The sequence below is a fragment of the Ignavibacteria bacterium genome, from assembly GCA_017302895.1.
Lineage (GTDB): Bacteria > Bacteroidota > Ignavibacteria > Ignavibacteriales > Ignavibacteriaceae > UTCHB3.
In genome coordinates, this window is sequence record JAFLBV010000003.1 from 346,030 (window position 1) to 508,499 (window position 162,470).

Here is a 162,470-nt window from a genome sequence, read left to right on the forward strand (position 1 = left end):
ATTTTTTTGACATCAAGTTTTCAGAGTATCAGCTCATAGATCATAGTTCATAGCTAATACCTAAAACCTAATACCTAATAATTATTTCGTTCTTACGAACTCAATTCTTCTGTTTTTCTGTCTGTTGGCATCGGAATCGTTTGGAACGAGTGGTTTGTCAGGACCGAAGCCTCTTGCAGTCATTCTCTTGGCATCAACGCCTTTGGAGATAAGCCAGTTCATTACTGACTCTGCTCTGTCCTGAGAAAGTTTCTGGTTGAAAGGTTTCGAACCAACATTATCAGTGTGTCCCTGGATTTCAACAGAAATGTCCTGGTAAGCAGTCAAAGTTTTGAGAGCTTTATTAAGGGTTGTTTCTGATGCAGGTGAAATCTTGGCACTTCCGGTTTCAAAAACGATACCTTCAAGAACCATAGGAACATTCATTTTGATGATATCATCGCTTGCATCGAGAGGATCTGTTCCTCTGTCAACTTCAACTTTATCATTAACTGTTCCACCATCGGTGTCAGCCTTTAATGGATTGGTTTTGTAGGTCATCAACTCGTCGAAGTCGTTGAGTCCGTCACCATCGGTATCCATTTTAAGAGGATCTGTTTTGAACTGGCTGATTTCTTTGCCGTCTTCAAGTTTGTCACCATCTGTGTCAGCTTTAAGAGGATTGGTTTTGTACTGGTTGAGCTCTTCAGCGTCATTAAGACCATCACCGTCGGTGTCAGCTTTAAGTGGGTTGGTTTTGTGTGTCATTACCTCATCATAATCTGAGAGGGTATCGCCATCGGTATCAACTTTAAGCGGATTGGTGTTGTGTTTGGTAACTTCGTCGAAGTCATTCAGTTTGTCACCATCGGTATCAGCTTTTAATGGATCAGTTTTGTGTTTAAGAACTTCTTCACCATCTTTTAATCCGTCACCATCGGTGTCAGCTTTAAGCGGATTGGTGTTGTATTTAAGAACTTCTTCACCGTCTTTTAATCCGTCACCGTCAGTATCAGCTACGAGCGGATTGGTTTTATATTTAAGAACTTCGTCGCCGTCATTAAGTCCGTCACCATCGGTGTCAGCTTTCATTGGATCGGTTTTGTAGATGTAAATTTCATCTTTGTCGAGGAGTCCGTCACCGTCGGAATCTTTATTGATGTTAGTTCCGCCGAAGATCAGGTGGAGACCGCCATTGAAGTAAACATCCTTCGGGCTGCCATCGATATAGTGGTTCAAATCATCGGAGAGTGTGTAGTTAAAACCGGCAGTTGCACCGATCTGAATATTTTCACTCACAGCATAATCGACACCGAGACCGGCAGGGAAAACACCTGTCCAGCCGGTTTTCTCAACACCCTTTTGCGGGAACTGAATGCTGAATGATCTTGGAACTTTGATGTTGTTGAAGTGAAGAGCGCCTGCACCTACATATGCGTAAGGTGAAAGTCTTTCAAATCCGAACGGGAACCAAAGAAGTCTAAGGTCTATCGGAATAACATCAGCTTCATAGTCAGTGGAAACGAAATCCTTACCGGCATATTTAAGATATCCGGCACCGAATTCCACTCGCCATGTGTCGTTAAAACCATATCTAAAGAAGCCTCTGAAGCCTCCGTTGATCGATTTTTCAGTGAATTCATTCTGTGGCAAGATGGCATTGCCTTCAATACCAAAATGTACTTTTGTACTTAAGCTCTGCGCCTGAGCTGCTGAGCCGGCAAAAACGATTGCCAACAAGACCAACATGAGTGTTGCTTTCCTCATGGTCTACCTCTGTTTAGTTGTTAAATGATTGAATAATTTTCAAAATCTTTGATAATCGAAACATAAATCTAAAAAAAACAGGGTAATAAACAATCTCTAAATATCACATGGAAGCATTAAATTTCAATTATTAAGCAAATATTAAGTATTAAAACAGACAAGTTATATTGTCTATCTTTCACATTAATTATAAATTAAAGCAATGAGATTTTTTAATTTTTCCAAAATGAATGGTGCCGGCAACGATTTCATCATCGTCGATAACCTTGCAGAGGATCAGCCGGTTCTCTCTTCCGAAGACATCATCACTCTTTGTAACAGAAAAAAAGGGGTGGGTGCCGATGGTTTATTGATCCTGAACCGGGGAGAAGAAACCCCTGTTTCAGTCGATTTTTACAATGCAGACGGAAAAAGAGGATCACTTTGTGGAAATGGTGCCCGGTGTGTAATCCGGTACTGCAGCGGGAAGGGATTGATGGACGGGGTTGACCTCCGTTTCAGATTTGGTGAAAAGGTCTACTCGGGCACGATCGATGACAATGGATTGCCTGTGTTTTTCATGGCACGACCTGCGAAATTAAAAACCGCTTTCAGGATAAAAGCCCGTGGCAGTCTAATAACCTCTCATTATTGTGATACCGGCTCACCTCATGTGATAATAAACATCGAAGATGTACCACTCGACCCCAAAAATCCATTTACAGGTTTTTCGGAACTCGAGGGGTTTCCGGTTTTAGACCTCGGGAGGGAGATAAGGCATCACAACGATTTTGCACCGGGTGGTGTGAATGTAAATTTTGTAAAATACATTGATAAAAATTCGCTTGAGATCAGGACATTCGAACGGGGTGTTGAAGATGAGACGGATGCATGCGGCACCGGTTCAACCGCAGCAGCAATAGTCTTTTTTGCTCTCGGAAAGTGTGAACCGCCCGTGAATCTAAAAACAAAAAGCGGTGATACACTCACAATAAATTTTGAAATTATTGATAACAAATTAGAAAACCTGAGTCTAACGGGTCCCGCCGAAATCAATTTTCACGGTACCGTTGGGCTTAAATAAACAAGGAGAAAAGATGGCAAAAATAGTTTTTTATGTTTCCTATGATATCGATCCAAAGAAGAGGGAAGAGTATCTCGATTCAATAAAAGAGTATAAATCACTGATTTCAGGAGCAGGACTGTTGAAGTACACATTGCTCGAGGAAAAAGGAAAAGCGAATAAATTTCGTGAAATATTCGAATTTGCATCAGAGGAAGCATTCGACGAATTTGATGATGCCGGAGATGAAAGAATAAGCATTTTGAACAGGAAACTGGAATCGTTAAAGATAGCAAAATCGACAAAATCAAGAACTTTAATGGAAGTCGAAATTTAACAGTTTAAGAATTATCTGAAATGAGCAAACTCACACATTCTGTTTACATAGCCCTTTTTTTCATAATCGGGATTACCTCCACTGTACTCCTTTACATAAACGGGAAGGATTATTATTCCAAACCTCAAGAGTTGCGACCCGAGCTTGATTCCACCCTTACCCTGCTTTGGCGGCCCTCCGGAATTGACGAAATTCCGAAGTACAAAAATAAAGTTGGCTATCACAGTGATGCTCATATAGTTCTCGAGCCTAAAGGATATCTGGGTCACGCCCTTGGAATAGCCGGTACTTTGATGATGGTCTTTGGAGTTTCCATTTACATGATTCGAAAAAGAGTCAGGGCATTTTTCCGTTGGGGGCTGTTGAAACACTGGCTTGAGTTTCACATTTTTCTTTGTGTTGTAGGTCCAATCTTTGTGCTGTATCATACCGCATTTAAATTTGGAGGTATCGTCTCAATTTCATTTTGGTCGATGACCGCTGTGGTCCTGTCCGGAGTCGCCGGCAGGTTAATCTATACAAAGATACCCCGTTCAATAAAAGGTAATGAACTGGATTCGATGGAAATCGCCAGATTACAGCGGGAATACAGTCTGAAACTGAGGGATGAGCATCATCTTAGTGATGAGATTATAGATCAGGTGGAAGGATATGGCACAGAAGGTAAAAAGGGGGAACCCGGTACCTGGTCAAGCATAATTACCGTAATGAAAGACTACTTTATAATAAAAAAATCACTAACTTTGTTAAAACAAAGTTTGAAAAATTCAGGCGTTACGGACCCCGGACTTGTGAAACAAATTCTGGCAACTGCAAAAGAGAAGATAGCACTCGACAGGAAGACCAGAGTTCTCAGATCAATGCACCGGCTTTTTAGATACTGGCATATTTTCCATTTGCCCTTTGCAATAGCAATGTTTGTAATCATGTTAATCCATGTTGGTGTCACTATATATTACGGTGCCACCTGGATATTTTAGGAGAATGGTATGAAATTTAACAAGATGTATGTTTATATTTTACTGTTGGTTTTTGCGGTGGCAGGAGTCGTTATTTTTTCGTCACTGTCGGGCAAGAAAGTGAAAGAAGCACCTGCTCTATCGGAAGGAACTCCTGTTCCCGGAGATGATCTCCACAAAGGGATGGGTGATGGAAGTGCAGGCAACCCTGGTGCAGGAAATGTGAAAGACGAGATTAAGCAAAAAATGGCTGATCTCGAAAAAGCTGCCAATGAAAATCCGAATGACACAACGAAGCTTCTTGAGTATGCAGAGTTCATGGGAATGGCGCACAAACCTGACAAAGCCATTGACGGTTACACCAGGTACTTAAAAATAAATCCGAAAAATGTTGAAGTGCTGGTTGCGCTTAGCAGTCTCTACTTCCAAAAGAAGGATTTTACCAACTCCCTTGCTACAATCAACAAGGCGATAGCACTCGATCCAAAAAACACAGAAGCGATTTTTTATCTGGGTTTTGTTGAAAACGGAACGGGTAACAAGGCAAAAGCCAAACAGATCTGGGAAAAACTGATAAAGGATTTCCCCGGAAGTTCGGGCGCCGCTCTGGCTACCGAAGAACTTAAAAAGTAAGTTGAACGAAGTATTTCTGGAAGAAACGGGCGGATACCTTTTCGCCCTTCTTCTCATCTTTTTTGTTACTTTCTTTTACCTCAGGAGTAAAAACAAAACCTCTAAGAAAAATGTTAAAAAGATTGAGGAAGCGAAAAACCTCGGTCTTTATGAACCTGTCTCACTCCACCCTTTTGTAAATTCCAACATCTGTATCGGAAGTGGTGCCTGCATCGAAGCATGTCCCGAGAAGGATATTCTTTGCATAGTAAACGGACAGGCCACAACTGTAAATGCCTCAAGATGTGTGGGTCATGGTGCATGTTTTCATGCATGTCCTGTTCAGGCAATTGCCCTCTACATAGGTACTGAAAAAAGAGGGGTTGATCTTCCCCATGTAAGTCAGGAATTTGAAACCAATGTACCGATGCTGTTTATTGCAGGCGAACTTGGTGGGATGGGGCTGATAAGAAATGCAGTTGAACAGGGGAAACAGGCGGTTTCCTATCTTGGTAAGAAGATTAAAAAAGATCATAAAGCAGAATTTGATGTAATTGTAGTTGGATCCGGTCCTGCCGGCATTTCCGCAACACTCAAAAGTGCGGAACTGGGGTTAAAATATAAAACCCTCGAACAGGATACGGTTGGCGGCACGGTTTACAGTTTTCCCAGAGCTAAAATAGTGATGACATCTCCGATGGACCTCCCTTTGAAGGGAAAAGTAAAGCTGACCGAGACAAACAAAGACCAGTTGATCACCCTTTGGCACGATGTGATTGAAAAAAATAATATCAAAATAGATGAAAACGAGAAGGTGGAATCGATCTCGAAAGAGGGAGAAATATTTAAAGTGACAACCGTCAAGGGCGAGTATACTTCTTTTTCCGTAATTTTGGCTATTGGAAGAAGGGGTTCTCCCAGAAAACTCGGGGTTGCAGGTGAAAACAAGGAGAAGGTTTTCTACAGACTTCTTGAACCCGAGCATATTGAGAACAAAAAAATACTTGTTGTAGGTGGAGGCGACTCAGCCATTGAGTCAGCAATACTCCTCGCCCAAGGCACAAACAAAGTCAGCTTGTCATACCGGTCTGATTCTTTTTCGAGGATCAAACCAAAAAATCTTGATAACATAAATACATACACTGGCAACGGAAAGATTACCATGCTTTTCAGTACCAATGTGGTAGAAATCAAAGACGACTCTGTGGTTCTAAACCGTGGAGGCAATCCGGAAGATCTTTTTGAAATAGAGAACGATCTTGTTTACATATTTGCCGGAGGTGAACTTCCGACGAAATTCCTGGAAAAAGCCGGAGTAAAGATAACCAAGAAATTTGGCGAAGCTATTTTAAGTCACGATTAAGCGATCTATGTGAAAGGGACTGACTTGTCCCGTTATTGTATTTTACTATTTCTGATCGTATCCACGGGGTACGCACAGTTTTCTCCCGGTGATCTCACCACAGCCCATTCAAATCTTGAAGGGATGAGCAATTGTAACAATTGCCATACTTCAGGCGATGAGGTAACCAATACCAAGTGTCTTACCTGTCACACCGAAATTTCCGCACTCGGAAATGCAGGCAGGGGTTTGCACGCCCGTGAAGCCAGAGGGAAGATGTGTTATGCATGCCACAGTGAACACCACGGCAGAGGCTACAAAATAATCAACTTCGTTCAAAACGGTTTCGACCATTCCCGTGCAGGTTATGAATTGCAGGGAAAACACAAGCAACTCTCCTGCGCCGGTTGCCATCAGGCAAAATTTATAAAAGGAAAAGCTGCAAAAAGAGCGGGAAGAACCTTTCTCGGTCTCGAACAAAACTGCCTCGGCTGTCACACAGATTATCATCAAGGTACCCTTGGGAACAGTTGTACAGGTTGCCACTCACAATATGCTTTTAAACCCGCCTCAGGATTCAACCATGCGTCCGCACAATTCAAACTGACGGGAGCCCACACAAGAGTCGATTGCTACAGATGCCACACCAGCACCGTCAGGAACGGCAAGGAGTTCAAGGTATTCAAAGGAATTCAATTCGCATCGTGCACAAACTGTCACAAAGATGTTCATGATGGAAAATTCGGTAACAGCTGTACCGATTGCCACTCGACCGATAATTTCAGAAATATAAAACTAAATGGATTTGACCATGACAAAACCGGCTACAAACTTCTCGGGCAACACCGGGTTGTAAAGTGTGGTGGTTGTCACGGTACCGACCTTAATTCCAAACCTGCCCACGATAACTGCACCAGTTGCCACAAGGATTATCACAAGGGTGAGTTCGCTGTAGATGGAAAACCGAAAGACTGCACAAACTGCCACACAGTGGATGGTTTCGCACCGTCACTCTACACTTTTTCACAGCATCAGGAGACCAGATTTCCACTTCTCGGCTCTCACAGGGCACAATCGTGTCAGAGCTGCCACTACACAAACAAAGAGTGGAAGTTCAAAAAAGAGAGTATTGAATGTGCGAGCTGTCACCAGAACATCCACGGGCAGGAAATCTCCAATAAATTTATGGGACAGAATCAGTGTGCAAACTGTCACAATGTGGATAGCTGGATGAAATATAAATTCGAGCACGAAAAAACAGATTTTCAGTTGACCGGGAAGCACAGCAACAGAAAATGTTACGACTGTCATAAAAAAGATGAGACTGTCACACCTCCTGTGCGAAAGTTCGCTTCACTTGAAACCAACTGTGAAAGCTGTCATAAAGAGGTGCACAACTACCAGTTCAAAGAGACAGGAAAGAACGATTGTCTCAAGTGTCATACCACTGCAAACTGGCTTCCTGAGAAATTTGATCACGAGAAGACCAAATTTTCACTTTCGGGAGCACATTCATTGCTGGATTGCCAAAAATGCCATAAAGAAACGACCCGCGACGGGGTCAGGTTCATTAAATACAAGATAGAAGATTTCAAATGCGCTGCCTGTCACTCATAATACTGGCGATGGTTTTTGCCACCGGTCTCAATGCACAGTCTCCCCACGGTGATCTGAAGGGGAAGGATTGCAGTAACTGCCACAACCCTCAGAACTGGAAGATCGATGTAAAAAAACTAGATTTTGATCACTCTAAGACGAAGTTCCCGCTTCAGGGGCAGCATTCATCAGTCGATTGCAAAGCATGCCACACAACTTTAAAATTTGAGGGGACTCCCCAAAACTGCGTAAGCTGTCACACAACTGTTCACGGCAACACCCTCTCGAACGATTGTCAGAGTTGCCACACGCCTGCAAACTGGCTTGTAAAGTCGATACTCCCACTGCACGAGAGGAGCCGTTTTCCACTTTTCGGTAAGCACCAGACAGCTGATTGCGGGATGTGTCACAAAAATTACGAAGTGCGGCAGTTCGAACCAGTTCAGACCGACTGCTACAGTTGTCACTCAAAAGATTATTATGCCACACTGGCACCAAACCATCCGAACGGGAAATTTTCGACTGACTGTACAACATGCCACGACACAAAGGCAACCAACTGGAGAAGCTCCAATGTTAACCACAGTTTCTTCCCTTTGACAGGTGGACATTCACGACCAAGCTGCTACGACTGCCACACGCAGGGTACATTTGCGGGGCTCTCGAAAGAATGTTACAGTTGCCACAAACCGAATTATGAAGCGACCCGGAACCCGAACCATGTGGCGGGCAATTTCTCGAAACAGTGTCAGGTTTGCCACAGCATCAATGCATGGTCACCGGCACAGTTTGACCATAACCAGACCACATTCCCTCTTACAGGCAAGCATACCACGGTTACTTGTGCAAGCTGCCACACCCAGGGATATGCAGGCACTCCAAAAACATGCGTAAGCTGCCATCAGTCAAACTATAATGCGACTCAGAATCCGAATCATACCGCGGCACAATTCCCGAATACCTGCGAAAACTGCCATACCACTGCGGGATGGACTCCGGCTCAGTTTGATCATGATGGCCCCTATTTCCCGATTTATTCAGGAAAACACAAGAACAAATGGAACAGTTGCGGTGACTGCCATACCAATTCCGCGAGTTACAAGCAATTCTCCTGTACCAACTGCCACGAGCACAATCAGGCATCGATGAACAGTGAGCATAACGGAGTTCAGGGTTACAAATGGGAGTCTGCAGCCTGTTATTCATGTCATCCGAGAGGTACATCGGAGGGTGCATTCAACCATCAGACCTCACCATTCCCATTGACCGGTGCCCATACAACCACCGATTGTGCCAGATGCCACACTTCCGGGTATGCGAACACCCCGACTCAGTGTTTCTCCTGTCATGAACAGGGTTTCAATCAGACGACAAAACTGAATCACTCGCTTGCGGGATTTTCACACACCTGCACCGAGTGTCACAACACAACTGCCTGGGCAAACACGACATACAATCACACAACGGCAACGGGATTCCCCCTGCAAAACAAGCATGCCGGGAAAACCTGTATTCAGTGCCATCAGACTACCTACACGGCGACCACAAATGAGTGCTCAACCTGTCACACACCTGACTACCAGGCGGCGACAAATCCGAATCATGTTGCGAAAAATTATCCACAGGTTTGTTCCAACTGTCATACTGATATTGGCTGGGCTCCCGCAAAGTTTGACCATGCAATTGTGAATTTCCCTATCAGCGGGAAGCATACAACAGCCCTTTGTGCAGACTGCCATAAAACCGGCTACGCAAACACACCCAATCAGTGCAAGGGGTGTCACCTTACAGATTACAACACAGCACAAAATCCGAATCACCTTGGTGCCCAGTTCCCGCAGACATGCGAGGATTGCCATACCAGCGTTGGATGGACGCCTTCAACATTCAATCATGACGGTCAGCATTTCCCGATCAATTCGGGCAAACACAAAAACAAATGGAACAACGATTGCACCACCTGTCATAATGTATCGAGCAATTATGCGGCTTTCACCTGTATCAGTTGTCACGAACACAATCAGACTTCCATGAATCAGGATCATCAGGGAGTACAGGGGTATATCTACTCTTCCCCAGAGTGTTTCTCATGTCACCCTGACGGGAGCAAGGTTGGTGCATTTAATCACTCAACTTCGCCTTTTCCTTTGACGGGAAACCATGTCACTCTGAATTGCAGTCAGTGTCATACAACAGGTTACGCAAATACTCCGAACCAGTGTGTTTCGTGTCATCAGTCAGGTTACAACCAGACTACAAAACTGAATCATACCCTTGCGGGATTTTCGCAGACCTGCACCGAGTGTCACAACACTTCAGGTTGGGTCAGCACGACATACAACCACACAACGGCAACGGGATTCCCCCTGCAAAACAAGCATGCCGGAAAAACATGTGTGCAGTGTCATCAGACTACATATACCGCAACCACTAACGAGTGCGCGACTTGTCACACTCCCGACTATCAGGGAGCCACAAATCCGAACCATGTAGCGAAGAATTATCCGCAGGTATGTTCCAACTGCCATACCGATATAGGCTGGGCACCTGCCACATTCGATCATGCGATTGTAAATTTCCCGATTTCGGGAAGACATACCACAGTTCAATGTGCTCAATGCCATACTTCAGGCTACACAAACACACCGAATCAGTGCGTCGGTTGTCATCTTCCAGATTTCCAAACCGCTCAGAATCCCAACCATATCGGGGCACAGTTTCCGCAGACATGCGAAACATGCCATACCAGTGTCGGGTGGGCTCCTGCGAATTACAACCACGACGGGCAGTATTTCCCCATAAATTCAGGGAAACACAAAAACAAGTGGAACAACAACTGTACAACCTGTCATGAAGTGTCAAGCAACTATGCTGTTTTCACTTGCATAAGCTGTCATGAGCATAATCAGACTTCGATGAATCAGGAGCACCAGGGAGTCGCAAACTATTCATGGAATTCGCAGAGATGCTACGACTGCCATCCTGATGGATCAGATATTCTGCCGCAAAAGATTGATCACTCTTCCTATCCCGTCTCAGGGAAACACAAAAGTGTGCTTTGTGAAGATTGCCACTCGGGTCCAAATTCGGAACCGCAGTGCATAACCTGTCATCAAGAGGAAGTGACGATCGCTCACAAGAGTTCACCCGCAAACAGGAAATGCTGGAACTGCCACACTACATTCTCCTTCAAAGCGGGGAATGGTGTGCCGAGAAAATTGGAGAGGATAGACTGATGAGAGTATTATTATTGGTTGTTTCGCTTCTGGTTTTAGCCGGAACTTCTTTCGCCCAAAAGACGGGGGAAGTGAGAGAAGGGAAGGTTACTTATGTTTCGTCACAGAATATTTATGTTGAATTCAAACTGACAGATGGAATTTTTGAGAAGGATACCCTTTGGCTGGTTAAAGACAGCAAGGAAGTGCCCGCAGTTATCGTAAATTTTACCAGCAGCAAGTCGGTTGCCGGAAGTAAAGCGGGTACCCTGAAAATTGAAAAGGATATGGTGCTAAGGGCATATCCTTCTTTTGTGCAGAAGGAGGAGGAAAAGCCCGTTGTTGATACCACAAAGGAAAAATTTGTTTACAACAAGGGAAAGGTGGACAAGGGTGCCGGTCCACTGATTCAGAAGAAAAACTACAGAGGAAGATTCTCGGTACAGTCTTCCACCGATATGAGCAACATGTCGGGAGCTCCGGGATATCAGAGGTGGAGATATGCGTTTTCCTTTAATGCCGACAAAATAAGCGGCAGTCCGTTGTCATTTTCTGCGTACACCACCTTCTCCTACCTCACTTCTGACTGGGGAAGGGAAGGGCACGACCTCGGCAGGAAACTGAAGGTTTACGATTTCAAACTGCAGTATGAACTCGATTCACTCTCATTTCTTAATGCGGGAAGATTTATCTACCGGAAAATCGCTAACATTGGTGCAATAGACGGTTTTCTATATGAGCGGGCATTTGACAAGAAATGGTCGGCGGGTGTTTTTGCGGGAAGCAGACCGAATATCGAGGATTACGGCTACAATTTTAAGCTGTTTCAGTTTGGTGCATACGGTGCTCACACCGATTCTCTCGGTACAGGCGTAATGGAGAATTCATTCGGAGTTGTGAATCAGACAAACGATTTTAAAACCGATCGCCGGTTTATCTATCTGCAGCATGTTTCGAATCCTTCCAATTCCGTTTCATTGTTTGCGTCATCAGAAATCGATTTCTACACAGTTGAAGCAGGTGAGGGGAAAACCAAACCGAGTCTCACCAACTTCTTTGCTTCGGTGAGATATGCTTTCTCAAGAGAGTATAATTTTGTGGTCGCATACGATCGAAGAAAAAATGTAATCTACTACGAGTCGTACAGAACCTTTATCGACTCGGTTTTGATCAATGAGACAATGCAGGGACTTAGAGCTGTGTTCAACACCACCGCAATTAAAAATGTCTCCCTCTCCCTCAGAGTAGGTGTCAGAAACATGGGGAATGACAAACGGGTATCGCAGGATTTCGGGGCAAGTGCATATTTTACCAGTCTCCCTTATGTTGCCGGTTATCTCGGCGCGAATGTCAGTTACTTAAAAAGCAATTATGTCGACGGCTTTAATTATGGAATAACATACTCACGCGATCTTATTGAAGACCTGTTCGGTACATTTGGTTTCCGAAGAATCGACTATAATTTCCCGACGGGAGGTTCAACACTGGCGCAAAACATCCTCTCTCTCGATCTTAACTGGACAATCAGCAAACAGTTTGACCTCTCTCTCAACTATGAAGGAGTCTTCGAAGAATCCAGCACCTACAGCAGAATATTTGTGGACTTTACAACAAGATTTTAATTAGCTATTAGCTGTTTTTGGGGATGGTTCCACGGATATCACGGATTCAACACGGATATCACGGATGGGCAACAAACTCCGGTTTCGGAAAAGGAGCGACAATCGTCTCGATTGTCCTGCCGACAAATGTTAAAAATTTCTTGAATTATTACTTTTTTCTTGAAAAATTTTCTTCATATATTTAATCGAGACTATAAGGAATTTATGATATGGAACCACGAATCAGAAAAAGTGAGTACAAAGAAAAGATCGGTACTGTTCTTTCGAAAGAGATCATCGAGAAAATAAAAACCAAATCGATAAAAGAGAAGCGATCGATGAGCGAAATAATCGAAGAGGCACTGAAAAAATATGTGAATGATTCGAATGACGATTATACGATTCGATTGGAGGCATTTCAAAGGTTCACCTCAAATAAAAACAGACTTTCCAAAGAGGATATCGATGAATTGCTCAATGAGGATTATTTCGACCAATGAACATTTCTGAGATTCCGGACAAAAGCCGTGTCATCATTGATACCAACATTTTGCTGTATGCAATTGAAAATGTTTCGACTGAGTGCGTTGAATTGTTGAGAAGGTGTGCCGTTTCAGAGATTTACGGGATAATCCCCACAAATGTACTGGCAGAATTCATGCATATTCGGATGATGGCTGAAGCGAAAGAGAGTGGGATAAACCCCGGTTCGAATCCTGCCCGAAAATTGTCAGAAAAACCTGAGATCATTCGCAATCTCAAAAGATACCACTCAGAAATAAGGGATTTACTGGAAATTGGATTTAAGGTGGAACCGGTGCTTCTTGAGGATCATACGGCATCATTGCAGGTACAACAAAAATATGGTCTGCTAACGAATGATTCTCTAATTGTCAGTCTGGCAGAAAGGTTAAGAATCAATAAAATTGTTACAGCGGACAAAGCTTTTCATAGAGTAGATGGACTCGAAATTCACTCTCCTTCGGACGTTTAAGCTATGAAGTATGATCTATGAACTATGAGCTGATCTGAATTCATCTCTGGGATGGGCATGAAATAGCACACGGATGAGACGAATTTAACCGATTCCCACGGATGTGGATATTTCCACGGATTTCCACGGATATTCGAAAAACTCTGATTTCGGAAAAGGAGCGACAATCGTCTCGATTGTCCTGCCGACCAATTATACCCTCTAAGCGACATCATTTTTGAACACGATATTCAAGATAAAAAAGGATGGAAAGGATATTACCCCCGTAGTGGGGTTAAATGTTCGTAGAATCTAGACCGATAATCAAACCTTACCCCCGTAGTGGGGTTATATGTTCGTAGAAGAAGGAAGGATACACCATAATTACCCCCTTAGTGGGGTTACATGTTCGTAGAATCTAGACCGATAATCAAAACCTTACCCCCTTAGTGGGGTTACATGTTCGTAGAATCTAGACCGATAATCAAACCTTACCCCCGTAGCGGGGTTACATGTTCGTAGACGACATGTCCGTAGAAAAAAACATTACAATTATTTCCCAAACCTTTCTTAATTTTGTCCCGTTCGAATTTCCCAACAATCACAAAATAATATTATGATAAAGAGAGTAAAATACTACACCCTTCTCAAAAAAGTAGGAGAGGGTGGAATGGGTACCGTTTATAAAGCTGAAGACGACAGAAACGGAAAAATCGTCGCAATAAAAGAACTCGACCCCCAAAAAGCTCAAATTCAGGATTACCGTGCCCGCTTTTCGCGTGAGGAACGGATTCTCACCCGTCTCAACCATCCAAATATCGTATCTCCTGTCGAAGCATTTGCAGAAGATGACACTCTCTATATCGCAATGGAATTTGTTGATGGACAAAGTCTCGACTACAAAATCCGAAAGATAAGCGGACCAATACCCTTCATCCACGTCCGTGACCTTATGATAAAAATGCTTGAAGGTTTTTCTCATGCACATCAGGCGGGGGTAATCCATCGGGACATTAAACCGGCGAACATCCTGATTTCTGACAAAGGCAACCTGAAAATCACCGATTTCGGAATCGCGAAGATAACGACAGGTGAAGACCGAACTACTGCAAACATAAAACTGGGTACGCTCTGTTATATGAGCCCCGAACAGCTTACCACTGCAGATGTTGATGAACGAAGTGACATTTACAGTCTTGGAATGACCTTTTATGAAATGCTTGCCGGTCAACTTCCTTTCACAAAAGATCAGCGTGAGAACCCGGGAGCACTAACCCTTAGAATCTCAAGTTCTGAACCATTTCCGCTTCCTTCAAATTTCTATCCGCACATCCCCAAAAGAATTGAAAACATCGTTATGCGGATGCTGGAGAAGGATATCAACAAACGGTATTCATCTTTGAAGGAGGTTTTGAACGAACTACTGCAGTTTGATCTCTCCGACCCCGAACGCACCCTGATGGAAGAATACGAAAAAACCGTTGCGTTCGATCCCACGATTCTCACACAAGGAAAACGGTCGGATTCTGATGTTTCCACTTCCGCATCAAAATCTTCAACCCTGCAGGATAAACCGACAAAGGAAATGACCTGGGCAGAAAGACAAGAGAGAGCAAGAGTACTCGAGGCGGAACACAGGGAAAAAATACGACTCGCAGAAGAGGAGAGACTACGCAAGGAGAGGGAAGAACAGGAGGAAATAGAAAGAGCTCGGCTGGAAAGGGAGAGAAAAATTGCCGAAAAAAAAGCGATGAAAAAAAAGTTGATACTTGGAACAGGGATGGGGGTGATTTTTGTAATTTTGCTAATTGTGGGATACAATGTGTTAAATAATTATCTTAAAGAGAAGCAACTTTTAGATGAAATAGCTGAATATGAGAAGCAGATTGCGGAAGAGAAGGCTGCACATGAGAAGCAACTTTTAGATGATCTCAAGAATAACATGGTAATAGTAGAAGGTAAGACATTTACGCAGGGGGACAAAAGCTGGTCAAAATTTGAGATTGCAAAAATCGAAGTGACCCAGGAATTATGGGAGAGTGTAATGGGTAGTAATCCATCGAATTCCAAGGGGGATAAAAGACCTGTTGAGCTAGTTTCATGGAATGATGCAGTTGAGTTTTGCAACAAGCTTAGTGAGAAGGAGGGCTTGCAGAAGGCATATTCAGGAAGCGGAAGCAGCATCATTTGTGATTTCAATGCAAAGGGATACCGACTGCCAACAGAGGCAGAGTGGGAATATGCAGCGAAAGGCGGAAGCCAAAGTAAGGGCTATGAATACAGCGGGAGTAACAACATAGATGAGGTGGCATGGTATGAAGGTAACTCAGGAAGAGAGACTCATAAGGCGGGGAAAAAGAAACCTAACGAACTTGGTGTATATGATATGACAGGAAATGTCTGGGAATGGTGCTGGGATTTGTACAATAATTCTTCCTTTCGTGTGGCTCGTGGCGGCGGTTGGGGCAGCGATGCGGGGTACTGCCGTGTTGCGGGCCGTGACAACGGCACACCTGGGTTCTGGAACTACGCTCTTGGCTTCCGGTTAGTGAGAACAAAAAATTAGTTTCCCGCAGGGATTATTTCCCGACGGAGTCGGGTTAACTTCCGCCGAGGCGGATTACCCTGTGGAGAAAAAATAGAGGACCTTAGGAGCCGAATATTCAGGGGCGTTAGCCCTTCGAATTTTTTTGAACACGATATTCAGGATGGAAAAGAATTAAAGGAATGCGGTAAAGAGCCCTTGTGGCGACATCTTTTTTGAACACGATATTCAGGATGGAAAAGAATTAAAGGAATGCGGTAAAGAACCCTTGTGGCGACATATGGATAAAATTAAGAAAATTTTTTTATACAATCTCTCATGAAAAATATGGGGGGGGGTAATAAAAAATTCTATCCACATGTCGCCCGGAGGGCTTTTTTGATCTTGGTTTCCATGTTTCTACCCACATGTCGCCCAAGGGCTGATATAGAAATTTCTCTTCCCGGGAATGAATTCCCTGGCTATTGGTTTTCAAACCTCAAACTTCTAACCTCAAATTTCATTTGAATTTTACCTGAACCACTCCTGAAGTAAGGACGGTTTCGGAGCAATCTCTGACATATACCCGGAACCAGCCGGACTGGTAGAAGGTTACCTGTTTGTAGAACCATGCCCAGTCTGGTTTTGTATCCATGGATATGGTAGTCTCGTACGACTCGTAATCTTCTTCAATTCGATAGATTTCGAAGGAGACTTTTTCGCAACTGACTGTATAAGGAAGTTTGACGAGGAAGTAGAAGTAACTGCCGTTTGCGGAGATGCTAAAAACTTCCGAGGCTTTTATTGGAGCACCTTTCTCAGTGACACCCTCACAGAAGGTTATTGATTGCGAAAAGGTTGCTGTGGTAAGCAAAAAAACGAAAAGGAAAAGATATCTTCTCATAAGGGACCTCATGAAAATGGTTAATGATTAAAAATAATTATTCCCCTTTCTCAAGTTAGTAAAAATAATTGTAATATTTTCGTTGCCGGAACATCGATTTTTCAAACTTTTTTCAACAGACATCATCTTTTCAGCCGAAGCAGGTGATCCAAAATCAGTAAATTCACATCCAGGAATCAATTCAAAAATAATAACTCAAAACTGATAACTCCAGCCACTTTTCTCTTGCTCATGGCTTTAATTATCTTTATTTTTTAAATCGGTAAATAAATATTAAGTGAAGATCATGGAATTTCTTACAGGCAAATTGCATTTCCAGACAAATGGAAATTCGGACATAAAAGATTTAACTGCTGATGTGGAAAAATTAATCCAGGAAAACGGTTTTACTGAGGGGAGTGTCCTCCTTTTTATACCCGGGTCCACAGCAGCGCTAACGACAATAGAATTTGAACCGGGGTTGTTGAAAGATTATCCCGAGTTTATGGACAGACTGGTTCCCTCGGGAAAGATTTATCATCACGATATGACCTGGCATGACGGAAATGGACATTCACATATCCGCGCTGCCCTGCAAGGACCGTCACTTCATATTCCCTTCATCAAAGGTAAACTGACTCTCGGTACCTGGCAGCAGGTAATTTTCATCGATTTTGATACCCGTCCCAGAGAAAGAACGGTTGTTTATCAGTTTATTGCGAAGAGAGAAGAGTAAAAGAGGGCTGAAGGCTGAAGTTTGAAGTTTGAAGTCTGATTAATGGATTTTTTGAAATAAAAAGTAAGATAAAATGAAAAAAGTAATTATTGCCCTGTTGTTGTTTGTATCAGGAATTTATGCACAGGAACTTGAGTGGACGCCATATTTTGCCACTCCCGAGGATTCGATTGTAATTATATACGACGCTTCAAAAGGAAATGCGGGCTTGATGAATGTTTTCCCGATTTATGCCCACACGGGAGTGATCACGACGGAAAGCACAAGTCCCGCTGACTGGCGATATGTAAAGACTAACTGGGGACAGAACACTCCCGAGACACAGCTTTCATTCGTTGGCGGAACGAAATGGAAAATTGCATTCAAGATTCGACAATATTACAATGTCCCTGCGAATGAGACGATACTTCAGCTTGCTTTTGTTTTCAGAAATGCAGCCGGAACCCTGACAGGTAAGACCGCGGATGGTGGCGACATTTTTCTTCCACTCTCGCAGCCGGGTCAGACCGCAGCAATACTTCAACCAGCGGTTTCGGGGATAATTGCACAAAATACTTCCGTTCCCGTTCTCGCAATAGGAGCTGCAGGAACTCAGACCATGAAACTGTATGTGAACGACTCTGAAGTGGCTTCGGTAAACAACGATTCGATTACTTACCAGCTTACCGCATCCCAGATCGGAAAAACCAGAATTAAAGCAGTTGCGATCTCAGGATCAGGCGGCATGGGATACGATTCGGTTTATTATGTGGTAAGAGGAGCAACCCCTGTGCAGGCACTTCCCGCCGGTGTAAAGGATGGAATAAACTACACCTCCTCCACTTCGGCAACGATGGTGCTGTATGCTCCGACCAAGCAGTTTGTTTATTTGATCGGAGATATGAATGGCTGGGAAATTGACCCGGCATACGAACTTTACAAGACGCCTGACGGATTCCGGTACTGGGTTACCATGAACGGTCTGACTCCGGGCAAGGAGTACAGGTTTCAGTATTTCGTGGATAACGCCATCAAAATCGGCGACCCTTATTCTGAAAAAGTGCTTGACCCCTGGAACGACAAATATATTGACAGCGTAAGATATCCCGGCTTGATTCCCTATCCTGTCGGTCTCACCTCAAATGTTGTCTCTGTAATGCAACCCGGGCAGACACCTTATCAGTGGCAGGTGACCAATTTCCAGAAGCCACCCAAAGAGAAACTCGTGGTATATGAGTTGCTCATCAGGGACTTCACTTCGGAACAGACATACAAGTCGATCACCGACACCCTCGGATACCTGCAGAGACTTGGAATCAACTGTCTCGAACTTATGCCGATAATGGAATTTGAAGGGAACAACAGTTGGGGCTACAACCCGATGTTCCATATGGCAGTTGATAAATGGTACGGACCGAGAAACGAACTTAAAAAACTGATCGACGAAGCCCACAAAAGAGGCATCGCAGTTGTTTTGGATATGGTGCTCAATCACGCATTCGGGCTTAATCCGATGGTTCTTCTCTACTGGGATGCTGCCAATAACAGACCTGCTGCCAACAGTCCATGGTTTAATCCAATAGCGAAACATCCTTATAATGTCGGCTATGATTTCAACCATGAGAGTCAGGCAACAAAAGATTATGTGGACCGTGTAAACAGATTCTGGATAGAAGAATACAAGTTTGACGGCTTCAGATTCGATCTTTCAAAAGGATTTACACAGACCAACAGCGGTAGCAATGTCGGTCAGTGGGGGCAGTATGACCAGTCGCGTATCAATCTTTTGAAGAGAATGGCGCAGCAAATCTGGACAGTTGACCCCAATTCCTATGTAATTCTCGAGCATTTTGCTGATAACAACGAGGAAATTGCTCTCGCAAATGAGGGAATGATGCTATGGGGCAATCACAACTCTAACTACAATGAAGCCACAATGGGATGGCACGACAACAACAAATCGAATTTTAGCGGTATTTCCTGGAAAAACAGAAATTTCAGTTCCCCGAAACTTGTCGGGTACATGGAATCGCACGATGAAGAGAGAACGATGGCGAAAAACCTGCTGTATGGTGCTTCGAGTGGCGGTTATAATGTGAAAAGTCTTTCGACAGCCATTGCAAGAGAGAAACTTGCCGGCGCGTTCTTCTTTACTGTCCCGGGTCCGAAAATGATCTGGCAGTTTGGAGAGCTTGCTTATGATGTCTCGATATTCTATCCTTGTGGTACTGACGCATGCAAGACAGACCCAAAGCCTGTCAAGTGGGAATATTACAACGACAGCAGAAGGCTCAATCTATATAAAACCTGGGCGGAACTAATAAAGCTCAAAAAGAACTACGACGCTTTCAGCAGTACGGATTTTATAATCGATGCCGCTACTGCACTGAAGACTATCAAGATAAATCACTCGCAAATGAATGTGGTTATCACGGGCAACTTTGGTGTTACAGAGGCGAACTACAATCCCGGTTTCCAGAACACAGGGAAGTGGTACGATTTCTTCTCAGGTGACTCCATGACCGTTTCCGATGTGAACATGTCAGTTTCGCTCCTTCCGGGTGAATTCAAAATTTACACAACCATGAAACTTCCGACTCCGGAACCGGGGATAGCCACCTCGATTTTCGAAAAAGATGAAAACGAACTTCCTGTGGATTTTAATCTGGATCAGAATTTCCCGAACCCTTTCAATCCATCGACAAAAATCAGTTTCAGCATTCCACAATCGGGGATGGTAAATCTGGCAGTCTACAATTCTGTTGGTGAGCTTGTGAAAGTGCTTGTGAATGAGCAGATGTCGCAGGGGAAGTACAATGTCGATTTTGACGGAGCGGGACTTTCGAGCGGAATTTACTTCTACAGACTCGTCTCAGAGGGAACTGTTCTGAGCAAAAAAATGATCCTGTTGAAGTGATTTTTCGGGAACTGATAAAAATTGTGAATAGAATAAACCTGAGGAGTGTTTGAGACAGAAGTTGATATTCTTCATCATTTTGGGAGCATTTTTATTTTTTCATGGGTGTAAGACTACACCCCCTGTTAAAATTGAAGATGATGTTACCGGTGGAATTGTAGTAAAGGGAAGTCCCGCGGGGGCTGCAATTTTCCTTGACGGTGTAAATACCGGAAAGACACTTCCCGATACACTTCTTGCCAAAGCAGGAACACATGCATTAAGAGTTGAGAAGGACGGGTATGTCTCCGAGACTCGAAATGTTGTCATTGGAGCATTCTCACTTGGAGAGGAGACTTTCAATCTTGCGCCGGTAACGGAGCAAAAGCTTGTGATTATTGAAGATTTTGCCAATGTCAGTTGTGTCCCCTGTGTCACTTCGAACAGGATATTGCGTTCACTCGAGACCGGTACTCTTCTCGATAAAAATGTCATAATGATCAAGTATCATGTTAGCTACCCTTCCCCTCAGGATCCCTTTTATCAAGCGAACAAGGCTTCGATTGATACTCGGGCTCAGTTTTACAAAATATTTTCCACGCCGACCACATACATAGACGGGAAACTAAAACCCGTATCAAGCGATTCAAATCAGATAAAACAGTATGTTGATCAGCAGCTTGGTGCTCCTGCACGCTTCAGGATGAGCATCAAAGATTCCACTTCGGGAGGAGTTCTGTATTCCACAGTGAATATAAAAGTCCTCGACCTGCCACAGGTTGATTCAAATGAGACAGTCCTGCATGTTTATGCAGTTCAGACTGAAACTTCATTTTCAACGCCACCGGGTTCAAATGGTGAAACTCTCTTTCATAATGTGGTTCGCGGCTTTCTTACCGGTTCGGGGGGTATAATTCCTCATCTTACACAAAATGGCCAGGACATCAGCTTCAATCTCGCAATTGCCATCAACAGCGGCTGGGATTTGTCGAAGCTTAGAATTATTGCATTCCTGCAAAACAAAACCACAAAAGAGATCTATCAGTCAGCAATTTCTAAAAGATAACTTAAAAGATGCGTAAATCAGTTTTATTGGCTTTGGTTATTCTGCTTTTTCCGGCGGTAACCGAGGCACAGACATTTGAATTCACACCAAATCATACAGTTCTGAACGATTCACTTGGGAGCGAGCTTGTCTTTGAATTTACTTTCAGAAATTTGACCAACTCCCCGCAGACGATTTATATAGTACGAACGCAGGAGAATCTGCCTCATCAGGACTGGACATCGTCAATGTGTTTTGATTTGGGATGTTTTGCCCCGTTTGTGGACAGTGTTGCGACCACCCCCGATTTCTCAAGTTCACCGCTTCAACCGATGGAAACCAGAGATTTTTCGGTACATATTTTTACTTCAACAATTAATGGAACAGCGACAGTCACCGTTAAAGCGGTGAACATGAACCAGCCTGCAGAATTTTATACAGTTGAGCTCACGGGAAGAACAATCCCCGTATCGGTAGAAGATGCTGCCATCGTTACCGGTTTCAGGCTTGATCAGAACTTCCCAAATCCCTTTAATCCCTCCACTTCCATTTCATTTAAACTCGCTAAGAGTTCCGATGTGTCGCTGACAGTTTATAATTCGCTCGGTATCAAGGTGAAGGAAGTCTTGAATGGATATATGGTAGAAGGTGAACACCGTGTAAACATTGATGCAAGTGACCTTTCATCCGGGGTTTATTTTTATCAGCTTAACGCTGGTGATCTTGTTACAACCAGAAAAATGATACTGGAGAAATAATGCTGAAGTCTTTATTCCTGTTTTTATTTCTTTTGGCAACCGGACTTTTTGCTCAGGATGGTCAGAAGGCTCCCGGTTTTTCATTGGAAAACCTTGAGGGGGAGACTGTCGCATTAAGTGACAACACTGACAGCAGTGTGGTTCTCCTCAGTTTTTGGGCAACCTGGTGCAAACCGTGTATGGAGGAGCTGCCGCATATCGAGAAAATTTATTCGGAACTATCAGGCAAGGGACTGAAAGGATATGCGATATCGGTAGACGGTGAGAGATCAGTGGCAAAAGTTGAGCCCTTTGTAAAATCGAAGAAAATGACGATTCCCGTTCTCCTTGATACAAACGGAGATGTGGCAAGACTCTTTTATGCAAAGGATGTTCCCCATACAGTTTTGATCGACAAAAAGGGTGAAATCGTTTATTCTCATTCGGGTTATAAAAAGGGGGATGAGATACAACTGAAAGAGAAGATAATCGAATTGTTGGGAAGCAAATGATGAATAAATTTTTACTGCTTCTGTTGACCATACCTCTTACAGTTTTCACACAGGATTTTCCCGCTCCCAAACTTCCGAAGGGGGTTACAATTCTAAACCAGACAAAAGCTTCGTATGATTTTGAGAAAAAGATATCGATATTTGAGGACTGGTTGAACCTCGACTACAGATACGAAAATTTCTCGGCGGGTATCAGATATGAATCATTCCTTCCAAACGACCCGAGTCCTGCAATCAGCAGAGGGAAGGAAAAATATTCCGATATTGCTTATAAGTACTTTACTGTAAATTTTGGCGACAAAAAGACAAATTTCGAAATTACCGCGGGAAACTACTATGCCCTGGTTGGAAGAGGCATGGTGCTAAGAAGCTATGAGGACAGAAATCTCCGGCTTGACAACAACCTGCAGGGCGTTTTGGTTAAGGCAGGTTACAGGAATTTCAGACTTACAGCGCTCGCGGGTTCTGCAGCCAACTCAAACAACGAGAGAAAAGATGTGCTTTATCTTGCTGATCTCGAATACCGCGGACTGAAATGGCTAAAGGGAGGTGTGACACTTGCTTCGAACAAACCCGAATTTGATAATGTTTCCAGAACAGACATTGGTTCATTGCGTCTTGAGACATCTTTTGGTGCATTTGACGGATACTTCGAATACGCTGTAAAGAAGAATTCCGACATTCAGAACGCTGTTTTTAACAGCTCGGAAAGTTTTGCCGGCAAGGGCATTTATGCATCCGCTTCATACTGGTACGACATTTTTTCGATAACAGGCGAATACAAGTATTACGACAATTTCGGTTTCAGGTCGTTTGATCAGACGATAAATTACAATCAGCCCCCGGCCACCCGGAAAGATTACAGCTATCAGCTCTTCAACCGTCATCCTTCCACACTTGATGCTGACAATGAGCAGGGTTATCAGGTGGAAGCAACTGCCAATCTAAGCGACAATTCCTCTCTGCTTCTACAATTTTCAGAGACAAAAACTCTCGACAAGGATTCATACATTCAACGAATTTACGGACAAAGCCTTGAGCCTCGAGTCAAGCTAAGAGAAGTTTTTGGACAGTATTCAAACGAGTGGTCAGAAAAATTCAAAACCACAATTGCACTTGGTTACAACGAGGAACTCGACGAAAATACAAAAAACTACACCGGTGTTTTGGATATCAGATATTCAATTGACCCCCGAAACACCCTGAGATTTATTTTCGAACATCAACAGTCGAACAACAGGACCACACTCGAGGATTATTTTTCCGATGTTTTCACGATGGAATATTTGAGATCGCCAAAATATTCGATTGCACTTGTTGCAGAAATGAAGACGAGGGAGCCGATTCCCGGAAATACTGTCAGAACACTTTGGAGTTATGTTCAAGGGACGATCAAGATTGGGGAACACACCGACCTTAGCCTGCTCGCCGGGTCGAGAGAGGCAGGGATAATCTGTATCGGAGGTGTTTGCCGGTATGAGCCCGAATTCAGAGGTGTGGAGATAAAGATGGTGAACAGGTTCTAAAAGAGTTGTTCGGCTGTTAAATTTTGATTATTGGTGATAAAAATTTTGTAAAAAGCGATTTCTTTCTTAATATTGCATCACACAATTAAAAAAATGACTCCTTCAATGTTTAACTTTTCCGGTACAAAGAGCCAAAGGAACAGAATTTGATACGGTTTATCCTTTTACTGATTTTTATTGCTGCCATTGGAGTGATTTATTACCTCCTTTTGGATGGATATGGTGGACCGTTTGAGGGATTCATGAACAATTACGCTCTTGAGACCACCGGTGTAATAGCAGCATATTTTTTAAGCGTTCTCTTCAAACAAGTAAGCGGGAATAAATTTGCCAAGGCATTTATCATATTCCTCTTCGCTTCCATCATCGAGATTGCCCAGTTGTTGGACATAAATCTGTTTGGGTCGGTATTTGATCCTCTCGATTTTGTATTTTATGCTTTGGGACTCGGATTTGCTCTCTTCATTGATACACAGGTGATTCCCCGTCTCGACGGCACTTACGAAAAGATAAAATTTTAATCACAAAAATTTAATTTCAAATGAAAAAAGTGCTCAAATATGCCGGCATTTCGCTGGTTGCCATCTTTTTGGTTATTCAGATATTTCAGGTTGACCATACCAATCCCGAGGTAAGGTCTGAACCGCCATGGGATTCACCGCGGACGAGAGAGCTGGCTAAAAAAGCCTGTTTCGATTGTCACAGTGCCGAGACAAACTGGCCCTGGTACTCATACATTGCACCGGCATCGTGGAAGGTTTATAACAATGTGAAAAATGGCAGGCGCCACTTTTATTTTTCAGAGTATCCTGTCGGTACCAAAAAACCTGAAGAAGCAATTGAGGAGATAGAAAAAGGAAGCATGCCTCCTTCTGACTATTTACTGCTCCATTCCGAAGCGAAATTGACTCCCCTTGAAAAAGCGGAATTGATTAAAGGTTTGAGAGCCACTTTTGGTTTGGATAAACAGGGAGGTCAGAAAACCGGAACCGAAGTCAAGCAGGACAACAAAGAGCTTAACGGTCGGGAAAAAAGAGAAATGGAAGAAGCCAAAGGAAAATAGCTTCCGGTCAGGATGATATTAAAAAGGCTGCCTCCGTAACTGAAGGCAGCCTTTTTTTTTGAGAATGCTATTTGGATTTGTCGGGATATTTTACTTTACCCGGTTTTTTTGGAGGATTCGCTTTCAGTGCATCCAGGATAAGGTCGATTGCTTTGTTGAGCTGTTGGTCGTTCCCTTTCGCGAGTTCGTGAGGGTAGTTCTCAACATCATAATCAGGATCAACACCGTAGCCCTCGATTCCGAGTTCTCCCGTAATCTCACGGTAACCGAATGAAGGAGCTGTAACCGAACCGCCATCGATTAGCGGGGGAGTGCCGGTGATGCCGACGAGACCGCCCCATGTTCTTTTACCTACAATTTTACCGAGACCTGCAGCTCTGAAGTATGCAGGGAATGCATCTCCGCCGGAACCTGACCAGCCATTAACCAGCATGACTTTTGGTCCAAAGTTGCCGACGAATGGTGTCTGCCAGTCCTCGAAGCCGTTTCTTACCCAGTAATTGTAGAGCTTTCTGTTTAAGAGTTCGATGAACCTGTCGGGAATCTGACCACCACTGTTAAATCTTTCATCGATGATGAGAGCATCCTTGTTTACCTGTCCCATAAACTGGCGGTAGAGGTCTGTCTGCCCGTCAATTCCGGTGCTAGGCACATAGATGTATCCGACTCTGCCGTTTGTCTTCTCATCGACATATTTCCTGTTTTTTTCGATCCAGGCATAATATCTGAGTGTCTGCTCATTGCCAAGAGGTTTTACGAGGATATCCCTTGCACCTTCTTTCCCAGGAGAGGAGTTGATCGTGAGGATAACCGTCTTGTCTGCCAGACCCTGGAAAGCTTTCCATGGATCAGCTTTCATGTCGAGTGCCTGACCATTTACGGCGATGATATAGTCGCCCTCTTTCACATTAAGACCGGGAGCTGCAAGAGGTGATCTTACTTCGGAGGCATCCCATGGAGCGGTTTCATAGATTTTGGCGATTTTGTAGTAACCTGCTTTTTTGTCGGCTTCGAAATCACAACCGAGTACGCCGACTGAGGTTGATTTTGGATTTTCGAGATCGCCGCCATTAACATAAGCATGTGAAACATTTAATTCGGCAATCAGTTCACCGATAACATAGTTCAGGTCACTTCTGCTAACGATGTATGGAAGGAGAGCTTCATATCTTTTGCCCATTTTTTCCCAGTCGAGGCCGTGCATATCGGGGTCGTAGAAGAAGTCCCGTTCGATTCTCCATGCCTCCCTGTAGAGCTGTTTCCATTCTTCTCTTGGGTTGATGGTAGCGGTCATATTGGAGAGATCGAGCTTGCCGTCGGCAATTTTGGCCCCCGGAGCCGGGTCAATGATGGAATAGGCACCTTCGGGGGTTTGTACCATGATTTTTTTGCCGTCGGCAGAGAGTCTGAACTGGCTGACTCCCGAAGTAATTTCCTTCTGCTCTCTTTTATCAAGATCGAACTGGAAGAGTGTTCCACCGGTCATCCACGAATCGGCTTTCGGGAACTGGACATAGAATACTTTTCCCTCGGCAGCAGCAAGTGAGCCGGCATTGCCAAGTTTCTTGATGAGGACAGTTCTTTTTTCGATGTTGTCGAAGTCGATCTTTACAGATTTTTCTTCTTTTTTAGCCTCATCTTTTTTTGGTTCATCTTTTTTAAGAGTGTCCTTTTTAGCCTCATCCTTTTTCTCTTCCTTCACATCCACTTCGTCATTTTTTGGAGCGAAGATGTCTTTCACATCGTTACGAAGAGTCATTGCATAGAGGTTGACCGAGTTGTGGTAGATCCAGGTATTGTCCTGGTCGGAGTAGGTCGGTTCAAAGTTTTTCAGACTGTAGAAGTAGAGGTAGTCACCCTTTGGATCGAAGACCGGATTTGCACAATTGTAGAAATCAGAGGTGATTCTCTTTGCTTTTCCTTCATCCATGCTGTAAACAAAGATAGCCGAAGTGCCGTACTGAACCCGTTTGTCGTATGCAAGCCACTTACTGTCGGAACTCCAGGCAAAGGTGAAGAAATAGTTGAATTCATCCTTGTCGATTTTTGTCAGTTTGTCGGGAGTAATCGAGTAGATGTAAATATTGCCAAAGTTGTCATTGAAAACAATGTTTTTACTGTCAGGAGACCAGACAATACCCTGTTTGAAAGCCACACCGGTTTTGGTGAGTTGTTTTTCGCTCCCTTTTCCGTCAGCCTGGTTGATGTAGAGTTCATACTCACCCGATTTGTCGGAGAAATATGCAATGTGCTTTCCGTCGGGCGACCAGGTTGGTTCTCTTTCGGCAACACCGGAGGAGTTTGTCAGATTTCTGGTAACACCATCTTTTGCCGGGACAGTCAGAATTTCACCGCGGGCTTCGAACACAGCTCTTTTGCCGTCGCGGGAGATGTCAAAATTAAAGATCATTTTTGAAAGATTTTTCAAAGCGGGACGAACCTGCGGGAGATCGGAAGGGATAGTAACCTTCACTTCGGTAGATTTCCCGGTTGTCAGATTAAGAACAAAAAGCTTGCCTCCGTTCTCGAAAACGATGTCGCTGTTTCCGCCTGAGGGCCACTTAACATCATATTCATCGTAGAAAGTATATTGTTTCACTTCCTTTGTTTTTGTGTTATATCCCCAGATGTTCAGCTTTTTATTGTTATCGCGGTCGGACAGGAAATAGATTATATCGCCAATCCACATCGGGATACCATCGGAACCGTCGAAGTCGGTGATTTTTTCGGAAGTGTTGTTCTTAAAATCGTAAATCCAAATGTCACTTGCCATACCACCGCGATACCTTTTCCAGGTTCTGCTTTCGACGGCGAGAGTCTGGAAAGCAATTTTTTGTCCATCAGGGCTGACAGATGCAAACTCGCCATATTCGAGAGGGAGAAGTTCGGGCATACCTCCTGCCACTGACTGTCTCCAGAGTTTGTTGTATCTGTAAGAAGGGGAGTTTTGCTGTGAGCGGAAGAGGATGTTCTCTCCGTCAGGATACCAGTCGTTCACCAGATCAGGTGTCGGATTGTGGGTGAGCCTTTCAGGGACCCCACCTGTTGCGGGTATCAGATAGACATCCGCATTGCCGTCATAATTTCCGGAGAAGACAATTTTGTCCCCTTTGGGTGAAAATTTTGCGTAGATTTCGTTCCCCGGTACAGAAGTCAGTCTAATCGCTGTACCTCCTGTTTTGGGAACCGTGTAGAGGTCGCCGGCATACTGAAAGACAATTTTGTCTGCAGAAATGTCAGGGAACCGGAGCATCAGAGCATCAGGTGTGTGGGACTCCTGAGAGAATACGAGACCCGTGAAGGTCAAAAACAATAAGGGAAGAAACGCTTTTTTCATTGGTTTTTGTCCTGTTAAATAAAAAAAATCCCATGAGGGCTAAATTACGAAAAAGAGCCGTCACGGGATTAAATTTTATAAGAACGGTCAAACTAATGAATGAGCGTTAATCCGAAGTGATTCAATCGCGTTTTTAAAGAATCCGGGCAACACGGTTTTCTTTGTGTGATTGATCTGCACAGGATTTTCGAGGTGTGCAATCATGTCGTAATAAGCTTTCTCGCCGTACTGTTCAACCACCTGGATTTTTCTTTCCGGTTGTCTGAAGTGGTAGTACATACTTGGGGGATCAGCTTCGGGGTGGAACTGCGTACCGATGATTTCGGGAGAGATTCTGATTGCCATCATTGCAGGTTCCATATAGAAAGCCGCGGGCTCGAGTTCCATGCTCAGAACTTTCGCACCGAGTGAATCAAATTTGTCTTTGTTTTGGTGGATCACCTGCCAGCCTCTAAAATCAGCACCGTAGAACGGATCGGTAAGATTCGAAAATACAGGATCCTGATCGCCATCCTCAGTAAGGGCAAAAGGGACGATTCCGAACGACTTTTTCTCTCTTTGCACCACATCACCCAGTTCGAAAAACCTTGCCATCATTTGGAATGAGTGACAGATAAAGAAAACATGTTTCTTATCCTGTGATTTTTGGTTGTGGTTCCAAATTTTGTCGATAAGGTTAAAATAGTCAGTTTCCCATTTTCTGCCTGAATCCTCAAACGGGCTTCCGGGACCGCCGGATGAGATATAAATATCGTGATCCATGGCGGGTACATCTCCCTTAAGCCGGGAATCGAAAATGGAGTATTCTATCGGGACATCCTCATACAGAGTGTCGATTTCATAGATATGATCCTGGATACATCTCATCCCCTGATTGGGTTCTCCGTTATAGAGGTCTATTATGGCTATTTTGATCTTTTTCTCGGGCAATATTCCGGTTCCTGATTTTAATTTTTTGTATGTGCAAATTTAACGAAGTTAAATCAATAACACGGTTCGGAAAATCCACTTTTTTATTACTCTTTAAAAGTATAACATTACAGCGATAATTTTGGGAAAACAGCAAATGGCACAGCAGAAGAAACTTTTAATCAATTACACAAACCATCCGAGCCATCTTTGGAGTGAGGACCAGAAGACTGCAGCACTTCAGCAATGGAGCAACATCATCGATATTCAGTTTCCGCTTACTTCACCTGACTGGGAAAATGAGGATGTTCGAGGGTGTTTCGATCAGTTTTACAGCGAAGTAAAAGAGAAGTGTGTAAGTGACGGCCGAAATGTCAGTGACGCCGATTTTTTGGTAATGGGGGAATTCCGTTTTACATATTACACTGTTAGCAGGTTGATCAGTTTGGGGCACAAAGTTTATTCTCACGCGGGGAAAAGGGATGTGGAGATAAAGGACAACAAGAGCATCTACACATTTCGTTTTGGGAGATTTGTGGAATATTTCTCAGATTAAACTGAAATTTTTCCTTTGATTTCGGGTCAATGTCTCACAAGCATCCTTGCTTTCCTCAGGGCGGAAAATCGTATATTTAAAGATCATTTTTCGGGATTTTTAGATGCACATTTTCTCCAGAGCCTTTTTTGTACTTCTGGTTCTTACCGGCTTTCTTTTTGCGCAACAGCCTTATACAATTCTTATTTCGTTCGACGGATTCAGGCACGATTACATGGATCGCGGTATTACGCCCAATCTTTGGAAGATTGCCAACAACGGCGTTAAAGCTTTATCGCTGCGACCCGTTTTCCCTTCAAAAACCTTCCCAAACCACATCTCCATCATTACAGGAATGTATCCCGAGAATCATGGTATCATTGCAAACACATTTTACGATCCTGTTTACAAAGAAACATATAAAATTAGTGACTCGGTTCAGGTTCGAAATGCAAGATGGTATAAGGGTGAAGCTTTTTGGGAGACTGCACAAAGAAACGGAATTACAGCTGCAAGTTTTTTCTGGCCCGGTTCCGAAGTGGAGCTGGAATACAGACGACCACGATACTACAAGACATACGACCACGAATTTCCATATCCCGAACGGATTAATGGAATCATTAAATGGCTGCAATTGCCGTATGCCGAAAGACCGAAGTTCCTTACCATTTATTTTGATGCCACCGATACATACGCCCACGATCATGGACCGGACTCCGACAGCACAAACTATGCAATTGCCCTGTTGGACAGTATGGCAGGCATTCTGACAAGCGAACTTAAAAAAATAAACCTACTCGATTCAACAAACCTGATTTTTGTAAGCGACCACGGGATGACCAGCGTTGATAAATCAAAGTATATCGATGTCGAGGCAATCCTTGGTGATGAAAAGGTGGAACTTTGGAACTGGGGCACCTACTGCCTTGTCCAGCCGCAAAAAGACCGTATTGAAGAGGTTTACAGCAGACTTAAAGCGAACGAAAATCACTACAAAGTTTATAAAAAACGAGATGTACCTGATTTTTACCACTTTACAAACAACCCATTGTTCTCCGATATTATCCTCATAACAGATTTGGGATGGGAAGCCGGAAATACAAAAGGAAAAAAAAGTTTTGAACGCTGGGATGCAAAGGGCAACCACGGCTATGAAAAGGATGTGATGGATATGCACGGCTATTTTGTCGCCATGGGTCCATCGTTTAAACAAAATTTCAGAACAGGCACCCTCTGGAATATCGATATATACCCCCTCCTCTGTGAAATCTACAACATCCCGGTCAGAAACGGGATCGATGGCAAAGCAGAGAGAATCCGGTTTGTGCTGAGGAAGTACTAAGAGAACTTCGGAACCTCAGAGCTTCGGAACTTCGGAACCTCAGAATTACCGAGGTTCCGGAGTACCGGAGTTCTGAAACTCTTATTTGACGAGAAGCATCTTCCTGGTTTGTGCCTGATTTCCATAAGTCAAACGATAAAAATAGACTCCTGAAACAAAATCTGTGCCGTCAAATTCCACCTGATGTGCCCCCGCAGATTTGTATCCCCGATAAAGAGTTTTCAATTCTCTCCCCATAATATCGAATATGGAAAGTTGGATATCTGCTGATTCCGGCAGGGAAAATGATATTATGGTCGAAGGATTAAAAGGATTCGGATAATTTTGATTTAACATGAATGATTCAGGGAGAACAGGTTCGGGGTTTTCGACGGAAACGAGTACACTGTCGAATGAGATTATTCTGATGGCATCAGCGTTAACCACTTTACCGGCGGTATCCACTTTATTTGAAAGGGTGACTCCTTCGGTTGGATCACCTGAGAAGGTAAAGGAACCGATTCTGTTCCACTGACTTCCATTGATCGACTGGTTGATTCTTACCGTATCTGTACCGTTTTTGTGTTTCACAATGTAAGGTGCGTTTGAAGCACGATTGGAAGCTGACACCCACCATGCATATACATCATATTTGGCTTCGTTGGCGATTTTCATTTTCCATTTCAGGCTCGTCTCACCATTTCCTGCGTTTGCATTCAGAGAGGGGGTTGTTCCCCAGTAGCCGCCTACATTTGAGACGGTCCAGGTACCTGTCTTCACGATATTTGAATCGACATTGTCAATTTTGCTGATATAAAAAAGAGGTGGCAGCAGATTGATTGAGTCAGGATTCACGATTGCCAGCATTGTCGGGATTGGTCTTTGGTAAGTAGCTCCGACAGGCAGATTAACGAGTTGATTACCGACAGACATTTGCGAGGATCCGCCTCCGTCGAGGTTCATTGCTTCCACACAACCGAGAGAGATCATAAGGTCGGCAGCCTCAGGGAGAGAGAGTCCCTCGCTGTCCGTCTGTCTTCCGTCTATCACCATCATTATCACATGTCTGTTGGTTGTGTAACCGACAACGGTTCTCGGATCACGGTTTGTGCTTCCGACACCTGATCCGAAGAAGACTTCTTCTGTGTAGGTAATGTGTTTTTGTCCGTTTTTAACCAGAGTGGGCCCACCTCCAATTCCTGCGAGAATCTCATAATATTGGTTTCCAAGAGCCATAACTGGTTGCGGAGCCGGTGTTGATTCGGTATTTGGAGTTGGAGCGGCATAAGTGTAGATATCGATGGGTCTGTTACCAAAGTGATAGATCCAGTTAACGGAAAATTCTCTTGTGTCGGTGAAACTGAAAAGGGAACGGGTTGTATAGTAGGTACCTGCGGGTCGGGTAAGCTGAGCGATGTTTTTTGCTTTTACAACACCGGGTTCGATAAGAGCCGAGTATGAAGCACCGGTGGTTACATCAAAATATCCACCATTGATTCCTGCTATTGCCCCCATTCTGGGGACAAAGGAGGTGATTCCCTCCCTCCCTGTCGGGTTGAAATAGGGTTTAATTGCGACATTAGTCCTGTTCATATCCACATCAAAATACCACAGTTTCAGTTTCGGGTTTGTGGTTCTTTCACCGAGTATCAGTTTTACTCCTGCCGGAAGAGTATAGTTGGAAGTCACATCTGTAAACGAAATCGGCTGGGTGTAAACATGAAGACTGATCAGACAAAAAAGTAAAAAATATCGCTTAAACATTCCGGGCTCTCTAATTAGTTTGGTAACTAAACTATAAATTAATTAATTTTCAGATATGAAATATATTATTTGCTCACGGATTAGTACAATTATGAAACAGAGAAAAAGATGAAGCCCAGTCAGATTAAAATAAAAGACGGTAAGATACAATTTACATGGCAGGATAACAGGGAAATTAGTTTCCCCTTAAAGCAGTTCAGGGAAGAATGTCCCTGTGCAAATTGCAAAGGTGAGACTATCCTCTACACTACATTCAAGCCACAGAGAATAACGATCGAGACTCCCGAAATGTACAAGGTGGCAGCAATTGCCCCCGTTGGCGACTACGCCATTCAAATCAGGTGGAAAGACGGACACGATACCGGAATTTATTCATGGGCATATATCGACGAGTTAATCAGTCGTTCTTCCCTTGACAGCAGCGCAGAATAAACCCTTTTCGGAAGAGAACAGTTGATGGTCACCGCAAACGAAATAAAAATTTTTTCATCACTCAAGGTGAAAAAATACCGTGAAGAATTTAACCTGTTCATCGTGGAGGGTTACAAGCAGGTTAGTGAAGGTCTTGCTTCAGGGGTTAAATGTGAGATAGTGATTTATGAACACGACGTATTTCATGAGATTTCGGATATTATCTCTCAGGCTATGAAACTTGGTGTGAGACATGAGGCGGTAAAAAGAGCCGAGATTAACAAGATGTCTGATACAATAAACAGTCAGGGGATAGTTGCGGTTTTCCGGGTGCCGGTACCTCAAAAAACGGATAAAACGGCATCGGTAATTGTCTATCTTGACAGGATAGCGGACCCCGGGAATATGGGTACAATATTAAGAACTGCCGACTGGTTTGGATACAGGGAAATCCTTCTCTCTCCGGGATGTGTGGATATTTACAACCCGAAGGTTGTCCGGTCTTCCATGGGGTCAATTTTTAGAGGTTCGTTTCATCCCGAGAGCGACGAAAGGATGCTAATGACATTAAAGGAAGCAGGATACAAAATCGTAACCTCGCAGTTGAACGGGAAGGATATAAGGGAATTTATTCCGTCACCAAAAACTGTAATTGTGCTCTCAAATGAGAGTCATGGAGTGCTTCCCGGTCTTGCATCGATAGCCGATGGCTCAATAAAAATTCCCGGAGTGCCGGGAGCGGAATCCCTTAATGTTGCAGTTGCAGCAGGGATTATTTTGAACAAATTTTTTGAAACAGGAAACAACACACGATGAGTGAACTTATAAAAATCGCCTTGTTCCAGTACTCGCCCGAGTGGGAAAACAAGGAAGCAAACATGGAAAAAATCAGAAAACAGCTCGAAAGTCTGACAGAGCCTGTTGATCTGATAGTATTTCCTGAGATGAGCCTTACCGGTTTCAGCATGGAAACTGCAAAACTCGCAGAATATGTCGATGGACAAACCTTCAATTTCTTCGCTTCGATAGCAAAGGAATTTGAGACCAATGTGGTTGCCGGAATTGTGGAAAAAGGGAAAAAGAAATATTTCAACACGCTGATGTTTATTAACCGTGAGGGAGTGCTTGAGGACAAATACCGGAAAATCCATCCTTTTACATTCGGTGAGGAGTCGAAACATTATGCAGGCGGTTTTGCCTACATCAATCACTATGCAGAGGATTTTCATATCGGTTTTTCAATCTGCTACGACCTCCGTTTCCCTGAACTTTTTCGGTTTATGGCACTCGACAAAGTCGAAATTCTCGTGAATATTGCCAACTGGCCCGAGGCGAGAATAGACCATTACAAAACTCTCTGTAAAGCGAGAGCCATAGAAAATCAATGTTACTTTGTGGCTGTTAACAGAACCGGATCGGATCCAAAACTGAACTACACCGGCAACAGTTCTGTTTTTGGCCCGATGGGTGAGGAATTGATAATGATGGGGAGTGAAGAGGGAATCGGGATAACAGAGATTGATCTTGAGCATCTTCAAGGGGTTAGGGAGAAATTTCCTTTTCTTGACGATATCAAATTAATTTCCATCGAGGAAGATGAAGATGAAGATCAGTAGAATATTTTTGGTGCTCTCAACTTTTGCACTGATCGCTTTGACGGTTGTTTTCAGCATTAAAGGAAATGGAAAGTCCGAAAAACCTAAATATATGCTCGTTATCCATGGTGGAGCAGGTTTTGTGCCGGAGGATATTCCCGTGGAACTTCGAAATAAATACATCGCGAGTCTCGAGAAAGCATTGGAAACAGGAGAAAAAATACTAAAGGCCGGCGGTAAAAGTCTGGATGCAGTAGAAGCTGTAGTAAAAGTACTCGAGGATGATTCACTTTTCAATGCGGGGAAGGGAGCTGTGCTGAACAGTGACGGGATCGCCCAGCTTGATGCTGCTATCATGGATGGTAAAACAATGATGGCCGGTGCAGTTGCCGCCGTGGAACACATAAAAAATCCAATAACTGCGGCAAGAATTGTAATGGAGAAAACCGGTCATGTTATGATGACGGGAGTCGGAGCTGAGAAAATTGCCGAGCTGAACGGACTGGTTCCGGTGGGTGCAGATTATTTTTACACTGACCACAATCAGAAGATATGGAAAGATGCAAGATCAAAAGGGACTGTCGGCGCAGTAGCTCTTGATATGGAGGGAAATCTTGCAGCCGCCACATCCACAGGCGGGTTGAACAATAAACTTCCCGGCAGAATTGGTGATGCCCCCGTTATTGGTGCGGGCACTTATGCGAACAACAACACTTTAGCAATCTCGGCTACGGGAAAAGGTGAAAAATTCATCAGATATAATGTTGCTTTCAGGATTTCAGCCCTCATGGAATACAAGAATATGAGTCTTGAGGAAGCCTGCAACGAAGTGATTAACAAGACACTCGAACCAAAGGATGGCGGGGTAATTGCGGTTGACAAATCGGGTAATTTTGTGATGGCGTTTAACACCGCATCGATGTTTCGCGGTGTGGCCGGTGATGGAATAAACAAAGAGGTGAAGATATGGAAAACAAAGTAACAATACCCTTTCCACAACCGGGAGATTATCCCGACTATTACGAGAACTATCTCTCACATGTCGACAGGGAAAAAGACATCCTTGAAACTCTCAAAGAACAACTGACAACTGTCATAGCCTCCCTTTCTTCACTAAGCGAGGGGGAACAGGATCACAGATACGCAGAGGGAAAGTGGTCGGTAAAAGAGGTAATCGGTCATTGCATTGATACCGAAAGGATATTCAGCTACCGGGCACTCTGTTTTGCCAGAGGCGAAACTCAGCCGTTGCCGGGGTATAATGAAAATGAATATACACCTGCGGGAAGGTTTGGAGAGAGATCACTGCAGTCACTCTTAAAAGAATTTGTTGCACTCAGGGAATCTAATATCGCTCTGTTTTCGTCATTTTCGGCAGAGGATGTTGTAAAGGGTGGTGTGGCAAGCGGTCATAAAAATAAAGTCAATTCGATCATATATGTTTTGGCAGGTCATCTTCAGCATCATTTAATGATACTGAAGGAGAGATATGGCATCAATGGAGTGAAATAACTTCTGATATTTTTTCAAGGATAATTTTTGTCGCTCCGGTATTTCCCATCACAAAGTTGCGGGATTTTTCTCCGGTTTTTATTCTGAGTTCTTCATCTGCGATAAAATTTCGCATCTTTCGGTACATCTCTTTTTTGGTTCGCACAATTGTACCGCCACCCGATTGTGCGAGTTCCCCGGCCTCTTGTGAGTTTCCGATTTTGGGTCCGTAAATCACAGGGATGCCGTAAACAGCGGCTTCAAGAGTATTGTGAACATTCGATTTAAAACTGCCTCCCACAAATGCTATATCGGCGTAGAAGTAGAGAGTCATCAGGATTCCGATTGAATCGACGATGATTACTCTTTCATTGTTATAGGTGTTCAGAAAAGAGAACCGGATGGTTTGTTCATTCCCCGCAAATTCATTTTCCAGTTTTTCGAGGTGGAGGAGGGTTGGTTCGTGGGGGACCAGAATTACAACAGTTTCCTCATGATATTTCAACAGTTTTTTAACAGCCGGGAGGAGCACTTCTTCATCTTCTTCCCAGATACTTCCTGCCACAATCACTTTTTTCCCCTTCAGGATATCTTCTCTGATCAGTTTCCTCTCCCGGGCAATAATTGCTCTTTCATGAACTCTGTCAAACCGTGTATCGCCGATTTTCAGAACCTTTTTAGGGTCAAGATTGAAGGCGAGAAAGTTTTTGAGATCCAGATCGGAGATGGTGAGAATATAATCGAATTTACTGTAGAGCAAAGTATGGAACGGTTTCAGGAAGGGATTCAGCCTTTTTGAGTCACTTCTCATTGTTGCATCCACGAGGAAAGCGGGCACATTGTTGTTATCAAGGGCAAAGATAAAATTGGGCCAGATGTCATAACGCATAAAAATTGCAAGTGATGGATTGATGATCTTTACAAATTTATCGGCATTTGAAGGAGAATCCAGAGGGAGATATGTAACGGCATCTGCGTAGGGATATTTCATCGAATTATCGTAACCCGACGGCGAGAAAAAAGTAACAAAAATGTTTACATTGCCCTGTTTTTTAAGCTTCTCGATAATCGGCTTGGCTTGTTCAAATTCACCAAGAGAAGAGGAGTGAAACCAGATCGTGATCCTGGTTTTGTCAAATTTTTCAACTTTTGACGCGGCCTTTTTGAGGACATCCTGTCGCCCTTCAAGCCCTTTTCTTATTTTTTGATTAAATACACCTGCAATTCGCATTGCGAGAGAGAAGAAGGGAATAAAAAGAAGGTTGTAAAAAAATATCAGCAAGCGTCAGTCCTCGAAAACAAGCCTTGAGAGACTTTCATAAACATCTGCCGGTTGAATATCAACGAGGCATTTGAAGTGCTTCTGCGGGCAACTGCTCAATCCTATATGTGAACAGGGTCTGCATGGTAACGACTCGTTTTCGATAACAATGCTTTTGTTTTTGTAAGGAGTGAATCCAAACTCTTTTACGGTTGAACCAAAAATCACCAGAACGGGGGTTTTCACTGCACAAGCGAGGTGCATCAATCCGGAATCGCAGGTGACAGCAGCTTTACATTCCGAGAGAATCGAGGCTATCCTGTAGAGTTCATTTTCAGAGCAGAGATTAATAACACCGGGTTCGGCTTCCTGAATTGCGGAGCAAATTTTCAGGTCGTCGGTGCCACCGATAAGGACGGGAGTTGCCCCGCCATCGATTATCATTTTGCAAAGTCTGGTGAAGTGGTACTCGGGCCATCTTTTGGTAAAATGTTTGGAACCGGGGGCAATGGCGACATAGTCCCTTCCCTTTGGAAGAGAGGTCTCAACCCGTGTAAAGTGGAGGTCGAGCCCTTCGTCATCCAGTGCGAAATCAGGGATATAGCCACTTTGTTTTATTGAGAGAGCATACCGGTCGGGAATCTGCGGATAATCGTCGAGCATGTTGAGCTTGAAGTTGACGAGGAGGAATTTTTTGATGTTCGACTTCTTAAATTTGATCTTTTTGTCGATACCTGAAGTAAGTTTTATCGTCTTGATACTGTGCTGCAGATCGATAACAAGATCATACGAGATGCCACCCGAAAGTGTATCGAGAGATTCACCTTCACGATAAGTGATGAGATTTCGCAGAAACGGATTGAATTGCAGAACATCACGGTATTCTTCCTTGACCAGGAAATCGATACCTGCATCGGGGAGGTGATTTTTCAGGGATCTGACTATTGGTGTGGTCAGCAGGACATCTCCGAGAGAACTTAGTCTGATGATTACGATATTCTTCATTCTTTTATCGATGCGGTACTAAATTTTTAGATTTTAAATAGAATTTAATTCTTTTAAAGGGATTATACGCTTTGAAAGACAAATAAAATTTCCCGATGGCAAGCCATGCTTCTTGTGAAGGTGTCTCAGGTATTTTTATCATATTCACCGGTTCATTGCTAACAACCACATCCAGTTTTCTCGTTTTTTTTGTGTTTGTGCCTGCACCGTCAGCACCGAGATGATGAACAAGTGATTTTCCCGGGTAGAGTGTGAGCATCCCGTTCAGGAAGATGGAAGCATCCCACCTGACAGCCCAGGAATCATTCTCGCCTGCGATTACCCTTTGAAGGATTCTCTCCTTGAAGGCTGCGTCGTTGAAATTGAATGTGTCCATCTCTTTTCTATTGAGAATTTCGGTATAGAGAAACTTTGCATCAGTATTCAGCAGTTTCCACGCTCTTTCCCATGTTGCCCATCCGAGGCAGTCGGCTCCCCTAAGAAAAAATGTATCGGGAAGTGTCGCCTTGACGGGATAGAGATAACCATGAATTGAGGCCACCTTATTGGAATTCCGATATGTGTTTAATCCGTCGTTCATGAATTTCAAAAACCAGGGGGAGAGTTGAAGGTCATCTTCAAGCACTATCACTTCACCAAACTTTTCGATCATTTCGGAGACTCCGCTGATGATCGATTTTCCGAGACCCCGGTTTTCCTCTGCTTCAAAAATGGTTACACTTTTGAATCCCTGGATGGATTTCAGATATTCCCGTACTTCCAAAACAACGGGTTTGTCCTTATCACTCTTCCATCCATCTGAATAGATAAAGAGATCAGTTTCCTTTGCTTCGTTGTTTGCAGCGAGCGAATTGACGGTTGCTTCAAGGAGATTGCGTCTGTTATAGGCAAAGAGTGCAACGGGTGCGAAACTCATAGTGAAAAATCAATAATTAATGAAGTGTAATGGGGTTTGCCGTCAATATTTTTTCTGTGATTCAGGAGACATCTTTTAATGTGTCCTTTCTCTGTGCCATTGCTGTAAAACGAGTGAAAAACTCCCTTTTCATCCCAGTATTCCACCAGATGATGTCTGTATCCAAATCTCTCAAATAAATCAGTCAGCGATTTGTAGTTAAAAAGGTGCTTGTGGTCGTCAGCAGCGGGACCTGTTCCCCCCGGTCTTACATGTTCTATATAAGCTCGGTCTGAATGGAACCCGTCTGGTACAGCTACCCGGATATTCACACCCGGGTTTGAGTATTTTTTGATATTTATTGCCATTGCTTCGATGGAATCTGTATCAAGATGCTCAAGTACATGCTCGGCAAGGACAAAATCGATTTTTCTTCTTCTGAAATAGCGCATGAAGTCACTCTCTTTTGTAAGGTCGAGCGTCTTGATGTCAGTAGGAAACCATCCCCAATAGAGGGTGTCGCCACTTCCGATTACTATTTTTATTTTTGATACCAGCCTTGAATAGAAAAACCATGCCACAAGGGAGAGGGGTTTCAACACCGGTCCCGAGGCAGCGTAAAGTTTTTTTCTGATTTCCGAAGGCATATGTTAAATATCCAGGCAGTTACCCTGTTTGTAAAAGACAGTAGTTGCTTTATGATGTATGAAACCTGAAGCGATGCCGTAGAAATCGATTTTTTTAAATCCTTTTTCGAGCAGGTAGTTTATTCCTGGGAGATACTCTTCTCTTTCGGAATCGTCGAGTATAATCACACCCTTTTCTTTAAGGCGTTCGGGAGCTACAAAAAGACACTCGTTTCTGTGGTTTGCGTCCACGGTGATGATATCAAATTTATAGTCGTACTTAAGAAGTTCGCCGGGATAGATGGCGGAATCATCTTTTGACAGGATCACTTTTACATTCTTCGGGAGGTTGAGATTCATTTTATTGAACCATGCCTCATCATGTTCGATTGCGGTAACTGTATTCACCACTTTTGAAAACCAAAGGGAGGAATTCCCCGATCCGAATTCAAAAACATCGAAGTCTTTTTTCATCCGTGTTTTCATGAATTCGTAGAAACTGAGCGTTACCCAGGGGATTGCTTCGCCGTTGACATCAACGGGCATTTTCGAGATAAGCGATCTGATCCAGCCCGTATCGTAAAGGTATCCCATTGCTCTGAATGAGAGAAGAGCCTTGAGGACCGTTGGTTCAGTAAAAAGTTTAAGGACAGTGCTTATTTGTTTTGAAACAGGGAGTGCCATTTTTCTTTAGCCAATTTAAATAAATTTATCATTAATAGTGCTTTAATCATCATTCCTGCCTGATGAGCCGATGGCCTGTGGAATGCAAGCCCGAATGTAGCGGCGGTATAGGATATCAGTGTTGCCAGTGCAGAACCCGTGATACCCCATATCGGAATAAAAATCAGATTAAGGACAACATTGAGGATGAGACCTATCAGGGTTCTCATGAAGGAAACTTTGGTAAGATTTTCTGTTACCAGATACTGTGAACTTGCAACTCCGAGAAATGTACCAACACCTGCCCAGATATAGATTGTAAGTACAGGTGCTGCCGGCAGGAATTTTACTCCGAAAAGTATCGTAATTATCTCTTCAGAAAAAAATGTAACCGGGATTGCAATTGCAATTGAAATGAACGCAAGCAGGTCATAAAGCTTTTGCATTCGGGAGCGGTAGACTTCTTCACTCATTTGCTTTGCATTCACAATCGCAGGATAGAGGGAGCTCGAAATCGCCATCGGGATAAAGTACCATGCTTCGCAGAGTCTGACGGCAGCAGCAAAGTAACCGTTTTGCTCGCTGCTGAGCATGTTTTTAATAAAAATCTGTCCTACACGAATGTAGATTGAAACCGCGAGTCCGGCAAGAATAAGGGGCCATGCATCGCGAAAAAGTCGGGCAGCCACTTCCTTTTTGAAGCGCCACTTCAGGATGTTTTCCTTCTGCCAGGTAAAGACGATGACAAATCCGATTGCGATCAGAATCGGTTCGAACGCCTGAACCACGGCGAACATCGCAAGGCTTCCTGAGAGGAGAATCAGCAAAAGTCGCAGCAGGGAAGCAATCATCGCCGAGGAAGACTGGACGGAAGCCGAGAATTTTGCCTGAACTTTTCCCTGGAAATAAAACTCGATCACATGAAAAGCCTGAAAAATTGTACCTGCAGAAACAAGATAGATGAGCAAAGCGGTTTTAGAGTCTTCTCCGTTGAGATTAACCGCAAGAACAGTAATAAGTATCACTGCGGTTGAGCCGATTATACGGAGAAAAAAGGAGGAGCCAAGTATTGTGTTTCGTTCTTCGGGGAACTTGACGAGCTCCCTTACGAGAATGTTTTCAAGTCCAAAATTTGCGATACTTGCGAAAAGGAGGGCGAAACTGACGGCGTATGCGAGGACACCAAATTGTTCGGGACCGAGATATCTTACGAGAAATATCCCGATAAAAAAACTCAGGAGGAGCTTAATCACCCTTTCGGCGAACATCCAGGAAGTATTTGCGAAATACTTCCTGAACGATTCTGATCCGAAATTAATTTTGGTGTTAGCTTGCAACCTCTTCCTTTTTCTTTGATTTCAGCCAGCCCAGAATCAAAGTGATTATCAAGCCAAATGTAACAAAGGAGCTCAGACCGAGGGCAAGATATTTTGCCATGAAGAAGCTTGCCGGTGCATATTCAAACTTTATGTGTTTTGTCCCTTTTGGTACAACGATACCCATAAAATTGTGGTTGGTGTTGATTACCTCCACCTCTTTGTCATCTGCGTATGCTTTCCATCCCTTACTGTGCCAGGTGGTGCTGAATACGAGGAAGTTGTTGCCTGAAGTGGTAACATCAGCTTCGAGAATCTCGTCTGTATATTTTGTGATCTTTGCAGTTACAGTCGAATCCTTGGGATCAACTTTCACATCCCTGTCTTCAACAAACGCCACATCTGCGGGGTCAAACTTGTTATCACGCACCATTTCGAGGAACTCAACCGGTTTTTTCTTCTCGACTCTGTTTACAAAATAGACTCTCGGAAGAGCTTTGTTGTTTTTGACGAGATAGGTCTTTTTCTCGGATTGAGTATCGGCATCGATAACCTGGCAGCCTTCGAAAGGAATTCCGGGTTGATCAAGAACGATGTATCTTGTGCCTGTCATGTTGAGGAAAGTCTCATTTGCAGGAGATTTTACAATATCGAGGAAATCCTGATATCTTCTCGGTTTAATAGCCGAATAGCCATAAACATCTTCGAGCAGGAAGTAAGCGTTGAAGTTGCCGTTACTTTGAATGGAGCCCTTGGATCCGTCCTGTTTCAGATTGAGGATACGGAAGGGATTTGTCGGGGCATCTTTCTGTGCTTTGATGGCTTTTACATAGAAAGGTTCTGCAAATTCGATACTCTTTGACGGGGAATCGGTGTACTCGGCACCCCTTGAAGAGACTCTCCACAGGTCAGCGACGCACAAAATCACCACGACAGAGGTGAAAAGAAGTGCGGTCACCTTGTTTTTCAGGAAAAACCATGCGAGCCAGAATGCCACAGCGAGAATTAGGAAATTGATTATTGCATCGTTTGCAAACATTTCACCGGCGAGATTTCCCACTGTTGCGATTGCATCCTTTGGATACTGGGCAGCCTTTTCCGACATGGCAAAACGGGTCGAAACCCATGAGACCAGACCTGATTTGCCAAGCAGCGAGAAAATAAAAAGGACAGTAGAAACACCGGCCATTCCCATGACCACTTTTTCGTACTTGATGTTTTTATCTTTCTTCAACTCAACTATCTTCATCAAACCCAGACCTGCGAGAATCGGCATTATCATCTGAGGGATAATCAGGCTCATCGAGGGAACCCTGAACTTGTCGAAGTAAGGGAGATAATAGAAGAAAAGATCGTAGAGAATCGGAAGATTCCGTCCGAATGACAACAGAAGTCCGACAAAAGCGAGTATTGCCAGAAACATTACCAGCGGTTCCCGCCATCTGGTTAGGACGGCAAACAGAGCGAGGAAGAAGACGAGAACGCCCATATACATCGCCACATCTACGAATGGCATCTGTCCAAAATAGGTGTTCACTTTGTATTTCTGTCCCTGAATCGTCTGTTCGGAGTTTCCGAATCCATACCATGAAGGAATGATAAAGGTCATCACTTCACCCGGTGAAAAAGACCAGTCGGTGTGGTATTTGTAATATTCAGAAGATCCGCTTTTATCCTCTTCGCCACCTGCCTGTGCAGACTTGTCGAGGATACTTGTGGTTCCGCGGGTTGAGTGCGGTGTATATTCATAAATCTGGGTAAGGTTGTCAGCCTGAATTCCAATCGCAATAAGAGATGCGGCTATAAAAAGTCCCGCAGATTTTATCGTGTTATTCCGCAGTTCCGTCTCTTTTTTAACAACCGACCAGATCAGGTAGAAAAGGAAAAACAAACCGACTGAAAAGAGGATGTAAAAGATAATCTGTACATGGAAACCCTGTACGATGAGCTGCAGGGCGATAGTCAGGATAAAAAAGTCCAAAAGCCTTATTTTCTGCTGATTTCGCAATAAAATCAGGAAAATTATCGGGAAAAATGCCAGTGAAGTAAGTTTGGTTACATGTCCGATGTAGAGGAAAACCACAAGCCCTGTCGACAGGGCAGTCGCAAGGGAAGTGAAAAGACTCACCATCGTATTTTTAGTGAGCATCCTCATCAGGAAATAAGTTGTTATCCCGAGAACTATAAGGTAGAAAGCCCAGCGGACGAAGTCATTTCCAAAAATTGCAGTAAATGATTCACGAACCGAGGTGAGGGCAACATATATCAGGTTAAACCATGTGTATCCCACTGACAAAGCATAGGCAGGCATACCCGTGAATATATATGGATTCCAAAGAGTAAAACCTTCCCTGTCTTTCTGCAGATAGGAAGTTGCACTCTCGGAGGCGATGATATCACCCGACTGAAATATCTTTCCCTGAAAAAAGAGAGGGGAAAGGAAGATCAGGAATATCACGACCACAAGTCCGATAACAGCCGCATTCAAGTATTTGGCGGGTACCTGTGAATCGAGATCGAAGCCTGTGATTTCTTTTTCTTTTTTTCGTAATTCTTTTACGGATTGTGTCTTTTTTGCCATTAAAACTCCGGTTGGGAAACTTTATTTCTTTTTAGTCGCAATGTAATTTATACCCGAGCCCTTTTCGTTATCCGATGAATAATCGGCATACATCATGAAAAGAACGGGCAGGAGGGTAAAAAGATAGTAGAACGGCAGAAGTATAAAAAATACTTTTGATGCATTCAGCATGATCATGGGATATTTGATACCGAGTCGCCAGGCTTTGTCGCCCCAGAAACCATAGGTGTATTTTGACTGATACAGTTCGAATCCCAGTGGTGACATTTTTTCAGTCAGTTCTTCCTTTGAATAGCCGTCTCTGGCGTGTTCTCCGATAAAACTTTCGTCATCGTCTTCGTGGACATCACTTCCGCCGTAGATGGAGGGGGAATTGATGAGAACGAAACCACCCGGCTTAAGGGCATTGTAGAAGTTTTTGAACACTGTGACATCATCGGCGATATGTTCCATTACATCCACGCAGACAATCAGGTCGAATTTTTCCTTATGCTCTATTTTGGTGAGGTCTTCAACTCCGAAAGAAACATTTTTCACTTCGGCACTCCTGAAGAATTGCCGGCAGTCTTCCATCCACTCTTCTTTCACATCAACAGAGTATATGTTGCAGGGGGTCATGTTTTTCGACATAAACCAGGTGTACTGGCCGAAGCCGCTTCCGGCATCGTAGATGTTTAATTGTTTGCTTCCTGCGGCGTCACGAAGCTTTTTAAGTTCTCTTCTTACATACCAGGAACGGAGGAACATAAGGTCGAGAGTCTTGTAGAACAAGACTCTCGTGAAAGGGATTTTTTTGATTACGGCTGCGAATACATTTTTAACAGGATCGTAGTGCATGATTCTTAACCGCGAACATTTGAATCTTTGACCGAATATTCCTTCTCTGTCTGGAAGTTGTGTACCATCATTTCACCCAGAAGCCCGGTTGTGAAGAACTGCACACCAACGATCATGAGAAGCATACCGAGCTGCAGCAACGGTCTGTTGCTCAATGACTGATTTTCGAACAGCCATTCATATGAAAGGTAGCCGTTTATCACAAAACCGAACATAAAAGCGAGTGCTCCGAAGAATCCAAAAAGATGCATCGGGCGTTTAATGTACCGTGTGATAAAAGTGACCGTGATCAGATCCACAAATCCTTTGAAGAATCTTGAAGCGCCGAATTTGGTGACGCCGAATTTTCTCGGACTGTGTTTTACGGGGAGTTCGGTTACGGTGAAGCCTTTCCATTTTGCAAGGATTGGAATGTAACGGTGCATCTCGCCGTAAATATTGAGGTTATCGACTACAGTTTTTTTGTAGGCTTTAAGACCGCAGTTGAAGTCATGGATTTTTATTCCACTCATTTTTGCAGTCACAAAGTTGAAGAGCCGTGAAGTGTACTTCTTGATAAACGGATCGTGTCTCTTCTTTTTCCATCCGGAGACCATGTCGTGGCCCTCTTCAAGTTTTTTGAGGAGGTTCGGAATCTCGTGCGGATCATCCTGAAGGTCGGCATCCATTGTGATGACAACATCGCCTTTGGCAGCTCTAAAGCCAACATTGAGAGCGGCGGATTTGCCAAAATTCTGCTGGAAGCTGATATACTTGAATCTCTGATCAGTCCTGCAGATATCTTTGATGATTCTGAGTGACTTGTCAGTCGAACCGTCATCAACAAAAATCACTTCGCCCGGAATAGGCAGATCTCTGAACACAGCTTTCAACTCGTTTGCCAGATGTATGAGTGACTCGTCCTCGTTATAAAGGGGGATGACCACAGAAATTTTGGTAAATGTGGTTCTCATTCTCGATTTCTGAGGTGGTTGAATCTGTTGTTGCTGCCCGGTTCTGTAGGGTTCCCTGGGATTTCTGCGGTTCATGGTTCTGTCGCGATCCCTGTTATCCTGTCTGACGACTGGTTCTCTTTCCCTCGGTTCCTGACGGACGGGTTGCTCTTTTTCCTTGTTGTCCTGTCTGACAGCCGGTTCGCGTTCAACTCTTTCTGCTCTAACCACGGGCTCCCGTTCGACTCTTTCCTGTTTCTGGACGGGTTGTTCCTTATCTTTGTTGTCCTGACGAACCACAGGTTCTCTGTCCCTGTTGTCTCTTCTCTCGGGCTGTCTGCGTTCGCGGTTATTAACCGGCTCTTTTTTCTCGGGAGTTTCCTTTACAGTAACGGAGGTTTCGATTTCAATCGGAGTTTTTACCAGTCCTTTGTCAACCTTCAGTTTCACAATGGTTGGATCAGGTACCACTTCTTTCTTTTCGAGTGGCTGCCGTGGCTGGTTGCGCTGAGGATTTCTCAGATTGTCGCGGTTATTTCCGATGCGATTCCTGTTATCCTGTCTCCGGTCGTTCCTCTGAACGGGTGCAGCTTTTGGTTCCTCATCAGAATTTTCCACTTCAGATGCAACGGGTGCAACGGGTGCCACTGACTCTTTGTTTTCGAGAGCCTTCTCAACTTTATCGAGCTCCTCCTGGAAGGGGAATTCATTTCCCAATGGAGATGGAGCTTCCTGAGCAGCCGGTGTTTCAACATAAGCCGTGCCACGCATTACAGCGTGTTTTTCAACTTCCGGTTTTGGAACAATTACAGGTTCATTTTCAATCGCTGTTACAGAAGCATCCTTTGAATCTGAATTCGAATCAATCTTTGGTTGTGCTTCGGGTTTTGGAGTTTCAGAAACCTCTGCGGGTGCTTCGTTATTCCCGACCACCTTTGTCTCGCGGATTTCCTCCTGCTTCGGTGTGGTTTTCACCGGTAGAGGATCGCTCTCGGTGCGGGGTTTTATTCTGTAAACATGACTGTTTTCTTCCTGCAGAATCACTTTTTCAGATGAAACAATTACCGGAATCTCTTTGGGAGCCGGAGTTTCTGATTTTCCTGATTCAATTACCTCTTTTTGACTTCTTTTGTTGAGCTCTGCTCCAATATTATCTTCGCCCTTAACTTCACTCTTAATATTTTCTTCCCCACTGACAGTTGAAACCTTTTCCTCTGTTTTCTGCTCTTTGGCAGCTTCAGGTTTCTGTTCGTTCAGCAATTCATTCTTTTGTTCTTCTTTTTCCTTTTCCACGAACTATCTGTGTCCTATGTTATTACTACAATATGTCTTGATGTAAAATAAAAATTATTCAACCTATCAATTTACGAAATAAAGAGTTAGTGATGAAAGGGAAAATAGGCGCTATGGGAAATGTAAAAAAAAAGCTGCCCTTTTGGTGAGGCAGCTTTTTGACTTAAAGGGATGTTTTTTCAACAGTTTAGTTGATATTTTGGATCGTAACTCCGATTCTTGTCCACTGGTTTCCATTATATCCACCGTAATAGATACGGTATTGGGTATCGGTTTTAATGAAGACCGGATAATCGATCGACGATTTCGCCCAGCCTGCTGAAGTTCTCAGGTTATCAAAAACGGGTTTAGTGTTTTTTGTCCAGTTGATTCCGTTTACTGATTTGGCCATGCCAAAATAGGTGTTGTTACCCTGTTTTGCAGAGTAAACCATTTTTAGTGTATCACCTTCGACAATAACAGAACCCGTAGAGTTCATTGAACCTTCCCAGGCTAATGTTGGGGAAAGTACCGGATTTGAAGGGCTTTTCACGAAATCCACACCATTTTCAGAAGTGGCGACACCAATTTTATACTGTGGATAGCTTCTGCCTGTAAAGTAAAGGAGGAACTGATTCCCCTTTTTTACCACAGATGAAGGGATGATCTGGAATTCCCATCCTGAACCGGCTCTTAGTATAGGCTCTTCCCGTTTTGTCCAGTTTGTGCCGTCAGTAGAGGTTGCAAGGCCAATATGCCAGGGTCCATTTTGGGAATTGAATCCTTGATAATAGAGATAATAGATTCCGTTGGACTTTATTATCGATCCCGCGGTAATGCATTGACCGTCCCAACTGTTGGGTTGACCGGGATAAATCAAAGGATAATTGAATGGTCGTGTCCAGCTCAGTCCGTCATTTGATTCGGCGTAGGAAATTGCACCTCTTGCTCCGTAAGTCAGCGAAGTATAGTACATTCTGTATTTACCGCCATCGTAAATGATGTTTGGATTGCGGATATCCACATCCCAGCCCGAATCCAGTGGTGTGAGAACGGGATTGTTAATGTAGTCTTTGAACGGCAGGGTACTTACCGGAGTGGTACCCCAGTTTACTGTTATCCTGATACTTCCAAGACTGCCTGAAACGGGGTTAAGAGTCAGATTTACCTGGGAAATGAAATTTGCCTGCACCAGCACCTGAGTTTCGCCCGTGTAAACAACGACATTGCTGTTGTTATAGGCGTCAACTTTTAAATTCCAGTTACCTTCGGGAACTCCCTCCACCATAAGTTCAGCAGTTGTATCGGTAAGCAGATTCATCTGTCCGTTAATTGGATCAAATCCGCTTCGTGTTAACTTCATAGTGATCAAAGCCACCCCTGCCGGGGCATTTTCTTTGGATACTTTGAAGAATAATTTGCCCTCTCCTGAACTTGACACAGGCAATTCGGGCTGTGTACTGCAGGAGGAAATGATTAAAGCCAATATCAAAATAAAGGGATATATTCGCCTCATTTCGCATGCCTTTCAATAATTTAGATTTCCAACTGAATAATACGAATAATTTACAGAAAAAAAAATTTGAAAAATTTATTCAACTTTCCGGAAAAAAGGGAATTTTCCCACTCTATCATATTGAGAGAAGGAAAATATGAATTTACACAAAAACGGGTCGTATCCCTCCGCAACATCTCCTGTTCCAACTACAAAAACGGTAACTAAATACCAAGGAATAACTATATGAACGAAAAAAGCACATACCCGATTGAAGACAGGCAGGAAGTCCCGATTGACCTCCCCGGTAATCTTCCGGCACTTGAAACCGGGTCAAATAATGTCTGTAATACTTTTGATGAAGATGAAGAGTTAATAATATTATCTGAAGAAAGCAAAACCCAGCTTAGCGGTGGCCAGTATGAGAGGTTTGCCTTTTACAGTATGCTGGAGGTGCTTTACAAACTTTATACCGGCAAAATTACGGACAGTAATCTAAAGGTTACAAAAATGTTGAAAATGGGAGTGGGGAGTAAATTTGCAGATCGTCCCAACTTTTTTTTCCTTCGGGGAATGAGAATGTACCATACAAAAGATGAGCAGATTTTGGTATCCTTCAACTTTAAAGGTTTCGATTATGAGTTTCTTTTCTCACTTGATATCGATGAGGCTCAAAATCCGGTATTGATCAGGCATATTGTTTACAAGACCTGTATGTCGCAAAACGGGGAGTACCCTGACTCCGTATCAGATTATATTTTCGATCTTGCAATGGAAAACTCGTCGATGAAAAACAGGCTGTTCCTCTTTGAGGGTAAAAAATCGCATGAACCCGAAGAGATTTTTTTCGAGCTTTTTAGCTCGTTGAAGCCTGAAGATATCAAGCCGAACGATCTCTTCCTCCCGGAGTCGAAAAGGGAAGAGATGGAAAGATTTATTTATGCGGTTAAAAACTTTGAGCGGGATCGTATTAATCTAAGATACCTGCTGAATGGACCTCCGGGGACAGGAAAGACCCAGTTGATGAAAATGGTTGCGTCGCAGTTGAGCGGGTATGCAACTGTGATACTGGCTCGAAACTGTGAGCAATACCTGAATAAACTGTTTAACTTTGGGAAGGTATTTGAACCTTGTCTGCTGATAATAGATGATATCGACCTGATAGTCGGCAACAGGCAGAGGGGAGATGCAAAGAACCTTGGGTTTTTCCTCCAGCAACTGGATGGATATTTGCCGGGCTCTCTGTTTATTATTGCGACCACAAACGACAAAAGCCTGGTGGACATGGCTGCGTCGAGACCGGGACGGTTTGACCTTATTATCGATGTCGGTGAGCTTGAGCCTGAAAATTACCTTGCTCTGGTAAAAAGAGAGACAGATGATGAAGAGATACTCCTGTTTTTTGATGATGAGATACTCGCTGAGATGCGGAAAAGGAAAGTTACAGGTGCGTTTATTGTGAGTCTGATAAAACAGTTTTTGAGCAGAAAAAAGATGGCGGGCACCATATCGGTTGACGAGATGAACACCATGTTTAAAATGCAACACCGCGGTTTTTACTCGACTAATGTTGACGGGGCGCCCGAGACATTCGGCTTTAATTTTTAGTTGTTAAACGAAGTGGAGGGGGTGTGCTTGCTCTCCGGCACTCCCTCCTTCTTTCTCTCCCATGTTCAACCAAGCGACTCCTCTGACAGTCACTCAAATATGAATTTATATTCTTCACATTAATGGTTATTTTGCACGGCTATTTTATAAAAATCACGGCTAAATGCGAAAAATACTTTTATTGATATCTCTTCTCCCTTTTCTCCTTGCGGCACAACCCCAAAAGGAGGTGAAGAAGACTCTCTACCCGAACGGCAAAATACAAACTGAAGGCGAGTACCTTAACGGAAAACTTGACGGTTATTTTCATGAGTTTTATCCAACTGGAGTACTTTGGAAGGAATGGGTATTTAGGGACGGAGTTGAGGAAGGGAAGTCGAACTGGTACTTCGAAAACGGCGTTCTGAACCGCACCTGGAACTATGTAAACGGAAAAAGGGAAGGCGAGGGGCTTTGGTATTACGAAACTGGTGAACTTTGGGCAAGGGAGAATTATCAGAACGATAAAGTGGAAGGCCTTGTTCTCACTTATTACAAGTCAGGTAAGCTTCAGGGAGAGTGGTATTACAGAGACGGGAAACTCGAAGGGGTTTCGACTGTATATTATGAGAGCGGTAAAAAGGAAGTGGTGCGACCCTTCGTAAACGGACTGCAGGAAGGGAAGACCATCGTCTATTTCGAGGGGGGGCAAATGTCTGCAATGGCAGATTACAAGTTTGGTAAAAAGCACGGGTATGCATACTACTATGATATTACGGGGAAACTCAGGGTTCGCGAGCTTTATGAGGCAGACCTTCTCGTTTCAAGAATCAGGTACGACAAAGACGGAAAATTTTCGGAAGAGGAACGGGTTGAAAGAAATTTCTATCCAAACGGGGTCATGCAGGACGAAGTCCCGCTTAAAAACGGATTCCGGGAAGGGAAATTCCGGTCATACTACCTTAGCGGGTTCCTGAGGGAGGAAAATACCTATTTGCGGGGAGAACTCACCGGATGGATATACAAGTATCACGAGAACGGGGTACTGCAGGAGGAGGCTGAACTCTTCAACGGGAAGATCACCGGGTCAGTCAAGAATTTTTACAAGTCGGGGGCACTTCTCTCTGATGCCGTTTACGCCAACGGTGAAAAAAACGGAATTATGCTCGTCTATGATGAAGACGGTTCTCTTAGGTACAGAGCTACATATATTGATGACAAACTTAATGGCGAATACAAGGGATTCCACAAAAACGGACTTACCCGCGTAATTGAAAACTATTTTGACGGAGTGCTTAGCGGCAGACAGCTTTCGTATCTTGAAGACGGGGTTCTCTGGCGGGAGGCATTTTACAAGGACGGGAAACTTGAGGGCTCCCTTAAGGAATTTTATCCTGAAGGGATGGTAAAGAAAGAGGAGTTTTATGAGGGCGGTATTCTCAAGACAGCCCGGGAATACGATTCAAAAGGCAATTTAACTTACATATTTGGATATTAAATGAAGAGATATTTTATTTTTTTATTGTTAATTTCACTTCCTGTTTTCGCACAGGATGGAGAGAAGATTTCGAGATATTCCGATGGTATTCCAAAAGAAATTGCGAATTATTCGAATGGCAAATTGGACGGGATTGCAAGAAAATACTACCCGACGGGGGTTCTTGCATCGGTGATGACCTGGAAAAACGGCACCCTCGAAGGACCGGCTTTCAACTATGATTCTTCAGGTATATTAAAGGAATCTTTCATTTATTCGAATAACAAACTGAATGGCAAATTCTCCACATTTTATGCAGACGGCAGAATCCGGGAAGAAGGCACATACACTGATGGTGTTTTTTCGGGAGGTTATCTCTCATTTCATCCCAATGGCAGGATAAAATCCGTTTCAAATTTTGTTTACGGTAAACTCGATGGCATTTCGTCCGAGTATTATGATACAGGAGTTCTGAAGGGTGAGTTGCTTTACACAAATGGTGTGCGGGAAGGGATTACAAAATGGTATTATGAGACAGGGGAATTGCAGGGTGAATACCCTTACAGTGGAAGCAAAATACACGGTCTGGTGAAGGAGTATTATCCTTCCGGTAAGAAGAAAGCAGAAAAAAACTACATTGGAAGCAAGGCTGAGGGGGTACATGTTACATGGTTTGAGAACGGGAATAAACTGAGTGAGATATCATTCAAAAACAGCCTGAAGGAAGGTCCCGCAAAAACATGGTATGAATCGGGAAAGCTTTGGACCGAACAGTCGTGGGTAAATAACCGTCTTCATGGAGAATCGAAAATATATCGTGAAAACGGTTCCCTGTGGTCGGTTGATTCGTATGAAAAAGGTATTTTGAAGAATACTAAAGAGTATGACGAAGCCGGAAAACTTGTTTCCGAAAAATCTTATTAGTTTGTTATATAAATCTTTACCCCTGAGAATGAAATTTTGAGAAGGAGAAAGAGTTGAACTCAAGCAAGTTTAATGTCGGTCTTTTACAGTTAAAAATTGGTGAGGACCTCGAAAATAATGTAAAAAATGCTGTTGAGGCTGTAAGGGAAGCAGCAACCAAAGGGGCAAATGTGATCTGTCTGCCTGAAATCTACAGATCGCAATACTTCTGCCAGAAGGAAGATATAGACCTTTATGATCTTGCGGAGACAATTCCGGGGATTTCAACCGAAGTATTTACAAAGCTTGCCAAAGAGACGGGCACTTATATTGTCGTTCCGGTATTCGAAAAGAGGTCTGCAGGGGTATACCACAACAGTCTGGTTTTTATCGACGATGATGGTGAAGTGCAAGGGATTTATCGTAAGATGCACATCCCCGATGATCCTGCTTATTATGAGAAATTTTACTTTACACCCGGGGATCTTGGATTTAAAGCTTTTAAAACAAAATACGGCAAGGTTGGCACTTTGATATGCTGGGATCAGTGGTTCCCCGAAGGAGCAAGGCTCACTTCGATGCTAGGGGCGTCAATCCTTTTTTATCCAACTGCAATTGGCTGGCACCCGTATGAAATAGAAGAGCACGGAAAGCAACAGCGAGATGCCTGGATGACAGTGCAGCGGGGACATGCCATTGCAAATGGAATTTATGTGGCTGCTGTGAACCGTGTTGGATTTGAACAGCCCGTTCCGGAACAGCCCGGGATACAATTCTGGGGGTCATCTTTCCTGGCTGATCCGCAGGGAGTCATAATTGCAGAAGCTCCTGTCGACAAGGAAGCGGTTTTGGTGGCTGAGATTGATCTTGAAAGGATCGAATACATCAGAAGAAACTGGCCCTTTTTCCGTGACAGAAGAACAGATGCATACGGTGACATAACCAAAAAATTTCTTGAGAATTGAATAACCATCCCTTATCAAAAAGGCATAAACGATGACAAAGAATAAACCAGAATACCTGATGCCGGCGGAATTCGAAAAACATTCCGCAACCATTCTCGGCTGGCCCTTCAACAGGGAAGACTGGCCCGGGAAGTTCGAGCCAATTCCATGGGTTTATACAGAGATAGTCAAAAAGTTGATGCCTCATGAAACTGTGGTTTTGCTCTACACTTCAGATTCACAACTTGCTTCCATCAAGGACAAACTTAAGATGGCTGAAGTTGATGATGAGGCAATTGTATTCATCAAAACCCAAATGGACAGAAACTGGACCCGTGATTCCATGGGAACATTTGTAAAAAAAGAGGGGAGTGTATATGCCTTCGATTTTGTTTTTAATGCATGGGCTAAATACGACAATTACAAAAAGGACGCCCGTTCGTCGAAAAAAGTACTCGATTCACTGGCGATTCCCTGGGAAGTCCCCGTCTATAATGATACGCCAATAGTGCTTGAGGGGGGTGCGATTGACACAAACGGGAAGGGTACACTTCTTACAACTGAAGAATGTCTGCTTGATCCCGTAGTTCAAACACGCAACCCGGGTTTTACCAAATATGATTATGAATTCGCTTTCAGAAAATATCTTGGGATTACAAATGTTATCTGGCTTGGAAACGGAATAGCAGGTGATGACACCCATGGACATGTCGATGACCTTTGCAGATTTGTTAATCCAACCACTGTGGTCCTGTGTGAAGAAAAAAACCGGAAGGATGACAATTACAAGCTTTTGAAGGAAAACAAGGAGAGACTTCAGTCGGCAGTTCTTGAAAACGGTTCGAAACTTGAAGTTGTTTCTCTTCCGATGCCGGAACCGGTAATTTTCGACGGACTCAGGCTTCCCGCCAGTTACGCCAATTTTTATATTGCAAATGGTATTGTACTCGTTCCGACCTTTAACGATCCTAACGACAGGATTGCCCTCGGAATTCTTGCTGAGCTTTTCCCCAACCGCAAAGTCGTCGGAATCAGCGCTGTTGATCTTGTTTGGGGTCTCGGCACCCTTCACTGCCTAACTCACGAAATTCCTTTTGGTAAAAATCTGGATTTGTAGCAGATTGGGAATGCATTACTAATATTTCGGCAAAAATTAGTATTGCATTCCCGGTTTTTCGGCAAAAATTAGTATTGCATTCCTAAGATTAATAATTTTCTATGGCATCGAAGCTCCGGTATGTCGAAATGTGTACCCGGGTTAAAACCCAGGGCTATTGGTTTTCAGCCTTCATCCTTCGCAATTCATTGCCCCGGGTTAAAACCCAGGGCTATTGGTTTTCAGCCTTCATCCTTCTCTATTCAGCCTTCGCAATTCAGCCCTCAATTAAAAACCATTTATATAACTGAATTACCATTCATAAATAAATTTTGCAAAATGCCCGTTAAACTATTGCAAGAGGTATTTATACTGATTATATTTGAATAGTGATTCATAAATTTTCTGTATTCGGGAGAAACAATGAGAGTAAAAGAAGGAAACAAGGAGAAAGACATCCTTGAAGCCGCTATCAAGGTCTTTGCAAAAGAGGGATATCACGGTGCGAAAATGGCAAAAATTGCTGAAGTCGCAAGTGTATCCATCGGTACGCTATATCTGTATTATGTGAATAAAGAGGATCTTCTTTTTAAGGTTTTTGAGACCCTGTGGAAAAAACTTTATCAGGAAGTTGAAGTGCTTGCAAACAGACAGGATCTTACAGTAAACGACAAGCTTGATTATTTGATAGACCTCTTTTTCGATAATTTTTCGAACAATCCTGACCTCGCAATGGTATTCGTCCACGAACAACACCATGTGATGAGAAATGCTGAAACTGAGGTGATGTATTATCACGATTTCATGTCTAAGGCCGAACTCATAATTCAGGACGGGATCAAGAACAAGAGCATCAATCCCAACCTTAATGTGAAAGTACTCAGGTTCTACATTCTTGGCGGAATCAGACTGTTGCTCGAGATCTGGGCAAGAGAACCCAGAATTGTCCCTCTGAGTGCTATCAGAATAAATGTGAAAACCTTCATTAAAAAGGGTATCCAAAACTAATAATTGAAATAAAGAAGTGCAGTGCACTTCTGTTGTCAAAAAATGAATAATGATTCATGTATTATTATAAAGTAGTGAAAAAAGAAATGTATATAAAAAGATCAATGCAGACACTTCTGCTTTCCCTGGTTTTGATTTTTAGTGCCCGTTCGCAGGAGTCGGCACAAAAGATCGACCTTCCCATGGCAATTTCAACTGCAATAAAATATCATCCGCTGATAAAACAGATGGAGACAGCACTTCTGCAAAGAGAGAACGGTAAAACCGAAGCTTTTGGAAATTACCTTCCCAAAATAAATCTCGGGTATTCATTCACACATCTAAACGACCCGATTGCCATCGACCTGAATCCCATCAGGGAGGCGATGATTACACTTCAGTCGAAAAATCAGGCGGAATTTGCCAATATTTATTCGATTCTCGGTGGTCAGGCTCCTTTGACTGATGCACAAAAGCTGGCATTGAGCCAAAAATATGCCGGTCAGTTGAACTCGTTGCTTCCTGAATTTAAGAGCACTCTGAAAAAGCAGGACTACTGGACAGCAACAATCACCGGAGTTCAACCTCTTTTCACAGGTGGAAAGATAATCGCAGCCAATAACGCTGCCGAACTCGAATATCAGGTGGCAGAGCTGGAACTGAAGAGGGTCAAAAATGAGATTACTTCCGAGGTTACGACAAACTGGCTGAATGTGGTTTTTCTTTCCGATCTCGTGAAGGTCAGGCGTGATATCCTCGCAGGAATGCAAAAACATGAAGCCCGGGCGAAGAAAATGCTCGCCGAGGGTCTGATTGCTAACTATAATTATTTGAGGGCGAAAGTAGCCGTTTCGGATGCGGAAAGAAACCTCTTCGATGATACAAAGAAGCTTGAACTTGCAATGCTTGCTCTGAAAAATTCAATGGCGATCGGCGAAAACAGTGAGATAATTGTCGCTGACAGTCTGATCTTTAAGGGTTTACAGGGAGAGGCTGAATATTTTCATCTTCTTGCAAAACAAAACAATACAATCCTGAAAATGATTGACTTGAAGAAAAAGCTTTCTGAAGAGAAGATTGCTTTGGAGAGGTCGAAGTTTATGCCGGTTATCGCAGCATTCGGAAAGTATGAACTTTATCCCGAGTATCTGTCTGCGATAGAACCAAGGTGGGCTGTGGGAGTGTCGTTGAATCTCAATCTTTTCAACGGGATGCAGGATTACACAAACCTTCAAAACAGCAAACTGCTGAACAAAGAGATTGGATACATCGAACAGGATGCTCAATCGAAGATCAGACTGCTTGTGAGCAAACACTACACTTCGGTGATCAATTCAGTGGAAAGATATGAAAAAGGTGTTTCGGCAATCGATCTCGCGAAGGAAAATCTCCGCCTCAACGAAAAGAGATTTGAAACGGGACTTGGAACATCACTCGAAGTGGTAGATGCTGAGATGATGCTTGAAAAGAGTGAGATTGACCTTAAAACTTCATTATTTGAATTTTACAAAAACTACAATTTACTCCTCTCGGCTGCCGGAAAGCCGGAAGATTTCTTAAAAATTTGGACAAACCCGGATGAGGTGATTAAATGAAAAAGATAAAGTATTTCCTGGTTCTTCTTATTCCCGTTGCACTGATAATTACAGGAGCGATATTTCTGAATAAAACTGAAGATTCTGCAAAGAAGACTGTAATATCGGGGATGGTGGAAGCAAGGGACATAGATGTGGCTTCAAAAATAGCAGGCAGAATAAGTGAAATTTATTTTGAGGAAGGAGCCATTGTTCAAGAGGGGGATCTTCTGGCAACAATTAAAAGCAAGGAACTTGATGCAAAAGTTGGTCAGGCAGAAAATCTCAAGAATGCAGCCAAGGCAAAATATAAAATGGCTTTGAATGGTGCAAGACCCGAGGAGAAGGAAGCCGTCGAAAAACTATATAATCAGGCGCGCTTTCAGTTTGATCTGGCATCGAAAACATGGACCAGAATGCAGAACCTCTACGGGGAACAGTTGATTTCTGCTCAGGAGAGGGATGTCTATGAGTTTCAGTACAAAGCCGCAGAAGAACAGATGCTCGCAGCAAAGGCGAAATATGACCTCGTCCTCGCAGGTGCAAGACCCGAGGAGCAGGAGATGGCAAAGAGCAGTTTTATGCAGGCGGAGAGCGGAGTAAGTGAAGTGATGGCATACAGGGAAGAGTTGAGCATTAAAGCTCCCGTTTCAGGAGAACTGAAAAAGAAAATTGTGGATGTTGGAGAAATAGCCTCAGCGGGCTATCCCGTTTTCACTATTCTCGATTTGAGTGATGTCTGGGTTACACTTCAACTAAAGGAAACCATGCTAGAGGGAGTGAAAAAAGGCGGTGTAATGAAAGGGAAAATTCCGGCTTTGGGTAATAAAGAGTATGAATTCGAGGTCTTTTATATTGCAGCTATGGGTGAATTTGCAAACTGGAGACCAACAAATCAAAAAGCGGATTTTGAGGTTAGAACTTTTGAAGTAAGAGTAAGACCGAAGGATAAATCGATAAAACTCAGACCCGGAATGAGCGTAAACTTCGAAATGTGATATGAGCAGAATGAAAAATTGGAAAACTGTCGAAGCATTTTTAAACGAGATCAAAAGGATCGGCGACACGCGGTCACTGTTTGTGATTACGGTAATTCTGCCGCCGATTCTTTTTTTGTTCTTCGGCTTTCTCTATCAAAGTGCGCTTGTCAGAGGCATACCCGTTGCAATACTTGATCCTGACAACAGCGTAATCTCCAGAACAGCCGTTTCTTATTTTGCTTCTTCACCATCCTTCAAAATTGTGAGCGGCTACACATCCCTTAAAGAAGCTGAAGCAGGAATGATCAAAGGGGAGATTGATGCGATCATTTCATTGCCCAAGGACATGGAAAGGGACATCAAAAAAGGGAGGCAGGTTCATCCCGTTGTTTTTGCTAACGGTTTGAATGTGATAAAAAGTAACTACATTTTGAGTGATGCAACGAAAATATTCAAAACCATTTCGGGTGGTGTCCTGCTGAAGAAATTCAGGTCAGGGGGAATGACGGAAGCACAGGCGATGGATGTAATCAGTCCCGTGAGATTTGACATGCAGATTCTCTACAATTCAAATTACAGCTATGTCGATTTCCTCCTCCCGGGTTTGTGCGTTTTTGTAATTTTCATGAGCCTGTCACTTGCGGGTGCAACCGTTTATAACCACAAAGACTTCAGTTTTGAATCCGAGGGGAATGTATTTCTCAATTCTGTTTCCGGACTGATTGGCAAAACACTTCCATATATCATAATATGTGCAGCGGATGTAATGGTTCTGTTGGGAGTAATCTTTCCTCTCTTCTCTATTACACTTCGCGGAAGTGTAGCGGATCTGTCATTTTATACATTTTTGTTTGGTCTGTCGAGCCTGATGCTCGGGATGCTTGTTTCGGTTATAATCAAAAATGTGATGCTCTCGACGCAGATAATTTTGTTTTTTACGACACCGGCTTTTGTCTTCAGCGGACTTACTTACCCTCTTTGGGCAATGCCTGCGGCTCATCAGTTGTTCTCCCGTTTCATTCCCTACACACAGTTTCTGGACGGATTTATAAGGATATACCTGATGGGAGAGAATTTATCCGATATTGGCAACCAGCTAAACTTGCAGATAGCAGGTATCCTGATACCCGCTTTACTGATCGTGACGATTGCCGGAATAAAAGGGACAATGGCTCGAAGAAAAGCGGGTGTAGCTTTATGAAACTGAAAATTAATGGCTTTTTTGCGATCATAAAACGGGAAATTGTAAATCTTTCTCATGATACCGATATCCGGATTCTTGTACTGATTGCCCCGATTTTTTACTCGATTTTCTATGCATCGCTTTATTTCAACAAGACCGAAACTGATATCCCGATAGTTGTGGTAGATCAGGATGGCTCAACTTCCTCCCGAAAATTTGTAAATGATCTCGATGCGAACCAACTTTTGAGGGTAACTTACAACTCATCCGAAATAAACGAGGCTGAATCCCTTTTGAAGAGTGACGAAGTGCAGGGAATTATCATAATACCAAAGGATTTTGATGCAAATGCTCGATCAGGCAGGCATAACACGGTAAAAGTACTCCTCAATACACAGCGATTTCTTCACTCAAATGATATCAACAGAGCAGTGAACGAGATTGGATTTGAATACGCTGTGGAAAGCAGAATGAAGGTTTTCAACCAAAAAGGAGTGGGAAGGAAGCAGGCTGAGGAGCTGGTGGAACCCGTGAAGGAAGATGTCAGGTTTATGTACAACCCGATGCTTACATACGGTGATTTCCTTATACCGGGTGTGTTGATACTTATTTTACAGCAGACGCTGATACTCGGGCTCGCACAGTCATTGGCGAAAGAGAGAGAGGAAAAAACTCTGATAAAGTGGTACAGGGATGCGAACGGCAGCACTTCGGCAGCCATCGCAGGAAAAACCCTGATCTACTTCTGTTTCTTTGCAGTGTACGCATTCTTCTTCATAACTTTTCACTACTGGCTGTTTGAAGTGCCCTCGTATGCACCCGTTTTCAATACAATGATTCTGACAGCATTTTTTCTGTTCGTAAGCATCTCGTTCACGGTGTTGATCGGTTCGTTTTTTAAGTCGAAACTTGGTGTCTTGCAGATAATTGCGTTTACTTCATATCCCTTTTTCTTTTTGACCGGATTTGCCTGGCCCGAGATTGCATTCCCCGAACCACTGATAATGCTCGGCGACATTCTGCCGTTAAAACCGTTTTTATCAGCTTTTATGAAAACCTTCAGGATGGGCGGAGATGTATCGCTGATAATTCCGGAACTGAAACATCTTGCTATTCTCGGAGTTGCCTATTCCATCCTCGCATATCTCAGAATGAAATATCTCTTTGCCCGTTCATCAAAGACGGAAGAAACACCCTGAGCAAATAAGAATTTACCTCCTTCCCTATGGGAAAAAACACAGTCCTAACGGATAAAATAAAAAAGCCCGACAATGAAAATTGCCGGGCTTTTTTTTAATGGGGGCGAAATAATGCCCTTTTAAAGTTGTTGTAGATTTGATAAGTTCCACTAAAGCAAACTATTCTTATGAGACATCATAAAAAAGAGTATTATACCAAATTTATTTTGGTAGTTTACTAATTTTTTATCGAAGATTCAAAATCTGATGGCTGATCGTTTGGATTTCGGGAGTGAAATGGAATGCCTCATGATTGAATCTTAGGCTAAAACTCTATTATTTTTTTTCTCCAATTTGAAATTATTCAATCTGTGCAATAGATTATAAAGGTACTGTTATGAAGACTTCTTCTTTGTTTATCGGGTTTACACGCTTTGTGTCGGGGAATTCAATTTACCCTCAAGATTTAACTATTACTGAAGAACACTCAGGATTTCATCAAAATATTCCCATAGTTTCCAATGATGAAAAGAGATTAATTTTCAAGGATAAATGTATGAGCAGTACGAAGTTGTTTTTTATTGTTTTAACAATGTTTTTTTTGTTTGGCCCAATTTCTTCTGCACAAAAGATTCAGACGTGGAATTATTTTGTTGCTGAAGGTGGTGTAAATTCTCCTTATAAAATAGATGGTCTCATTGGCGACCAGACAATTCCTTCATGGCATCCATATTTAAGAATCGGTGGGGGCAGTCGAGTATTCGATGGTCCACGGTCATTATTTGGTTTTGGTGGTGATTTTGGATTTGTGTATTCTCGATTTGCTCATGACGGTAAAGATACAGGAACCAGCTACGCTGCAAAAATGGCCGGGATTGATTTTAAATTTGGTTTAATCTTTGGTATCCCTGAATTGCATCTTGAATTAAACAGCACACTTTTTGCCAATACAATTTGGGACAAAACTTACCCCGCGAGTCACCGAATTGACTCAGAACACAGAAAAGATGACTCTACCAAATTCAATGTCGGAATTGGTATTGGAATGGCAATTAATTCTATCATTAGTGACAATTTTGGATTTGGCGTTGAAGGCAGTTACCGGTATTCAAATGGTTTTATTTTAGCAAATAAAGATATTTATACTCAGGCTCATGGTCAGTTTTTTATTGGCATCAAATTGATGTTTGGTAGGGTTACCGGGTATGTAGACTCTGATGGCGATGGGATAGATGATAAAAGTGAAATTACAATATACAAGACAGATCCGGAAAAAGCAGATACCGATGGCGATCGAGTGAGCGATTATGATGAGATATTCAAATATAAGACCGACCCGCTTAAGGCAGATACGGATGGTGACGGCGTTAGTGATGGTGATGAACTTTACACATTCGGAACAAATCCTTTGTCTGCTGACACAGATGGAGATGGCCTAAGCGATGGGGATGAAATTCTGCAATACAAAACTAATCCTTTAAAAACTGACACGGATGGAGACGGATTAAGTGATTATGATGAAATCTTCAAGTACAAGAGTGATCCTCTAAAGGCAGATACGGATGGTGACGGTCTGTCGGATTTTGATGAAGTATCCAAATATAAAACCAATCCTGCATTGGCTGATACAGACGGGGACGGAATAACAGATCGCGATGAAATTAAAAAATTCAACACTGACCCGTTCAAAGCGGATACAGACGAGGACGGAATAAATGACCGGGACGAAATTGTAGTTTATCACACGAATGCATTAATCGCAGATAGTGACGGCGATGGTATTAAAGATTATGATGAGATATTTGTGTATAAAACAAAGCCGCTTGTGTTTGATACTGATATTGATCAGATATCCGATGGTGATGAAGTATTTAAATACCATACAAATCCCGCATTGGGTGATTCGGACAATGACGGACTGGGAGATTACCAGGAGATTTTCTACTATTACACTAACCCTCTGCTGATCGATAGTGACAACAGCGGAGTGGATGATAAAGCTGAAGTCGAGAGGGGAACCGATCCGAACGACAAAGAGGATGATGTAATAGAGGTTAACAAAATAATCGTGCTTGAAGGAATAGAATTTGAGTTCCAAAAAGCAACTATTACCCCGGAGTCGGACAGACGATTGCAGAAAACTCTGAAACTGTTGCAGGCTTTCCCCAGCTACAACTTTTCTCTGGAAGGGCACACGGATGATGTCGGAGGTCGACAATTCAATCAAAAGTTGTCACTTGATCGTGCAAAAGCGGTGAAGACCTGGTTAGTGGATCACGGTATCAACACAAAAAGATTGAATGTAAAAGGATTTGGTTTTGACAAGCCTGTAGCTACCAACTCAACAGATGAAGGCAGGCAGAGGAACAGGAGAGTCGAGTTCATCAGGACAAATTAAACTTCTGATTCTTGTGTTCACCTGATTCAGAAAAATTAATGTGTCGATTTCTTTACAACTAATTTTGAGATTACTTATGAAATTATTCATTCCAAAGGCATTTTTCGCAGTTTTGTTGTCGTTGTTCGTCATCGCGTGTGGTGGTCCCGCGGACCCTGTGATAGTACAGGCAATAAAAAATGACATGATCGAAGAAAAGAAGACGACATATGCCCAGAACTATGATCTTTCCATAGAATTGCAAATGGGTGCAATCTACGGTTCGAACGGAGGGATGAATCTGGACCAACGAATTGAAAAGATGAAATTTCTTTCATCTGCAAAATTCAAGCAAGATTTCATGGACTGGATGGTTAACAATGGATATATTATCGAAAAGGGAGAAAGAACTTCATATGAGATCAGAGGGTCATTAACTGAAAAAGGCCTCGAGTACATAAACTCGACTCAATCGGTAATTAAAACAAATACCGGGAGAAAATTCTGCTTTTATGATCAGGAAATAAATATCCTGGAGAAAAAGAAGAATGAAGACGATTCGTATACCGTAAGATATTCAATCAGGTATGTTCCAATAGATGCCCCTCATGCAAAAGGAATAGACCTTTCCTCTGTTGATCCCTCCAAATTGACAGGGAGGGAGCATGTTGCAAAATTGACTAAAAATAATGGTATCTGGGTTATTAAAAGATTTATTTAAAAGGAGCTGATATGAAAGTTTGTATTCTATTACTATTTATAGTCTTATTTTCGTCACTGGCCTCTGCCCAAAAGAAAGAATGGGAGAAAGAGTTGGTGGGAGCCCAGTCACTCACTCTGATCAACGATTCAGATGGCTGTGTAATTTCAGGTGCTTTTTTGGGGACGCTTTCATTTGGTGGTAAAAGTTTTACCGGTTCCGCCAATTCGAATGTTTTCCTCATGAAGGTAAACACATCAGGGGAGGTGGCATGGTTAAGAATGATTAATTTGAAGGGGGCACCTTTTGAATTGAAAATGAAACGAGATTCATTTCACAATTATTATTTTATATACAGAGAGGACGGAGGGACTTACATCGTCAAGTGTAATGAACAGGGAGAAATAAAGTGGGAAAAGTTTGTTATAACTCAAGGAGAGCAGTCTTATTCGGAGATTACAGATATAGCAGTTGATGGTAATGGATGTGGGTATATTACCGGCAGCTTCAGAGGAACACTTGAACTTGGAGATAATTTAAATAACTCTCGTGGTAGGTGTACTTTTGTTGCCAAACTTGATACTTTTGGGCGTTCTATCTGGGCAAAAGAGTTTGGTAAAGGATCTGGAATTGGAATTTCGGTTGACCAAAATGAAAATATCGTTGTAGTTGGTATCTTAAATGGAGAACTACATTTTAAGAATACCAAATTGGAAAGTAAAAAGACTGATGCACTAATTTTAAAATTGGATGATAAAGGAAATTTGCTTTGGGCTCAAAGTGCCGGGGGAAGTGACAGGGATATAGCTTTTAAAGTTCTTACCGACATTCAAGGAAATAATTATGTAAGTGGAATTTTTAAGGGCAACGCCAAATTTGGCAAAAAAACGCTTAAAAGCAAAGGAGGTGCTGATATTTTTTTAACTAAAATTGACAGTAAAGGTAAATTTTTATGGGCAGAGAGTTTTGGGACAAAAGCAGATGAAGCTGGGTCTCATCTTTTTCTAAGAAATAACGGCACATGCTATCTCTTTAGTGGTTTTATGGGTGAGGACAGAGGGAGTGACGAGAATCAATTACCAATGAAAGGGAAAAACCTCATGATTGTTGATCGGGGTGGAAAGGTTATTGGATCAAAGGAAATAAAAGATGCAGCATATATTACCATGATGAATTTTGCAGAGGAAAAAATAGGTGAATTATATGTTTTAACCATCCCATCAAAGAGCAAGAATTGGAAGTTGATTAAATATGTGAATTTTTAGGAGAGCCAACTGCCATCCACATTCGGAGTGGCACAATTTATCAATTATTTGAAAAACTGTAATTTGAATCTACCGGCAACATTCTCACAAAATTAAATTCTAAAAAGGAGCATCCATGTTCTCACGGGTTTTACTACTGGTATGTTTTTTTTCATCTATATTATTTGCACAAGATTTTCTACCGAGCACCTTTTGGTGTGCCGAACCTGTTACACCTGATCCGAAATCTTACGATCAACAAGCATTTAAATATAATCCCGTCTATGTTGAATTCAGTTCTGCGATTCGAGAGAAGATGATGCCTTATTATGTGAAAGAGCTGAAAAAACAGGGAGTTTCAAAAGAGATCCATACCCAGGGAAAAAAAACAGTTGCAAATTTCTACTACAACGAGGAGGGACTTTTAACAAAATACGAGTCAAAAGAATATTTTAGTGAGATTACACTCGAGTATGATGAAAACAACAATATTAAAGCATTGGTTAGCAGAAGCGATAATTATTATTCGAGGACAGCTTTAACTCGTGATTCACTGAAGAGAATTTCTGCTGTGCAAACTGACAACAATAGTTTTATTTATTCGTACGACAAATCAGGAAAACTTGCAAAGATAGTCAGTAAAACGCCACCATTAACGGTAATCTGGCGCTTAAATGATGTATATGTAACTCCCGGGATAACATTCGCCATATATGCGGATTCTATTGAGTACGATGAATATGGCCGTATGCTGAAATTTGAGTCAGGGATGGATCCTAACGGTGGTTCGGCAAATTACGATAAATCAGGGAGACTCGTTTATGAAGGATATTTCCCCAGAAATGGTTGTTACACTAATTCTTTTACTTACAAAAATAACTTGATTGCGAAGATTCAACTCGAAACTTTCAACAATATGTATCAAAAAACCTCAACAGTAGTCACAAGTGTGAAGTATGAGTACAAGCACAAGAAAAAGAAATAGAACAAGTGAAGCGACAATTACTCCAGTATATTGAAAACCGGGAATTCTAAACCTTTTTTATAGTTAGACAAAACAAGAGACTTAATATGAAAACCCTTTTTTTATGTTTTACAGTTTTGCTGATCATCCAAAGTACCGGGTGCTCTGATAAAAAATCGAATCATGATGCAATTACCAAATCGGTCATCAGCCAAATAAATAATACAGACAGTTCAGATTTTCTAAATATATACTTTCATGATCCCTCAAAGATTAAAACCTTGGCGATTGATACAATTTCATCATTCGTTCAGAATGGTGACACAGCAGTTTTCAGCGGAATGATTACACTTCAAAAAACAGTTTTACCTGAATTTTCCAGCAAATTCATAAGGAACGAAATACTTTACCCGTTTGAAGAGAAAATTAGAAGGAAGTTTGAGGCCTCGGTTGAAACAAAAGACAGTCTATACAAAATATTGTACTTTAGATTGGATCAGCCTCATATTCTGACAGTTGCGAACAATAAACAAACAGTAGATGATTTTTTCAAGAAAAATCGAATTAGCTCGATTAAGAAAGTCCTCGACTTAATTGCAAAAGCAAAAGAGGAATTTAAGGATGCCTCACAGGATGAAAGAGATTATCTTTTCTGTCTGATTTATCAAAGGATGAAGGCGCTCGCCAAATCTTACAAATATGATGCAAGTTCCGGTGATGCCGGATGGGCTCGTTTCGAATCAAATACCAGATATGGTTACTCTATTGGAGGAGAGGAGGGTTATTCATGGCTGGAAATCAATTATGAGTTTCTATCGAGAGAGTTCTCGAAATTTATTTCAGATGATTTGATGATCTTTATAAATGTGTTTAAATTGCAGCATGAGTCACAATTCAGTGGAGCAGATGCTTATTTAAGTGATCTAATTACTCCGGAGGAAAGACTAAAGAGATTAATCCAAATCGAAGATTACTTCAAAAGGAATAAACAATCTCTACTACAAGATGAAATTGAAGCATTATATGGAAATCTGTTCACAAGATTATTCCGGACATTTCACCAGACCCCTCAGGTGGAGTCTATCTCACAGGTGAAGGGTACTCCAATTGATCCAAAATTGAAGCCGGTATTTCTCGAAGCCGAGAAAAAATATCCTGAGACATTCACAGGAGCTTTTGCAAAAGAATACAACAAAATTCTGGTAAAAAACAATTATCTGTTAACTGATGAGGTGATATCGTTTCTCAAATCTAAAAACCTTATTTAGCCAAATGATAAATAGATAAAAGGTGGTCTCTAAGAGATACAAATGGAATAATGATGGAAAGAAATTTAAGTATGTCCAGAATTACAATTTTATTGTTTGTTTTTGTTACCCTGGTTGGAAATATTTATGCACAGAAAAAAAATACTGAATTATCGGGATTTGCAAGGTATCTAATTCATGAATTGAATGAAACAGACCGGAAATACTACCTTGGTCGATATTTCGAAAATGTTGGTTCAATCAGTGTCTACGATGTTGAGAAAATCACGAAAAACAAAAGTAAAAGCGATACTCTCAAATTGTCGGGAATAATGAAAATAAAAAATTTGCGACCGTCTTTCTTAAAAGAAGAATTAATCAAAATTATGCCTGAATCATACACAAGAGTCTCAAGTTACGGTTTTGTAAGCTCAATTCTAATAGAAAATGGAGATACAATTTTATGTGATTTTGAACTTGACAAATATGAAGTTAAACCACATTCTTTAGAATCCCCTACGAATGACACTACTTCGATTGATGTTATGGGTCATGGGGTGTGGTATTTGCTAAGCTGGGACTGGAGTACGGAGTTGATCCCATCGAACATAAAGAAGCTCAAAGTCAAATATGCCAATTCGAAGCAGAGTGAAAAAGATTTAGCGTTTTCAATTGTATATGATAGGATGTTGAGAATTACTGCTGAGCATAGCGAAGGCGATCCAATGGACAATTCTTACCGTAATCAGTTAAAGAAATTAACTAAATATGGTTTTAAGTTGGGTGGGAACGGAAGTTTCTATTTCCTTTTGATTGATTATAAATTTCTATCAGCCCAATTCAAAGGTTTTATATCGACTGGTGCTCAAACCTTGTTGGATGTTTATTTAACGGAACAAGTCACACCGAGTGAGGAAGAAGAGCCTTACAGAAGATTGCTTACTGCTGACAAAGCGCTAGGTTATCTGGTAAAATTTGAGAGTATTTTTAGTTCTGTGCAGGACAATTTTCTTTTAATGCAGGCGGAAGAATTATTTTTAGGATATTTACATTACGTCTTTAAACCGGTTTCAGAATATTCTATACCATTCCCAGGGATGGGGATATTTCTGGATAATACACCGATGCTAGACACTCCCAACAGTAAACTTGATAAGTCTTTTAAGGCTGCTTATATAAAAGCAAGTAAAAAATATCCGGATTCATTTGTTGGCGCTTTTGCAACAGAATACTTGCAAATGCTTGAGAAGAATGATTTTAGTCTGAAAGAGGATGTTAAGAAATTCCTCACAGGAAAGGGTTTAATTACCCCAATAACCAATTGAGAGCTACAAAAAGTAGAACAGGAGGCACGCTTTAACCGTAGCCTCCTTAATCAAGATTCTCCAAATCAGCCAAATCCTGATATCTTCCTGAAGCTTTTTTATTGATTTTTAAATCTTCAAGATTGATCAGGTTCACCGTAACACCATCCAATAAAACAGTTTCGCGTTTGGGGAAACACTCTTCAAAATTAACACCTGATGCTCCCATGATCAAATCAATTCTCGCAGGAGGATATCCCAATTGAATGATTCCTTCAGGGTCCAGAAAATCTTTTGAGCTTAACCCAAGACTTCCAAATCCGAATTCCTTCAATACTTCCTCAATTTTTTTGGCATTTTCGTTGCTGCATTCCAGCCATAAATCGAGATCTTTAGTAAATCTCGGATTACCATAAAATCCAACAGCATAGCCGCCAACGAGGAGGTACTTAACGGACTTTTCGTTTAATAATTGAATAAACTCTTTGAAGTCTTGGGTAAGTGCCATATTTCCACAAAATATATTCTGTTCGTAATTGCTCCAGATGATCCATCCTTGCCTGGGGTGACTGAGTCATCCAGTAGGAACGGTCATCGTTCTTGTCAGTGAGCTTCTTTTTTGTGACAGCCTTTTCTATCATGATTACGCAGTAACAGATTCCTGTTCGAGAACTTTGGTGAATTCTTTTGCTTCTCTTCCGAGGTGAGCGCCTTTGTGATAAGCATAACCGGTGATCAGAGGCATTGCAAGGGTAGCTTCGGCATAAACCATCTGTTCGTAAACGAGGTCGACCTTGCCCCATGAGCTTGCTTCCTTCAGGGTGCTTCCTGAGAGGGCTCCGTCTCTTTCGTCGGCAACGGTAACCTGAATTGCATACTTGTGCATTGGTGCATCGCCTTCAAGAATTTCAGCGGCTACCACGATATCCTGTGTGAAGTTTTTAGGAACTCCGCCACCGATCATGTAGATGCCTGATTCACCGCTTGCAATTTTGATCTTTGTGAGTTCAAGAAAATCTTTTGCAGCATCAAGGGAAACATGTGATCCGGGATTTTTTGTCTGATGCATTACGAAACCAAAACCTGCGGAGCAATCGCTGAAGGCTGGAACGAAAATCGGAACATTTTTCTTGTAGCATGCATAAATAATGCTGTCGTCACATTTTGGACCTGTTTCATCGAGATATTTGCCAAATTCTTTGAGGAATTCTCTCGAGGAGTAGGCACCCGGTTCCATGGAATCGAAAATCTTTGCTGTGGTTTCGTCACAGATTCTGAGTTCGTCTTCATCGATGTAGGTATCATAAATTCTGTCGATAGCGAGGTCTCTGAGTTCGGCATCGTTTACAAAAGGAGTTCCGATGTAGTGTTTGAAACCGAGGGCTTCGAAGAAATCCTGATCAACGATGTTGGCGCCTGTCGAGACGATTGCGTCGACCATGTTGTTCATAACCATGTCGTAGACGACTTTTTTGAGTCCGGCGGAAAATAAAGACCCTGCCAAAGTGAGGATTACGGTGCAATCTTTGTCACGGAGCATCATATCATAAATTCTTGCGGCTCTGTTCAGGTTTCTTGCCTGAAACGCCATTTTCTCCATTGCGTCGACCAATGGGGCAACATTATGTTCTTTAATGTCAATATGTTCAATAACACCTTTCAAGTAATCTGACTTTTGGGGCATTTATTGTGACTCCTTTCAATATGGGTGATAAATAAAAAAAACTAACACACAATAAAGTAATAAAAAGAGAATTTTCCAATTGATTTGGGGCTCAAAACTAAATTTATTAAAAAATAGAGAACAATTGGTAAACAAACAAAAAAAAATTAAAAATTTTGCTAAAAGATATTGTTATTGAAAAAAAATATACTTAATTTGCCGATCCATATTGTGATCTCTATCATTGAATCGGGATATGGTACGACCCGGCAGGATTCGGGTTTGATGTTCCTTAAATCAGAAAAAAAACAAACCGGTGGACGAATCAATCCCTCCGGGGTAGCAAGATTAAGTAATATCTAAACAACTCATCATCAACAATCAATTAGAGGCAACAAATGAAACAATTTTTCCTTGTTGTATTCACCGTATTCTTTTTAGCGGGTGTGGCGTGGTCGCAGACGGCTGACAAGAATAACACAGGCAAAACCTATACACAGGCAGAAAAGGAAAGACTCGATATGATGGGCTATCCTGTTTCTGACGGAACGGGTGCCCCGCACAAGACAACCGGCATAATCAAATGGTCGGAAGGTTTCGAGGGAGCTACATTTCCTCCAACCGGTTGGGCTGTTCACCAGCTCGATGGCGGTGCCAACACTTGGATTCGTTACACCAGTTCACCTCCTTTCGGAACTGCTTCAGCTTCAGTAAGATGGGAATCTGCTACTCTGGCAAATGATGACTGGCTGGTTACCCCTTCATTTCAGGCAAGTGCTGCCGACAAACTGAATTTTTACGCAGTTGGCTCATCTTCATTCGTCGATTCCGTAATAATTCATGTATCTACCGCCGGTGGTGTTCCACCTGCAGGTTATACAAGAATTGCAGCTTTCAGACCTCTCGCAGCTCCTGCTCAGAGATTTGAAGTTTCCCTTTCAGCATTTGCAGGTCAGACAATCTATCTCGCATTCCAATATAAAGAACTCGACATGCTCAGACTTTATGTTGACAGCGTTTATGTTGAAACAGGCGTGCCAAATGATGTTGGTATGGTTTCTCATAATGTTGGTGGCGAATTAAATGCCGGACCTTATACTCCAACAGCAACAGTAAAGAACTTTGGTTCAGCTACCCAGACCTTCAATGTTACAATGACAATCAACCCCGGTGGCTACACATCAACCAAACAGGTTGTTGATCTTGCTGCTGATCAGACTGCAAATGTTACATTCGACGCATGGACAGCCTCACAGGGTTCGTTCAATGCCAAAGCTTACACACAGCTTGCCGGTGATCAGAATCCCGCAAACGACACGCTGTCGCGCACAGCTCTCGTTGTTTCCTATATTTACGACAACGGTCCGCTCGTAACCAATCCCGGTGGCGGTTTCGGTGGTGCTGACCTTTCAGGACTCCAGGCTGAGTTGAATATCCTTGGCTACGGCTCGCAGGTTTCGGCTAACAATTGGGTTACAGACGACTTTGATGTGCCTGCCAACCAGACATGGGCAATAGATGCATTTAAATTCTTCTCATATCAGACAGGTTCAACTCTTACACCGACTTTCAACGCAGCCAGAGTTGTAATCTACAACGGAAGACCTGACCTCCCAACCAGCCAGATTGTATTCGGCGACGAAACAACTGAACGGTATGTCGGTGCTTCATGGACAGGCGCATATCGTGCTACCATAGCTGCTCCAACAGGCAACACAAGACCAATCATGGGCGTTCTCGCAGGTGCTCCTGTTGTTTTGGGTCCCGGAAACTACTGGGTAATGTACACACTTGGTGGTACACTTGCTTCAGGTCCTTGGGCTCCTCCTATCTCGATCATTGGTACACTTGCTACCGGTAACGCTTATGCAAGACAAGCCGGTACCTGGATCTCATTGAGAGATTCCGCTGTTGGTGCCACTTCAGGCTACCCACAGGGAATTCCTTTCAAAATCGTTGGATCAGTTCAGGCAGTTCCTGTCGAATTGACTTCATTCATGGCAACCGTACTTAAGAACAATGTTACACTTCTCTGGTCAACAGCTACCGAAACCAACAACATGGGCTTCGAAGTTGAGAGACAGGCAACCAACGGTTCTTTCGAAAAAGTCGGATTTGTCGGCGGTAACGGTACAACAACCGAAAGAAAAGAATATGCATTTACGGATGCAGGTCTTGCTTCCGGAAAATATACCTACAGACTGAGACAAGTTGATTTCGACGGTTCATCAGAATACTCGAACACAGTTGAAGCTGATGTAAACATTCCATCAGAATACAATCTTGCTCAGAACTATCCTAACCCGTTCAACCCTTCAACCTCAATTGAATTTGCTCTGAAATCAGATGCAAAAGTTTCAATGAGATTGTTCGATGCTCTCGGTCAGGAAGTAAGAACCATTCTTAGCGGCAACTACACAACAGGCAACTACAAAATAGACTTCAACGCAGCCGGCTTGAACAGCGGTGTTTATTTCTATACAATAGATGCTTCCGGTGTGGATGGCAGCAAATTTACTGCAACAAGGAAAATGATCCTGATGAAGTAAGTTTGAAGTTTGAGGTATGAAGTATGAAAAATAATACCTAATACCTAATACCTAATACTTAAAAAAAGCTGTCTCAGAAATGGGGCAGCTTTTTTTTTATCACAAAAAATGAAATATTTATTCCAATTTTCATAGTATGTTTCATAGGAAAAGTGTAACTTCCATTACGGATGCAGATCATTTTGTAACGGTTAATTCAACAATAACAATCCATCAATCATCAACAATGAGGTCAAAATGAAACACTTCTTTCTTTTTGCAGCATTTCTTTTGCTTGTCGCATCTTCAGTGAATGCACAAAACAACAAGGATACAAAAACCTTCAAGCCCAATCCCACTGACAATGCTTTGACCGCGGGATTTCACACCGAACAGACATTAGCCTACTTAAATGAAGGCTTTGAAGACACACTATTCCCTCCTCCGGGTTGGACTACTAACACCACACTTGGAACTGTTACCTGGACAAGGGAATATGGCTTTTTCTACACAGGCAATGCATCAGCTTTGGCTGACTACTCGACTCCTGCAAACGAAAAATGGCTGATCAGTCCAAGATTTTTGGTAACTGCCGGTGATTCACTTTCATTCTGGATAAGAAGACAGTACACCTCTGCTTATCCTCCCGACAGTCTTTACATAATGATCTCCACAACTGATGCCAATCTCACAAGCTTTACAACTACACTTGTTTCTTATGATGTGGCTAACGGGTTGTTAAATGCCTGGACAAGACAGGCAGCTTCGTTGAATGCTTTTGCAGGTCAGAACATCTACATAGCTTTCAAACACAGAAACACCGACGGTAACGGTTTCAACATGGATGATGTAAGAGCAGGTTCTCAGGTTGTTCCTGTTGAACTCGTTTCCTTTACAGCAAATTCAGTTCAGAACAGCGTTGTACTTCAGTGGACAACCGCTACAGAGACCAACAACATGGGCTTTGAAATCGAGAGAAAAGCAGGCAATACAGAATACGCAACAGTTGCTTTCATCAATGGAAACGGAACCTCTACAGGCAGCAAACAGTATGCATATACTGATGCCGGTCTCCACTCGGGCAAATACACATACAGATTGAAACAAGTCGATTTCGACGGTAAATTCGTTTATTCGAATGCCATTGAAACCGAAGTGAATGCTCCCGCTTCATACAATTTGGCTCAGAATTTCCCGAATCCGTTCAATCCTTCCACCTCGATCGAGTTCACCCTGAAAGCTGATGCAAAAGTAAGCCTCAGACTGTTCGATGCTCTCGGTCAGGAAGTAAGAACCATTCTCAGCGGCAACTATGCCACAGGCAACTACAAAGTGGATTTCAATGCCGCCGGCTTAAACAGCGGTATCTATTTCTATACAATCGAAGCTTCCGGCGTGGATGGCAGCAAGTTTACTGCTACCCGCAAAATGATGCTGATGAAATAGGTATTAGGTATCAGGTATTAGGTATTAGGTATTATTTGTCTTGACCTGACTCTATTATATAATTAAAAAAGCTGTCTCAGAGAAGGGGCAGCTTTTTTTTGTACTGTTTATTGTTTTAGTTATTTGTTAATTTCGGGATGATTTACGGTGAATTTTTGAAACATATTTCCGGTCAGGCAGTAAAATAGCCATCATGGAAGTTTTATTTAGTGAAAGAAGTTTTTTCCCGCGTGCTTTGGCAATTTCGCTTGCGATTCATTTGTTGGTGGTTGCAGGTGCTGTGATTGTATCGAGATTCAGTTCTGCCCCGCAGTATGGGTCATTAAACACGCTTAATATGGTTTTTGACAACAGTGAGCAGTCAGACACCCCGCCTGAACTCCCGAAGGACAAGCCTGAAACCCAACCTGTGCCTAAAGATGATGACCCCACTGTTAAGAAGCAGGATCAAAGTCAGCCGCCACCTCCGGCAACTCCAAAAGGATTGATTGCAGGTGCATTTGATTCGGTTGATTCATCACTTGTTACTCTGGAATACAAAGAGAGTACGCTGAATGTTAAAATAAAGTACTCGGCGGGATGGGCATTTCTTGACAACAACGAGAGATCGAAACTTGACGCAGTAACTTTTTGGAATCCGAATGTGCCTAATTCTCCCTGGGTACAGTTGAAGGTGACTGACAAATATCTTTTCCGTGAATCCCGTTACAAGATTAAGGAAGAACTCGATTCGTACACTGCCTTCTACAACAAAGAAGAGGTTACGGAGGGGGAAGTGAAGTTTGAAATTTATCTTAGAACAAAATCCTCAGAAGACTATATCCTGACTTTCAGAGTGAAGGGAGAGGATACTTTCCGCAAATACCGCCCCGTTTTTATGGCAATGTTAAAAAGTTTCAAGTTCGGTCTGTTTTAAAAGTTCGATTTAGCTAAATTTAGGTTTGTCATTTTTTTAATTATTTCGAACCATGAGCATAAAATTAGAGAATGTAACCAGACTTTACGGTGAACAGGCTGCAGTAGATGATATCTCTTTTGAGGTTAAGACCGGAGAGATAGTTGGATTTCTGGGACCGAACGGTGCAGGAAAAACCACCACCATGAAGATGATTACCGGATTCCTCGCACCTACATCAGGCACCATTTCGATTAATGGAATTCCTGTCTGGGAAGATCCCGAAGCAGTAAAACGGATAACCGGCTACCTTCCCGAAAACAATCCCCTCTACCATGACATGTTTGTTACCGATTATCTTGGATATGTTGCCGAACTGCAGCAGGTGCCAAAGAATAAAATCCCCGCCAGAATCAGGGAGATGGTCATCGTTTGCGGACTTGACCGTGAGAAACACAAGAAGATTGGTGAACTCTCCAAGGGTTACAGACAGCGGGTGGGACTGGCTCAGGCTCTGATTCACGATCCACAGATACTCATTCTCGATGAACCCACTACAGGACTTGATCCGAATCAAATTATCGAGATCAGAAATCTGATCAAAGAAGCAGGGAAAGAGAAGACAGTAATTCTCTCTACACACATTCTCCCCGAAGTCGAAGCAATCAGTGACAGAATACTTATTATAAATGACGGAAAGATTGTCGCTGACGGGTCTCCCGAGGATTTAAAGAGGGCATCAAGTGGGGAAGCCACACTTCGTATCAGACTGGAAGGATTTCAGGACCCTGCCGGGACTGTCTCAGCACTTGAAAAAATTGAAGGAGTGACAACAGTAACCTCTCAAATTTCCAACGGGACATTTATTATCTCGGGAACTTCGGAAAACATCAACAGGTCGGTCTTTGGTCTCGCTGTTCAAAACGGCTGGACGATACTTGAGATGACGCCAATAGAAACAAAACTTGAAGACATATTTAAAGAATTGACGACTATCTGATATGAAAATAATATTGACAATCGCCAAACGGGAGACCATTCTCTTTTTCGATTCCCTGATCGCTTATGTACTGCTGGTCGTTTTCCTCGGATTCAGCGGGTTTTTTACATGGGTTTACGGATCGGATGTGTTTTTTACGGGCCAGGCTTCGCTAAAATCATTTTTTACGGCATCCTACTGGATACTTTTTCTTTTCGTGCCGGCTCTGACCATGCGAACCATTTCTGAGGAAAAGAAGACAGGTACGCTTGAACTCCTTCTCACCAAACCGGTGACAGACTGGCAGGTAATAGCCGGGAAGTATCTATCGGTGGTTGCTCTTGTCGCTACTGCCTTGTTGCTTACACTTCCTTATTATTTTTCCGTTTGGGTGTTGGGGAATGTGGATCACGGCGCAACGATAATGGGCTATTTGGGTCTGCTCCTGATGAGTTCCGCACTTGCCGGAATCGGGATATTTGTCAGCAGTCTGACAGACAACCAGATAATTGCATTTATTGGTTCGCTTTTGGCAGGAATCTTTTTTGTTCTGATATTTGATGTGGTTTCTCAGCAGATGAGTGGAACCACGGGCGTAATAGTCAACTACCTGAGCATGACGGGTCATTATGATTCAATTTCCCGTGGAGTTATTGACACTCGGGACATTGTTTACTTCCTTACCGTTACATTTACAGGGCTTTTCCTCGCGAGTGCATCTCTCTCTAAAAGGAATATTGTTGACCGGGAGGTGGAAAAATGATTTCGAAAAAGACATTTTACACGATAATTTATTCGGTACTGGGAGTTGTTGTCCTTGTTAATATTCTCTCATGGTTTTTTTATTTAAGATTCGATTTCACAGCAGACGGGCAATATACATTAAGTGATGCTACAAAAAAGACACTCGGTGAGCTCAAACAGCCTGTCACCGTGACCGCCTGGATTTCAAAAGATCTTCCTCCTGATATCGACAAAACCAAAGAGGATTTCAGGGATATTCTTTCCGAATACTCAAACCTTGCTGGTGCGAATTTTATTTACAAAATTGAAGACCCCGGTGATGGACAGCAGGCGACTCAGGAGGGGATTACTCCCGCAATTCTGGATGTTCGCGAAAAAGATCAGGTAAAGCAGCAAAGAATTTATCTCGGGGCTGTTGTAAAATACGGTACTCAGAAAGAAGTGATTCCGCTGATTCAACCCGGTACATCGATGGAATTTGCACTTACAACGGCAATAAAAAAAATGTCGGCCACAGGGAAATCAACCGTTGGTTATCTGCAGGGGCACGGTGAGCCTTCATTTCAGGCGATTGCTCAACTTATGCAAGCACTTACGGTGACAATGGATGTAGTTCCTGTCAATTTTTTTGATTCGCTGGCAATACCTTCTCAGGTGAAAACCATTTTGATTGTTGCTCCAAAGGATACATTTCCTGCCTCCCATCTTGCGATGCTGGAGAAGTTTGCCGCAGGTGGCGGGAAAATTGTAGCTGCACTTAATACCACAAGTTTCAATCAGCAGTCAGGTGAGGTTACAAAACTTGCGACAGGACTCGAAGATTTTTTCAAGGACAAAGGGATCTCAATAAAACATGATCTGGTCTTCGACTACAGTTGTGCTTCCATTATGGTTTCGCAGCAGTCAGCCGGAGTGGTTTTCCAGACCCCCGTTAAGTTTCCGCTTTTCCCTGTCATAACCACATTTGCACCAATATCACCATTAAAGGGTCTCGAAGGGGTGACCATGATGTTTCCTGCCAGCATCGACACCATCGCGGGAAAAGGCTTCAGGTTCACACCGCTCGCAGTAACCTCCGATCGCACGGGACTCGAACAGGTGCCGATGAAAGTCGATCTCAACAGGGAATGGTCGGCTGCAGAGTTCAGAATTTCCAAAGTGATCGTTGCTGTTTTAGCAGAATCAGTAAAAGGAAGCCAGGGCGGCAAATTTCTTGTGATATCGGATGGCGATCTGGTAGTGAACGGCGAAGGAAATGAAGCACAAAATTTACAGGCAGACAATATCAATTTAGTAGCCAATATGGTTGAGTTTCTTACCGATGATTCGGGACTGGCACAACTTCGAAACAAAAATGTTACTCAAAGGCCCATCGATCCGGCTATTGGTGATGGAGCCAAGGTGATAATAAAATACCTCAATTTCCTTGCACCGGTCATTCTTTCGATAATGTTCGGGTTATACAGGTACAGCAAGAGGAAGACATTAAGAGAGACCTTGGAAGATGAATCCTGGACATCTGTTGATGATGAGGGAAAAGAATAATGCTTTTCGCCAAATCTGCAAAGAAACTTTATATCGTCCTCGGTACCATTTTATTAGTAACTGTTTTGGTACTGCTGATCAAGAGTTTTGGAAGTGGTAAAAGTGATTCGGAATCCGGCTTCCCTTCGTTTGATACAGCCAGGGTAACGATGATGAAGATGCTTCCTAAAGGGGGTAACGGCGAAATAATATTTGCAAAAAAGGCGGGTGCCTGGTCGATAACAGCTAAAATTCTAAATGACAAGCCGGTTCAGGCTTCCTCTCAGAGAATTGAGGGGATGATCGGACTGCTTTCAGGCATGAAAATAATAAACCTTGTCTCCCGAAATATTGAGGATCTCAAGAAATACGGTCTCGATACCGGAGCTACCGTCGTCCGGCTTTTTTCGGGGGAAGAAAACATTTTCGAAGTGTCAATCGGACGAAGTGAAATGCTGTCACCCCAGGAGATGGGAACTTATGTGAAAGCTGCCGGTTCAAACGATGTGTATCTCGTCTCCGGTTTCCTCGACATGATGTTCAATTCTGATGTGTCGCTCTACCCTGACAGAGTGCTTACATTTGGCGGGGCTGAGTCGTGGCAGGAGATAAAGTTTTCCGGAAGTGAAGATTTCCTTATGAAAAGGAATGTAACCGACTGGGAAGTGGAGGGAAAAAAACTTGACTCTGCCCGGATAACAGAATATTTGACTACATTTGCCAGGCTCGAAGGAAATGATTTTGTGAATGACTTTTCTCCCGGTGAAGGAGAGAAGCCTTTTGCCAGAGTGGATGTAAAAACAGTTTCGGGTCGACACTTCGGAATAGAAGCCTGGAAAACAAAAAATGACACTCTGATTTTCACCACACTGAATCCGGGGGCATTTTTCAGAAGCGGTGAAGATGGTTTATACAAAAAGGTTTTTCCCGGATTGAAGAACCTTAAATAACAATTTTGGATACGAAAGGAGCGGGTTATGGTAACTCTAAAACCCGGTATATTTGCCGGATTCGACAATATTATTTGCGGATTCAGCACCATCATTGACGATGGAGCTGAGGCACCCTATTTTTTCAATCAGTCGTTATCCGTTGGTGATGATGAAAAAAAAGTTCTCTCAAACAGGAAACGCTGGCTTGAGAGTCTCGATATAAAACCGGAAAACTGTGCTACCCAGAAACAGGTGCATGGTGACACGATAAGGTTTATTACCGAGGGAGGGATGAAGGGTGAAAGCGATGCCATGATTACAGATAAACCGGAGATTGGAATACTGATCAGTTCTGCAGACTGCCCGGCGGTTTTTGTATATGATAAAAAGCAGCATCTTGTTGCGGGTATTCATTCCGGCTGGAGAGGCACTTCGCTTAAAATTGTTACCAAAACCATCAACACGATGAAAAACGGAATGGGTTCCAAGGCGAAAGATCTCTATTGCTACATCGCCCCTTCTATTTCTCAGGCGCATTATGAAGTTGGGGAAGAAGTCGCCGAACTTTTTGATGAGAGATATCTGATACCCAGAGGTGAGAAATTCCTGCTTAATGTTCCACGGGCAAATTATGACATGCTCATACATGCCGGTATTCCGAAAAGCAACATTCAGTTGTCAAAGCTTTGTTCTTATAAGTACAGCAATCTTTTTCACAGCTACAGACGCGCCGGTGCAAAATCAGGCAGGGCGTCAGGTATCATCGCTCTGAAATCAATCTGATGAAAATAACACCCTCAGTTGTTTTAAGTTATGTAGCTATATGCCTTATTTGGGGATCGACATGGCTGGTGATAAAGATTGGCATGGAGTCTCTTACGCCCTTCATGTCCGCAGGATTGAGATTTCTGGTAGCTTCCACCGTGATATACGCGGTTGTAAAAATCAGGAATATCCCTTTCTCCCGGGATAAAGTTGCCATTAAAATCTACTGGGTCATGGGATTTTTCTCATTTCTTGTGCCTTTTGGTCTGGTTTACTGGGGTGAACAGTATATTAATTCGGGATTGGCTTCAGTTCTCTTCGCAATCTATCCTTTTTGTGTAGCCATTGTCGCGCATTTCAGTCTTCAGGATGAGCGATTCAGCAGGATGAAGCTGATCGGCATGATCACAGGATTTCTTGGAATCGTGGTTATTTTTTCGGACAGCCTGAAGATCGACCTCAATTTTTATGAAGTGGCGGGTATGGCTGCAGTTCTCGGAAGTGCCGTTGTTCAGTCATTTGTTGTCGTTCTCATCAAAAAAGAGGGGAGCCATCTTCATCCTTTGTCGATGAATCTCGTTCCCATGGCGGTGGCTTCGGCAGGTTTTATCATCAGCTCATTTCTATTTGAGGATGTATCGAAGAACATATTTGACCTTGCGGGTATTGGTTCTGTGATTTTTCTCGGCATTTTCGGCTCAATTGTGACTTTCACAATATATTACTGGCTATTAAAGAAAGTCAGTGTCCTACTGATGTCGCTTATCGCATTCATCACACCAATTATCGCCCTGATTTTGGGAGGTCTCGTGTATGGTGAGAAACTCACATTCAACCACCTAATGGGGAGTGCTCTCGTGCTTGCCGGTTTGCTCCTTTCCCAGTCAGAACTTATCAGAAAACGAAAACTTACTTAAAAATGATTAATATAATAAGAATAAAAAAAGCCTCTTTTTACGCATATCATGGAGTGATGAAAGAGGAACAGCGCGTCGGCGGGAAATTTGAAGCCGATATCGACATGTACATTAATTTTTCCGCAGCAGGAGTATCGGACGATCTTCACAAAACAATCAACTACGAGACGGTTTACAACTACCTCCTCAGCATCGCACAGGCAAAAAAAAGCTACCTTATCGAAACAGTTTCATATAAAATCTGTGAGCTTCTTTTTGAAAAATATGATAATCTTGAGAGACTGATAGTAAGAGTCAGGAAGAACAATCCTCCAATTGGTGGGGTTGTCGATTCTGTTGAAGTGGAGATAGACACCACCAGATCTGAGTTTTTTGCTTCACTTCAAAAGTTGACCGGTTCCGCACAAGGGTGATGAATTAATTGAACAAAGTGTTTTTGGCTTTAGGCAGCAACCGGGGTGACAAGTTTCAGTATCTTCTGAAGGCACTTAACCTTATAAACTGTTTGCCCGGCACTTCAATTGTCTCACTTTCGCCCGTCTATGAAACTTTTCCGTATGGCGTAATAAGTCAGGATGAATTTCTGAATATGGCGGTTGCGGTTTTTTCTGAGTTGACACCAAGACAACTTCTGGTCGCTCTGAAAACCATCGAGCAACAGACAGGGCGCTTGGAGCGGGAAAGATGGCATGAAAGGGAAATCGATATCGATATTCTCCTCTATGGTGACCTGGAAGTGGACGAGGCTGACCTCAAAATACCTCACAGGGAATTGCTTAAAAGAGACTTTTTTATATTGCCACTTCTTGATCTGGAACCAGGCATATCCCTTCCCGGCACCGGTATATTTTTGAAGGATCTGGAAATAACAGTGAAGAAACCGTATATTAAGGGCTTGAACAGGAAATTTTTTGAAATCAAAAATGGTTTGGTTTGCCTGAATGAGCAGTGATATCAATTATATAGCAGTTGAAGGCGTGATTGGTGCCGGAAAAACCTCACTTGTAAGAAAACTGCAAAAGAAATTAAACGCCAGGATGATTCTTGAGAATCACGATGAGAATCCCTTTCTTGCAAAATTCTACAAAAACAGGAAACGGTATGCTTTTCAGACTCAAATGTTTTTCCTGATCAGCAGGTATAAACAGCTCGAGGATCTTCGCGAAGAATCCATTTTCTCCAGTCATATTGTCGCCGACTACATTTTCGAAAAAGATCTTCTCTTTGCATGGTTAAATCTTGACAAAGAAGAATTGCGGCTTTACAATGAGATTTTTCCCAAACTTGCACAGAACCTTCGGAAGCCGGATCTTGTTGTATATCTAAAGGCTGACATTGACCGTCTTCTCGCAAATATCAGAAGACGTAACAGAAGTTACGAGCTGGATATGGACGAAGGGTACATCGCTGACCTTTCAGACCTCTACAGCGAATATTTTTTAAGATACGACAAAACTCCTCTCTTGATAGTAAACTCTACTGAGATAGATTTTGTTAATAATGAACATGACTTTGAAGATCTTTATAAACAGATTTTCAGAGAAGATCGAACACGAATTGAGTATTTTCATCCCGAAGGCAAGGCTTTATTGTGAGAAAAATATTTTTAGTTTTAACCGGCATACTGATGTTTTATGCAGTGCGGATTTTATTTAAAAAGCTAAAACGAACAGCAGACAGACAATCATACAGAGAGAGAATGGGTGAACCCCAAACCGTTCTTTCAGGTGGCAAAGGGAGATCGTTCCGGACCGACCGGGTTGTCGAGGATGCTGAATACACCGAAATAAGCGGTGATTCTGTAAAGTAATATGAACAGATTTGCCGGGGCATTCTACCGTCTTTTTTTTTCACCACTCCCTTACAAACCGGAATTTGAAAAAGACCCGCGAAAAATACTTATAATCAGACAGCACAACCAGCTTGGTGATCTTCTTGCGAGCAGTTCCCTTTTCCGGGCACTAAAAAAGAAGTTCCCCCTCTCCCACATTACACTTATTGTCAGTCCTGCAAACAAAGATGCTGTAACGAAAAATAAATTCATCGACAGAGTGATAGTTTTCGAGAAGGCAAGGCATCTTAATCCGGTTGAGTTTTTTCGATTCATATCCGTTCTGCGGGAAGGGTATGACTGGGTGCTGGTTCCGGTAACAGTTTCAATTTCTTTCACCAGCAATTTGATGGCAGGTATTGCGAAAGGGAAGTTGAAAGCGGGAGCCAACTGGCTTGACGGCAAGTATAACGAGTCTGCATTTTTCTTCAACAAAAAAATTAATCTCGACTGGCGTTTGCAGCCCGACCTTCACATCGCCGAAAGAATTCTCGATATTGTGAAACCACTCGGTGTAGAACCTGCCGGCTACTCACCTGAAGTCAGTTTCGACGGCGAAGATGAAGAAAAAGCGATAAAGTTTCTTACCCGTTTCGAAGAGCACAACCAAAGATGCATCATCGGACTCCACACAGGTGCCGGAAAGATACCCAACAGATGGTATCACAAAAATTTTGTAAAGTTGATAAAAGAATTGAAAGCCAACTGGGACGCCTGCATCTACCTGACGGGGAGCAGTGCCGACCTTGCGATTATTGAGAAAATAAAAGAGGAACTGAATTTCACAGTCCTCGAATTTATTGATAAATCGATTCCTGAAGTGGCGGCTCTAATCTCCAAATCCGATCTTTTCATAACAAATGACACAGGGATAATGCATGTGGCGGGCTCCACATCCACCCCTCAAATTTCCCTTTTTGGTCCGACAAATCCTTTTGTCTGGGCACCGATGGGAAAAAACAAGGTTTTTCTGCAGAGGTCTGATATAATTGACAATATCACGGTCAACGAAGTTTTTGATATCGCAGGCAGACTTTTGTCCCAATCTCCAAAGATCAATAAAAATGCTTAAAAATAATTTTGCTGTTCTCGATATAGGCTCCAATTCCTTCCACATCATCATTGCAAATTCACCCGATGGAAGAAAATTCGAGATTATCGACAGGGAAAAAGCTGTTCACCGCCTCTCCTCAAAAGACGGCTACGGCAGGTCTTACATAAAAGATCAGGACATAAAACAGGCGATAAAACTGATCGACCTCTTCAAAACTAAAGCTGTAATGAACGGTGCAACCATCAGAGCTGTGGCGACAAGTGCAGTGCGTGAAGCCATAAATCAGGACGAATTTGTCGAAACAGTCTTCGAAAAAACCGGAGTAATGGTTGAAGTAATCGACGGACACAGGGAGGCTGAATATATCTACAGCGCCGCGCGACATTTTCTGCACTTCAAAAATCAGAAAATCCTCTGTGTTGACATCGGAGGAGGGAGTACCGAGTTTATCACCGGTAACAGTCCCAAACCCGGTTTTGTCACCAGTCTTAGAATGGGTGCGGTCAGATTCACAAAAGATTTTTTTCCCGATCTCGAAGTAAAAAAAACCAGCGTGATAGCGGCTTCCCATTATGCCGCAGGTATGGTAGAAGCAATTAAAAAGGATGTGGCGGCAAGTGGTTTCGAAATCGCAATCTTCTCGGCTGGTACAGCCAAATCTGTTCTCTCAATGGCTATCGAAGCGGGACTTGTAGCTCCTGATGAAAAAATATTCAAATATGAAGACCTCGTAAAAGTTACCGATCGCGTTTTGGCTGCCAAAGACATGAAAGACCGTCTTCAAATTCCGGGTCTCGAACCAAAGCGAGCCGATGTGGTCGTCGCCGGTGTAATAATCCTTCGTGCCATCTTCGAAAAACTGGAAATAAAGCAGGCATATTACTCGGAGTTCGCCCTCAGAGAAGGGGTGATACTTGAGTTAATGCAGTAATGCAATAATCCAATAATTTAGGGATATTACTGCATTATTGGATTAGTTGAATCTTCCCGCCTGCTGTCGCATCAAATCTTATAAAACGGAGAAAATTATGAGCTATTATTTCGAAAAAGTTGTTTCGACTGACTATAATGAGACTGTCGAAGCTGTAACTGTGGCATTGAAGGTTGAAGGATTTGGCGTGCTGAGTGACATTGATGTGCAGGATACTTTGAAAAAGAAGATTAATGCCGATGTCAGAAAATACAGAATTCTGGGAGCCTGCAACCCACCTTTCGCCAATAAGGCAATTCACATCGAAGAAAATGTCGGTTTGATGATGCCATGCAATGTCCTGATTCAGGAAACGACTGACGGTAAAATCAGAGTATCGGCTATTAATCCCAAAAATGCCATGGGTGCGATCGGAAATGACAACCTCGCTGAACTTGCAAATGAGATCTCAGCAAAACTGGAGAGAGTTATTGAAGGGTTGAGGTGATTCCCTAAGTTGACCGAGGCTAAATTAATTTTCACAGACAGCCTCTTTTTTGAAAAACAGTTTTTTTAGTTCGCTAAAGATTTGCAAATTTTAGTTGTAAAAAGGTAAAATTTTGTGAGTGATTTTTTTTTACCTAAAGCTGCAAAAAATCTCTTTTTAAAAACTGAGAAATCACATTAAATCAGTTACTTCCCCTCTTAACGATTTGTTAACATTGAATTTTAATGATGTTAAAATTCCCTGCCGTAATTTTAAAGACTTGAATATTTTTTTTTCAAACAATCAAACAACAATCAGGAGCAAAGTATGAGATCTCTTTACAGATCTTCGCTGGCAACATTGTTTGTAGTTTTCTTTGCACTTCAGGTACATGCCCAGGTAACCACCTCGACAGTATTCGGAAATGCAATTGACGACAAGAACAGTGCTCTTTCCGGTGTGGTTATCCGCGCTAAACATCTTCCCACAGGAACTGTTTACGGCACCACATCAAGAGAAAATGGCAGCTATAACATATATGGTCTTAAACCGGGTGGACCCTACGAAGTAATCGCTTCGTATGCCGGAAAGAAAACAGTCGAACTGAAGGGAATCAACCTTGAACTGGGTCAGAACCTTCGTTTGGACTTCACAATGCTGGAATCAGCCCTCGTAACAGAGGAAGTGGTGGTTACTGCAAAAAGTGACCCGATAATGACCGAAACCAAAACAGGTTCCGCTCAGACGGTCGCTACAGAAACAATTGAAAATCTTCCAACCATCAGCAGAAGATTCCAGGATTTCTCGAAACTCTCACCTCTTTTTTCCGGAGCTGATCTCTCGGCTGCAGGTAAATCAAGCAGATACAACAATATTCAAATAGACGGTACCCAGTACAATGACCTTTTCGGTCTTGGCAGTTCGGGTACACCCGGTGGATCAGCCGGAACCAATCCTATCAGCCTTGACGCTATTCAGGAGTTCCAGGTAGTGGTTGCACCTTATGATGTAAAACTCTCCGGTTTCACCGGTGGTGGTATAAACGCTATTACAAGATCAGGAACCAACACTTTCTCGGGATCAGTTTTCGGCTACGGCAGAAACCAGTCACTCGTTGGAAAGAGTCCTGATGCATTAAAGACCAGCTATCCTGACTTTACAGAATATCAGGTTGGCGGAAGAATCGGCGGTCCGATAATTAAAGACAAGCTCTTCTTCTTCGCAAGTGCAGAGCTTACCAAATATACCAGACCATACTCAAATGTCTCCCTCACCGCAGGTTCAGCAGGAATGGCTGCTTATGCAGATTCGATTCAGGCTATCATGCTTGGTAAGGGTTACGATCCGGGTTCTTACGGATCAGTCGATCTTAAAAGACCTTCTACAAAGTTCTTTGCTCGTTTGGACTGGAACATGAATGAAAACAACAGATTCACCTTGAGACACAATTTTGTTGACGGATCTGATGACATTCTCGCAGCAAGAAACCTTAACAATGCCCTCTCATGGGGTTCATATACATACAGACTTGCTTCAGTAACCAATTCCACCGTTCTTCAGTGGAACTCAACTATCAGCAACAACATGTCAAATGAGTTGATCGTTGGCTACACAAGAATCAGAGACAAAAGAGAACTTCCATTTGCTGAAGCTCCTGAAATCGAAATCCGTCAGGGTGGAAACACCTACAGACTTGGACCCGACAGATTCTCACCTGCGAATAAACTTGATCAGGACATCATTGAGTTCACCAACAACTTTACATGGAATGTTGGCAATCACATCCTTACTTTCGGTACACATAACGAATTCTACACATTCTCGAATCTTTTCATCCGTTCATTCTACGGATACTATGTGTTTAATTCCTTCACCGATTTCAAAAATTCCACTGTCGGTTCATATCAGAGAGCATTCGCAAGAAGCGGTGACTCTTATGACAACAGACCTTCTGCTGATTTCAGCGCAAACCAGTTTGGTCTTTATGCACAGGACGAATGGCAGGTTAATGGCGCACTCAGACTTACCTTTGGTATCAGAGTTGACATGCCTACATTCCCCAAAACTCCTGCTGCCAACGATTCAGTATCAAAATACTTCAGCGGATACAGCACAAGCGGTGTTCCTGATGGAAAACTTCTTTTCTCACCAAGAGCAGGTTTCAACCTTTCTCTTACCGAGGACAGAGCTGCTCAGTTAAGAGGCGGTCTTGGTATCTTCACCGGTAAGGTTCCTTATGTTTGGGTTTCAAACAATTTCGCAAATACAGGACTTCTTACTGCTGAACTTTCCGGTGCAGCCGGAACAGTATTCACACTCGATCCAAGAAACCAGCCAAAAGTTGGTGACCCCGGAACAGGCGCACCAAGCCTTATTTCCGAGATCAATATGATCGATCCTAACTTCAAATTCCCGCAGTTGTTCAGAATTAACGCTGCTTACGATCAGAAACTTCCCTGGGATTTCATCGGATCACTTGAAGTTATCTATTCGAAAACCCTTAATGAAGTTATGTACGAGAAACTCAACATCAGAAACTTCTCTTCTCCTACATACATAGCTTCAGAATCAAACAGACCTGTTTACGGCGGTACTGATGCTAAAAACAACAACTTCAGAGATGTACTTTCTCTTAAGAACACTTCCGAAGGTTATCAGTTAAACTTTGCTGTACAGTTCCAGAGAAGTGTTGCAAGAGGTCTTTCGGTTAACTTTGGTTATACACACGGTGTGGCTAAAGACATGAACAGCACCACTTCATCACAGGCTGTTTCTCAGATGAGATTCAATCCTGTAAAAGGCGATCCGAACAATCCTGAACTCACAACTTCACTTTATGAAATCAAGCACAGATTCTTTGCTTCAGTTTCCTATACTCATGAATTCTTCTCGAATGCTCCTACAACTGTCTCCTTGTATTACAACGGACAGAGTGGTGCTCCATTCTCATTCATAGTAAACGGTGACTTGAACAACGACGGTTTCGATCAGAACGACCTTTTCTATGTTCCGACCGAGGCTGAACTTGCCAATAGAACCTATCAGCTTGGTGCTGTAACAGGTGGTGCTTTCGTTCCGACTGCTTCAATGTACACACAGCTTGAATCGTACATTCAGAATAATGAATACCTCCGTACACACAGAGGCATGATCTCTGAAAGAAATGGTGCCCGCAACCCCTGGAGAGATATTTTTGATCTCAGACTTGCTCAGGAAATCCCAAGCATCATGAATCACAAATTCACCATTACCCTCGACATCCTCAATGTTCTCAATCTCATCAACAGTGATTGGGGATATGATGAATCAATCTTCTCGACATCGAATGTTGTTAGAATGGTCAATAGAAGTGTCGGCGGAAAACCTGTTTACTCATTCTCTGCTCCTACTACCAATGTTCCCTGGGCAGCAAGTGATGTCAACAGCCGTTGGGCAATGCAACTTGGTGTGAGATACACCTTTTAATAGCTATTAGCTATGAGGTATGAACTATGAACTGAATTGCAAATAGTTTGTGCTGTCGTTTTAAGCTGCTTCGGAAACGGGGCAGCTTTTTTAAAGCTATGATCTATGAGGTATGAACTATGAGCTGAATTGCAAATAGTTTGTGCTGACTTTTTGAGCTGCTTCGGAAACGGGGCAGCTTTTTTTTGAGCATGTATTGCTTTTGGTGATTTTTTTTGACATGTTTAGGGTGTGAGGAATTTATCTTTTTACCTTGAACGATATAAAAAAGAGATCGCCATGAAAAGATCATTAATTTTCGCGATGTTGCTCACCTGTGCTGTCTGTGCACAAGGATTCTGGATTCAAACTCAACTGCCCGCCACCGGTTCAATCAATTCAATCGCCATCTCACCGGGTGGTACACTCTTTGTCGGTACTGAATTCGCTGCTGCCGGAAGCGGCGTCTTTAAATCGACAAACGACGGACTTACATGGACACTTGCAAACAACGGACTTACCTCCTCGACAATTAAAGTGGTGGCAATGGGGGGAAGTAATGGCGATTTGTTTGCGGGATCATCAAGTCTCTTCCGCTCCACCAACCAGGGAGCATCATGGACCGATATAGGTAACAGTCTCTCGACACCTTATGTCAGGGCTATTGATTTCGACGACAGCAACTATATATATGTCGGCACGGAAGGTGGTGGAGTATTCAAGTCAACGAACAATGGAAGTTCATTCACATTTTCAGGTCTCTCTATTTTCAATGTTAAAACCCTTCATTGCGACAATTTTGGATTTATCTATGCGGGAGGCGGCAACCTCTACAGGTCATCAAACAGAGGAGCCACCTGGTTTGTTTTTAATACGGGAATGCAGGGAACAACTGTTGAAGAGATCGTAAGCAACAATATTGGCTATGTCTATGCCGGAACCTATGGTAACGGAGTATATCGCTCGACAAACAGCGGACTTTCCTGGGTGCCGGTGAACAACGGTTTGACAAATCATAATGTAGTTTCTCTTGCAATCAATTCATTGGGATACTTGTATGCCGGCACTTATGACGGCGGGGTATTCTGCTCCAAGGATCAGGGGGAGAACTGGACAGAGGTATCATCGGGCCTTAATACAACCGGTATTCCGACACTTGCATTCAATCCCTCGGGGAATATTTTCGCCGGCTCGAGCGATGGAAAAGTATTCAAAAGTACCGGCTCCACCACTTCCCTGAAGGAAGATGAACAGCAACCTTTAAGCTTCACCCTTTCACAAAATTACCCCAATCCGTTTAATCCTGTAACTGTGATAGAATACACTTTAACGGAAACTTCTGAAGTGGTTTTGAAGATATTCGCTGTTGACGGCACAAAAGTTGCGACACTCCATGAAGGGGTAAAAGCTCCCGGCAAACACCGAATTCTTTTTGACGGCAACGCGCTCTCTTCAGGAGTTTACAGTTACGCTCTGTTTGCAGGAAAAGAAAGGATGGTTAAGAAATTCGTTTTGGCAAAATAAACAGAATTAATTATTAGTTTTGAGTTATGAATTATGAGCTAATTTAGCTATGATCTATGAAGTATGAACTATGAGCTGACTTCCAGAGCCCTTGTATCGACATGTGGGTAGAAGCCCTTGGGGCGACATGTGGATAGAACCCCGGCGACCACACTTCAAAAAAGCCCTTGCGGCGACATGTGGGTAGAAGCCCTTGCGGCGGCATATGGGTAGAAATATTCCTAAATCCCCTGAATTCTCCCCTCTCATCTTAGGAGAGGGGGTTGGGGGTGAGGTTGGAGAAGCTAATACCTAATACCTAATAGCTAATCAGGTATAACCTCCAGCGCCGGATGTACATCTCTTTTGAGGAGGCTTTCGATTGCGGAGAGGGTGCCTCTTTGTGCACTCGGGCAGCTTCCGCAGGCGCCTTGATATCTGACTTTGAGGGAGTATCCTTCGAGTCCGAGGATTTCGAGACCGCCACCATCGTAGGCAAGTGCGGGAACGACTTTTTTATTCAATACATCGGATATCTGTTTCAGAAGTTCGCTGGTATTTTCATCCATTCCTTCGGGGGTTGCCTCCTCGGGGATCAGTTTTTCATCGAATTTGCTTAAAAACATCAGGAAAGGTCTCTGGATTTTTCCCCAGTCATATCCTTGTTTCTTCTCTATCGTTATGAATTTGTCCATATAAAATACGGACGCAACACCCTCGAGTTCGAAGATACCTTTAGCCAGCATATCCTGTTCGGCATCCTGTGGATTGCTGTATTGTCTCGAAGTGAAGTGGAGCAGCTTTTGATTTAGGACAAATTTAATTGCGTGTGGATTTGGAGTAAGTTCAACATCAACTACATGTAACATGGTAACCTCTGTGTACGGAAACCGTACTTGTTCTGCCCTTTTTGGGCGATTTAATCAACGGGACTAAGTCAGTTTATGGTTGAAAAATGCGTATTTTGCTATGCAATATAATTAAAATTTGGCGCTCAAGATATGAAAAAAATAATGATCGTTTTTACCGGCGGAACCATTTCAATGAAAGTTGATTCGGAAACAGGCGGTGCCGTTCCACATCTTACAGGTGGAGATATTATCGAAATGATTCCCGAACTCGGTTCTCTGGCAGAGATCGATTTTTACGACTTCGGGAAATATCCCGGTCCCCACATGACCCCCGAACTGATGTTTGAACTGGCACTTACAGTGCAGGGGATGATTGATGACGAGAATTTCGATGGTATCATCATTACTCACGGAACCGATACTCTCGAAGAAACGGCATATTTTCTCGATCTTTATCTTGAGACACATATTCCTGTCGTTCTTACGGGTTCAATGAAGAACAGTTCCGATCCCGATTGGGATGGACCTCAAAATCTGATTGATTCCATTTACACATGTTTGAACAAAAACAGTCGTGACATGGGGGTTCTTGTTTGTTTGAATGGTGAAATCAATGCCGCAAGCGAAGTGACCAAAACGCATACAGAAGACGAGGAAACATTTGCTTCACTCGATTTTGGCAGTCTCGGTTTTGTTGACAGGGGGAGGGTGATTTTTAACCGGGCTCCCAGAAGGCTTGAAACGATTAAGACCGGAAAAATAAACTCAAATGTGGATTTGTTAAAGTGTTATGCCGGTATGGATGCCAAATTTTTCAGATACTCGGCTGACAGTGGTGTTGATGGTCTGGTGGTAGAGGCTCTCGGGGTGGGTAATGTCCCTCCGGCAGTATTTGAGGGAATCGAATATCTCCTTGAGAAGGGAATTCCGGTTGTTCTGGTTTCCCGTTGTCCTGCCGGTGAGACGGATGATGTTTACAGTTATCCGGGAGCGGGGAAGTGGTTGCGGGAAGCAGGAGTCATATTTGCAGAGTATCTAAACGGTCAGAAGGCAAGGATAAAACTTATCCTCGCCCTTGGAAAAACGGGTGACCATTCAGAACTGGAGAGAATTTTTTATTGAGCTGATGCGGCAAATTTACAGTCAATTGAACTGTACAAACCCTTTTTGGAAATAATCATCCGGTTCGGGAATGCTTCTTCGACATCCTGGTTATGGGCAACTATAAATACCTGCTTAAACCAGTCGGAAATTTTTGAAAGGGCAAACATCAAATCCGCTCTTCTGCCCTCATCTTGTGAGCCAAAAACCTCGTCAAGAGCGAGGAATCCCATATTGCCGGCACCGCTCATGTTTATTATGTGTCGGCTCACTGCAATTCTGAGGCAGACCGCAGCAAGGTCTTTCTCACCACCTGAAAGAGTTTCGATAAGTGCTTCCTTGTCATCCCTCATGACTTTTATATCGTAGTTTTCAGTATCGATGTGTAACCCGTTGTATCTTTCCTTAGTAATTTCCACAAAAAGCCTGTTGGCTTCCTGGGAAATTTTAGGTATTGCCTCCGAAGTTATTCTCGCCTTAAAATTATCTATGATTTCCTTGAAGATTTTATATTTCTCAACTCCGGTACGAAGTTGTTCGAAAGAGCTTTTTCGCTCCTCATTTTCATTTAAAGTGGTTTCAGCAGCCGAAACCTCACTTTTTATCAGGTTGAGTTTTATTTCAACTTTGTGGGCGGCATCCACCAGATTGAGGTGCTCCTGCCGTTTCTGTTTCAGCAAGGAATCTGCAGTAACAAGTTCATCAGCATTGAAATTCAGTTCGACTAAATTGTTCTGTTTAGTCGTGAGCTTTGCCTTCGATTCATTCAGGGTAGCGAGGTAATCGGAGAGATGTTGCTCCTGAGCGGGTAGAGTACCGATTTCACCCAGCATTTTCTGGTATGAGTCATTTTGTGTTTCAGCGGATTTTACCTCTTCACCGAGCCTTGTGAAGGCTTTGCTGTCGAAATCTCTAGGACCGACTGCATTCAAATCCCGAACAGCCAAGGATATTTTTGCAATTGTTTTTTCACGATTTTCAGACAGAGTTGTCAGTTGTGCCCTGTCGTTTACGAGTTTCACAATGGTTTTGCCCAAGTCGGAAATTTCGTCCTGGAGGTTTTTTACATCTGCCCGTTTCTCCGACAGATTCTTTTTAACCTGGGATTCTCTCTCACCGATCTCTGCGATCAAGTCATTTAGCTCAGCAATTTCGGCTTTGTATTTTTTTATGAGTACCGGTTTCTGAGTACCAAGTTCTCTTTCACACTCGGGGCATGTACCTGCTGCATCGAGTCCTTCGACATGCTTTAATCGTTCAATTGTCTGCTTAAGGCGTGCGTCATGTCCGGCAATTTCTTTCCCGAGATCGAGAGCATTGGCATTTAAGAGACTCTCTTCTCTTTCGAACCCCTCCTTAATCACGGTTTTCAGTTGCAGGTCATTTGGTGCATTCTCCATGGTCGCAATTGTGGCAGAGAGTCTTGCAATCTGTTCCTCGATACTGGCGAGTTCGGTTTCCGCTTTGGTTTTATTAGAGAAGATGCTCTCATAGAGGGCTGCATTTTCCTTTTTAGTCTGCATCTCTGCCTGTTCAGTCCTCAATCTTTGCAGGATTTCCACTACAGGTGAAAGTTTCTCTGCCTTTAATCGCAGATTTTGAAGGCGGGAAATTTCAACCTCGGTGGAAGAAATGGACTCTTCTGTTTTTAAGATTGCGGTCTTAATAGCCGTAATCTCTTTTTCGAGCTTATTATGTTTTTCCTGCAGTTTACGGAGCCCGTCAACCTTTTGTTGCTGTAATCCTGTTTCAGTTAATTTTGCATCAACAGATTGTTTAAGTTGATTGTGCTCTTGGGTAAGCGCCGCAAGCTCGTTTTTCTTTTCCTGTATCAGCTCATTAAGATCAGCGATTCTTTGATCATCCAGAAGGAGACTTGCAGCCGCTTCCATCTCATATTTGAGTGTTTTTAGTTTATTGCCGGCAGTTTTGCTGATAGCATCAAGCCTGTCGAAACCGAGCATCTTTCTTATTTCTGTGACTCTATCACCCGGTGAGGATGCAAGAAGCCCGGCGGTCTCTTTTTGTTTCGCAAAGAAAGAGTTAACGAAGCTGTCTTTATCGAGTTTGATTATTTTATAAAGCTCTTTTGCCACATCTGTGGCGTTCTCAGCCAGGGGCGAGGCATCATCCTTATCGATTCTGTATAAACCAACTTTCGTAGTCTGAGCAACTCCTCTTAATGCTCTTTTTACGACATATTTAATATTCCTTTCCACGAACTCGAGCTCAACTTCCACAGGCTCTGCAGCAAGGGCATTATCATTTTTAAGCTGGGAGAGATTGACACCTTTGAGGGGTCCGAACAGAGCGAACGAGATGGCATCGAAAACCGTAGATTTCCCAGCGCCATTTCTTCCGACAAGACCGGTAAGCCCGTTCGGAAAATTGATGGTTTCGTCCTTATACTGCTTAAAATTTTTCAGTTTTAATTTATTGATTAACATTGTTATCCACCTGTACTAAGTCATCAAAAAGTTGAGTAGCTTCATCTTTGAATTTATTAAAATCGTCCGGATCAGGGAATGCTGCACGGAGATCTCCAATCAATCTTTCGAGGAGGGATTCACTTCCTGACTCGAATTCGATCGCTTCTTCCCCCTTTTTCCTTTTTATTAACCTGAGGACGAGGCATTTCCCGGTCAACTCTAAAATATTTTCACGCATAAAGTCAAATGACTGGTTATCCCGCAAATCTTCAAGGATCACCTTGACAATCGCTTCGGAGAGGTCGTCCCCGTTTACCGCTTTTGTAATTTCACCAATTATCTCTTCCCGGGATTTAGTATCACATTTTTCAACTGTGATGTTCAGATACCGTCTCGTTTCAATCTTCACAAATTTTATTTCGGGAGTCCTGCCGTTCAGGGTCACTTCGACAAAGCCTTTATCATGATCTGCTTCGCCCGCATTTATTCTTTCGGTTGAACCCGCATAGCAGACATTCCCGTAGTTTTTCATATGGTTGAAGCGATGCCAGTGACCGAGAGCGACATAGTCAAAATCTTTCAGTACTTCAAGTCTGTCAGCGGGGAAAATGCCTCCGCCCGGTTCCTCTTCCTTGTAGATGGAAACAGGCATTGAAAGGTGCATCATAAGGATATTGGGTTTCGAAGAGTCGGTGACGGCGATTTTTTGAATCTCTTCGTTGTGGTCTTTGTCAAAAATGATATGCGGGAGCGCATGAAGTATAAATTTCCCACAATCAAGAGTGGAATATTTTTGGTCATAGAAGATTTTGCACCCGTCAAACATTTCATACAGAGCATGAATCGCCTGGGTATCCTCTGATCTTGGAAGGTCATGATTTCCTGCTATCATGTAGAAAGGGATGCCGGCATCGGATAATCTTTTGAATTGTTTGCCTGCTTCGACCATTGCCTTGTTGTAAGGCGAAGGGCGGTGAAAAAAGTCCCCAGTGTGGATAACAAAGTCCGGTTTTACAGCCAGTGCATGGTCAACGACAGCCGCCACAGCTTTATAAGCATCTGCTTCTCTTTCTTTCAAGACAGCCTGGTCGTCGGAGGAATAATCAATAAACCCCAAATGTGAATCTGAAAAATGTATGAACCTTAATGACATTTAATTTGCCTTTATTTGTGATTATCAGCTTGTACTCAGGTAGAGTAAGAATATTACACTTTTTCCGAAACGAAATTAAGAATTTTTTAGATCACAGCCGTTTTTCTCATTTTTTTGTATTTTTAGGGTCAATATTTTAATAAAAAATCCAATATCCACCTGACAGGCAATGAGGAAGGTAAATTTAACTTCTTTTATATGCGGTCTTTAACGAGTCACAGGTATATGATTATGCGAAAAACGAGCTGCAACAGTTTTTTATGGTTATTTTTTGTTTTGATTCTATTTGCAGGAAGAGTTACACATGCACAGCAGGAAAATAATAAGCCCCAGGTAAATCCACCGATCTATATCGCATTCCTTTGGCACATGCATCAGCCGATTTACTGGCCTTATGAAAGTGTTGTCCAAACCGATGCGAATGGTCGCTATCCATTCTCGGTTACTGACATTCACAACCAGAGAATCGGACCATACACTTCCTGGCCTAAAAACGCAGTTCAAAAGGGAATTGCTGCCAACATGCCTCATTTTGGTGCACAGGTCAGTTTTTCGGGATCACTCATTGAAAATCTGAACGCTCTTGAAGCAAACGGTAACGGAAATTTTTTTAATTGGAAATCGAGCTGGAATTTTATAAAGAACCAAACTACTTCACTTGGTAATCCAAGGTTGGACATGGTGGGTTTTGGCTATTTTCATCCATTGATGGGCCTGATTGACTATAAAGACATCAGAAAACAACTGCAATGGCACAAAACGATTTTTTCGCAAAACTTCCCGGGGGGTTACTCCAAAGGTATTTTCCCTCCTGAGAATGCTTTTGTGAACAGGATGATTCCTGCTCTGGCAGATGAAGGGTTAGAGTGGGTTCTGGTTGATAATGTCCACTTCGACCGCACCGCTCAGGGGTATCCTTTCAATACCGGCGGAAACATCTATGAGCCAAACAAAGCTGATGTTTTGAACTCCAACCCGAATGACTGGCTGGCACTTCAGAATATCTGGGCGCCCACAAAAGTATCTGCAGCATGGGGACACAGGCCGCACTTCGTGGAATATGTTGATCCCGCAACAGGACAAAAATCAAGAATTATCGCCGTGCCTGCATCCCGTTATCTCGGAAATGAAGACGGTAGAGGTGGATTTGGTGCATTGAATTACGAGTCGGTCATGAGCCAGTTTGAACAGTACAATACTGACCCCACAAAACCGATTTTGATTGTCCTTCACCACGACGGTGACAACTACGGTGGTGGCACCGATTCATATTATGGCTCCAATTTCCAGAATTTTGTAAACTGGCTGCAGGCAAATCCTTCCAGATTCGTTTGTACCACAATCGAAGACTATCTTGAGATGTTCCCGCCCGATCAGAATGCACCAATTCATGTCGAATCGGGTAGCTGGTCAGGAGCGGACAATGGTGATCCCGAATTCAAAAAATGGCTTGGTGATCCCGGAACAGACGGTTACAGCCCTGACATAAACAGTTGGGGAGTTCTCACCGCCGCTCAAAATCATGTTGCAATGGCAGATAATGTGAATCCAAATGCTACCAATACCCTTAACGCCTGGAAATACCTTCTCGTTAGTGAGGCATCAGATTACTGGTACTGGGACGGTTCTTTGGGAGGTATTTGGGATTCGAACCCTACCCGCGGAGCAAATCAGGCAGTAAATTATGCGAATACTGTCATTGCCGGCGCCCCGGATAATACTCCACCAACGGTGTTTATTCCACAGAGAGAACCTTATAATCCCGGTGCAACAGAGTGGAATCAGCAACAGCCGTCAGATTTTAAAGTATGGACTTATGCTTATGATGTGAAAGGCTTGAAGTCGGTTAAACTCTACTATCGCCAGGATCTTGATGGTGTAAACTCACTTTCGAGCACAGATAACGAAACTTATGCGGGCGGTCCTGAGGTGGGAACCTGGACTGTTTTGGATATGCCGGGAACCACAAAAATATCTCTGACAAATCCTCAACCTGTCGTGAAAGCAAAGGAATATTCCGCAACAATAACCGGATTATCAAACAAGCTGGTCGATTATTATGTGGAAGCAATCGACAGCAACAATAATGTAAAAAGCACAGCCATCCAGCATGTGTGGGTGGGTGCGTACACTCCCGGAGGCGGCGGTGGAACTGGCGTGAGCACTGTAACCTGGTTGCCTTCCGCTCCAACCAAAAACGATACCATCACAGTGACCATTACCAAAGCGGTTCAGGGAGCAAAATTGCACTGGGGTGTTAATCCTCAGGGTTCGAACTGGACAACTCCTAATCAGGCTTACTGGCCTGCAGGAACCACACTTTTTGGCGGATCAGGTCCTGCAGTCGAGACTGTCATGGCAGGTCCTTCGAGTGACAGTTTGCTCACAATAAAAATCGGACCATTCAACAATTCCGCACAGACAGTTGACGGAGTTGCATTTGTAATTCATTACAACGACAATACCTGGAACAACAACAACGGTCAGGATTTCAAGATCAATTTCGGTGGAGGAAGTGGCGGCAGCAACTTTGTAATGGATGGCACACTCGATCAGCAGGCTGTCAGCGTTGGTTCGAACAATGGAGCAAATCTCTACCTCGGCTGGAACAATGGTAACCTGTATGTTGCGACCCAGGCAGCTCCGACACAAGGCAAAGATGTGTTCATCCTGATAACGGATTCACTCAGAAATCCCGTTCCTGCGATGTGGGCAAAGGGTGGAACCGTCCCCGGATGGTCGCTTTTCCTTGCTAACGAAAGTACAAACAACTACACCGCATGGTTTGATGCTTCATCAAATCCCGGTAAAGCCACGGGACAGACACTTGAAGGTCTTGTAAATGTTCAGGCGGAGTTTGGATATACACCCGCAAAACTTTACATAGCAGTACTTCAATACGGAACTCAGGACGCAGGTACACTTCAAAATCAGGTTCCTGCCGGTAACGGTAATGGAAATGTTGAAGGTGCAGAACTTTATCAGTTTGATTACACCCTTACGAGTGTAAAAGAGATAAATCTCAGTTCGCTTTCTCCTGAAAACTATCTGCTGGGACAGAATTACCCGAATCCGTTCAATCCTTCGACCAATCTTCAATACTCGGTTAAGGATGCCGGCAAGGTGAACATTACGGTGTATGATGTGTTGGGAAGAGTTGTTACAACCCTTGTTGATGAATTCAAACCTGCGGGTACCTATGAAGTCAAGTTCGATGCGGGTAAACTTGGGAGCGGAGTTTATTTTTATACGATGACAGTGAACAACTTCAGAGAAACCCGTAAGATGATTTTAAATAAATAAGTTTTAGTTATGAGTTATTAGTTATGAGTTATTAGTATGTCGAATAAGAGTCATGGAATGTAAAGAGAAAGGTTCCACGGATGCCACGGATTTTCCACCGATTTCACGGATGTTTGATTACTCCTTTGCGTTCTTTGCGTCCTCGGCGGTTTTTATCCAAATCTTGACAGAGAAAACTCATAATTCATAACTTATAACTGACTTAACTCCCTTTGCGTCCTTTGCGGTAAAAAAAATTGACAGAAATATATGATGTTAGCTAAATTGGCAGTAAATTTGAAAGCTGAATTGTAATAATTTTGCGACACGAATTCCAACTATATAAACCGGATTAAAAAATGGATTACAGTCAAATAAAACTTGCCGTATTAGGGGTAGGTAACTGGGGTAAAAATCATCTAAAAACAGCAGCGTCTTTACTCCCCCATGAGAATATTACAGTATATGATCCGGGTCTTAAAACCCGCGCAACAGTATCAGCAATCTCTGACAAAATCAGAGTGGTGGATACACTCGAAGAGATACTTAACGATGAAACAATTACTACTGCAATAGTAGCCACACCTGCACAAACCCACTATTTTGTTGCCAAGGGCCTCCTCGAAGCAGGAAAGCATGTCCTTGTGGAAAAGCCAATCACCCTTTATTCAAAAGAAGCAGAAAACCTTGTACATATAGCCGAGAAAAACAATCTCAGGCTGATGGTCGGGCATGTTTTGCTTTATCACGAAGCCGTAAAGCACATTAAAAATGCTGTAGGCAAGGAACTTGGAGAGCTTCAGTACATTTACAGCAACCGTCTTAATCTTGGAAAGATTCGCTCGGAAGAGAATGCTCTTTGGAGTTTTGCACCGCATGATATCGCAATAATTCAGTTTATAGTCGGGGCAAATCCGATAAATGTACATGCACAGGGTTCAGCAGTTATCCAACCCAACATCGAAGATTCCACGGTTACATTTTTAAATTATCCTGAAAACATTTCGGCACACATTTTCGTGAGCTGGCTCCACCCGTTTAAGGAGCAGAGACTGGTTGTTATCGGAAGTGAAGGGATGTTTGTCTTTGAGGACAGCCTTCCTGACAATAAATTGAAATTCTATAAAAAAGGATTTAAAAAAGTAAACGGACAACTGGAGGCATTTGATCAGTCTTTTGAAGTTGTCCAATATGAAAACAAGCCGCCCCTTGCGGAAGAACAGAAACATTTCTACGAGTGTGTGCTAACAGGCAAAACCCCTTTCTCGGATGGAGTCCATGCACTTGAAGTATTAAAAATTCTTGAACAAGCTCAAGAAAGGTTATCAGAATGAGTGAAGAAAAAAACTACTATGTAGATAAACACGCCGTGGTTGACGATGGCGTTGAAATTGGCGAAGGCACAAAGATCTGGCATTTCGCTCATGTACAGTCCGGCTCAAAACTTGGAAAAAAAGTTATCTGCGGACAGAATGTGAATATCGGAAACAATGTGACCATCGGTAATTATGTAAAAATCCAGAATAATGTATCAGTCTATGAAGGTGTTACGCTTGAAGACTATGTTTTCTGTGGTCCCTCAATGGTATTTACAAATATCCTCGATCCACGAAGCAAATACCCGCAGGTTGGAGCAGCATATTACATTAAGACCCTTGTAAAAGAAGGTGCTTCACTTGGCGCCAATTCCACAATAGTTTGCGGACATACCATCGGCAGATTTGCTTTTGTAGGTGCGGGAAGTGTTGTAACGAAAGATGTTCCTGATTTCGCGCTGGTTGTTGGTAATCCGGCAAGAATTATCGGATGGATGAGCGAAGCGGGAGTCCGCCTCAAATTTGATGAAAACGGCGAGGCTTTCTGCGAAAAATCGGGTAAAAAATATAAATTTGAAAACGACAGAGTGAAAGAAGTAGAATAATGAAAGTACCATTGTTAGATCTTAAATCGCAGTACCTCTCAATGAAAGATGAGTTGGATGCTGCTCTTATTGGTGTTGCCGAATCGACCGCATATATTATGGGTCCCGCAGTAAAAAAACTTGAAGAAGAGATGACTCAGTTCCTCGGCTGTAAATATGCCGTGGGTGTTTCATCGGGAACAGATGCACTTCTGCTTGCCCTTATGGCGATTGGTGTTGGCAAAGATGATGAAGTTATCATGCCTACATACTCTTTCTTTGCAACCGCAGGAGTTGTAGCCAGACTGAATGCAGTTCCTGTGTTTGTTGATTCCGATCCTGTAACATTCAACATCGATCCCTCACAGATTGAAGCAAAAATCACTTCCAAAACAAAAGCCATCATCCCTGTTCACCTTTATGGTCAGTCAGCGGATATGGAGCCGATTATGGCAATTGCCAAAAAACACGGTCTCCGTGTTATCGAAGATGGTGCCCAGGCAATTTCCGTTCAGTATAAAGACGGAAGACAGGTTGGAAATATCGGCGATATCGGCTGTTTCTCATTTTTCCCGAGCAAAAACCTCGGTTGTTTTGGCGACGGCGGACTTGTAGTTACCAACGATGATGATCTGATTGATATGATCAGAATCATGAGAGTCCATGGCGGGAAACCAAAATATTACCACAAAGTGATAGGCGGAAACTTCCGTTTGGATTCCATTCAGGCAGCAGTTCTTTCTGTTAAACTTCCACATCTGAACGACTGGTCGGCAAAAAGACGCGAAAACGCCGCTTATTACACAAAACTTCTTATTGAAGCCGGTCTTGCAGAGGAAGCAGGCAGAATCAAATTTGACGACAAAAACAAAGTCCTCATTCCAAAAGCGGTTTATGAAGGTTCGGATTTGGTTAACTACCACATCTACAACCAGTATGTGCTCCGTGTCGAGAGAAGAAATGCTCTTAGAGCCTTCCTGACCGAAAAAGGAATCGGAAACGAAGTTTATTATCCTGTTCCGTTCCACCGTCAGGAGTGTTTTGCTCACCTCGGTGCGAAGGATGCGGATTATCCCGTTGCCAATTGTGCAGCTACCGATTCATTTGCTGTTCCTATCTATCCTGAACTTACAAAGGAAATGATGGAATATGTTGTTGATTCAATCGCTGAATTCATCAAAACCTCCGACAACCTTCCGATGGAATGTGGTCACTGCGATTGCATGAACAGATAGTTATTTATGAGTTTTGACTTGTAAATTATAAGTTGACATTCGAATAATTGTGGATTTAAAGCTGTCATCAGAAATGGTGGCAGCTTTTTTTTGCAGGTATCTGTCGTATTAATTAAGACCTGGTTGGTCTCAACAAAATCAAAAAGTTTAATAAAATGAATAACGCCAAATTCTTAATTCTGTCAGTCTTGCTCTCGTTTTCAGTCTTTGCACAGAACAGGCCGGGAATCGACTACTTCCCGTACATCAGTTTTTTTGACCAGTATATAAATGCCAAATTTGGTGTTGAAGCGTGGGGTGACAAAGAAAACAATGTATTGCAAAGGGTTAAGCCCGTATACGAGATGATGAAAGCAGCCGGAATTACGCATTGTGTTACATTTCTTGATGATTACACTTCAGATACCCTCATAAATCCGGGACTGAAAATCTACGACCGTCACATCGAATGGTCGGAAATAGAAAGTCTGCCGGTCGAGGGGACAAACAATCCCGGGAGATATCTCCTCGCTCAGGGACTCGATACGGTTGAGAATGCCTTTGAGATCGGGGAATCGTCGTCGTTTACCGGCTCTTCACTTACAAAAGAGAATAATTATGGATTCGGAGTTTCCGGGGGAGACACGAGCAGCGTTTGGTGGATGAATGTTGCTCCCAATATGATTCCCAAGTGGGTCACGGGTAAAACAGGGGGCAGGGCATCTGATGACCTTGACACCGGCGGGAAAAAGATAAAAGTCAGAAGAGGAGAAGTGTCAGCCGGTGGCGGATATTACCTGGTTTACGGGATTATTAACCGGATGATGTTTACACGAAACAGGCAGCACTTTATGTGGATAAAGGCAAAAACAGACGAAAATAACCTTCCCGCTTCCACTCCCGTGCTCACTGTCCGGATAAGAATTAAACCATATACTTATGAAATGAATCCCGAAGATCATTTCGGCAAGCAATTGAATTTTGAAGATTCTGCCACTTTAAGAGACTCTTTACTGCCCGATGTGGTCTTTCAAATTCCTGTAACCGTGAAGGATTTTAAGGGAGATTATTACCACTGGATCGAAGTTACTCATCCTCTTTTTCGACGAAGTGACGCGTTCAATCAGGTGGGGAAGGAGATGGAGATCGCTCTGTATTTCGAGAACAACATCGGTGTGAGTATCGACAGGATCGCCATTTGTGATGAGGATTTCAGGGAGTTCTATTCAAACGGGAAACTTCGCTCGGAGATTGAGTCTGCGATCAATTCAAAAACCGGTAAATACATGGATAATCCTCTTTTTGAATCGGCATATTATGATGAACCATACATGCTTACGACCAAGATCAGGGGGGAATATCAGAAAATGTTGAGAAGGGGAACGAACAAGGAAAGACTTGACATTAATGGTGCAACAGGTGGTGCCTGGAACTGGAATCTTGCTTTCGACAGGGAAATGTCCAAAGGTGAACAGTTTTATAAAAATTATCTCCTTTATGATTTCTATCCCCTGATCAGGGAGATTCCAAAAGGATATGATGATCAGGCAAGACTTCAGAGGGCTTTTGATGAGATGATCTGCTACAAAGGTGAACCTGTACTTAAATATCCGGGTCACGACCGCGACAGGATGCAACACATGGGCTATCTTTCCGCAATCGAAGCATCCCAAAATTACACATCAGGAATCCCGGGTGATGACATCCCCCTTTTTCACACCATTCAAGTGGCTGCATCTCAGACCATAAGATACGAAGGTAACGGAAAATACTCCTACAGACCCAAATTCGGTGAACTCCGGGCACCGACACCCGAGGAAGTCAAGGCGATGTGTAATCTCGCAATAGCTTATGGAGCAAAAGGTTTCATGTATTATATGGTACCGACAATGGTCCCGATGTTCAGACAACCTCTCGTGGAAGGGAGTGAAGTGCTTGCAACTTACGGACTCTTTGACGATGCCGGGAGAAAATACGATGATGACAGCAAGGAAGTCTGTTTCTCAAGAGGCTATGCGGAACAAACAGGAAATGACAGATACTTGGCAGTGAAAGAAACCATAACCACAATCAAATCGATAGAAAAATACATTTTGCGTGGCAATTGGCTTAACGGGTTTACATCAGATCAGAATGGCGGGAAATATCGTCTCGATAGAGGAAGAAAATGGATCAGTTCGATCAGCAGCAGACTTCTTGACAAAGATATTCCTGACTCAATACCTTATATTGAAGCAGGACTGTTTGGTTATACCAACGGACTGAGCGGCAAGGAAAGGACTTTTTCACCTGACACTTTACTTCTCTATGTTGTGAACAAATTTTGTGATGATACTGACCGTGATCCAACTACTCATGCGGTCAGGGAAGTAAAGGTATTTATCGATGTGGAGAGTGTTCCATTCAAAAGATTTAAAATTCTGAACTTGTCTGATTCACAAAACACGACACCCGGCCGCTTTTTACAGGACAGACCGGGCAGTTCAGATTATGTAAAATTGCAACTTTCAGGAGGGGATGCCGCACTCCTCATGATTGTGAAGGAATGACAGTCTGAAACAGTAATTCCCCAAATATTCCTATTTTTAAAGTTTGAAATATTTAAAATATTAAGACTTTATAAGTATGAAATATCAAGCAAGCGAAATCGAGCCGAAATGGCAAAAATACTGGGACGAGCACGGGGTTTACAAGACTGATCTTAATGATCCTGCCAAAAAGCTTTACTCCCTGGTAATGTTTATTTACCCTTCAGGGGCAAAACTTCACTGTGGTCACTGGTACAATTATGGTCCCGCTGACACATGGGCACGATTCAGAAAATTGATGGGATATAATGTTTACGAACCGTTTGGTTACGATGCGTTTGGTCTTCCCGCCGAAAACTACGCAATAAAAACGGGTGTTCATCCATTGGACAGCACCCTGAAAAACATCGAAGATATCAGAGCCCAGCTCAAAAGAATCGGCTGCATGTATGATTCAAACAGTGAATTGATGACATGTGATCCCGAATATTACAAATGGAATCAGTGGCTTTTTCTTCAGCTCTACAAAAAAGGACTCGCATACCGCAAAAAATCACCCGTAAACTGGTGTACTTCGTGCCAGACAGTTTTGGCTAATGAACAGGTACTCGGGGATGGAAGCTGTGAGAGATGCGGAAGTCCCGTTATTCAAAAAAACCTTGTACAGTGGTTCTTTAAGACCACAGCCTATGCCGACAGACTGCTTGAAGATCTTGATCTGATTGACTGGCCCGAGGAGACAAAGACCAAACAGCGCAACTGGATTGGCAGAAGTGTAGGTGCCGAAGTCGAATTTAAGGTGGAAGGAAGTGAAGAGGTAATAAAAGTTTTTACTACCCGACCTGACACACTTTTTGGTGTTACCTATGTAACCCTGGCTCCCGAGCATCCGCTTGTAGCAAAACTCACGAAGCCCGAATACAAATCGTCTGTTGAAAAATATGTTGAACAAACCGCATATCTGACCGATATTGACAGACAATCGACAACAAAAGAGAAATCGGGTGTGTTCACGGGTTCGTATGCGGTTAATCCGATCAACGGTGAATCGGTGCCTGTTTGGATCGGTGATTATGTCCTCGTAACCTATGGAACAGGCTGTGTTATGGCTGTTCCCGGACATGATGAGAGAGATTTTGAATTTGCGAAGAAGTTTAACCTTTCAATCAGAAAAGTGATTCTTCAGGAAGGTACCAATCTCGAGGATGAACTTGCCGAAGCATTTACCGAGGCAGGAACGATGGTTAATTCGGGTAAATTCACGGGATTAAACTCAATTGCCGGTAAGGAAGCGGTTATAAAAGAACTTGAAAAAACAGGGAACGGATGTGCCAAGGTTAATTACAGACTGAGGGACTGGCTGATTTCCCGTCAGAGATATTGGGGAACGCCGATTCCCGTGGTTTACTGTAATACATGCGGTGAGGTCCCTGTTCCCGAAGAGCAGCTTCCCGTTACACTTCCCTACGATGTCGAGTTTAAACTTCAGGGTGATTCACCCTTGAGGAGACATGCTGGATTTATGAACACAACCTGTCCGAAGTGTGGCGGTCCTGCTGAAAGAGATCCCGACACGATGGATACATTTGTGGACTCCTCCTGGTACTACCTCCGTTATCTGAATCCGAAATTTAAAGACGGGATGATCGACACTTCGCTTACTGATAAATGGTCACCCGTTGACATGTATATCGGTGGCAGGGAACACTCGGTGATGCATCTGCTGTATGCCCGTTTTGTCCACAAATTTTTGATGGATATCGGTCTTGTAAAAACTCCCGAACCGTTCATGAGGCTTGTGCATCAGGGGACAATCACCAATCAGGGTGCCAAGATGTCGAAATCGAAAGGGAATGTCGTAAATCCCGAGCCATACATCGATAAATACGGTTCTGATGTTTTCCGTCTATACCTGATGTTTATGGGACCCTACGAACTTGGTGGTGACTGGAGTGATTCAGGAATTACCGGTACTGAACGGTTTGCACAGAGACTTTATGACATGGCTCAGACCTATGCAGGCTGGTTTACAAAGCATAAGTCTGAAGAAAAATATGATCTTGCAGATCTGAGCGGTGAAGAAAAATCGGTTTACAGATATGTGAACAAAACACTCGCGAAATATCAGCATGAGATGGAGCATCTGAAATTCAATACGGCTATTGCCTCGATGATGGAACTGAGCAATGAACTCGGAAAGAATCTCGCAGCCTGCAGACCCGGAATTCAGACATACACTCTCTTGAGGGTTGCTTCGATGCTGGCTCCACTGGCACCACATCTTGCCGAGGAAATTGCAAGCATTTTGGGACGGGAAAAGTCGCTTTTTGAGGAACCCGATCAGTTCACCCCCGACCCCGAAGCTTTGACGGTTGACTCTGTCACGATAGCTGTTCAGGTCTCGGGCAAGATGAGAGGAACCGTTGACATGCCCGTCGATTCAGATCAGGAATCTGTTTTTGATGCGGCAAAAAATGACCCCAAAACAGGCAAGTTCATTGAAGGAAAAGAGATCATTAAAGTGATCTTTGTTAAAAACAAAATTTTGAATGTAATAGTAAAACAGGCATAAAATGTTAGACTTAAAATTTATAAGAGAGAATCCCGATGTTGTAAGACAGGGAATCGAAAACAAAAACGAAAAAAACAGAATTGATGAAGTACTCGAACTCGACAAAAAGAGGAGAGAAATCCTCGTCATCGCCGATGATCTGAAGTCGAAGAGAAACAGAGTCAGCGATGAGGTGGCAAAACTTAAAAAAGCCAAGGAAGATGCCACTGCCCTCATTGAAGAGATGAAGGGTGTGGGAGAGGATATAAAAAAATATAATGAAGAGCTCGCGGTTGTGGAAGCGGATCTGAACAACATACTCGCTTATATTCCGAACCTGCCACACTCATCAGTTCCTGTCGGAAAATCTGCCGCTGATAATGTTGAAGTCAGAAGATGGCTTCCTGAGGGATATAATCTGGATGACCCGACCGTGGTTCCCGACCATCTTCAGATTGGTAAAAACCTGAAAATCCTCGATTTTGAGAGGGGAACAAAGATTTCAGGTTCCGGTTTCCCCCTCTACATGGGAGACGGTGCCACTCTTGAAAGAGCACTTTTCAACTTTTTCCTCGATTTCCACTTGGAGCATCACGGATATCAGGAAGTGATGACACCCTTTATTGTGAATCGTGATTCGATGAAGGGGACGGGACAGATTCCCAAAATGGAAGAGGATATGTACACCTGTGAAAGGGACGGGATGTATCTCATTCCGACTGCCGAAGTGCCGATCACCAATATCTACAGGAGCGAGGTTCTTGATGAATCTTCACTTCCGATAAAATACTGCGGATATTCCCCCTGTTTCAGACGGGAAGCGGGTTCGTATGGCAAGGATACCAAAGGATTTTTGAGAGTTCATCAGTTTAATAAAGTTGAGATGGTGAAGTTCGCAAAACCTGAAGGCTCTTACGATGAACTTGAAAAACTTGTGAATGATGCCGAGGATATTCTGAAAGCCTTGAATATCCCATACAGAGTTCTGATGCTTTGCACGGGGGATTTGAGCTTCTCGGCAGCGAAATGCTACGACATAGAAGTGTGGTCACCTGCAGAAAAGAAATGGCTGGAAGCCTCTTCATGCAGTAACTTTGAAGATTTTCAAGCCCGCAGAGCAAACATAAAATACCGCCGCTCAGAAGATAAAAAGCTTGAATTCATTCACACATTGAACGGATCAGGGCTTGCCACCAGCAGATTGATGGTTTCACTTCTTGAAAACAATCTCAGACCCGACGGAAAACTCAATGTTCCCGAAGCTCTGAGACCATATCTCAGAAAAGATATTATCGGATAGAGTTATCCTTTCCCTTCTGTTAAGGGGTTGTTTTTTTAGCGGATACAAATAAATCCCTGAAAACTCAACCCCTGCGGGATAAAAATTTCCCTGATAAAAAAATACCCGATCCTCTTGTTATTCTCGCAAAATATATGGAAATTCCAATGTGGATTTGCATTATTAGCGAAAACCCACACCGGTTAAATTTCATATTTATAAAACAGATCAGGACTGTGTTATGCAGAATGATTTTCTAATGAACAGTATGATGTCAAAACTGGCAGCCGATTCGAAATTCGTGGGAATTTTCATGATGGTGGTCGGCGGGCTGGTTTGTCTTACACTTTTCGGGATACCGTTTGGTCTTCCATATTTGTTTGCCGGGATCAGAGCGAAGGATGCCGGAGCACAAATTGAGCAATTTTTGATGACAAACGACAATGTGCTCAAAACGAATGCCTATGAAAACTATCAGAAGCATTTTTTTATATTGAAGGTGTTGTTTATTGTCGGAATTGTTGCTGCGATTGTTGCAATTCTCTTCTTTGCATTTGTGTTCGCTGCTATGATTTCGAGTTTTTCAAGGTCAGGAGTACACTAACATGGAAAATAACTATTACGAGAAGAACATTATCACCAAACTTGGCTCTGATGCCAAATTTGTCGGAATTCTTAATATCATTATCGGTGTTCTTAATTGCCTGTCGCTTTACGGAATTCCTTCAGGAGTGCTGACAATTATTACCGGGATGAAGGCGAAGGATGCGGGCAACCATTTCTCGAATTATGCAACCTACAGGGATGAGGCTGAAGAATACAGAGCCATCGAAAACCTCGGAAACTATTTCAAATGGATGAAAATTTCGATCATAGTGGGACTTGTGATCATGGTGATTGTTTTCATTATTTCGTTCGCTGCCGGGGGAAGTCTCTTCAAAATGCCCCGGGGAAGATACACCCAGCTTTAAACAAAAAAAGAGGCTGATAACCTTTCGGAAATCAGCCTCTTTAACATCTCACACATCACTTCGGAGCCAACAAATCTTTATTGATACTCCGGCACGCAAGCAATTCACAGCAATTCGTTCTCAGTATAACCATCTTTACATTACTGCCGGAGCATCGGGAGAGATTCTATAATTAACACTGTTGGAGTAAGTACTTGTTTAACATTTGTGGCAATAAAAAGAGTTCCAAATGTAAAAAAAATATCTACAAACCCTAAACGAGTCTTGATTATTAGCGAAAAGATGCTTAATTTTAGGAGATGAAAGAAACTTTAGAATTCCCGATAAATGTCGTCGCAAAACTTACAGGCCTATCGTCCCATCTGATCAGAGCATGGGAAAAAAGGTACTCTGCCATTACCCCATCACGGACAGGTACAAACAGACGGGTTTATACGGAGGAGGCGATAGAAAAGCTAAAATTGCTGAAGCTACTCACCTCAAAGGGGTACTCCATAGGAAATGTGGCTTCCCTCGGGATATCGCGTCTGAAGGATATGCTGGGACAGCCGGAGCTTCACCATCATCTCCCCGGTGTGGAACCAAAAAGTGAGGGAGACATCATTACACGGTGCCTGAAAGCGATCGAGGAATACGACTCCCAAAAGCTCGAAACCGAGCTGATTAAATCTTCTCTTCAGTTTACAATGCTTGAATTGTTCGACAAGGTGGTCACTCCTCTTATGCATAAGACAGGGGATTTGTGGCGGGTCGGAAAGCTAAGACCGGCACATGAGCATCTTGCACTTGAAACGATTAAGAGATTTCTGAGGGGAATTCAGGCGGGATTCTCGATTCATTCTGCTGCCCCCGTACTGGTGGTCTGTTCACCCGCAAACCAGTTGCACGATCTCGGTGCTTACATGACTACATTCGCAGCTTCGTCTGAAGGATGGAAAACAGTTTTTCTGGGTTCAAATCTGCCCGCAGAAGATATAGCCGCTGCGGCACTTCGGGTAAATGCGAAGGCTGTGGCTCTGAGTATTGTCTATCCTGATGACGATCCTTACCTCTCCTCTGATATTCAAAAAATGGGGATTCTCCTCCCCAAGAGCATTAAAATCATATTTGGCGGGCAATCGGTCTATGGCTACAAAAAGGAAATTGACAGCATTGGGGGTATCATAGCCGGAAATATGACTGCTCTTCGAAATGTAATGCACTCGATCAGGAAAAAATAAAAGATTTCACCTGTTTTTCCCCAAAATTTCATAACTTTATCTACCGGTTTTTAGCCTTTTTTGGCAGCGCCGAGGGCGGAAACAATTATTTAATTTTTTACCGGCAGGCATAATATGAGTAATAAAGACGACAGGAAAAAAAGATCCGGCAAGTTTCGCGGAATGGAAGACGATTACCCCGGATTCGAGAAATTCAGGAAGAACAATAGATATTACCCCGGATATCCTCCTGATGCAAACAAAGAAGAGATTCAAAAGATAGAATCTCAGCAGTTCGGTACAGGGCATCTTGTACACGACAGCAAAGTCATTTTTGACGGCGACAGATCTGAAAACACTTACAAAGAATTCAGACCCGGTGTCGTCGGAAATCCACCTACCAAAAGCAACCGGTTCCTGACAGGCTGGTTCCCCTGCAGTACAGGGAGTTTCAAACGCAATCAACCCGATACTGTTTTTCTTGATACTGACACTGACGGCATCGAGCGCAAATGCTATATCCTGCTCAAATATCGACAATTCTTTAAGTACCACACACTCGTCGCAAAGAAATTCGAGATTTCGGAGCAAAAGAAAACTGAACTACAAAATAAAATAAACAATTTGGATGGATAAGAAAATGGGGAAGAATAAAAATTTGAACGAAGCAGAAAGATTTTTCAGATTGCTTAAACAGGATGGGTCGCTGACACCTGCCGATGAGTTGGGGGCTTATAAATGGTTTACAGGTTTTTTTGAGTCAAGAGCAAGGAAAACACTTTTTAAATTTGACGAACCGCAGGTTTTGGTTGTGATGTCGGGTTTACTCGCGTCGCTATTAACCACTTTTGGCGAAAAGGAAGCTCCCGAAAATCCAGAAGCTTACCTGACGACTGCTGTAGCGAATGCCTTAAAGACCCTTTACGGGGATAAAAGCGATGCAAACCGTATTGTCACCAGAAAAAAATATGTAAAAATTTTGCAAACTTTGGAAAACGAGGGCAGAATTTACTCTAATCGTATAGATGTAAGTGTGAGTAAAGTATTTTATCCGTCAGAGTTGAGAGAAGAAGCAATTTATGGTTACATAGATGCCCTTTCAGAAGACGATACTGTGCCTGATGCAGAATTTATATACGAACTGTTGGAAAGCATTGGACAGCCGGTGGATAAAGATTTATTACTTAACCAGTTGGTCAATTACTCAAAAGGCATAAAAGTTACAGAGGTTAAAATTGACGGAGACGAAAATCCGGAGATTGAAACACCGGATTATGAAGCAAAGGATACCGGTATTTTACCTGATGAGGAACTGGAAATAAAAGATTTTATGGATAATGTTATGTCGGAAGTTGCGCAGATAGCCAATTCTGATAAAAAGTTGAGCGAAGAAGTTTTTATAAAGCTCCTTTATTTATCGATGGGCGACAAAACCAGTAAAGAAATCGGAGAAATTGTGAAAATGACTCAGAAAAATGTTGAATACTACATATCCGAGCGGGCAAGCAAAGCTATGAGAATCCTCGTCAAACGCTGGACGAATGAACTGACGGCTCTGTTAGAAAAATACAGCCGGGAAACCATTCTTACACGGTTGGAGGATGAACTGACTGTAAGACTGAAGGAAAAATACCATAAATATTTACAGGGAATTAATTGATGAAAATTGTGTTATTGTTGCAGAAATGTGAAGCAAGGAGTGTCTGATATGGACAAAAAAGAGAAAAAGATGATCAATCAAAAAAATGTAATGCCTGATTTTGAACAATTCAAAAAGATGGTGGAAAAAGCCCGCGCGGCGGTTTATGAAAAACCGGACGAGATAAAACCGGGACAGATATGGGGAATTGCGGGCAAGGAATACCGGTTTGTAGTTCTTTCATCACCCAAAACTTCCATTACAGGAAAAGATGTTAGAGTTGTTCCGGTGACACACAAAATTCACATGGCAACCGAAACAGATGTCATACTTCCTGAAGATTTCGTTTATTATTCAGAATCTGTGGTTCTTCCGTTTCAGGTTACAAACATCATGCAGGAAAGACTCGACCTGTATCACGGCGAACTTAAGAAAGAGATCACAGATTTTCTTATCAAAACCGATCACAAAGGGGAGCTTGCGACACTTCCCAATTTCACACGCCAGGGCACGAACGATCCTTATGATCCCATAATCTTTGAATATAACGAAAACCTCAGGGAAGAACTGTTCAGTTTTGCAAAAGAAGTTTTTGAAGTGGCAGATCTGGTTCAAGAAGAGGAGAGGGTTACGGTACTTGATACTGTGGAAAAAAGATTATTGGACTTTCTGGGTTATCTGAAGGATGTTTATCGTGCTCCTGAACCTGAGTATATGACGATGATGGCAATGGTACCCGAGAGACTGGATTTCAATCCCAAAGCGAAAAACAGGAAAATTCTTCTTAAAAGTCACGACAATATTTCAATTAGTCTCGCCACCATAAGCTCGGAACCTGTACTGGTATTCACAGCATTAAATCTGGAGGACAGCAGAGAATTGTCGGGTGTCCGAATAACTATGACGAGCGACGAAGGGAGCTATCATGATTTTCAAGATGAAAATTTCAGTTCCAGGCAGATAAATTATATGATTCCTGAAAATATAGTTCAAAATATGAAAAATGGTTTTGTTCTAACCTATAAACTCGCCGGTCAGTTGTTTGAATTACCTGTCAATTTCAAATAAGAGTGCAAATGTCGAGTAAAATTAACAGGTTCATCAATCAACTCCGACAGTACAACAACGGCTTTGATGTAGCGATCTCCGAGTACCAGCAAAAAGACAAAGAAGAGAGGGTGGATTTCTTCCTGCGAATCCGGGATGAATATTTAACGGGGTTCAGTGGACGCAGATTAAAAGAGGATACAAAGAAAAGATTTCTGCAGATGGTATATCCTGACCAGGATGTTTCGTCTGAACTTCAGGTTTGCAGCCGGTTCAGTCCGATTGAATCACTTCAAATTGGTGAAACATACCTCTCAACCTACTTCTCCGAAACGACAGGAGGAGCCGCCTATCGGATGAAACTGGTTGCACCAAAGGAATCATCCCCATCGCAGATTGAAAGGAAATCTGTAAGTCCTTCTCTCACTATGATTTCAAATCTGATAAATGAAATCATCAAAGAAAAAAAGTTCTTTGTTGCCAAAAGTCACTTATTCAACTGTGAGCCGGTAGTCTTTGATGCTTTTGATGTTTATGTTGATAATATAAAGGTAAAGGGACGGTCACATGAACTTCCAATGGCTATGGCACTTCTTTCGATAATTTTTAAGAAAGCACTCCCTCCAAATGTTGCTTTTACAGGTGCAGTAAACGAGTTTGGAAAGATCGAGAGGGTTTCCGGTCTGACTGAAAAGATTAAAGCCATCATGAATGAATATCCTGAAGTGGATACTCTTTATATTCCCAAACAGAACGAATTTGACAAATATTTCCGTCCGAATAACATTAAAATAGTACCTGTTGACCGTTTTTCTGATTTGATGAAAATAATATACCCCGATTTTAGTGAGATAATTGAGGGGGATATTGAGGAAAAAATTTACTTTGAAGTGGTTAAAGATGTTGAGCTGAGCCTGCCCAACGATATGCCAAGAAAAATGGAGACACCGAAGGCAGTTTTGTTTACTTTAAGATATTCCTATGTTGGTGATCTTGGAACAGGGGTTATGAACAAGCTCAATCTTGTTGATGAAATAAGAAAAAATACGAGTGGAGATTCAGACTGGTTTATTCTTGATAATGTCAGACCAAACTGGTATGTAGCTTTTCTGGCGGGAAAATTTTTTAACAAATGTTCGGTTTTCGCCATAACCAGTAAAAGTGACGGATTTCAGCATGCGGTGGTGATATTTAAGAGGGGAGATGTCGGGGTGAAACCCGGGGATAAAATTCCTTATACGATCAAAAAGGATTCTGACACCTAAACCACGGAATAAGGATTCATATCAAAGACTATTCTGATATCTTTGTGTTTTGAGTATTTTCGCCATGCTTCATATCCGCGGGTAATTGTATCTCTGAGAAGAGAGGCGGAGGGGTCGATTTTCTTCGAGGTTTTAATTAGCATCTGGAAGCGGAACTCGTTTTTCAGTTTTGAGAGGACTGCAGCAGAGGGGGGAAGAATTGAGACATTTCTGTTGTAATTAAACATCTCTTTGTAAAGGTCGATAAGAGCATTACTGGCTTTTATCGGGTCTTTATCCTTAGTCTCCGCGAGGCAGAGATTAGAAAACGGGGGATAGAGCCTGAATTCGCGACTTTGAACATCCCTTGTAAAGAATCCCTCATAATCTCCATTTAATACCATCTTAAGGAGGGGATGATTCGAATCATAAGTCTGGATAATCACTTCACCGGGGAGGTTGCTTCTTCCTGCCCTGCCGCTCACCTGAGTAAGCATCTGAAAAGTTCTCTCTTCCGCCCTGAAATCGGGCATCCACAATGAAGCTTCTGCTGAAATCACACCGACAAGGGTAACACGGGGAAAATCCAGTCCTTTCGAAACCATCTGAGTCCCGACCAGCACATCAATTTCACCATCCCGGAATTTATTCAAAGTTTCACCAAGTTTCCCTTTTTCTGAGATTGTATCAGAGTCAATCCTTTCAATCCGGGCATCAGGGAAGTATGACTGCAGTTCATCCTCCACCCGTTCAGTTCCCGTCCCAAAAAGTTTTACATTTCTGGAGCCGCATACCGTGCACGCTTTTGGCATTGGCTTTACTGCATTACAATAGTGGCATTTTATGTTGTTGGTTTTTATGTGGTAGATCATGCCGACCGAACAATTATCGCACTTCTCAAGGTTACCACACTCGACACAGTAAACCTGAGTGGCAAAACCCCGTCTGTTTTGGAGGAGAATGACCCCCTCCCCTTTTTTTATTTTCTCATCGATCTTACTCAAAAGGAGCTTCGAGAAGACATTCTCCATCTCTCCTTTTTTCTTCATTTCGGTGGTGTTTACAAGTTTTAAGTCGGGAAGTGTAGCTCCATCAACTCTTTCGGGGAGTTCGAGAAGAGTGTATTTACCTGAACGGGCATTGTGCATCGATTCGATAGAAGGGGTGGCAGAGCCCATCAAAATTGGACAGTCATTGTGTTTTGCGAGAACCACTGCGGCATCACGGGCATGATATTTTGGGGGTATTTCCTCCTGTTTGTAACTGGAATCGTGTTCTTCATCGACTATTATCAGACCGATATCATTGAGCGGGGCAAAAAGAGCGGAACGGGCGCCTGTGACAACCTTACATTTCCCCGATGCTATCCTCATCCATGCATCGTGCCTCTCTCCCGGGGAGACCCTGCTGTGAATAACTGCAACTTTTTCACCAAAATTTTGGACAAGCCGTGCGGTCATTTGAGGTGTCAGTGAGATTTCGGGGACCAACAGGAGGCAGCTTTCCCCCTTTGCAATCGTCTGTTTGATAAGTTCAATATATACCTGGGTTTTGCCGCTTCCCGTTACTCCATGAAGCAGAAAGGGCTTAAAACTTTTGTTTGAAATATGCTCCGAGACGGCTGAAATCACCGTTTTTTGGTCCGGAGAGAGTTCAAACTGCTTCAATTCCTCGTTGTAGGTTTCGTGGTAAACTCTGTCAACCACCTTGTCATAAACCTCCACAAGACCCTTTTCCACAAGTCCGTTTATGGAACTTGAAGACCCTGATATCACTTTCAGAAGTTTTCCCGAGGGGGCTTCCTTTGTTCTGAAAGATGCAAGTTTCAGAAGCACCGTAACTTGCTTTGGGGAGCGTCTTTCGATTTCGGGGATTACGGAATATATCTCTTCAAGCGATTTTGCAAGTCTCACATACCGTTCGGTTTTGGTTTTAACCTTTGGTTTGCTCAGTCCGTCATCGATAGTGAGAATTCCCTCCTGCTCCATCTTCTTCAGGGGGGTGATAATCGACTTCACTCCTGTCAGATTTTGGAGTTGTTTAAGGGTATATTTCTCCTTCTTCAGAAGCAGATCCATCACTTTGTATCGTGTGGATGAGGTGCTTTTTTCGTTGCCGATAAATTTTTCGATTGTTTCACGGTCGGAATAGACAATTTTTTCAGACTGAACGGATGTGCCGTAGGGGTCGGTAAGTTTGAGTGCTTCCCCGAGCGAGCTCATGTAAAAAGATGAGAGCCACTGATAAAATTTCAACTTTTTTTCGTCAAAAACGGGGTGTTTGTCGAGTACCCGAATAATCTTTTTAATTTTACTCAGATCATCAAAAGGGGGTTCATCGGTCATCCCTACAATAAAACCCGTAAGTGTTCTCTGTCCAAACGGGGCAACCACCCGCTTCCCGATCTCCACTTCATCATAAAGTGTAACCGGAACCGAGTAGGTAAAAAGAGAATCAACCGGAAGCGGAAAGGAGACCTGGAGGAAACGCATACTAATTATGAGTTATTAGTTATTAGTTATGAGTTAAAATCAAATATAATTAATAACTCATAACTCATAATTCATAACTACTTGACTTTTTTCTTAAAAAATGGTACGAGGTCCCGCTTGTTTTGGGGCTTTTTGCTGATGAGTTCGAATTCGAGTTTTTTCTCATCCTTGGGCCAGATGATGCGGGTGTATTCCGGTTTTTTGATGACGGTACCGTTGGTCACACCGATGGAATCTTTGCTGATGTTGGTGTAATAGTAGTATTCACCATCAAACTGGATGGCTTCCACATTTCGGATGGAATTAAATGAAAACTGTACACTTCCGGAGAGCTTTTTGTTGACTACATCGAGGTTTACACCGACGAGTCGTTTTCCTGTCTCTGCCATATACCCTAAAAACTCATCCCGCTGGAAGTAGATATCCCACAGGATTGTGGTGTCCTGTTCAAGTTCCTTGTTGCCCGTGGCATCGGAATATATTCCATCTGCGAAAAGGGTGGCGGTGCCTGTTGTGTCGGAATTTTTATTTATGGTTATTTCATATCGCATTTTTTCGACGAGGAGGCAACCTTGAGAGGTCAGTAAAAGGGTAAGTATGGAGATGGCAAAGAGTGTTTTTTTCATAATCTTCTTGAGTTGTTTAAATTTCTACTGTTGGTTCGCAATTAACTGATTTAAGGTATTTTGATCAAGTCATCAATTACCCTCTCATCATAGATGAGGTGGTCGTAGGTTTCACGACTGCGGGTTATATGCCAGGCACTTCCATCCACAATTATTTCAGGTGGTTTTCTTCTGACATTGTAATTTGATGACATTACGGATGCGTATGCACCTGCAGACATTATCGCGACGAGATCACCCGGTTCACCCTTTTGCAGTTCGCGTCCTTTTGCGAGGTAATCACTCGATTCGCAGACCGGTCCCACAACATCGTATGTTATACGCTCACGGGAGTTAATAAGTTCTACCGGAAGAATTTCGTGATAACTCTGGTAGAGAATCGGGCGGATAATTTCTGTCATGGAAGTGTCGAGAAGGAGAATATTTTTATTTCCGCTCTCTTTTGTGTAGAGCACTTTGCTGATGAGGGCACCGCAGTTTGAGGTGATGAATCTTCCCGGTTCGAAGAATATTTCACAGTCAAAATCGTTAAGGATTGGAGCCACCTGCTCTCCAAACTCTTTAATGTGGAATATATCACCGCCATGATAGGGTGAACCGAAACCTCCGCCGAGATCGAGGTGTTTTAATTTTAAACCGCGATCTTCAAGTTTATTCATGAATAACTTCAGTTTTTTCAGAGTCTCGAAATATGGGTCGAACGAAAGAATCTGTGAACCAAGGTGGACATCAATTCCTGTAAATTCGATGTTCTGATAGTTTTTATGATTCAGGAAGATATCCATTGCAGGTCCCGGGTCGATTCCAAACTTTACACCGCTTTTAGCAGTTGAGATGTTTGGATGTGTCTGGACAACTATATCGGGATTTACACGCAATGCAACCGAGGCTTTTTTACCCAGTTCACCGGCGATTTCGTTGATCAGTTCCACTTCAAGCTTTGATTCCGCCTTTATCATAAGTACTTCAGACTCAACTGCGAGGCGAATTTCGTCGAGAGTTTTCCCCACTCCGGTCATTATCATCCGGCTTGGGTGAGCCCCGGCTTTTAGTGCGCGGTAGAATTCACCGCCCGAGTTTACATCGAGACCAAATCCCTCGTTATAGATTATTCTGATTACATTGATATTTGAGTTTGATTTTACAGCATAAAAGACTTTATGGGGTACATTTTTGAAAGCTGCATCGAACTCGCGGCATTTTTTGACGAGCGAAGCTTTGCTGTAAATGTAAGCCGGAGTGTCTTCAGCAGAAATTATTTCTTCAACAGGGATGTTTTCACAAAATAGTTTGTTATTTTGGTAGTGCCAAAAGTTATCTTCAAAGTGTTGCATTTTTGGGGAAATTTTTCAGAAAATTAAAACGAAATTTAGTCAAAAATCTTAAGACAGCGGAATTTGGTTATTCCGGGAGCTTATAATGCAAAAACAGATTGTAGTGGATGAGAGAAGGATTAGACTTCTTCAGGAGGGGACGAACAGAAACGGAGTGGTGGTTTACTGGATGAGCCGTGACCAAAGGGCGGATGACAACTGGGCTCTTCTTTTTGCACTTCAGATGGCAAACAGACGGCAGATGCCCCTGATGGTGGTTTTTACGCTTGTTTCCAATTTTCTTGAGGCAACTGAGAGACAATACGGTTTTATGATCAAGGGACTTGTGGAAGTGGAGCGAACTCTCAGAAACTACATGATCCCTTTTAAAGTACTGCTTGGAGATCCCGGGACTGTACTTCCGCAGTTTTTGAAGGAAATCAAAGCTTCCGCTCTCATTTGCGATTTCGACCCGCTGAAAATCAAAAGAATCTGGAAAAGGGATGTTGCAAAACAGATTAATATTCCTTTCTATGAGGTGGATGCTCATAATGTTGTTCCCGTACTCCATGTCAGCAACAAGGAGGAGTTTGGTGCATACACCTTGAGACCCAAAATTCACAAACTTCTTCCCGAACTTCTGACCGATTTTCCCGGACTCTCAGAACCCGTTGTGAAAGAAAGCTATCCCGAAAGAGTCGATTGGGATGCTGTGAATTCATCTCTTGTGATCAACAGGGAAGTGAAGGATTCGGAATATTTTCACCCCGGTTCCGGATCAGCCACGAAAGCATTACAGAACTTTCTGATCAGGAAGATTGAATTTTACAACGACAAGAGAAACGATCCAACCGAAGATTTTCAGTCAGACCTCTCACCGTATTTTCATTTTGGCAAACTCGCTCCTCAAAGGGCAGCCTACGAGGCTTTTATGAGGGTGAAGAAAACCGAAGCGAAGGACGCATTTCTTGAAGAATTGATTGTGCGAAGGGAACTGGCGGATAATTTTTGCTACTACAACACGAAATATGATTCATTCGAGGGATTTAAGGACTGGGGGAAACTCACCCTGAACACTCACCGGAATGATGAAAGGGAGTTCGTTTATTCGCTTACAGAATTCGAGGAAGCGAAAACACACGAAGACTTGTGGAATGCAGCTCAAATGGAGATGGTAACCAAAGGGAAAATGCACGGTTACATGAGGATGTACTGGGCAAAAAAGATTCTCGAATGGAGCGAAAGTCCCGAGGAAGCCATGAGAATCGCCGTGTATCTTAACGACAAATATTCTCTCGACGGGAGAGACCCGAACGGCTATACCGGTATCGCATGGTCTATCGGTGGAATTCATGACCGAGCATGGACTGAACGACCTGTCTATGGGAAGATCAGATACATGAATTATAATGGATGTAAACGAAAATTTGATACGAAAAAATACATTCAGAGATGGCTGAATTGCTAAGGCTGAATATTTGAAGGCTGAGGGCTGAATTGCGAAGTTTGAGGTTTGAAGTATGAAGTTTGAAAGTTTGAAAGTATGAGGTTTGAAAATTTGAAGAGACAGAAATAATGAGAAAAAAAATATCGCGTCAGGTGGTGATACTTGGGATGGTCAGTCTTTTCACTGATATTGCGAGTGAGATGCTGTATCCCGTTACACCGATTTTTTTGACGGCAACTCTCGGTGCTTCGATGGCGATAGTTGGGGTTATTGAGGGGGTTGCTGAAGTAATTGCAGGATTCCTTAAGGGATACTTCGGGATGCTATCCGACAGGTTACGGAAAAGATCAATCTTCGTAACCATAGGATATTCGTTGTCGGCAGTTGCAAAACCACTTCCCGGCTTGATACCCGGTATCGGGACTGTGATTGGTTCGCGAATTGCTGACAGAATCGGGAAGGGAATAAGGACCGCTCCCCGGGATGCACTGCTTGCGAGTCATTCAGAGGGAAATTCTGGAGCGGTTTTTGGTTTCCATCGCGGAATGGATACTCTCGGGGCAGCATTGGGACCTGTTGTTGCATTGATTCTCCTCTATTTTTATCCTGAAAACTACACACTTGTCTTTTTGGTGGCGTTTATCCCGTCGGTCTTTGCTGTTGTTTCCACGCTGCTGGTTAAAGACAGGTTTATAGAGGGGAAATCGAAACCAAAATCAAACTACCTTGCTTTTCTGAAGGATGCAGGCCCACAATACAAATTTCTTTTGGCAATTGTTGTTCTTTTTTCCTTTGTAAACAGCAGTGATGTTTTTCTTATTCTAAAAACGCAAAAAGAGTCAAACTCAGAACTGCTGGCTATAATTGGTTACATTTTCTACAATCTGGTCTATGCATCATTTTCATATCCCGCAGGAATAATTTCCGATAAACTTGGTAAGAGACAGGTTTTTGCAACAGGACTGTTTCTCTTTGCGATGGTTTATTTGGGATTTGCGTTTCTTTCCAATATTTATGTGATTTTTGGACTTTTTACTCTCTACGGAATATACGCCGCAACCACAGAGGGGATAGTAAAAGCATGGGTTTCTGATCTTGTTCCTGATGAGTCGAGGGGGTCTGCGATAGGGTTGCTGACGATGTTGCAGAGTTTTGCAGTTATGGCGGGCTCCGTTACCACAGGAGTTCTCTGGGATGCTTTCGGGTCAAAATTCCCGTTTTTGATTTCGGGAGTTGTTGCCGGGGTTTTGTGTCTTGTTGTGCTTTTTATGAAGGAAGGGAAGCAAAGGAAAGATGAAATACCGGTGTAAAACGGTGATTTTATTTCGGGCGATGGAATGTTCTAATCATAATCATTTATCGTGAATGAGCAGCATCTAGCAGGTCTCGAATTTATGTTTTCACATCAATTCATTATTAAGTAAATTTAAAGTCAAGTTTTTTTGAAATAAAGAAGAGTAAACGATATCCGATGGAATTTAAGTTAAGAACACACAATTGCGGAGAGCTTCGGGAGAGCAATATAGGCGAGAAAGTAGTTTTGAACGGCTGGGTGGCTGTTAGAAGAGACCTCGGTGGAGTAATCTTTATTGATCTGCGGGATCGATACGGAATAACCCAGGTTGTATTTGATCATACTTTCAACGCTGATGCACATGCACACGCAAAAGAATTAAGATCGGAATATGTGATCTCGATAGAGGGAACCATTCGCAAGAGACCTGAAGGAACAGAGAACGCTGCACTTCCAACAGGTTTCGTTGATGTAATGGTTGACAACCTCCTGATTCTGAACAGAGCGAAGACACCTCCATTTCCGGTTGAAGACGACATTGATGTTCATGAGGAATTGAGGTTGAAGTATCGTTATCTCGATCTTCGCCGGCCTGCCATGCAGAAAAACATGCTTGTTCGCCACAAAATGTATCAGGTAACACGCAAATTCTTTGATGAAAACAGTTTTGTGGAAGTGGAAACACCGATACTTATGAAATCAACCCCGGAAGGGGCGAGGGATTTCCTTGTTCCGAGCCGTCTGCACAAAGGGAAGTTTTATGCTCTTCCTCAGTCGCCTCAGCAGTACAAACAGATTCTCATGGTTGCAGGTTACGACAGATATTTTCAGATCGTAAAGTGTTTCAGAGATGAAGACTTGAGAGCCGATCGTCAGCTTGAGTTTACTCAGATAGATGTTGAAATGTCGTTCATCAATCAAAATTTTGTATTCGAAACATTCGAAAGATTGATGAAAGTGCTATACAAGGAAATCTGGGGCAGAGAACTTGAAACCCCGATCCCAAGACTTACCTATGAAGAAGCTATGACAAGATACGGCTCCGATAAGCCTGATCTTCGTTTCGACCTTGAAATGAAAACCCTGAATGGAGTCTTCGCAGGCACGGAATTCAGAGTTTTTAAGGATACCATTGAGTCAAAAGGAATTATCACCGGACTTGTTGCTCCCGGATGCGGTGACTACACCAGAAATCAGCTTGATGTGCTTACTGACTTCATCAAGAAACAGGGCGCAGGCGGTCTGATCTGGATTCGTGTAAAGGAAGACGGACTCGAATCTCCGACAATGAAGTTCTTTACGGATGCCGAAAAAGAGGCAATGGTAAGTGAACTCGGTGCCAAACCGGGCGATCTCATCCTTATTCTCAGCGGCAAGAAATACAAAACTCTCGGACTTATGGGCAACCTTCGTCTGGAGATGTCACGCAGGTTGAATCTCGTCACTGCAGAATCAGAGCCAAAACTTCTTTGGGTTAAGGATTTCCCTCTGTTCGAGTGGGATGAAGAGACCAACAGATATTACGCAATGCATCACCCCTTCACTTCCCCCAACATGGAAGATGTGGCGGTAATGGATACCGATCCTGCGGCTGTGAGAGCACAGGCTTATGATCTGGTTCTCAACGGTAATGAGATTGCCGGCGGCAGCATAAGAATCCATGATTCGGAGTTGCAGGCAAAGATGTTCAAAACTCTGGGCTTCACTGACGAAGATGCAAAAGAAAAATTTGGCTTCCTTATGGGGGCGTTCCAGTATGGTGCACCACCTCATGGTGGAATCGCATTTGGTTTCGACCGCTTGTGCATGATCTTCTGCGGTGAGAAATCTATCCGCGAGGTGATCGCCTTCCCCAAAACTGCAAACGCCATATCGCTAATGGATGACAACCCGTCACTTGTCTCGGACGACCAGTTGAAGGAACTTCACCTCAGAATCAGACAGTAGATATTAAGACCCGGTTAACAGCCGGGTTTTTTTATATCGCTTAACTATATGAACAGGAAATTGATACTTTCGCTATCTTGACTTTAATCAGGGAAATGGTTATGTTTGCGTGTGACGAGTGTCCAGTGTTTTAAAAGATACTCGAAATAAACCGGAGACATATCATGAATAAGTTCAGATCAATTCCGTTTTTCCTTTCGCTTTTACTTTTTACCCCTCTGTATGCCCAGGAATCGATAATCATTTCACTCCACAAAGTCGACTCGACCGATTATTACATAATACTCGAAAAAAATGTAAATCTCTCCGAATTGTGGCTGAGGGAAAAACCATTTGCCAAATCGAACAATGACATCAAGCTTGCTGTGATCGAAACAAAACTCACGAAGGAGGCATCAAAACTCGTTGTCCGGCAGCATCATCACTTGAAAAACAATATGATAGATGCCGGCAGAGCACAACCCCTTGGAAGCGGAGTCGCATCAGTAATCGGGACAGATAATGAATTATTGCCTGTCTGCATGGTCTTCCTGACCCCGAACATGAATCAGAAATTTGTGAAGTTCATAGACGAGGACGGAATTATAATCGCAGACAACTTCAAAAAGTTTGATTATGGAGACCCAAAGGAAGTGACAATGAAAGGGCTGATTCCATCGGATTTGGCGGAGGTGGCGATAGCCGAGGCGTGCAAAGATTACAGTGTGTCGAACTGAGTAAGAGATAAAATAAAAAGAGCACACAAAGAAGATTCTCTGTGTGCTCTTAAAGCTTTTATTTCTTCAGGAATTCAGCCTTCAGCCGTCATCCCTCTGACTTAATTTTTATTTCAGCAGCATCATTTTGCGGGTTGCGCTAAAGCTTTTCCCGTTAACTGACTGCGCTGTGATTGTATAAAGATAAATTCCACTGTTCATTTTCGAAGCATCGAAGTCCGCTTTGTGCCAGCCTGTTGCAAAATTGCCATTCACAAGTTCTGCCACTTTATTACCAACCACATCATAAACTGTAATTCTGACATTCGAAGCTTCAGGCAGGCTGAAGGTAATCGAAGTTGAAGGGTTGAACGGATTTGGGTAATTCTGTGATAAAGAGAATGCGTCAGGATTCGAAATGTCGGCATTCACTTCATTCGAGAAAGAGATAGAACCGTCGAAATCAATCTGTTTCAGACGATAGATATAACTTCCTGCGGCAGCAGGTCTGTCGCTGAATGAGTAGTTTGAAATTTTGGTGGTTGTCCCGTTTCCTGAAACAAAACCAATATTTACAAACTCACCGTTGCCGGATTTTCTCTCAATCTCAAAACCTTTGTTGTTAGTTTCGGTTGCAGTTGTCCAGTCAAGAACCACAGTTCCGTTGTCGGCGGTTGCAGAGAAAGCCGCAAGTTCGACAGGGACAGGTTGAGTGATTGAGAAATTTGCATTGGAAACATCATAGAAGATATTGTCAGCAGCCTCGATATAAATTCTTGCAGTTGTTGTCTGGATATTTGGCAGAGTTACAAGAGCAGCACCATTGTTTGGCACGGGGCCGGCGACATTGGTGAAAGTGTTTCCGCCATCGGTTGTCACTTTGATATTAACATTCTGACAGTTAACCGGTGCTGTGTTGGTGCTTGCAACATCCCATGTAACAGTTACAGGAGAGAGGGCAGGTATCGAAACATTAGTGTTCGGATATGTAACCTTAAATGGAGCAGAACCGGCAACAGCAAATGTCATTTCCTGGAATGCATAATTTCCGGCACCGGGATTGTTGTCTCTAACGATCAACCTGAACTTCAGGTTTCTTGCGTAAGAAGGAAGAATCTCGCCGAGAACCTGTGTACCACTGTAAACATCAGCTCTTTTTGGGAACCAGCGGGTACCACTGACTACAGGGTCGAAACTTCTAAAAATTGGTGCATTTCCCGAAGGAGTGTTTGGATGTGTCGACGGACCTACATCGTATTCTTCCCAGCAATAGGTAAGAGTTGTATTATCAACATCAGAGGCAGCGCCGGTAAGTTTGAAAGGTGTGTTTATCGGAATGGTAAATCCACCTGTCGGGAATGAAGTGATAACAGGTTTTTCATTTCCGTTTGAAACAGAAACCGCACAGTTGTTACCCGATCCGGCAATAAAACTTGAGATTTCAGCCATGCTTCCACTGTGGAAGTAGTCATCGGAGTTGTTCTGAAGATCAGGAGGACAGATACCTGCGTAACCCATGATAGTCGCGGCACTTCCGGGTTCAAATGCTGTTGAAGCATTTCTCTGGCAGTTGTTGTTTTGTGTATGGTTTGCACCGAACTGGTGTCCCATTTCATGAGCTACATAATCTATGTCAAAAGGATCACCAACGGGAGCAGGTCCACCGGTTACACCGCCTGCTTTACTCGAACCACAAACGCTTGCCAGGTAAGCGACACCACCGCCACCTGTGCTGAACACATGTCCAATATCGTAATTTGCTGATCCGATTACGGTATTAATATTCGTGATGTTTTGGCCAAGCATCGTCGAACCATTGCTATTTGTGTATGGATCGGTTGAAGCATTGGTGTATACTAGCAGATTGTTATTGGCGATAAGAATCATTCTAACACTAAAATCGCGTTCGTAAACCTGATTTACTCTGTTCACGGAAGTAACGATAGCTGCCATTGCGAGAGCAACAGTTCCGCCATGGAAAGCAGTATACTCACCGGTGGCTGCCATGGCAAGACGATAGGTCCTGAGGGTTCCGGCAGCAAGTCTTGCACCTGAAGGTGGGGCAGGGGATTCTTCATTTACGAGACAGACACTTTTTAACAGTTTGTCCTGTGAAGGAGAGAAATCTTTTCTGAAATATGAAATGTGGAAAATTGAATTTCCTTTTGCATAAGGATCAATGAAAACTGTACCTTCAGAAGTGAAAATCTGGGCATGAAACCCGTGAGGAGTAAGGTCAAGTCTTGCAGAATACGAATAATTATCGATAGATTTTGCGAGATAAGTTCTTATTTCAGGATATTTTTCCGCAAGAACAGGTTCCATAACGGGAGAATAATAAATTTCAAATTTGGAGAAACTTCCGTTTGGCAACGGGAGTTCAAGAACCGGCACTTTCCCGGCGGTATACGAAAATTCGGGGGGAGCAGTAGCCAGGAATTGTGAAACTGACTCTTTGTTCAGTTCCAAAAGTCTGTACTTTTCTACAGTAATCTGTTTGTCCAAACCGGCAGGCAGACTGTTTCGGTTAAAGTCTTTCCACGGGTTCAAACTTAAACCCTGTGCAACGACAAATGGGACGACTAAAAAGAAGAAGATAAAGATTCTCTTCATGGGAGACCTGTCTTGTTAATAAATGAAAAAGTGGGAACTTAAAGTTCTTAAATTCTCATCATATGAACAAACGATTTCTCAAAAAAAAGCAGGTTTTTGTTGAAAAAAGAGACTATGAGGGTAACTTTTCAAATTTCATCCCTCAGCCTTCGAACTTCAGCCCTCAACCTTCATCCCTCAGCCTTCGAAATTCAGCCCTCGAAATTCAGCCTTCTCTCACTTCATCAAAACCATTTTAATGCTTTTTACCGTTTCACCGGCGACAAGGCGGAACAGATAAATGCCTGACGGGAGAGATTCACCATTAAAGCGGACAGAATGATTACCTGCGGATAACTTATCGGAAACAAGAGTGGATATCTCCCGACCGGAAACATCGAATACCTTCCCGGATACAAATAACTCAGCCGGCAAGGAGAAGTTGATAACCGTTTCAGGATTAAACGGATTTGGAAAATTTTGTGACAAAGCAAGCTCATTAGGCAGCACGATTTCATCACTAATATCTGAAGGTGGATCGGCACTTACGACCTGTCCCGCACCAACTGTTACCACCCGGGAATAAGCCCCTCCAAGAGCTGTGATGGTATAAATGCCTGGCTTCACATCGCCAATGGCGTAGTTTTCGTTATAGATATCATCACTTCCTACATAGGGGTCGCCAAAGTTGTAAGTGAGGGAGTATCCGTAAGTTGTGTAAGGAGGTCTCGGCTTTGGGTCGGGAGAAATATCGACACGGGTGCTGTTCGGAGCATTTGGTACCCTGCCGTAAATCGCTCCCATCCCGGTCATACCGGCCCACAATTCGGCGTTCCTTCTTGAACCCGGGGTGGCATAGGTGGCAGTATTCATTCTTATTTCGAAGTGGAGGTGGGGTCCTGTGGAATTACCCGTATTTCCCGAAATTGCAATCGGGTCACCTTGTAAAACGGTTGCCCCGGATGTCACAAGCGGTCTTTGAAGATGCATATAGAGCATGTAAACGGTTTTATTGTTCCATGTGGCGCGGTGGGTAATGTAGTTCCCTCCGCCACCCGGTTCATAGCCGCCTGTGGTGTCATTTGGGTTATACCCGACGAAAGTTATGACTCCATCTGCAGCGGCGAAGACAGTATCATATCGTGCAGCAATGTCGATACCAAGGTGTGCAAGTGAATTATTCCCGTATCTCGGTTCGCCGTAAAGGTAGGAACCATTGGTTTGAATATTGTCTTTCACCGGTCTTTTAAATCTGAAAGACTGGGCATTTGTCACGGAAATAAGAAACAATAGAAATAAAATCGACTTTTTCATGATGTCTGAATAATTAAAGAATTGATTAAGAAAGTTAATAAAATAATTGCAGAGATTTCAAATAGTATTAACTTTGACAATTAAACATCCTGAATTTTAAAGACAATATCGGAACCCTGTTTCATGTGTTGACATGTGTGAGCATCGGTTCAGAAACGAAGGCAGAAAATGTTTACTAAAGTAAAATTCAATTCGCACAAAGACGAGATACAGGAATGGTTGCATGACGCCTCAAATTTCAAGGGTGACTGCGACACTGTCTTCTTTCCAAAAGACCACCACGAACTTAATTCGCTCCTCAAAAAGTCCAATGCTGACAAAGTCAAAGTAACAATTTCCGGAAGTCGAACCGGACTTACTGGCGGCTGCGTTCCTCAGGGTGGAATTCTTATTTCAACTGTGGGAATGAATACGATCTGGAAATTCAACAGAGTAAAAATGATTGTGACCTGTGATCCCGGAGTTCTGCTCAGTGATCTGCAGGCTTACCTGAAAGAGAGAGGTTTCTTCTTTCCCGCAGATCCAACAGAAACATTTTGTACAGTCGGGGGAATTGTCGCCAATAATTCCTCCGGTGCACGTTCATTCAAGTACGGACCAACGAGAAATTATGTTGCGGGAGTGTATTTGATGCTTCCGGATGGAGATACGATCAGGATGCGAAGAGGAGACATAACAGACAAGAGGGGGGTCTTTGCAGCAAAAACACTTGAAGGGAAAGTACTTAACATCCGTCCGCCGCGGTTAAAAGTGCCGGCAGTTAAAAATGCAGCCGGCTACTTCAGCAAAGAGGGTGCCGACCTCCTCGATCTTATTACAGGTTCGGAAGGAACTCTCGGGGTAATTACGAGAATCAAACTTAATGCGCTTCCGATTCCCGAAAAACTCCTTTCGTGTGTTGCATTTTTCAAAAATATCGATGACGCACTTCAATTTGTTTCTGAAAGCAGAGCCGAAGGGAGAGGAATTAACAGTGATCCGGAGATCGACCCTGTAACAAACACTTGTGGGTCCCTTTCCGCCCTTGAGTTTTTTGATGCAAATGCCCTGCTTTTCCTGAAAAATGATTATCCCAATATACCTGAAAATATGGAGGCCGGCGTCTGGTTTGAAGTGGAGACGACAGAAAATACGCACGATGAAGTAACCGCATACTGGTTGAACAAACTTGAAAGATATCACTCGAGTCCTGAAGATGCGTGGTACGCAGCCGACGACCAGGATGCTGCGAAAATAAAAGAGTTCAGACACGCAATCTCCTACAAGGTGAACGAGTACATTGCGCAAAACGGGTTTTATAAACTTGGTACAGATACAGCCGTGCCAGTCGCTGAGTTCGATGAATACTACAAATATTCCGTTAATCTGGTAAGGGAGAACGGACTTGATTATGTTGCCTACGGGCATTTTGGTGACTGCCACCTTCATCTGAACATGCTTCCAAAAAACGAGGAAGAATTTGCCAAGGGGAAAGAGATATATCTTCAACTTTGCAAAAAAGCCGTGGAGTCGGGAGGAACCGTCTCAGCAGAACATGGAATTGGTAAGCTCAAAAAAGAATACCTCAAACTGATGTACGGGGAGTCCGGAATAGCCGAGATGAAAAGAGTGAAGAGATATTTTGATCCTTCCAATATTCTGAATACCGGAAACCTTTTTGACTGAAATTTTTAAATAATTCAAAAAAGAAAAATTTATGCCTGAATTCAAACTTAAACTTAACGGTACCGAAGTATCGGTCGATGTTGATGCCTCAACACCCCTCCTTTGGGTGCTAAGAGATGAACTTGGACTGACCGGAACCAAATACTCATGCGGGAAAGGCCTTTGTGGCACTTGCACGGTTTTGCTCGATGGAGAAATTGAGAAATCGTGCTCCATTCCTGTCTCACAGGTTGGAGAAAAAAAGATAGTCACCATTGAGGGTTTTGCGAAAGATAAATCACACCCGATCTTCAAAAAATGGATTGAAAAAGAAGTCTCCCAATGCGGTTATTGTCAACCGGGACAGATTCTTACAGTAGCTTCACTTCTAAACCGCAAAGCCAAACCAACACCTCAGGAAATAGAAAATGCCCTGACAGGCGTACTTTGCAGGTGCGGAACCTACCCGAGAATCAAAATTGCCGTTGAAGAATTGATGAAAGAGAGGGGCTGATATGAAAAGGCGCGACTTTATAAAAATTGCAAGTATTTCCGGTGGCGGGCTTATACTCGCAACATTTCTTCCTGCTTCCCTGGTCAAGGGTGAAAACGGCATTTTCGGTGACGACCCAAAAGGGATTTTTAAGCCGGGACCGTTTTTGCAGATTAATTCCAATGGTGAGATCACCATTATCGTTGCAAAGTCGGAAATGGGGCAAGGAGTTTATACTTCACTACCGATGATTGTTGCTGAAGAACTTGAAGTTGACTGGGAGACCGTCAATATTGTGCAGGCGGATGCCGGATTTGATTATGGGAATCAAACAACCGGCGGTAGCACAAGCATCAGGCAAGGCTACGAGCCATTAAGAAAAGCAGGTGCGACAGCCCGGATTATGCTTATTTCTGCGGCAACAATCCTGATGAAAGAAAAAAATGAGAACCTCTACGCAGAAAAAGGATTTGTAATCAGCAAAAAAACAGGTGCAAAACTCCCATACGGTGATCTTGCTGTTGAGGCATCAAAATTACCTGTTCCGACAGATGTACCTCTTAAAGACCCGAAAGATTTCAAAATAATCGGGAAGAGCACTCCAAGAAAAGACACGCCACCCAAATTGTATGGTGAGGCAATTTATGGGATAGATGTGCGGCTTCCGGGGATGATTTATGCTGCTGTAAAACGACCTGATGCCTACAAGCTGAAACTTAAGGCTTTTGATAAATCCTCTGTCGCATCACTTTCGGGAATATATGATGCATTCGAAATCTCAACGGGTGTTGCCATAACAGGAAAGTCAACCTGGCAGGTTTTTAAGGGAGCAGAAAAGCTAAAAGCTGAATGGGTACCCTCGGATACGCTAAAATTCAATACTGATGATCTTTGCAAGGAGGCAAAAAGTAAGCTCGCTGAACCGGGTGGATTGATAAAACAGGAAGGTGATCCTGACGCAATTTTGAAGGGAAAAGACGGAATAATATCTGCCGATTATGAAGTACCGTTTCTCTCTCACTCACCGATGGAACCAATGAATGCTACTGCACACTTCAGTAATGGCAAATGTGAAGTGTGGGCTCCAACTCAGAACCCGCAGCGGCTCAGAAAAGATGTCGCAAGCACTCTCGGAATTGATGAAAAAGATGTAACGGTACATGTGACTTTCCTCGGCGGTGGATTTGGAAGAAGGCTCGTAAACGACTTTGGCATCGAAGTTGCTGAAATTGCTAAAAAAACCGGAAAACCGGTAAAACTCACATGGACAAGAGAAGACGATACAAAGCAGGGGGTTTATCGCCCGTATGGTTTGTACAGATTCACGGGTACAATCGAAAAGAACGCTCCCGTATTTGCCCTCAACATCGTCGGACAATCCATCCGTGCACAATGGAGCAAGGATCCGCTAAAACCGGATCAGTATGATTTCGCTGAAGGGGCGAAAGACCTCCCCTACGGCATTAAAAATTTCAAAATTACAGGTACACTTCTTCAAACACCTCTCACAGCGAGTGCCTGGAGAGCAGTCTATCATTCACAGGTACCATTTGCAGTCGAGTCATTCATTGATGAACTGGCACATTCGAAAAATATCGATCCTTTCATTTTCAGAAGAGACCTGATGCCTAAAGGCAGCAGACAAAGGGCAGTTCTCGAACTCGCAGCGGAAAAGGCGGGTTGGGGTAAGCAAAAAGGGATGGGGATAGCATTCTTCCAGGGATATGACAGCTATTGTGCTCAGGTTGCGACAGTGTCCGTTACGAACAATAATGTCAAAATTCTAAAATTTGTTGTCGCCATCGACTGCGGACTCGCGATCAGTCCAGAATCAGTAAAAGCACAAACAGAAGGAGCGGTGATCTTTGCGCTTTCGGCTGCAATGAAAGGGAAGATAACTGTTAAAAATGGAGCGGTGGAACAATCAAATTATGATGACTACGGCATAATATCATACGATGAGGCCCCTGAAATCGAAGTTCACATCGTTCAAAATACATTCAAAGTGGGTGGAGTGGGTGAAGTTGGCATCGGTGCATGTCCTCCTGCTCTGACCAATGCGATATTTGCAGCTACGGGCAGGAGAATCAGGAGACTCCCCGTTTTGGACAATTTGTAATCAGTCTGAGGTTGAGTTGAATAGTTACACGGATTCCACGGATATTTTAAAACATTAAGAGCAGATTGATTATTTATTGGTTTGAATTATGGAATATTGGGACTGACGAAGAGTTTCGGCCGGTCCCGATTAACCATAATTTCAGACTTCAAACTTCAAACCTCAGCCCTCATCCTTAAGCACTCATCCTTCAGCCCTCATCCTTCAGCCTTCAACCTTCAGCCTTCAGCTTTCAAACCTCAGCCTTCAAGTTTTCAATTTTTGAAGATCATCAGAACTGTACCTGCCACGATAACAAAAGCGGCAAAACCTTTCCTGAGTAAATCGCCCTCGTTGAATATTTTTCCACCGGCGACACTCGCAAAGAAGACTGAAAATCTCTTCACTGCGATTACCAGGGCAACGGGGGCAATTGTGAAGGCAACGATCTGGGTATATCTGTAACCGATTGTAATTGCAGCTGTTGCAACGATTAAAAGGACCAGTGGTTTCAACAGCTCACCTTTGGGCAGGGAGAAACCGGACCTGGTAACAAGCATCAATAAAGTAAAATCGAACAGGAAAAAGATGTGTTGCATCACCATGAAGGTGGAGGTCTCCATCTTGTGGTCTTTTAACAGGTACTTGTCAAGAATCGTGGATACAGTAAAAAACGCGAGTGCTGCTGCCACATAAATATATTTCTTTGTTGTAAAGAATATCCTGAATGGTTCAACCGCCCCTTTTATCGTTTTCATCTCAAGGAAATAGGAACCCAGAAGAACCATTGAAAGTCCCAGAATCTCTTTGATAGTCAATGTCTCACCGATGAAAATAAACGCAAAGATTGCAACGGTTGCCGGAGTCATAGCCAGGAGGGGAAGCGCAGAACTGATCTCGAGACTCTTCAGACTTAGCATAACACACCAAAAAGCAAGAGCCTGAAGAAATGTCTTGATAAACATTACCCATGTTTGTTCCCCCGTAATCATGGTAAAATCGATAAAAAACAGAAAAGGGATACAAAAAATCAGATTCACCCAGGAAAGATGAAATGAAAACTCGAGTGCATTTATCCCCTTCAATGCTTTCTTCTGAGTAATTGCAGCGACACTTGAAAGAACGGCAGAAGCCAGAGCCCAAAAAAACCAGTGCATTAGATGTCTTCCAATCCTTTCTTGATTCTGTTTATTGTCAATGGAGCCGAACCTTCATAATGATTGTTCACATTCAAGTACACTTCGGTATCCATTCCCTTCAATACTTCGAGAAGTCTGGTCAACCGTGAAATTTCCACATCCTTCGGTTCAACAATTCTGTCCCATACGCCCCCTGTTTTTTCCTCAATACCAGATCTGTCAGGTCCGTGGAGTCGAATAATGATTCTCTCACCGAGCAAGTCCTTGAACCTGTCGATAATCTCAAATATTGGAGGCATGAAATAGCCCTGCAAGAAAACAGGAGTTGCTTCCAGGTCATGAAGGAGAGTGAAAAATTCACGGGTAAGGAAATTTGGATTTCTGATTTCAACCGCAAGTGGCAACCGTTTTCCGGCTTCTTTGAAAAACTTCTCCAATAATCCGAAAAAGAGGTTCGGATCCGGCATCTTTTGTTTGTTCAAATACTCAAACTGTAAAATCAGAGCGGCCGTCTTCCCATGGAGCGGTGAAATCGATTCAACAAATGAATTCCATAGCTCACCGGAGAGAAACCACGGATTTTGTTCAGGTTTTCCACCGGTATATTTGGGATAAAAGTGCGTGAGCGTAATTGAATTGGGCACTTTGATGGTAAATTTGAAATTGTCCGGGGTGACTGCAGCATATTCTTCGGCATCTTTTAATTTCGGAAGTGCGGGCGGTTTTCCCGGAGTAAAAAGTGACCAAAACCACTGATCCACTTCAACAGAATCAAAAGTTTTTGAGTACTCCTCCAAAAAATTAATTTCACCAAATTCAGGATAAACTATCCCTTTCCATGATTCATATTTCCAACTGCAGGTACCGAACCGGATAAGTTCACTCATAACTAAAAAACTTTTCCTATATTGAATTCAAAAAAACAAACATTTGAAGCCATGACCGAAAAAACATCACTGGATACTCTGACAAAATTTTTCATCGCGACACTGGGAATTGTAGCCATTGTTATCGTACTGAAAGAACTTCAAAACCTATTTCTTCCTTTTGTGATAGCGTATTTTCTTTATTTTCTTTTTGTACCGCTTAACAAGTTTCTCACTTCGAAGAAAATACCACTTGCAATTGCGGGATTGTTGGATATTGCTATTACTTTCACCATGACCTGGTTTGCGGGCAAATTTATCATAGACAGTCTCATGAGTTTTAGCAGCGAACTCGATCTGTACGATAAAAAACTTTCAGCAATGGTGATGAGTACCGCCACATCCATTGGAATAAGCGATCCGGCATTGAATAATTTTTCAATTCAATCGCTTCTAAAACAGATCGATTACGGTTCACTTGCTGGAGGATTGCTTACATCCACAATCGACCTGATGGGTTATGCCCTTTTTGTAATATTTTTCTTTTCATTTATCCTCCCCGGTCACAAAGCGATATATCGAGCCATCGAGAAAAGGGTTGTCTCTCCGAAAAAATTCGAAATTATCAAACGAAAACAGCTTGTTGGTGATGAATCAGGTCAATCCGCAGTCCAACCCGACCATGATCTCGAAGAAGAAACCACAAAGCTTGAAAAAACATTTAAAACCATTCCCGAACAGATACAAAAGTATATTATTACAAAACTTGTTCTCAACATCCTCGCCGGTGTAACCGTAGGTGTTGTTCTTGGCATTCTTGGAGTGCCGTTTCCCGCTGTATGGGGTGCATTTACTGCCATCCTGAACTTTATACCCACAATCGGGTCTGCTTTCGCAACAATACTTCCCGCCCTGATGTCGCTGGTGGATTCAGGGGAAATCACTTTCACGCTGCTGGTTGTTGGTTGTATGGCAGGGATACAAACCCTTTATTTTAATCTTCTCGAGCCTATGATAGTTGGAAAAAGGCTCAACCTGAATCCTCTGGTTATTCTTTTTTCTGTTATAATCTGGGGTTACATCTGGGGTATTATGGGGATGTTTCTGGCAGTTCCCCTGACGGCAATTCTAAAGATTGTAATCTCAAATTTTGATTCAAAAAACATGCAGTTTATTTCAGATTTGATGGGCTCGAACGATTAGAGGTTAAGTTCGTCCTTCATAAATCTGAATGTATCCTCTATCGAACTGGCAGAGTAGCCGAATTCGGTTTCTGCTTTAATGGTTACCAGTCCTGAGTTCAGAGGTCTTTTTGCCGGCTGGTTCAGCTCTGGTGTGGTTATTGCTTTCACGAGCGATTTATCGAGACCAAAAAAGTCGACTATTCTCATTGTAAAATCATAACGGGAGAGGAATTCCCGGCCACCTATATTATATACTCCGTACTTTCCAAATTCCATCACCTGTCCAATGGCTCTAACCAGGTCGTCCAGGAAAGTGGGATTATTTATCTGATCGGTCACAATTCTTATTGTCTCACCTTTTCTTATCGATTCAACAACCCAGCGCACAAAATCAAGCCGCCCTTCTTTTATCACACCATACAGTACATTCGTTCTCAATATAGTGTAGAGTGCGTTCGAAATTCTCAGGGCATTTTCACCCGCCAGTTTGGTCCTTCCATAGTAACCAACGGGATTGGGTTTGTCGTTTTCGGAGTACTGACCTTTTATTCCGTCAAAAATGTAGTCTGAAGAGATGTGTATCAAATGGGCATCACAGTTCCTGGCGCCTTCAGCCATGTATTCCACAGCTTTTACATTGATGCTCCATGCCAGTTCCCGTTCGGACTCGGATTTATCCACATTGGTAAACGCAGCGGCATTTATGATGTAATCGGGGGAAAAATTCGATATAATCGATTTGACCTTGTCTCTTTTTGTAATATCCGCCTGAACATAATTTGCGGAAGTGTCGTAGAACTTTTCTTCGAAGGAAGAGCAGAGGACAGAGTAACCGAGTTTTTTGGCGAAATATTCATAGCACCGTTGTCCAAGCATACCTGATGCGCCAAAAATCAAAATTTTATTTTTCATATAAGAGGGAATCAACATCTTTTTTAAGGTTCTCTATCTGTTCTGTTGTTTTATAAGTTGATATTACAGCACCGGCAGCATTTCCTGCATAAAGTGCTTTTACAGCGTCACCGGTTCTCAACCAGTTGAGGAAAAATGCGGCACCAAACACATCGCCACACCCGACCTTGTTAATGGTTTCCACTTTGATTGCTTTCGCGAAGAGGGAGTTTATCTCACCATCTTGCCGGTAATACATTCTTACCCCTAAATCGCCTTTGGTAACCAAAACAATTTTGACTCCCAAATTTAAGATATTTTCGACTATCGATTCCTCTATTTCTCCGGTACCACAGCAAAGAATTTCAGTTTCATTCGCCTGAAGGATGTCGACAGAGGCTGCCCACTGATCAATATCATCGATTTTGGCGAAGTCCCTGTTCCCGTCTTCGCTGAAGGACCTTGCTCTCGAATGGATATCGAGAAAAACGGGGGCTTGAGTAATTGATTTTATCGTCTTCAGATCATCCGGTGTAAAATCGAAACCGGTGATGAGATTCACGAGGACTCCTCTTAGGTTGAGGTCAGACAGGGCCGCCGGGTCAAATTTAATTTTCTCCGTCAGGTACTCATATTTTTCCTCTCTTTCGCCTTTTTCGTGAATGAGCAGGTGGTTGACCGGGAGTTGATCAACAATATTGACGAGCGATCGGTTGAATCTCTCATAAAGAGGGAAGTAGAGGTGCTTTTGTTTTTCGGAGAGGTTCGTCAGCATAAAAATCTCATCACCATCCTCCTTAAGTACATCAAAGGCAGAAGCTACATAAAACATCCCTCCCGGCTGGTTTAATACCTTGCCGTTTGTATGAATCATGTCCTCTACGGAGGATCCGGCGATAAGAAGTTTCATATAAAACCTGAATAAGTGATTTGTAAATATAGGAAATCAGAAATCAAGCGAATGGACAAAAAAAAGCTGCCCCGGTCTCACAAGGCAGCTTTATTCACAGACTGAAACAGTCGTTATCGTGAAAGTAAAATTAAGTAGTGCATGATTCCAAAATCATTTCTGACTGTTTAGAAGGAATCAGCTCCGGGACCCTCTTCTCCACCTTTCTTCTGCTGTTTTTTGAAGCTGTTGAAGGTGTAGGTAAGCCCTACATAAACATTTCTGGAGTCATTCTTACGATAGTTCGACAGATCGAAATTGGTACCGACAGTTGAGTTGGTCCACTTCATTGTGTTGAAGAGATCGGAAACTCTTACTGTGAGTGACAGGTTACCGTCGAAGAAATCCTGTTTGTAAGCGACATCCATGAAATACATTTCTTCAGTTCTGCCCTGGGCATTTACAGAAGGAGCGTTGTAATTGAACATTAACTGCATGCTTGCACCCTCGAAGAGATTTAGCGAGGAGATGAGTTTTGCATTCCAACTGTAATCATCCTGATTTATTTTTGTCAATCCCGACTCACCATTCAACTGAATTCTGTAGTACGAGAACGACGGCATAAGACGGAATCCGGAGAAAATTTCACCACCTGTGCTGACTTCAAATCCTGTGCTTTTTTGAGTTGCAATGTTGTCCCAGGTCGTTTCAGTTATTCCGTTACCGATTAGACGGGTGAATGAGTTGATTGCACCATTCGTCTGACGGTAGAAAAGGGTTGTCATGAAGTTCAGTTTCCCCATAAAGAGTGAGTAACCGAGTTCATAAGAATCTGTAAACTGCGGGTTGATATTCGGATTACCGAAGTAGATGTTAAGTGAATCAGTATTATCAACAAAAGGATTCACCTGTCTTGGATTTGGCCTGTCAACTCTGCGGCTGTAGTTTGCCCTGATCTCCTGAATCATACTCGGTGAGTAGGTCAGATAGACTGACGGGAAGAAATCAGTGTAATTTTTATCCACTTTGACATTGGTTCTGTCCGTTTTACCATCCGCAATTGTTGTTTCAGATCTTAAACCTGCCTGATATTTGAAGTCGCCGAAACTTCCCGTGAAGATTGCAAAGGCAGCATGTATCTGTTCATTGTAATCGAAGACATTAGTCTGGTTGGTGTTCAGCACCCAGTTGTCAGTTACAGGATCGCAGTTGAAATAGGAAACACCTGAGTTCAGATTTCTGAAAGTGGTTTTGATACCTGTTTCAAGTTTTGTTGTACTTTCAAACAGGGGCATTGACCAGTTGATGGAACCGACAAGAAACTCAAATTTGTTTTTTGAATCATTTTTGGTTTTCACGAGCGAGGAATTGTTGAATCTGTCGACATTCGAGAAACTGTTGAGGTTTACATCATTTCTAGAGAAAGTCAGGTCTGCAGTCAGCTCAGTGTTTTTATCCGTAAAAGTTCTTTTGTAGTTCAGGGAGTAGTTCTGATTCTGGAAATCTCTTGCACCCTCGCTGTATCTCTGATACACCTCTGCAGGAGTTCCTGAAGAAGTGGAGGTGTTTTGAGTCTTGAATGCATTATCAAAATTGAACTTCCTGTAATTTCCCTGAAGTGTCAGGGTATTAAAGTCATCAAGGTACCAGTCGAAACCAAGGTTGTAGTTACTCATGTTCATGGTAAAATTACCGTTGGAAGTCTGGGAGAGGATATTTGTGGAACCGGGATAGAAGGCGGTTCTCACAGAGTTACCCTCGTTCATGAAGTTGTTCACTCTGAAATCAAAATTTCCGAAGAAATTGATATGTTCGAGTTTGTAGTTCAAATTGACCGAGGAATTGTATTTGTCATTTGTTCCGACATTTGAAGAGAGCATACCGTTGATACCAAGGTTTGATTTCTTCTTCAGTTTAATATTCACAATACCGGCGGTGCCTTCTGCATCATATTTGGCTGATGGATTTGTTACGAGTTCGATGGACTCGATCGAACCGGCAGGTATTGATGCTAAAATATCACCGATTGACTGACCGCCTGTGTTGGCTGGTCTGCCATCGATCAAAATCTTGACATTTCCATTCCCGCGAAGAGTCAGGTTACCATCGATGTCAACCTGTACCGAAGGGACATTTCTTAAGACATCGGCGGCATTTCCGCCTGCGGATGCGATATTTTTATCAACATTAATAATCTGTTTGTCGAGATTGTTGATTATGGCGTCTTTTTCGCCTGTAACCAGTACTTCATCAGTTGTCATTCCGGCAGGTCTTAACTTCAAAATCCCCAAATCAACAGACAGACTCTTTGGAGTCACCAGTATCGAGTCGATTGTGAGTTTCTCATAACCAATAAATGAGATTTCAGCAGTATATAAGCCAAAGGGCACCTGGGACATTTTGAACAACCCGGAAATGTCTGTTACAGTCCCGTTCACAAGAGCTTTGTCTTTTTTGCGGTAAATTACAAAATTACCATACTCAACCGGTTTGCCGGTTTTGGCATCAACGAGTACACCTGAAATCTCACCTGAAGGATCTGCTCCGCCGGGTGTGTTTACAGGTTTTTTTTGCTGGCTAAGGCTCTCGCTCGACAAAATTATGAGTGAGAGAATTGAAAGAATTAAGATGTGTCTCATTTTCCTCATCGTAGAAATTTAATAATACTGATAATTGGACAGCCAAAATCACGAAAAGATTAATGATATTCAAGGATTTTGGTTGAATGGTATATATTCTAAACAAGCGGTTAAAAAGAATGGTTTCTGTTGAATAGTTTTATATCCAGAATTCAAGAAATTAAGGGAGAAATTTGTTATTTTTGCCCTTTTATAATTTAACAGTATAATTATTCATAAAATTCAATTCAGACGAGAATTTAACATGCCCGATTCAGAAATGGATCTTTCAACACTAAAAATTGACCGTACTCAAAGAAAAAATCCGGAAAACCGCGGAAAATACATCAAATTCGGGGTGCTGATAATATTATTGGCAGCGATCGCATGGGCGGTTTTTTATTTTTTTGGTGATATTTTTGATCCTCCGGCAGAAGTAAAAATGACGACCGCAGTAATGCAAACCCCAACAGAAAGTGAAGCCCTGCTCACAGGAAATGGTTATGTAGTGGCTCAAAGAAAGGCCTCCATTGCATCGAAAGCAATGGGAAGACTGGTTTTTCTGAAGGTAGTGGAGGGTGATAAAGTAAGGAAAAACGAAGTTATCGCCCGGCTCGAAGATACAGACATTATCGCTCAGATACAGCAGGCAGAGTCGAACTTGAAACTTTCTGAGACTGACCTTAAGGAAGCTGAAAACAATTTCAGAAGGGCGAAACAACTGTTTGAGAGGAATGCTCTGACCGAAACCGAACTTGATGCTGCAGAAACAAGGTTAAAACGGGTGGTTGCAGGTATCGATTATGCCAAAACCCAGATAGCCCGGCTCAAAGTGGACCTCGAAAATACTCTCATCAGGGCACCTTTCGATGGAACGGTACTGACAAAAAATGCGGAGGTCGGAGAGGTGGTTTCTCCATTGTCGGGTGGCGCCAATTCAAGAGCTGCGGTTGTTACGATAGCGGACATGAACTCCCTTCAGGTGGAAGCGGATGTGTCCGAATCGAATATCGATAAAATAACTTTGAACATGGAGTGTCAGGTTTATCTTGATGCTTACCCTGACAAGGGATATGCAGGTTTTGTAGCAAAAATAGTACCTACTGCCGACAGGTCAAAAGCGACGGTATTGGTGAAGATCGGGTTTAAGGATTATGACAGCAAGGTTTTGCCTGAGATGAGGGCGAGGGTTTCATTTCTCGCTGAACCCGTTAAAAACACGGATCAGAAGCCGTTCCTTGCCATTCCTGTAACTTCGATCGTAAAACGGGATAATAAAAAGTATGTTTACAAAGTGAAAGACGACAAAATTGTGGAAGTTCCTGTAACAACCGGGAAGGAATACGGAACCTCTGTCGAAATCACATCCGGACTTGCCGAGGGTGACAAAATTCTCGAAAAAGTCACAAAAGAAATAACTCCCGGTCTAAAAGTGAAAATCAAACAATAACAGGTAATATATGTCATCTTTAATAGAGATCAACAACCTTCAAAAATCGTATTGGAGAAACAACCTCGAGATTCCTGTCTTGAATAAACTGAGTCTCGGTGTCGAGAGTGGTGAGTTTCTTGCCCTGATGGGACCTTCGGGTTCGGGGAAAACCACACTTTTGAATATGATTGCAGGTATTGACAGACCCACAGAAGGCACCATTAATATCAATGGCGAAGATGTGGGGCGCATGAGTGAGTCGAATCTTGCCAAATGGAGATCGGCTAACATCGGATTTGTTTTTCAGTTCTACAATTTGATACCTGTTCTTACTGCTTTCGAGAATGTCGAACTGCCGCTTCTTCTTACCAAGTTGAAAAAAGATGAGCGGAAAAAACATGTCGAAACCGCACTGACCATAGTAGGACTTGGTGACAGAATGCACCACTCCCCGAAACAACTTTCAGGTGGTCAGGAGCAAAGAGTGGCTATTGCCCGGGCAATTGTAACTGATCCATTGATAATTGTTGCAGATGAACCGACCGGAGATCTGGATAAAAACTCGGCTTCCGAGATTCTGTCGCTTTTGGAAAAACTTAATAAAGATTACCATAAAACTATCGTAATGGTAACTCACGATCCGCATGCTGCTGAGAGAGCAAGTCGTGTCCTTCATCTTGAGAAAGGTGAACTGGTCAAGGAGACAGTATGAAAATCTTAAAGATTATGCTGAAGAATGCACTTCGGCACAAATTGCGTTCCTTCCTTACGATTATTGGTATTTCAGTTGCCGTTATCGCTTTTGTTGTGATGAGAACAATCATTACGGCATGGGATATCGGAGTGGAAGCTGCTGCTGCAGATCGTGTAATTGTCAGGAATGCCGTATCATTTATCTTCCCTCTGCCGGTAGCATACAAAGATAAAATAGAGAAAATCGACGGAGTAAAAATTGTTTCATGGGCAAACTGGTTTCAGGGAGTCTACAAGGACAAGGAAAACTTTTTCGGCAGAATGGCAGTGGATCATAATACTTTTTTCGAAGTGTATCCCGAGTTTATGATTACGCCTGAAGAAAAAGCCGCATTTCAAAAAGATGTTCAGTCGTGTGTAATTGGCGAGGCTACCGCTACAAAGTTCAATATCAAAAAAGGTGATATTGTTACTATTGAAGGGGATATTTACCCCGGAAACTGGGATTTCAAGGTGGCAGCCGTCTATAAAGCCCGCGACAAGATAACTGATGCGACCGGCATGTACTTCCGTTGGGATTATGTAAACGAACGCCTGCAGAAAGAGTCTCCAGCAAGGGCAAATGAAGTGGGCTGGTATATTATCAAAGTTACCGATCCTGACAAAATTGCTGCCATTTCACAAAAGGTTGACGGATATTTTACAAACAGCTCATTTACCACCAAAACAGAGTCGGAAAGGGCATTCAACCAGGGATTTCTTGCCTCCACAAGTGCCATTATCACAGCAATGAATGTGGTTTCATATGTAATTATCGGAATCATAATGCTCGTGCTTGGTAATACCATGATCATGGCAGCGAGGGAAAGAACCAGGGAATATTCAGTGCTGAAAACACTCGGATTTACAGGAAAGCATCTGACAGGCCTGATACTCGGTGAATCGCTGGTTATATCCTTTCTTGGCGGACTCATTGGACTCTTCCTCGGGATCTCTCTTGTCGATGGTTTGAGTCAGATTGTCCCAAAAACAATATTCCCAATCCTGGAAGTAAAAACGATGACAATATTATTTGCTTTCTTTTCAGCCATGCTGGTCGGAATAATTGCATCGATTTTCCCGATTCACAAAGCCGTCAATACAAAGATTGTTGACGGATTCAGATTTGTAGGGTAAGGAGAAGAGTATGATACCATTAAAATATACAGTAAACAGCCTCAAGAGAAGAAAACTCACCACTTCAATTACCATTGCCGGTGTTGCACTTGTGGCTTTTGTTTTCGCAGCGGTTTTAATGATGGCTTATGGAATTGAGAAAACCCTCAAATCGACGGGTTCACCTGATAATATTAAGATTGTCAGAAAATCTGCGACGGGTGAGATATCCAGTCTTATTGACGGAGAGGCTCAATCAATTATTTCCACATCACCACTGATAAGTAAATCGACTGCCGGGAAACCTCTTATCTCAAAAGAGCCGGTGGTTCTGATCAATCTTACCCGTGATGACGGTGCCACAGGTAATCTGACTGTGCGAGGACTAAATGAGATATATAAAGAACTCAGACCTCAGGTCAGGATTATTGAAGGACGCGAATTCAAATTCGGAGTGAATGAACTGATTGTGGGCGATGCACTCGTTGCAAAATTCCCGGAGACTGAAATCGGAAAGAAAATTAAATTTGCCGGTGGTGACTGGACAGTTGTTGGAATTTTCACAACTGACGGAAGTGGTTTCGATTCGGAACTGTGGGGTGATGCTTCACAGATTCTTGCAGCTTTCAACAGAGGTAGTACCGTAAGCACACTGACAACAAAACTCGTCTCTCCCGATAGTCTTGATCAGTTTAACCAGTTTTTGCTCAAGGATAAACGGCTTAATCAATATGAAGCAAAAGCAGAGCAGCAATATTATGCCGAGCAGTCGGAGGGACTTTCGCTGTTCATCAGCATAGTCGGAATATTTGTCACAGTGATTTTCAGTTTTGGAGCGACCATCGGAGCCACAATCACGATGTACTCTGCGGTTGCGAACAGAACAGTGGAAATTGGAACGATGAGAGCCCTCGGCTTCAGCAGGAGGAGCATACTGATGGCATTCCTGATCGAGTCGCTGTTTCTGGCACTTCTCGGCGGCGTAATCGGGTTGGGACTTGCATCTTTCCTCTCATTTGTGAAGATATCGACCCTGAATTTCTCATCATTTTCAGAGATAGCATTCAGTTTCTCCCTTTCTCCGGCGATAATCATTTCATCTCTGATCTTTTCACTGGTTATGGGTTTCATTGGCGGTTTCCTGCCGTCATTCAGAGCAGCCAGACTGAATATCGTAAATGCACTTCGGGGGATGTAGCTTAACAGCTAATCCCTCTTTTGTTTATCTTTGCTTATCGATTATAAAGAATTTTGATGAGCAAGATTAAACACTATATATTAATTTTTTCCGTTCTCCAGGCAGTTGGACTTTCGCAGAATTTGCTGGAGAGCGGAAAAGATATTTTTCGTTTGGCAGAAACAAGCGATACAGTTCAGATTGAACTTTATTCTCAAGCTGCGGAGAAGCTGGAACAGTATCTGCTCACAGATTCGACAAATCCGGAAGCTCACTACTTTCTGGGCTATGCCTACGACAGAATATCCCTCCCCACTATGAATTACCTCCCGATTTTGGATATGTCATTCCTGCGAAAATCAGTTGCACACTTCCTCAAATCGATCGAATTGTCACCTGAATACAAAGGTGAATCGTGGCACTTAAGCGCCTATTCCAAGATTATTTCCATTTGGGGAACTGCGGCACTTTCGTATATGGTGAAAGGTCAGCCTGATTCGGCAAAGATATGCTTCAGACAAATCCTAAAAAACGGAGTGATATCGGGGGCATATTTCGATTATGGCGAGAATCTTTTAAGATCGATACCTCAGAATGCAATAGTATTTTCAGAAGATGAACTGGAAACTTTTCTTGTTTACTACCTTCAACTCATGGACGGTCTAAGGAAAGATGTCACTTTTTTGCATGCCGGATTTTTGAATGCCCCCGAGTATGTAAAACTTATGAAGTCAAATTACTTTATGGGAACATATAATGCCGGAATGGACATGTCTGAGGATGAAATTGAACGACTTCAACCACAGGTAAAAAAACCTGAGAAGTATAATCTCGAGATCCCGTTGTCAGTTCTCGACAAATACAAGGTTGAAAGCACAGAGAGATTCCCAAAACTGACTTTCGTTTTCCCTCCGGTTCCGGAGAAAGAAGCAGATTCTTCCCAACTGGTTGTAACAGGTTCGGAGCAGGTTATATTCGACATAATCGCCAAAACAAAATGGCTTAGGGATATCTGCTTCACACCGACATATCAGGGAAGGGCACGCACCGTGTTCTCTAAATATCTCCGCGCAGAAGGACTCGCATACAGGATGCTTCCCTATGTAACCGCTGAAAGAAATGAATCGATAAACAGCGATTTGCTCGAGGTACTCTTGAGTACACCGGAAGATTATTTTGATGAAACGGCAAATTTTGGGATGCCATTCGATTTCGGTTCCATCAATTCAGAAGAAGTGGTTCGCGACAGGTCTTTGTATTCCCTCATTGATAACTATTCCAATCTTTATTTCGATCTTGCTGATTCGTACCTTATGATGGAAAACAAAGGTCAGGCAAAACGAGTGCTGATTTATTTTGATATGAATCTTAAACCGGGAACCCTGATCAGGAATTATTCAACCGTTTACAGGGCGGCCCTTCTCTACGAGAGGGTGGGTGAGTTGAATGATTTCAAAAGACTTGGCGTCATTTCCGAGGGACTTGCCCTGAAGGAACTTGAAAAAGATCCGTTTTCATATGATGATGCCGGAAGCCCCTATGACATGCTGCTTGATTACTACATCAAGATAAACGACATGAATAAACTGATTGAGATGCTTCGTAATCTCTCCCAAAGGTACCCGGAAAATCTCGAAATAAAAGAAAAACTTGATGCACTGACAAAGAAGGGATAGTTTTCTTTCCCTGTCTTCGATGATCCGCCGGCCGTTATCACCATTCTCAACCGAAGATTTGAGTATACCATAAAGTCTCGAATTCAACAAAGAGCAACTAACCACAATTCATTATATTTGTATATTCAAACAATTTATATTCAGTATTGTTTACCAATAAATTATTGTTAAACATGCAAAATAGAATTACTTTTGCAGTTCATTTTTCCCGGAGATCAAGTTGGTTGTAGTATTTGAACAGCGAGCAGATGAAGAAAAGATTGACCGAATCGTTGAGAAGATCAAGGGTATGGGCTATTCTGTATTAAAATCCGAGGGGGAAGGACAGCGGATTATTGGTATTGGGGGAATGAAACCCGAGAGCGACATAAAAGAAATCAGTATGATCGAAGGAGTGGCGAAGGTACTCAGCATATCCGAACCGTATGTTTTTGCAGGACGGGAATTTAAAGCTGATAATACCATAATCAAAGTTGGTAATGCATCGCTCGGAAGTGACGAAGTTACAATAATCGCGGGTCCTTGTGCTGTGGAGAATGAAACCCAGATTCATGCTGTTGCGCGTTATGTGGCAAAATCGGGTGCGAAGATTTTAAGAGGTGGTGCCTACAAGCCAAGAACCTCCCCCTACTCGTTTCAGGGATTGGGAGAGGAAGGTCTCAGATTCATCAGGGAAGCTGCAGATGAAAACGGCTTAAAGGTCGTTACTGAAATAATTGATCTTACTCTCATCGATCTTGTCGGGAAATATACTGATATTTTTCAGGTGGGTGCACGAAACATGTATAACTACCCGTTGCTGAAAGAGCTCGGGAAATTAAATATTCCTGTACTCCTCAAAAGGGGACTTTCTGCGACCATTGATGAACTTTTGATGTCATCCGAATATATACTGGCAGGCGGAAACAATAAAGTAATTTTATGTGAGAGGGGAATCAGGACTTTTGAACCATCCACCAGAAATACATTTGATGTTTCGGCAATACCTGTTATCAAACAGAAAAGTCATCTTCCTGTTATTGCCGACCCTTCACACGCCACAGGCTATCGCGACATGGTAACCCCTGTTGCCCGGGCTGCCGTTGCCGCAGGCGCTGACGGACTGATAATTGAAGTGCATAACGATCCTGCAAAAGCGATGTCGGACGGTCCACAGGCTCTCTTCCCGGATCAATTCGAAAAGTTGATTAATGAGGTGAGGTTAATAGCCTCAGCTATCGGAAGAGGAGTTTAGAATAGCTGCTGCCACATTTTCACCATCGATGGCAGCGGATACAATTCCACCGGCGTAACCCGCTCCTTCACCACAGGGATAAAGTCCTGAAATCTGCGGATGCATAAGTGTCTCCCTGTTTCGTGGAATACGGACAGGCGAAGAAGTTCTTGATTCGACTGCCAGCATTTGAGCCTCCTCGGAAATGTAGCCCTTCAATTTCTTATCAAAAATTCTCAAAGCCTCTTTCAATCTGAATGAAATTTCATGAGGGAGAATTTTGTTCAGATCGAGCGAAACAGTTCCCGGGATATAACTCGTCTTGGAGAGTGAAGGGGAGACTTTCCCCTTTATGAAGTCGGTTACCTTTTGAGCCGGAGCTGTTTGAGTGCTGCCCCCTGCCTTCCAGACATCAATTTCAACCATTTTCTGGTATTCCAGGGCTGCGAGGGCACCCTTGTTTTCAAATTGATTCCAGTCGTTTGGAGTGACTTCCACGACAAATCCCGAGTTTGCAAAAGGGGAATCGCGGCGGGAGACTGACATTCCGTTCAGGACAAGTTCACCGGGTGCACTCGATGCCGGAACGATAATACCTCCCGGGCACATACAAAAAGAATAGACACCTCTTCCGGAAGCCTGGCATGTGAGTGAGTAACTTGCTGCGGGCAGATTCGGGTCTCTGGTTTTGGAGTGATACCGTGCTTGATCGATAAGCGGTTGCGGGTGCTCGATCCTTACACCGAGGGCGAAAGGTTTGGCTTCAATCAGAATTTTCTCCCTGTCCAGGAGATAAAAAATGTCTCTTGCCGAATGACCGGTTGCAAGAATTACGGCATCACCTCTGAACTCTTCCGATTCGTTTACAATAACCCCTGTGATTTTGTCATTTACCCTTAAAAATCCGGTGACTCTTGAATCAAAATGAATTTCACCACCATGGTCTAGAATCGTTTGACGGATGGAGGAAATAATTTTCGGAAGTTTATTCGAGCCAATATGTGGGTGAGCATCGACCAGGATATCTGGATCTGCTCCGTGCATCACAAGGATGTTCAAAATTTTAAGGACATTTCCTCTTTTGTCAGAGCGGGTATAGAGCTTGCCGTCGCTGTAGGTGCCGGCACCACCTTCACCAAAGCAATAGTTGGAATCGGGGTTTACCGTATGGAACTGCATTATTGCTCTCAAATCCCGTCTTCTTGCCTGCACATCCTTCCCTCTTTCGAGGATAACCGGTTTAATACCGTTCTCCAAAAGTCGAAGTGCTGCAAAAAGACCGCCCGGACCTGCCCCGACAATAATTACTTCTTTCTTTGGCCCTGCTTCTCTGTAAACAGGTGGTGTTAAGGGAGTAACGACAGGTTCATCAATAAAGACCTGCACTTTGAAACGGTAAAGGGGGTTCTTGCTTCTTGCGTCAATTGACCGTTTCGAGATGTAATAACCCGTTATTTTTGCAGGTTTCTCTTTAATTGATTTAAGGATGAGAGAGCGGATTTTTTCGTTATCGCGGGCATCAGCCGGATTGACGGCGATTTCAACTTCTTTTATCATAATTCCGGCGGGTCAGGGAATTCGATTTCCGGCTCTCAAATCGACAAGCCTCTCGGGAGGGTAAATGTAACTATGGTGCCCATTCCGAGCTCACTCGAAATCACAATAGTGCCGTGCATTTTCTCCAACAATTCTTTGCAAAGAAGCAAACCGAGTCCCGAACCCTTTTCGTTGAATGTTCCTCGCGAAGACCTTGTATGAGAGATGTCAAATAGTTTATTCAGGCTTTCAGTTTCGATTCCCCTTCCATTATCGATAACCGAAACCTCGATTGTTTTATCAGTAGCCTTCTGATTGATCCAAACCTGTGCACCGGCATCACTGAATTTAGCTGCGTTTGAGAGGAGGTTTCTTACGACGGTGAGAGTCATCTCGGTATCCGCTATAGCGAAAAATTCTTCAGACGGTGTAAATTTTATTAAAATATTTTTAGACTCATAAACAGTCGCCATTTGGGCAATGGCTTTTTGGATGATAGTGGAAATCAGAAATCTTTCGGCATTTATTCTCAATTTTCCTTGTGTCGCTCTTGACCATTCGAGAATCGATTCCAAAAGTGCGAACTGGGTTTGTGCAATTTCATAACTTGATTTGATGAACTGTTTTCTTTCTTCTTCTGTAAAAAGTTCATAGTCGCTGTACAACAGGTCAAGCGAATTAAGCAACGGGTGGAAAGGACCTCTGAGGTCGTGAGCCAAAATTGAAATAAACTTGTTTTTCCTTTCGTTCAGGTCTCTCAGTTCACTTGAGAGTGCTTCGAGTTCCCGTATCGAGTCTTTGCGTTCAGTAATATCGAATCCGAAAATTGCCAGTCTGTATACATCGCCATTTTCGTCAAAAACAGGGTAGAACGAGTTGAGTATATTGCTTCCAAATCGTAGATCCTCAAATTGGACAGAAGCTTTAGTACGGATGACCTCGTCAATCTTTTTTCTTCTGTATTCTGCCGTTTCGGGCTCAAGAAGTTCAAAAATATTTTTCCCCGAGAGGTCTTCGCCCGGTCTTTTAAGTCTCTCGGCAGTAATCAAGTTACTGATTACTACGGTACCGTCGAGTTCTATCAGAATAGCGGATTCTGTAATCGAATTTACGAGAGACTTCAACACTCCGGCATTTTCTTTAACGCTTTCCTGAAGTTTGATTTGTTGAGAGACATCCCTTGCAACGGCATAATATTTATCATTTTTGATTGCTGCCCGCCAGTCGAGGGTAACAACTTCACCTGTTTTGGTCAGATATCTGTTGCGGAACGAAGAGATTATCCCGTCATCCGAGATATATGTGGATATATTCAGGGTTTTTTCCAGATCATCGGGGTGTACAAATTCGATGAATGAGCGTCCCTGCAGCTCTTCAACCCCAAAGCCGAGTGTTTTTTCCCATGCCTTGTTTACCCTTATCAGCGTTCCGCCAATTGTGGCAATACAAAGGAGGTCAGGTTGGATATCGAAGAAGGTATTAAATTCGAATTCCCGTTCTTTTTTCTCTGTAATGTCGGTGATATATCCTTCAAGAAAAAGGAGATTCCCCTCCTCGTTGTAGATTCCTGCTCCTTTTTCCCACACCCATTTCTCCTCGCCTGATTTTGTGCAAATTCTGTACTCGATGGTGAAAGGAAGGGTGGTGTTGATGGCTTCCTGGATGGCATCCCAAACTTTTTGTCTGTATTCGGGGAGAATTAATGAATCGTAGGAAACAAATTGGTTTATAAACTCGTCCGGGGTATATCCGGTCAGTTCAAAAGACCCGGGGGAAATAATAAACATTGTCCAGTTAGTATCGTTGGCGCATCTGTATGCCATTCCCGGCAAGAAACTGAATAAATTGTCCAGAGTTATGCCGTTATTACAATCTGAACTCCCGGCAGAAATCATGATTTGGCTTTCTCAAAAGAAGGAAAAAAAACAATTTATATCAATGTGTTAATCTAAATCATATTTTTCATAAATGCAAATGCTATTTGGGACATTGGGCACGAATCCCGTCTGCGATTTTAGATTTCTTTTGCTAAATTTGTAAGTTTGAAATTAAATATTTCCCCACCGTGTTATTAGATTTAGAAACGAACATCGACAACTAAACAGGTTTTATATGACAGACGATAAAAATTTACGCGAAATACAGGAACTTGAGAATCAGGAATGGCTCTATTCTCTTGATTATGTTCTTCAGAATGGCGGAAAAGAGAGAGTGGTTGAATTGCTGCATCTCCTGCAAATAAGGGCACACAAAGCAGGAGTGGAGATTCCATTCACCGCCAACACACCATACATCAACACCATTCCGAGAGAAAAACAGGTTCCTTTCCCGGGTGACCGTGAAATTGAAAGAAGAATAAAGAGCATCATCCGTTGGAATGCGATGGCGATGGTGGTCAGAGCAAATAAAATTGAGAACGGAATTGGCGGCCACATTTCCACTTATGCATCGGTTGCCACCCTCCTTGAAATCGGATTCAATCATTTCTTCAGAGCAAAAAGCGAAAACCATCCCGGCGATATGATCTATTTCCAGGGGCATGCCTCACCGGGAATATACGCCAGAGCATTTCTCGAAGGAAGAATTTCGGTTGAAGAGCTTGAAAACTTCAGAAGAGAGCTGAAAACTCCAAGAGGACTTTCCTCATACCCGCATCCCTGGCTGATGCCTGATTTCTGGCAGTTCCCAACCGTTTCGATGGGATTGGGACCACTTCAGGCTATTTACCAGGCACGATTTAACAGGTACCTCGAAGACAGAGGACTTGTTCCAAAATCTGACGCCAAAGTAATTGCGTTTCTTGGTGACGGTGAAACTGATGAACCCGAATCACTCGGTGCCATCACCCTCGCTTCCCGCGAAAAACTTGACAACCTCATTTTTATTATAAACTGTAACCTTCAAAGACTTGACGGTCCTGTAAGAGGTAACGGTAAAATCATCCAGGAACTTGAAGCTGCTTTCAGAGGTGCAGGCTGGAATGTTATAAAAGTTGTTTGGGGTTCCGACTGGGATCCGTTGCTCGAACGAGACGACAAAGGAATTCTCGTTCAGACTCTCGGAGAGATTGTTGACGGTGAATACCAGAAATTCTCTGTAGAGTCAGGTGCCTATGTCAGAGAAAAATTGTTCGGAAAACATCCTGAACTCACCAAAATGGTTGAGGAAATGAGCGATGAACAGTTGAGGAAGATGAGAAGAGGCGGACACGATCCTGAAAAAGTTTATACCGCTCTCAAATCAGCTTATGAGCACAAAGGTCAGCCGACTGTTATTCTTGCAAAGACAATCAAAGGTTACGGACTCGGTGAAAGCGGTGAAGGAAAGAACATTACTCACCAGCAGAAGAAACTGAACGAGGATGAATTAAGAGAATTCAGAACAAGATTTGGAATCCCCATTTCAGATGATGAAGTGGCTAAAGCTCCGTTTTACAAGCCTGCTCCCGACAGCCCCGAAATTCAGTATCTGAAAGCCAAAAGGGAAGCGCTCGGCGGTTCTGTTCCCCAAAGAAAAGTTGATATCAGACCGATTAAAACTCCACCCGAGGAAATCATTTCAGAATTCTTCGAAGGAACTGATGGCAGAGAAGTTTCCACCACGATGGTATTTGTTAAGATTCTCGCTAATCTTCTCAAAGACAGAGAGCTCGGCAAACTTATAGTTCCGATAGTTCCCGATGAAGCCCGTACATTTGGTATGGAAGCCCTCTTCCGTCAGGTAGGTATTTACTCTCATGTCGGACAGCTTTATGAGCCGGTTGACAGACAGAGCCTCCTTTATTATAAAGAAGCTATAGACGGACAGATTCTCGAAGAAGGTATTACTGAAGCCGGTTCAATGGCATCATTCCTCGCTGCAGGAACATCCTATGCCAACCATGGTTTGAATATGATTCCGTTTTTCATCTATTATTCGATGTTCGGATTCCAGAGAATAGGTGACCTTGTATGGGCAGGTGCCGATATGCGCACGAAGGGTTTCCTCGTGGGAGGAACTGCGGGCAGGACCACTCTTAATGGAGAGGGTCTGCAGCATCAGGATGGTCACTCGCACCACCTCGCTTATCCTGTGCCTACACTTCTGACCTACGATCCTGCATTTGCATTCGAACTTGCGATCATCATTCGCGAAGGCATTCGCAGAATGTATGAAGAACAGGAAGATATTTTTTATTATATCACAGTTATGAACGAAAATTATGCGATGCCTCCAATGCCCGAGGGTGTCAAAGAGGGAATTGTAAAAGGTCTCTATAAATTCCGTTCATCCGACAAGAAAAAATTGAAACTCAAGGTAAATCTCCTTGGCAGCGGCACGATCATGAATGAAGTGCTTAAAGCTCAGGAAATACTTGAAGAGAGATATGGTGTTGCAGCCGATATTTACAGCGCAACAAGTTACAAAGAACTCAGAAGAGAGGCTCTCGAAGTCGAGAGATGGAACCTTCTGAATCCGGGTGATCCGAAACAGACTTATATTTCGAAAGTCTTTGAAGGAGCTTCGGGAGTATTTGTTGCCTCGAGTGATTACATTAAGGCAATTCCTGATTCAATTTCCAAATGGGTACCCGGTAGATTATTAACTCTCGGAACAGATGGATTTGGAAGAAGTGAAGGCAGGAAAGAGCTTCGGGATTTCTTCGAAGTGGATGCAAAATATGTTACCGTGGCAGCGCTCTATGGACTGATGTTAGAGGGCAAGGTTAAACAGTCAGTTGTCGATAAAGCCATTGAAGAGCTTGATATCGACAAAAATAAACTTAACCCGATGATATCGTAAGAAAGGAATGTACCATGGATAAAGAATTTAAATTACCCGATCTGGGTGAAAGTATAGTTTCCGCGACCATCGTAAAGGTACTTATTGCACCGGGTGATATGGTGAAAGAGGATCAGACCGTTCTGGAGATTGAGACCGACAAGGCTACAATCGAAGTCCCTTCCGAGATATCCGGTAAAGTTTCGGGTGTTTATGTAAAAGAAGGCGATAAAGTTGAAGTGGGAGCTGTTGTGTTCTCAGTTAGCGCAGAAGGTCAGGCTGCTGCTCCGGTTGCGGCTCCCCCGGCAGTTGAAAAAGTGGTTGAAACTCCAATAGCAAAAGCTGAGGAACCGGTAACTGTTACTCCTGTTCCCGAAGCCCCTGTTCAGACTTCTGCTCCTGTATCGACCGAGATGATTTTGCCCGATTTAGGTGATACCATCCTGTCAGCGCTTGTTGTCAAAGTGCTTGTAAAAGTTGGCGATAAAGTTGTTGAAGATCAGTCTGTAATCGAAATAGAGACAGATAAAGCAACGGTCGAGGTGCCAGCGAGTGCTTCAGGTACTATCACGGAAGTCTTTGTAAAAGAAGGCGAGCATGCAAAAGTTGGTTCTGTGATGTTCAAACTTGATTCATCATCAGGTGCGGCTCCTTCAGCCAACTCCGGGGCAAGTGCACCTGTGGCACAGCCTGCGGTTCCGTCTCAAAGCGCTGCACCAAAACTTACCCCCGATGAGCTCAAAGAGGAATTGGGTAACCCTGAAGTTACAATTGCTCCACCAAGAGTATTACTCGACATGCAACCGCCGATCTTAAAAAATTCAGCTCCGGCTGCTCCTTCAGTCAGAAGGCTTGCCAGAGAGATTGGTGTGGATATCAACAAGGTGCCCGGTTCAGGTCCGGGTGGCAGAATAACCCTTGACGATGTGAAGGCTTACTCGAAAGCGCTGCATGAAGGCAGAGTGAAAGATCAGCCTCAGGCTGCAGGTGGCGGTTTTGGAATAAAACAGCAGCCACTACCCGATTTCAGCAAATTTGGCGAAATCGAACGGAAGGCTATGAACAACATCCGTACAAAGACTGCGGAACACCTGAGTTATGCTTGGGCTACAATTCCGCATGTAACGCAGTTTGACAAAGCGGACATAACTGATCTGGAACAGCTTCGGAAGAAATTTGCTCCCGATGTTGCGAAATCAGGCGGAAAACTCACGATGACTTCGATTCTGGTGAAGGTGATTACTGCCGCTTTGAAACAGTTCCCGCAGTTCAACTCATCGGTTGATATGGAGAAAAAAGAGATAGTTTACAAGAGCTATTTCAATATCGGCATCGCTGTAGATACTGAGTTCGGTTTGATCGTTCCAAATATCAAGGGAACTGACAAACTTAACCTGACACAAATTTCAGCCGAAATGAATGTGATTTCTGAAAAGGCAAGGAACAAAAAAATCGGACTCGATGACCTGCAGGGTGGATGCTTCACCATTTCCAACCTCGGTGGAATTGGCGGTACATATTTTACTCCTGTTGTAAATTCACCTGAAGTTGCAATACTGGGTGTCTCCAAAGGTGCATTCGAACCTGTTTACAAAGACGGGAATTTTGTGCCGAGATTGATGCTTCCATTGTCGCTTTCATACGATCACAGAGTCATCGATGGTGCTGATGCAATCCGTTTCTTAAGATGGGTTATCGAAACTCTCGAGAATCCTTTTAAACTTATGATTGAAGGGTAGGGGGTTGCGATGATAAAAACACAATTATTGGTGATTGGTGCCGGACCCGGTGGATATGCTGCTGCTTTCGCTGCTGCAGATATGGGTATGGAAGTTACTTTGGTGGATTTGGATAAAAATCCCGGAGGAGTGTGTCTCTTCAGAGGTTGTATTCCTTCTAAAGCACTTCTTCATGTCGCAAAACTGATTAATGAAACAAAAGAAGCGAAGCACTGGGGTATCGATTTTGGTGAACCAAAAATCAACCTCGATCAGCTTCGGGATTTCAAAAACAGAGTAGTTGCTAAAATGACGGGTGGACTTGGTCAGCTCGCCAAACAGCGCAAGATCAATTTTGTTCAGGGAAGGGCTACATTTACATCTTCCCGCTCGGTAAAAGTCGATCTGAACGACGGTGGCAAGGATGAGATTCACTTCGAAAAAGCGATTATTGCCATTGGTTCTGAAATCATAACAATTCCTGCATTTAATATCCAGAGCAACAGGCTGTTGAATTCCACTTCCGCGCTCGATCTTCCTGCAATTCCTGAAAAGATGCTTGTAATCGGTGGCGGATACATCGGTCTTGAGCTTGGGTCAGTATATGCAGCACTCGGGACAAAGGTTTCTGTTGTGGAGATGACAAACGGACTTCTGCCCGGTGCCGACCGTGACATGGTGAACTTCCTCTCTCAGATGTTGAAGAAAAAGTTCGAAGCAATTATGCTTGAGTCAAGAGTGATGAAACTTGAACCTGTCGAAAACGGCATAAATGTTACAATTCAGGACAAAACAGGTGCAGACAGAGTGGAATTCTACGATTATGTGCTTGCATCAATCGGAAGAAGACCAAATACCGCAGGACTCGGTCTGGAGACCACAAAAGTTGAACTTACACCCCGTGGACATATCAAAGTTGATAACACCTTGAAGACCACTGACCAGTATATTTATGCAATTGGTGATATTGCTGGTGATCCAATGCTTGCTCACAAAGCCTCTCACGAAGCCCGTGTGGCGGTAGAGGCTATCGCGGGTCACCGTGTGGCATTCGAACCTGCGGCAATTCCTGCCGTGGTTTTCACTGATCCCGAAATTGCATGGGCAGGTATCACAGAAACTGAAGCCCGTGAAAAAGGAATTAAGCACGAAGTTGCTAAGTTCCCGTGGGCAGCATCAGGCAGAGCGACAACATTGGACAGATTCGATGGCGTCACAAAGCTAATCGTTGATCCTGATACTCAGAGAATTCTCGGAGTGGGAATTTGTGGTCCCGGTGCAGGAGAACTCATCGCTGAAGGCACACTTGCCATCGAGATGGGAGCAAATGTTACCGACCTTAAAATGACAATTCATCCTCATCCGACACTTTCAGAAACCGTAATGGAAGCTGCAGAAGTTTTCTTCGGCGAAAGTGTCCATCTCTACAGACCGAAGAAGAAGGTTTGAAAACTGAGGGCTGAATATTTGAAGGCTGAGGGCTGAATAGCGAAGGCTGAAAAATTTAGGGGCGATGTCAGAAATGATATTCGCCCCTTTTTTATTTATGGTCAATCTTTAGCTTCGGAAAAGGAGCGACAATCGTCCCGATTGTCCAATCGAAAAACTCAATCTCAGGGACAGGAGCGACAATCGTCTCGATTGTCTTACCGATCAACAAAATCACAGGGATAGGAGCGACAATCGTCCCGATTGTCCTATCGACCAACAAAATCACAGGGACAGGAGTGACAATCGTCCCGATTGTCCTATCGACCAACAAAATCACAGGGATAGGAGCGACAATCGTCCCGATTGTCCTATCGACCAACAAAATGGAAATGCAGAAATTTATTTAACTTAAACCATATTCATACAAAGCATGAAATCGAATTTCGAACCGGTTAAAGACTTGAATTTTACACGAAGGAAACTCCCTCACTATCAATCCACCCGCACTTGTTATTTCGTTACCTCACACTGTTCGATGGGTGTCATTTTGTCGCCTGAGGAAAGAGACATTGTGCTTTCAGCGATAAAATTCCTCGATGATAAAAAATACGATCTCCTGACGGCAGTTGTGATGCCGGATCATATACACCTTCTTATAATTCCGCATCCTAAAAATGACGATTCGGAATTTTCCCTTTCTGAAATAATGCACAGCATAAAGAGTTACACAGCCCATCAGTGCAAAAGAAAAATTTGGCAACATGAATCCTTCGACAAGACTGTAAGAAACAACGATGAATTTGTAACATTTGCGAGCTATATCTTTAATAATCCTATGAAAAAAGGGTTGGTGGCAGAGGGCGAGGATTACAAATGGTTTTATGTTTTTAATAATAAGTTAGAATATATATAAATAACATATAACGCATAATAAAATATAAGTTAGAATAACAGATGAGTAAAAATATGCAATCAAGTAACTGCTTTCTCTGCTCCGAAAATGTAAAATAATACACATCTCTCATATCGCATTCATTGTATGGAAAGTATTCATCAACTCAGAATTTCTATTACGGGAAATAAGTCGATGAAATTCTGGATGAGGCCATCTCACCCGCATACATCCAATTCCAAGATAATAATTATTATGATGATTCATAAGAGTATCTCAAGCGATAGTATAAGCATTAATAGTATCCAAAAAAAATAGAAATGCTTAGTTAGTATTATAAGTTTCATCGCGATCTGCCTACATGGAATGATCGCGGGGTCGAACCTATCATGGCCAAATATTATGGTCGCCTCAAAGATGTTGATTATAAGAAAATTAAATCCGTTTTGAAAAAATAACAAGGAATCTCTTTGACTACTCATAAAAGTTTTTCTTCTTTCTAAGATTCAGAATACACAAAAAAATCTAGATACAGCACCATGCTAAATGATCTAGAACATTCCAATGACTCACTCATATTAAGAGATGTATGCTAAAAAATAGGGAAAGCACTTAAAAAAGTAAAAATCTAAAATAATTTTAAAGGTTCTTATTATTCTGGATAAAAGAAATTTTAAGAATTCTTAAAAAAACAAAAAAAGCGAAAATAAAATAACTTCAAAAAATAAGAATAGAATAAAAAATAAAAATAAAATGCTTTCGGTTTCAAAAAGATAAAATTCAACCCAAAACTTAATACTAAAAATGATGAAGTAACTGGATTAAAAGATATAATATATGGTTCAAATCACTCTATAAAGTAAAGAAAGTACGCAACTATCAAAAATACAATATCAAATGAAAAAACTAATGAAAAGACAGGAGGTAACTAGACAATATCAAGATAATAAAAATCAAAAAGAGAAAAAAGTAAAAGTATTCATCCTTCATCAAGTAGAACTTCATTTTCTAAAAAGCCTGCTACTTCAAGAGATAATTTTGTTCACGATGCTATTCAGTCAAAGTTTAAATCAGTAAAAACTTTCAATATTGCAAATATTATACACAATAATTAGAATTTAAGGACAATAAACTAGATTTACAAACCTGTTTAAAAATTATAGAAAAAATAAAAAACCTCAGTGGAGCTAAGTAGAAAATCCTCATCAAAACAATTAATTTCTAGACTTAAATTCCGATCGAATAGTCATCATAACTTGCCTACAGCTTCTATCCTTAATCGAGATTTATCTAAAAAATAGTTAATGAGTAGTTTGAAATCAAATAGAAGTGCCTCAAAGAAAAGCATTCCTATTTCAGTAGCCAAAGGATCGATCATCGAACTAGATGGAATAAACCATATAAGTTAAAAAAGTCTCCAATCAGCTCGACAAAATTCTCATAGAATATTGAGAACAAATTCATCAGGAAAACTAAATAATCAGCCAAGCAGCTTCGATAAACAGTACACAACTAGTAAAATACCTATTGAAAATAAAGGATTTGGTAAGAAGAGAAACTCTATTGTGGAAAACATTCTAGAGAAGAAATTGACGGTCTTTAAGAGAAAACAGGCGGTAATGTGAATTTTTACTTAATAATATTTTAATATTTATCTGTGTTAATTACTTTAGTTTTATATATAATTTGCATATATACTCATTTATCATTAATTGCTTAATTACAATAATTGAGATTTTTAACTGATGTAAACTCAAATCAAAAAGGTGTTACAAGAGATAATAAGTTCTTTCGAATCTGATAGTCTGGACTATTTGACATGTTTTAAAAAATCTTTACAATAAATATTGATAAGCTTAAAATAAGAGCAATAAATAATGAAGGAAATGCACCAATAAGAAATTGATAGATTAAAGGATATTATAAGATAAAAATAACAATAAATAATGTAATTAAAATAGTAAAACTAAAAGAAGCATGAAGTTTAAACAAATAAACAAACTCCTTATAAAATATTGTTAAAGTCAAATAGGAACCAAGACATAATAAACAACAAAGAAAATGTGCAAAAATAAGACACAAATAATGCGTAATACCCATTTTGTAATGTTAGCATAACGGCAATAAAATAGAATCGGTATTCCTTACAAGTTGGGCCGAGTGGGTTTAGTAATAGTGGTAAACGGACTTGTAGGATTAATTCATCTCACATTAAAAATAAAATAATTAATCAGCAAAGACTCAAATTTGTGAATAGTCCGAGGGAGTGGAATAACGAAAACAATTAAATGAGCAGCAAATACTTAAAGCCTACTTAAAGTACGCTCCATCTCAACATCTCGGATGTCAATCTTGGCTCTCCTCGATTCAACACAACGCGGAATTAAAAATAAGAAAAAACTAATTATTTGAAAGTTAACTATGATAAATTTGTTAATTAGAATTAAATAAAGTCATCCTCAATCACTAACAAACCTAAGCTATGCAGAAAGCCAAACAATATAAATAGAAGCAAAAGAGGATTGTTTTAAAGAAAAAAAGAGACAGCTGCTTTTGAAACCAACAAATTCAAAGGCGTTTAAATGGCAATACCAATTAAGATAATAAATGTCTCCGATATAAAGCCTCGTTGATTTTATAAATAATAATATTTTCTTAAATGATAAACAAAGATTCTCGCGTTTAGATTGAAGCTGACTAATCTGATAAAGAGAACTATGAATAACAAGCTTACCCTAAATCGACGATGATTAATCTAAGAGTTGATGAAGACATAGTTAAAGGGATTTGTGAATAGTTTATTTCAAAAAAGTAAAAGGCAGCAAGATAGTTAAACTATTACTAAATTCCAAATTGGGAGCATAAAAATTGGTAGCCAATGGCATGTCACTTTAGAAATATTGAGTATACTTCTATAAATGTTCGAACCCCAAAAACCCTCCAACAATGCCTGTAATTTATATGTAAAGAGTATTTGCCTTATTATAAGTAAATATTTCAGAATTAATCTTAAAGAAAAAAATTATAATTATTTCTTTATGATCGTGTAAGATCAATCAGGTGTTAACTATTCGTCCAAGCAATATTTGAACCCAAAATGGCAATGAAATTGATTAAACTTATTTTATTTTTGGAAATGATGATAGAGCAGCCGATATAATTGGCAGGTTTAGAATACTTCTTTGCACCTTAAGTTAAATCTAATGTGCTAGAAGATTAAAGTTTGAAATAATACTTTAATTAAGCTTTAGAATTGGCAATATATTGGAAGAAAAAATAAAAATTATTAGCTTTATTGGCTGATCATTTCGATGAAATATAGAAATAATAGAAGCTGCAATAGGCTCTGAATAAAAAATTAAAAATTTTGAATAAAAACTATATTGTCTATTTTACGGAACTTCTCAAGAATAAAAACATATATATTCGTTTCATACTTTGGTCATATATTATAAAAATGAGATAAATTTTTATCGCTCACTATAAGAAGGCTAAAATGAATGAAAAAGCTGGCTTCATCTGTCGAGTTTTGGGATATAGTAAAATGGATGGATGGATTGATCTCAGCAAATAAGCAGATCAACTTAAATTACAATCCCACAAATGCTAATTTGATTTAGATATAAAATTGTGGATTTCATAAAAGGATCTTTTCAATGTGTTGAATGATTTGTTATCGGATATAAGCTGATCCTTATTTTTGTTTTATTTTTAAAATATACAAAATAATCAATTAGATTCTATTAAATTGTATTTTATTGAAGGTAGACTATTAGAATAAAAGGTGGTTTGATAGTAACTGTTAAGGAAATGTATAAACGTTATAAACAAAAAATGTCAATAATTTATTTAAAATTTATTCATATCAATTAAATTGAAAATGATGAGCCAAGGCCAAGTGACATATTATCGTATAAAA

Annotated in this window: 126 protein-coding genes; 93 read left to right on the forward strand and 33 right to left on the reverse strand. The window is 42.6% G+C overall.

The window, feature by feature from the left end; genetic code table 11:
* Positions 1-81 precede the first annotated feature (81 nt).
* Positions 82-1,746: an OmpA family protein gene (locus J0L60_13690; GenBank protein MBN8547179.1), complete on the reverse strand. Its 1,665-nt coding sequence runs from the start codon at positions 1,744-1,746 to the stop codon at positions 82-84.
* Positions 1,747-1,948: 202 nt separating this feature from the next.
* Between J0L60_13690 and J0L60_13695 the strand changes: the two genes are divergently transcribed.
* The 11 genes from J0L60_13695 (at position 1,949) to J0L60_13745 (ending at position 15,989) form a co-directional block, all read left to right on the forward strand.
* The gene (locus J0L60_13695; GenBank protein ID MBN8547180.1) at positions 1,949-2,809 is read left to right on the forward strand and encodes a diaminopimelate epimerase; all 861 of its coding nucleotides are present in this window, start codon (positions 1,949-1,951) and stop codon (positions 2,807-2,809) included.
* 13 nt (positions 2,810-2,822) lie between these two features.
* Positions 2,823-3,125 carry a hypothetical protein gene (locus tag J0L60_13700; GenBank protein ID MBN8547181.1) on the forward strand — a complete coding sequence of 101 codons (303 nt, stop codon included), beginning with the start codon at positions 2,823-2,825 and terminating at the stop codon, positions 3,123-3,125.
* A gap of 20 nt (positions 3,126-3,145) precedes the next feature.
* Positions 3,146-4,105 carry a hypothetical protein gene (locus J0L60_13705; protein MBN8547182.1) on the forward strand — a complete coding sequence of 320 codons (960 nt, stop codon included), beginning with the start codon at positions 3,146-3,148 and terminating at the stop codon, positions 4,103-4,105.
* 9 nt (positions 4,106-4,114) lie between these two features.
* Positions 4,115-4,717, forward strand: a complete 603-nt coding sequence (locus J0L60_13710; protein MBN8547183.1) for a tetratricopeptide repeat protein — start codon at positions 4,115-4,117, stop codon at positions 4,715-4,717.
* Between the two features lie 16 nt (positions 4,718-4,733).
* Positions 4,734-6,059: an NAD(P)-binding domain-containing protein gene (locus tag J0L60_13715; protein ID MBN8547184.1), complete on the forward strand. Its 1,326-nt coding sequence runs from the start codon at positions 4,734-4,736 to the stop codon at positions 6,057-6,059.
* A gap of 9 nt (positions 6,060-6,068) precedes the next feature.
* Positions 6,069-7,655: a cytochrome C gene (locus J0L60_13720; protein MBN8547185.1), complete on the forward strand. Its 1,587-nt coding sequence runs from the start codon at positions 6,069-6,071 to the stop codon at positions 7,653-7,655.
* Positions 7,634-10,870, forward strand: coding sequence for a hypothetical protein (locus tag J0L60_13725; GenBank protein ID MBN8547186.1), 3,237 nt, complete (start codon positions 7,634-7,636; stop codon positions 10,868-10,870). The genes J0L60_13720 and J0L60_13725 overlap by 22 nt, the downstream gene beginning before the upstream one ends.
* On the forward strand, positions 10,870-12,471 hold the full coding sequence (locus J0L60_13730) for a hypothetical protein (protein ID MBN8547187.1): 1,602 nt from the start codon (positions 10,870-10,872) through the stop codon (positions 12,469-12,471). The genes J0L60_13725 and J0L60_13730 overlap by 1 nt, the downstream gene beginning before the upstream one ends.
* 209 nt (positions 12,472-12,680) lie before the next feature.
* A complete protein-coding gene (locus J0L60_13735; GenBank protein MBN8547188.1) occupies positions 12,681-12,950 on the forward strand; it encodes a ribbon-helix-helix protein, CopG family in 270 nt (89 codons plus the stop codon).
* A complete protein-coding gene (locus tag J0L60_13740; protein MBN8547189.1) occupies positions 12,947-13,444 on the forward strand; it encodes a PIN domain-containing protein in 498 nt (165 codons plus the stop codon). Before J0L60_13735 ends, J0L60_13740 begins: the two co-directional genes overlap by 4 nt.
* 1,336 nt (positions 13,445-14,780) lie before the next feature.
* Positions 14,781-15,989 (forward strand): formylglycine-generating enzyme family protein, encoded by a 1,209-nt coding sequence (locus J0L60_13745; GenBank protein MBN8547190.1) that lies wholly within the window; start codon positions 14,781-14,783, stop codon positions 15,987-15,989.
* A 478-nt stretch (positions 15,990-16,467) separates the two neighbouring features.
* Here J0L60_13745 and J0L60_13750 read toward each other — a convergent pair whose 3' ends face one another.
* Positions 16,468-16,851: a hypothetical protein gene (locus tag J0L60_13750; GenBank protein MBN8547191.1), complete on the reverse strand. Its 384-nt coding sequence runs from the start codon at positions 16,849-16,851 to the stop codon at positions 16,468-16,470.
* Between the two features lie 286 nt (positions 16,852-17,137).
* Here J0L60_13750 and J0L60_13755 point away from each other — a divergent pair, with 286 nt between their 5' ends.
* From J0L60_13755 to J0L60_13790, 8 genes are all read left to right on the forward strand, one after another.
* Complete coding sequence (locus tag J0L60_13755) at positions 17,138-17,566, forward strand: YjbQ family protein (GenBank protein MBN8547192.1); 429 nt, start codon at positions 17,138-17,140, stop codon at positions 17,564-17,566.
* A gap of 73 nt (positions 17,567-17,639) precedes the next feature.
* Positions 17,640-20,462 carry a T9SS type A sorting domain-containing protein gene (locus J0L60_13760; GenBank protein ID MBN8547193.1) on the forward strand — a complete coding sequence of 941 codons (2,823 nt, stop codon included), beginning with the start codon at positions 17,640-17,642 and terminating at the stop codon, positions 20,460-20,462.
* A 49-nt stretch (positions 20,463-20,511) separates the two neighbouring features.
* Positions 20,512-21,507 (forward strand): PEGA domain-containing protein, encoded by a 996-nt coding sequence (locus J0L60_13765; GenBank protein MBN8547194.1) that lies wholly within the window; start codon positions 20,512-20,514, stop codon positions 21,505-21,507.
* An 8-nt stretch (positions 21,508-21,515) separates the two neighbouring features.
* On the forward strand, positions 21,516-22,244 hold the full coding sequence (locus J0L60_13770; GenBank protein MBN8547195.1) for a T9SS type A sorting domain-containing protein: 729 nt from the start codon (positions 21,516-21,518) through the stop codon (positions 22,242-22,244).
* Entirely contained in the window at positions 22,244-22,735 is a 492-nt protein-coding gene (locus J0L60_13775) for a TlpA family protein disulfide reductase (protein MBN8547196.1), read from the forward strand. Before J0L60_13770 ends, J0L60_13775 begins: the two co-directional genes overlap by 1 nt.
* Positions 22,735-24,261 (forward strand): hypothetical protein, encoded by a 1,527-nt coding sequence (locus J0L60_13780; protein MBN8547197.1) that lies wholly within the window; start codon positions 22,735-22,737, stop codon positions 24,259-24,261. Before J0L60_13775 ends, J0L60_13780 begins: the two co-directional genes overlap by 1 nt.
* Before the next feature lie 146 nt (positions 24,262-24,407).
* Complete coding sequence (locus J0L60_13785; GenBank protein MBN8547198.1) at positions 24,408-24,782, forward strand: hypothetical protein; 375 nt, start codon at positions 24,408-24,410, stop codon at positions 24,780-24,782.
* 20 nt (positions 24,783-24,802) lie between these two features.
* Entirely contained in the window at positions 24,803-25,324 is a 522-nt protein-coding gene (locus tag J0L60_13790; protein ID MBN8547199.1) for a heme-binding domain-containing protein, read from the forward strand.
* A gap of 67 nt (positions 25,325-25,391) precedes the next feature.
* On the opposite strand, the gene J0L60_13795 is transcribed toward J0L60_13790, so the two are convergent.
* Positions 25,392-28,661, reverse strand: a complete 3,270-nt coding sequence (locus J0L60_13795) for a PD40 domain-containing protein (GenBank protein ID MBN8547200.1) — start codon at positions 28,659-28,661, stop codon at positions 25,392-25,394.
* 87 nt (positions 28,662-28,748) lie between these two features.
* A complete protein-coding gene (locus J0L60_13800) occupies positions 28,749-29,591 on the reverse strand; it encodes a GMP synthase (GenBank protein ID MBN8547201.1) in 843 nt (280 codons plus the stop codon).
* Between the two features lie 136 nt (positions 29,592-29,727).
* On the opposite strand from J0L60_13800, the gene J0L60_13805 reads away from it, so the two are divergent.
* Positions 29,728-30,126 (forward strand): hypothetical protein, encoded by a 399-nt coding sequence (locus J0L60_13805; GenBank protein ID MBN8547202.1) that lies wholly within the window; start codon positions 29,728-29,730, stop codon positions 30,124-30,126.
* Between the two features lie 103 nt (positions 30,127-30,229).
* Positions 30,230-31,447 (forward strand): alkaline phosphatase family protein, encoded by a 1,218-nt coding sequence (locus J0L60_13810; protein ID MBN8547203.1) that lies wholly within the window; start codon positions 30,230-30,232, stop codon positions 31,445-31,447.
* Between the two features lie 81 nt (positions 31,448-31,528).
* On the opposite strand, the gene J0L60_13815 is transcribed toward J0L60_13810, so the two are convergent.
* On the reverse strand, positions 31,529-33,190 hold the full coding sequence (locus J0L60_13815) for a phosphodiester glycosidase family protein (GenBank protein ID MBN8547204.1): 1,662 nt from the start codon (positions 33,188-33,190) through the stop codon (positions 31,529-31,531).
* Positions 33,191-33,298: 108 nt separating this feature from the next.
* Between J0L60_13815 and J0L60_13820 the strand changes: the two genes are divergently transcribed.
* From J0L60_13820 to J0L60_13840, 5 genes are read left to right on the forward strand one after another with little or no spacing between them, the layout of a single operon-like run.
* Complete coding sequence (locus tag J0L60_13820) at positions 33,299-33,622, forward strand: DUF971 domain-containing protein (GenBank protein ID MBN8547205.1); 324 nt, start codon at positions 33,299-33,301, stop codon at positions 33,620-33,622.
* A 24-nt stretch (positions 33,623-33,646) separates the two neighbouring features.
* Positions 33,647-34,417 (forward strand): RNA methyltransferase, encoded by a 771-nt coding sequence (locus J0L60_13825; protein ID MBN8547206.1) that lies wholly within the window; start codon positions 33,647-33,649, stop codon positions 34,415-34,417.
* Complete coding sequence (locus tag J0L60_13830; GenBank protein MBN8547207.1) at positions 34,414-35,217, forward strand: hypothetical protein; 804 nt, start codon at positions 34,414-34,416, stop codon at positions 35,215-35,217. The genes J0L60_13825 and J0L60_13830 overlap by 4 nt, the downstream gene beginning before the upstream one ends.
* On the forward strand, positions 35,204-36,178 hold the full coding sequence (locus tag J0L60_13835; protein ID MBN8547208.1) for an isoaspartyl peptidase/L-asparaginase: 975 nt from the start codon (positions 35,204-35,206) through the stop codon (positions 36,176-36,178). Before J0L60_13830 ends, J0L60_13835 begins: the two co-directional genes overlap by 14 nt.
* A complete protein-coding gene (locus J0L60_13840) occupies positions 36,163-36,708 on the forward strand; it encodes a DinB family protein (GenBank protein ID MBN8547209.1) in 546 nt (181 codons plus the stop codon). The genes J0L60_13835 and J0L60_13840 overlap by 16 nt, the downstream gene beginning before the upstream one ends.
* On the opposite strand, the gene J0L60_13845 is transcribed toward J0L60_13840, so the two are convergent.
* The 10 genes from J0L60_13845 to J0L60_13890 all read right to left on the reverse strand — a co-directional run bounded on the left by J0L60_13845 (position 36,692) and on the right by J0L60_13890 (position 49,438).
* Positions 36,692-37,918, reverse strand: coding sequence for a 3-deoxy-D-manno-octulosonic acid transferase (locus J0L60_13845; protein ID MBN8547210.1), 1,227 nt, complete (start codon positions 37,916-37,918; stop codon positions 36,692-36,694). The two genes, J0L60_13840 and J0L60_13845, sit on opposite strands and share 17 nt — an antisense overlap.
* Positions 37,919-37,972: 54 nt before the next feature.
* Positions 37,973-38,953, reverse strand: coding sequence for a glycosyltransferase family 9 protein (locus tag J0L60_13850; GenBank protein MBN8547211.1), 981 nt, complete (start codon positions 38,951-38,953; stop codon positions 37,973-37,975).
* 4 nt (positions 38,954-38,957) lie between these two features.
* Positions 38,958-39,869, reverse strand: coding sequence for a glycosyltransferase (locus J0L60_13855; protein MBN8547212.1), 912 nt, complete (start codon positions 39,867-39,869; stop codon positions 38,958-38,960).
* Complete coding sequence (locus J0L60_13860; protein ID MBN8547213.1) at positions 39,866-40,495, reverse strand: methyltransferase domain-containing protein; 630 nt, start codon at positions 40,493-40,495, stop codon at positions 39,866-39,868. Before J0L60_13860 ends, J0L60_13855 begins: the two co-directional genes overlap by 4 nt.
* Before the next feature lie 3 nt (positions 40,496-40,498).
* Positions 40,499-41,158 carry an FkbM family methyltransferase gene (locus tag J0L60_13865; GenBank protein ID MBN8547214.1) on the reverse strand — a complete coding sequence of 220 codons (660 nt, stop codon included), beginning with the start codon at positions 41,156-41,158 and terminating at the stop codon, positions 40,499-40,501.
* Complete coding sequence (locus J0L60_13870) at positions 41,131-42,405, reverse strand: flippase (GenBank protein ID MBN8547215.1); 1,275 nt, start codon at positions 42,403-42,405, stop codon at positions 41,131-41,133. Before J0L60_13870 ends, J0L60_13865 begins: the two co-directional genes overlap by 28 nt.
* Before the next feature lie 58 nt (positions 42,406-42,463).
* Entirely contained in the window at positions 42,464-45,034 is a 2,571-nt protein-coding gene (locus J0L60_13875; GenBank protein MBN8547216.1) for a YfhO family protein, read from the reverse strand.
* A gap of 21 nt (positions 45,035-45,055) precedes the next feature.
* A complete protein-coding gene (locus J0L60_13880; GenBank protein ID MBN8547217.1) occupies positions 45,056-45,871 on the reverse strand; it encodes a class I SAM-dependent methyltransferase in 816 nt (271 codons plus the stop codon).
* A 5-nt stretch (positions 45,872-45,876) separates the two neighbouring features.
* Positions 45,877-46,899 carry a glycosyltransferase family 2 protein gene (locus J0L60_13885; GenBank protein ID MBN8547218.1) on the reverse strand — a complete coding sequence of 341 codons (1,023 nt, stop codon included), beginning with the start codon at positions 46,897-46,899 and terminating at the stop codon, positions 45,877-45,879.
* Between the two features lie 1,384 nt (positions 46,900-48,283).
* Entirely contained in the window at positions 48,284-49,438 is a 1,155-nt protein-coding gene (locus J0L60_13890) for a family 43 glycosylhydrolase (GenBank protein MBN8547219.1), read from the reverse strand.
* A gap of 378 nt (positions 49,439-49,816) precedes the next feature.
* Between J0L60_13890 and J0L60_13895 the strand changes: the two genes are divergently transcribed.
* The 16 genes from J0L60_13895 (at position 49,817) to J0L60_13970 (ending at position 69,336) form a co-directional block, all read left to right on the forward strand.
* The gene (locus tag J0L60_13895; protein MBN8547220.1) at positions 49,817-51,178 is read left to right on the forward strand and encodes an AAA family ATPase; all 1,362 of its coding nucleotides are present in this window, start codon (positions 49,817-49,819) and stop codon (positions 51,176-51,178) included.
* 163 nt (positions 51,179-51,341) lie between these two features.
* Positions 51,342-52,655 carry a toxin-antitoxin system YwqK family antitoxin gene (locus J0L60_13900; protein MBN8547221.1) on the forward strand — a complete coding sequence of 438 codons (1,314 nt, stop codon included), beginning with the start codon at positions 51,342-51,344 and terminating at the stop codon, positions 52,653-52,655.
* On the forward strand, positions 52,656-53,558 hold the full coding sequence (locus J0L60_13905; protein MBN8547222.1) for a toxin-antitoxin system YwqK family antitoxin: 903 nt from the start codon (positions 52,656-52,658) through the stop codon (positions 53,556-53,558).
* 53 nt (positions 53,559-53,611) lie between these two features.
* The gene (locus J0L60_13910) at positions 53,612-54,502 is read left to right on the forward strand and encodes a carbon-nitrogen hydrolase (GenBank protein ID MBN8547223.1); all 891 of its coding nucleotides are present in this window, start codon (positions 53,612-53,614) and stop codon (positions 54,500-54,502) included.
* Between the two features lie 31 nt (positions 54,503-54,533).
* The gene (locus J0L60_13915; protein MBN8547224.1) at positions 54,534-55,598 is read left to right on the forward strand and encodes an agmatine deiminase family protein; all 1,065 of its coding nucleotides are present in this window, start codon (positions 54,534-54,536) and stop codon (positions 55,596-55,598) included.
* Positions 55,599-56,000: 402 nt separating this feature from the next.
* Complete coding sequence (locus tag J0L60_13920; GenBank protein ID MBN8547225.1) at positions 56,001-56,585, forward strand: TetR/AcrR family transcriptional regulator; 585 nt, start codon at positions 56,001-56,003, stop codon at positions 56,583-56,585.
* Positions 56,586-56,671: 86 nt separating this feature from the next.
* The gene (locus J0L60_13925; protein MBN8547226.1) at positions 56,672-58,159 is read left to right on the forward strand and encodes a TolC family protein; all 1,488 of its coding nucleotides are present in this window, start codon (positions 56,672-56,674) and stop codon (positions 58,157-58,159) included.
* On the forward strand, positions 58,156-59,136 hold the full coding sequence (locus tag J0L60_13930) for an efflux RND transporter periplasmic adaptor subunit (GenBank protein MBN8547227.1): 981 nt from the start codon (positions 58,156-58,158) through the stop codon (positions 59,134-59,136). Before J0L60_13925 ends, J0L60_13930 begins: the two co-directional genes overlap by 4 nt.
* A 10-nt stretch (positions 59,137-59,146) precedes the next feature.
* Complete coding sequence (locus J0L60_13935; protein ID MBN8547228.1) at positions 59,147-60,319, forward strand: ABC transporter permease; 1,173 nt, start codon at positions 59,147-59,149, stop codon at positions 60,317-60,319.
* Positions 60,316-61,500 (forward strand): ABC transporter permease, encoded by a 1,185-nt coding sequence (locus J0L60_13940; protein MBN8547229.1) that lies wholly within the window; start codon positions 60,316-60,318, stop codon positions 61,498-61,500. Before J0L60_13935 ends, J0L60_13940 begins: the two co-directional genes overlap by 4 nt.
* A 535-nt stretch (positions 61,501-62,035) precedes the next feature.
* On the forward strand, positions 62,036-63,877 hold the full coding sequence (locus tag J0L60_13945) for an OmpA family protein (GenBank protein ID MBN8547230.1): 1,842 nt from the start codon (positions 62,036-62,038) through the stop codon (positions 63,875-63,877).
* Between the two features lie 76 nt (positions 63,878-63,953).
* The gene (locus J0L60_13950) at positions 63,954-64,577 is read left to right on the forward strand and encodes a hypothetical protein (GenBank protein ID MBN8547231.1); all 624 of its coding nucleotides are present in this window, start codon (positions 63,954-63,956) and stop codon (positions 64,575-64,577) included.
* A gap of 11 nt (positions 64,578-64,588) precedes the next feature.
* Positions 64,589-65,821 carry a hypothetical protein gene (locus tag J0L60_13955; GenBank protein MBN8547232.1) on the forward strand — a complete coding sequence of 411 codons (1,233 nt, stop codon included), beginning with the start codon at positions 64,589-64,591 and terminating at the stop codon, positions 65,819-65,821.
* Positions 65,822-66,119: 298 nt separating this feature from the next.
* Positions 66,120-66,785, forward strand: a complete 666-nt coding sequence (locus J0L60_13960; GenBank protein MBN8547233.1) for a hypothetical protein — start codon at positions 66,120-66,122, stop codon at positions 66,783-66,785.
* An 86-nt stretch (positions 66,786-66,871) separates the two neighbouring features.
* Positions 66,872-68,032 carry a hypothetical protein gene (locus J0L60_13965; GenBank protein ID MBN8547234.1) on the forward strand — a complete coding sequence of 387 codons (1,161 nt, stop codon included), beginning with the start codon at positions 66,872-66,874 and terminating at the stop codon, positions 68,030-68,032.
* A 53-nt stretch (positions 68,033-68,085) separates the two neighbouring features.
* Positions 68,086-69,336, forward strand: coding sequence for a hypothetical protein (locus tag J0L60_13970; GenBank protein ID MBN8547235.1), 1,251 nt, complete (start codon positions 68,086-68,088; stop codon positions 69,334-69,336).
* A gap of 46 nt (positions 69,337-69,382) precedes the next feature.
* Here the strand turns inward: J0L60_13970 and J0L60_13975 are convergent, their stop codons facing one another.
* Both J0L60_13975 and J0L60_13980 read right to left on the reverse strand, forming a co-directional pair.
* The gene (locus J0L60_13975) at positions 69,383-69,823 is read right to left on the reverse strand and encodes a nucleotidyltransferase (protein ID MBN8547236.1); all 441 of its coding nucleotides are present in this window, start codon (positions 69,821-69,823) and stop codon (positions 69,383-69,385) included.
* A gap of 135 nt (positions 69,824-69,958) precedes the next feature.
* Positions 69,959-70,999 (reverse strand): deoxyhypusine synthase, encoded by a 1,041-nt coding sequence (locus J0L60_13980; protein ID MBN8547237.1) that lies wholly within the window; start codon positions 70,997-70,999, stop codon positions 69,959-69,961.
* A 377-nt stretch (positions 71,000-71,376) separates the two neighbouring features.
* On the opposite strand from J0L60_13980, the gene J0L60_13985 reads away from it, so the two are divergent.
* The 18 genes from J0L60_13985 to J0L60_14070 all read left to right on the forward strand — a co-directional run bounded on the left by J0L60_13985 (position 71,377) and on the right by J0L60_14070 (position 90,958).
* Positions 71,377-73,527: a T9SS type A sorting domain-containing protein gene (locus J0L60_13985; protein MBN8547238.1), complete on the forward strand. Its 2,151-nt coding sequence runs from the start codon at positions 71,377-71,379 to the stop codon at positions 73,525-73,527.
* Positions 73,528-73,764: 237 nt separating this feature from the next.
* A complete protein-coding gene (locus J0L60_13990; protein MBN8547239.1) occupies positions 73,765-74,952 on the forward strand; it encodes a choice-of-anchor J domain-containing protein in 1,188 nt (395 codons plus the stop codon).
* Positions 74,953-75,145: 193 nt separating this feature from the next.
* Positions 75,146-75,868 carry a hypothetical protein gene (locus J0L60_13995; protein ID MBN8547240.1) on the forward strand — a complete coding sequence of 241 codons (723 nt, stop codon included), beginning with the start codon at positions 75,146-75,148 and terminating at the stop codon, positions 75,866-75,868.
* A gap of 52 nt (positions 75,869-75,920) precedes the next feature.
* Positions 75,921-76,847: an ATP-binding cassette domain-containing protein gene (locus tag J0L60_14000; GenBank protein MBN8547241.1), complete on the forward strand. Its 927-nt coding sequence runs from the start codon at positions 75,921-75,923 to the stop codon at positions 76,845-76,847.
* Between the two features lies 1 nt (position 76,848).
* Entirely contained in the window at positions 76,849-77,589 is a 741-nt protein-coding gene (locus J0L60_14005) for an ABC transporter permease subunit (GenBank protein ID MBN8547242.1), read from the forward strand.
* Positions 77,586-79,115, forward strand: a complete 1,530-nt coding sequence (locus J0L60_14010) for a Gldg family protein (protein MBN8547243.1) — start codon at positions 77,586-77,588, stop codon at positions 79,113-79,115. The genes J0L60_14005 and J0L60_14010 overlap by 4 nt, the downstream gene beginning before the upstream one ends.
* Positions 79,115-80,044 carry a DUF4340 domain-containing protein gene (locus J0L60_14015; GenBank protein ID MBN8547244.1) on the forward strand — a complete coding sequence of 310 codons (930 nt, stop codon included), beginning with the start codon at positions 79,115-79,117 and terminating at the stop codon, positions 80,042-80,044. Before J0L60_14010 ends, J0L60_14015 begins: the two co-directional genes overlap by 1 nt.
* A 27-nt stretch (positions 80,045-80,071) precedes the next feature.
* On the forward strand, positions 80,072-80,809 hold the full coding sequence (gene pgeF / locus J0L60_14020; protein MBN8547245.1) for a peptidoglycan editing factor PgeF: 738 nt from the start codon (positions 80,072-80,074) through the stop codon (positions 80,807-80,809).
* Positions 80,809-81,708, forward strand: coding sequence for an EamA family transporter (locus J0L60_14025; protein MBN8547246.1), 900 nt, complete (start codon positions 80,809-80,811; stop codon positions 81,706-81,708). The genes pgeF and J0L60_14025 overlap by 1 nt, the downstream gene beginning before the upstream one ends.
* Before the next feature lie 2 nt (positions 81,709-81,710).
* Positions 81,711-82,121, forward strand: coding sequence for a dihydroneopterin aldolase (gene folB / locus J0L60_14030; GenBank protein MBN8547247.1), 411 nt, complete (start codon positions 81,711-81,713; stop codon positions 82,119-82,121).
* Between the two features lie 8 nt (positions 82,122-82,129).
* Positions 82,130-82,660, forward strand: coding sequence for a 2-amino-4-hydroxy-6-hydroxymethyldihydropteridine diphosphokinase (folK, locus tag J0L60_14035; protein MBN8547248.1), 531 nt, complete (start codon positions 82,130-82,132; stop codon positions 82,658-82,660).
* Entirely contained in the window at positions 82,650-83,303 is a 654-nt protein-coding gene (locus J0L60_14040) for a deoxynucleoside kinase (GenBank protein MBN8547249.1), read from the forward strand. The genes folK and J0L60_14040 overlap by 11 nt, the downstream gene beginning before the upstream one ends.
* A 32-nt stretch (positions 83,304-83,335) precedes the next feature.
* Positions 83,336-83,518 carry a hypothetical protein gene (locus J0L60_14045; GenBank protein ID MBN8547250.1) on the forward strand — a complete coding sequence of 61 codons (183 nt, stop codon included), beginning with the start codon at positions 83,336-83,338 and terminating at the stop codon, positions 83,516-83,518.
* Position 83,519: 1 nt separating this feature from the next.
* Positions 83,520-84,611 (forward strand): glycosyltransferase family 9 protein, encoded by a 1,092-nt coding sequence (locus J0L60_14050; protein MBN8547251.1) that lies wholly within the window; start codon positions 83,520-83,522, stop codon positions 84,609-84,611.
* Entirely contained in the window at positions 84,604-85,524 is a 921-nt protein-coding gene (locus tag J0L60_14055; protein MBN8547252.1) for a Ppx/GppA family phosphatase, read from the forward strand. Before J0L60_14050 ends, J0L60_14055 begins: the two co-directional genes overlap by 8 nt.
* A 97-nt stretch (positions 85,525-85,621) precedes the next feature.
* A complete protein-coding gene (locus J0L60_14060; protein MBN8547253.1) occupies positions 85,622-86,011 on the forward strand; it encodes a DUF302 domain-containing protein in 390 nt (129 codons plus the stop codon).
* 306 nt (positions 86,012-86,317) lie between these two features.
* Entirely contained in the window at positions 86,318-89,455 is a 3,138-nt protein-coding gene (locus tag J0L60_14065; GenBank protein ID MBN8547254.1) for a TonB-dependent receptor, read from the forward strand.
* Between the two features lie 279 nt (positions 89,456-89,734).
* Positions 89,735-90,958: a T9SS type A sorting domain-containing protein gene (locus tag J0L60_14070; GenBank protein ID MBN8547255.1), complete on the forward strand. Its 1,224-nt coding sequence runs from the start codon at positions 89,735-89,737 to the stop codon at positions 90,956-90,958.
* A 305-nt stretch (positions 90,959-91,263) separates the two neighbouring features.
* Here J0L60_14070 and J0L60_14075 read toward each other — a convergent pair whose 3' ends face one another.
* Complete coding sequence (locus J0L60_14075; GenBank protein ID MBN8547256.1) at positions 91,264-91,806, reverse strand: NifU family protein; 543 nt, start codon at positions 91,804-91,806, stop codon at positions 91,264-91,266.
* A 132-nt stretch (positions 91,807-91,938) separates the two neighbouring features.
* On the opposite strand from J0L60_14075, the gene J0L60_14080 reads away from it, so the two are divergent.
* Positions 91,939-92,910 carry an asparaginase gene (locus J0L60_14080; GenBank protein MBN8547257.1) on the forward strand — a complete coding sequence of 324 codons (972 nt, stop codon included), beginning with the start codon at positions 91,939-91,941 and terminating at the stop codon, positions 92,908-92,910.
* On the opposite strand, the gene J0L60_14085 is transcribed toward J0L60_14080, so the two are convergent.
* Positions 92,904-95,336: an SMC family ATPase gene (locus J0L60_14085; protein ID MBN8547258.1), complete on the reverse strand. Its 2,433-nt coding sequence runs from the start codon at positions 95,334-95,336 to the stop codon at positions 92,904-92,906. The genes J0L60_14080 and J0L60_14085 overlap by 7 nt on opposite strands.
* A complete protein-coding gene (locus tag J0L60_14090; protein ID MBN8547259.1) occupies positions 95,323-96,471 on the reverse strand; it encodes an exonuclease SbcCD subunit D in 1,149 nt (382 codons plus the stop codon). Before J0L60_14090 ends, J0L60_14085 begins: the two co-directional genes overlap by 14 nt.
* 231 nt (positions 96,472-96,702) lie before the next feature.
* Here J0L60_14090 and J0L60_14095 point away from each other — a divergent pair, with 231 nt between their 5' ends.
* The 14 genes from J0L60_14095 (at position 96,703) to J0L60_14160 (ending at position 115,346) form a co-directional block, all read left to right on the forward strand.
* The gene (locus J0L60_14095) at positions 96,703-99,774 is read left to right on the forward strand and encodes a T9SS type A sorting domain-containing protein (protein ID MBN8547260.1); all 3,072 of its coding nucleotides are present in this window, start codon (positions 96,703-96,705) and stop codon (positions 99,772-99,774) included.
* 338 nt (positions 99,775-100,112) lie between these two features.
* Positions 100,113-101,087: a Gfo/Idh/MocA family oxidoreductase gene (locus tag J0L60_14100; protein MBN8547261.1), complete on the forward strand. Its 975-nt coding sequence runs from the start codon at positions 100,113-100,115 to the stop codon at positions 101,085-101,087.
* Positions 101,084-101,674: an N-acetyltransferase gene (locus J0L60_14105; protein ID MBN8547262.1), complete on the forward strand. Its 591-nt coding sequence runs from the start codon at positions 101,084-101,086 to the stop codon at positions 101,672-101,674. Before J0L60_14100 ends, J0L60_14105 begins: the two co-directional genes overlap by 4 nt.
* On the forward strand, positions 101,674-102,888 hold the full coding sequence (locus J0L60_14110; GenBank protein MBN8547263.1) for a DegT/DnrJ/EryC1/StrS family aminotransferase: 1,215 nt from the start codon (positions 101,674-101,676) through the stop codon (positions 102,886-102,888). The genes J0L60_14105 and J0L60_14110 overlap by 1 nt, the downstream gene beginning before the upstream one ends.
* A 155-nt stretch (positions 102,889-103,043) precedes the next feature.
* On the forward strand, positions 103,044-105,416 hold the full coding sequence (locus tag J0L60_14115; GenBank protein MBN8547264.1) for a hypothetical protein: 2,373 nt from the start codon (positions 103,044-103,046) through the stop codon (positions 105,414-105,416).
* Positions 105,417-105,492: 76 nt separating this feature from the next.
* Positions 105,493-107,967 carry a leucine--tRNA ligase gene (locus J0L60_14120; protein ID MBN8547265.1) on the forward strand — a complete coding sequence of 825 codons (2,475 nt, stop codon included), beginning with the start codon at positions 105,493-105,495 and terminating at the stop codon, positions 107,965-107,967.
* Between the two features lies 1 nt (position 107,968).
* Positions 107,969-109,246, forward strand: coding sequence for a serine--tRNA ligase (gene serS / locus J0L60_14125; protein MBN8547266.1), 1,278 nt, complete (start codon positions 107,969-107,971; stop codon positions 109,244-109,246).
* Positions 109,247-109,466: 220 nt separating this feature from the next.
* Positions 109,467-109,829 (forward strand): hypothetical protein, encoded by a 363-nt coding sequence (locus J0L60_14130; GenBank protein ID MBN8547267.1) that lies wholly within the window; start codon positions 109,467-109,469, stop codon positions 109,827-109,829.
* Position 109,830: 1 nt separating this feature from the next.
* A complete protein-coding gene (locus J0L60_14135) occupies positions 109,831-110,196 on the forward strand; it encodes a hypothetical protein (protein ID MBN8547268.1) in 366 nt (121 codons plus the stop codon).
* Positions 110,197-110,495: 299 nt separating this feature from the next.
* Positions 110,496-111,416 carry a MerR family transcriptional regulator gene (locus J0L60_14140; GenBank protein ID MBN8547269.1) on the forward strand — a complete coding sequence of 307 codons (921 nt, stop codon included), beginning with the start codon at positions 110,496-110,498 and terminating at the stop codon, positions 111,414-111,416.
* A 114-nt stretch (positions 111,417-111,530) separates the two neighbouring features.
* Complete coding sequence (locus tag J0L60_14145) at positions 111,531-112,031, forward strand: hypothetical protein (protein ID MBN8547270.1); 501 nt, start codon at positions 111,531-111,533, stop codon at positions 112,029-112,031.
* 4 nt (positions 112,032-112,035) lie between these two features.
* Positions 112,036-113,055 carry a hypothetical protein gene (locus J0L60_14150; GenBank protein ID MBN8547271.1) on the forward strand — a complete coding sequence of 340 codons (1,020 nt, stop codon included), beginning with the start codon at positions 112,036-112,038 and terminating at the stop codon, positions 113,053-113,055.
* Positions 113,056-113,103: 48 nt separating this feature from the next.
* The gene (locus tag J0L60_14155) at positions 113,104-114,102 is read left to right on the forward strand and encodes a hypothetical protein (protein MBN8547272.1); all 999 of its coding nucleotides are present in this window, start codon (positions 113,104-113,106) and stop codon (positions 114,100-114,102) included.
* Positions 114,103-114,110: 8 nt separating this feature from the next.
* Positions 114,111-115,346 carry a hypothetical protein gene (locus tag J0L60_14160; protein MBN8547273.1) on the forward strand — a complete coding sequence of 412 codons (1,236 nt, stop codon included), beginning with the start codon at positions 114,111-114,113 and terminating at the stop codon, positions 115,344-115,346.
* Here the strand turns inward: J0L60_14160 and priA are convergent.
* The 3 genes from priA to lysA form a co-directional block, all read right to left on the reverse strand.
* Entirely contained in the window at positions 115,343-117,817 is a 2,475-nt protein-coding gene (gene priA, locus J0L60_14165) for a primosomal protein N' (GenBank protein MBN8547274.1), read from the reverse strand. The two genes, J0L60_14160 and priA, sit on opposite strands and share 4 nt — an antisense overlap.
* Before the next feature lie 77 nt (positions 117,818-117,894).
* On the reverse strand, positions 117,895-118,443 hold the full coding sequence (locus J0L60_14170) for a hypothetical protein (protein MBN8547275.1): 549 nt from the start codon (positions 118,441-118,443) through the stop codon (positions 117,895-117,897).
* Between the two features lie 50 nt (positions 118,444-118,493).
* Positions 118,494-119,777 (reverse strand): diaminopimelate decarboxylase, encoded by a 1,284-nt coding sequence (gene lysA, locus J0L60_14175; GenBank protein MBN8547276.1) that lies wholly within the window; start codon positions 119,775-119,777, stop codon positions 118,494-118,496.
* An 85-nt stretch (positions 119,778-119,862) separates the two neighbouring features.
* Between lysA and J0L60_14180 the strand changes: the two genes are divergently transcribed.
* From J0L60_14180 to J0L60_14195, 4 genes are all read left to right on the forward strand, one after another.
* The gene (locus J0L60_14180) at positions 119,863-121,224 is read left to right on the forward strand and encodes a deoxyribodipyrimidine photo-lyase (protein ID MBN8547277.1); all 1,362 of its coding nucleotides are present in this window, start codon (positions 119,863-119,865) and stop codon (positions 121,222-121,224) included.
* 107 nt (positions 121,225-121,331) lie between these two features.
* The gene (locus J0L60_14185; GenBank protein MBN8547278.1) at positions 121,332-122,513 is read left to right on the forward strand and encodes an MFS transporter; all 1,182 of its coding nucleotides are present in this window, start codon (positions 121,332-121,334) and stop codon (positions 122,511-122,513) included.
* A gap of 161 nt (positions 122,514-122,674) precedes the next feature.
* The gene (aspS, locus tag J0L60_14190) at positions 122,675-124,444 is read left to right on the forward strand and encodes an aspartate--tRNA ligase (protein ID MBN8547279.1); all 1,770 of its coding nucleotides are present in this window, start codon (positions 122,675-122,677) and stop codon (positions 124,442-124,444) included.
* A gap of 164 nt (positions 124,445-124,608) precedes the next feature.
* Entirely contained in the window at positions 124,609-125,160 is a 552-nt protein-coding gene (locus tag J0L60_14195; protein ID MBN8547280.1) for a hypothetical protein, read from the forward strand.
* Between the two features lie 108 nt (positions 125,161-125,268).
* Here J0L60_14195 and J0L60_14200 read toward each other — a convergent pair whose 3' ends face one another.
* Positions 125,269-127,752, reverse strand: coding sequence for a T9SS type A sorting domain-containing protein (locus tag J0L60_14200; GenBank protein MBN8547281.1), 2,484 nt, complete (start codon positions 127,750-127,752; stop codon positions 125,269-125,271).
* 216 nt (positions 127,753-127,968) lie between these two features.
* Complete coding sequence (locus J0L60_14205) at positions 127,969-129,045, reverse strand: peptidoglycan DD-metalloendopeptidase family protein (protein ID MBN8547282.1); 1,077 nt, start codon at positions 129,043-129,045, stop codon at positions 127,969-127,971.
* 168 nt (positions 129,046-129,213) lie between these two features.
* Between J0L60_14205 and J0L60_14210 the strand changes: the two genes are divergently transcribed.
* From J0L60_14210 to J0L60_14220, 3 genes are read left to right on the forward strand one after another with little or no spacing between them, the layout of a single operon-like run.
* Positions 129,214-130,710, forward strand: a complete 1,497-nt coding sequence (locus tag J0L60_14210; GenBank protein ID MBN8547283.1) for an FAD-binding oxidoreductase — start codon at positions 129,214-129,216, stop codon at positions 130,708-130,710.
* A gap of 31 nt (positions 130,711-130,741) precedes the next feature.
* Positions 130,742-131,203 (forward strand): (2Fe-2S)-binding protein, encoded by a 462-nt coding sequence (locus J0L60_14215; protein ID MBN8547284.1) that lies wholly within the window; start codon positions 130,742-130,744, stop codon positions 131,201-131,203.
* 1 nt (position 131,204) lies between these two features.
* Positions 131,205-133,301 carry a xanthine dehydrogenase family protein molybdopterin-binding subunit gene (locus J0L60_14220; GenBank protein ID MBN8547285.1) on the forward strand — a complete coding sequence of 699 codons (2,097 nt, stop codon included), beginning with the start codon at positions 131,205-131,207 and terminating at the stop codon, positions 133,299-133,301.
* Positions 133,302-133,555: 254 nt separating this feature from the next.
* Here the strand turns inward: J0L60_14220 and J0L60_14225 are convergent, their stop codons facing one another.
* Together J0L60_14225 and J0L60_14230 are read right to left on the reverse strand one after the other, a co-directional pair.
* Positions 133,556-134,437, reverse strand: coding sequence for an EamA family transporter (locus J0L60_14225; GenBank protein MBN8547286.1), 882 nt, complete (start codon positions 134,435-134,437; stop codon positions 133,556-133,558).
* Complete coding sequence (locus J0L60_14230) at positions 134,437-135,306, reverse strand: DUF72 domain-containing protein (protein ID MBN8547287.1); 870 nt, start codon at positions 135,304-135,306, stop codon at positions 134,437-134,439. Before J0L60_14230 ends, J0L60_14225 begins: the two co-directional genes overlap by 1 nt.
* Positions 135,307-135,357: 51 nt before the next feature.
* Between J0L60_14230 and J0L60_14235 the strand changes: the two genes are divergently transcribed.
* On the forward strand, positions 135,358-136,488 hold the full coding sequence (locus J0L60_14235) for an AI-2E family transporter (protein ID MBN8547288.1): 1,131 nt from the start codon (positions 135,358-135,360) through the stop codon (positions 136,486-136,488).
* On the opposite strand, the gene rfbD is transcribed toward J0L60_14235, so the two are convergent.
* The 3 genes from rfbD to J0L60_14250 form a co-directional block, all read right to left on the reverse strand.
* The gene (rfbD, locus tag J0L60_14240) at positions 136,485-137,399 is read right to left on the reverse strand and encodes a dTDP-4-dehydrorhamnose reductase (protein MBN8547289.1); all 915 of its coding nucleotides are present in this window, start codon (positions 137,397-137,399) and stop codon (positions 136,485-136,487) included. The two genes, J0L60_14235 and rfbD, sit on opposite strands and share 4 nt — an antisense overlap.
* Positions 137,371-138,270 (reverse strand): carbohydrate kinase family protein, encoded by a 900-nt coding sequence (locus tag J0L60_14245; GenBank protein ID MBN8547290.1) that lies wholly within the window; start codon positions 138,268-138,270, stop codon positions 137,371-137,373. The genes rfbD and J0L60_14245 overlap by 29 nt, the downstream gene beginning before the upstream one ends.
* 167 nt (positions 138,271-138,437) lie before the next feature.
* Positions 138,438-140,888: a TonB-dependent receptor gene (locus J0L60_14250; GenBank protein ID MBN8547291.1), complete on the reverse strand. Its 2,451-nt coding sequence runs from the start codon at positions 140,886-140,888 to the stop codon at positions 138,438-138,440.
* A gap of 244 nt (positions 140,889-141,132) precedes the next feature.
* Between J0L60_14250 and J0L60_14255 the strand changes: the two genes are divergently transcribed.
* The 6 genes from J0L60_14255 (at position 141,133) to aroF (ending at position 148,234) form a co-directional block, all read left to right on the forward strand.
* Positions 141,133-142,317 (forward strand): efflux RND transporter periplasmic adaptor subunit, encoded by a 1,185-nt coding sequence (locus J0L60_14255; protein MBN8547292.1) that lies wholly within the window; start codon positions 141,133-141,135, stop codon positions 142,315-142,317.
* Positions 142,318-142,327: 10 nt separating this feature from the next.
* Entirely contained in the window at positions 142,328-143,011 is a 684-nt protein-coding gene (locus J0L60_14260; GenBank protein ID MBN8547293.1) for an ABC transporter ATP-binding protein, read from the forward strand.
* Entirely contained in the window at positions 143,008-144,168 is a 1,161-nt protein-coding gene (locus J0L60_14265; protein ID MBN8547294.1) for an FtsX-like permease family protein, read from the forward strand. Before J0L60_14260 ends, J0L60_14265 begins: the two co-directional genes overlap by 4 nt.
* Before the next feature lie 10 nt (positions 144,169-144,178).
* Entirely contained in the window at positions 144,179-145,345 is a 1,167-nt protein-coding gene (locus tag J0L60_14270; GenBank protein MBN8547295.1) for an FtsX-like permease family protein, read from the forward strand.
* A gap of 56 nt (positions 145,346-145,401) precedes the next feature.
* Complete coding sequence (locus tag J0L60_14275; protein ID MBN8547296.1) at positions 145,402-147,000, forward strand: hypothetical protein; 1,599 nt, start codon at positions 145,402-145,404, stop codon at positions 146,998-147,000.
* 220 nt (positions 147,001-147,220) lie between these two features.
* Positions 147,221-148,234, forward strand: coding sequence for a 3-deoxy-7-phosphoheptulonate synthase (aroF, locus tag J0L60_14280; protein MBN8547297.1), 1,014 nt, complete (start codon positions 147,221-147,223; stop codon positions 148,232-148,234).
* Here aroF and J0L60_14285 read toward each other — a convergent pair.
* Both J0L60_14285 and J0L60_14290 read right to left on the reverse strand, forming a co-directional pair.
* Complete coding sequence (locus tag J0L60_14285) at positions 148,211-149,770, reverse strand: FAD-dependent monooxygenase (GenBank protein MBN8547298.1); 1,560 nt, start codon at positions 149,768-149,770, stop codon at positions 148,211-148,213. The two genes, aroF and J0L60_14285, sit on opposite strands and share 24 nt — an antisense overlap.
* Positions 149,771-149,805: 35 nt before the next feature.
* Positions 149,806-151,644, reverse strand: a complete 1,839-nt coding sequence (locus tag J0L60_14290; protein ID MBN8547299.1) for a PAS domain-containing protein — start codon at positions 151,642-151,644, stop codon at positions 149,806-149,808.
* 217 nt (positions 151,645-151,861) lie between these two features.
* Between J0L60_14290 and aceE the strand changes: the two genes are divergently transcribed.
* Genes aceE through lpdA form a run of 3 tightly spaced genes read left to right on the forward strand, consistent with a single transcriptional unit; the run spans position 151,862 to position 157,677 of the window.
* On the forward strand, positions 151,862-154,531 hold the full coding sequence (gene aceE / locus J0L60_14295) for a pyruvate dehydrogenase (acetyl-transferring), homodimeric type (protein ID MBN8547300.1): 2,670 nt from the start codon (positions 151,862-151,864) through the stop codon (positions 154,529-154,531).
* A gap of 14 nt (positions 154,532-154,545) precedes the next feature.
* The gene (locus J0L60_14300) at positions 154,546-156,249 is read left to right on the forward strand and encodes a dihydrolipoyllysine-residue acetyltransferase (GenBank protein ID MBN8547301.1); all 1,704 of its coding nucleotides are present in this window, start codon (positions 154,546-154,548) and stop codon (positions 156,247-156,249) included.
* Between the two features lie 9 nt (positions 156,250-156,258).
* Positions 156,259-157,677: a dihydrolipoyl dehydrogenase gene (gene lpdA / locus J0L60_14305; GenBank protein ID MBN8547302.1), complete on the forward strand. Its 1,419-nt coding sequence runs from the start codon at positions 156,259-156,261 to the stop codon at positions 157,675-157,677.
* Between the two features lie 91 nt (positions 157,678-157,768).
* Here the strand turns inward: lpdA and J0L60_14310 are convergent, their stop codons facing one another.
* Positions 157,769-157,987 carry a hypothetical protein gene (locus J0L60_14310; protein MBN8547303.1) on the reverse strand — a complete coding sequence of 73 codons (219 nt, stop codon included), beginning with the start codon at positions 157,985-157,987 and terminating at the stop codon, positions 157,769-157,771.
* A 102-nt stretch (positions 157,988-158,089) separates the two neighbouring features.
* On the opposite strand from J0L60_14310, the gene J0L60_14315 reads away from it, so the two are divergent.
* Positions 158,090-158,572, forward strand: a complete 483-nt coding sequence (locus tag J0L60_14315) for a transposase (GenBank protein ID MBN8547304.1) — start codon at positions 158,090-158,092, stop codon at positions 158,570-158,572.
* Positions 158,573-162,470 lie beyond the last annotated feature (3,898 nt).

Bases quoted from the DNA above. Each gene is read 5' to 3' on its own strand.
- J0L60_13690 (MBN8547179.1), bottom strand. From the start codon at position 1,746: ATGAGGAAAGCAACACTCATGTTGGTCTTGTTGGCAATCGTTTTTGCC.
- J0L60_13695 (MBN8547180.1), top strand. From the start codon at position 1,949: ATGAGATTTTTTAATTTTTCCAAAATGAATGGTGCCGGCAACGATTTC.
- J0L60_13700 (MBN8547181.1), top strand. From the start codon at position 2,823: ATGGCAAAAATAGTTTTTTATGTTTCCTATGATATCGATCCAAAGAAG.
- J0L60_13705 (MBN8547182.1), top strand. From the start codon at position 3,146: ATGAGCAAACTCACACATTCTGTTTACATAGCCCTTTTTTTCATAATC.
- J0L60_13710 (MBN8547183.1), top strand. From the start codon at position 4,115: ATGAAATTTAACAAGATGTATGTTTATATTTTACTGTTGGTTTTTGCG.
- J0L60_13725 (MBN8547186.1), top strand. From the start codon at position 7,634: ATGCGCTGCCTGTCACTCATAATACTGGCGATGGTTTTTGCCACCGGT.
- J0L60_13730 (MBN8547187.1), top strand. From the start codon at position 10,870: ATGAGAGTATTATTATTGGTTGTTTCGCTTCTGGTTTTAGCCGGAACT.
- J0L60_13735 (MBN8547188.1), top strand. From the start codon at position 12,681: ATGGAACCACGAATCAGAAAAAGTGAGTACAAAGAAAAGATCGGTACT.
- J0L60_13740 (MBN8547189.1), top strand. From the start codon at position 12,947: ATGAACATTTCTGAGATTCCGGACAAAAGCCGTGTCATCATTGATACC.
- J0L60_13745 (MBN8547190.1), top strand. From the start codon at position 14,781: ATGCGGATGCTGGAGAAGGATATCAACAAACGGTATTCATCTTTGAAG.
- J0L60_13750 (MBN8547191.1), bottom strand. From the start codon at position 16,851: ATGAGAAGATATCTTTTCCTTTTCGTTTTTTTGCTTACCACAGCAACC.
- J0L60_13755 (MBN8547192.1), top strand. From the start codon at position 17,138: ATGGAATTTCTTACAGGCAAATTGCATTTCCAGACAAATGGAAATTCG.
- J0L60_13760 (MBN8547193.1), top strand. From the start codon at position 17,640: ATGAAAAAAGTAATTATTGCCCTGTTGTTGTTTGTATCAGGAATTTAT.
- J0L60_13770 (MBN8547195.1), top strand. From the start codon at position 21,516: ATGCGTAAATCAGTTTTATTGGCTTTGGTTATTCTGCTTTTTCCGGCG.
- J0L60_13775 (MBN8547196.1), top strand. From the start codon at position 22,244: ATGCTGAAGTCTTTATTCCTGTTTTTATTTCTTTTGGCAACCGGACTT.
- J0L60_13780 (MBN8547197.1), top strand. From the start codon at position 22,735: ATGAATAAATTTTTACTGCTTCTGTTGACCATACCTCTTACAGTTTTC.
- J0L60_13790 (MBN8547199.1), top strand. From the start codon at position 24,803: ATGAAAAAAGTGCTCAAATATGCCGGCATTTCGCTGGTTGCCATCTTT.
- J0L60_13795 (MBN8547200.1), bottom strand. From the start codon at position 28,661: ATGAAAAAAGCGTTTCTTCCCTTATTGTTTTTGACCTTCACGGGTCTC.
- J0L60_13805 (MBN8547202.1), top strand. From the start codon at position 29,728: ATGGCACAGCAGAAGAAACTTTTAATCAATTACACAAACCATCCGAGC.
- J0L60_13810 (MBN8547203.1), top strand. From the start codon at position 30,230: ATGCACATTTTCTCCAGAGCCTTTTTTGTACTTCTGGTTCTTACCGGC.
- J0L60_13815 (MBN8547204.1), bottom strand. From the start codon at position 33,190: ATGTTTAAGCGATATTTTTTACTTTTTTGTCTGATCAGTCTTCATGTT.
- J0L60_13820 (MBN8547205.1), top strand. From the start codon at position 33,299: ATGAAGCCCAGTCAGATTAAAATAAAAGACGGTAAGATACAATTTACA.
- J0L60_13825 (MBN8547206.1), top strand. From the start codon at position 33,647: ATGGTCACCGCAAACGAAATAAAAATTTTTTCATCACTCAAGGTGAAA.
- J0L60_13830 (MBN8547207.1), top strand. From the start codon at position 34,414: ATGAGTGAACTTATAAAAATCGCCTTGTTCCAGTACTCGCCCGAGTGG.
- J0L60_13835 (MBN8547208.1), top strand. From the start codon at position 35,204: ATGAAGATCAGTAGAATATTTTTGGTGCTCTCAACTTTTGCACTGATC.
- J0L60_13840 (MBN8547209.1), top strand. From the start codon at position 36,163: ATGGAAAACAAAGTAACAATACCCTTTCCACAACCGGGAGATTATCCC.
- J0L60_13845 (MBN8547210.1), bottom strand. From the start codon at position 37,918: ATGCGAATTGCAGGTGTATTTAATCAAAAAATAAGAAAAGGGCTTGAA.
- J0L60_13850 (MBN8547211.1), bottom strand. From the start codon at position 38,953: ATGAAGAATATCGTAATCATCAGACTAAGTTCTCTCGGAGATGTCCTG.
- J0L60_13855 (MBN8547212.1), bottom strand. From the start codon at position 39,869: ATGAGTTTCGCACCCGTTGCACTCTTTGCCTATAACAGACGCAATCTC.
- J0L60_13860 (MBN8547213.1), bottom strand. From the start codon at position 40,495: ATGCCTTCGGAAATCAGAAAAAAACTTTACGCTGCCTCGGGACCGGTG.
- J0L60_13865 (MBN8547214.1), bottom strand. From the start codon at position 41,158: ATGGCACTCCCTGTTTCAAAACAAATAAGCACTGTCCTTAAACTTTTT.
- J0L60_13870 (MBN8547215.1), bottom strand. From the start codon at position 42,405: ATGTTCGCCGAAAGGGTGATTAAGCTCCTCCTGAGTTTTTTTATCGGG.
- J0L60_13875 (MBN8547216.1), bottom strand. From the start codon at position 45,034: ATGGCAAAAAAGACACAATCCGTAAAAGAATTACGAAAAAAAGAAAAA.
- J0L60_13880 (MBN8547217.1), bottom strand. From the start codon at position 45,871: ATGCACTACGATCCTGTTAAAAATGTATTCGCAGCCGTAATCAAAAAA.
- J0L60_13885 (MBN8547218.1), bottom strand. From the start codon at position 46,899: ATGAACCGCAGAAATCCCAGGGAACCCTACAGAACCGGGCAGCAACAA.
- J0L60_13890 (MBN8547219.1), bottom strand. From the start codon at position 49,438: ATGAAGTTAACACGAAGCGGATTTGATCCAATTAACGGACAGATGAAT.
- J0L60_13895 (MBN8547220.1), top strand. From the start codon at position 49,817: ATGAACGAAAAAAGCACATACCCGATTGAAGACAGGCAGGAAGTCCCG.
- J0L60_13900 (MBN8547221.1), top strand. From the start codon at position 51,342: ATGCGAAAAATACTTTTATTGATATCTCTTCTCCCTTTTCTCCTTGCG.
- J0L60_13905 (MBN8547222.1), top strand. From the start codon at position 52,656: ATGAAGAGATATTTTATTTTTTTATTGTTAATTTCACTTCCTGTTTTC.
- J0L60_13915 (MBN8547224.1), top strand. From the start codon at position 54,534: ATGACAAAGAATAAACCAGAATACCTGATGCCGGCGGAATTCGAAAAA.
- J0L60_13920 (MBN8547225.1), top strand. From the start codon at position 56,001: ATGAGAGTAAAAGAAGGAAACAAGGAGAAAGACATCCTTGAAGCCGCT.
- J0L60_13925 (MBN8547226.1), top strand. From the start codon at position 56,672: ATGTATATAAAAAGATCAATGCAGACACTTCTGCTTTCCCTGGTTTTG.
- J0L60_13930 (MBN8547227.1), top strand. From the start codon at position 58,156: ATGAAAAAGATAAAGTATTTCCTGGTTCTTCTTATTCCCGTTGCACTG.
- J0L60_13935 (MBN8547228.1), top strand. From the start codon at position 59,147: ATGAAAAATTGGAAAACTGTCGAAGCATTTTTAAACGAGATCAAAAGG.
- J0L60_13940 (MBN8547229.1), top strand. From the start codon at position 60,316: ATGAAACTGAAAATTAATGGCTTTTTTGCGATCATAAAACGGGAAATT.
- J0L60_13945 (MBN8547230.1), top strand. From the start codon at position 62,036: ATGAGCAGTACGAAGTTGTTTTTTATTGTTTTAACAATGTTTTTTTTG.
- J0L60_13950 (MBN8547231.1), top strand. From the start codon at position 63,954: ATGAAATTATTCATTCCAAAGGCATTTTTCGCAGTTTTGTTGTCGTTG.
- J0L60_13955 (MBN8547232.1), top strand. From the start codon at position 64,589: ATGAAAGTTTGTATTCTATTACTATTTATAGTCTTATTTTCGTCACTG.
- J0L60_13960 (MBN8547233.1), top strand. From the start codon at position 66,120: ATGCCTTATTATGTGAAAGAGCTGAAAAAACAGGGAGTTTCAAAAGAG.
- J0L60_13965 (MBN8547234.1), top strand. From the start codon at position 66,872: ATGAAAACCCTTTTTTTATGTTTTACAGTTTTGCTGATCATCCAAAGT.
- J0L60_13970 (MBN8547235.1), top strand. From the start codon at position 68,086: ATGGAAAGAAATTTAAGTATGTCCAGAATTACAATTTTATTGTTTGTT.
- J0L60_13975 (MBN8547236.1), bottom strand. From the start codon at position 69,823: ATGGCACTTACCCAAGACTTCAAAGAGTTTATTCAATTATTAAACGAA.
- J0L60_13980 (MBN8547237.1), bottom strand. From the start codon at position 70,999: ATGCCCCAAAAGTCAGATTACTTGAAAGGTGTTATTGAACATATTGAC.
- J0L60_13985 (MBN8547238.1), top strand. From the start codon at position 71,377: ATGAAACAATTTTTCCTTGTTGTATTCACCGTATTCTTTTTAGCGGGT.
- J0L60_13990 (MBN8547239.1), top strand. From the start codon at position 73,765: ATGAAACACTTCTTTCTTTTTGCAGCATTTCTTTTGCTTGTCGCATCT.
- J0L60_13995 (MBN8547240.1), top strand. From the start codon at position 75,146: ATGGAAGTTTTATTTAGTGAAAGAAGTTTTTTCCCGCGTGCTTTGGCA.
- J0L60_14000 (MBN8547241.1), top strand. From the start codon at position 75,921: ATGAGCATAAAATTAGAGAATGTAACCAGACTTTACGGTGAACAGGCT.
- J0L60_14005 (MBN8547242.1), top strand. From the start codon at position 76,849: ATGAAAATAATATTGACAATCGCCAAACGGGAGACCATTCTCTTTTTC.
- J0L60_14010 (MBN8547243.1), top strand. From the start codon at position 77,586: ATGATTTCGAAAAAGACATTTTACACGATAATTTATTCGGTACTGGGA.
- J0L60_14015 (MBN8547244.1), top strand. From the start codon at position 79,115: ATGCTTTTCGCCAAATCTGCAAAGAAACTTTATATCGTCCTCGGTACC.
- pgeF (MBN8547245.1), top strand. From the start codon at position 80,072: ATGGTAACTCTAAAACCCGGTATATTTGCCGGATTCGACAATATTATT.
- J0L60_14025 (MBN8547246.1), top strand. From the start codon at position 80,809: ATGAAAATAACACCCTCAGTTGTTTTAAGTTATGTAGCTATATGCCTT.
- folB (MBN8547247.1), top strand. From the start codon at position 81,711: ATGATTAATATAATAAGAATAAAAAAAGCCTCTTTTTACGCATATCAT.
- J0L60_14040 (MBN8547249.1), top strand. From the start codon at position 82,650: ATGAGCAGTGATATCAATTATATAGCAGTTGAAGGCGTGATTGGTGCC.
- J0L60_14045 (MBN8547250.1), top strand. From the start codon at position 83,336: ATGTTTTATGCAGTGCGGATTTTATTTAAAAAGCTAAAACGAACAGCA.
- J0L60_14050 (MBN8547251.1), top strand. From the start codon at position 83,520: ATGAACAGATTTGCCGGGGCATTCTACCGTCTTTTTTTTTCACCACTC.
- J0L60_14055 (MBN8547252.1), top strand. From the start codon at position 84,604: ATGCTTAAAAATAATTTTGCTGTTCTCGATATAGGCTCCAATTCCTTC.
- J0L60_14060 (MBN8547253.1), top strand. From the start codon at position 85,622: ATGAGCTATTATTTCGAAAAAGTTGTTTCGACTGACTATAATGAGACT.
- J0L60_14065 (MBN8547254.1), top strand. From the start codon at position 86,318: ATGAGATCTCTTTACAGATCTTCGCTGGCAACATTGTTTGTAGTTTTC.
- J0L60_14070 (MBN8547255.1), top strand. From the start codon at position 89,735: ATGAAAAGATCATTAATTTTCGCGATGTTGCTCACCTGTGCTGTCTGT.
- J0L60_14075 (MBN8547256.1), bottom strand. From the start codon at position 91,806: ATGTTACATGTAGTTGATGTTGAACTTACTCCAAATCCACACGCAATT.
- J0L60_14080 (MBN8547257.1), top strand. From the start codon at position 91,939: ATGAAAAAAATAATGATCGTTTTTACCGGCGGAACCATTTCAATGAAA.
- J0L60_14085 (MBN8547258.1), bottom strand. From the start codon at position 95,336: ATGTTAATCAATAAATTAAAACTGAAAAATTTTAAGCAGTATAAGGAC.
- J0L60_14090 (MBN8547259.1), bottom strand. From the start codon at position 96,471: ATGTCATTAAGGTTCATACATTTTTCAGATTCACATTTGGGGTTTATT.
- J0L60_14095 (MBN8547260.1), top strand. From the start codon at position 96,703: ATGCGAAAAACGAGCTGCAACAGTTTTTTATGGTTATTTTTTGTTTTG.
- J0L60_14100 (MBN8547261.1), top strand. From the start codon at position 100,113: ATGGATTACAGTCAAATAAAACTTGCCGTATTAGGGGTAGGTAACTGG.
- J0L60_14105 (MBN8547262.1), top strand. From the start codon at position 101,084: ATGAGTGAAGAAAAAAACTACTATGTAGATAAACACGCCGTGGTTGAC.
- J0L60_14110 (MBN8547263.1), top strand. From the start codon at position 101,674: ATGAAAGTACCATTGTTAGATCTTAAATCGCAGTACCTCTCAATGAAA.
- J0L60_14115 (MBN8547264.1), top strand. From the start codon at position 103,044: ATGAATAACGCCAAATTCTTAATTCTGTCAGTCTTGCTCTCGTTTTCA.
- J0L60_14120 (MBN8547265.1), top strand. From the start codon at position 105,493: ATGAAATATCAAGCAAGCGAAATCGAGCCGAAATGGCAAAAATACTGG.
- serS (MBN8547266.1), top strand. From the start codon at position 107,969: ATGTTAGACTTAAAATTTATAAGAGAGAATCCCGATGTTGTAAGACAG.
- J0L60_14130 (MBN8547267.1), top strand. From the start codon at position 109,467: ATGCAGAATGATTTTCTAATGAACAGTATGATGTCAAAACTGGCAGCC.
- J0L60_14135 (MBN8547268.1), top strand. From the start codon at position 109,831: ATGGAAAATAACTATTACGAGAAGAACATTATCACCAAACTTGGCTCT.
- J0L60_14140 (MBN8547269.1), top strand. From the start codon at position 110,496: ATGAAAGAAACTTTAGAATTCCCGATAAATGTCGTCGCAAAACTTACA.
- J0L60_14145 (MBN8547270.1), top strand. From the start codon at position 111,531: ATGAGTAATAAAGACGACAGGAAAAAAAGATCCGGCAAGTTTCGCGGA.
- J0L60_14150 (MBN8547271.1), top strand. From the start codon at position 112,036: ATGGGGAAGAATAAAAATTTGAACGAAGCAGAAAGATTTTTCAGATTG.
- J0L60_14155 (MBN8547272.1), top strand. From the start codon at position 113,104: ATGGACAAAAAAGAGAAAAAGATGATCAATCAAAAAAATGTAATGCCT.
- J0L60_14160 (MBN8547273.1), top strand. From the start codon at position 114,111: ATGTCGAGTAAAATTAACAGGTTCATCAATCAACTCCGACAGTACAAC.
- priA (MBN8547274.1), bottom strand. From the start codon at position 117,817: ATGCGTTTCCTCCAGGTCTCCTTTCCGCTTCCGGTTGATTCTCTTTTT.
- J0L60_14170 (MBN8547275.1), bottom strand. From the start codon at position 118,443: ATGAAAAAAACACTCTTTGCCATCTCCATACTTACCCTTTTACTGACC.
- lysA (MBN8547276.1), bottom strand. From the start codon at position 119,777: ATGCAACACTTTGAAGATAACTTTTGGCACTACCAAAATAACAAACTA.
- J0L60_14180 (MBN8547277.1), top strand. From the start codon at position 119,863: ATGCAAAAACAGATTGTAGTGGATGAGAGAAGGATTAGACTTCTTCAG.
- J0L60_14185 (MBN8547278.1), top strand. From the start codon at position 121,332: ATGAGAAAAAAAATATCGCGTCAGGTGGTGATACTTGGGATGGTCAGT.
- aspS (MBN8547279.1), top strand. From the start codon at position 122,675: ATGGAATTTAAGTTAAGAACACACAATTGCGGAGAGCTTCGGGAGAGC.
- J0L60_14195 (MBN8547280.1), top strand. From the start codon at position 124,609: ATGAATAAGTTCAGATCAATTCCGTTTTTCCTTTCGCTTTTACTTTTT.
- J0L60_14200 (MBN8547281.1), bottom strand. From the start codon at position 127,752: ATGAAGAGAATCTTTATCTTCTTCTTTTTAGTCGTCCCATTTGTCGTT.
- J0L60_14205 (MBN8547282.1), bottom strand. From the start codon at position 129,045: ATGAAAAAGTCGATTTTATTTCTATTGTTTCTTATTTCCGTGACAAAT.
- J0L60_14210 (MBN8547283.1), top strand. From the start codon at position 129,214: ATGTTTACTAAAGTAAAATTCAATTCGCACAAAGACGAGATACAGGAA.
- J0L60_14215 (MBN8547284.1), top strand. From the start codon at position 130,742: ATGCCTGAATTCAAACTTAAACTTAACGGTACCGAAGTATCGGTCGAT.
- J0L60_14220 (MBN8547285.1), top strand. From the start codon at position 131,205: ATGAAAAGGCGCGACTTTATAAAAATTGCAAGTATTTCCGGTGGCGGG.
- J0L60_14225 (MBN8547286.1), bottom strand. From the start codon at position 134,437: ATGCACTGGTTTTTTTGGGCTCTGGCTTCTGCCGTTCTTTCAAGTGTC.
- J0L60_14230 (MBN8547287.1), bottom strand. From the start codon at position 135,306: ATGAGTGAACTTATCCGGTTCGGTACCTGCAGTTGGAAATATGAATCA.
- J0L60_14235 (MBN8547288.1), top strand. From the start codon at position 135,358: ATGACCGAAAAAACATCACTGGATACTCTGACAAAATTTTTCATCGCG.
- rfbD (MBN8547289.1), bottom strand. From the start codon at position 137,399: ATGTTGATTCCCTCTTATATGAAAAATAAAATTTTGATTTTTGGCGCA.
- J0L60_14245 (MBN8547290.1), bottom strand. From the start codon at position 138,270: ATGAAACTTCTTATCGCCGGATCCTCCGTAGAGGACATGATTCATACA.
- J0L60_14250 (MBN8547291.1), bottom strand. From the start codon at position 140,888: ATGAGACACATCTTAATTCTTTCAATTCTCTCACTCATAATTTTGTCG.
- J0L60_14255 (MBN8547292.1), top strand. From the start codon at position 141,133: ATGCCCGATTCAGAAATGGATCTTTCAACACTAAAAATTGACCGTACT.
- J0L60_14260 (MBN8547293.1), top strand. From the start codon at position 142,328: ATGTCATCTTTAATAGAGATCAACAACCTTCAAAAATCGTATTGGAGA.
- J0L60_14265 (MBN8547294.1), top strand. From the start codon at position 143,008: ATGAAAATCTTAAAGATTATGCTGAAGAATGCACTTCGGCACAAATTG.
- J0L60_14270 (MBN8547295.1), top strand. From the start codon at position 144,179: ATGATACCATTAAAATATACAGTAAACAGCCTCAAGAGAAGAAAACTC.
- J0L60_14275 (MBN8547296.1), top strand. From the start codon at position 145,402: ATGAGCAAGATTAAACACTATATATTAATTTTTTCCGTTCTCCAGGCA.
- J0L60_14285 (MBN8547298.1), bottom strand. From the start codon at position 149,770: ATGATAAAAGAAGTTGAAATCGCCGTCAATCCGGCTGATGCCCGCGAT.
- J0L60_14290 (MBN8547299.1), bottom strand. From the start codon at position 151,644: ATGATTTCTGCCGGGAGTTCAGATTGTAATAACGGCATAACTCTGGAC.
- aceE (MBN8547300.1), top strand. From the start codon at position 151,862: ATGACAGACGATAAAAATTTACGCGAAATACAGGAACTTGAGAATCAG.
- J0L60_14300 (MBN8547301.1), top strand. From the start codon at position 154,546: ATGGATAAAGAATTTAAATTACCCGATCTGGGTGAAAGTATAGTTTCC.
- lpdA (MBN8547302.1), top strand. From the start codon at position 156,259: ATGATAAAAACACAATTATTGGTGATTGGTGCCGGACCCGGTGGATAT.
- J0L60_14315 (MBN8547304.1), top strand. From the start codon at position 158,090: ATGAAATCGAATTTCGAACCGGTTAAAGACTTGAATTTTACACGAAGG.